213 protein-coding genes, 10 tRNA genes, 1 rRNA gene, 2 other RNA genes and 2 pseudogenes (1 of these 228 cut by a window edge) are annotated in these 230,686 nt (G+C 41.6%); 88 read left to right on the top strand and 140 right to left on the bottom strand.

Translation table 11 applies throughout. From position 1 onward, the window contains the following. The 18 genes from rpsH to NSE_RS01055 all read right to left on the bottom strand — a co-directional run. Positions 1-160, bottom strand: the start of a protein-coding gene (rpsH, locus tag NSE_RS01140; RefSeq protein WP_011451677.1) for a 30S ribosomal protein S8. 236 nt of this gene lie to the left of the window's left edge; the window shows 160 of its 396 coding nt (coding positions 1-160); the start codon lies at positions 158-160; its stop codon lies beyond the left edge, outside the window. 19 nt (positions 161-179) lie between these two features. Beyond that, a complete protein-coding gene (gene rpsN, locus NSE_RS01135; RefSeq protein WP_011451676.1) occupies positions 180-485 on the bottom strand; it encodes a 30S ribosomal protein S14 in 306 nt (101 codons plus the stop codon). A 16-nt stretch (positions 486-501) separates the two neighbouring features. Continuing rightward, positions 502-1,035: a 50S ribosomal protein L5 gene (gene rplE / locus NSE_RS01130; RefSeq protein WP_011451675.1), complete on the bottom strand. Its 534-nt coding sequence runs from the start codon at positions 1,033-1,035 to the stop codon at positions 502-504. A 15-nt stretch (positions 1,036-1,050) separates the two neighbouring features. Continuing rightward, the gene (gene rplX / locus NSE_RS01125) at positions 1,051-1,365 is read right to left on the bottom strand and encodes a 50S ribosomal protein L24 (protein WP_011451674.1); all 315 of its coding nucleotides are present in this window, start codon (positions 1,363-1,365) and stop codon (positions 1,051-1,053) included. Then, on the bottom strand, positions 1,362-1,721 hold the full coding sequence (gene rplN, locus NSE_RS01120; RefSeq protein ID WP_011451673.1) for a 50S ribosomal protein L14: 360 nt from the start codon (positions 1,719-1,721) through the stop codon (positions 1,362-1,364). Before rplN ends, rplX begins: the two co-directional genes overlap by 4 nt. Before the next feature lie 17 nt (positions 1,722-1,738). Then, complete coding sequence (gene rpsQ / locus NSE_RS01115; protein WP_011451672.1) at positions 1,739-1,963, bottom strand: 30S ribosomal protein S17; 225 nt, start codon at positions 1,961-1,963, stop codon at positions 1,739-1,741. Between the two features lies 1 nt (position 1,964). Then, the gene (gene rpmC / locus NSE_RS01110; protein WP_011451671.1) at positions 1,965-2,159 is read right to left on the bottom strand and encodes a 50S ribosomal protein L29; all 195 of its coding nucleotides are present in this window, start codon (positions 2,157-2,159) and stop codon (positions 1,965-1,967) included. Beyond that, positions 2,156-2,575: a 50S ribosomal protein L16 gene (gene rplP / locus NSE_RS01105; RefSeq protein ID WP_011451670.1), complete on the bottom strand. Its 420-nt coding sequence runs from the start codon at positions 2,573-2,575 to the stop codon at positions 2,156-2,158. Before rplP ends, rpmC begins: the two co-directional genes overlap by 4 nt. A gap of 15 nt (positions 2,576-2,590) precedes the next feature. Beyond that, positions 2,591-3,226: a 30S ribosomal protein S3 gene (gene rpsC, locus NSE_RS01100; protein WP_011451669.1), complete on the bottom strand. Its 636-nt coding sequence runs from the start codon at positions 3,224-3,226 to the stop codon at positions 2,591-2,593. Further along, positions 3,210-3,551: a 50S ribosomal protein L22 gene (gene rplV / locus NSE_RS01095; protein ID WP_011451668.1), complete on the bottom strand. Its 342-nt coding sequence runs from the start codon at positions 3,549-3,551 to the stop codon at positions 3,210-3,212. The genes rpsC and rplV overlap by 17 nt, the downstream gene beginning before the upstream one ends. Beyond that, positions 3,548-3,823, bottom strand: a complete 276-nt coding sequence (rpsS, locus tag NSE_RS01090; protein ID WP_011451667.1) for a 30S ribosomal protein S19 — start codon at positions 3,821-3,823, stop codon at positions 3,548-3,550. The genes rplV and rpsS overlap by 4 nt, the downstream gene beginning before the upstream one ends. 8 nt (positions 3,824-3,831) lie before the next feature. Next, the gene (gene rplB, locus NSE_RS01085) at positions 3,832-4,671 is read right to left on the bottom strand and encodes a 50S ribosomal protein L2 (RefSeq protein ID WP_011451666.1); all 840 of its coding nucleotides are present in this window, start codon (positions 4,669-4,671) and stop codon (positions 3,832-3,834) included. Between the two features lie 5 nt (positions 4,672-4,676). Continuing rightward, the gene (locus NSE_RS01080; RefSeq protein WP_011451665.1) at positions 4,677-4,961 is read right to left on the bottom strand and encodes a 50S ribosomal protein L23; all 285 of its coding nucleotides are present in this window, start codon (positions 4,959-4,961) and stop codon (positions 4,677-4,679) included. Beyond that, a complete protein-coding gene (rplD, locus tag NSE_RS01075) occupies positions 4,958-5,602 on the bottom strand; it encodes a 50S ribosomal protein L4 (RefSeq protein WP_011451664.1) in 645 nt (214 codons plus the stop codon). The genes NSE_RS01080 and rplD overlap by 4 nt, the downstream gene beginning before the upstream one ends. After that, positions 5,602-6,234, bottom strand: a complete 633-nt coding sequence (gene rplC, locus NSE_RS01070; protein ID WP_011451663.1) for a 50S ribosomal protein L3 — start codon at positions 6,232-6,234, stop codon at positions 5,602-5,604. Before rplC ends, rplD begins: the two co-directional genes overlap by 1 nt. Continuing rightward, positions 6,227-6,538: a 30S ribosomal protein S10 gene (gene rpsJ / locus NSE_RS01065; protein WP_011451662.1), complete on the bottom strand. Its 312-nt coding sequence runs from the start codon at positions 6,536-6,538 to the stop codon at positions 6,227-6,229. Before rpsJ ends, rplC begins: the two co-directional genes overlap by 8 nt. 89 nt (positions 6,539-6,627) lie before the next feature. Next, a tRNA-Gly gene (locus NSE_RS01060) sits at positions 6,628-6,698 on the bottom strand. 8 nt (positions 6,699-6,706) lie between these two features. Continuing rightward, positions 6,707-6,789, bottom strand: a tRNA-Tyr gene (locus NSE_RS01055). Between the two features lie 75 nt (positions 6,790-6,864). Here NSE_RS01055 and rlmB point away from each other — a divergent pair. Next, the gene (gene rlmB / locus NSE_RS01050) at positions 6,865-7,596 is read left to right on the top strand and encodes a 23S rRNA (guanosine(2251)-2'-O)-methyltransferase RlmB (RefSeq protein ID WP_011451661.1); all 732 of its coding nucleotides are present in this window, start codon (positions 6,865-6,867) and stop codon (positions 7,594-7,596) included. 81 nt (positions 7,597-7,677) lie between these two features. Here rlmB and NSE_RS04150 read toward each other — a convergent pair whose 3' ends face one another. The 10 genes from NSE_RS04150 to NSE_RS01005 form a co-directional block, all read right to left on the bottom strand. After that, positions 7,678-7,809 carry a hypothetical protein gene (locus NSE_RS04150; protein WP_011451660.1) on the bottom strand — a complete coding sequence of 44 codons (132 nt, stop codon included), beginning with the start codon at positions 7,807-7,809 and terminating at the stop codon, positions 7,678-7,680. A gap of 66 nt (positions 7,810-7,875) precedes the next feature. Next, positions 7,876-8,880 (bottom strand): aspartate-semialdehyde dehydrogenase, encoded by a 1,005-nt coding sequence (locus NSE_RS01045; RefSeq protein WP_011451659.1) that lies wholly within the window; start codon positions 8,878-8,880, stop codon positions 7,876-7,878. Positions 8,881-8,947: 67 nt separating this feature from the next. Then, positions 8,948-10,429 carry a chromosomal replication initiator protein DnaA gene (gene dnaA, locus NSE_RS01040; RefSeq protein WP_410517879.1) on the bottom strand — a complete coding sequence of 494 codons (1,482 nt, stop codon included), beginning with the start codon at positions 10,427-10,429 and terminating at the stop codon, positions 8,948-8,950. 522 nt (positions 10,430-10,951) lie between these two features. Continuing rightward, positions 10,952-11,497, bottom strand: a complete 546-nt coding sequence (locus NSE_RS01035) for a cytochrome c oxidase assembly protein (protein WP_011451657.1) — start codon at positions 11,495-11,497, stop codon at positions 10,952-10,954. A 15-nt stretch (positions 11,498-11,512) separates the two neighbouring features. Further along, the gene (rpmG, locus tag NSE_RS01030) at positions 11,513-11,692 is read right to left on the bottom strand and encodes a 50S ribosomal protein L33 (protein WP_011451656.1); all 180 of its coding nucleotides are present in this window, start codon (positions 11,690-11,692) and stop codon (positions 11,513-11,515) included. Positions 11,693-11,783: 91 nt separating this feature from the next. Next, on the bottom strand, positions 11,784-13,199 hold the full coding sequence (gatA, locus tag NSE_RS01025) for an Asp-tRNA(Asn)/Glu-tRNA(Gln) amidotransferase subunit GatA (RefSeq protein ID WP_410517878.1): 1,416 nt from the start codon (positions 13,197-13,199) through the stop codon (positions 11,784-11,786). A gap of 186 nt (positions 13,200-13,385) precedes the next feature. Further along, positions 13,386-14,231, bottom strand: a complete 846-nt coding sequence (locus tag NSE_RS01020) for a rhodanese-related sulfurtransferase (protein WP_041917553.1) — start codon at positions 14,229-14,231, stop codon at positions 13,386-13,388. Positions 14,232-14,320: 89 nt separating this feature from the next. After that, on the bottom strand, positions 14,321-15,076 hold the full coding sequence (tpiA, locus tag NSE_RS01015; RefSeq protein ID WP_049821595.1) for a triose-phosphate isomerase: 756 nt from the start codon (positions 15,074-15,076) through the stop codon (positions 14,321-14,323). 149 nt (positions 15,077-15,225) lie between these two features. Then, a complete protein-coding gene (thiL, locus tag NSE_RS01010) occupies positions 15,226-16,131 on the bottom strand; it encodes a thiamine-phosphate kinase (protein WP_041917484.1) in 906 nt (301 codons plus the stop codon). Between the two features lie 11 nt (positions 16,132-16,142). Next, positions 16,143-16,216, bottom strand: a tRNA-Met gene (locus NSE_RS01005). Between the two features lie 223 nt (positions 16,217-16,439). On the opposite strand from NSE_RS01005, the gene sucC reads away from it, so the two are divergent. The 8 genes from sucC (at position 16,440) to NSE_RS00965 (ending at position 24,796) form a co-directional block, all read left to right on the top strand. Then, positions 16,440-17,618: an ADP-forming succinate--CoA ligase subunit beta gene (sucC, locus tag NSE_RS01000; RefSeq protein WP_011451651.1), complete on the top strand. Its 1,179-nt coding sequence runs from the start codon at positions 16,440-16,442 to the stop codon at positions 17,616-17,618. Then, positions 17,618-18,490, top strand: coding sequence for a succinate--CoA ligase subunit alpha (sucD, locus tag NSE_RS00995; protein ID WP_011451650.1), 873 nt, complete (start codon positions 17,618-17,620; stop codon positions 18,488-18,490). The genes sucC and sucD overlap by 1 nt, the downstream gene beginning before the upstream one ends. 199 nt (positions 18,491-18,689) lie before the next feature. Continuing rightward, entirely contained in the window at positions 18,690-19,121 is a 432-nt protein-coding gene (ybeY, locus tag NSE_RS00990) for an rRNA maturation RNase YbeY (protein WP_011451649.1), read from the top strand. A 64-nt stretch (positions 19,122-19,185) separates the two neighbouring features. Then, on the top strand, positions 19,186-19,863 hold the full coding sequence (locus NSE_RS00985; RefSeq protein WP_011451648.1) for a phosphatidylserine decarboxylase: 678 nt from the start codon (positions 19,186-19,188) through the stop codon (positions 19,861-19,863). A 6-nt stretch (positions 19,864-19,869) separates the two neighbouring features. Beyond that, on the top strand, positions 19,870-20,607 hold the full coding sequence (locus NSE_RS00980; protein WP_011451647.1) for a CDP-alcohol phosphatidyltransferase family protein: 738 nt from the start codon (positions 19,870-19,872) through the stop codon (positions 20,605-20,607). 73 nt (positions 20,608-20,680) lie between these two features. Then, the gene (gene nth / locus NSE_RS00975; RefSeq protein ID WP_011451646.1) at positions 20,681-21,331 is read left to right on the top strand and encodes an endonuclease III; all 651 of its coding nucleotides are present in this window, start codon (positions 20,681-20,683) and stop codon (positions 21,329-21,331) included. 92 nt (positions 21,332-21,423) lie between these two features. Further along, a complete protein-coding gene (locus NSE_RS00970) occupies positions 21,424-22,839 on the top strand; it encodes a Mur ligase family protein (RefSeq protein WP_041917483.1) in 1,416 nt (471 codons plus the stop codon). A gap of 421 nt (positions 22,840-23,260) precedes the next feature. Continuing rightward, complete coding sequence (locus NSE_RS00965) at positions 23,261-24,796, top strand: porin (RefSeq protein ID WP_011451642.1); 1,536 nt, start codon at positions 23,261-23,263, stop codon at positions 24,794-24,796. Between the two features lie 74 nt (positions 24,797-24,870). Here the strand turns inward: NSE_RS00965 and NSE_RS00960 are convergent, their stop codons facing one another. From NSE_RS00960 to NSE_RS00950, 3 genes are all read right to left on the bottom strand, one after another. Continuing rightward, positions 24,871-25,608 carry a TIGR02186 family protein gene (locus NSE_RS00960; protein ID WP_157858663.1) on the bottom strand — a complete coding sequence of 246 codons (738 nt, stop codon included), beginning with the start codon at positions 25,606-25,608 and terminating at the stop codon, positions 24,871-24,873. Positions 25,609-25,610: 2 nt separating this feature from the next. After that, positions 25,611-26,546, bottom strand: a complete 936-nt coding sequence (locus NSE_RS00955) for a sulfite exporter TauE/SafE family protein (protein ID WP_041917482.1) — start codon at positions 26,544-26,546, stop codon at positions 25,611-25,613. 193 nt (positions 26,547-26,739) lie between these two features. After that, entirely contained in the window at positions 26,740-27,705 is a 966-nt protein-coding gene (locus tag NSE_RS00950) for a polyprenyl synthetase family protein (RefSeq protein ID WP_011451638.1), read from the bottom strand. A gap of 280 nt (positions 27,706-27,985) precedes the next feature. Here NSE_RS00950 and NSE_RS00945 point away from each other — a divergent pair, with 280 nt between their 5' ends. From NSE_RS00945 to purE, 3 genes are all read left to right on the top strand, one after another. After that, on the top strand, positions 27,986-28,996 hold the full coding sequence (locus NSE_RS00945; protein ID WP_011451637.1) for a TAXI family TRAP transporter solute-binding subunit: 1,011 nt from the start codon (positions 27,986-27,988) through the stop codon (positions 28,994-28,996). Next, positions 28,993-29,982: a tRNA (adenosine(37)-N6)-threonylcarbamoyltransferase complex transferase subunit TsaD gene (tsaD, locus tag NSE_RS00940; protein ID WP_011451636.1), complete on the top strand. Its 990-nt coding sequence runs from the start codon at positions 28,993-28,995 to the stop codon at positions 29,980-29,982. The genes NSE_RS00945 and tsaD overlap by 4 nt, the downstream gene beginning before the upstream one ends. 140 nt (positions 29,983-30,122) lie before the next feature. Then, entirely contained in the window at positions 30,123-30,602 is a 480-nt protein-coding gene (gene purE / locus NSE_RS00935) for a 5-(carboxyamino)imidazole ribonucleotide mutase (RefSeq protein ID WP_011451635.1), read from the top strand. Between the two features lie 97 nt (positions 30,603-30,699). On the opposite strand, the gene NSE_RS00930 is transcribed toward purE, so the two are convergent. Beyond that, a complete protein-coding gene (locus NSE_RS00930) occupies positions 30,700-31,497 on the bottom strand; it encodes a response regulator transcription factor (RefSeq protein WP_011451634.1) in 798 nt (265 codons plus the stop codon). A gap of 487 nt (positions 31,498-31,984) precedes the next feature. Here NSE_RS00930 and secA point away from each other — a divergent pair, with 487 nt between their 5' ends. The 5 genes from secA (at position 31,985) to NSE_RS00905 (ending at position 37,458) form a co-directional block, all read left to right on the top strand. Next, positions 31,985-34,399 carry a preprotein translocase subunit SecA gene (gene secA, locus NSE_RS00925; protein ID WP_011451632.1) on the top strand — a complete coding sequence of 805 codons (2,415 nt, stop codon included), beginning with the start codon at positions 31,985-31,987 and terminating at the stop codon, positions 34,397-34,399. A 275-nt stretch (positions 34,400-34,674) separates the two neighbouring features. After that, complete coding sequence (locus NSE_RS00920; RefSeq protein WP_011451630.1) at positions 34,675-35,109, top strand: helix-turn-helix domain-containing protein; 435 nt, start codon at positions 34,675-34,677, stop codon at positions 35,107-35,109. A gap of 101 nt (positions 35,110-35,210) precedes the next feature. Then, positions 35,211-35,921 carry a JAB domain-containing protein gene (locus NSE_RS00915; protein ID WP_011451629.1) on the top strand — a complete coding sequence of 237 codons (711 nt, stop codon included), beginning with the start codon at positions 35,211-35,213 and terminating at the stop codon, positions 35,919-35,921. A gap of 45 nt (positions 35,922-35,966) precedes the next feature. Beyond that, complete coding sequence (locus tag NSE_RS00910; protein ID WP_011451628.1) at positions 35,967-36,971, top strand: NAD(P)H-dependent glycerol-3-phosphate dehydrogenase; 1,005 nt, start codon at positions 35,967-35,969, stop codon at positions 36,969-36,971. A gap of 148 nt (positions 36,972-37,119) precedes the next feature. Beyond that, positions 37,120-37,458, top strand: a complete 339-nt coding sequence (locus NSE_RS00905) for a thioredoxin family protein (RefSeq protein WP_011451627.1) — start codon at positions 37,120-37,122, stop codon at positions 37,456-37,458. 107 nt (positions 37,459-37,565) lie between these two features. On the opposite strand, the gene NSE_RS00900 is transcribed toward NSE_RS00905, so the two are convergent. The 6 genes from NSE_RS00900 to NSE_RS00875 form a co-directional block, all read right to left on the bottom strand. Further along, the gene (locus NSE_RS00900; RefSeq protein WP_041917481.1) at positions 37,566-38,267 is read right to left on the bottom strand and encodes a phosphatidylglycerophosphatase A; all 702 of its coding nucleotides are present in this window, start codon (positions 38,265-38,267) and stop codon (positions 37,566-37,568) included. A gap of 89 nt (positions 38,268-38,356) precedes the next feature. Then, positions 38,357-39,610, bottom strand: coding sequence for an adenylosuccinate synthase (locus tag NSE_RS00895; RefSeq protein ID WP_011451625.1), 1,254 nt, complete (start codon positions 39,608-39,610; stop codon positions 38,357-38,359). A gap of 87 nt (positions 39,611-39,697) precedes the next feature. Further along, positions 39,698-41,089, bottom strand: coding sequence for a TldD/PmbA family protein (locus NSE_RS00890; protein WP_041917480.1), 1,392 nt, complete (start codon positions 41,087-41,089; stop codon positions 39,698-39,700). Between the two features lie 9 nt (positions 41,090-41,098). Continuing rightward, positions 41,099-41,172 (bottom strand) — tRNA-Ile (locus NSE_RS00885). Between the two features lie 196 nt (positions 41,173-41,368). Beyond that, entirely contained in the window at positions 41,369-44,590 is a 3,222-nt protein-coding gene (gene carB, locus NSE_RS00880; RefSeq protein WP_011451623.1) for a carbamoyl-phosphate synthase large subunit, read from the bottom strand. A gap of 212 nt (positions 44,591-44,802) precedes the next feature. Then, positions 44,803-45,447 (bottom strand): thiamine phosphate synthase, encoded by a 645-nt coding sequence (locus NSE_RS00875; protein WP_011451621.1) that lies wholly within the window; start codon positions 45,445-45,447, stop codon positions 44,803-44,805. A 129-nt stretch (positions 45,448-45,576) separates the two neighbouring features. On the opposite strand from NSE_RS00875, the gene NSE_RS00870 reads away from it, so the two are divergent. After that, a complete protein-coding gene (locus NSE_RS00870) occupies positions 45,577-45,828 on the top strand; it encodes a hypothetical protein (RefSeq protein WP_041917479.1) in 252 nt (83 codons plus the stop codon). Between the two features lie 11 nt (positions 45,829-45,839). On the opposite strand, the gene glyA is transcribed toward NSE_RS00870, so the two are convergent. The 7 genes from glyA to NSE_RS00835 all read right to left on the bottom strand — a co-directional run bounded on the left by glyA (position 45,840) and on the right by NSE_RS00835 (position 50,747). Then, complete coding sequence (glyA, locus tag NSE_RS00865) at positions 45,840-47,099, bottom strand: serine hydroxymethyltransferase (protein ID WP_011451619.1); 1,260 nt, start codon at positions 47,097-47,099, stop codon at positions 45,840-45,842. Beyond that, positions 47,071-47,523 (bottom strand): ribose 5-phosphate isomerase B, encoded by a 453-nt coding sequence (rpiB, locus tag NSE_RS00860; RefSeq protein ID WP_041917478.1) that lies wholly within the window; start codon positions 47,521-47,523, stop codon positions 47,071-47,073. The genes glyA and rpiB overlap by 29 nt, the downstream gene beginning before the upstream one ends. A gap of 37 nt (positions 47,524-47,560) precedes the next feature. Then, a complete protein-coding gene (pheS, locus tag NSE_RS00855) occupies positions 47,561-48,538 on the bottom strand; it encodes a phenylalanine--tRNA ligase subunit alpha (RefSeq protein WP_011451617.1) in 978 nt (325 codons plus the stop codon). Continuing rightward, positions 48,535-48,888 carry a 50S ribosomal protein L20 gene (gene rplT, locus NSE_RS00850; RefSeq protein WP_011451616.1) on the bottom strand — a complete coding sequence of 118 codons (354 nt, stop codon included), beginning with the start codon at positions 48,886-48,888 and terminating at the stop codon, positions 48,535-48,537. Before rplT ends, pheS begins: the two co-directional genes overlap by 4 nt. Positions 48,889-48,901: 13 nt before the next feature. Continuing rightward, positions 48,902-49,102, bottom strand: a complete 201-nt coding sequence (locus tag NSE_RS00845; protein ID WP_041351575.1) for a large ribosomal subunit protein bL35 — start codon at positions 49,100-49,102, stop codon at positions 48,902-48,904. Between the two features lie 68 nt (positions 49,103-49,170). Then, complete coding sequence (trpS, locus tag NSE_RS00840; RefSeq protein WP_227028968.1) at positions 49,171-50,148, bottom strand: tryptophan--tRNA ligase; 978 nt, start codon at positions 50,146-50,148, stop codon at positions 49,171-49,173. Positions 50,149-50,192: 44 nt separating this feature from the next. Further along, the gene (locus NSE_RS00835; RefSeq protein WP_041917477.1) at positions 50,193-50,747 is read right to left on the bottom strand and encodes a nucleotide exchange factor GrpE; all 555 of its coding nucleotides are present in this window, start codon (positions 50,745-50,747) and stop codon (positions 50,193-50,195) included. A gap of 90 nt (positions 50,748-50,837) precedes the next feature. On the opposite strand from NSE_RS00835, the gene NSE_RS00830 reads away from it, so the two are divergent. Genes NSE_RS00830 through NSE_RS00820 form a run of 3 tightly spaced genes read left to right on the top strand, consistent with a single transcriptional unit; the run spans position 50,838 to position 52,885 of the window. Beyond that, positions 50,838-51,485, top strand: coding sequence for a conjugal transfer protein TraJ (locus tag NSE_RS00830; protein ID WP_011451612.1), 648 nt, complete (start codon positions 50,838-50,840; stop codon positions 51,483-51,485). Further along, positions 51,469-52,269 (top strand): TrbG/VirB9 family P-type conjugative transfer protein, encoded by an 801-nt coding sequence (locus NSE_RS00825; RefSeq protein ID WP_011451611.1) that lies wholly within the window; start codon positions 51,469-51,471, stop codon positions 52,267-52,269. Before NSE_RS00830 ends, NSE_RS00825 begins: the two co-directional genes overlap by 17 nt. Beyond that, positions 52,262-52,885: an exopolysaccharide biosynthesis protein gene (locus NSE_RS00820; RefSeq protein WP_041917476.1), complete on the top strand. Its 624-nt coding sequence runs from the start codon at positions 52,262-52,264 to the stop codon at positions 52,883-52,885. Before NSE_RS00825 ends, NSE_RS00820 begins: the two co-directional genes overlap by 8 nt. A gap of 5 nt (positions 52,886-52,890) precedes the next feature. On the opposite strand, the gene NSE_RS00815 is transcribed toward NSE_RS00820, so the two are convergent. From NSE_RS00815 to NSE_RS00805, 3 genes are all read right to left on the bottom strand, one after another. Continuing rightward, positions 52,891-54,000: a hypothetical protein gene (locus NSE_RS00815; RefSeq protein WP_041917475.1), complete on the bottom strand. Its 1,110-nt coding sequence runs from the start codon at positions 53,998-54,000 to the stop codon at positions 52,891-52,893. 191 nt (positions 54,001-54,191) lie between these two features. After that, positions 54,192-56,321 carry a replication restart helicase PriA gene (priA, locus tag NSE_RS00810; RefSeq protein WP_011451607.1) on the bottom strand — a complete coding sequence of 710 codons (2,130 nt, stop codon included), beginning with the start codon at positions 56,319-56,321 and terminating at the stop codon, positions 54,192-54,194. 150 nt (positions 56,322-56,471) lie between these two features. After that, positions 56,472-57,410, bottom strand: a complete 939-nt coding sequence (locus tag NSE_RS00805) for a hypothetical protein (RefSeq protein WP_041917474.1) — start codon at positions 57,408-57,410, stop codon at positions 56,472-56,474. 174 nt (positions 57,411-57,584) lie between these two features. On the opposite strand from NSE_RS00805, the gene pstC reads away from it, so the two are divergent. Next, entirely contained in the window at positions 57,585-58,628 is a 1,044-nt protein-coding gene (gene pstC / locus NSE_RS00800) for a phosphate ABC transporter permease subunit PstC (protein WP_041917473.1), read from the top strand. An 84-nt stretch (positions 58,629-58,712) separates the two neighbouring features. On the opposite strand, the gene grxD is transcribed toward pstC, so the two are convergent. The 5 genes from grxD to NSE_RS00775 all read right to left on the bottom strand — a co-directional run bounded on the left by grxD (position 58,713) and on the right by NSE_RS00775 (position 62,713). Further along, entirely contained in the window at positions 58,713-59,033 is a 321-nt protein-coding gene (grxD, locus tag NSE_RS00795) for a Grx4 family monothiol glutaredoxin (protein WP_011451604.1), read from the bottom strand. Positions 59,034-59,054: 21 nt separating this feature from the next. After that, entirely contained in the window at positions 59,055-59,315 is a 261-nt protein-coding gene (locus tag NSE_RS00790; protein ID WP_011451603.1) for a BolA/IbaG family iron-sulfur metabolism protein, read from the bottom strand. A gap of 133 nt (positions 59,316-59,448) precedes the next feature. Beyond that, positions 59,449-60,045 (bottom strand): 16S rRNA (guanine(966)-N(2))-methyltransferase RsmD, encoded by a 597-nt coding sequence (gene rsmD, locus NSE_RS00785; RefSeq protein ID WP_011451602.1) that lies wholly within the window; start codon positions 60,043-60,045, stop codon positions 59,449-59,451. 473 nt (positions 60,046-60,518) lie between these two features. Further along, positions 60,519-61,568, bottom strand: coding sequence for a DNA replication/repair protein RecF (gene recF / locus NSE_RS00780; RefSeq protein WP_011451600.1), 1,050 nt, complete (start codon positions 61,566-61,568; stop codon positions 60,519-60,521). Further along, entirely contained in the window at positions 61,565-62,713 is a 1,149-nt protein-coding gene (locus NSE_RS00775; RefSeq protein WP_011451599.1) for a cation:dicarboxylate symporter family transporter, read from the bottom strand. The genes recF and NSE_RS00775 overlap by 4 nt, the downstream gene beginning before the upstream one ends. A gap of 268 nt (positions 62,714-62,981) precedes the next feature. On the opposite strand from NSE_RS00775, the gene NSE_RS00770 reads away from it, so the two are divergent. The 7 genes from NSE_RS00770 (at position 62,982) to NSE_RS00740 (ending at position 70,942) form a co-directional block, all read left to right on the top strand. Beyond that, positions 62,982-63,380, top strand: a complete 399-nt coding sequence (locus NSE_RS00770) for a lipoprotein (RefSeq protein ID WP_011451598.1) — start codon at positions 62,982-62,984, stop codon at positions 63,378-63,380. Positions 63,381-63,482: 102 nt separating this feature from the next. Then, the gene (efp, locus tag NSE_RS00765) at positions 63,483-64,058 is read left to right on the top strand and encodes an elongation factor P (RefSeq protein ID WP_011451597.1); all 576 of its coding nucleotides are present in this window, start codon (positions 63,483-63,485) and stop codon (positions 64,056-64,058) included. Beyond that, a complete protein-coding gene (locus NSE_RS00760) occupies positions 64,055-64,447 on the top strand; it encodes a hypothetical protein (protein WP_011451596.1) in 393 nt (130 codons plus the stop codon). The genes efp and NSE_RS00760 overlap by 4 nt, the downstream gene beginning before the upstream one ends. Positions 64,448-64,487: 40 nt before the next feature. After that, complete coding sequence (purF, locus tag NSE_RS00755; RefSeq protein ID WP_011451595.1) at positions 64,488-65,879, top strand: amidophosphoribosyltransferase; 1,392 nt, start codon at positions 64,488-64,490, stop codon at positions 65,877-65,879. Positions 65,880-66,118: 239 nt separating this feature from the next. After that, on the top strand, positions 66,119-69,196 hold the full coding sequence (locus NSE_RS00750; protein WP_011451593.1) for an efflux RND transporter permease subunit: 3,078 nt from the start codon (positions 66,119-66,121) through the stop codon (positions 69,194-69,196). Positions 69,197-69,276: 80 nt separating this feature from the next. Further along, positions 69,277-70,293: an AI-2E family transporter gene (locus NSE_RS00745; protein WP_227028983.1), complete on the top strand. Its 1,017-nt coding sequence runs from the start codon at positions 69,277-69,279 to the stop codon at positions 70,291-70,293. Next, a complete protein-coding gene (locus tag NSE_RS00740) occupies positions 70,271-70,942 on the top strand; it encodes a DnaA ATPase domain-containing protein (RefSeq protein ID WP_011451591.1) in 672 nt (223 codons plus the stop codon). Before NSE_RS00745 ends, NSE_RS00740 begins: the two co-directional genes overlap by 23 nt. A 176-nt stretch (positions 70,943-71,118) precedes the next feature. Here the strand turns inward: NSE_RS00740 and NSE_RS00735 are convergent, their stop codons facing one another. The 3 genes from NSE_RS00735 to NSE_RS04090 form a co-directional block, all read right to left on the bottom strand. After that, complete coding sequence (locus NSE_RS00735; RefSeq protein WP_081430821.1) at positions 71,119-72,564, bottom strand: NAD(P)H-dependent flavin oxidoreductase; 1,446 nt, start codon at positions 72,562-72,564, stop codon at positions 71,119-71,121. After that, positions 72,513-72,659, bottom strand: coding sequence for a hypothetical protein (locus NSE_RS04115; protein ID WP_227028988.1), 147 nt, complete (start codon positions 72,657-72,659; stop codon positions 72,513-72,515). The genes NSE_RS00735 and NSE_RS04115 overlap by 52 nt, the downstream gene beginning before the upstream one ends. Before the next feature lie 66 nt (positions 72,660-72,725). Further along, complete coding sequence (locus tag NSE_RS04090; RefSeq protein ID WP_157858660.1) at positions 72,726-72,887, bottom strand: hypothetical protein; 162 nt, start codon at positions 72,885-72,887, stop codon at positions 72,726-72,728. A gap of 178 nt (positions 72,888-73,065) precedes the next feature. Here NSE_RS04090 and NSE_RS00730 point away from each other — a divergent pair, with 178 nt between their 5' ends. The 5 genes from NSE_RS00730 (at position 73,066) to NSE_RS00705 (ending at position 81,313) form a co-directional block, all read left to right on the top strand. Next, complete coding sequence (locus NSE_RS00730; RefSeq protein WP_227028967.1) at positions 73,066-74,202, top strand: glutathione synthetase; 1,137 nt, start codon at positions 73,066-73,068, stop codon at positions 74,200-74,202. Positions 74,203-74,420: 218 nt separating this feature from the next. Continuing rightward, the gene (purH, locus tag NSE_RS00725) at positions 74,421-75,893 is read left to right on the top strand and encodes a bifunctional phosphoribosylaminoimidazolecarboxamide formyltransferase/IMP cyclohydrolase (RefSeq protein ID WP_011451586.1); all 1,473 of its coding nucleotides are present in this window, start codon (positions 74,421-74,423) and stop codon (positions 75,891-75,893) included. Positions 75,894-76,513: 620 nt separating this feature from the next. Then, positions 76,514-76,774 carry a monovalent cation/H+ antiporter complex subunit F gene (locus NSE_RS00715; protein ID WP_157858706.1) on the top strand — a complete coding sequence of 87 codons (261 nt, stop codon included), beginning with the start codon at positions 76,514-76,516 and terminating at the stop codon, positions 76,772-76,774. Between the two features lie 138 nt (positions 76,775-76,912). Continuing rightward, positions 76,913-79,744 carry a DUF3971 domain-containing protein gene (locus NSE_RS00710; protein WP_011451582.1) on the top strand — a complete coding sequence of 944 codons (2,832 nt, stop codon included), beginning with the start codon at positions 76,913-76,915 and terminating at the stop codon, positions 79,742-79,744. 261 nt (positions 79,745-80,005) lie between these two features. Next, a complete protein-coding gene (locus NSE_RS00705; RefSeq protein ID WP_011451581.1) occupies positions 80,006-81,313 on the top strand; it encodes a 3-phosphoshikimate 1-carboxyvinyltransferase in 1,308 nt (435 codons plus the stop codon). Between the two features lie 217 nt (positions 81,314-81,530). On the opposite strand, the gene NSE_RS00700 is transcribed toward NSE_RS00705, so the two are convergent. The 6 genes from NSE_RS00700 to NSE_RS00675 form a co-directional block, all read right to left on the bottom strand. Beyond that, positions 81,531-82,577, bottom strand: coding sequence for a quinone-dependent dihydroorotate dehydrogenase (locus NSE_RS00700; protein ID WP_011451580.1), 1,047 nt, complete (start codon positions 82,575-82,577; stop codon positions 81,531-81,533). A gap of 126 nt (positions 82,578-82,703) precedes the next feature. After that, positions 82,704-83,402, bottom strand: coding sequence for an IspD/TarI family cytidylyltransferase (locus NSE_RS00695; RefSeq protein ID WP_011451579.1), 699 nt, complete (start codon positions 83,400-83,402; stop codon positions 82,704-82,706). A gap of 2 nt (positions 83,403-83,404) precedes the next feature. Next, positions 83,405-84,823: an ATP-dependent protease ATPase subunit HslU gene (gene hslU / locus NSE_RS00690; protein WP_011451578.1), complete on the bottom strand. Its 1,419-nt coding sequence runs from the start codon at positions 84,821-84,823 to the stop codon at positions 83,405-83,407. A gap of 20 nt (positions 84,824-84,843) precedes the next feature. Beyond that, positions 84,844-85,410, bottom strand: a complete 567-nt coding sequence (hslV, locus tag NSE_RS00685; protein ID WP_011451577.1) for an ATP-dependent protease subunit HslV — start codon at positions 85,408-85,410, stop codon at positions 84,844-84,846. 45 nt (positions 85,411-85,455) lie between these two features. Continuing rightward, on the bottom strand, positions 85,456-86,727 hold the full coding sequence (locus tag NSE_RS00680; protein WP_011451576.1) for a M16 family metallopeptidase: 1,272 nt from the start codon (positions 86,725-86,727) through the stop codon (positions 85,456-85,458). A 349-nt stretch (positions 86,728-87,076) separates the two neighbouring features. Continuing rightward, entirely contained in the window at positions 87,077-87,991 is a 915-nt protein-coding gene (locus NSE_RS00675; RefSeq protein ID WP_011451574.1) for an AEC family transporter, read from the bottom strand. A gap of 85 nt (positions 87,992-88,076) precedes the next feature. On the opposite strand from NSE_RS00675, the gene icd reads away from it, so the two are divergent. After that, positions 88,077-89,492, top strand: a complete 1,416-nt coding sequence (gene icd / locus NSE_RS00670; protein ID WP_011451573.1) for an isocitrate dehydrogenase — start codon at positions 88,077-88,079, stop codon at positions 89,490-89,492. A gap of 159 nt (positions 89,493-89,651) precedes the next feature. On the opposite strand, the gene NSE_RS00665 is transcribed toward icd, so the two are convergent. After that, a tRNA-Phe gene (locus NSE_RS00665) sits at positions 89,652-89,724 on the bottom strand. A gap of 83 nt (positions 89,725-89,807) precedes the next feature. Beyond that, positions 89,808-90,926, bottom strand: coding sequence for a DNA polymerase III subunit beta (gene dnaN / locus NSE_RS00660; protein ID WP_011451572.1), 1,119 nt, complete (start codon positions 90,924-90,926; stop codon positions 89,808-89,810). 130 nt (positions 90,927-91,056) lie between these two features. On the opposite strand from dnaN, the gene NSE_RS03980 reads away from it, so the two are divergent. After that, positions 91,057-92,301, top strand: coding sequence for a Smr/MutS family protein (locus tag NSE_RS03980; RefSeq protein ID WP_157858658.1), 1,245 nt, complete (start codon positions 91,057-91,059; stop codon positions 92,299-92,301). 24 nt (positions 92,302-92,325) lie between these two features. Here the strand turns inward: NSE_RS03980 and NSE_RS00650 are convergent. From NSE_RS00650 to NSE_RS00620, 7 genes are all read right to left on the bottom strand, one after another. Beyond that, positions 92,326-92,397 (bottom strand) — tRNA-Gln (locus NSE_RS00650). Between the two features lie 119 nt (positions 92,398-92,516). Continuing rightward, positions 92,517-95,750: a DNA polymerase III subunit alpha gene (dnaE, locus tag NSE_RS00645; RefSeq protein ID WP_011451570.1), complete on the bottom strand. Its 3,234-nt coding sequence runs from the start codon at positions 95,748-95,750 to the stop codon at positions 92,517-92,519. A gap of 11 nt (positions 95,751-95,761) precedes the next feature. Then, entirely contained in the window at positions 95,762-97,183 is a 1,422-nt protein-coding gene (locus tag NSE_RS00640) for a Do family serine endopeptidase (protein ID WP_011451569.1), read from the bottom strand. Further along, entirely contained in the window at positions 97,170-98,030 is an 861-nt protein-coding gene (gene hflC / locus NSE_RS00635; RefSeq protein WP_011451568.1) for a protease modulator HflC, read from the bottom strand. Before hflC ends, NSE_RS00640 begins: the two co-directional genes overlap by 14 nt. Then, the gene (hflK, locus tag NSE_RS00630; RefSeq protein ID WP_011451567.1) at positions 98,027-99,070 is read right to left on the bottom strand and encodes an FtsH protease activity modulator HflK; all 1,044 of its coding nucleotides are present in this window, start codon (positions 99,068-99,070) and stop codon (positions 98,027-98,029) included. The genes hflC and hflK overlap by 4 nt, the downstream gene beginning before the upstream one ends. A gap of 116 nt (positions 99,071-99,186) precedes the next feature. Then, positions 99,187-100,065, bottom strand: coding sequence for an FAD-dependent thymidylate synthase (thyX, locus tag NSE_RS00625; RefSeq protein ID WP_011451566.1), 879 nt, complete (start codon positions 100,063-100,065; stop codon positions 99,187-99,189). Between the two features lie 68 nt (positions 100,066-100,133). Next, complete coding sequence (locus tag NSE_RS00620; protein WP_041917471.1) at positions 100,134-100,523, bottom strand: TraR/DksA family transcriptional regulator; 390 nt, start codon at positions 100,521-100,523, stop codon at positions 100,134-100,136. Between the two features lie 63 nt (positions 100,524-100,586). On the opposite strand from NSE_RS00620, the gene NSE_RS04025 reads away from it, so the two are divergent. After that, on the top strand, positions 100,587-101,231 hold the full coding sequence (locus NSE_RS04025; protein ID WP_338037080.1) for a heme exporter protein CcmB: 645 nt from the start codon (positions 100,587-100,589) through the stop codon (positions 101,229-101,231). Positions 101,232-101,311: 80 nt separating this feature from the next. Here NSE_RS04025 and NSE_RS00610 read toward each other — a convergent pair. Further along, a tRNA-Leu gene (locus tag NSE_RS00610) sits at positions 101,312-101,399 on the bottom strand. A 130-nt stretch (positions 101,400-101,529) separates the two neighbouring features. Next, a complete protein-coding gene (locus tag NSE_RS00605) occupies positions 101,530-103,131 on the bottom strand; it encodes an SLC13 family permease (RefSeq protein WP_011451562.1) in 1,602 nt (533 codons plus the stop codon). 287 nt (positions 103,132-103,418) lie between these two features. Here NSE_RS00605 and alaS point away from each other — a divergent pair, with 287 nt between their 5' ends. Then, positions 103,419-105,965, top strand: coding sequence for an alanine--tRNA ligase (gene alaS / locus NSE_RS00600; protein ID WP_011451560.1), 2,547 nt, complete (start codon positions 103,419-103,421; stop codon positions 105,963-105,965). 210 nt (positions 105,966-106,175) lie between these two features. Here alaS and NSE_RS00595 read toward each other — a convergent pair whose 3' ends face one another. The 7 genes from NSE_RS00595 to xerA form a co-directional block, all read right to left on the bottom strand. Continuing rightward, positions 106,176-107,492 carry a dihydroorotase gene (locus NSE_RS00595; RefSeq protein WP_011451558.1) on the bottom strand — a complete coding sequence of 439 codons (1,317 nt, stop codon included), beginning with the start codon at positions 107,490-107,492 and terminating at the stop codon, positions 106,176-106,178. A 66-nt stretch (positions 107,493-107,558) separates the two neighbouring features. Beyond that, a complete protein-coding gene (locus NSE_RS00590) occupies positions 107,559-108,839 on the bottom strand; it encodes an alanine/glycine:cation symporter family protein (RefSeq protein ID WP_227028982.1) in 1,281 nt (426 codons plus the stop codon). Positions 108,840-108,961: 122 nt separating this feature from the next. Then, on the bottom strand, positions 108,962-110,008 hold the full coding sequence (locus NSE_RS00585; RefSeq protein WP_011451555.1) for an efflux RND transporter periplasmic adaptor subunit: 1,047 nt from the start codon (positions 110,006-110,008) through the stop codon (positions 108,962-108,964). 72 nt (positions 110,009-110,080) lie between these two features. Further along, positions 110,081-110,151 (bottom strand) — tRNA-Cys (locus tag NSE_RS00580). A 1,453-nt stretch (positions 110,152-111,604) separates the two neighbouring features. Then, positions 111,605-112,597 carry an RluA family pseudouridine synthase gene (locus NSE_RS00570; RefSeq protein WP_011451551.1) on the bottom strand — a complete coding sequence of 331 codons (993 nt, stop codon included), beginning with the start codon at positions 112,595-112,597 and terminating at the stop codon, positions 111,605-111,607. 88 nt (positions 112,598-112,685) lie between these two features. Continuing rightward, positions 112,686-113,693 carry a hypothetical protein gene (locus NSE_RS00565; protein WP_011451550.1) on the bottom strand — a complete coding sequence of 336 codons (1,008 nt, stop codon included), beginning with the start codon at positions 113,691-113,693 and terminating at the stop codon, positions 112,686-112,688. A gap of 211 nt (positions 113,694-113,904) precedes the next feature. Further along, positions 113,905-114,822: a site-specific tyrosine recombinase/integron integrase gene (gene xerA / locus NSE_RS00560; protein ID WP_011451549.1), complete on the bottom strand. Its 918-nt coding sequence runs from the start codon at positions 114,820-114,822 to the stop codon at positions 113,905-113,907. Between the two features lie 425 nt (positions 114,823-115,247). Between xerA and NSE_RS00555 the strand changes: the two genes are divergently transcribed. Further along, a complete protein-coding gene (locus NSE_RS00555; protein WP_041917545.1) occupies positions 115,248-116,141 on the top strand; it encodes a class I fructose-bisphosphate aldolase in 894 nt (297 codons plus the stop codon). 271 nt (positions 116,142-116,412) lie between these two features. Here the strand turns inward: NSE_RS00555 and NSE_RS00550 are convergent, their stop codons facing one another. Beyond that, on the bottom strand, positions 116,413-116,976 hold the full coding sequence (locus NSE_RS00550; protein WP_011451545.1) for a hypothetical protein: 564 nt from the start codon (positions 116,974-116,976) through the stop codon (positions 116,413-116,415). Positions 116,977-117,487: 511 nt separating this feature from the next. Between NSE_RS00550 and NSE_RS00540 the strand changes: the two genes are divergently transcribed. Further along, positions 117,488-117,847, top strand: a complete 360-nt coding sequence (locus tag NSE_RS00540) for a pseudouridine synthase (protein WP_011451543.1) — start codon at positions 117,488-117,490, stop codon at positions 117,845-117,847. 29 nt (positions 117,848-117,876) lie between these two features. On the opposite strand, the gene NSE_RS00535 is transcribed toward NSE_RS00540, so the two are convergent. Then, complete coding sequence (locus NSE_RS00535; RefSeq protein ID WP_011451542.1) at positions 117,877-119,100, bottom strand: lipoprotein-releasing ABC transporter permease subunit; 1,224 nt, start codon at positions 119,098-119,100, stop codon at positions 117,877-117,879. 13 nt (positions 119,101-119,113) lie between these two features. Beyond that, a tRNA-Thr gene (locus tag NSE_RS00530) sits at positions 119,114-119,185 on the bottom strand. 244 nt (positions 119,186-119,429) lie between these two features. Here NSE_RS00530 and ispF point away from each other — a divergent pair. The 5 genes from ispF (at position 119,430) to NSE_RS00505 (ending at position 123,916) form a co-directional block, all read left to right on the top strand. Beyond that, positions 119,430-119,936 carry a 2-C-methyl-D-erythritol 2,4-cyclodiphosphate synthase gene (gene ispF, locus NSE_RS00525; RefSeq protein ID WP_011451540.1) on the top strand — a complete coding sequence of 169 codons (507 nt, stop codon included), beginning with the start codon at positions 119,430-119,432 and terminating at the stop codon, positions 119,934-119,936. 67 nt (positions 119,937-120,003) lie between these two features. Beyond that, positions 120,004-120,564, top strand: coding sequence for a 5-formyltetrahydrofolate cyclo-ligase (locus NSE_RS00520; RefSeq protein WP_264370745.1), 561 nt, complete (start codon positions 120,004-120,006; stop codon positions 120,562-120,564). 82 nt (positions 120,565-120,646) lie between these two features. Further along, positions 120,647-121,171, top strand: coding sequence for an ATP synthase F1 subunit delta (gene atpH / locus NSE_RS00515; RefSeq protein ID WP_011451538.1), 525 nt, complete (start codon positions 120,647-120,649; stop codon positions 121,169-121,171). Positions 121,172-121,181: 10 nt separating this feature from the next. After that, positions 121,182-122,711: a F0F1 ATP synthase subunit alpha gene (gene atpA / locus NSE_RS00510; RefSeq protein WP_011451537.1), complete on the top strand. Its 1,530-nt coding sequence runs from the start codon at positions 121,182-121,184 to the stop codon at positions 122,709-122,711. Positions 122,712-122,971: 260 nt separating this feature from the next. Beyond that, entirely contained in the window at positions 122,972-123,916 is a 945-nt protein-coding gene (locus NSE_RS00505; protein WP_157858657.1) for a hypothetical protein, read from the top strand. Positions 123,917-123,972: 56 nt separating this feature from the next. Here NSE_RS00505 and NSE_RS04145 read toward each other — a convergent pair whose 3' ends face one another. The 3 genes from NSE_RS04145 to tatC all read right to left on the bottom strand — a co-directional run bounded on the left by NSE_RS04145 (position 123,973) and on the right by tatC (position 125,993). Continuing rightward, positions 123,973-124,095 (bottom strand): hypothetical protein, encoded by a 123-nt coding sequence (locus tag NSE_RS04145; protein ID WP_264370744.1) that lies wholly within the window; start codon positions 124,093-124,095, stop codon positions 123,973-123,975. A 165-nt stretch (positions 124,096-124,260) separates the two neighbouring features. Further along, positions 124,261-125,121, bottom strand: coding sequence for a HemK/PrmC family methyltransferase (locus tag NSE_RS00500; protein ID WP_227028965.1), 861 nt, complete (start codon positions 125,119-125,121; stop codon positions 124,261-124,263). Between the two features lie 80 nt (positions 125,122-125,201). Beyond that, positions 125,202-125,993, bottom strand: a complete 792-nt coding sequence (tatC, locus tag NSE_RS00495) for a twin-arginine translocase subunit TatC (protein ID WP_011451533.1) — start codon at positions 125,991-125,993, stop codon at positions 125,202-125,204. Between the two features lie 204 nt (positions 125,994-126,197). Between tatC and NSE_RS00490 the strand changes: the two genes are divergently transcribed. After that, a complete protein-coding gene (locus NSE_RS00490) occupies positions 126,198-127,025 on the top strand; it encodes a PAS domain-containing protein (protein ID WP_157858656.1) in 828 nt (275 codons plus the stop codon). Between the two features lie 21 nt (positions 127,026-127,046). Here the strand turns inward: NSE_RS00490 and NSE_RS00485 are convergent, their stop codons facing one another. The 4 genes and pseudogenes from NSE_RS00485 to nadC all read right to left on the bottom strand — a co-directional run bounded on the left by NSE_RS00485 (position 127,047) and on the right by nadC (position 130,007). Continuing rightward, positions 127,047-128,273 carry a DNA recombination protein RmuC gene (locus NSE_RS00485; protein WP_011451531.1) on the bottom strand — a complete coding sequence of 409 codons (1,227 nt, stop codon included), beginning with the start codon at positions 128,271-128,273 and terminating at the stop codon, positions 127,047-127,049. 5 nt (positions 128,274-128,278) lie between these two features. Continuing rightward, a complete protein-coding gene (gene rimM, locus NSE_RS00480; protein WP_227028981.1) occupies positions 128,279-128,761 on the bottom strand; it encodes a ribosome maturation factor RimM in 483 nt (160 codons plus the stop codon). A 17-nt stretch (positions 128,762-128,778) separates the two neighbouring features. After that, a pseudogene (gene rpsP / locus NSE_RS00475) lies at positions 128,779-129,006 on the bottom strand (30S ribosomal protein S16); the annotation flags it as partial. Between the two features lie 158 nt (positions 129,007-129,164). Next, entirely contained in the window at positions 129,165-130,007 is an 843-nt protein-coding gene (gene nadC / locus NSE_RS00470) for a carboxylating nicotinate-nucleotide diphosphorylase (RefSeq protein ID WP_041917466.1), read from the bottom strand. A gap of 249 nt (positions 130,008-130,256) precedes the next feature. Here nadC and NSE_RS00465 point away from each other — a divergent pair, with 249 nt between their 5' ends. After that, positions 130,257-131,486, top strand: a complete 1,230-nt coding sequence (locus NSE_RS00465) for a hypothetical protein (RefSeq protein WP_041917465.1) — start codon at positions 130,257-130,259, stop codon at positions 131,484-131,486. On the opposite strand, the gene NSE_RS00460 is transcribed toward NSE_RS00465, so the two are convergent. Next, the gene (locus NSE_RS00460) at positions 131,481-133,130 is read right to left on the bottom strand and encodes an Rne/Rng family ribonuclease (protein ID WP_011451526.1); all 1,650 of its coding nucleotides are present in this window, start codon (positions 133,128-133,130) and stop codon (positions 131,481-131,483) included. The genes NSE_RS00465 and NSE_RS00460 overlap by 6 nt on opposite strands. A 325-nt stretch (positions 133,131-133,455) precedes the next feature. Here NSE_RS00460 and clpB point away from each other — a divergent pair, with 325 nt between their 5' ends. Then, a complete protein-coding gene (clpB, locus tag NSE_RS00455; RefSeq protein ID WP_011451525.1) occupies positions 133,456-136,020 on the top strand; it encodes an ATP-dependent chaperone ClpB in 2,565 nt (854 codons plus the stop codon). 463 nt (positions 136,021-136,483) lie between these two features. On the opposite strand, the gene NSE_RS00450 is transcribed toward clpB, so the two are convergent. The 5 genes from NSE_RS00450 to NSE_RS00430 all read right to left on the bottom strand — a co-directional run bounded on the left by NSE_RS00450 (position 136,484) and on the right by NSE_RS00430 (position 142,266). Then, positions 136,484-137,380, bottom strand: coding sequence for a hypothetical protein (locus NSE_RS00450; RefSeq protein ID WP_041917464.1), 897 nt, complete (start codon positions 137,378-137,380; stop codon positions 136,484-136,486). Between the two features lie 342 nt (positions 137,381-137,722). Continuing rightward, positions 137,723-138,454: a hypothetical protein gene (locus NSE_RS00445; RefSeq protein ID WP_011451521.1), complete on the bottom strand. Its 732-nt coding sequence runs from the start codon at positions 138,452-138,454 to the stop codon at positions 137,723-137,725. Positions 138,455-139,185: 731 nt separating this feature from the next. After that, positions 139,186-139,974 (bottom strand): hypothetical protein, encoded by a 789-nt coding sequence (locus NSE_RS00440; RefSeq protein WP_011451519.1) that lies wholly within the window; start codon positions 139,972-139,974, stop codon positions 139,186-139,188. A 313-nt stretch (positions 139,975-140,287) separates the two neighbouring features. Beyond that, a complete protein-coding gene (locus NSE_RS00435) occupies positions 140,288-141,175 on the bottom strand; it encodes a hypothetical protein (RefSeq protein ID WP_227028964.1) in 888 nt (295 codons plus the stop codon). Between the two features lie 278 nt (positions 141,176-141,453). Next, positions 141,454-142,266: a hypothetical protein gene (locus NSE_RS00430; protein ID WP_011451517.1), complete on the bottom strand. Its 813-nt coding sequence runs from the start codon at positions 142,264-142,266 to the stop codon at positions 141,454-141,456. Positions 142,267-142,640: 374 nt separating this feature from the next. Between NSE_RS00430 and NSE_RS04085 the strand changes: the two genes are divergently transcribed. After that, on the top strand, positions 142,641-142,814 hold the full coding sequence (locus NSE_RS04085; RefSeq protein WP_157858655.1) for a hypothetical protein: 174 nt from the start codon (positions 142,641-142,643) through the stop codon (positions 142,812-142,814). A 459-nt stretch (positions 142,815-143,273) separates the two neighbouring features. Here the strand turns inward: NSE_RS04085 and NSE_RS00420 are convergent, their stop codons facing one another. From NSE_RS00420 to lipB, 6 genes are all read right to left on the bottom strand, one after another. Continuing rightward, positions 143,274-144,554: a hypothetical protein gene (locus tag NSE_RS00420; protein ID WP_041917463.1), complete on the bottom strand. Its 1,281-nt coding sequence runs from the start codon at positions 144,552-144,554 to the stop codon at positions 143,274-143,276. Positions 144,555-144,997: 443 nt separating this feature from the next. Continuing rightward, on the bottom strand, positions 144,998-145,924 hold the full coding sequence (locus NSE_RS00415; protein WP_011451513.1) for a hypothetical protein: 927 nt from the start codon (positions 145,922-145,924) through the stop codon (positions 144,998-145,000). 811 nt (positions 145,925-146,735) lie between these two features. Next, positions 146,736-146,927 carry a hypothetical protein gene (locus NSE_RS04080; protein WP_011451511.1) on the bottom strand — a complete coding sequence of 64 codons (192 nt, stop codon included), beginning with the start codon at positions 146,925-146,927 and terminating at the stop codon, positions 146,736-146,738. An 83-nt stretch (positions 146,928-147,010) separates the two neighbouring features. Further along, positions 147,011-148,090, bottom strand: coding sequence for a hypothetical protein (locus tag NSE_RS00410; protein ID WP_011451510.1), 1,080 nt, complete (start codon positions 148,088-148,090; stop codon positions 147,011-147,013). Positions 148,091-148,713: 623 nt separating this feature from the next. Continuing rightward, complete coding sequence (gene truB, locus NSE_RS00405) at positions 148,714-149,421, bottom strand: tRNA pseudouridine(55) synthase TruB (RefSeq protein ID WP_011451507.1); 708 nt, start codon at positions 149,419-149,421, stop codon at positions 148,714-148,716. A gap of 11 nt (positions 149,422-149,432) precedes the next feature. Then, the gene (gene lipB, locus NSE_RS00400) at positions 149,433-150,065 is read right to left on the bottom strand and encodes a lipoyl(octanoyl) transferase LipB (RefSeq protein ID WP_049821585.1); all 633 of its coding nucleotides are present in this window, start codon (positions 150,063-150,065) and stop codon (positions 149,433-149,435) included. Positions 150,066-150,595: 530 nt separating this feature from the next. Between lipB and nadE the strand changes: the two genes are divergently transcribed. The 3 genes from nadE (at position 150,596) to fmt (ending at position 152,674) form a co-directional block, all read left to right on the top strand. Further along, positions 150,596-151,402, top strand: coding sequence for an NAD(+) synthase (gene nadE, locus NSE_RS00395; RefSeq protein WP_011451503.1), 807 nt, complete (start codon positions 150,596-150,598; stop codon positions 151,400-151,402). Between the two features lie 245 nt (positions 151,403-151,647). Then, a tRNA-Ile gene (locus NSE_RS00390) sits at positions 151,648-151,721 on the top strand. A 29-nt stretch (positions 151,722-151,750) separates the two neighbouring features. Then, complete coding sequence (fmt, locus tag NSE_RS00385) at positions 151,751-152,674, top strand: methionyl-tRNA formyltransferase (RefSeq protein WP_011451501.1); 924 nt, start codon at positions 151,751-151,753, stop codon at positions 152,672-152,674. A 332-nt stretch (positions 152,675-153,006) separates the two neighbouring features. On the opposite strand, the gene NSE_RS00380 is transcribed toward fmt, so the two are convergent. The 5 genes from NSE_RS00380 to gatB all read right to left on the bottom strand — a co-directional run bounded on the left by NSE_RS00380 (position 153,007) and on the right by gatB (position 158,619). Beyond that, positions 153,007-153,543, bottom strand: a complete 537-nt coding sequence (locus NSE_RS00380; RefSeq protein ID WP_041917462.1) for a hypothetical protein — start codon at positions 153,541-153,543, stop codon at positions 153,007-153,009. 437 nt (positions 153,544-153,980) lie between these two features. After that, entirely contained in the window at positions 153,981-154,511 is a 531-nt protein-coding gene (locus NSE_RS00375; protein ID WP_041917461.1) for a hypothetical protein, read from the bottom strand. 421 nt (positions 154,512-154,932) lie between these two features. Continuing rightward, positions 154,933-155,475, bottom strand: coding sequence for a hypothetical protein (locus NSE_RS00370; RefSeq protein WP_041917460.1), 543 nt, complete (start codon positions 155,473-155,475; stop codon positions 154,933-154,935). A 1,250-nt stretch (positions 155,476-156,725) separates the two neighbouring features. Next, positions 156,726-157,160, bottom strand: a complete 435-nt coding sequence (locus NSE_RS00365; RefSeq protein ID WP_011451492.1) for a nucleoside deaminase — start codon at positions 157,158-157,160, stop codon at positions 156,726-156,728. After that, positions 157,153-158,619, bottom strand: coding sequence for an Asp-tRNA(Asn)/Glu-tRNA(Gln) amidotransferase subunit GatB (gene gatB / locus NSE_RS00360; RefSeq protein ID WP_011451491.1), 1,467 nt, complete (start codon positions 158,617-158,619; stop codon positions 157,153-157,155). The genes NSE_RS00365 and gatB overlap by 8 nt, the downstream gene beginning before the upstream one ends. Positions 158,620-159,597: 978 nt before the next feature. Here gatB and NSE_RS00355 point away from each other — a divergent pair. The 4 genes from NSE_RS00355 to NSE_RS00340 all read left to right on the top strand — a co-directional run bounded on the left by NSE_RS00355 (position 159,598) and on the right by NSE_RS00340 (position 164,167). Beyond that, a complete protein-coding gene (locus NSE_RS00355; protein WP_011451490.1) occupies positions 159,598-160,362 on the top strand; it encodes a hypothetical protein in 765 nt (254 codons plus the stop codon). A 917-nt stretch (positions 160,363-161,279) separates the two neighbouring features. Further along, positions 161,280-161,942 carry a hypothetical protein gene (locus tag NSE_RS00350; RefSeq protein WP_011451487.1) on the top strand — a complete coding sequence of 221 codons (663 nt, stop codon included), beginning with the start codon at positions 161,280-161,282 and terminating at the stop codon, positions 161,940-161,942. 646 nt (positions 161,943-162,588) lie between these two features. Next, positions 162,589-163,299 carry a hypothetical protein gene (locus tag NSE_RS00345; RefSeq protein ID WP_011451485.1) on the top strand — a complete coding sequence of 237 codons (711 nt, stop codon included), beginning with the start codon at positions 162,589-162,591 and terminating at the stop codon, positions 163,297-163,299. A 187-nt stretch (positions 163,300-163,486) separates the two neighbouring features. Continuing rightward, entirely contained in the window at positions 163,487-164,167 is a 681-nt protein-coding gene (locus NSE_RS00340; protein WP_041917459.1) for a hypothetical protein, read from the top strand. 812 nt (positions 164,168-164,979) lie between these two features. Here the strand turns inward: NSE_RS00340 and NSE_RS00335 are convergent. The 5 genes from NSE_RS00335 to NSE_RS00310 form a co-directional block, all read right to left on the bottom strand. Next, entirely contained in the window at positions 164,980-165,822 is an 843-nt protein-coding gene (locus NSE_RS00335) for a hypothetical protein (RefSeq protein WP_011451480.1), read from the bottom strand. 438 nt (positions 165,823-166,260) lie between these two features. Next, on the bottom strand, positions 166,261-166,617 hold the full coding sequence (locus NSE_RS00330) for a hypothetical protein (RefSeq protein ID WP_011451479.1): 357 nt from the start codon (positions 166,615-166,617) through the stop codon (positions 166,261-166,263). A gap of 218 nt (positions 166,618-166,835) precedes the next feature. Further along, positions 166,836-167,042, bottom strand: a complete 207-nt coding sequence (locus NSE_RS00325) for a hypothetical protein (RefSeq protein WP_227028962.1) — start codon at positions 167,040-167,042, stop codon at positions 166,836-166,838. A gap of 81 nt (positions 167,043-167,123) precedes the next feature. After that, a complete protein-coding gene (locus tag NSE_RS00320) occupies positions 167,124-167,591 on the bottom strand; it encodes a hypothetical protein (protein WP_011451477.1) in 468 nt (155 codons plus the stop codon). A gap of 405 nt (positions 167,592-167,996) precedes the next feature. Then, on the bottom strand, positions 167,997-169,502 hold the full coding sequence (locus tag NSE_RS00310) for a YifB family Mg chelatase-like AAA ATPase (RefSeq protein ID WP_011451475.1): 1,506 nt from the start codon (positions 169,500-169,502) through the stop codon (positions 167,997-167,999). Positions 169,503-170,054: 552 nt separating this feature from the next. Here NSE_RS00310 and rho point away from each other — a divergent pair. Next, a complete protein-coding gene (gene rho / locus NSE_RS00305; RefSeq protein WP_011451474.1) occupies positions 170,055-171,374 on the top strand; it encodes a transcription termination factor Rho in 1,320 nt (439 codons plus the stop codon). Positions 171,375-171,476: 102 nt separating this feature from the next. Here the strand turns inward: rho and NSE_RS00300 are convergent, their stop codons facing one another. Further along, entirely contained in the window at positions 171,477-172,145 is a 669-nt protein-coding gene (locus NSE_RS00300; RefSeq protein WP_011451473.1) for an SURF1 family cytochrome oxidase biogenesis protein, read from the bottom strand. A gap of 309 nt (positions 172,146-172,454) precedes the next feature. On the opposite strand from NSE_RS00300, the gene NSE_RS00295 reads away from it, so the two are divergent. After that, entirely contained in the window at positions 172,455-173,348 is an 894-nt protein-coding gene (locus NSE_RS00295; protein WP_011451472.1) for a DMT family transporter, read from the top strand. A 26-nt stretch (positions 173,349-173,374) separates the two neighbouring features. Here the strand turns inward: NSE_RS00295 and NSE_RS00290 are convergent, their stop codons facing one another. Next, positions 173,375-174,568 carry a multidrug effflux MFS transporter gene (locus NSE_RS00290; protein ID WP_011451471.1) on the bottom strand — a complete coding sequence of 398 codons (1,194 nt, stop codon included), beginning with the start codon at positions 174,566-174,568 and terminating at the stop codon, positions 173,375-173,377. Between the two features lie 8 nt (positions 174,569-174,576). Further along, complete coding sequence (locus NSE_RS00285; RefSeq protein WP_011451470.1) at positions 174,577-175,593, bottom strand: substrate-binding domain-containing protein; 1,017 nt, start codon at positions 175,591-175,593, stop codon at positions 174,577-174,579. 204 nt (positions 175,594-175,797) lie between these two features. Between NSE_RS00285 and rpsF the strand changes: the two genes are divergently transcribed. The 7 genes and pseudogenes from rpsF to fumC form a co-directional block, all read left to right on the top strand. Next, positions 175,798-176,142 (top strand): 30S ribosomal protein S6, encoded by a 345-nt coding sequence (rpsF, locus tag NSE_RS00280; RefSeq protein WP_011451469.1) that lies wholly within the window; start codon positions 175,798-175,800, stop codon positions 176,140-176,142. A gap of 11 nt (positions 176,143-176,153) precedes the next feature. Further along, the gene (rpsR, locus tag NSE_RS00275; RefSeq protein WP_227028961.1) at positions 176,154-176,408 is read left to right on the top strand and encodes a 30S ribosomal protein S18; all 255 of its coding nucleotides are present in this window, start codon (positions 176,154-176,156) and stop codon (positions 176,406-176,408) included. A 12-nt stretch (positions 176,409-176,420) separates the two neighbouring features. Further along, on the top strand, positions 176,421-176,903 hold the full coding sequence (rplI, locus tag NSE_RS00270) for a 50S ribosomal protein L9 (protein ID WP_011451467.1): 483 nt from the start codon (positions 176,421-176,423) through the stop codon (positions 176,901-176,903). An 11-nt stretch (positions 176,904-176,914) separates the two neighbouring features. Further along, positions 176,915-178,213 (top strand): adenylosuccinate lyase, encoded by a 1,299-nt coding sequence (purB, locus tag NSE_RS00265; protein ID WP_011451466.1) that lies wholly within the window; start codon positions 176,915-176,917, stop codon positions 178,211-178,213. A 210-nt stretch (positions 178,214-178,423) separates the two neighbouring features. After that, a complete protein-coding gene (rpsO, locus tag NSE_RS00260) occupies positions 178,424-178,684 on the top strand; it encodes a 30S ribosomal protein S15 (RefSeq protein ID WP_011451465.1) in 261 nt (86 codons plus the stop codon). 3 nt (positions 178,685-178,687) lie between these two features. Next, positions 178,688-180,961 (top strand): polyribonucleotide nucleotidyltransferase, encoded by a 2,274-nt coding sequence (pnp, locus tag NSE_RS00255; protein WP_011451464.1) that lies wholly within the window; start codon positions 178,688-178,690, stop codon positions 180,959-180,961. 304 nt (positions 180,962-181,265) lie between these two features. Continuing rightward, positions 181,266-182,645, top strand: a pseudogene (gene fumC, locus NSE_RS00250) (class II fumarate hydratase); the annotation flags it as partial. A 13-nt stretch (positions 182,646-182,658) separates the two neighbouring features. Here fumC and ffs read toward each other — a convergent pair. The 4 genes from ffs to nuoG all read right to left on the bottom strand — a co-directional run bounded on the left by ffs (position 182,659) and on the right by nuoG (position 186,478). Further along, positions 182,659-182,747: signal recognition particle sRNA small type (gene ffs, locus NSE_RS04020), an RNA gene on the bottom strand. A 15-nt stretch (positions 182,748-182,762) separates the two neighbouring features. After that, positions 182,763-183,356, bottom strand: coding sequence for a BON domain-containing protein (locus tag NSE_RS00245; protein WP_041917458.1), 594 nt, complete (start codon positions 183,354-183,356; stop codon positions 182,763-182,765). A 94-nt stretch (positions 183,357-183,450) separates the two neighbouring features. Then, positions 183,451-184,461: an NADH-quinone oxidoreductase subunit NuoH gene (gene nuoH / locus NSE_RS00240; protein WP_011451461.1), complete on the bottom strand. Its 1,011-nt coding sequence runs from the start codon at positions 184,459-184,461 to the stop codon at positions 183,451-183,453. Continuing rightward, positions 184,439-186,478 (bottom strand): NADH-quinone oxidoreductase subunit NuoG, encoded by a 2,040-nt coding sequence (gene nuoG / locus NSE_RS00235; protein ID WP_011451460.1) that lies wholly within the window; start codon positions 186,476-186,478, stop codon positions 184,439-184,441. Before nuoG ends, nuoH begins: the two co-directional genes overlap by 23 nt. 544 nt (positions 186,479-187,022) lie before the next feature. Here nuoG and NSE_RS00225 point away from each other — a divergent pair. Further along, on the top strand, positions 187,023-189,446 hold the full coding sequence (locus tag NSE_RS00225) for a hypothetical protein (protein ID WP_157858695.1): 2,424 nt from the start codon (positions 187,023-187,025) through the stop codon (positions 189,444-189,446). A gap of 165 nt (positions 189,447-189,611) precedes the next feature. Beyond that, a complete protein-coding gene (locus NSE_RS00220; RefSeq protein WP_410517877.1) occupies positions 189,612-190,316 on the top strand; it encodes a Bax inhibitor-1/YccA family protein in 705 nt (234 codons plus the stop codon). Positions 190,317-190,433: 117 nt separating this feature from the next. Here NSE_RS00220 and argS read toward each other — a convergent pair whose 3' ends face one another. From argS to NSE_RS00200, 4 genes are all read right to left on the bottom strand, one after another. Beyond that, the gene (gene argS / locus NSE_RS00215) at positions 190,434-192,146 is read right to left on the bottom strand and encodes an arginine--tRNA ligase (RefSeq protein ID WP_011451456.1); all 1,713 of its coding nucleotides are present in this window, start codon (positions 192,144-192,146) and stop codon (positions 190,434-190,436) included. A gap of 4 nt (positions 192,147-192,150) precedes the next feature. After that, positions 192,151-192,480, bottom strand: coding sequence for a succinate dehydrogenase, hydrophobic membrane anchor protein (gene sdhD / locus NSE_RS00210; protein WP_011451455.1), 330 nt, complete (start codon positions 192,478-192,480; stop codon positions 192,151-192,153). Then, a complete protein-coding gene (gene sdhC / locus NSE_RS00205; protein ID WP_041917456.1) occupies positions 192,477-192,854 on the bottom strand; it encodes a succinate dehydrogenase, cytochrome b556 subunit in 378 nt (125 codons plus the stop codon). Before sdhC ends, sdhD begins: the two co-directional genes overlap by 4 nt. A gap of 67 nt (positions 192,855-192,921) precedes the next feature. Continuing rightward, positions 192,922-194,418, bottom strand: a 16S ribosomal RNA gene (locus NSE_RS00200). A 327-nt stretch (positions 194,419-194,745) separates the two neighbouring features. Here NSE_RS00200 and NSE_RS00195 point away from each other — a divergent pair. Both NSE_RS00195 and thiS read left to right on the top strand, forming a co-directional pair. Next, positions 194,746-195,282: a gamma carbonic anhydrase family protein gene (locus NSE_RS00195; protein ID WP_041917455.1), complete on the top strand. Its 537-nt coding sequence runs from the start codon at positions 194,746-194,748 to the stop codon at positions 195,280-195,282. 26 nt (positions 195,283-195,308) lie between these two features. Continuing rightward, entirely contained in the window at positions 195,309-195,527 is a 219-nt protein-coding gene (gene thiS / locus NSE_RS00190; protein WP_011451452.1) for a sulfur carrier protein ThiS, read from the top strand. Between the two features lie 57 nt (positions 195,528-195,584). On the opposite strand, the gene NSE_RS00185 is transcribed toward thiS, so the two are convergent. Beyond that, complete coding sequence (locus NSE_RS00185) at positions 195,585-196,382, bottom strand: enoyl-ACP reductase FabI (RefSeq protein WP_011451451.1); 798 nt, start codon at positions 196,380-196,382, stop codon at positions 195,585-195,587. 270 nt (positions 196,383-196,652) lie between these two features. On the opposite strand from NSE_RS00185, the gene NSE_RS00180 reads away from it, so the two are divergent. Beyond that, complete coding sequence (locus NSE_RS00180) at positions 196,653-198,386, top strand: type I secretion system permease/ATPase (RefSeq protein ID WP_011451450.1); 1,734 nt, start codon at positions 196,653-196,655, stop codon at positions 198,384-198,386. Positions 198,387-198,390: 4 nt separating this feature from the next. Here NSE_RS00180 and NSE_RS00175 read toward each other — a convergent pair whose 3' ends face one another. The 4 genes from NSE_RS00175 to NSE_RS00160 form a co-directional block, all read right to left on the bottom strand. Further along, complete coding sequence (locus NSE_RS00175; protein WP_157858653.1) at positions 198,391-199,296, bottom strand: hypothetical protein; 906 nt, start codon at positions 199,294-199,296, stop codon at positions 198,391-198,393. Between the two features lie 176 nt (positions 199,297-199,472). Beyond that, a complete protein-coding gene (ribF, locus tag NSE_RS00170) occupies positions 199,473-200,384 on the bottom strand; it encodes a riboflavin biosynthesis protein RibF (RefSeq protein ID WP_011451448.1) in 912 nt (303 codons plus the stop codon). Positions 200,385-200,405: 21 nt separating this feature from the next. After that, the gene (rpoZ, locus tag NSE_RS03975; RefSeq protein WP_011451447.1) at positions 200,406-200,792 is read right to left on the bottom strand and encodes a DNA-directed RNA polymerase subunit omega; all 387 of its coding nucleotides are present in this window, start codon (positions 200,790-200,792) and stop codon (positions 200,406-200,408) included. 51 nt (positions 200,793-200,843) lie between these two features. After that, on the bottom strand, positions 200,844-201,146 hold the full coding sequence (locus NSE_RS00160; protein WP_011451446.1) for a helix-turn-helix domain-containing protein: 303 nt from the start codon (positions 201,144-201,146) through the stop codon (positions 200,844-200,846). 504 nt (positions 201,147-201,650) lie between these two features. Here NSE_RS00160 and NSE_RS00155 point away from each other — a divergent pair. The 7 genes from NSE_RS00155 to NSE_RS00125 all read left to right on the top strand — a co-directional run bounded on the left by NSE_RS00155 (position 201,651) and on the right by NSE_RS00125 (position 206,548). Next, a complete protein-coding gene (locus NSE_RS00155; protein WP_041917453.1) occupies positions 201,651-202,349 on the top strand; it encodes an RsmE family RNA methyltransferase in 699 nt (232 codons plus the stop codon). Between the two features lie 209 nt (positions 202,350-202,558). Then, complete coding sequence (locus NSE_RS00150; RefSeq protein WP_041917452.1) at positions 202,559-202,828, top strand: monovalent cation/H(+) antiporter subunit G; 270 nt, start codon at positions 202,559-202,561, stop codon at positions 202,826-202,828. Between the two features lie 31 nt (positions 202,829-202,859). Further along, the gene (locus NSE_RS00145; protein ID WP_041917451.1) at positions 202,860-203,396 is read left to right on the top strand and encodes a DUF4040 domain-containing protein; all 537 of its coding nucleotides are present in this window, start codon (positions 202,860-202,862) and stop codon (positions 203,394-203,396) included. Then, the gene (locus NSE_RS00140) at positions 203,386-203,826 is read left to right on the top strand and encodes a Na(+)/H(+) antiporter subunit B (protein ID WP_041917450.1); all 441 of its coding nucleotides are present in this window, start codon (positions 203,386-203,388) and stop codon (positions 203,824-203,826) included. The genes NSE_RS00145 and NSE_RS00140 overlap by 11 nt, the downstream gene beginning before the upstream one ends. Before the next feature lie 211 nt (positions 203,827-204,037). After that, the gene (locus tag NSE_RS00135; RefSeq protein ID WP_011451441.1) at positions 204,038-204,364 is read left to right on the top strand and encodes a cation:proton antiporter subunit C; all 327 of its coding nucleotides are present in this window, start codon (positions 204,038-204,040) and stop codon (positions 204,362-204,364) included. 210 nt (positions 204,365-204,574) lie between these two features. Beyond that, a complete protein-coding gene (purM, locus tag NSE_RS00130; protein ID WP_011451440.1) occupies positions 204,575-205,543 on the top strand; it encodes a phosphoribosylformylglycinamidine cyclo-ligase in 969 nt (322 codons plus the stop codon). A 246-nt stretch (positions 205,544-205,789) separates the two neighbouring features. Further along, positions 205,790-206,548, top strand: a complete 759-nt coding sequence (locus NSE_RS00125) for a queuosine precursor transporter (RefSeq protein WP_227028960.1) — start codon at positions 205,790-205,792, stop codon at positions 206,546-206,548. Positions 206,549-206,609: 61 nt separating this feature from the next. Here NSE_RS00125 and NSE_RS04075 read toward each other — a convergent pair whose 3' ends face one another. Then, entirely contained in the window at positions 206,610-206,771 is a 162-nt protein-coding gene (locus NSE_RS04075; RefSeq protein WP_011451437.1) for a hypothetical protein, read from the bottom strand. Between the two features lie 118 nt (positions 206,772-206,889). Here NSE_RS04075 and rnpB point away from each other — a divergent pair. The 3 genes from rnpB to NSE_RS00110 all read left to right on the top strand — a co-directional run bounded on the left by rnpB (position 206,890) and on the right by NSE_RS00110 (position 208,999). Next, an RNA gene (gene rnpB, locus NSE_RS04015) (RNase P RNA component class A) lies at positions 206,890-207,247 on the top strand. A 26-nt stretch (positions 207,248-207,273) separates the two neighbouring features. Beyond that, on the top strand, positions 207,274-208,149 hold the full coding sequence (locus NSE_RS00115; RefSeq protein WP_041917447.1) for a hypothetical protein: 876 nt from the start codon (positions 207,274-207,276) through the stop codon (positions 208,147-208,149). A gap of 391 nt (positions 208,150-208,540) precedes the next feature. Continuing rightward, the gene (locus NSE_RS00110) at positions 208,541-208,999 is read left to right on the top strand and encodes a hypothetical protein (protein ID WP_157858652.1); all 459 of its coding nucleotides are present in this window, start codon (positions 208,541-208,543) and stop codon (positions 208,997-208,999) included. Between the two features lie 614 nt (positions 209,000-209,613). On the opposite strand, the gene NSE_RS00105 is transcribed toward NSE_RS00110, so the two are convergent. The 3 genes from NSE_RS00105 to truA form a co-directional block, all read right to left on the bottom strand. Then, positions 209,614-211,866 (bottom strand): ankyrin repeat domain-containing protein, encoded by a 2,253-nt coding sequence (locus NSE_RS00105; protein WP_227028959.1) that lies wholly within the window; start codon positions 211,864-211,866, stop codon positions 209,614-209,616. Between the two features lie 452 nt (positions 211,867-212,318). Then, entirely contained in the window at positions 212,319-212,576 is a 258-nt protein-coding gene (locus NSE_RS00095) for a hypothetical protein (protein ID WP_011451430.1), read from the bottom strand. A gap of 86 nt (positions 212,577-212,662) precedes the next feature. After that, positions 212,663-213,394, bottom strand: coding sequence for a tRNA pseudouridine(38-40) synthase TruA (gene truA / locus NSE_RS00090; protein ID WP_011451429.1), 732 nt, complete (start codon positions 213,392-213,394; stop codon positions 212,663-212,665). 218 nt (positions 213,395-213,612) lie between these two features. Between truA and dnaK the strand changes: the two genes are divergently transcribed. Both dnaK and tgt read left to right on the top strand, forming a co-directional pair. After that, positions 213,613-215,523, top strand: a complete 1,911-nt coding sequence (dnaK, locus tag NSE_RS00085; protein ID WP_011451428.1) for a molecular chaperone DnaK — start codon at positions 213,613-213,615, stop codon at positions 215,521-215,523. An 857-nt stretch (positions 215,524-216,380) separates the two neighbouring features. Further along, positions 216,381-217,589 (top strand): tRNA guanosine(34) transglycosylase Tgt, encoded by a 1,209-nt coding sequence (gene tgt, locus NSE_RS00080; protein WP_011451425.1) that lies wholly within the window; start codon positions 216,381-216,383, stop codon positions 217,587-217,589. A gap of 25 nt (positions 217,590-217,614) precedes the next feature. Here tgt and NSE_RS00075 read toward each other — a convergent pair whose 3' ends face one another. The 4 genes from NSE_RS00075 to NSE_RS00060 form a co-directional block, all read right to left on the bottom strand. Beyond that, complete coding sequence (locus tag NSE_RS00075) at positions 217,615-218,220, bottom strand: ankyrin repeat domain-containing protein (RefSeq protein WP_011451424.1); 606 nt, start codon at positions 218,218-218,220, stop codon at positions 217,615-217,617. A 144-nt stretch (positions 218,221-218,364) separates the two neighbouring features. Beyond that, positions 218,365-220,314, bottom strand: coding sequence for an NADH-quinone oxidoreductase subunit L (gene nuoL, locus NSE_RS00070; RefSeq protein WP_157858693.1), 1,950 nt, complete (start codon positions 220,312-220,314; stop codon positions 218,365-218,367). Positions 220,315-220,613: 299 nt separating this feature from the next. After that, complete coding sequence (gene nuoK / locus NSE_RS00065) at positions 220,614-220,913, bottom strand: NADH-quinone oxidoreductase subunit NuoK (RefSeq protein WP_011451421.1); 300 nt, start codon at positions 220,911-220,913, stop codon at positions 220,614-220,616. 227 nt (positions 220,914-221,140) lie between these two features. After that, on the bottom strand, positions 221,141-221,710 hold the full coding sequence (locus tag NSE_RS00060; RefSeq protein WP_011451419.1) for an NADH-quinone oxidoreductase subunit J family protein: 570 nt from the start codon (positions 221,708-221,710) through the stop codon (positions 221,141-221,143). On the opposite strand from NSE_RS00060, the gene NSE_RS04110 reads away from it, so the two are divergent. The 3 genes from NSE_RS04110 (at position 221,703) to NSE_RS00050 (ending at position 222,779) form a co-directional block, all read left to right on the top strand. Then, positions 221,703-221,864, top strand: a complete 162-nt coding sequence (locus NSE_RS04110) for a hypothetical protein (RefSeq protein ID WP_227028958.1) — start codon at positions 221,703-221,705, stop codon at positions 221,862-221,864. The two genes, NSE_RS00060 and NSE_RS04110, sit on opposite strands and share 8 nt — an antisense overlap. 59 nt (positions 221,865-221,923) lie before the next feature. Next, entirely contained in the window at positions 221,924-222,472 is a 549-nt protein-coding gene (gene pgsA / locus NSE_RS00055) for a CDP-diacylglycerol--glycerol-3-phosphate 3-phosphatidyltransferase (protein WP_011451418.1), read from the top strand. 64 nt (positions 222,473-222,536) lie between these two features. Then, a complete protein-coding gene (locus NSE_RS00050; protein ID WP_227028957.1) occupies positions 222,537-222,779 on the top strand; it encodes a hypothetical protein in 243 nt (80 codons plus the stop codon). Between the two features lie 99 nt (positions 222,780-222,878). On the opposite strand, the gene NSE_RS00045 is transcribed toward NSE_RS00050, so the two are convergent. Further along, positions 222,879-224,069 carry a phage portal protein gene (locus tag NSE_RS00045; protein ID WP_011451416.1) on the bottom strand — a complete coding sequence of 397 codons (1,191 nt, stop codon included), beginning with the start codon at positions 224,067-224,069 and terminating at the stop codon, positions 222,879-222,881. 163 nt (positions 224,070-224,232) lie between these two features. Here NSE_RS00045 and NSE_RS00040 point away from each other — a divergent pair, with 163 nt between their 5' ends. Continuing rightward, positions 224,233-224,712, top strand: a complete 480-nt coding sequence (locus NSE_RS00040; protein ID WP_011451415.1) for a RuvX/YqgF family protein — start codon at positions 224,233-224,235, stop codon at positions 224,710-224,712. 37 nt (positions 224,713-224,749) lie between these two features. Beyond that, entirely contained in the window at positions 224,750-225,757 is a 1,008-nt protein-coding gene (locus tag NSE_RS00035; protein ID WP_011451414.1) for a Fe(3+) ABC transporter substrate-binding protein, read from the top strand. A 43-nt stretch (positions 225,758-225,800) separates the two neighbouring features. Here the strand turns inward: NSE_RS00035 and NSE_RS00030 are convergent, their stop codons facing one another. After that, positions 225,801-227,048: a hypothetical protein gene (locus NSE_RS00030; protein ID WP_011451413.1), complete on the bottom strand. Its 1,248-nt coding sequence runs from the start codon at positions 227,046-227,048 to the stop codon at positions 225,801-225,803. 58 nt (positions 227,049-227,106) lie between these two features. Here NSE_RS00030 and NSE_RS00025 point away from each other — a divergent pair, with 58 nt between their 5' ends. After that, positions 227,107-228,450, top strand: a complete 1,344-nt coding sequence (locus tag NSE_RS00025; protein WP_011451412.1) for a sensor histidine kinase — start codon at positions 227,107-227,109, stop codon at positions 228,448-228,450. Between the two features lie 23 nt (positions 228,451-228,473). Here NSE_RS00025 and NSE_RS00020 read toward each other — a convergent pair whose 3' ends face one another. After that, entirely contained in the window at positions 228,474-229,847 is a 1,374-nt protein-coding gene (locus NSE_RS00020; protein ID WP_011451411.1) for a hypothetical protein, read from the bottom strand. Between the two features lie 65 nt (positions 229,848-229,912). Then, the gene (locus NSE_RS00015; protein WP_011451410.1) at positions 229,913-230,683 is read right to left on the bottom strand and encodes a ParB/RepB/Spo0J family partition protein; all 771 of its coding nucleotides are present in this window, start codon (positions 230,681-230,683) and stop codon (positions 229,913-229,915) included. Positions 230,684-230,686: the final 3 nt, after the last annotated feature.

Raw genomic sequence — 230,686 nt, 5'->3', positions numbered from 1 at the left:
TAATCTCAATCACTTCATACCCGACAATATAACCCTCTTCCTTGAGAAGGGCAGCTATTTCAACAAGAACACGAGAATGATATATGGTGACTTCTCGAAGCCTAGCCATTTGTCCATTCCTAATTCTCGCAACAGCATCTGCAATCAAGCTATTCGGCACCTAACACCCTCCCACAAAACTACCAACTAGACTTTACAACACCAGGCAGCTTCCCCCAGTTAGCCAAGACACGCAACTGTATCCTAGAGATACCAAATTTGCGATAGTAACCCCTGGGCCTACCAGTTATTGAGCATCTATTCTTACTCCTCGCAGGAGAACTATTCCTAGGAAGAGAATTAAGCTTCGCCTGAATAGCAACTCTTTCCTTGAGCGAAATAGTCTTGTCGTTCCTCATATTACGAACAGCGGACCTCTTTTCTCTAGAACGGCAGGCTAGAGCCCTTTTCCTTTCATCTTTTACTACTAAAGCTTTTTTTGCCATACAAAAATTCCAAATACTAATCCCTGAACGGAAACCCGTAGCAAGACAATAAGATTCGTGCTAACTGATCAGTAGAAGCCGTTGTCACTACAACCACATTCATCCCGATTATCCGATAAGTTTTATCAAAATCTACTTCAGGAAAGACGATGTGTTCCGTCAAACCGAAAGCCATATTACCATGCCCGTCAAAATTTCTCATCGTAAATCCCTTAAAATCCTTTTGATCGGGTAAGGCCATGTATAATAGCCTGTTTATAAAATCAAACATCCTCCTCTTGCGAAGAGTGACCCGGCAACCAACCGGAAAACCCTTGCGCAACTTGAAAGAAGATATGGACTTTTTCGCAACCGTCACCACAGCCTTCTGCCCAGCTATGAGAGACAAATCTTCCACAGCAGAAGCTAAAAGCTTACTGTCACTGCTAGCACCACCTAGTCCAACACTTAGACACACTTTCTCAAACCTTGGGGCCTTTACAGGGGAGTCCACTCCAACCTCCTTCATGACCCTTGCTAACGCACTTTTATGATATTCACTTTCAAGCATCTCAAAATACCCAAACTAGACAAACTCGGCAGTCCTCTTGAAGATCCGCTTTTTCGTACCGTCCTTTAATTTAAAGCCAACCTTTGAGACAAAACCATCCCCAGCAAGCAGCGCAACATTAGAAACCGCAATTGGGTAAGACTTAGCATCAAACTTCTTTCCAGCTTGAGTCTTCTTAACAAACCTACGAACATTCACATCTGATACGATAACATAAACCTCTTTTCTCCGACCGACAGAAGAATAGAGAACTTTCCGTACAACACCTACCTTGCCAGCTTCGTTACCCGAAATGACCTTCACCTGATCACCAGACACTATCCTTTTCACTGAAAAACCTCCTGCGACAAAGAGGAAATCTTTGCAAAACCTTTATTGCGGCGCAACAAACTATCCGTAGGTCCGAAAACCCTCGTTCCTATCATTTCATTCTGTTTATTGAGAAGTACAACAGCATTATCGCCAAAAACTACAATGCTAGAAGAAGACCTTTTCTTGACTCGGACAACAACCGCTCTATGTATAGAGCCAGCAGAAACTTTGCCTACAGGAATGCACTTTTTCACCGAGACAGTTATTACATCACCTATTGAAGCTGTCTTCTTCGAGCCCGAGATACCGATACACAGAACCTTCCTAGCACCTGAATTGTCAGCTACATCTAACACAGTTTCCTTTTTTATCATAAAGCCAAGATAACCACTTAAACTACCAACCACGCTTTCCGAGCAGATATAGGCCTCACAGCCTGAATCCTCACCACCTGCCCAGCACGGACAACATTCGCCTCATCATGCGCTAAGTAAGACTTTGTAAGGTGCAAAACTTTCTTATACTTTGGATGGGACACCTTGCGAGTGACCCTTACCTTAACCGTCTTAGATAAAGAATCTCTAACGGCAACACCTTCTAACACCAACGCAGACATTCTAACTCCCTTTATTCCCTCGTAAACACGTTAATATCCGCGCAACATCCCTGCGGATAAATTTTTTAGCAACACGTCTGACCCTAGGTTCAGAAGAGGGAGCTCTGAGCTCAATAGCAAACAACTCAGCCCTCATAGACGAAAGCAATTCTACCAGTTCCTCATTAGACCTAGCTCTAATATCAGATATTCTCATAGCTCACACGAAACTCTCTCAACAAACTTTGTGGAAAAAGGAAGCTTAGCAGATGCCTTACACAGAGCAAGCTTAGCCTTCTCTCTGTCAACGCCACCCAATTCAAAAAGCACTCTACCCGGAGAAATAGCAAAGATATAGGAATCGACAGATCCCTTACCACCACCCATCCGGACATCAGTTGGCTTTCGTGTGAGAGGAATTCCAGGGAAAACATTGATCCAAAGCTTACCCGCTTTTGAGACAATCCTGGTTATCACTCTACGCGCAGATTCTATTTGCCTTCCATTAAGCCTAGCGCTCCCAATTGCCTTTAGGCCATATTCCCCAAAAGCCAATCCTGAACCCCGAGCACTAGCGTCTGAAAACCTCACTTTCCTAAACTTTTTGTGCTTTAATTTCTTCGGTGCAAGCATATCAAGTAAAAATCACTATACCCTAAATATATTACCCCTGTATATCCAAACCTTCACACCTATTACACCGTACGTCGTATGAGCTTCAGCGACCCAGTAGTCAATATCAGCCCTCATAGTGTGCAGAGGAATGGAGCCTTCCTTAAAGACTTCCGTACGAGCAATTTCAGCCCCAGAAAGCCTGCCAGAGCAAGCAACCTTCACACCTTTTACGTCACTCTCCCTCATGACGGTAGCTATCGCCTTTTTTATCACCCTCCTAAAGGAAGAACGTTTCTCAAGCTGAAAAGCAATACTCTTCGCCACCAATACCGCACTACTGTTAGGCTTCTTCACTTCAACAACATTCAGGCTAGGAACAAAACCAAACTTTTTGTTCAGCTTAAGCCTAAAAGATTCAAGATCAGCACCTTTCTTCCCAATAATCAGACCAGGCTTCATACAATGAAGTGTAATATCACAAGACGCACCCTTCCGTTTTATAATCACCTTAGATATGCCAATATGAGCAAAACTGCTCTCCACATACTTGGTGACAAAATAATCTTCGGCAACGGTCTTAGCATAATCGCAAGACTTACTATACCAAACAGAACCATGAGAGCCATGTGTCCACAACCTAAAACCAACAGGATTAACCTTTTGACCCATCCAAAACCCCTAATAATATAGATACATTTGAGTAGTGCTTCCTGATAGAAGCAGACCTACCGCGCGCGCGAGCCGCAAATCTCTTTAGAGACATCCCCTTACCCACAAAAACTTCCTTCACGTATAAATTATCTGGATCGACACCAAAATTATTTTGAGCATTCGCAACAGATGACATCAAAACCTTTGAAAGCGGCTTAGCTAAAGCTTTTTTCAAAAACAAAAGCTGCGACCTAGCGACATCAACCCCCTTACCACGAATCATATCGGCAACCAGATTTACCTTCTGGACACTCGATTTCATATTCTTATACTCAGCCCTCATTTTTTGTTAACCTTCCTATCTCCACTATGTCCGTTGAATGTTCTAGTCGGAGAGAACTCACCAAACTTATGGCCGACCATGTTCTCATTCACTTTAACAGGTATGAACACTTTCCCGTTGTAAACTCCAAAAGTGTAACCAACAAAAGCAGGTAGAATCACAGACCTCCTCGATCTTATCTTGATCAGAACGTTAGGATTGCCTCTAGCCCTCCTCGCCAACTTTATAACGTAATTATCGCAAAACGGACCCTTCCAGACAGATCTAGGCATACAAAACACTACCTCTTCTTCGACTTAATAAATTTCGAGCTCAACTTATTAGGATCCCTAGTCTTCTTACCTTTTGTAGGGAAACCCCAAGGAGAAACAGGGTGACGCCCACCTGAAGTTTTTCCTTCTCCTCCACCCATAGGATGATCCACAGGGTTCATCGCAACCCCTCTTACAGAAGGCCTTCTGCCAAGCCACCTAGATCTTCCAGCTTTGCCTAGCTTGGTATTTTTCCTATCTGCGTTAGAAACCGCGCCAATCGTAGCATGACAAGTTGACAGAATCAATCGCTTCTCTCCCGAAGGCAAAGTGACAAGTGTATAATTCCCATCCCTGGCAATTACACGCGCACTACTACCTGCAGAACGAACAAGCTGGCCACCAGCACCGGGTTTCAACTCAACATTATGCACCGTCGTACCAAGAGGCACCTTTCCCAACGGCATACACGCCCCTGGAGCCATATCGTCGAAAACGTCCGTCGAAAGCACATCAGATTTCTTTAGACCCTCCGGAGCAATGATATATGAAGGTAGACCGGTCTTAAAATCACGAACTAAAGCAATAAATGCAGTTCTATTCGGATCATACTCAATCCTTTCAACAACGGCCTTCGTAAAGAGTGGAGCACCAGAAGAAAAACGACTGAAGCTGATCAACCTATATCTTACCTTACCTCTACCGCCCCTATGCCTAACAGTAATGCGACCAGCATTATTTCTCCCGGAACACGACTTCTTAGGAAGAAGTAACTTTTTCTCAGGCGACCCACGCCAGAGCTCAGAATAATCAACTAGAACTGCACCTCTGGAGGAAGCATTAAAAGGCTTTAAATTCTTAACCGGCATAAAATCTATAACCTACTCAAATCAAGTTGGGAACCACCATCTACAGTGAGGATAAACTTCTTCCTATCAGAGCGTTTACCTGACTTACCCTTAAAACGCTTACTTTTCCCACAAGTAAGGACAGAATTAACTGCTAGAATCTTTATGCTTTTGAACCTTTCCGAAAAAAGAGACCTAACTTGCCGCTTGGTTGCTGAAACAGGCGCAAAAACCGAAATCTTCCCTAAGGAATCCTTTAGCAAATATGACTTCTCAGTGACCACCAAAGGGCCTATTAAATCGAGCTTCATTTCAGCAACCTCTTAACCAATACATCAACAGATGCTTTCTCAAGCAACACAAAGTCATGCAGGACAACATCGTATACATTAGCAGAAGATCCCCATAAAACCTTAACCCAATGCAAATTGGAAGCTGCCCTGAGCAAACCTTCGTTTTTTTCTTCTGTCACAATGAGAAACTTCTTACCTACAGATAACTCAGCATTCGAAGCAAACCATTTCAACAACGTAGCAGCTTTTGACTCACCCAACCTAGAACTTTCAAGAACAAACAGGCGACCCTCAGCAAATCTCATCGATAGAGCTGAACGAAGAGCAAGAGACCTGACCTTCTTATTGACAGAAAAACCATGCTGCCTAACCACCGGTCCAAACACAATTCCACCCTTGCGAAATTGGGGAGCACGCAAACTACCCTGCCTTGCTCTACCAGTACCCTTCTGTCTGTACGGCTTTCTAGTCGTACCACTAACCTCAGAGATACCCTTTGTTTTGTGAGTACCAGCACGTCTTTTTGCAAGCTGCCAATTTATCACAAGGCTCAGCAGATCAGGACGAAACGGCGCTTCTATAAGCGCACGATCCACCGCGACACTTCCAGCAAGACTGCTGGCACCAAAATCCAAAACTCCTACCTCTAGACTACTCATCACACAAACTCACCTTTTTTTAACGCATCCTTCAGCAAAACGTAGGAATTCTTGCATCCAGGGACGCTTCCGCGTACACCTATGAGACAGTTTTCAACGTCCACTAACTGAACCAATAGATTCTGTATGGTAACTCTAGCATTACCCATGTGCCCCGCCATTTTTTTTCCCTTAAAAACTTTTCCAGGATCCTGACACTGCCCTGTAGATCCACCTGATCTATGTGATATAGAAACACCGTGGGAAGCGCGCAAACCAGCAAAATTATGCCTCTTCATTACACCAGCAAAACCCTTTCCTATACTTGTCCCAACAGCATCGACGTACTGACCAGGACGAAAATGCTCTACTGTAAGAGACCCGAGCGGTTCTGGCATAAAACGAGGTGAAACCCGAAATTCAACAACTCTACCACCTTTCTCTAGACCAAGTTTCTTCAAGCACGCCGACTGTGGCCTCTTGAGCTTCCTCGTTCCAAATGAGACCCTCGCGATAACAACACCGTCCCTCTCCTCAGCGGAAAGGACAACATTTTCTTCTAACTGAAGAAGCGTAATCGGCACTAAAGAAAAACGATCGTCGTAGACCGAGGTACAGCCAACCTTCTTAAGCAACAAACCAACCCTACTCATCTCTCACCTCAACACTTATATCAACTCCAGCCGGCAGCTGAAAATTCGTAAAGGTGCTCAAAAGGTGAGCATTAAAACTTGAGAGCTCCAAGAGGCACTTGTGCACCGCTAGCTGGAATTGCTCACGGGATTTCTTATCGACATGGGGGGACTTATTCACCGTATAGCGACTCACCCTGGTCGGCAAAGGTATCGGTCCCGAAACCAGAGCACCATTACGCTTAGCTGCCATAACAATCTCCTTGGTCGAACGGTGCAGAATCCCGCTGTCAAATGACTTAAGTTTTATCCTAATTTTCTTCATACTAGATACATTCTACCCAAAACTCGAACAATTAAAAGGCCCAATCACCGCAAAAGCGCTTAAATCACTACAACAAAAAAGAAACAGGGAGCGGATGATGGGAATCGAACCCACACAACCAGCTTGGAAGGCTGGTATTCTACCATTGAACTACACCCGCACAAAATCTGGAGGGAGAAGGATTTGAACCTACGTAGACTCACGTCGGCAGATTTACAGTCTGCTGCTTTTGACCACTCAGCCATCCCTCCCAACACAACGCTGTAACACGCAAAGTTTTTTTGCTAAGATCAGTCGTCGTGATATTCTAACACTCTGTCGGGCAAGTGCAACAGGAGAAGGTCGTAATATTTGGGAAACATGCTGCCGTAGCAGCGATAAAAAATCCTGAGAGAAATATCTTATCTATCTTCATCGCTAGGGAGAAAAAGGCTGTTTACTTACCATTGCTCGAACGATCTAGATTGCCAAATATTTCTTTTTGTGAAAATACGCAAATTGCGAAGATTTGTGGAAGGGATGCGCTTCACCAAGGAATAGCAGTGGTAACCGAAAAACTCTCACAACCCGAGCTAAGAGACGTACTAAAAAGCACCAGCAAGAGGTCCCTGGTTATAATACTGGATAGTATAACTGATCCCTTTAATATCGGTAACATACTGAGATCATCCAAGGCTTTTGGTGTAGATGCACTTGTAGTTAAGGAACGTCATTCACCGAGTGAAACTTCTGTTATCGCAAAAACAGCTAGCGGTGCCTTAGAGAGCATACCAGTTTGCACAATAGCAAACCTTACAAATGCAGTAAAGATTCTACAAGAAAACGGCTATTTTTGTTATGCACTGGATGGAGGAGCAAGGTCTAAGTTAACAGAAATAAGATTCCCGAATAAAGTTGCCTTTGTACTCGGCTCAGAAGGAAAAGGTATCTCACATCTCCTAAAAACCAGATGTGATCAAACCCTTTCTATACCGATGTACAGCGATAAAAATTTCGATAGTATTAATGTTTCTAACGCTGCTGCTATAGCAATGTTCAGATTCTACAGTGCCGAATAAATTCTTCACAGCATACACTAGACTCGAAAATTTTGTTCATTCGAAGCACTATCATATGTCGCGTTCGATGCTAGGAAGGATTCAATCAAAATTAAGTTCTCCCTTAAACTCCACAAATGGACGGTCTGCTTGCATATTAAAAAACATATCCTGACCTTTCCTGCATAAAGAAGCACCACCTGACAAAACAGCATCCAGACGGGCACCCCTCATGCACCCAACTACACAACCACAACCAATGTTTTCCGTAACATCAAGTCACGAATCAAATGCGGGATGCTACTTCCAACCATGGACACTGGACAGAAGATCATAAATATGGAGAAGATTTAACGCACCACCTTTCCTCAAGTTGTCTGCAACCACCCACATAGACAACATACGTGGAGAGTGAAACCTCAACCGTGAGACAAAAACATCATCATATCCAACAACTTCCGGCTGACACTTATAGTTTTTCCTTAAGAAGGCTACCCCCTCGGCATCCGAAAGTATTTCATAAACATCATCCTCGGAAATGTTTTCCTTGAACTCCACAGTTATACTCTGCGCATGACCAACAAAAACTGGAACTCGTACACATGTCGGGAACACATCTATTGAACCGTCTTCCAAAATTTTTCTAGCTTCTCTTACCAGACCTATTTCTTCGTCACAGAAGTTTTGCTCGTCTAATTCTCCCACCTGTGGAATGCAGTTAAATTCTATATTTCTCGGAAATACACATGGCTTTTCCTGGGCAAAAGCAAATCTACGTTTTGTACTCTCGTACAACTCATCCATTCCTGCCTCTCCAGCATCCGAAACCGACTGATAGGTGCTGACCCATATCCTGGAAATTTTTGCTACATCATGCAAAGGCTTTAAAGGCAATAACATCTGTATCGTTAGCGAGCTAGGACTGGAAATAACTTTAGTATCGGGAAGAGAGTTCAAGACGTGTGGATTTACTTCAGGAATGACAAGAGGCACATCATCTCTCATTCTAAAACAAGAGCTACTATCCAAAACAATACACCCTGCCATTGTTGCAAGCTCGGCAAGATTATGAGCAATTCCACGCCCACCGACAAAAAAAGCCAAACGAGCCTTGGAAAAATCATACATACTTACGTCTTGTACAACGACATCGCCGCTCTCACCAAAACCGATGTGCATCCCAGCATGCTCCCTAGAAACAAGAAAAGAAATGGATTCCTTTTTCATCTCCATACACGCGAGCAACTTAATCAGCTCTCTTCCAATAATTTCTGTCGCACCAACAACAGCCACATGAGAACTCATCACAAAACTGAACCCCGATAACAAATCTTATACTATTACATCAATGAAGAAGTGACAGTTTCAGTGATCATGTCAACCTCTTAGTGAGTATTCTGACATCTTCAGCGACTCTTGCGTCATTCTTAATCAAAATCTCGATTTTTCTCACAGAATGTATCACCGTAGCGTGATCTCTACCCCCGAGGAACTTCCCTATATCGATGAGACTTCTCTGCGTAAGAGTCTTAGCGAGGAACATGCACATTTGCCTCGCATAGGCAACATCCTTGACTCTTCTTTGCGACTTAAGATCTGAAATCTTAATACCAAAGTATTCCGATACCTTAGCAAGAATATTTTCTAAAGTGACAGCAACACTATTTGTCCGCAGTATATCAGCCAACAAATCTTTAGCAGAATCAACTGTGACAACACTCCCGGTAATCTCTGAGTGAGCTATAACTTTGTTAAGTGCACCTTCTAACTCACGCACGTTCGACACTATATTTCTTGCCATGAACTCTACTACTTTCTTTGGAACGACAACATCAGACTTCATTTGCTCCAATTTAGACTCCAAAATACCAACACGCAGTTCAAATGTCGTCTGATTAATGTCTGCAACGAGCCCCCAAGATAAACGCGACTGTATACGTTCCTCAACCCCTTGTAGATCACTGGGAGATCTATCAGCCGAAATAACAAGCTGCTTGTTTTGCTCTATAAGAGCGTTAAACGTGTGAAAAAACTCCTCCTGAGTGCTTTCCTTGCCACTAATAAATTGCACATCATCAACCATCAAGACATCCACAGACCTAAAAATTTGCTTGAATGACATCATGTCCTTGTTCTTCAATGCGGTAATGTACTTGTGCATGAATTTTTCTGCTGAGAGGTAAATAACTCTACGGTCTGCATAGTTTGCTTTTATGTGCCAAACAATTGCGTGCATGAGATGTGTTTTTCCAAGCCCCACACCACCATACAGAAATAGAGGGTTACTTCCTGAAATTGGTAACTCAACAGCTTCTGCGACACGCTTGGAAGCCGTAAATGCAAGCTCATTTGACTTACCAACAACAAAACTATCAAATGTCCTACTTCGATCTATGCTGCTACTTAAATTTTCAGAAAAACTTCCTCTATCAAATCGACCCTTTTCACTACTGATTTTGGATTTCACAAAGGGTGCAACCAGCTCTTCACGGTCTGATTCTAGAGCCCTATCATGCTCTTTATTAACACCTATTTCTATCGAGGTAATTGCCGGATTTTCATTACGCAAAAACCCAAGAATGTTACCCAAATAGTTCACGGTGATCCACTCCTTTATGAACCCCGTTGGAACAGAAAGAAAAACCTGACCACATCTCATCTCCTTAAAAGACATGAACTTTAACCAGCTTCCATAAATCTTTTCGCCGTAAAATTTGCGTAACTTTCTCGTTACCCTATCCCATTCTGTTGGACCGATACCATCAATGCGCCTGTCATGTTGCTTCGCTAGCAACACCGCGTCTGAGGAATATGAATCCGCAACACCATCAACGCCCTGTCTATCGTGATACATTCCATCCTCACAACCTCCATCTAAAAGGTCGCTCACCACCCCATTTCGGACTTCCTGCAGATTATGATCTATAACCTCAACCTCTGAGATACAATCACGAGCCGCCTGCTGAAACAATTTTTGTGTAGGTCTTGCACGGATTTCACTTATCTCAAAAGAGCTCACCTGCGGAGCCACTGACGTGGATCCTGTCAACGCAAAACCGCCATTACACGACTGAGAATTAGACTCTAACACTGGTTCGAGTGCCTTTTTTTTAGGAGATGGAAGGGCATCCAAAAATGTATTGATGAACCTATTGTTAATAATACCCATGATAAACTGAGGGCCTAAAAAGTATAAACGTGAAGGATTACAGCATTATATCAGGATAGCTCTTTCCCAGCAAACAACGAGAACAGGGAGCTTCTCTAACTTAGAATCCGATATGTAGTTTTTTTTTCACCACAGTTCAATATATTGTGTCCGCTGCTGGAAAAGTCGAAAACATTTTTACTTAAAATACGTTAGGTGATATAAAATTTATTTTAACCATCCCCCGCTATACTCGGCGTATCTAAAAAAAGTATACGATAGGGTAAATGTCTTTATCTCATCCATTTGGGGATCCTTTTCAATCTCCGGGTCAATGAAAAATGATACAGGCATTACTACCCTTTTCTTTGGTGGGAGTATCTGCTTTTCAAAACAAAAGCACGCAACTTTATTGAAATATTTTGCAGCCTTGTAGGGTGTTACATTATAAACTGCAATCGCCTCAATTGGCTCGTCTGTGGTGTTCTCGACCGCATAGAATATAAGTGCATTCTGACCTGGTTTAACAACTACTGGATAGTCCTGGACAGAAAAACGTACCGGCAGATTCTTAGTTACATCTGCATTAAATCTCACAACTATATCACGAGAACCAATTGGTAAGTCAAAGCTGCGCTTTGACCTCTTAACAGCGCCGGCATAGCCAGTCGCTTTACAGAAAAGGCTATAGAGCGGAACAGAAGCAAATGAAAGAAGCAGCATAAAAACCGGCAGCAAGACAAGCAGCAGGATTCGTCTCTTTCCACCGGACATGTATAACTAAGAAGATTACTTATTCAGCTTAGCTTCCTTAAAAAGCACGTGTTTGCGGACAACAGGATCATACTTTCTAAACGAGTACTTCTCCTGCTTATTCTTGAGATTACGACACACAAGATAAAAAAACCCGGTACCCTCAGTACTGACCACCTTAAAAAGAGTAGCACCTTTTTTCTTTGCTTTCGCCATAAACACAGCACCCAAACCGACCAGTATTATAACTTTTGACTGCAAAAAATAAAAGATAGCACCCAAATATTAAATTCCCTCATTGCACAACTTACTTGTAAAGCGCATTTTGCAAAGCTAGAGCAACGTTCAAGAGTAACTCTTCAGCAAAATAATTTGCCGTAAGATGCATACCCAATGGCATATCATCTTCGGACAGCCCTACAGGAATTGAAATACATGGTAGCTTGGCAACACTTGTTGGAACAGTGAAAATATCATTCATGTACATCTCCAATGGTTCTAATTTTCCGTCAATTGGAAATGCATCATTCGGTGCAGTTGGATTGAGTATTACATCGACCTTTTCAAACACTGCAGAATATTCATTGACAATCTCCTCTTGCAGTTCCTTCGCTGCTGCATAGTAATCGGCGTAGCCAGAAGAAGAGAGTACATGTGTACCCATAAACAGCCTGCGTTTTACCTCCCTACCAAAAGAAACCGAACGATATTTCTCGTATAATTCAGAAATAGTAGATGCACTAATTGAAGGATCAGGAGAGTAGCGTATACCATCATAGCGCGCCAACTGGGAGGACGCTTCAGCGGAACATATGATGTAATACACCATCAAGGAATACTCCACACATGGAAGCGAGACATCAATTATTTCTGCCCCAAGTTGCCTCAATATATTAGCTGTACTTTCCCATAATTTCACTATATGTGAGCTCAGACCACTAACCTTACACTCCTGGGGTATGCCAACCTTTATATGACGTATATCTGGGTTTTTATTATATTTGAACGGCTCCAGTTTAGCACATGTAGAATCTTTACGATCATAACCAGAAATCACCTCAAAAACTGCTGCATTGTCCTCAACATTTCTACTAAGTATACCGGCCTGGTCCAAAGAATTTGCGAGTGGAATCATTCCCCAACGTGAACAGCGCCCATAAGTCGGTCTAAGACCAACAAGACCACAAAAAGAAGCAGGCTGCCGCACAGAACCACCTGTATCACTGCCAAGAGAGAATGGGGAATAATAGTCCGCAACTGCTGCAGCAGAACCACCAGACGAACCACCAGGAACAAGATCAACTCCTTTCTTTCCCTTAAGTGGATTCTTTACTGGACCAAAGAAACTAGAAGTATTAGACGAACCCATAGCAAATTCATCCATGTTGGCTTTGCCAAGCATCACTGCACCAGCATCAATCAGCTTACTTGTTACCGTAGACTCATACGTCGGCACAAAATTTCTCAAAGCACGCGATGCAGCAGTGGTCCTGACACCTTTAGTGCAATACATGTCCTTAATGACGCAAGGTATGCCGGTAAGTGTATTTACACTCTCCCCTCTTTTGAGGCGCTCATCCGCAAGCTTCGCTCTTTGTCTAGCTTCTTCCTCTGTTACAAGTATCAACGCATTGGTGTGGGCATTTCGCTCTCTTATCTGCAATAGATGAGCCTCAACTAGTTCTAGAGAAGAAATTTCCCGACGCGCCAATGCAAGATGCATCTTAGCAACACTCAACTTAATTAGATCGTTCACCACTACTCACACCTTAGAAAACGGAAAAACGTTTACCACCATAGAACATGCATTGCAAACAAGTTGACCCCATAAAAGGAGAAGCTAGACCATTAAAACAATCCTCAGAAGGCAATCAAACTCCCTTTCACACCACTTTTACGGAAGGTTTACTCAGCTAAATCGGGTAGTATTCTGTCCACAACCCGAACATAACACCCTACCCCTGGGAATGTTCTTTAAATCATCCGTGTTTACAACGCAGCTACATTCTAAACACTTGAGCTGTATAGGTTCAAGATCCACGTTCACCGCAACTCTATCGTCAAACACAAAACAATCCCCAACCCACGCACCATCTTTATTCTTGGTTTTTAAAAAATAGTTTATTATCCCACCTTTGAGTTGGTAGACATTTTTGAAACCAATCCTCTTCATATACGCAGTGGACTTCTCACACCTTACACCGCCAGTGCAATACATCGCTATTTTCTGCTCCATGCTCACGTTATCCTTTTCAATCCACTTTCTTACCCACTCCTGAAAGTCCCTGAAATTTATCGTCTCTGGATCTATGGAATACTTAAACCTACCAAGCTTAGTCTCGTACAAATTACGAGTATCAATAGTCTTCACATCCTCACGCGCTATCAGACTGCTCCAATCTTCAGGCTCTACATATTCACCGGTCTCACATATTTCCATATTTTCCAACTCAGCACACCCAAGTGCAACGATTTCTTTCTTCAGGCGAACCTTCATTTCTTGAAACGGCTGAAAATTAGTATAACTCTCTTTCCACTCCAAACCACGGAGCCTCTCATCCCTTCGAACAAAATCAAGGAAATCACGTATTTCACCATCATGACCAGCAACCGAGCCATTGATTCCTTCCAAGGCAAGCAAAACTGTGCCCTTTAACCCCTTTTCAATGCAACATGAAAGGAGTTCGTCGCGCATATCTTCGTAGTTCTCCAACTGCACAAAATGATAGAAAGTAACGAGCGTAAACTTCTCCATAAAAAGTTCGACAAAAAATCCACCAGCACGGGATAGCCTAGCATAGAACCGCTTCAAACCCAACTCAAAGAGGGGTCAAGACTCTAGGATCAAAACCGATTTGCAACCTCACAGATCTTGATGAAGCTATCCGGATCTAAGCTCGCACCACCTACAAGCACTCCACCAAGGTTCTTCACAGCAAAAATCTCTGAGCAATTAACTGGAGAAACAGAACCACCATAAAGCACTGGTACTGCATCTCCAACAGCATCCTTGATTAAACAGACTGCCTCCTCAATCTCCTCGTTCGAAGGCACGATACCTGTTCCTATGGCATAGACCGGCTCGTAGGCCACTATGAAGTCGTGGCTATTCATTGGAATTGAATCCCTACATTGCTTAGTCAGACTCTCTCTATTTATAGGTCTGTTATTCTGTCCGACACAAATGATCGGTATAAGGCGACTGCGTAATCCAGCATTGGCCTTCATACCCACCACTTTACTCGATTCACAGTGCAAAGTCCTCCTCTCGGAATGTCCTACAAGAACATACCTCGCACCAACCTCTTTAAACATCCTAGAACTTATGTCACCAGTGCTAGGAGTATTATCACCTGAAGCGCAATCCTGTGCTCCCAGAGCTAAGGGCAAATCAGAAGACATTACAGCAGCTCTCATCTGTCCTAAGTAGACAGCCGGAGGTGCTATTACAATCTCGACCTCAGGGTTGAAAGCAAAAGCAGAAAAGCGATTCACAAAAACATCACACAATTGCTGACTGCCATTCATCTTCCAATTTGCAACCACGAAGCGCTGCACACAAGTTTCCATACTCTCCAATATATCCTTGCGGGAATCCATGATATCAATTTCAACAGATAAAAAAAAGCCTTTGCCGGAAAACTCCGAAGTTGCTAATTAACTGATACTTGTACGTATTTACAACAGGAAGCTGGGCCTAAAGCTGCGTGGAGAATTTTCCTACCTCCACCTCAACCATACTGCCTAGTTCAACGATGTACAAAGCCTGAATTGTCAAAATAGATCTCTCTTCCGAACGAGTCAAGCACTCTAACCTCCCCCATACCTTCTGAAACAAAACCAATCACCGGATATTTTCTTGTCACGGGATGTTCTTTAGGAACAGTGAAAAGTAACTGGTAGTCATCACCTGCTGTTAAGAGTTTTTTGCGAATTTCTGGCTTTTCAAACAGTATGACATCTGCTGCATCAGAAACGGGAACCTTATCGAAAAAAATCGTGATAGAAACCGTAGAATTCTTGGCCAGGTGTTGAGCTTCACTCAATAAACCATCAGAAATATCAATACAGGAAGTCACGCTAGAGATTATATCCCTACTCACATCAAGGCATGGCTCCGGCAAATCGTACTTGCTGCGAAAGTATGAATTTTCTTGCAATTCGCCTTGATACGAAAGTAATCCCAGATGCGAGTCACCTATTGGCCCGCTAACACAGAGCTCATCCCCAATTTCCGCACCAGAACGAGTTAAAACACGCTCTGCTTTTTTCCCGATCATCGTAACACTTATGAGAAGCGGCCCAGAATGAATAACTGTGTCACCACCAAAAAGTTTAATTCCATAGCAGCGTTGATCATCAAGAAGACCATCGGCAAATCTATTCAACCATGTTGAGTTTTTATGTTTTTCACCTAAGACAAGTCCGAGAAAATAACCGACTGGTTCAGCACCCATCGCAGCAAGGTCAGACAAGTTAACTCTTAAGGCTTTCTTCGCAAGTTTATACGGTTCCGCGAAGGGGAAGAAATGGATATCCTCTACCAAGAGATCTTTCGTAATAACAAAATCGTCGAGCACAAATGCATCGTCCAGAAGAAAAAGAGGCTCTGCAATCCCAGAAATAATCTCAGCGAGAATTCGATGCTCGTCCATAAAGAAGGAAATAGCGAAAGTGGGACTCGAACCCACGACCTACGGATTATGATTCCGCCGCTCTAACCAGCTGAGCTACATCGCCATGTGAGACCGCAATTGTACGCTTTATGCAACATAAAAACAACAAGCACAAATCTTAGAACTAAGTCTGTCTGGATAATCCATCGTATCACGTCACGGCTACTCACATCCAAGGTTTCCATAAAAGCAAAGTTGTTACATCAGCAGTCTAGGTTGTTTGGGGAAATCTTACGTGCTAAAAGGTACTCAGCTGTGTAAGAAAATCTTTCAGGATAAGCAAACAAATGAACATTCATGAATACCAAGCAAAGGAGATACTGCGAGTCTGTGGTGTGCCCACGCCCGCCGGGTTTTTGGTTCAAGAGGATACAGAAACCTCAGAAATCGCAAAAAGTTTAGCTCGACTGGGTGGCAAGGTATTTGCAGTGAAAGCTCAAATACATGCAGGTGGAAGAGGTAAAGCTGGTGGTGTCGTGATTTGTCGTTCTGTTGAAGAGGCGATAGATAACACAAAAAAAATGCTTGGTATGAACCTGGTAACTCATCAAACTTCTCCAGCGGGACAGAAAGTACGGAAGGTCTATATTGAGGCTGGACAGTCGATCCTGAAAGAATACTACCTAAGCATGGTGGTTGATAGAGAAAACGCGAAAGTGGCCATAATTGCCTCAGAAGAAGGGGGAATGGACATAGAAGAAATTGCGAGATCGACCCCAGAAAAAATCAAGAAAGTCTTTGTAGATCTAAGTATTGGTATATCAGACTTTCACGCAAGGAAAATAGGATTTGAGCTAGGACTCAGTCTTGCTCAAATTAAGCAGTTCACACCACTTGTGAAGAAATTGTATGCTCTATTCGTCACAAGGGATGCCTCTCAAGTCGAAATAAACCCCTTGATAGCAAATAGTAAAGGTGAGTTCATAGCGTTAGATGCAAAACTTAACTTCGACGATAATGCGCTTTATCGCCACCCAGATACGCTAGAACTAAGAGATTTATACGAAGAGGACCCAAAAGAAATTGAGGCGGCAAAATACAATCTCAACTACATCAAAATGGAAGGCGGCATAGGTTGTATGGTAAACGGAGCTGGGCTCGCGATGGCAACAATGGACATCATAAAATATTATGGTGCTAGTCCAGCGAATTTCCTAGATGTTGGTGGTGGGGCCAACCTAGAGCAAGTCACGAACGCATTTAAAATAATTTCATCTGACAAACATGTCGCCGGCATATTAGTGAACATTTTCGGTGGTATCATGCGTTGTGATATCATCGCGGAGGGTATAGTTGCAGCAGCCAAAGATATAGGTCTTACTATGCCTTTAGTCGTCCGCCTATCCGGCACTAACTACTCTGCTGGAATAAAGATTATTGAGGGCTCCGGACTGAATATTGTGACCGCCTCCGAACTTGATGATGCGGCACAAAAAATCGTAAAACTGACAAGGAAGGAAATTTAATGGCGATTTTAGTTAACAAAGAAACACGGGTTATCTGCCAAGGATTTACAGGCCATCAGGGTACTTTTCATTCTGAACAGGCTATTGAATACGGCACAAAAATGGTTGGTGGTGTAACGCCCGGTAAGGGAGGTCAAATGCACCTTGGGCTACCGGTCTTTAACACTGTATACCATGCAAGAAAAGAGACTGGAGCAAATGCAACCGTAATATATGTTCCGGCACCGTTTGCGATGGACGCAATTCTTGAAGCAATTGATGCAGAGATAGAACTGATCGTGTGTATAACAGAGGGAATTCCTGTTCAAGACATGATGCGCGTTAAGAGCGCATTAAGTAACTCTAAAAGTCTGTTGATAGGCCCAAACTGCCCGGGCATCATAACGCCTGGTGAATGCAAGATAGGTATAATGCCGGGATATATCCACAAGCGTGGAAAAATAGGCATTGTCTCTCGCTCTGGAACACTCACCTATGAAGCGGTTGCACAGACAACACAAATGGGTCTCGGACAATCCACGTGCATTGGTGTGGGTGGTGATCCAGTAAAAGGGCTCGATTTCGTGGATTGTGTGAAAATGTTCTTGGACGATCCAGAAACTGAAGCAATTATCATGATTGGTGAAATTGGTGGTTCAGCTGAGGAAAAGGCTTGTGCATTGCTGAAATCATCGCAAAGTAAAAAACCAACAGTTGGTTTTATTGCCGGTGCTACTGCTCCTCCTGGAAGGAGGATGGGCCATGCTGGGGCAATTATTTCGAGTAGCGATGAGTCTGCAGAAAGTAAGATAAAAGTAATGAAAGACGCAGGAATTGTAATTGCGGAAACCCCAGCTCTGATAGGAAAAACGGTTGCAGATCTCATAGCATAAGTATTTTTGACGGTGTCAAAAGATACGGGATACTGGTTTTCTAGAGTTTTATCTCGTTAGGATAAATTGGTTTTGTTCTAGGCCGGGTGTTTTCTATCTGCTTTAGCATACCTCCAATTTGTTAATATGTTGAGTTTTTTCGCATAATTAAGTAAAATTATTAATTTTTTGTATTGGCTGCAATATCTGCCAAGTTGGTATGCTAGAAATTCGAATTACAGACCCACGTTGGACAAAAAAGTTAAAGAATCTTGATGCCTTACTACAAAAAGCCCTTGAATGTTGTCTAGAAGGAAAAAAAGCTGAGTTCTCTGTCGTATTAACAGATGATGAGTTTATAAGAACCTTGAACAAAAGCTATAGAGGAAGAGATACTCCAACGAACGTTTTGTCATTCAATTACACGAACGAACAAATCGGAATTGGAATCATAGGAGAGGTGATACTTTCCTTTGACAGGCTAGTTATCGAAGCCCTAGAAAATGAAATTAAATTTGAAGACCACTTGTTGCATATGTTCATTCACGGGGTGTTACATGTACTAGGTTATGATCATTCCTCTGATAGGGAGACATTGGCCATGGAAAAAAAAGAAGAAGAAATTCTGAAGAAATTAGCTCTACTAGGGTAATTGCAAAATGAATTTTGATGTAGTACTGAATTGAGAATACCCGGGGGATTTATATATTCGCGTCGTGACTAAATTTTCGCTTCATAAGGAAGGCTTGCTCACTATCGGCTTCACGCTGGCTTGCACAGCGGTAGCCTTTTTTTTCGTTCCTGCACTAGGTTTGTGTGGAATCTGTGTTGCTGCGCTGGTCACCTACTTCTTCAGGGATCCTCAGCGCGCAATAGCTATATCCAAGGATTTTGTCCTTAGTCCAGCAGATGGGTTAATCTGCAAGATCGAAAACGCCTTACCACCACAAAGTAGTGAGCTGGTCGAGGAAATGCAGAAAATTAGTGTTTACTTAAGCCCCTTGAATGTGCATGTCAATCGTATACCGGTTGATGGCATAGTGAGAAAACTGCATTATGTACCGGGAAAGAATTTGCGTGCTGACTATGATAGCTCGGAGGATGAAAACGAGAGGCAGGAAAGCACAATAGAGATGGCAGACGGTAGGAACGTGGTGGTTGTCCAACAGACAGGTTTTCTTGCGCGGCGTGTGGTTTGCGATTTGAGAAAAGATCAACAAGTTTCTGCCGGAAAGCGGTTTGGTATTATCAAGTTTGGCAGCAGGGTCACTGTATATATCCCCAAAGATATGCCTCTACTTGTTTCTGAAGGACAAACTGTCGTCGCTGGCGAAACGATTCTGGCATTGCTTAGTGAGACGGCATCTCTTGTAACTGAGCGTTTTCTCGATTAACAGATTGTGAAGAGTCGTTCTGTTCCAATAACAAGGTTTTTCCCTAATTTTATTACATTTTGTGGTTTGTGTCTTGGGCTCACTTCGATAAGGTTTTCACTCATAGGCCGCTGGGAGCTCGCTATCGGAGCGATTGTAATTGCAGCTATTATGGATGGGATAGACGGCCGTTTAGCTAGGATGTTTGAGTCAAGTTCGAATTTTGGCGCAGAACTTGATTCTTTAGCTGATATGGTGAGTTTTGGTGTAGCACCCGCATTCATGTTGTACCTGTGGGAGTTGCACAACATCAGAGTCTTCGGTTGGGGAATTACGATGGTGTTCGTTGTCTGTATGGCTGTCCGTCTTGCACGATTTAACGTCACTGCTACGCTGCCCGGAACAGATGGGGAACTTAAAAAATTCTTTTACGGCGTTCCTGCTCCAGCTGGAGGAATCTTAGCTGTACTACCAGTAATACTTATATTCGCTTCCAATAATTGCAGTTTTGTTGTGCTATTTGCAACAGAGCATTATTTTTTGCTCGGTTATCTTTCAGTGATCTCAATGCTCACTGTAAGTAGTATACCAACCTTCTCACTGAAAAATGTTGCCGTTCCACATTATTTAGAGTCCGCATTGATATTTCTCTTTGTCACCATTGCGGTCGCTTTGATACTTAAACCATGGCTCACAATATCTGTTTTAGCTCTGTGTTACATCTGCTCAATGCCACTTTCTTGTTTCACATACTCGAAAAGGTAGTGTGAAACCGATGACAGCAAAGCTGGTAGTGAAGCACACAGTTTCGTTGACGGGTGTGAAGGCTCTGTAGCTCATGATGAAAAAAACACGTCCTTCACGTTCTTGGGTAGTTGAAATCCTGGAAAGGTTTCAGAGACAAATGCCGGAGCCTAAAATCGAGTTAGAATATGTAAATAAATTCACGCTTATCATAGCAGTGCTACTATCCGCACAGTCCACAGATGTTAGTGTGAACAAAGCGACAAAGGCTCTATTTCGTGTTGCATACGAGCCAGAGCATTACGCAAAAATGGACCTTGCAAAACTGAAAGAGTCTATAAAAACGATTGGTTTGCACAATAACAAGGCAAAAAATATCATCGCCTTAGCAAAGAAACTGATTTCGGATAAGCAGACTGACATACCAAATAATTTTCAATATCTACAGTCCCTTCCAGGAATAGGAAGAAAGTCAGCGAACGTAATATTGTGTACACTCTTTGGAGAAAAAAGAATCGCTGTAGATACACATGTCTTCAGAGTAAGCAATAGAATAGGACTTGTGCATGCAAGAAATGTCTTAGAAGTAGAGAAACAATTACTTGAAAACATTCCAAAAACCTTCCTACCACAAGCACATCTGTGGCTTGTCTTGCACGGGAGATACATATGTAAAGCAAGGAAACCAGAGTGCAAAAACTGTATCATCAATGATTTATGCAACTTTAAGCTGGGTATAAAATAAGCGCCAAATAAGGTAAATTTATTGTATGGAATCCTGCTTCAGATAGGGTGAACTCATCGCAGAAGATGGAGTAAATTTAGGGGAGGAAGAAGATGTCTGTGCTATACGAGCAAATTTGCCTGGAAATATCAAAGGGGAGAATCAAGAACATTACTTCGGATCCTCAAAAAGTTGGGAAAGATTTCCTATTTTATGCACCATCAGAAAAGGAACACGCACACATCCGGGAGGCAATCAATCGTGGTGCAAGGAGCATACTAACAAATCAAAAATATGAAGAAGAATGCCTCGCACAAGGAGTTAATTTCTTTGTACACACTCAACCACAGCAGATATATCATGAGGTATGCTCTTGCATGTGGAAGAAACAACCAGCATACATGTGTGCAGTAACTGGCACAAGTGGAAAGAGAAGTGTTGGGCATTTTTTCTCTCAAGTATGCACACTGGCCGGAAAAAAAGCCGTTTCTTTAAGTGCCTCAAATGAACCAACAGATGCTCTTGGGTTATGGCAAGAGAAAGATCATATGATATTAGACGCAGCAGACATGTATAGCATTCTTGACGATCTAGCAGGTAGAAGAATCGAATATTGTTGCTTAGCAATTTCAGGTGCAGCGATTGAAAGCAGGATGATAGATAGTGTCAACTTAAAGGCGGCTGCTTTCAGCAATCTGCTACGCGACGATTTAGAACAACCCGAAGATATAGACAAACGCTTCCAGATGAAGGTACGACTCCTCTCAGAGGTATTACCTGAGGACGGCATTATGGTACTGCCAGTAGCTAGTGAGTATACAACAAGGATAATACAACACTGTCCAAATAAAAAAGTTTGTACATACGGAAGAGCCACAAGCGACATACAGTTGATCTCTCAATTGCCAACACAAAAAGGACAAATACTAACAATGAAAGTCCTTGGGAAAGAAATGGTTATTCATACAAATATACTCGGAAAGTTCCACGGGAATAATCTGGTAACCGCAATGGGATTAGCTATCTCATGCGGAATAGATCCATCCAGCATTGAACATGAACAAATCAGCCCACTAGCCGGGTATATGGAGTTTCTAGAAGAGTACGGAGAGGAGCGCAAAATTATGACAGATTGTGCCCAGACCCCGAGTGAACTGCATGATCTTCTACTTTCTATCAAGTGGCATTTTCCATATAATGATGTCACCCTTGTGCTCAGATGCAGCGAGAATTATGAGGGAAAGAATACCCTAAAGATGGCCAAAATCGCAGCAAAAATGGTGAATAGGATAATCTTCACTAGCGATAGCAATGGTAGCACTTTAACGGAGAAAAGTCGGCGCGAACTTATGTCTTGCTGCCCAAAAGCAATTGAAATTGAGGATAGAAAAAAAGCGATGGAATACGCGATAAATAACTGCAAACCATCTGAGATTATCGTGATGCAAGGAGTGAAATCATCAATAGACAAGCGTGGTGTTGTAAACGATGCAGCTGCAATGCTAAAAGCCGTAGTTGCTCCTCAATAAGTTTCTGTTTCCCCAAAGCTTACTTTTGCCTGGACATACCATCATGCATATACCGGGGACTATGATTGCTACATTTAGGTGAACGGGCTTCGTTCATTCTCATTTGTCTTGCATGCTGAGTGTGATACAGTCGCATTTTCCTTAGTTGCTTTGCCATGTTATATATATCAGCAAGAATCGGTTCTTTTCGTCTCTCCACAGCTGCTTTGTATCGACAAAATCCCCCAACAACTGAGATACATAGCACTTAGTGCTGGACTTTTTGATAATTAAGCTGTATCTTCAGGAAGTGTTGCAGTTTCTCTGTTTACGAAAACGTATTATCCATGTAACATTCGGAGAGAAGGGTTCGCTATTTATCACGCTCGTAGAGGCATGACCTGGATGGAAACGTTTTTATGTTATTTTTTACTAGAAGCTTATGTATAAACTTAGCAAGATATTACTTTTGACGACGGCACTAGCCAGCGTCGCAGGCGCGTCCGAGGTGCCTTTGACAGAGGATCAAGTTCCGGCTGTTGAGAAGACGACATCGAATAAACCATGTGTCTGCAATAAAGCAGGCCCTAATCAGGTCAAGGCCCGATTGAGTAAATTTGCGGACCATTGTGCAACTGGTATGGGCTCGCGTGGATGCAGTTGTGATGGTTCGTCTGACCTAAATGGGACCAGTAACTGCGATGCAGTGAATTTCGTGTTCAAAGTAAAGGGTAGTAACGATTTCTCGTTCGGTTACGCGAGCAATCAGGACTTCTTCAAGTTAGCGAAAGGTCTTCCAAAAATCGATGTCCTTGTAGATGCAAGCGGTAAAGATATTGAAAGCTCATACAATGGAGATAGTAGCACTAGTGGTACTGTGAACGGCGTTAAGGCCCTTTCTGATGGTGGCGTTCTAGGTGATTACACACGTAGCACTGATTTGTTCAACGAGCACAAGTTATCAATAGAAGCTAGACGTACACTAGGCAGCTTCGCTTATGGTGGTTTGCTAGAAGCAGAATTTAGTAGGAAAGATGCGGTTAGTGCCGATAATGCATACGTTTTCTTTGAAACCGGTTACGGAAGATTTGAAATGGGCCGCATCACTGACAGTGCTGTGGAACCGCTCAGGATTGATGCATCTTCCATCGCTGCTGTTGGTGGTGGTTTTGGTGATCTAAATTGGACGACGCTAGCTAACCTTGAAGGACGCCCTATAGGTGCTACGCATAGCACAACAGGGAATGGTGATAGCCAGAAGAGCAGCAGCACGCGTCATAGGGATGCACAGCGCCCTTTCTTGGTGCATGCAAACTACTATACCGCATATAACAATCCACTAAGGGCTAACTTCATTACTACTGGGCTGGGCAATTTGCGGATGGCATTGGGTTATACGAACTCTACTGCGGATGGTACATACCATGATATTATTGATGTAGGTGCTGGCTATGCTGGGAAGAAAGGAAATCTGAAGTATGCTATTTCCTTCAGTGGTCAGGCTGGTCTCAGCACTCCAACTGGTGATGAACATCACCCTCTCAGACGTTTTGAAGTCGGTGCATCGGTTCAGCTTCACACTATAAAGCTTGCTGGATCATGGGGTAGTACGTATCTCTCTGGAGTTAAAAAATCGAAGGATATGCAACTTGATTTAACTAAGGCTTTTGCTGATAGCAGTCAACTCAAAAAAACAGACGGTGATAGTACTTACATGACTTTCGGTGCTACATATGAAGAAGGTCCTGTGATGTTTAGCCTTGGCTATATGGAGAGTTATAATACCTTCGTTAAAAGTGTCGGAGTGAATACGCTAAGAGTTGTTTCCCTTGGTACGCATTATCGCATCACTGGAAGCACGTACGAGCTTACGCCTTACATTAACACCAAGTGTTTCATGGCTCAGGAAGCTGGGATTAAGGCTGAGGACAACAACAAAGGTTTTGTTCTTGCTTCCGGTGTGAAGGTATCGTACTAATTTAAGTTTTCATCATATGGAGACGAGGCCCGCAAACAAATATTATCTTGCGGGTCCTGTCTTTCATGTTGTTTTCACCTTGCTTTTCCTTTGCTTTTCAGTAGGGTCTTCCCAGTTCGTGGTAATATAAATCCAATCCAACCTGTAATCAGTGCACTGGTAACTGCAGCCAACGCATAAAGTAATGGGTATGAGCGGCTTAGTTCAAAAATGTACCCGTCGAGACCCGTTTTCACTATCAGAAGCGGTGTTACTTCGATCCCTATAATCTTGTTCTCTGTTAGTGCAATGACTTCAACGATATACTCTCCCTTTGGTATATTGCTTGGAAGAAAGATATTTCCACGAAAGAGACGTCCATTGATTATCTCAATCTTGTTATCGAACTGATAAAGGGAGCCACGGATCTTACTTTCAGCGAACGCATTTATTTCCGTACTTGGGCTTAAAATATGCGAAAACGGTGTGAATTCTCCGTGAAATACCTTATCAACTTCTTCGTATTTCTGATTTGACGAGGAAAAAGAAAAGAACGATGGCATCATCTTTAACTCAACCTTAGTACCATTTGTCCACAAACCAAAAATTCGGATTTTTTTATGTACGGCAATATCTTTCTTTGGACCATGGATAACAACTATGATATTGTCTACCTTTTCCATAACTGCTCCAAAAACTAGTATTTTCTTCCCTGTAAATTTGGAATGTATTTCAACTCTGTTAGGCGAAAGGTCCGCTATAATAGAAAAGCTATTCCCTTTACAGGGCAGTAGACAAAATGCAGCAAAAGCAAAAAACCTTTTTATTCTCACTATCAAACAGCAGAAAAAGAATACGGACTCTCAGGTGTCACGAGCAATGTAAACAGCAATCTGAGTACACCGCCGAACATCACAAGGGCAAGCAATAATCTAATCACCACTGGGTGGAAAATTAAGTTCAATTTTGCTCCAAAAGTGACACCACAAATCGCACCAATACTCAATAAGAATCCCAAAAGCATATCCACTGTACCCAGTGTGATTGCATGAAAAAAAACAGTGGCAACAGAAACCAAGACAGATTGAGCAACTGAGGTTCCTATTGCAATGCGCACAGGAAGATTGAAAACATACATGAGCACAGGAACAAGAATAAACCCACCGCCAACCCCCGATATAGATAGAATCACACCTACAACTGTCCCAAAAAGAGCAAGAGCAACTAGACTTATATCACCCTTTGCACTATGGAAGTGATACCGAAGAGGAAGTCTATTAATCAATTTTATGAGTTTATTTTTGTAAGGCTTTTCCATATGTTCATGAGGCTCTACTTCATTACGAAACAAACATAACAATTTGCGAATGCTGTCAAATGCCATGACACACCCTGTAATACTGAGCATGACAACATATACGAGAAAAATTGTAATATCGACGTTTCCTTTATTACGTAGATACATCAATAAAAATGATCCCAATGTTATCCCAAACAGACCACCAAGAGAAAGAGAAAGAGCTATGGGTAAGTCTGTGTTTCCCTGTTTAAACTGGTTGAGGAAGCTAGCAAACCCAGATGCAATTGTTTGATTTACAGCGCTAGAAACTGCTACCGCTGGTGCAACACCCATAAAAATCAAGGTAGGGATAATAATAATATTTCCGCCAATACCAAAAAGTCCGGCCATAATTCCTGAAATCAAACCCAAAGCGATTACTGCATATATGGGTATTGCGACTTCAGCTATTGGGAAATAAATCTGTGCCATAATCAAAAAATTTTATGCAAAAAATTGACAAATGCGACCATCCAACGCAAAACTCCGATCTCTCTAAGAAAGAAGACGCTCAATACTATCTACCCACTTACAACATGGAAAACATATGAACCATCTCAAAGAGAACCTTTACAATAAAAACTTTAGCATCATTAGCGTAGAGGCCATACACACTCTAATTAGTTTAGTATGGCCTTTCAGCAGCATACCTAAGAAAAGTCTTCATTGTGAGTAAACTCGCACCGTTTTCAAATATCGAGAGTTTTTTTTCTGCCTTACTAAGGTACTTGCGTGCAACTTCCATCGCTTTTGCTAGAGCATCCACCTCATACATAAAAAACCGTGCTTCTTGTATATCTTTTTCCTCTGTAAAAAATACCTCGCGCCAAAATTTCTTCGCAGCCTTAGATTTTGCATCTCTGTACGCAATGACACATGGTAGGGTGAATTTACACTCTCGAAAATCGTTGCCAACACTTTTGCCAACTTCCTGAGGCTCCCCATAGTCCAGAACATCATCAGTAATTTGGAATGCCATGCCTATCAGAAATCCTATTTCTCTAAGGATGACAACATACTCCTGTTTACCAGTTAGTATTGCTGCAATTTCTGCGGCAGCAGAAAACAACACAGCTGTCTTTCTTGCAATAACCTCTAAATACTCAGATTCACTAACTATCTCACCAATACTCTGAAGCTGCAGCATTTCACCCTCAGAGAGCTGCTTTGCCGTTTTCGAAAGCAACAACACCACACTCAGATTCTTACACTCTAAAATAATCTCAAACGCTACACTGAGAAGGAAATCACCTGTAAGAACGCTTATTTTATTTCCATGAATGCTTTTTATATTAGGCTTACCACGGCGAATACTGTTTTCATCGACAACGTCGTCATGCATGAGTGTCGCATTGTGAATTAGTTCAATTGTTGCTGCAGCACGAATTTCTGCATTGGTATCGGCGTTTTTACAAAGAGCAAAAGAAAGCAGGGATAATAAAGCCCGTATCCTTTTGCCACTAGAAAGCATTTTCTTTGCATACTCTATGCTCTTTAACTTGGTAAAAGTGGTCATAGAGTCATGCAACACTTCTTCCACAGAGCGCAGTTTTTCGGAAAAAGATGCATTCAAAAAATCGTAAGCGGTCACATTCGTAGAAATTATGATACGCTGCCCAAAAAAGAGAGAGTAAAAGAAAATAGGAACTATCGATCCTGAGCAACAAGCAAAGAATAAACCACATACGTAGCAATAGCAAAACTCAGTTAGTAAAAATTAAGAAACCACCACTTTGAGAATATGTATTGGCAGACTACTGGAGCCACAGAGCTAAAAGGAGAATACTGAACTACTGCCTCTTAATCGACTCCGTTTGTATTCGTTATTGTTGTCAAATATAATTGGACCGCAGGTGCTGTAGAGGTTCTAGATGTTAAATTTTCGCTCCAGTCTATTAATATGCTTCTTTTTGTCGCTGCTCTTGAACCATGCAATCAGTGAAGAACGCTATTTCATGAGAGTGGGTACCGGCTCTATCTCTGGAGTATACTACGCTACCGGCAACGCAATATGTAGATTCATCAGAAAGCACTCGCTGCATGATAACACATTCAACGTATCGTGCTCAGTCCAATCTACGCCTGGTACTATGTACAATTTGAACGCACTCAGAAACAGTGACTTAGAACTTGCAGCAGCACAAGAGGATTGGGCCTATGACGCATATAATGGCACAGGGCTCTTTAGTTCAATGCAGCCTATGTCCTCACTTCGTTCACTTTTTTCCACACATAAAGAGGCCTTTACTGTTCTCGTACGAAAGGACTCAGGAATAAGAGATTTTGATGGAATCAAACACAGGATAGTTAACATTGGTGCACCCGGCACTGGAGTCAGAGGAACCATGGAAAAAATCATGAGAGTTAAGGGATGGACAAGTACTGATTTTAAACTTACCACGGAGTTGAACTCATCTGAGCAGGTGCGTGCCCTTTGCGATGGCAAAATTGACGTAATGACGACGGTTATAGGTCATCCGAGTGGGCTTTTTCAGGAGGCTTCTGCGACCTGTAGTGTGCAACTCATACCATTAGATGATGAAACAAGAAAGAAGTTACTTCTAGATCATCCGTATTATTATTCTTATGACATTCCCGTTGACCTTTACTCGGGATTAGCTGAGGAAGTAACAAAAACCATTGCAGTGAAATCAGGATTTTATGTCCTTGAGGATTTTTCTGATGATAAAGCATATAAATTAGTAAGCAGCGTTTTCTCGAATTTTTCCGCTTTACAAGGAACACATCCGGCTTTTTCGCACATAACAAAAGTTGATCTCATTCCAGAAGCTGGAAATATACCAATTCATCCAGGCGCGAAACAGTTTTACAAGCAAATTGGTCTCCTGCGAGAGTCTGTAGGGAAGGCTTACCCTAAATGAATAATCATTTAATTTTAGGTGTAGAGACAAGTTGCGATGAAACCTCAGTCGCCATTGTTTCTGAAGAAGGGGAGGTTTGCTTTCACGAAATTTTCACCCAAGACCATAGCAAATATAATGGTGTCTACCCGGAATTTGCATCCAGGGAGCATTTGAAAATTTTACCCCAGATACTACGAAGGGCAGTTCAAGCGCACGATCTTGAAAAATTAACAGCCATTGCTTGTACAGTTGGCCCAGGGTTGGTTGGATCGCTGATAGTTGGAGTGATGATGGCTCGCGGTCTTGCATTTTCACTTAAAAAACCTGTTTTCGGAGTAAACCACCTCGAAGGCCACCTACTTGCTGTGAGACTTGTAGAGAAAATTAATTTCCCATTTGTTTGTCTCGTGATTTCAGGAGGACATTCTCAACTTATCGATGCAAGAGGAATAGGTGACTATGTTCTTCTTGGAGAAACACTGGATGATGCATTTGGTGAAGCATTTGATAAACTAGCAACTATGCTTGGATTTACATATCCAGGAGGAAAAACCGTAGAAAAGCTCGCAATCAAGGGTGACTCAGAACGTTTTCGTTTGCCGGCAGCAATGATAAATCAATCTGGTTGTAATTTTTCCCTATCAGGGATAAAAACAGCTCTAAAAAAAATAATTACTTCATTGCCCCAAATAACAGAAAAAGATAAGGCAGATATTTGCGCATCATTCCAGGCATGCGTGGCAAGGATTATGGTCAACAAGTTGGAACAAGCCGTGAAAATTTGTGGTCATTCTAGGATCGTGTTAGCTGGGGGAGTTGGCTCCAATCGTTACATAAGAGAAACACTAGAAGAGTTTGCAAAGAATCACAACTTGTCGCTGCACTTTCCAGAAGGTATTCTATGTACAGATAACGCAGCAATGATAGCTTGGGCAGCTATAGAAAGACTTAAAGCAGGCTGCACAGAACTATCTCTGGAACCACAACCAAGATTATGTTGGTAGAGTTTCTATTACTTCCATGAGAGTATAGCTAAGAGTGATCATTCAATTTCATTCTTGATAATTATCTGTGACCAAACATACGTGCATATTGAGTACTTTTATGGATGAATTAGAATTTTATATTTGTTACGGTGGTGAGAATGGGTTCTGAAAAAGTAGCGATAGTAATGGGCAGTACGTCTGATTATCCTACTATGCAGCATGCGGAGAAAATACTAGAACAGCTGGTAGTACACTTTGAGACTTATGTGATATCAGCGCACAGAACTCCAGCAAGGTTATATGAGTTTTCAAAAAACGCAGCAGACAAAGGAATTAGGACAATAATAGCAGGTGCTGGAGGAGCAGCTCATTTACCAGGAATGATTGCAGCCATAAGCGATATTCCGGTCCTAGGAGTACCAGTAGAAAGTAAGACGCTCAACGGTTTGGATAGCTTACTTTCAATATGCCAGATGCCTGCAGGCACGCCAGTCGGCACTCTTTCTATAGGAAAGGCCGGCGCAGAAAACGCAGCACTCCTCGCCTGTAGGATACTCGCCCTACAAGATAAGGACCTACAAGACAGACTGCGAATCTGGATCAGAAAACAAACAGAGACTGTACCTGAAAGACCCTAAGAGCACTCAACCAAGATGGACGCGACATCTACCTGTGGCACGAGAAAAGGAGAAAATCTACTCCTAGTCGACAGCATTAGTGCTACGATCCTCTCGCTTAGGTGGTACTCTTCTGGAGCTCATGCCCAGCCTCAGTCCTCACAGCAGCGTCATCACCATCGGAAATAGCTTTAGATTTTTTTACGCTGCTTCTTATCGGAGGAACATTCTCATTTAACGTGTATCCCCTTCCCCAAACCGTCTCTATGTAACTCACACCGTCGTTATAGGCAGCCAGCTTGCTGCGTAGTTTACAAGCAAAAACATCGATAATCTTTTGCTCTGTCGGCTCATTATTAGAATAAAGATGGCTTATAAACTTGTCCTTAGATATGATAGCCCCTCTACCATGAAGACACATCAACTCTAGCATTGAGTATTCCTTGTTTGTCAGTTGCACAACCTTACCACGCATCTTACAGACCTGCATATGAAAGTCCACCAACATGTTACCAAGTTTAAATTTCGAAAAGTGGTGACTGAAGCACCTTCTGAGAACAGCCCTTATGCGAGCAAGAAACTCACCCTTATGTAGCTCACTCTTTGCGATGAAATCATCTGCACCAAAATCGAAAGCCTTAATCCTGTTCTCATAAGACGAGAGAGCAGAAAAAAAGATCACAGGAGTTTTTATGTTCTTGCAACGCAAGTTTAAGATCATATCTAAGCCATCCCCGTCTGGGAGAACCCTATCCAGAATAATAAGATCATACTGATAATCGCCCTTGCTGGAATTAATCAGTGCTGAAGCATCACGGCAACAAGAAGCTGTGTCACAAACATACCCAACAGAGGTAATGATACTCTTTACGTAATCTGTTACCTTCTGTTCGTCATCGACTACTAATATACGCATCTCAACTCCACCCTACAGCAAAAAAATCAAATCAAATGGGGCACAAGAAAAATACCCCTGGGATCGGGAACTACTCACACCATAAAACACAAAAGACCACTAAGTGCGCTTACTTATACATCATAGTTCGTAAATTTTTGATTAACTATATGTTAACCAAGATCAATGCCTCGCTTAACATAAACCCGAAAATTTAAAGCCCATGCCCAACGCAAAAACTTTGACTTTCCAAAGTACCGTTTACAAACGCCATCCCGATTGTAGCATCTTCTTAGAATATTTTCCAGATATACAACCTTTCTGCAGAACATTCCCCTACAAATATCACTTTCCTGTAATATTAAGACAACACTGAAGCAAATTCAGATGTGAACTTTCATCACTTTAGAAACAAAAGCAAAAGACGTACTGCTTGGTCACATATTTGCTAATCTCTAAACAAGAGCATAGAATATTGACCTGTATGTGGTAACATTCTTCAGGCAAGATGCTAGATTTAGTGCACAAGATTTTTGACTCTCGCAATCGAAAGATCAAGAGAAAGCTGAAAGACGGTTTGGAGCAAGTCAATAGTCTTGAGACTAGGATTCGTGACCTCTCAAGTGATGAGCTTAGAAATAAAACTAGTGAATTCAAAGAAAGATTGTTCAAGCAAAGTGCTTCACTAGATGAAATACTACCTGAAGCATATGCGTGCGTCAGAGAAGCTTCACTCAGGACGCTAGGTATGCGGCATTTCGACGTGCAAATCATGGGAGGAATAGTACTGCACTGGGGAATGATAAGTGAAATGCACACAGGTGAAGGTAAAACGCTTGTAGCAACTTTGGCAGCTTATTTGAATGCTCTATCTGAAAAAGGTGTACATGTGGTCACAGTAAACGACTACCTAGCTCGAAGAGATACAGAGTGGATGAAACAGATATACAGACATCTAGGGCTACAAGTTTCTTGTATTACCTCTGATATGCGCGATCCGGAAAGAGCACACGCATACAAAGCAGATATCACTTACGCCACAAACAACGAGCTAGGCTTCGATTATCTTCGGGATAATATGAAGTTTTCCAAAGGAGAAATGGTTCAGCGGGACCTTCATTATGCGATCGTGGATGAGGTTGACTCAATATTGATCGATGAAGCACGTACACCACTCATAATCTCCGGTGTGACAGATAATGCCTCATACCTGTATGCAAGCATGAACAAGCTTGCAGAAAAACTCGACAGTACCTTGTATATAGTTGATGAAAAAACAAGAACCGTTTCTCTTACAGAGGAAGGACAAGAAGCTATAGAAAAGCTGCTAATGGCCGAAAAATTTATAGAGAGTGGTTCATCTCTCTACGAACCACAAAATCTTCAACTTGTACATTGTTTGAATCAATCTTTGAAGGCAATTAATCTCTTCCAAAAGAACAAGGACTACATAGTTCAAGACGGTCAAATAGTTTTAATAGATGAGTTCACAGGCCGTATGATGCACGGGAGACGGTACTCAGAAGGGCTACATCAGGCACTTGAAGCCAAAGAAAATCTCAAGATCCAAAATGAGAATCAAACCCTTGCATCTATCACATTCCAAAACTACTTCAGGATGTATGGCAAGCTTTCGGGCATGACAGGAACAGCTGCAACAGAAAGAGAAGAATTCTCGACAATATATGGACTAGAAGTTGTACAAATACCATCACATCTGCCAGTACGCAGAGTCGATCACGATGATGAAATATACGCTTCAAAAAAGGAGAAATACGAAGCTATCCTAGCACTTGCAAAAGAATGTCATGAGAAACTACAACCCATCCTGATTGGAACAACGAGTATAGAAAATTCCGAAGAACTTTCACGTGAACTAAAAAAGGCAAAGCTAAAGCACTCCGTACTGAATGCGAAACAGCACGCTTTTGAAGCGGAAATTATTGCACAAGCTGGCAAGCCCGGAGCTATAACTATAGCCACAAATATGGCCGGAAGAGGAACAGATATCCAGTTAGGCGGCAACATCAATTTTAACATTTCAGCAAACGATGAAGCCGAAAAAGAGCACGCAAAGAACGAAGAGATAGTTCGAAAAGCTGGAGGACTCTACGTTATCGGTACCGAAAGACATGAAAGCCGTCGTATTGATAATCAACTCAGAGGAAGATCGGGTAGACAAGGTGATCCAGGTGAATCAAAATTTTTTCTCTCACTCGATGATGATCTATTACGTGTATTCGGTACATCAGGGATACGCAACATGCTAAAAAAACAGCTTTCCAATAACGGTGCCATAAAACATTCTTACATAACCCGATCTTTGGAAAAGGCTCAAAAGAAAGTAGAGAGCCGAAATTATGAGATCAGAAAAAACCTTATTAAGTTCGATGATGTGATAAATGAACAGAGGAAGGTCATCTTCAGCCAGCGGAACAACATCATGGAGAGTGGTGATATAGATCTCTTACCAATAGTGACAGAGGTGAATGCCAAAACTCTTGAGAATGCGCGATCTAAGAATTTTTATGATATCTCAACTCTGATCCACAGTATGCAATCGATATACAACGAGGACTTCAAGGAGTTACACAAAACCGAAGATATTGATGGCTTTATAGACTCAAAAACAAAAAGCATCATTGCAGAAAAAGAGCGCGCACATGTGGAATTTCTTTTGGAAATAAAAAAACGCATAATGATAGCGATACTGGATCAACTATGGAAAGAGCATTTGCAATTTCTAGAGAATCTTAGATTAAGTATAAACCTAAAGGCCGTTGCCCAAAAAAACCCACTTATCGAATTTAAACATGAGGCATTCCAGGCTTTCCAAAGGCTCTCAGAGCGGTGGCATGAAAATATCATAGCGTCTTTCGTCCGCGTAAAACTTGTTGAACGGATGCATATGAAAGTCATGTAGTATCTATTTATAGACCCTTTCTTTAGGTTTTCCTAATTTTATTAGGAAATATCCCATATTTGGGCAGGTTATCTTGACTAATCGATGGTTCTATTGGTATAATCCCATGCGTGGTGTTTCCTGCTGGAAGCGATTTGCTTTCCGTGGCTTTTTGTAGAGAAAATAGGATTTATCATATTGGTATTGTTAATAATGCTAATATGATTGTTGTTGTTTATCTACCGGTTAGGAGTTAGCATAATACTTTACGTTTATTCACGGTACAGTGTTTTTATATGCCTAAAATCTCTGAGAATTTTAAGAAACGTGCGGAAACTGACGTGATGATTGGAAAGCAGATTCGTAGGCTTAGGACCCTTAAAGGTTATAGCCAAGCTGCCATAGCCAAGGAAATTGGTGTGACCTTCCAGCAGCTTCAAAAGTACGAATGCGGTGCAAACCGCCTTTGCGTAAGCAGGCTGCTTGACATATGTAAGTTTTGTAAAGTTTCGCCCTCCTATTTTTTTGCTTCGCTAAATAAGGAGCAAGAAGGGGACACATTGCACGATTCAGAAAACAGTATAGAGTTTGAACATGAGAATGAATATAACAAGGAGCTTCTGGTTTTAGTACGTGCATTCAAGTCCATTACGCAAGATTCAGTAAGAAGTAAAGTTCTCTCATTGGTAAAGACTATGTCTCAAGCTTATGGAGAGGAAAAAGATGAGTGATATAAGGTGCGACCGCTGCGAAACACCATATTTCGGCAGAATTTGATTTTTCTGTTTATCTCGTTCTAGCGGTTCGCGACAGGTAAGGTGCCGGGCTGACTATGAAAAAATTAAGACAAGAAGATGTACAAATTGAACCTGGGTCGTTACATAAGGGGCATAGACTCAGGCTTCGGCAGCGGATAATACAAGACACAGCTGGGACTATTTCAGAGTTGGAATTGCTAGAGTACTTGCTCTTTGGCACCCATCCCAGGATTGATATTAAGCCTTTGGCTAAGTCTTTACTGAAAGAGTTCGGAGATTTTAAGAAACTTTTTGCTGCTGATCCTGACGACTTGAGGAGCGTAAACGGTGTAAGTGATGCCGTTGTTGCACTCATCAGAACCGTGCGCGAGAGTATGAAAGCAATTCTAAGAAAGGATCTGACATCCAGAACTACCTTAAAATCGTGGAAATCAGTTGTAGACTACTTGCGTTTAAGTATTGGAAATAAACCTGTCGAGACAATACGTGTCCTTTTTCTTAACAAGAAATACACCCTGATCAGAGAGTATGTTCAGGAACTTGGGGCCGCTGATCACACGCCGCTCTGTATGAGAGAAATCATTAAGAAATGCTTGACCTGTGGCGCAAGCGCGATGGTTATTGCGCATAATCACCCTAGCGGCAACCCCCTACCCTCACAAGAGGACTTACTCATAACCGGAAAGTTGAAGAAGATCTGTCAGAAAGTGGATGTACAGCTTGTAGACCACTTCATCGTAACACCACATGATCATTTCAGCTTTGTGGTTAACGGGCTTCTGTGATGACAGATAGACAGCTTTGATGTACCATTCTATCGACAATCAAGTATGGTGCTCATGGACTCAGTCGTTATTGGTGGGGGAGCATGGGGAACTGCAATCGCAAACCTTCTCGCGTTCAACACCCAACGCGTGACAATTTTTTGCAGGAATACAACGGTTATCGATAGTATAAACAAGAGACATATTAACACTAAATACCTACCTACTTTCCCGCTCAACAAAAACATTTCCGCTACGAGCAGGATGGACGTCTTAAAAAATGCGGAGTTGATCTTCGTAGCCGTTCCATCTCAGAGCATGCGAGAACTCCTCCAAAAAGTCAAAGAAAATATCAAAGAGAGTGTCCAAATCATACTGTGTAATAAGGGAATAGAGAGAGAATCTTTGCTTTTGATGAGTGAAGTCGTTCATGAAGAACTTCCTAAAAATGATATCTTCGTCCTTTCTGGACCAAATTTTGCACATGAAGTACTTAGCAAGAAACCTTCTTTTAGTAACTTAGCTGGGCGTAACAAAACCAGTTATGACAAGATAGCGAATGCGCTCTCGACGGAAACATTTTTTACAAAATATATCACTGATATTAACGGCACACAGATACTCGGGGCTTTCAAGAACGTTATAGCAATAATTTGTGGCCTACTGGTTCGTATGGATGCAGGTTCGAATACTCTGTCAGCGCTTATGAGCTTAGCATTGGAGGAAGCTCGCTCTTTCATAACAATAAAGAATGGAAATCCAGATACTATAATGGAATTTTGTGGGATAGGTGATCTCGTTCTCACATGCTTTTCAAATAAATCACGCAATTTTAGATATGGTTACAGACTTGTCGATGGCTACAGTGAAAACGCGTTAGTTGAAGGAAAATCAACCTTGGAATCATTACACGAATTGGCTCGTATACATAACATAAACTGTGTACTAACAAATACGTTATACACTGTAACTCAATTTAATTCATATGGCACGAGCTCTTTTGAGCAAGATATCAAACGGGAGCTCAACTCAGCTTTTATGAGCTTGTTAGGTTGCGCGAAAAATCCATAAAATTGGATAAGTAATCCATTAAGAATAGGGATCGCTATGATACTACTACAATCCTGAGAAATGGCGCTTCTGACATATCCTCAAGTATGTTAATATAAAGTTATTTATTTTGTTAAATAATTGATAACGACTTTACGAGAGAAATGTTATGGACCTGATTACAGAATTAAAGCCAACAGACCGGATAGCGCTCGAAGATGATCAACTTAGCATAGTGGAGTTTTATCTTCCAACATGTAAAGCATGTAACAATTTCGCATCCACGTACGAAGAACTCGCACAAGAGAATCAGGAAGTGAAATTCTACAAGATGAATGTCACCAGCAGCAAGGGCGAGAGCCCAAGTCAGACGTGGAAAGTAAGGGCAGTCCCGACCGTGGCAGTTTTCGCAGGGAGTGTATCGCCAGACAACGAACTAGCAAGAATACTAGGCAACAAACCTAAAGAGACTATACAAAGGCTACTTGAGGAATACAAGCCTTCGTAAGTAGTAAATATCAGAGCAATATACTCGTCCACCTCCTAAATAAGTTGTGTGGGAAGCACCCGGAAACCACATGCTACGGAGGTGCAACATTCTTTTTTGTCTATCTATTACAAGTATACCCAAGGAATCCCCCTGTTGATGAAGACTCCAGAAAAAACTTGCTTATAGAATTCAACAACATCAATGAGCAAGAGATTGAATAGTATGAAATTGAGTGCATAAAACAAGGCGGAAGCGTATATGGCATTAAAAAAGCCCTCAAGCATGTTACTGAAAGCATTATTGTAATCTCTTTCGATCCAATACGACGGCCAAGGCTTCGTTATATCTATCAACCTGAAAACAAAATATGGAACCAGCGCCGTTATAAAGTAAGTTGAACATCTCAAAAACCAGTCTGCACAGTTCAAGAAATGAGCACATATGAAGGAGTTAAACAGAAAAATCTGAGTCAAAGTCTTGATAATTGCAGGAACAGAAAGTGCAAGCATAAGGCACTGTCCGAAGGCAACGTGTATCGTTATTTCATATCTACTCTCAGAGAACACAGTCTTCTGGAAGAAATATATACCGATCAACCCAAGAAACAACAGCACCAGAGAGAAGATAAGCAAAACCTGAGCCGCAAGCACTGTAGGCACGGAAAACCCAATGGTAAAGTACAGAACCAACAAAGCTAACGGAATCGAAAAAAAAGCCACCCAATGGCTTTGCCATTCAGGAAGATACCCAATCCAGAAAAAAGTAGTTATCATTCTAGACGGTATAACAGCACCAACAATCCTTCTTATACTTGAAAGACTAAACATAAGACCGCGATCTCTACTCTAGGACACTCACAAAGAAACCACTATTTATCTTCTCGCTGTGGACAAAACAACGACACTGACTTTCATTATTACCTATGAAGAACTTGGGTCCTCTCAGGCCCATTAGAAATCATAGTAACTGGAAGATCAAGACATTTTTCAATTGTCTCCACAAAACTTTTTGCTCCATCGGGGAGATCACAAAAAGAAGTAACACCAACAGTTGACGATCTCCACCCTTTCATTACTATGTACTGCGCTTCATACTTGCTATAGCACAGTTTACTAGGACTACAAATTTCAATCAACTTACCTTTTTTACCTTTGTAAGCACAACATAAAAAGATTTCATTAAAAGAGTCTAAAACATCAAGTTTCGTTATAACAATTTCCGTTACCCCCGCAACAGCATTGACATACCTAACTAAGGGAAGGTCACACCAACCACATCTTCTGATCCTTCCACTTACCGTACCAACTTCCTTTCCCAGTTTCTGTAACTCGCTACCAAATGCATTATCCTGTTCAGTCGGAAGAATACCCTCTCCAACGCGGGTAACATAACCCTTCATGACCCCTATCACCCTATTCACACAGCCAAGTGCAGCACCGTTCATAACCTGACCCAAACCCGAAGAACCTGACGTTACAAATGGATACGTACCATGATCTATGTCGAGTAGCATTCCCTGAGCACCTTCGTAAAGCTTACTTTTACCGGACAAAATGCCCTGCAGTTCACATGGAGGAACTGCATAACAAAGAAGCTCGTCCCTCATTGCAAAGAGCGATGCAAACAGGATTTCCTGACAAACTTCCTGCAGCCCAGCCCCTTTCCGTACGATGTTATGATAGTATGAAAGCCCTGCCAAAGTCTTTCTTAATTGCTCTTCAGATCGTAAATCACACAAGCGTATACCTCGCCTAGCAACTTTATCCTGGTAACATGGACCAATACCACATTTAGTGGTCCCTAGTTTCTGTTTTTGCTCGAATAGAACATCCAACTCCCTATGTATAGGAAGAACAAGATGACAGTTATCGGCAATCAACAGCTTACCTGGGTGTATTTGGACGCCTTCTTTCTTTAGCAGATGAATTTCATCTAGTAGACCTTGTGGGTCAAGAACAACTCCATTACCAATGACGGAAACAACATCCTCCCTCAAAATGCCTGATGGTAGGACCCTAAGCTTATAGGTTCTCTCGCCTACAATTACTGTATGCCCAGCATTATTTCCACCGTTAAAACGGACAACACTGTCGAAGTCGCCAGCAAGATGATCTACGATTTTACCTTTACCTTCATCACCCCACTGTAACCCTATAACTGCAGCGTCCATACAGCTCTCCAAAAACACCGAAGACCCCGGATTGTAACATGAGGGAATATAGTAAGAAAAGCTTAGAAGATAGGATAAACAGGAAATTTAAGCAGTCCCACCAACAGTAATTTTATCCACACAAATGGTCGGCTGACCAACACACACAGGCACAGACTGCCCATCTTTACCACAAGTACCTACCCCGTCGTCGAGCTTGAGATCATTTCCAACAGCTGAAATCCTTTTCAATATAGTTGGACCATCCCCGATAAGTGTAACCTCTTTTACTGGTACTGTAACCTCACCATCCTCTATTAAGTATGCTTCAGATGCTGAAAATACAAATTTTCCAGATGTTATATCAACCTGACCCCCCGAGAAATCGACAGCGTAAATACCGCTTTTAATACTCTTTATTATTTCATCCGGAGTTTTATCACCAGGCAACATATACGTATTTGTCATGCGTGGCAGCGGAATGTTCATATAGCTCTCGCGACGCCCATTACCAGTAGACTGTTCACCCATCAACCTAGCGTTCATGAGGTCAAACATGTAACCCTGGAGGATCCCGTCCTTTATCAGAACATTATATGAAGATCGTGTACCTTCATCATCAACATTAATGGAACCCCTAGCTTCATTGATCCTACCGTTATCGACAACACTGACAACATCAGAAGCAACCTTCTTACCAATCAGACCGGAAAAAGCGGAAACCCCTTTACGATTAAAATCAGCTTCTAGCCCATGACCTATAGCTTCGTGTAACAAGACACCTGGCCATCCACTCCCTAAAACCACTGTCATCTCACCAGAGGGGCAAGGCACAGCCCGCAAAGCAACCTCAGCTTTGTGAAATGCACGATCAACAACCACGTACCAGTCTTTCATTAACTCAGAAAGCGCGAATCTCCCCCCTTTGCCTGAAGTGCCCCCTTGAGCTCCACCTTTCTCATTCTTTAACACGACTGAAAACCCTAAGCGCACCATTGGCTGTTCGTCAGTTACGGTTCCTCCGGTATTTTTAATGATTCCAATTCTTCGGACAAACCGCATAAGAGTAACAGAAGCACTAGCTATGTTTACGCTCTTTGATAAAGCATAGTCGTAAACCTGACGCAGAAAAGCAACCTTCCTCTCAAACGAGAAGGAATCATCTTGGATTTCAAATTTATAAAGAGGATCTCCACAAGCGGTCTCATGCGCAGCCTCTGCAGTCATAGCTGAGCCATCTGCCAGACGGTTTTTCCGAATAAAATCACTAGCTTCAAAGATACTAGCGTCGCTCAAGTGTGAGGAGTGCGTATAGAGCACCTTATCACCATAAAACGCACGGAGACCAAATCCAGAAGAATCGGCATAATTACTCTCAGCAAGTACGCCATCCTCGAACTTCAGAATCTCTGAAAGAGAATACTCGACAAACAGCTCTCCTCCATCAGCACCCTGAAGAGCTGATACAACAACGGGAATAAATTTTTCGAGATCTAACATATAAAACGGTGGGCTTGAGAAGACTTGAACTTCCGACCTCACGCTTATCAGGCGTGTACTCTAACCAGCTGAGCTACAAGCCCACATTCCTCAAAACAGCCAGGCGCCGCAAATTGTAGCACAAGCTATATACAGAAACAAACCTCACAGATGAGAATAATACCCAAATAAATGTTACCAAAAAACTAGACAACCAAGGAGTAAAGTAACTCAATCAACCCCGAACCAAAAAACGACGACCTAGCAAAGTGTATCAAAATGTATTTTAAAGTATCAGCTTTACACATAGGAAAGCTGGTAAACCGGCAGCTTACACTTAACAATTTTTTTTATACCCCTCACTAGAGCCAGAGCAGAGTGAATATTTGTACAACATGGTATCTGGTTAATAATAGAACTAGACCTAATACTCATACTGTCTCTCACAGACTCTAGCACATGAGAAGATGTATTTATCACTAAACTAATTTCACTATTCATTATCATATCGACAACGTGCGGAGAACCTTCCTTTACCTTGTTCACAGTTACCGCGTCGATATTATGCTTCTCGAGAAAGGCTGCACTCCCCTTTGTTGCAAGAATTGTAAATTGCAATTCGGATAATATCTTTGCAACCTCAACAGACTTGAGCTTGTCTTCATCTCTAATGGAGAAAAACACCTTCCCTGAAGTCGGAAGTTTCCTCATGCTGGCCATACAAACCTTTGCAAAGGCGGTATCAAAATCATCACCAACACCCATTACTTCCCCTGTTGACTTCATTTCTGGTCCTAGGAGAACGTCAGATTCTGGAAATTTCTCAAACGAAAAAACAGGCTGTTTTACAAAAACATGTTTCACGTAGTCTTCGTAGCCCTTCAGCTGGAAATCTCTTAGCTTCATGCCGAGCATGACTTTGGTCGCAATTCTTGCAACCGGGATTCCAAGGGCTTTAGCAACAAATGGTATAGTCCGACTTGAACGTGGATTTACTTCTAACACGTATACATCCCTTCCATCTATTGCAAACTGGATATTCAAAAATCCTACTACATTGAGAGCAATCGCTACCTTTTTAGTGCAACTCTTAATTCTCTCAAGTATTTCTTCGGACAACTTTTGAGGAGGAAAAACAAAGGCAGAATCACCAGAGTGCACACCTGCTTCCTCTATGTGCTCCATTATACCGGCAATGTACACATCTTCGCCATCAGAAATTGCGTCAACATCGAGCTCCAGAGCATTTACCAGAAACTTATCTAACAATAACGAAGAACCGCTGAAGAGCTGCGTATGCCTTTCCAAATAATCTTCAAGCATCGCGTCGTCATAGATAATCTGCATTGACTCACCACCAAGTACATAGGAAGGCCGGACTATTAATGGAAAACCAATTTTTTTAACATTTTTAGCTATTTCTTCTCGTGCTAAAACGATCGCATTTTCTGGCTGAAGCATTTCTAATTCTGCCACTAGGCTATTGAAACTTTTTCTATCCTCGGCAGTATTGATCGATGCAAAACCTGTACCAATTATCCTGACGTTATTTTCATGCATCGCTCTTGCAAGCTTGAGAGGTGTCTGTCCACCACACTGCAGGACCACACCAAGTAGCTCTCCTCTCTCAGACTCCTTCTCTACAATGTCTAGAACTGACTCAACATTCATAGGACTGAAGTAGAGTTTATCCGAGATATCGTAATCAGTTGAAACCGTTTCTGGGTTGCAATTTACCATGATTGCTTCATAGCCGAGTTCCTTTATCGCAGAAATCGCATGCACACACGTATAATCGAACTCTATTCCCTGTCCAATTCTGTTTGGTCCACTACCTAGGACAATTACTTTCTTCCTATCAGAGGGATAGGCTTCGCATTCTGGCTGAGTAACAGTATCACCTTCATAAGTGGAATAGAGATATTTTATATCGCTTTCAAATTCTGCAGCACACGTGTCTACCCGTTTAAATACAGGCCTTATAGCCATCTTCTTACGGGTACTCCTTACAAAGGCTTCATCGCAACCTTTCAGAGATGCTATCCTAGAATCTGAGAAACCCTTTTTCTTCCAAATCAGAAGCCTATTCGGGGAAAAGTTACCACTTTTAATTTCATTTTCTAAATTTACCAACTCATCAATTTGCAAAAGAAACCACTCATTGTATTTGCTCAAATACACAATCTCCTTGATCTGAAAACCAGCTCTAATGGCATCTGCAATAACAAGAATTTTATTCGGAATGAGAGAGCGTAGCTTTCTCTCAATAACCTTACGGGAAACATTCAGATCAAGTACAGTATTGAGACCATCAAGACCCTGTTCCAAAGAACTGAAAGCTTTTTGCAACGCTTCCTGAAAGCATCTCCCAATTGCCATTGTGGTCCCTACAGATTTCATGGAACTAGAGAGCCTTTCCTCAGCATGGAAAAACTTCTCAAAATTGAAGCGAGGTATTTTTACAACCACATAGTCCATTGCTGGCTCAAAAGATGCAGGAATTGTTGGAACTGCATCATTATAAATTTCTGGCAGAGTAAGCCCGGCAGCCAGTTGTGCTGCAACCTTTGCGATTGGATACCCAGTTGCTTTCGAGGCAAGAGCCGATGATCTGGAAACCCTTGGATTCATTTCGATTACACGCAGTTCACCATTTTCCGGATTCAAAGCAAACTGCACGTTTGCACCACCGGTGGTAACACCTATGCAATCCAAAACCTTAAAGGCTGCATCCCTCATCTCCTGATATTCTTCGTCTCTGAGTGTAAGAATAGGCGAGACTGTTACACTATCACCAGTATGAACACCCATTGGGTCGGTGTTTTCTATGGAACAAACAATAATTGAATTCCCAACAGAATCACGAACAACCTCGAGCTCAAACTCTTGCCACCCTAAGACTGACTCATCGACTTGTACCTCACTGACTGGTGAAAATTTAAGCCCATTATTGATAATCGTGAAAAAGTCAAACTTTGTAGTTGCAACACCTCCACCCAGTCCACCAAGGGTAAAAGATGGCCTTATTATTGCTGGGACACCGATAAATTCAAAAGCCTTTTCTATTTCATTTACATGGGTAACCATAGTGTTTTTCGGGACCTGTAAGCCAATCTCGCCCATGAGTCGATTGAAAACGCTTCTTTTCTCTGCATTTTCAATTACACGTTTTGAGGCCCCTATTAGTTCAACACCGTACCTGGAAAGTATCCCTCTATCGAATAACTCAATTGCTATATTTAGCGCTGTCTGACCTCCAACAGTCGGCAATAGTTTATCAGGTCTTTCTATGGCAATTATTCTCTCTATTATCCCAATGTTGATTGGCTCTATATAGACAACGTCGGCTGTATCAGGATCCGTCATTATAGTCGCTGGATTGGGATTTATTAGGACCACTTTGTACCCGCATTTCCTCAGGATTCTACATGCCTGCGTACCAGAGTAATCGAATTCACACGCCTGCCCTATTACTATTGGACCAGCTCCTATCACAAGTATAGTAGACTTTTTTTCCTGCATCCTTTGTTTAAAGTTCTCCTCGATTGTACCTTAATAACAGGAAAGTTTGTATAACAGTCTCATGAAAGCAACCAAATAGGAAAACATGAGTAAGATAGAAATAAAAGCATTCTTACGCAAATCTATGTACAAAAGCCGACACTTTTGCTGTTTTCAGAGTAGATCCTAATCAAATTTAAAGTCATCACTCATACAGCAACTTTTCATAATGTCTACTTGTTTCTATAAGTTTCATAATGTCTACTTGTTTCTATAAGTGCTGCGAATTTACCATATGGGGATTCTCCTCTCCATAAATAACTCGAGAAAGCAACGATATCGGCACCATTTCTCAGAAGTTGCACAAAGTTCTTCTCATTTATCCCGCCAATACATACACAAGGAACTCTAGGAGCTATATTTTTCCAATTATTTAGTGTTGCTAAACTCGCTTTAGCTGCAGGATTGGGTTTCGTCTGACTTTCGAAGAAACACCCAAAAGACACATAATCAGCGAAGAGATTCTTTTTTGCCCGATCAATATCATTATAACAACTTACACCTACGATTTTTCCGCTTGGTAAGAGATGCCGACACTGCTCTAGAGTATTGTCTGCTACACCTACATGAACACCGTCTGCCTCAAACCTTAATGCCAAATCAATGAAATCATTGACTATAAGGGGGATTTTATACTCATGACAAAGATCACTAAGACGTGGTATCTCCCTTTCTAACAAATTCCTATCCTTGATGCGCAACTGAAATGCATACACATACGTGGAAAAATTTCGAAAGAGTCTTGCTAGATCAGCATATTCAGCAGTGGTAATTTGCCTATTTGGCGAAAGGATATAAAAGGCCTTACTCAATTGCATACGCAAGCAAAATATTTGTCAAATTCTACAGCTCGTGAGTGGACGTATAAAATTATTCAATTTTAAGTTGTTTATATCTTCTTAATACTCACCTTATACGATTAATCTAGTTTGATATACACTTTTTTCATGTCTGAATTCACTGATTTCACTAACTCCGGAGATTACTTAATTGATATAGTCCCTTCAACTGATATAAGTGAAGGTCCATCTGCAGATCCAGCACTTAAAACGGCAGCTCCACAGGATAAGTCACACCCAGATATGCTTTGTGATATAAACACCAAAACCAAAGGAGACATAGATATCAGTTCCCTCTGTCCTCTATTTTGCAAAGGCATCTTGGCGTTTGCAGAATTCATTAAGCATCGCAGCGCGTGACGTTGGCACCCTTACACGTTGTAAAAGTTGAACTTGCTTGTGAGGTCCAAGACCATTTCAGCTGCATTATCTGTGCTGATTTTTTCCTCAAGTAAGTCAGCAATTAGCCCTCCGATGTGCGCGAATTCCAATTCGCGCATTCCACGGGTGGTTTCAGCGGGACTACCGAATCGTAAGCCAGACGTCACAAATGGCTTCTCCTCATCAAATGGAATAGCATTCTTGTTGCAGATTATCCCAGCACTCTCAAGTTTTAAGGCGCTCACATTACCTTTCAGATTAAGCTTCCTCAAGTCAATCATAACGATGTGGGTATCAGTACCGCCAGAGAGGACATCAAAACCTCTCTCTCTTAAAACGTTTGCAAGAGTTTTTGCATTCCTTATGACAGACCTGATGTACTCTTTGAACTCCGTAGTAAGAGCTTCACCAAAAGCAACAGCCCTAGCAGCTATTGCATGCATCTGAGGACCACCCTGCAATCCTGGAAATATAGCAGAATTTATTTTCCTTATGAGTTCTTCACTATTTGTAAGAACGATTGCACCACGCGGACCACGCAAAGTTTTATGTGTTGTAGAGGTCATAACGTCTACATAAGGGAAGGGAGACGGATACTCGCCTGCAGCTATCAAACCAGCGTAGTGTGCCACATCACCTAATAAATAAGCACCAACCTCGTCTGCTATTTCACGAAAGCTCTTAAAATCTATATACTTCGAGTATGCTGACGCGCCCGCAATGATCATTCTTGGGGAATGCTTCTTTGCCAAATCACGGACCTCATCCATGTCTATCTCGAAATTATCTCTTCTGACGTTGTAGTGAACCGCATTAAACCATTTTCCGGAAAGGTTGACACTTGCACCATGAGTAAGATGTCCCCCTGACGCGAGAGAAAAACCAAGAACCGTATCACCAGGGTTTAGGAGCGCTAAAAATACGGCCTGATTTGCCTGGGAACCAGAGTGCGGCTGAACATTAGCATAAGAACACCCAAATAACTTACAGACCCTTTCTATTGCAAGACGCTCGATCTGATCTGCATATTCACATCCGCAATAGTAGCGCTTGCCTGGATAACCCTCCGCATATTTATTTGTAAACACGGACCCCTGCGCCTCCAGGACTGCAGCACTAGCAAAGTTCTCGGAAGCAATCAACTGCAGATGTTTACGCTGTCTACTAACTTCACCATCAATAATCCTAGCAACAGCCGGATCAACCGCAGAAATCCTAGATTTAAAAAACACTATTCCCCCCCCCCTCATCAATTTTTTCTATCCTTTTCTTGTGACGCTCCTCACAACTAAACTTACTACTTACAAATGCCTCAACTATTTCAAGACACCTTGATACAGTCAGATCTCTTCCTGCAAGACATAAGACATTTGCATCATTATGTTCCCTAGCCATCTTTGCTGCTCGCACATCATAACACAGAGCAGCCCGGACCTTTTTATACCTGTTGGCGGTTATACTCATCCCGATACCAGAACCACATATTAAGATGCCAAAATCCACCCTCCCATCCGATACGTCTAAGGAAACAGATTTAGCAAAATCAGGATAATCAGAAACATCTAAGCAATACGCACCCCTATCCACGGGCAAGCATCCCCGTGCCCTAAAGAAGTCTATCAAAACTGCTTTGAGTGCAAACCCCGCATGATCAGCACCTATGGAAACCCTCACGTTCAAGCAAAATCACCTTACAGTAAAAACACCACGATCAGCTTACCTTCCACCTCAAATCGTTTGAATAAAGGCTTCGCAAGTCATGAATATCATAACGCAGTACCGCCAGCCTTTCCAACCCAGCACCAAAAGCAAAACCTCTATACTTATCAGGCGATATACCAACGTTCTGCAAAACATTTGGATGTACCATACCACACCCCATCACTTCTAGCCATTTTCCATCTTGGCGCCTTATATCGATCTCAGCGGAGGGCTCGGTAAAAGGAAAGTAACTCGGTCTCATTCTCATTTTGGCGCATCCAAAGAGATTTTCCAGAAAGAAACCAACACAATATCGCATATGTGACATATTTATATCCACGTCGACACATAGAACTTCCACCTGATGGAACATAGGGGTATGTGTAGCATCCCAATCATTCCGATAGACTTTGCCCAGCGAAAAAATATAAAAGGGCGGCTCGCGCTCCTCCATTGCTCGAATCTGTACAGAAGACGTATGCGTACGTAAAAGCTTACCTACCTCAGAAAGGTAGAAGCTATCCTGCATTTGTCGTGACGGGTGATGTGCAGGCGTATTTAAAGCATCAAATACGTGATACTCATCTTCTACTTCCGGACCGTCTACATGTTCCAATCCGAGTGAGGTGAGAATTTTTCTAGTATCCTCGATAACTCTGACAAGAGGATGCTTCAACCCCACTTTAAAAGGCCTGGCAGGATAGGACACATCTACTGCCTCAGCAGTAAGTTTTTCATTTGACTCCCTTTCACGTATAAACTCCAACCTGCGTGCTAGAGCCAGATTGCACTCCTTCAGTAGACCAGTCCACATGCTGAGTTGTTCCGCTTCCACACCCTGCTGGATGAGGGCAGCCAAAGCACCTCTAACCAGGCCACTCTTGCTAGACAAGTACTCAAACCGAAGCTTGTTAAGCTCCTCAACAGAAAACACAGCGTCAAGACGTAAATAAAAACGCCTTCTGAGTTTCTCATAATTAACAGTCACAGCGCAGCTTTGGCTTTGTTTACTATTTCACCAAAAGCACTTGGCTGGCTTATAGCAAGCTCAGAAAGTACTTTTCTGTTCACATCCACCCCAGCAGCTTTCAAACCTTTCATGAAGACAGAGTAAACCAAGCCAAACGATCTCACAGCTGCATTGATCCTTTGAATCCACAAACTGCGAAAGTCACGCTTTCTAACTTTCCTGTCACGGTACGCATATTGCCAGGATTTCTCTAATCTGCGGAGAGCTATTCTGTAGCAGTTCTTCGACCTCCCATGAAAACCCTTGGCCTGCTTGATCACCTTCTTGTGACGCTGCCTAACCTGTACACCCCTCTTTACACGTGCCATCTCGCTCCTCCAACTAAAAACTGTAAGGCATCACGCTCCTCATCAGACGCATCTTGCTCTTACTGATGAGGGTATATCCCTTCTGAACAAGAAGCATCCTCTTATTTCTCTTACGCATGTTATGACGCTTACCAGACTGCGTCACCATGACCTTTCCGGTGGAAGTCACCTTAAATCGCTTTTTAGCGCTGGAATTAGTTTTTAACTTAGGCATTCTCAAAACCTCAGGGGGAATAGTAACATCTATTCCTTCCCACAGCAACAAACTAGAACTACACGTGATCAAATGAGTTGCATAAGCTGTTTTATATGCGTCAGGTTTGCACGAGCTATCTCTCTCATCGCCTCAGCAGAATCAGCAAGCATCTTTTTGACTGCATCCCTTTCAAGATTCTTCCTCTTTTCCTGTATCGGTAGGAGCTTTGCAAGAAGCAGATCGATAAGCATAGATTTTAGAGCAGAAAAATTACTCACCTCGTTGCAGAGTTGCTCTACTTTTTTACCACTAAGGCAAGCCGCTATGTTGAGCAAATTAGACGCCTCAGGTCTGTCTTGCAATCCTTCAGGAGAGAAACCTAGTATAGAGTCTGTCTTAGCAGATAATATCTTCTTTTCAATCAACTCCTTTGGATCGGATAAATTTATTCTGGAAAAATCCGAGGGATCAGATTTACTCATCTTTTTTGTCGGATTCGTGAGGCTCATTATCCTAGTGGCTTCTTTCTTTTTGAGAATCGTAGGCAACCTGAAGTACTCACCATAACGTTGATTAAAACGCAGCACCACATCTCTTGCCAACTCAACGTGTTGGGTTTGATCATCACCCACTGGTATAACTTCTGCATTGTACAGCAGTATATCAGCCACCATTAGAACCGGATAAGCATATAAAGAGAGCATCGGAGTAACGCCCTCCCTGTTCGACTTGTCCTTAAACTGAGTCATCCTGTTGAGCAGACCCATAGGAGTGATGCAACCAAGCAACCAACAGAGCTCTACATGCTGAGGGATATGGGACTGCACAAATATGCGACAATCATTTGGATCTATGCCACACGCTATGTAAGTGCAAGCCATCTCTATGGAAGCATCAGCCAGACCTAATGTTCCCCCATCAAGGGAGTGTAGATCAGCCATAAAGAAAAACTTCCTTTTATACTGAGACTGTATTTCTACCCATACGTCTACGGCACCAAGCAAATTTCCAAGCTGCACATACCCAGTTGGCTGGATCCCAGACAAAACAGCTTTATCTTCCACCGTAGACCGTACCATTAAACAATTTACCTTTTAAGAGAAGAGTCTTACTCTAAATTTTCCACAACAACCACCACTGCCGGACGCAAAAGGCGCCCCTTAATTGTATAGCCATCCTGCAGAACTTCAAAAACCGTGTTGTTAGGCAAATCTGCAGCTTTGACCGTACTCACTGCCTGATGTAGATCGTGATCAAACCGCGCTCCTTTGGCTTCGATCTTTTCTATGCCATTTTTTTTAAGAGCGGAAAAAATCGCATCAAGGGTAAGTTTTGAACCTTCAAACACGGGTCCTTCAACATTATGTTCAAGCATATGAGCTACCGCCCTCTCAAGACTTTCAACACTCACCAAAATCTCTTTAACAAGGTCCAAAATAGCAAAATCCCGCACTTTCTCTATTTCCTTTTGAGCACTTTTTTTAAGATTTTCCTGTTCAGCAAGTGCATAAGCCAACCTCTTTTTCCACCGTTCCCTTTCCCTATTGAACTCTTCTTCAGAAACAAAACCGACTTTCAGAAGCTTTTCTTGAATATCTGCCTTTAATTCAGCATTCTGCTTACCTTCCGCTTTTTTGTGTTTTTCTGGCTGCTTTTCACTCATATCTCTCACACGAACTTTTGTTGGTTAACCTTATTATCATACACACTCAGTATAGGTTATATTATCGAATCCAGTAAATGAAAACTTCTCATGCACGAACGAGATCTAAAAGAGGCTCTTGTTGAAGGAGATAGGTATTATAAAGAGGGCCTATCCTGGCACTGCACAAAGAACTATTATGTCTTCGTAGAACGCGTCTGGTTGCTTATGTTTCTCGCTCTCCTTTTTTCCACACTCTGTGTTATGGGGCTGAACATATACTCTATCCTACCACTTAAAACAACTGCTAACTTTCTTCGTTACACCGACAGCATAGGCGTAGATAATATAAAAGCCACTAGACTGTACGACGTGTACAAAAAGAATAATGACTTACAGACGGTCGTAGACAAATATTTACTCTCAACGTACATAGAAGTATGGGAAGAAAAGACGGGACAACAAGACAAGTTTATACAACTAAACTCTTCTCACATAATTTATGAGAAATTCCTTAAATCTAAATCTGGGGTTACCAATACGACAAACAAATACATCGAAATAGCTGATATACAAATTCATAAAGATAGCAAGTCTAGTGGAAAAGTAGCGGTAGCAAAGGTAAGATCCTACGAAAATGGCAATAAGAACCGAGAAAAGACGGTAAAGGTTGCTTTCAGGACGACAGATGTTATTTTAGCGCATAGAGACGTCGCACCATTAGAGTTAATAGTAAGCGGTTATGAAGAGATCCAATAATTTTGCCATCTTACTCACACTACAGTTCATGCTCTGTTTACCCGTGTTTGCTGACCAAAAGGCTCACTCGTTGGCTTCTACTCCGCATATAAAAGAGATGGTTTACAATCCAAATGGTATTCATACGTACACTGGGTTTTTCGGCTACCAGTCCAGCATAGTTTTCGAGGATGGAGAGGTGATAAGTACTATTTCTATGGGCGACTCCACTGGTTGGCAGCTTGATACTCAGGGCAATAGACTCTTCCTTAAACCCGTCGAAGACAACGCGACAACAAACGTCACGATTCTTACAAGCAAGCGGGTTTATCATTTTGTCTTCAACGCCAAGGAAGCTCGGGATGTGTACGATCCAGAGCTAGCATACGAAGTACGTTTCCGATATCCTTCGCATGCTGTCAGTATACAAAGCGCTGGTATTACAGGCGTGCAGAACGAAACAGTGGGAAGTACTGAGCTTGACATTGGCAAAAAAGCATATCTGAATTTTGAGTATAAGCTTTCTGGGTATGATGCAATAAAACCACTCAAAGTTTTTGATGATGGACGCTTTACTTATATGCAGTTCCCAAGTGTAAATGCAAACCTGCCGGCTGTTTTCCGAGTTGATTCGCAAGGATATGAGGCTTTGGTGAATTACCATATTTCGGGCAAATATCTGGTAGTGCAAGAGGTTGCACCATTGTTCACATTGCGTCATGGAAATGATCACGTGTGTGTTTTCAACATGAAAGCTGCCATTAAGAAAAGAAAGGGCAGTACTAAGGTTTTTACAAATGGGTAAGAACCGGAACACTTCTGATATGTTGGAATCAGTCGTTGTACATGGCGTAGCAGATTCTATTACTTTATTTGAAGTAAAGCACGCCCTGCATGAACGTGGGTTCGCACTACTACTTCTCCTTTTTTCATTACCGCTTTCAATACCATTGCCTGTTCCACCTGGATACACAACTGTTCTCGCTATCCCTATACTGTTTTTCTCTGTACAGATTGTTCTTGGATGCGATTCTCCGTGGTTACCAAAATTCCTTGGGGAAAAATCGATGAAGCGCAAAAGTCTCGCTTTCTTGATCGAGAAGACGGTCCCAACGCTACGCAAGGTGGAAAAATTCACACGCCCCAGATTCCCTATTTTGAACAACGCTCTTGGTGAAAGAATTTACGGTATCATCTCCCTGATGTGTGCTATTTCGATTGCAATTCCGTTACCATTAACAAATTTCATCCCGGCCGGCGGAATCGCGCTGATGTCTCTCGGGGTACTAAACAGAGATGGGATAATCAGTATACTGGGAATAATAACATCATTCGTAGGCCTTTTCATTTCAGCCTTAGTAATCATCTTAGGACAGAAAATGGTTGTCGAACTCCTTTCTATCCTAGGAGTGAAATTGTGATTCCCTTACGCAACGATATCTATAACTAAAGGCACAGCACGTGCACTCACACTTACATCAACAAGCTCGGACTCAATAAGCTCTTCCTGCGTCTTGGAGATCAAGTATATATCGAGTAGACATAACAATGTCGCAAATAACAAACCAAGACGAATAACACCTTCCTTTAGAGATATTTTCGCAAGGCCAGTACCCTCAAACCCTCTAAGTATTCTATTACCAAGGGATAGGAGCCCTGCACCAAAGGACACCCACAGCGCATTTGGAGCTCTTTGCAGAAACGGTGTTTTTTCCGTTGAAGCACAATCTTTTTTGTCCACGCTCTTATTCTGCTGCTTTGAGTAATATGAGTAGAGATATAGCGATGTGCACAACAATCCAACAAGCGTAAAGATGAGCTCTAGCGTATCGTCCAGCATAAAGAGAAAGCCTACACGTACTTTTGTCAGGCCGAAATCGCGAAACAGATTAACAACAAGCAAAACCTCGAGCACCAAACCACCAAGTAGAGTAAAAAACCGGAGGCAATTAGCTATTCTGTCGTCCCTCGTAGGGCAAGAAGGCTTGCAATCCTCCCTTATCTTACAGACTATCTCGCTTAACCCTCTCCTTTTTGGATCAAGTATTTCTTCATAACAATCAATGCGATTCACTATATCTGCACGCACCCTAGGCAGAAAAAAGCGCCTCAAAAGAAAAGTCGCAAAAAAAACAGCGGTACCTAAAAGAAAGGCAATCTCTACTACTTTATCCAATGTGCTGCTCATTAATAAATTACGACGCAGCAACGCTACAAAAATAGTCAAACTACCAACTGTGAATACGCATAACGCAGCCAATTCTGCAAAGACAAAACCTCTCTGCAACTTTTTGAGCCTTGTATAGTCCCGCACAACGCAGCTAAGTTTTCTCTCCAAAGCACATAACAGGAGAGACATTGCATCCTCAGGTATCTCTTTGCGTCCAATTGTACCTTGCGAAAGGGAAAGAGAACTTCGTACTCTATTTGGCGCCACATAGGTTTTAAGGCACTTCTCCATGTCCTCATCGATTTCAACTAACAAGCGAGAAACCTGACCCTCACCGCTATTCTTAAGTCCAAATGGAGTTTTCATATTTACAATCCAAGATGAAAATTTGCTGTAAAAACACGCACAAAAAATCCTAAAAAGGAAATGTTAGGGCAAGTATAAGATAGGAGGAAAGCACCACCTGGCCCACAAGTAAAAAACGCTAGCACCAAAAACCAGGCCCCTTTTAGGATAATTAATTTTGCAATCCATGTAAACATTTTACCATATAGAACTTACAAAAAGCACAGGGGATCTGTATCAACTTGCACTTCTACTTTTTTCTCCGCGGTAAATTGGGTAAGCAAATCTGTTAACATATTACGAGAGAAAAAATTTTTAGGGACAACAATAAGAATTCTATATCTAAATCGTTTTTTTCTCATCCCTATTGCAGCAGGGCAAGGTCCGAAAACGTTTATCTCCCTTATCGGAATAATAGTTTTTGCTATTTTTCTTGCGTATGCGATGACTTCCCTTTCTATCAGCCCAGAAATAATAATGCTAATAAGCCTACTAAAAGGAGGCATTTCCTCAGCTAATCTCATTTTAAGCTCTTCTTTGTAGAAAGTTTCTCTGTCATTGTTTTTTAAAGCCTCTACTACGACACTATCTGTAGAATAACTCTGTAGCACCACCCTACCGGGATACACCTTTCTCCTACCGACACGTCCAATAGCTTGCTGCAATATCTGAAAACTCTTTTCCGAGTTACGCAAATCACCTGTATGCATGGAAACATCGCTGTCAATGATCGCCAAAAGAGTAAGTCTAGGAAAATCATAACCCTTAGCAATGATCTGCGTACCGATCACTATATCAACATCACCCTTTTCTATTTTTTGGATGTTTTCAGTAATCTTTGTATCACTACTCATGATAAGCACTTCCTTACTTGGAAAGAGTTCACCAATTTCTTCAGCAATTTTCTCCACCCCGGGACCGAATGATATTATTTTATCCGACGAACATTCCTCACACTTTGTTATCATGGGGCGTTTGAAACCACACAAGTGACATAAAAGTGTGTTGTTCTGTTTATGTTCAACTAGCCATGCAATACAGTCGGGACACTTCATTCTATGACCACAACTCGAACATATTATTATCGATGCGTAGCCTCGTTTGTTGAGAAACAAAAGGCTCTGCATACCAGAATCAAAAGTACAGTTCAATTCTTCATATAACTCATGAGAAATATGCTGACTCACTTTTTGAGCTTTACGCATATCAACCACCCTCACATCTGGAAGCTGAGCTCCGCCAAATCTGCGCTCCAATGTAAGGTGGACAAACCCTTTTTTTTGCACATTGTAATAGCTTTCCAAAGATGGTGTTGCTGATGATAGAATCACTGGAATATTGAATAACTTACCCCTCATTATGGCCAGATCCCTGGCATTATATGTAAAATCTCCTTGATCCTGTTTGAAGGATTGATCGTGTTCCTCGTCTACAACAATCATTTGTAAATTAGGTATTGGAAGTAAGATTGCTGACCTTGCTCCAATAATCAGTCTGGCTTTATTTGTCACGACTTTGTGCCAGTTCTTTCTCCTACGTGCAGGAGAGAGATCTGAATGCCATTCTACAATTTCAACCATCCCGAGAAAACTTTTCTTGATTCGCTCAAAAATGTAAGAAGCAAGAGCTATCTCGGAAAAAAGCATTATAACTTGCGCAGCTGCATCCCGCTGTAGAATCTCAAGCGCAGCCGAAAGATACACTAATGTCTTACCCGAACCTGTAACACCATCCAAAAGGTATACAGTAAACCCCTCCATACAGATTTTTTCTCTAGCAGTACTTTGCTCATCTGAAAGCTCGAACTTGAGTTTTTTTAGCTCCTCCGGTAGAGCTTTTATCTCACTAACTGATGCATGAATACGCTCTATTGCACCAATATCGATAAGTTTCTGCACTGTTTTCCTTTGGATCTTTTCCGCATCCAGCGTATCCGAGGTGATATACTGACTTCCCCTAAATAACGCGAGCACACGGCACACTGCTGGGGTTAAACAAGATCTTTCAATATTATTGTTAGTCAAAATATATGCAGCACTATCAGGAATATCCTTAACCAGTGCGGAACGCAGCACCAAACCAAGCTTGGTGAAATTGTAATATGCAATCCAAGAGAGAAATTGCACATACTCAGACGAAAAAGGCCTTACCTGCTCTACAGCCAGGATTTCTTTTATAATGTATTCATGTTCACTCTCTGGTACCACTGATGTTACGAGCCCTGTTATTTTTCTCCCACGGAAATCAACTTTAACAAGACTCCCCACATACACATCAAAATGTCCAGAAGAGTACAGAAACCCACTATCCAATGGGAGCGGCAGCACGACATTCAGGTACATCTCGATACAGAAACTAGTGCAAACAATAGTAACATTCGAGAAATCCGTTTAGATAGCCGCATACATTTACTAAGGTACGAACAAAATTTCTTCCCCAGAAAACTTATACCCAATGTAACCCCATGTACAAATACGAGACATGTAGGTACGTTACGACCCGACGAAATGGAGAAGTAAATACTTTGCCGCATCAACACTGCTTAGTAATTTCTCTGGCAGCTCATTTATTTTTTCTGGCGTAAATTCAAGCAAAAAACTCTCTATATGGGGCTGAAAATAAAAATTACCGTACTGATCTTCCACAATTTCAATAACACCATCTTCAGCAAAACCAACTACCTTGTAACCAAAATCTCGCAGTGTTTTGAGATTAGCCTTATCGAGCGCAACACCTTCTGAATGCAGCTCCGGAACATAAAGGATCAACCAGCCATTTGCTGTAACCTCAAGAGGTACCTGAGAAATAATCGCACCTACTTTACTTGCAGGATTGACCATAACTTTTCTGATCAACCTATCCGGATGTGGGCCTGAGTTGCTCGCTGAATGGGGATCCTTCTGCTTTTTATGAGGTTCCGTAATACCCATTTGCAACAGATTTAATATGCGAATACCATCGGCGTTGAAAAATTGCTGCATACCTCCACAAATTCCAAAGATGGAGACCTTGTTTTCTTTTACAAGTCCAAGCAACGCTTTGTACATATGGCTCTTTGTGGAAGTCGGATGTAAGGGAGACATATGCACATTGTATACATCACCTGGTAAGATCAGGTGTCTTACTCCTTTTGCTTCTAAAGCATTCTCAAGCAGCTTCTCCAACGGAACTTTTTTATTTTTCTTGAGGTAATCGGAATGAATCAAGTTGTAATCTACCATCACAACTTCAAAGTCATGCCCAAGTGCTTCTGGAAGTTTAAAAAATTTTTCTACTCCAAAAGCTTCACGCTCGTAAACATATAAGTCCGTAGAAAAAATCCCAATTCTTGGCACAGCCAGTGCAGGAACCAAGAAAAGCAAAAAACAAATGGACGGAAAAGTGAATTTCTCTATAAACCTAAGACACAAAACACGCATGAAATCAGACATCAAGCACGACTTTACAAAAAACTTACTAAAAACTGCAACAAGCTATAACACTTTTTAACTAAGAAACAATTGTAAACTATCCATATCACCTCCTCAACCAGGTAATAGGTAGACTATTTCCTTATATGCTAACTAATCAAAATTACTAGAAAAAGCACAAGAAGTGTGTAAACCTTGGAGCAGGAGGGCAGTCGTAATTTTGTGGATGGTACAAGTCGCGCAATTAGACTAAATACAGCGTTGATGCTACTCGTGTCTGCCGTATTAGCTTTTTCCCTTAGCAGTACCCTTATCCTATTTTTAGGTATTTTCTTTACTCTCTTGCTCCGGTCAAAGAGAATGTTTGTTTTGTGTGCTGCGATTGCGTTGGTCGCAACTTCGATGGTCACAGCATTGATCATCTTGTCCCTTGTGACACAGACGGTTTCGTTCTTCCGTGTGGTTTCGCCAACGGATTTCTTTTTTGGGACCGTGTGGGCACCAAACGGAACAATTGTAGACGGGCAAGTCGAAAAACTTTTCGGTATACTACCACTACTTTTTGGAACGACAATGGTGGCTTTAATTGGTAGCATAGTTGGCACACCTATAGGTATAGGAGCAGCCATAGCATTAACCTACTTCATACCGAAAAAGGTGAGGAATGTGATTAAGCCAATAATAGAAATAATGGCTGGTATACCAACTGTAATATACGGCTACTTTTCCCTGACGTTTGTGCCAGCCTTGGTGCAAAAACTTGGACACCTTCTGCACCTTAACATTTCAACTGAAAGTGCCTTATCTGCCGGGATAGTCATAGGTATTATGGTCATTCCTCTTATCACATCTCTCACTGACGACCTTTTGCGTACAACACCGAAAAGCCTATATTACGGCGCAGCAGCACTTGGTAGCACACAGACTGAAATCATATTAAGAGCTGTCTTGCCAAACTGCCTACCTGGACTAGTGGCAATTGTTCTCTTAGGTTTCTCAAGAGCACTGGGTGAGACCATGGTAGTGCTCATGCTAACCGGAATTTCAGCAAATATTGATTACAACATACTCCACACAGTCACCACGGTGACCGTCCAGATTGTCACAATCTTAACAGGTGACCAGACACTAAATACTGAAGAAAGTCTGTCTGCATACGCGCTAGGTATGACGCTCTTCATATTGACCTGGGTATTGAACGCCGTTTCAATGTCTATGTCTAAAAGGCACGTACATTAGATGTAGTGGACACAACAGAATCCTGCAAAAGGAAAACTTTGCCCCCTTATCAAATGTATTCAAAATTGAGTCGGAGACAGCTTCTCAGCCAGCTAAACTATCCTCAAAAAGAGTCTGCAATTCCCTGTTCTCATACATCTCCCTGACGATGTCACATCCGCCAATAAACTCACCTTTCACGTACAACTGCGGGATAGTCGGCCAATCTGCAAACTTCTTTATTCCTTCCCTCAACTCAGGATCCTCTAAGACATTCACCCCATAAAAGGTGACATCTAAAGCTTTGAGAATATTGACGACAGCACCTGAAAACCCGCACATCGGCAGCCCAGACGTGCCCTTCATAAAAAGCACAACATCATGCCGCCTAATTATTCCCTCTATTTTTGCAAAGATATCTTTCATAACAAACGCACTGCGTATCTTTTAACTCTTAACCTTAGCCTCAATAGAAATTGAGTGGAGCCTCTCCTTAAGAATTTCTCCTAAAGCCGAAACTACTAACCTGTGACGCTCCACCGCTGATTTACCAACAAAAGATGTAGACCGGATCTTAAGGAGGTAATGATCTTTATCACCAACAGTGTCAACAAGCTGTATATCAGTCTCAGGGTCCACATCGGGAAATGCATCCAAAAGCAACCTTGTTATCTCCTTCTCTTCAACGGGCAAAACGACTCCGATCACACAAAACTACCACCAAGGGGTAACACAAAGAATATAAGTTATCAATATTAACCCTTTCGTATTCTTGCACCTCCTTAATTTGGCTACTTCCAGACAAAAACTAAATCTGCAAGAACAAAGAGCACTCAAGTTTCTACTCTTTTGGTAGCGAATCAAAGCCTCTATAAATGAATGTTAGCAACTCTGACATTCCATATCTTCTTGAATCAATCAGCTCAAAGGCACGATGCTTTAATTCGAATATCTCTTTCCTGTGTTTCTCTAGAATAACAATACTTCCATCACAAAGCCAACCACGTTCATGAAGCCCTGTAAAACTCTTCTCAGTTATCTGAGATGCACGATATTTATGTGTTTTCTCGTTATATGGAGGATCCATGAATACGACATCATATCGTTTGCCTGACTCCTCTAGCTTTACTATATCCCTGCTAATGACGGTGATTTTATCATGGATAGCCATTTTCTCGAGATTCGCATATATGCACCGCGTATCAATATCAATTGCTGTAACACTGGCAAAACCTCTAGAAAGTGCTTCTATACTAACAGAACCTGTACCTGTAAAAAGATCAAGAAAGTGAGTCTCTTCTGGTAATTTTGTCACAAAACGCGCGTGTAAGATGATGTTAAAAAGCGCTTCACGCACTTTTCCCATGGTGGGTCTAATTTCGACACCTTTTATAAGACCTATCTTCCTCTCTTTGTATTTACCAGAAATAACACGCATCTACTTAAGGATGAACAACCAGCATAAGTTTAGCACAAATAGTGAATGCTTTCCTGAAATTTTCGAACCAGGATCGACTTTATGCCAAAGAAATTTCTTTGTAAATAAAAATACTTCCGCTTAAGACAATCAGTTAAACGAGAGCCTTTAGCACCTATTACATATTCCACTTCTCTCAGCAAAAACGACGCTGAAACACGATTTAGAAATATTAGCAGAACAACGTTTGATACGAAGCAGTTGCAAAAAAAATTTCTCATTAAGACAAATAAATGGAAGGTAATCCCTAAGGATAATTGACTAACTTTTTCGGACAGACTTTCACATAACTAGACTTCTTACAACAAATACTACCGATTGAAACAAAGTACCTATCACAGTCTACTACCCTTCTCAGTACTTACTAGCACGACGTATCAGACCCAAACTGTACATTCAGCATCACGATACACGTCCCGAGATCAGTCTAACTACTAAACCGGAATAGTATGTATCACATTTGCAAACTGCGCGAACTTGCTGTTGTCAAGATCACTAAAAAAAAACTGACAATTTTTTTTAGTTGCCTCCAAAAGAAAGGCTGAAGAGTTATGCAGATCTAGGTGAGCAAAAATATCATCTAGAAGTATTATGTCTATTAGTTCACCGGCAGCAAGTATTATCCCTAAAATAAGTAACTTTTGCTCCCCAGTAGAATAGCATCTAGCGGTATTGTCTCCTTGTCGTACTGTAGCAAGAAAGTCTGTTCGGTGTACACCAAATTGCATCTTCCCAGTGACAGTATCGATAGCTCTACTTCTTTCAAGAGCGGACTGAATACACTGCATCTGCTGAGAAGAACCTACCCTACCAATTGCACTTGCGACAGGACAGAACAATTTAATTTCTGGAGAACCAAAACCTTTAGAAGGGAAATTACTCATCAGTTGTCCGATGAAACTCACTCTGGCATCAGTAATAGCTATGCATAACTCTGCTAGTTTTTTTTCGTTAACATCTAACCACATTTTGGACGCACCTGCGTTAAGAATCTTCAGACGTTCTGACTTAAAACGTTCGTACATCACAAGATTCTCAAGGTGCTGAGGTTCAGAAAGTGCAACCATACGGTCAAAAAACTTTCTCCTAACAGACTTATCAGTGGTAAACAAATTAGACATCTGCGGGGTGAGCCACATAACCTTGACAAGGTCAATTACCTTCTTGAAACACTGAATGGACTTCCCATTTAATTTAGTAACTCGTTTATCCTCATAATAGCCCATTCCGACTTCCCTTAAGTCAGTGCTACCGGCAAATTTCAGACTTACCTCCCAAGAAAGAGACCCAGATCTAACCATCTCGATATTACTCGCAGACCTGAGACCCAACCCAGGAGATAACTTTGATATAGCTTCGAGTATACTTGTTTTGCCGGCACCGTTTTTACCGCAAAGCAAGACATGCCTGCATTTAAATGACCCCGTCCAAAAAGCATGATTACGGAAATCCTTAACCAAGACCCCCGTAATATAAGGCCTCATTTGCTAACTGTAGCTGTCCTTTTACCCTTGTACAGCTTACTGAAAAAAATCGCGAAAGCACCATTACCAAAAATGTTAAGCACCGTCTGGAAAGGATCAAAAACAACGTACAAAGTGGTAATGAGTGTCAACATTTCTGGCGTGAATCCAAGGCGTGAACTAAAGAAAGGTAATAAAATTATTATTCCCCCTCCTGGGATACCAATAGTGGCAAAACGGTAAACAATGAAGAAAAAGATGTATACGCATAGGTCGTATATACCTAGCATTTTACCCGTGAAGGTAAAGAGAATAGCCATCAAGGTAATCGTAATATTGAATGTGTCACCCATAACGTGGAAGTTCACCGCTGGAGGTAATATAGCACTCGCCACATGCGAATCATCAGTATTTTTCTTTGTTGCAACCAACAAAGCTGGCAGAGTCACAGCACTTGACATGGTCGTAAATGCTGTAATCAGTGCAGGTGCAACATTCAAGATAGCAGAGCCTACCCTTTTTCCAGTTAAAATCAAATACCAAAATAAGGAATATGAAATAGAGCTAATCAGTATCACAAGCAACATTACTGAGTAGTGATCTATCACAGGCTGTAGCATTCTATCACTCGCAATTTTGACTGCCAGACCGCCAATAAAGACGGGTATCACAGGCATAATGATCTTGTTTAATAAAAAATTGCAGGCATTGTACAGTTTTTCATTTAGGAAGTTCACCTTATCACCGAATACCATAAGCAGTACGGTTCCTGTCACAACACTCAGTGGCATTGCGTACTCCGTACGTATCAATTGAGGAAGATGCAACCTCCACATAGGTGCAAGTACGGCGACGGATTCATCAACAATGTTTTGAACATCTGGTAAAAAGATACGTCCAACCAAATAGGCAAGACAGATCGCTAGCACATTTGAAGCTACAACGAAAAAGACAAAAGAAATAAGCAGACCAGACGCCTTTGCTCTCATCTTTACTATCAAGTCTAGCAGAGCACTGAAAATTACAAAAGGCAGGATCATTAAAATCACATCTTGAATCGTCAAGCTGACCGCATACATAGCTGAACGGATGTTCAAAGTAATATGATCCACCCACATGAAAACTGCTATGATTATCAGAACTGTAGCGATATTGAAAATACGCATGATAGACCTAGAGAATCAACCCAACTCCTACGGATTCTACAATCACCTACGTGGATTGTACATCTCTAGACTAAAAAAAAGTTGCCATAATTGAGTGCAAATTCCAATGAGCCAAAACCCACCCCACTTAGGAGGCATCTTTTAATCTTCGCGCATATCAAGTAAACATGATACTCAGTGGGGCTTGTTGCATTTCTGGTACGGTCCTTTTCGGTGTGTTTTCTAAAAAAATCTCATGTCTGTTTTGCTGCTTTTTAATTAACAAATTATGTTTAACCCATCTAGAAAAAAGTTCGCCACGTGTGTATGTCTTCTGCTCCTTTCCGCATGTGCAGAAAAAACGGCTATACATGGATACCTCGTTGAGAGCCCAATCAAAATCGGAGAACGCAAAGAAGTAGTCAGAGTAATGTCAGGTGATCCTACACTGATAGATGGTGAAACGTGGTACTACGTAAGAATAGCTACACACTCTGATACTATTGGGATCAGGAAAAGCTACTCCTCAAATGTGATGAAAGTTGTTTTCGAGAATGATGTGGTCAGTGACATCCAGAAGATAAATATCCCAAAGGAAAAGGCTCTCAGAATGCCAGGTGAGAAGTTAATTCAAGAGGAAAGCGATCGATCTACAAAATTGGAAGATGTACTCACTGGTACGTCTTGATTATAACTGTACATTTCCCGATGCCTGGACTGTGGTTCAGGCAATTGAAAGTCCGTGCGATGTGAGTTACAATGTCAGCCTGTTTTCTTGTACTTGTTCGCCGTGTCACAGAAAATCCTTGGAAATGACATCAGGGTAGGCAATGTTCTAGAGTACAAGAATTCTCTGTACCAGGTTTTGAAACGGGAGCACGTAAAACCTGGCAAGGGTGGTGCCTTTGTCAATGTCGAAATGAAGAGCATAGATGGAGCAAGCAAAGTTAATCACAGGTTTAGGTCTGATGAGGTTGTTTTTAAGGCTTTCCTAGAAGAAGATGAGTGTCACTACCTTTTCAAAGAGGGAGATGCCATCGTTCTGATGAGCCTTTCGACTTATGAGCAGTTTTCCGTTGATGCCGATCTTTTTGTAGATGTAGACAAGTATTTGAAAGAAGAGGTCGTTGTAAAACTTCTTAGGCACGGCGATAAAATTGTTGGTGTGAAAGTGCAAGATAACCTGGCGTACACGGTTGAGGAAACTGAACCTTATATAAAGGGTCAAACTGTTACGTCATCCTACAAACCTGCTATATTGAACGGTGGGTTGCTGAAGGTTATGGTACCCCCGTTTATCAAGGTTGGGGATCAAATCGTTGTTAAAACAGAAGATGGAACATATGTTGGGAGGACCGAAAAATGACACATGGAATGTTTTTTTTTCAGATTGATGATAATGGTTTGCTAGACGTCGTTGATCTTACGAATTGTGGGTGTGCTATACCAATTCTTGAGCAGTTCTCAACCATGGTTAATTTTCCAATACACGTTAGCGGATTGCTTCAGCCTAGTACTCCTCTTGTTCAAGGTTCTGAGTCGACTTTGCTTGCTGACACACAGGATGTTAACTTAACACCAACCGAGGAACCGGTTGGATCCTCTGAAACGACTGAAACCATTCCAGATGTTTCGTGTTCCTGCGCTACGGGTCAAGATGCTTCTGTCAGTGAGGCACAGCTAGAAACTCAGAATTTTGATGCCGATCAAAATAGCCAAGAAGTCCTTGTCACGTGGCTTCGGACATCTGCGTAAGCAGAGATTTCTCTTGCGTTTTGAGGGAAGTTGGTAGGTCATGGTGTCGCGGGATCAGTCTGGGTGGCTCACGGAGAAGTGTGGTGTTGTAGCTGTCGTTGGCACACCCAATGCTGTCGAGCTTTCTCTCTTGGGGCTCCATGGACTACAGCATAGAGGACACGAGGCCTTTGGTATCGCATTTGTGCATAATGGTGACGTGGGTGTCGTTCACCGCTTTGGCAGGATTATGTCGGTCAATCCAGTTGACCTTTCTATCCCCTCTGCTGAGACGGTAATTGGACATGTGAGATACTCGACGAGTGGGGGCTCTGACTTTTCCCAGCCAGTATACTTGAAATACCGGTCTTGCGAAGTAGTGGTAGCGCATAATGGTAATCTCACTAACACTGATGAGATAAGAACCAAGCTTGAGAGTGAAGGTTGCGTTTTGCAATCTGAGGTTGATACTGAGGTCATAGCGCACTTAATAGCCCGCTCTAGCAGGAAGACTCCAACAGAAAAAATTGTGGATGCGTTGCAACAAGTTGAGGGAGCCTATTCATTACTATTGTTTGTTGGAGGAGAGATCTTTGCTGTAAGAGATCCTCATGGAGTAAGGCCACTTAGTCTTGGTAAACTTGGTGATGGGATTGTCATAGCATCTGAGACCTGTGCGTTGGACATGCTCAAAGCAACTTTCGTCAGGGATATGGCACCTGGTGAGCTGCTGCAAATAAAAGATGGTAAGCTCACATCTCTGTTCCCGTTTAAGAGAATGGAACATAAATTTTGTATCTTTGAGCACGTGTATTTCGCTAGACCAGATAGCGTTTTAGAGGGGCGTAGCGTCTACGCCTCAAGAAAAGAAATAGGGAAAGAACTTGCTCGTGAGAGTAAAATCGAAGCCGATATGGTAGTACCCGTACTTGATTCTGGTGTGGTAGCAGCCCTTGGTTACTCAGAAGAGTCCAACTTACCGCTCGAACTTGCAATCACAAAGAACCATTATTCAAGCAGGAGTTTTATAGAACCTACGCCGGAGCGGAGAAACATGAGGGTCAAATTGAAACACAATGCAAATAGATTCTTGCTAAAGGGAAAGAAGGTGGTTCTTGTGGATGACAGCATAGTGAGGGGGACCACACTTAAGCACCTGATCACTATGTTGTGGGAAGCCGGAACAAGTGAAATACATGTCAGAATATCAAGCCCACGGATTCTTAATCCATGCTATTACGGAGTTGACACACCTAACAGAAAGGATCTGATATCGGCAAACCTCCCTTTAGGAGAAATGAGCGTGTATTTAGGCGCAACAAGTTTGTACTTTCTTACCCTTGAAGGGCTATACAAAGCTGTATCCGGGAGTGAGAAGCGTATAGGTTTTTGTGATGCCTGTTTCACTGGTGATTATCCGATAAAGTGCCTTGGGACTTCCCAAAGTACGTGACCTATACGGTGTCTCAGTTATAGTGTTACTCGTGCATACAAGGACTATGAGCAGGATCTTCTGTTCCATAAATGTGGCACTGCTCTGCAGTTTTGTATTAGGTGCGCTTTCAACTGGCACACACCAAACCACTTATGGTATTCTCATTGTGGGTAGGATTGGTATTTCTAGGTGGTTTCTTTTTAAGAACGAATTTGTGATGCTGTCTTAGAGGTACATAACCTTCATTGGATTTACAAATGCTTGATTTTCTTTTGGAGCGCAACAAGGCTGTATTGGTGCTTTGGTTCATTCTAATTGCGGCTGGCCTTTATTCTTGTTTTGTCATCTCGAAGGAACAAACTCCGAATATGGAAATACCGTACATACTGGTAAATGCGGTTTTAACAGGGGTGTCAGCTGAGGATAGCACAAGATTTTTGTCAAAAGAACTCGAAGATTCTCTACGATCTATCGAACATCTGAAAAGCATTACCTCACAGTCTGTTGAAAATGCTTCATCCATACTGATGGAGTTTGAGGTTGGATTTGATAGTGCAAAAGCCTTAGCTAGTATCAGGGATAAATTGGATCAAGTTGTTAGTAAACTTCCCAAAGACACGCTGAGACCTACCGTCGAACAGGTTAGTACTGCTCTTATCCCTGCAGTTGTGGTTACAGTCTCAAGCAATTTAGGAGTGGAAGCAACGCAAATGGTTGCAACTAAGCTACGTGACAGATTAAACACTCTAGCAAATGTTCTTTCGACAAAGATAATTGGAAAACGAAAAAAGATTGTAGAAATTATGATCGACCCGAAGACATTCTCTAGGTACAACATTGGCTTGCATAATATCGTAAACACATTACACCAAAATAACACACTTATTCTTTCAGGTAGCTTCCCCAGTAACGAGTATCTCGTTTCCACGAATGGACTTGTAACTCACCTCAATAAACTCAAGGAACTTCCTATATCATTGAACAACGGAAACATATTAACTCTAAAGGATATTGCAGATGTAAATGGCGTTTTTGAAAGGGAGAAAGCCCTCTCAAGGATAGGTGGGATGGATACCGTAGTAATTGAGGTGTCAAAAGCAGGTGGAAAGAACCTTTTGGAAACAGTCAAGCAAGTACAAGAGGAGGTCTCCAAAATGCAGGCAACTCTCCCTGAAGGATTCTCCTTATCAACAGAATTTGATACCTCAACAGAGGTTAAGGAGGTCCTCACAGACCTCAAGAACAGTATTGCACTAACTGTCGTGATGGTTGTTGCCATCATGGTGGTCTACATAGGATGGAAGATGGCGCTTATGACCGCTTTCACAGTACCTGGTTCGATATTCATAGCGATCTTGCTCCTGTATGTAGGTGGATTCACGATGAACATCGTGGTTCTCTTCAGTTTAATCATGTCGGTTGGAATGATTGTAGATGCAGCAATCATAGTAAATGAGTATGCAGACAGAAAAATGCTTATGGGCTCTTCCGCAAGAGAAGCTTACACTTTGTCAGCAAGGAAGATGTTTTGGCCAGTGCTATCTTCGACTGCAACCACGTTAATTGTTTTGGTGCCTTTGCTATTCTGGCCTGGGCTTGCAGGTGAATTCATGAAGTTCCTCCCAATCACACTTATTTTTACACTTTCCGCATCAGTCTTAATGTCAGTTGTTTTCACTCCGGTTATCGGAAGTATGATCGGGACACCATCGACATCTGATCCAGTGGAAATTTCTAAGATCTTTGCAATAGATCAAGCGGACCCTTCAGCAATGGGAAAAATTTCTGGGAAATACTGTCGACTGCTAGAAAAGCTCCTCGATCACCCGAAAGCTGTAGTTGCAGGAATCTCCGTGTTCCTTGTACTGAGTATCGGAGGCTATTACATTTTTGGTAAAGGACTGCAGTTTTTACCAAATGTAGAACCTAAAAGCTCTACCATTTTGATTAAGGCGGTCGAAAATCTCACTCTCGCGCAAAAGAGGACAATAGTCGAAACAGCGGAAAAAACAATCTGTGAGACACCAGAAATTAAAACCTGCTATACAAAGATCGGAACACTAGGCAATGATGTAATAGGAAGTGTTCAAGTCGAGTTTGCACATTGGAAAAAGCGTAGAAAAATTGCTGCGATCAACGACGATATAGAGAGAAGAATGCAGTCTATTAAGGGTATTCAGTTTGAGCTTTTTACCCAGAAAGATGGACCAATACAAGAAAAGCCTATCAAAATTGTCATAAGCGGTACGTCATACGGAGAAGTTGCACAGGCTGCAGCATCGATCGAAGAGATGCTCAGCAAAATTAATGGTACAAAGAGTATCAGTGACGATACATCAGTACAGAAACTGGCCTGGGAGGCAGTTATAGATAGAAACAAGGCTGCACGTTATGGAGTTGATGTTGCAACAGTTGGACAATATATAGCTCTTGCTACTAGTGGCATAACAGTTGGCGAGTACAGAGGCAATGACCACGAAGAAAAATTAGATATCGTACTCACGCTCCCAGAAGAAGGAAAAAGTGTTTCCTCAATTCTGGGCATGATGATTCCATCTCAGAAAGGAATGATTCAACTGTCATCCTTAATGAAGGTGAAACCAATAGCAAAGACTACCACAGTAAAACGGTTTAACTCTGAACCAACTATACACGTGTATTCGGATGTGCAGCCGGGATTCCTTTCACATAATATTGTCAAATCGCTTAGAAAAGAAATTGAAAAGCACAAAGAGCTATCCCAGTTAAAGATCAGTTTTAAGGGCGAACAGCAAGATCAAAGTGAGACAACACGTTTTTTGGTGGTTGCATTTCTTGTATCCACACTTTGTATGGTACTGATCTTACTTCTTCAATTTAACAGTTTTTGTCAAGTTCTGATCATTTTAACTGCCGTTGCACTATCCACAGGAGGTGTGACATTTGGATTACTTATAACGCATCAACCATTTATTGTCGTGATGAGCGGTATAGGAATAATCTCGCTAGCTGGAATAGTAGTAAACAATAATATACTACTCATTGATGCTTATAACGATTACATGAGTGAGTCTACTGACAAAAAGCGCTCAATCATAAGAGCTGCAATATCCAGATTCAGACCAATACTTCTCACCTCAGGAACAACTGTACTAGGACTTTTACCAATGGTTTTCTGCATAACCATAAACCTAGTGGATTTCACGATTTCGTATGGAGCTCCAGCAACACAATGGTGGCAAAGCTTGGCAACAACCGTCGCAGGGGGACTGTCGTTTACGACGCTTTTAACACTTATTCTGACTCCAGCACTACTGATGCTTTCCCCTACTCCAAAATTAAATACACGAACTTAAATCTCATATCTGTCAAAGCGGTACTGAAACAAACGCTGGACACGGAGGAATGAATGCTTTACATCTTAAGAGGTTGACACATAAATCTCCCTGGTCTTTCTTACTGTATCCCAATGCTTTTCGCCTTCGCATTTTCATTTATTCTCGCGTATTTTTTGAATCGCTCTACGACAAAGCTAGCAGCTCTCATTGGATCTAGAGGTATCGCATCCTTACTTGTTGTTGCTTTTCTCAGCATACTTGTCATCCTTGTTTTCTCACTTGCTATACCTCTTCTTTATCATCAACTGATTCTCTTTCTTAAAGGAGCACCGCAACTAATTGCATACATAGAAAACTCAATTAAAATCTCTTCTCCAGGCCTACATAGTTTTCTCGAAGAAAGGGGAATGTCCTCCTTATTTGAGTACATCTTATCTCTTGTGCCACAGCTCTCGACTAAGATTACGCAACATTTATGGAATTCAACGCTCGTTTTAGCAAACATTGTGATCTTACTAATTTTCACTCCTGTAATACTCTTTTATCTCCTCCAGGACTGGCCAAAAATGACAAACGCTATAAAGGAAATCATACCTCTGAAACACAGAACTGCCTTCAGCAACCAGGTTACACTGATGGACGCAAGCATTTCCGGATATGTACTAGGACAGATGAAGATTTCGTTTATTTTAGGTGTGTTGTATACAGTACTGCTCTTTTTTGCAGGAATGCCATATTATTTCCTAATTGGTGTATCTACGGGAATGCTAACAATTATCCCATATTTTGGGAACATAACGGGTCTTATAACGAGCCATCTAGTTGCTCTGTCTCGTGCCTCAAGTATCCTAGATGTGTTACCAATCACGCTGATCTTCATCTTTTGCGGCGCAATTGAAGGTCTGTTCCTATCACCAAAACTTCTAAGTAAGAGTGTGAACCTGCACCCATTATGGGTAATCTTCTCTATGACAGTCGGGGGTATGCTGTGCGGACTAGCAGGAATATTACTGGCCGTTCCTGTTGCAGCAACCGTTGCAGGATTTGTGCGACTAGGTATTTCTTACTACAAAGATAGCTCCTATTATAGAGATGAGGCAACTAATACTGATTGATAACCAAATTAGGCAGAATACCTACTCTGCTGCAGACTATTTTGTTTCAGAGAGTAATCTATCCATTTACAAATCGTTAGTCGAAACGCCATTTAGTCAGAAACCAATTGTACTAAAAGGTCATTCAAAATCCGGTAAGACACATATTGGTAGAGTATGGGCATCGAAGCATGGTGCTGACATTTTGTCCAATCTCACTGAGCAAACACATTTTGCAATTCACAATCACTGTTTCATAGATGATATAGACAAACTGACCACACAAGAGGAAATCGAAGCATTGCTTCATATTTACAACGGCGCTATAGAGAGTGGAAAAATTCTCCTTATGACCACAAGGAGTTTGGACTTTTCGGATGTTCTACCTGACCTAAGCTCTAGACTGAGGTCAAGTATTACATATTCTATCCCTCCCCCAGATGATGAACTACTCCGGGTAGTAATAAGAAAACAATTTTATCTCTATCAAACCAGAGTGTCTGAAAAGATAGTAGATCTTGTGCTTCAGCGAGTTGATAGATCATTAGAGGCCGTAGTAGACTTTGTGGCCCTTTTGAATAGGGAGGCACTACATAAAGGGAAGCCAATTTCCGCACGTCTTTTCCACGAGGCAAGTGCCTGTGTGAGCAAACAAAAGCAATCCCAATAAGCGCTTCACAAGTAAGTCATCGTCATGCAAGCTCCAATAAATCGAGTGGATCTGCTGACACGGACTCCAAATAGAGCTACTTGATACATTGACACAAAAACGCGCTCCATCGCTGGAAAGGAAGTAAAAACATTTTCATATATGGATACAGCAAAGCCAACCACCAGAAATTCTATTTATTCACCAGCAAGAATCTTCTCGACCAGTTCTTTTACGGTTGGTACGTGTCCATCCCTGTATAAAGGATCTGTGGAAAACCTATACGCATTATGCCCAGCGAAGGCTAACTCTGTATCAGGATCAGCCCCGTATACCATGTTCTGAAGCGTTTTCTGTATACAAAAACTTCTAGGATCCGGTAATTCACCTGTTGTGTAATCATCATGGTCTTTCCAATTGCTGAACTTACAATGGCTAAGGCAGCCCATACAATTCATCTGATCTGCCCGAATCAACGCAAACTCATCCGGTGTGAGAAACACAACAGAACGATCAGGAGTCTTAACAACCTCTGTATACCCAGAAGAAAGCCATCCCTGTACTAAAGACTCGTCAGGATGTCTTATGAAGATCTGCCGTTTACGCGGACCATATTCGAAGGATAGCACAAACTCCCCCTCCAGAGATTCGGAATAGGGAATCTGTCTTTCAGAACGATCTATAAGAGCCTGTATGAATTTATTTTTTAGAGCAGATGAATAAAATCCAGTGGGACTGAACTTGTGCAATAGGACGTCACCCCTTTTAGCTTGCAATAACCTTTGTTTCCATATGGCAGGAATCGGGCTTTCCTTTGTCACAAGAGGACGCGTACCAAACTGAAACGCAACTGCACCCACCTCATCATTATCCATGAAATGCTTCCATTCTGAGAGCGACCATACACCACCTGCCATAACTATAGGAACTTGGCTCAATCCGTTCTCATTCATAAAAGAACGCAACTCAACAACTCTTGGATAAGGATCCTGTATATCGTCCGGTCTATCAGTGTTGCTAAGACCGTTGTGCCCACCAGCAAGCCACGGATCTTCGTAAACAACACCACCGAGAAACTCACTAAGCTTTCTGTACGAACGCTTCCACAGAATTCTAAAAGCCTTAACAGAAGAAATGATTGGGTAGTAACACAATTTGTAGCGTGAGGCTATTTCCGCGAGCTTATAAGGCATACCCGCACCACAAGTGATCCCATGAATTAACCCACTAACCTTTGACAAAACGCCATCCAGTACTCTTTCGACTCCGCCCATTTCCCACAACACATTCATGTGGATTCTTCCCTCTCCTTTTGAACGTTCACGGGCTATCCTGGCCTGGCTTATCGCGCTCTTGATGCTGTACTCGATCAGTTCGTCATGGCGCCCTTTTCTGGTCTTACTACGATACTCGAGCGGGACAATCTCCCCATTATCATCTATAAGCTTTGCGTTAACGGCGGAAAAGGTGCCTACACAACCTGCAGCAGCAAAAGCACCTGACGAAACCCCATCACTTACAGCTACACCTTTACCACCTTCTATTATGGGCCACACAGGCCAACCAGAGATGATCAGTTTCTTTACAATGTTCAACTTGGATCTACTAAGACACGCATCCCAAGAGTATAACATATCGTCCATCCATGCAAACTAACATTCGGAACACTCTCAAGGACACACTTCATCATAAAGCGAACAACAAAAACAATCGCAAGTAGGTTCAGATATTTTAACATGAGATCTAATCCTTTGCTTACTCCGATTATCAAGCTCAGGATCCCATCAAACCCTCATTTAGCAGGTTACTTGTCTTCGAAAATGAGCATAAAATGACACAAAACAGGCTGAGTATCAGGAATAACCACATAAGAAGCATCTCTCCAGCTAAGTACAGCTTGAGCAACTTTGTCGCTCCGAATATCCATCGTGGTAGCCCAAGAACCATCAAACCAATTTTCGGACAATAATAAACGGGACAATTGCTACATGTGATGGCATCCAACAGAATACTCTCTGAAAAAATCTAACAGCAGTAACCAAATATGACACCAATTGAATCACAGGCGCCCTTAATCGCTGGCGTAATACTCATATCCGCAAGTGTGATCCGACACGTGACCGCATGGGTATATTTCTGTATAGTTGCCCCCATTTACACCAGCAGATGATGTATATCAAGGAACGACGCTCTCAAAGTCTAGGAATAAGCCAGGAGATGTATCATTAAGACCTGTCGAGTTAAAAAATTACATGTGTAAAATCTCACTATCATATACACATTCGCAATGGAAATACACAAGCTCTTTGTTCAGTCTAGAAATTGAGATAGACTACAGAAGATACCCGGACATTACAATGAAAGTAGGATTACAGGTGCTTGAGCTTGACGCACCTGGAAAAAGCAGCATCTATCTACTCGAAGAAGCTCTAGAAAGAGAGTGCAGCGTCTTTATCTATCCTGTAAAAACTCTGTGTATTTGCAGTGGTCGCGTTTTCGCTCGTGGGAAATATGTGGAGAGCTGTCATAAAGGCGCAATCACTTTATCTAAGGAAGAAATAGAAGTGAATTTAGATACATTAGATCTCCTCCTAATGAGAAACGACCCCCCGTTCAACATGGACTACATAACTGCGACATACATCTTGGAAAGAAGTGGCGCTTTGGTCGTAAACAATCCAGTAGCAGTGCGCAATTTTCCTGAAAAATTCGTGGATTACTATGAGGATACGTTTCCAACTCTCATATCACGCGATATATGGAATATCAAACTCTTCATCGAACAATATAGAGAAGTGGTAGTGAAGCCGCTTTACGCTTTTGCTGGAATCGATGTAACAAAAATATCGAATGCAAACGAGAGTACTCTTGCCCGTGTTCAGAGTTTAATTGAAAAAACTGGAACTCCGGTAGTGATACAAAAATACGATGAATCTGTGATTGAGCAAGGTGATAAACGAGTTGTAGTACTCAATGGAGGCTTGCTGGGCTGTCTAAAGCGACATAATAAAAACAGTTTCATCACAAATTTACGCCAGGGAGGTGAATTCTTCTCATGTACCCTTACTCCAATAGAAGAAGAAAGATGCTACAAGATTGCCTCAGACCTAAAAGAATCAGGTATCATACTTGCAGGAATAGATCTCGTTGCAGGGAGGATAACCGAAATCAATGTCACTTCAACAGCCTGCATAGCGGAACTGAATGAACTCTACCACATAAACACTGCCGCTAGGTGCTTTGATGTCTTTGAGGAAATGGTGTGGTCCCATAAGCGTTAAGCAAGCAGACCTCCTCTGCATAAAATCAGCAGAAAATCAATTTCTTTTTCGAATTCTAGACAAAAAACAGTAAAAGTGCTAACATTCGGCTATGATCTATAGGGTGCTGTTCTGCGCTTTGCCTATTACTTGTGCTAAAAACAACCTAGTACTTATTTTCGATTTGTACTTAAGGTTTCGGCTCAGTACCATGTGTATTTTTGACTTGAAAAACTAAGATGATAAAAAGAGCGCTTATATCCGTTTACGATAAGACGGATCTCTTGCCTCTGGCACACAAATTACAAGCTGCAAATGTTGAAATCATTGCAACTGGAAAGACACATAAATATCTCCTAGAGAATCAAATCAGAGCAATCAATTTATCTGATTATACGCACCAACCAGAAATACTAGGTGGTAGGGTGAAAACGCTGCATCCCCTAATACACGCAGGCTTGCTGGCAGATCCGGCTTTACACGAAGCTGAAATGCAAACACTGACAATAAAACAAATAGATCTGGTAGTTGTAAATCTTTACCCATTTGAAAAGTGCGTAAATAGTGGTGCCCCAGAAAGTGAAATTATAGAAAACATAGATATTGGTGGTGTTTCACTATTAAGGTCTGCAGCTAAGAATTTTAAAAATGTTTGTGTCCTCTCTGACCCAAGCGATTACGGTACATTCGACGTAAACCCAACTTTATCTTTCAGAACTAAAATGGCAAGAAAAGCATTTGCACGGGTCGCAAGATATGACTGTAAGATAGCAGAATGGTTCGCTTCCTCTACTTCTTTGCCAGAGGTGCTAAATCTATCTGTCATGAAGAAAAATGATTTCAGATACGGTGAAAATCCCCATCAGAACGCATCTTTCTACTCTAATGGAGAGTTTCCACTCACAAAACTTCAGGGTAAAGAACTAAGTTATAACAACCTGCTCGACCTAGACAGCGCATTGTCGATTGTGACAAACTTCACTGAACCTACTTGTGCAATTATTAAACACAGTAATCCCTGCGGTGTAGCCTCACACAAATCCAGTCTGGAACAGGCATACGAGAAGGCACTCGCTGCAGATTCGTTAAGTGCTTTTGGTGGTGTAGTTGCATTGAATCAAATTGTTACTAGGAACGTGGCAGAAAAGCTTTTGAATACCTTCTTTGAAGTCATCGTTGCTTATGGAATCACACAGGACGCTATATTTCTCTTTTCAAACAAACCAAATTTACGCATCCTTACATGCAAGGGTTATACTGCACCAGAAAAACACATGCTCAGTTTGCTCGGGGGACTCTTAGTACAATCTGGAAATACAAAATTATTTCAGGACTTTGATATTGTCACAAAAAGACAACCAACAAATGAAGAAGTTAATCAACTTATTTTTGCCTGGAAGATCTGCAAATATGTCAAGTCAAACGCAATAGTGACTGCCCACGATTACACAACTGTAGGAATAGGTGCCGGTCAAATGAGCCGCGTTAAGAGTGTAGAAATAGCACTGGGAAAAAGCAAAGTCGGGCAGCCTCTTGCGATGGCGTCGGATGCGTTCTTTCCATTTGCGGATAGTATAGAGTTAGCAGCAAAGAGTGGTGTAAAGTCAATTATCCAACCAGGTGGCTCAATCAGAGATAAAGAAGTAATAGAAGCAGCCGATCATCATAACATTGCGATGATATTTACGCGAATGAGGCATTTCAGACACTGATCGCAACCTTCTTGGATGGTACGGGACCTAGAAAATTTTTAGATATTTTCCTTGAACTTGACTTTTGTTGTTTTAAAGAATTCCCCTTTTAAAACAAAATTGCCTTTGGAGCGGTCTGCAGGATCGCGATAAGTACACACTAGAACCGCCCGGTGCCCGTATATTGGGAAATCGCATACCAAAAGAGAGTGATGTGCTACTGGCTATATTCGCTCACAGAGTTGATGAGGATATTTACTCACCCAGAACCACAATAGCACAACATTCTCGTGAACCTCTTTGCTATATGTTTGTATACATAATTTTGTAAAAACTGGGCATGTGTTACTTCTGCAGCCTTTATGCCTTCCAGCACACCATCAATGCCTATATCAAATTGATATAAAAGCCAGCATGGAACATAGCTAGGACCCCTGGAACTTGTTTCCTGCAAACATTGTGTAGTAAGCACCTACTCTTGATCACAGGAATCGACATCTAGACTCCAACATATTATGATTAAGAGCGTTGTGTAGCCACATAGTTTAATCTAAGTGGTTCGGAGTTTGGCAGTGCTGCTCTTGCAAGCGAGTGGGCTCACCTCTGTCCTCCAACTTTACTTGGCATTCTGGTTCCTTCTAATGCTTCTGATTGTTTTGGCTGTCTTGCTTTCTAGCATGCTCCTTTTGACTTTTTGTATAGTCTTTTTCGAAGCAAAACATGACAAAATTTTAGCAGCAAATTCTCTAAGCACTCATGTGATAGTCCTTTCATGCTTGTATTCAACCCTTGTACCAGATAGCAATTTCCTTGATATTGCTTACATTTATACCTTTATGGGTTTTATAGGTCTGGTGGGGATCGTAAACTTCATATTCTATAACAACTCAAGACATCGTTGATGGATATTTCTAACGCACTAGCAGAGAAGCCCTCACCTCATCTTGTGTTTCATGTCTTTCTTAGCGGGCTAGAAACTGTTATAGCTATAGTTCTGCTGGGTGTTTACAACTACCATAACCAAGGGATAGTTGTTTCAAATGAAATTTAAAATATTCGTATTACTATTCCTTATTGCTATTCTTTCACCATTTCTGCTGTACAAATACAACAGAAATCTATCAAAGAAATTTGTTGAGTACTACATAAACGGCCGTTTTCATCGATTCAATCCTGGACTTAGTATTTCTTTTACAGATTTTGAACTGGAAAAATCTAATGACTCGAAAAAACTTGTTTTAAGCGGAATTGTAGCTACATTTAATTCCGAGAAAGTCGCTCTAATAAGAGAGGTTAGCCTCTTATTCAGCTGGAGCTTCCCATTTACCAAGCTTTACCCGATAAGTGCAACTGTACATGATGCAGATCTGTACGTGCAAATTGGAGCACAGAAAAAAAACGTTAGCATACCCGAGAGCGCCCAAATTGACAGCGTTTTTTCCCTAATCGGACTCCTAAACACAGATCTCTTTGTGAAAGGACTGAGATTTAACGGCCACAAAATAAATGAGGGATTCATGCGAATAAAAAAAATGAATCACAAAAAAATTCTGCAAGTTGGTATACACGAAGAAAATGCAGAAATAGAGCTAGAAATAGTTCAGTCCAAGTACGACACCGTCGCAATGAGAGTAAAAAACCTCAATCCTAATAATAGCGTTTTCTCGCCTTTGATAAGGGAGCTGGCCAATCTGCAGATCTCAGATGACAATTTCACTTTTAGTGGACACGCGCTACTCAATCTAAACGAAAAGAAGATCAGCGGAGCAGTAAATGACCTCCGTGGCTCGATAAAAAGAAATGGAACAAGCTTTAATTTTGACCACGGAAGATTCGTAGTAACGGGCAAGTCAAGTATAATAGAACTTGACGACGTGGCAATCAACATCGACGGAACACAGTTTAACGGTACTATCCTTTTCAGTGATGGCATTTCTCTTCAGGGAACGGTTAGCAATCTCTCATCAAAAGATGTACTAAAGTATTGGAGCAGCCAGAGTGCAGCAAGAGAGTGGTTCAAGAACAGCATAAAGCACGGCTCTATAAAAGAGGCAACTATAAAATTGGAGAGCAAAACCAAGAACTTTGAGATTCGGGATGCTAGTTTTGTCAATACCGCGGTAGAAATAGATGTTTCCTATGACACCAACGAAACAAAACGTCTTATTAATTTGGAAAGATTCGCAGGTACGCTTAATCTAATAGGTGGCAGTTTATATATCAAAGCTGATTCTGGAGTAGTAGAAGGTCTGTCGTGTCAAAAGTGCGAAGCAATTATTGATACAGCAAAGACAAAATTGTCAGGCACCCTTACAGGAAAACTCAGTGAACTTATCCTGCTAGGAGAAAAAGCAAGCCCAAATAGCATAGACGAGATAGAAAAGGTGACTAACCTAAAAGGACTTAACGGAAATAGTAACGCAGATGTAGTGTTGCATATACCGCATACCTATGAAGAACAGATTAGCACCAAACTTCATGTCGAAGCCGATAATCTCCAGGCAGATAAATTTTATCGAGACTTTTCAATTATTTCAGGTACAGGGCAACTTGAGATGAATGATGACACGGTCAAAATTGATGCAAGTCTACTTTCTGCAGATGGGGAGATCAGCGTAAAGCTCGACAGAGATTTTCATACCCAAGTAACAGATTTCATCTTCGAAGGCACAAGCTCCGTAGAAACAATCAAAAATTCTGGCTTTTTACCAAGTTTCCTACCATTTAGCGGAAAGATTCGTGGAAGAGTAGCAGTGCAACTTCTCCAAGACGGAAATCTGGATTTAGAAGGAAGACTTAGTATGCAAGATGTGCACGAAGAAGTCTTTCAACTTTTTGGATGGGAAAAGGATCCCGATGCCACTTTCAACTTTAGGATCGACTCCGTTGGAGAGCAATATAATTTCAAGAAACTTGATCTTACAGGAAAATTTTTAGAATTGCGTCTCAGTGGAAGCATCGACACAAAAGAGACTATCATAAACAGTCAAGTGGTAAACATAAATGATTCTAGCCTTGAATTTAAATTCAATTATTCACTAGAAGGGGATACATCGAACTTAATCATCAATTCCGAAACACTAGACGTATCAAATGCCAAAACATTCAGCAGAGTGTTAAATTTCGGCGGGCCAGGCAAAACAAAAACTAATTTAGAAGTAAATATAGGCACACTCAAACTAAAAAATGCACTTTCGCTCTCAGACTTAAAGCTCGACCTCAAAAATGGAGACGGTAATCTCTCTGGAATCTTCAATGATGGCACAATCCTAGGAGCAAGCTTCAGTAAATATGGTGGTGTGATTGTGGATAGCACGAACATAGGAACATTGCTCAAGAGTCTTGGTATTAAGAGTGGAATAATGGGGGGAAGGGCTTCATTTTATCTCGGCACAAAGGATACGCGGAGTAACAATGGGATTCTGGTAGTGGAAAACTTTTACATGCAGGACGCTCCTATACTAGCACGCATTCTTTCCTTATCTTCTCTATACGGAATAACAAACATCCTCAATGGAGAAGGCATTTTCTTTGAAAGATTCTTTTCACAGTTTAAATATGCAGACGGTATTTTCTATATCTCAGAGTCATGGCTAGAAGCAGCACCAGTAGGACTAAGCATAATGGGGATTCTTAGCCTAAAACAAGATGAAGCAATCATTCACGGAAGCGTTGTACCACTGTATAAGCTCAACAAATTGATCTCGAAGGTACCGATAATAGGAACGTTAGTAACAGCCGGAAAGAACCGTGGCATAATTGCTGCGGAGTATACATTGACGAGAAAAATGAATAAGTCCACAGTTTCAGTCAATACACTCACGACATTTACTCCAACTATTCTGCATAAGTTTTTTAAAGTTTTTAATTGATTCTAAAGGAAAATTTCCTTCATTTTGGCCCTATTATTCATCAGTACACACGTATTAAACAAACTGCAACAAATAACAAACCCGGACACCAGATACGTACTATCCTTATCACCTGACTAGAGTATTACTTTTCAGGCGTATGTAATAATTCTATACTTGTTCCTCGGTGCTAAATATATTTACCCCGCGTGGAATTTGTATCACCTAGGTTTGCTATAAGTCCTGCTCCAACAAAGAAGTTCAATGCTCCAGGAAAAAATTATGAATAGCAAAGTCTACAAAATAGAAAAAATTCCCCCAATGAACGGAATCTACAGTGTCCCACCCGATGTATCAATGCTGCAAAGTAGCATTTTCGCGCTTGCACACGCAATGGGTAGGTCTACTGTGTCACCCTTTTTCGCTTACGACTGCGTCATACAAACAATTCACTGCTTAGAACAACTTGGCGTAAGAATAAAAAAAATAAAGAACTCATCAGCAATAGAAGTATACGGCATTGGTTTGAGAGGCTTCCATACTCCTGCAAACATCTTAAACATTGGCAGTTCACACATGGGACTCCATCTATTGCTTGGTTCAGTTGCAACCTACTCTTTCCAGACAATCATTACCGGGTCACAGTATCAAATTGGCAAGTTGAAAATCAAGTGCGCACCACACTTTGCTGATATAGGCGTAGAGATAGTTTCACAGACTCTACCAACAGTTATAAAAGGCTGCCACCACTGTATTCCGCATGAACATATATTACGACACTCCTGTTCACAGAGTAAAGGTGCATTGTTAATGGCCGGATTGAATATGCTCGGCACTACCACAGTAACAGAACCCTATTCCGGTAGCAGAGATTATCTTACAGGAATCCTAGAGCACTTGGGGGCCGACATAAAAATAACAAAAGCCAGAGAAAATACAACAGTCATTGTGCACGGAGGCAAAGAATTTGTCTCACGTAATATTACAATTCCCGGTGATTCGTCCATGGCTTTGTTCTTAGCCATGGCAGCAACTTTGCTCGCTGATTCTGCAATTGTAATCAGAAATGTCTACCTAGATGAGGAACGTCTTGAAATATATAAACTCCTCAAGAAAATGGGCGCAAATATCGAGTTTAAGGTTAGTACAACAACTTTTAATGCAAAAATAGGTGAGCTTCACGTTAAGAGTGCTACCCTCAACGGTATAACAATAAACGAGAATGATGTCCATGCAGAGAATCTCAGGACCTTACTTTTTCTCCTATGTACAGCAAGCGAGAAAAGTTCCATAGAGAACCCGAAGGGCCTGAGAATCACACAGAACGAGAGGTTCATGGACTTCGTAGGAATAATGCAGAAGCTGGGTGCAAACATTAAACTCAAGAATGACAGAATAGATGTAGGAGGCACACAACTGAAGGGGAATAACCTCGTAAGTGCATCCTATGATCACCAGCTTGGCAACTTACTTACTCTTGCAGGTTTCATTACCCAAGGAACAATTACAGTATCTAGATATCACCCAGAGTGGCTTCAATTATATTACAATTTTGGAAAGCCCACCGATGCAAACAAAAAAACCTCGTAAGGTGTCTGCATATAAACCTAGATAAACCCACTGGATACTCACATAAAAAGCACCTTACCCGCCAATCCAAGCCGCGTAACCCCGATAGCACAGCGGTTAGAGCGGGAACATGTATAGAAAACAATAGCTGTATTGGAAGTACATACTAAGTTTTACACATAAAAACTCCCTACCCGTTGCAAAATTTATATGTGAGGATTAAAACCGGAATCTAAAATTACGCATCCACACCTACAGCCTCACTTACAGAAGAAAAACCATCAGCCTTAAGTCTCTGAACCAAATCTTTTTTGATCTGGTTCAGAAGGCCAAAACCATGATAGGTGAAACTCGTATAAGCTTGAATTAAAGCAGCACCATTTCTAATTTTCGCATAAGCCGTTTCTGCATCTGAAATGCCACCACAACCTATGAAAACCAATTCCCCGTTTGTGCACCTATACATTTTTCTCAACAAACCTGTAGAAAGTTTAAACAGTGGTGTACCACTTAAACCACCGTATTCGACTTTATGCTTACTATGAAGGCTTTCCCTACATCCAATAGTAGTATTACTTACTATGATCCCGGCTACTTTGTGCTTCAAAGCAAGCGAAATAATACCGACCTCTGCTCCCTCAGCAAGATCAGGAGCCACCTTGATAAAAATCCGTACATTACTTCCAACTGCTGCCTTTACAGCAATAAGAAGTTCCTCAAGGATCTCCACTTTTTGCATATCCCTGAGACTAACAGTATTCGGAGAAGAGATATTTAGCGTGATATAGTCGGCAACCGAGGAGACATAGGCAGCCAAGCGTGCATAATCAGAAACGGCATTACTTGAAACAGCATTTTTTCCGATATTAACTCCTAAAGGTGGCAAATCCATGTGTGTCATAGCTTTCTTAAGCGATTTGAGGAAATAGGCTATCCCTTTATTATTAAATCCAAGTCGATTAATGATGGCACCGTCCTGCGGCAATCTAAACAATCGAGGACTGGGGTTCCCCTTTTGCGGTTTAAGTGTGACGGTTCCAAGCTCAATGAAGCCAAATCCTACTCTCCTGAGCGCAGTAACACATTCAGCATTCTTATCAAATCCAGCTGCAATACCAATTGGGTTTTTAAAATGCAAACCACACACCCTACTTTCCAGAATCGGGTCCTCAAAAGAATTTTGGCTTACAAATCCCGGAAAATGCTTGAGTACCACGCGAGTCACATCATGCGCAAACGACGGGTTCAAACGCTGCAGAAGTGCCACTAAAAGCTTCTCATGCATTTTACTCAGAAAAGCGAGAGACCTGCGAATTTTCCGTCACTTTCTGAAAATTTTCAAGATGGAATAGATAAATAAAACGCAAGAAGCGAAAAGTACAAGCAGTATGAGAAATACAAGCAACCTATTTTATCGGTGACTCTGTGCTAAGAGAAAATCAGCAAACTTCAAATCAAAAGGATGGGTAATCTTAAGATTACTGCTGTCACCTGGGATACATTCCACCTTTATACCGTGTGCAAGCGCTAGACTTCCGTCATCTGTATACCTCTTAGAAGGACACATGAAGTGCGCCTTATATGCTGCAAAAATCTTGCAAAAATCAAACCCTTGTGGCGTCTGCACTATTCTTAACTCATCTCTATTGACATCGGTTACTATACCTTCAGGTTCTCTTTTTATGATTGTGTCCTGTACCGGCACAACTGGAACAACACCCTCACAACCCTCCAATAAGCTCTTAATTACTGCATTGATCACCTTAGGGGTCGTAAAAGGCCTAGCTGCATCCTGTATCAATACGTGACTAGGATTTAAGCACTCTAACGCCTTTAGCCCAGAAAAAACTGAATCCGTTCGAGTATTACCAGCTTCTGACAATGAAACTACATACCCACTCAAGTTGCGCAAAATTGGCAAATAGTGCACCTCACACTTTGAATTGACAACAAGGTGTACACACTCAATTTTCGGATGGGCAAAAAGGGCTTCAACTGTGTACTGCAAAATTGCCTTGCCGCGGACCTGCAAGTACTGCTTTGGGAGAACCGAATTCGTTATCCTCGAACCACCACCTCCAGCAACAACTAGACCGGCAATTTTACCCATTCTTACAGAATAAACTTCGACAAATCCAGCTTCTTGATGATAGTCTGCAGATGTTTATCTACATATTCACGGTCAATTGAAAAAGTCTTCCCCACATTATCGTTGGCCTCGAAGTTAATTTCCTCAAGTAGTGTTTCCATTATTGTATGGAGACGCCTCGCACCAATATTTTCAACTTCATTATTGACCGTTATTGCAGCTTCAGCAATTGCACGCACACCATCTTTTGTGAATTCAAGAGAAACACCTTCTGTCTCCAATAATGCACAGTACTGCTTCAATAGGCTGGACTCAGTTTCAGTAAGAATACGGATCATATCTTCTACATCAAGCGAGTCAAGTTCTACCCTTATTGGCAAACGTCCCTGTAATTCTGGTAGCAAGTCTGACGGTTTAGCAAAGTGAAACGCTCCAGAACCAACAAAAAGTATGTGATCCGTTTTTACAACACCATATTTTGTCACTACCGTGGTTCCCTCTAAAAGAGGTAACAAATCCCTCTGAACACCCTCTCTATTCACTTCCCCTCTAACCTCTGTTCGAGCACAGATTTTATCTATCTCATCGATAAAAACCATACCCCTGTTCGTCACCAGATCTAATGCTTCTTTGATTATTGCGTCTTCATCGAAAAGATCCTCGACTTCTGCATCCGCAAGGATTTTCCTAGCATCTTTGACTTTAACTCTCTTTCTTTTGAACTTCTTATTGGCACCAAAGACCTTACTCATCATGTCCCCGATGTTCATCATACCGATCTGAGTACCTGGCATACCTGGGACATCCATCGTAGGAAAAACATTCTGAGGAAGCTCACGAACATTTATTTCAATTTCTGCATCATCTAATTTCCCTTCATCGAGCTTTTTCTCAAAAACAGCTCTTGCATCATGTTTTTCATCCTCACCATCAGCCAGATCGTCGTCCTCAGTATTTTTTTTACCAACCAGCGCATCAAGAATTTTCTCCTTGGCAGATTCTTCAGCTTCTTTTGAAAACTGCTTCCTCTTTTGATCTTTGACCTGGGCAACGGCACTATCAACAAGATCCCGAATTATCGATTCGACATCCCGACCGACATAGCCGACCTCGGTAAACTTTGTTGCCTCGACCTTAATAAACGGTGCCCCTGAGAGTTTTGCCACGCGTCTAGCAATTTCCGTTTTTCCAACACCAGTTGGTCCTATCATAAGTATATTTTTCGGAATGATTTCATCATGAAGCGGCTTCGGGATATTATTTCTCCTCCAGCGGTTTCTTATTGCAATCGCAATTTTTTTCTTGGCCAACTTCTGCCCAACAACAAATCTGTCTAGATAACTTACAAGCGCCTTTGGAGCAGCAGAATAAGCATCCTCCAAGATATGTTCGGCATCCTGCCCAACCGCAGCTGAATACTTAAAGACTTTCTCTGTACCCATGTTTTAAACTCTCACTAACTTCAACTACACTCTTTTGAAGCACAATCGATGACTTCAACCGTAAAATTTTCATTTGTAAAAACGCAGATCTTAGCAGCTATTTTCATAGCCGCTTCAGCAATCTGAAAAGCATCAAGATCACTGGCGTGAACTATAAGCGCTTTAGCAGCAGCTAGAGCATAGTTGCCCCCAGATCCAATAGCAGCAACACTATCCTCAGGCTCTATCACATCACCAGCACCATTCAGAATGAGCGTACCCCTAGCATCAGCTACAATCATCATCGCCTCTAACCGACGAAGAAATTTATCCGTACGCCAATCTTTCGCAAGTTCCACACACGCACGCAGAAGTTGCCCCGGATGAGCTTCCAATTTTGACTCTAGGCGTTCAAATAATGTGAATGCATCCGCAGTTGATCCAGCAAAACCCGATATTATCTTCCCATTTGAAAGACGCTTCACTTTCTGTGCAGTCGATTTTACAACGACTGCATTTCCCATAGTCACTTGTCCATCACCTATCATGACGACCTTGTCATCCTTTCTGATCGAAAGAATAGTAGTCCCATGAAACCCAGTACCCATTTTATATCTCCAAAAGCTAAACTAAATTGGTTACACGAATGAATGCTACAGCGCTTCTGCTAACACTCCGCGCTCATCCAATACATCTTTTGCACCAATCAACGCAAGGCTCAAGCGCTTACCCCGCAACATAAACTCTGTAATTGAGGCAACATCATCAACTTCAACAGCATCAATAACTTCGATCAGCTCGGCTCCATCTATGTACCTGCCAAAGTAATGAATCGACCTACCTATATGAGACGCACGAGACTCATTACTTTCCAGACTCATCAAAATCGACGACTTAATTTGCTGTTTTGCGCTTTCAACCTCCTCGATCGTAAGAGTATTCCGAAGCTTAGCCAATTCACCAAGGACCACTGCAACCAGCTCTTTTAGTCTCTTTGGATCCGTAGAAGAGTAAACACCCATAATTGCTGAGGTCTCACTCGGTGCATGAAAAGCGCTTATAGAGTAAGCTAGACCACGTTTTTCTCGCACCTCTTGAAACAATCTAGAAGACATACCACCGCCAAAGAGTATAGCAAGAACCTTAGCAGAATATACCTGAGAGATACCATCTGAGTAAGAAACACATGGCAATCCTAGAATGATATGGGTCTGCTCTAACTTGCGCTCTTCTCTATATTCAACAGGAACATACTTTGCCGGTAACCTATTTGCGGCGCGTCTGCTGATTGATTTTATACCTCCAAAATACTTCTCCGCCAGTGAGATAAATCTCTCAGCATCCACTTTGCCGGACGCAATGAGCATCATATTCTCAGAGTAGTAGTGCTGAGATATGAAAGAAGCGATGTCATTTCTTGTAAAGCGTTTAACATTCTCCCTAGAACCAAGAATAGGCCGTCCGTAAGCTTGATTCGGATATATGCTCTCAAAAAAACGGTCGAAGATAATATCGTCGGGTGCATCCTCAGTTTGAGAAATCTCCTCTAGGACAACCAATTTTTCACGCTCAAGCTCTTCCTCTGGAAAGATCGAGTTGTTGATCACGTCGGAAAGAATCTCCATCCCCTTATCTAGGTGCTCTTCCAACAGCCTTACATAGTAAACCGTATAACCCCTACTAGTACAGGCATTGAAATAACCTCCAAGTCGATCAAAATCTTCAGCTATTTGTGCTGCATTTCGTGTGCTTGTGCCCTTGAAAATCATATGTTCAAGAAAGTGTGCCAATCCACCATTTTCTTGAGTTTCACATTCACTACCAGCTCTGACCCAAACCTTTATTGAAACGGAATAATGCCCTGATATACTATCCACAAAAACTGGTAGATTATTTCCAAGACGTCTCTGAACTAGGTTTTGCACTTCTCTGGTGGAAAGCTTCAGGGGCCGATTCTAGCACTTGAAGTCGGGGAAATCAACTCGAGAACAAATGCATTCTTAGCCGGAGAAAAGGCACACCACATTCGAATTCAATCGCTATGTCTCAACAATTAAGGGATTTTTTCTAGTAGATGATTAGAATTGTGTTTTCCTCGCTTTTCAGCACTAAGTAGAAACTGTTTCCTACCCTAGCTCACTTGGAACCACCTAGTGAAGTAGCTCACCTTTCAAGTTACCGATGACCCAACGAACCTCAAAAAATACTTTCTTTCGCAAATTTACAAATCAGAGTTATACATACTGACAAAATAAGAAATTACTTTATTAAGATTTAAAAAAAGAATCTCACCACCAAAGGAATGTATATTATGCCAGTAAGCGTACTTATGAGAACGACAACTGCAACCTTCTCTGCCGGATAATTGAAAACACAACCCAAAAGCATGGTACTAACAGAAATTGGGACCACAGAAAGGATCAGCATGGCGTTGTACACTTTGTTGTTATCAAAAACGTGCAAAAAGGAGGCGTCAAGATAAACAAGACTAAGCATTAGAACCGGCCAAAGAAAGTACTTTACAAACATCGTGATTCCAATGCACTTCCAATCCACTTCGAACCTTTTTATAGTGCCCAGACCAAGACCAATAGTACTCATACCAAGAGTCACATAGGTGCTTCTCAGGTTTGCAAAAAATGGATCCAAAAATTCAGGAAAGTGTAAACACAAAAGCTTCATAGAAAATGCTATTACTATCCCGTGTAGCGGAGGCAGGCTTAGCGTCTTTTTTATACAATACATCGGAGAAAATGCTCCTTTAGACGCAACATAGAAACCATATGTGTTCTCAAAAAGAATGATTCCACTGTATGCAAGGATATATATCCCAACGGTTTCAGCATCAACAATCATAAGTGCGACGGGAAGACCAAATTGACCCGTGTTAAAGCTACCTGAACTAAATGCGATTATGTTCCTGAGACTATCATTATAAAAAAGCTGAGTAACTGTATACACAAGCCAGCACATGAAGCAACTTGTTAGAAAAACAATTACAGGAAGAAGTAATAGCTTCTGCATATTGTTCACACCAAGTAACCCGTTTAATATGACCAACGGTGAGAGGAGATATAAAAGGAGGGTTGCGATGGTATTACGATCGGTATTAAGCACCCTACCAGCAATGTAGCCCAGCAGTATCATCAGATAAAGAGGGAAAATCTTCCCCAAAACCACGAAGAACACCTACTTTTGCTAACAGGACAACTCTAAACTATAATAGCGACAATTTTCTATAAAATGAAAGAAGTACAGTATACAGAAGATTAATATGCCCAAGTTGACAGTAGCGTACGGTGACGGAGTCGGACCAGAAATAATGACATCGGTGCTCGAAATTATTTTTGAGGCTGGTGCAGAAATACAGATTGATACAATTGAAATTGGACAGAAGATTTATGAAAAAGGCTGGCATTCTGGGATTTCTGACTCCGGATGGGAAACCCTCAAGAGAAATAAAGTACTCCTAAAAGCACCGATAACAACTCCTCGCGGAGGGGGTGTAAGAAGTCTTAACGTAACGCTCAGAAAGAAGCTAGGACTGTTCGCCAATATTAGACCCTGCAAATCGCACTTAGAATGGCAAAGCCCTAAAATGGATATCGTCATTATCCGAGAAAATGAGGAAGACCTCTACTCAGGGACAGAATACAGACAGACCCTCGATACATACAACTGCACTAAGGTTATTACAGAAAGTACATCTGAGCGGATTTGTAGATATGCTTTCGAATACGCACGCAAAAACGGCAGAAAAAAAGTCACCGTAATGGTGAAAGATAATATCATGAAACTGACTGATGGAATCTTTCACAAACTGTTTAAGAAGGTCGCGCTTGAGTATCCAGATATCGAGAGTGAAAACTACATTATAGATATAGGGGCAGCAAGAATAGCAAAAAACCCTGAAAAATTTGATGTGATCGTCACGCTTAACCTATATGGAGACATTATTTCGGACATTGCAGCAGAAATTTCAGGATCAGTGGGTCTTGGAGGTAGTATCAATATAGGCGAAGAATACGCAATGTTCGAGGCTGTACATGGTTCTGCACCTGACATAGCAGACCAAGACATTGCAAATCCTTCCGGACTTTTGAACGCCGCAATGTATATGCTCAGTTATATAGGACAGAAGGAAATTGCACAAAAGGTCTATTCTGCATGGTTGAAGACACTAAAATCAGGTGTACATACCGCGGACATTTTTAATCCTTTGCACAGCAAGCTCAAGGTTGGCACTAAAAAGTTTACAGAACACATAATTCACAACATCGACAGAAAAAGTTTGGTAGCTTTCTCATGTAACAGTCTGGTCGAAGGTGTACTTCTTAAACCCCGATACCAGAGTAAGAAGGAAAAAGTTCTAATCGGTGTGGATCTCTTTATTAGCTGGGATAGTACAAATTTAGCAGCCCTTTTGGCTGCTTTAGAAAAAATAAAAGTAGACGATGTGATAATCCTGGGTAGCATAAGCGTCAAAGGCGTCTTGATTTGGCCAGAAGAAACAGCCGTCATGCCCTACAGTGACACTCTTTGTTGTAGATTCTTGGCAGAACCCAATAAGAGTCTAGCCACAACAGTTATCTGCGGTCTAATAAGTGAACTAGAAAATTCAGCAATAGAGGTCACCAAAATGGAGAAACTTTACTCCTTTGGCGATGAAGCGGGGTTTTCAAATATTTAAGAGATAGTGATACCTCGCGTTCATGACTTCTGCTCAGCGAACTTATGCAGAATCTTACCCTTAAGTAAAAAGGAACCAGATACCCAACTTAGAACAACAGAAGCCGGAACCCACAACACGGAGGTGAACAGAGCCCAAATTAACAAGCCTTACATCGCGTGGCCCGAACCGGACTCGAACCAGTGACACAAGGATTTTCAGTCCTTTGCTCTACCAACTGAGCTACCGGGCCAGCAGAGAAATTCTAATCTTTAGGGTTAGCTTTGTAAACATGCTTCTTCACAGGAGGAAGGAGAGGTGCAAAATCATAGAGATCTAGAAAGCCATTGGCATAACAACATACAAAGCACTTTCATCACCCTGAAATAATACTTGGGAAGTTGCATTGTTAAACTTCATTGTCACCTCTTTATTATCCAGAGCCAAGAGTATATCCAAGAGGTAAATATGATTAAAATAGATGCTAATCTCCTCACCGATGTCTTCATTTAATTCCAATGATTCTCGCCCAAAACTCGCATCAGAATTGCTAGCATCGAGATAAAGCTGCTTGCCCTTAATGCCAATACTAATTGCACGACTCTGATCGGGTGAAACAAGGCCAACTCTTTCTATACTGGTCGCTAAAGCCTTTCTATCAAATGTTAGAGAAGACTTGAAGCTGTGTGGAATGACCGCAGCAAAATTTGGGAATGTACCGGCTATCAACTTCGAATTTAAACGAACACCCCCGAACACCATCTTTATCCTACTGACATACTCCCTCCCATGAAGAAAGAGTTCAACTTCTTTGCCCGAAGAAAGCTTGATCATCTCTAATACGGTCTTCTTTGGAATTATGCAAGAAAACTTAAGACCCGTTTTTTTCATAAGTGTGGCCACTGCAAGCCTGTGTACATCAGTTGCAGCGACGGTTATTTTTTCACCATCCGACTCAAAATATACACCATTGAGATGTTGCCTCGTCGATTCAGTTGAAGTTGCAAACCGCACCTTATTGAAGAGACTCCTTATTTCATCCACCGCAAAGTTAATTTGCCCAATTTTTTCCTCTTCACTTATCAATGGAAAATGTTTTGCATCTAAGTATGGTAAGGAGAACTCTATTCTTCTGCTACGAACAACTAAATTATTCTTTTCAATAGAGAGAACAACTCCAACATCAGTTGGAAGACGCTTGACTATCTCATACAATCTGAACGCATCTACTGAGATTACTGCATCAATTACACCTTCAATTCCCAGCAACGAATCCGTAAGTGAAAGCTCATTATCAGTTGTGGTTAACTCTACTGAGGTACCAGTGAAACGCACCCTAACATGCGACAAATAAGCTATAGTGCTTTTCCTTGTCGACACACTGACAAGATTCGCAAGAATTCTTGTCAACGCATCTTGCTGCACAGTAACGGAAGAGTATGCGTTTTCTTTCATTTTAGCGGAGAGAAACAGCGGGGATTATACCAATTTATCTGTATAGTGTGAACCTAAAGATTCACATGCACGGGTTGTGTGGGATTATACTAGTATGTTAGTGTTCTAGTATTTCCCAGAACCGAAGCAGATGCGTAAGAGATCCGCTTTTGGGATAGCTTTACCTTCATTCGATAGGCATAACACACACATAATAGAACATTCCTTTCTTTGTGATGTCCCACTCGAAGGAGACTCTCTGACAAACTTAAGGGATTTTACCCATATGGAATTGCAGGGGAAAGCATATGTTTTACCTAAACAATCGCAATCCAGTGTGTGCATATTCGCAGATAGTGCAAGTACTGGCATCCTAAAATGCAACGCGCTTGTAACGAACAAGCCTCAGCTATTTCTCGTGATAAAAACAACAAATTCTGTCCCTTTACTACTCTCTGATCATATAAACCGTGTTATAGGGATCGCAAATGTAGATCTCAATAGGTCAGATGAATTAGTCCAAAATACGGTTCTTAGGATGTTAGAGTCTGGCGCTGAAATGAGGTATATAAACGCTGTCCTAGGACCGTACATGCACGACAAATACAACAACACGAAAAACGGACTCCCTAGCAGTGATACAAGCACGAGTTTCGTACAATACCCTTCCTGGAAATGTACTATCAATTTACATGACCATTCCATAAAATTATTAGAGAAGGTGGGAGTACGAAGTATACGGGGCATAAACATGTATACTCACTCACACGGAAAGGAAAGTACTCGGGATAATCCTGACGTGTCTAAAGAAGATAGTAAAACTTGCAACATAAGCATGATTTCTATCAGCACGACAGAAAATTCTCACATGAGTATGCAGTGTGAAAGCACAACAGACTGGGACAGTTTTATACAAGATATCACAAAGGTTTCAGACAGATTTGCCTACCCATGTCATAACCTAAGAAAACCTGCGAGGGACATTACACAAAACATAGAAGGCAAAGTCGAGATATACAATAAATCAAGTAGCTTGAACACAAATAATCTTGATTTCGCTAAAAGTGCGGATCCTGATTTTTTGCGAAAAATCAAACGCGGAAAGATCAATATAGATAAAACACTAGATCTTCACGGTGAAACTATGGAAAGCGCTTACCAGAAAACAATTAAATTCATTTTAGAAAATTACGTAAACGGTTTTCGTCACCTTCTAGTTATTGTCGGAAAAGGAAGAACCGGTGACGCAGTTATCAAGACAAGTTTTGTATCATGGCTAGAAAACAACGCCGAAATACAAGGTCTGATCAAATTCGTATCAGAGGCACTGCCGCATCACGGAGGCGAAGGGGCATATTACGTCCTTCTAAGAAGGAAAAAGCCATCCGACGAATAGAAGCACAAGACAAAACTATAAGAGCTGGGATGGCAGGATTCGAACCTGCGCATCACGATACCAAAAACCGTTGCCTTACCGCTTGGCTACATCCCAAGGACGTCGTAGAGTGTAACACACTTGTATGAAGTATTAAATTGCCACAGCACCAGTAATTTTAAATACACCACAAGCTAGAACAAACGATCTTACAGTATCCGCTCGGCACTCACGTACTAATTGATCATATCGCTGCAGCATACCCTGTACTTGAGAATCTCCACACCTTCAATTAATGCAAGCTTGTCAACTGCAAGATCAAAGTCATGTCCTAGAACAATTCTCGTGTATTGAGAATCGTTACGCACAACGAGTGTAACCTCATACTTACCACCACGCCTTAGAACATCCTTCAGTGCAGTGACCTGTTCTTTGCGATTTACGAGAATTGCAAATCTTCCGTTATAATTCGAAAAGATAAATTCGTGTAATTCAGCTAAATTGGTACATACATAGCCATTATCACTCTTTAAGAGAGTCAGTACGACTTTCACACCAACTACAAAAAGTTCACGTCTGGAATCTATAACGTCGGACTCGTAAAACATAACAGTGTATATGTCGTTTACTGTTGAAACATGCATCACAGCAAACTTTCTGTCCCCTCTGGACCTTATCCTTAGTTCAGTTATCACACCAGCAATCTGATTCGGAGAAAGCTTTAAAAACTTTCGATATGGAAAGAGAGGGTGATCAAAAAGAAAAAAGCCAAAGGCATCAAATTCACACTGTGTCCTTTCAAAAAAATTCCAGGGCTTTACGGTCTTTTCCGGTTTGTTCACAGAGATATCAAATAATGTCATCTGTGCACCATCATCCTCTTTTCCCACTAATTCCTTCAGACAAGAATAAAGTCCACTCCTATCAGGAGAAAGTACATCCGTAGCACCTGACTTTATGAGACTTTCAACAGCCTTTCTATGAACTATTTTTCCATCCAAGCACCTTTGAAGTTCTGGAATTGTTGCGAACGGACTTCTTCTCTGTATTGCTGAAGCTGCAGCTTCTCCAACATTCTTCAAAGCTGCAAGCGAGTACCTTATCGCATTATCTTCAATAGAGAATAAAATTTTTGACTTATTTATATCTGGAGGCAGAATTGTGATACCATAATTTTTTGCATCTTGTATTAGGATTGCGAGCTTGTCTGTATGGTGCAATTCAAGGTTAAGAGCGGCCGTGGTAAATTCGATTGGAAAATTAGCCTTGAGGAAGGCTGTTTGATATGAGATTAGCGCGTATGCAGCAGCATGCGACTTATTAAAACCATAGCCAGCAAATTTTTCTATCATCTCGAAAATTTCTTGAGCTCTTTCTGTCTCGATTCCGTTACGTTTTGCACCCTCGACAAATTTCTCGGCTTGCTCTGACATTTCCGCGCGTATTTTCTTACCCATAACACGTCGGAGAATATCTGCTTCGGCTAGTGTATACCCAGCAAGAAGCCTAACCATTTCCATTACCTGCTCTTGATAGATGACAACACCAAAAGTTTCCTTCAATGAAGACTCAAGTAGCGGATGTGGATATTTGACTGCCTCTTTTCCATGTTTTCTTGCTATATATGTCGGAATATTCGCCATAGGACCAGGCCTATTAAGCGAGATCAGGGCAATTATATCTTCAAAACAGTCCGGGTGCAGACGTTTTAGCGTCTCACACATGTATGCGTTATCCAACTGGAATACACCTATCGCATTTCCTGCTGAAAGAAGGTCATACGTTCTCTTATCGTCAAGAGGAATAGAATCTATATCAAAATTGGGATTTTTTAAGCGTACCAACAAGCACGCCTGATTGATCACTGTTAACGTTTTCAAACCAAGAAAATCAAACTTTATTAATCCTGCTTTCTCAACATATTTCATCGAATATTGGGTAACTGGAATATCTGACTCCTTGTCGTGGTAAACGGGAAGATAATCCTCTATCGGAGTATCACTAATAACTATTCCAGCAGCATGGGTAGAGGTATGTCTTAGCGTTCCTTCCAACTTAAGAGCAAGATCAAGCAACTTTGCTATAGATTCATCATCTTCACTTTCTCTTTGGAGATCTTTGTCAAGATTTATTGCTTCCTGGAGAGAAATCGGATTAGCGGGATTGTTAGGAATCATTTTACAGATCCTATCGACTCGACCATACGGTAGCTGGAGCACCCTTCCAACATCTCGCAACGCAGCTCTGGGCTGGAGGGTACCAAAAGTCATTATTTGAGCAACGTGACCATATTTTTTTCTCACGTACTCTATTACAAGATGGCGCTTTTCCTGACAGAAGTCCACATCAAAATCCGGCATCGATACACGAACCGGATTCAAAAACCTCTCAAAAAAAAGGGCAAATTTCAGTGGATCTAAACCGGTAATACCGAGGCACCAGGCAACTATTGATCCGACTCCAGATCCTCTTCCAGGACCAACGACGATGCCGTTGGCCTTACTCCAACGTATAAAATCAGCCACTATCAAAAAGTAGCCAGCATAATTCATGTCAATGATAATACCAAGCTCGTACTCAAGCCTGTCCAAATAATTTTGTGGAACATCAGCCCCCATCCTTCTGTGTAAGCCAATGTAACTTAGACGCCTCAACTCATCGCTCTCGTCCATTTCGCATTCAAACTTGGGCAGAATAGGACTTCTCACTTCTGGCATAAAGCTACAACGACGCGCTATCAAGACAGTATTGTGCAGCGCCTCCTTCAAATCAGCAAAAAGTGCAATCATTTCCTCTGCACTTTTAAAATACGATTCTGGAGAGTAATGTACGCGGTTTATATCGTTGACATACGTAAGGCTTCCTATGCAAGTCAATACGTCATGCGCCTCCCTGAAATCCGTATCTGGAAAAAGAACATCGTTCGTAGCAACAAAAGGAATATTATGCTCATATCCAAGTTGAATAAGTTTTTCCTCTGCAGATTGATTACCCAAACGTTGTATTTCGACAAAAAGGTCCTTACCAAAAACTTGCTTTAGATCGGATACCAAAGTTTCTGCATCAATCGAGTAACTGTTGATAGCATCAATAAAGAACTCTCCTAGCAGAAGAATTAGACCCTTGCTATGTGTGAAAACCTCATTCAGCGCAACTCTCCGCAAGGAAACTATCCCAGAAAGCTTAATCATGTTGTGATAGCCCTCTTCGTTTTTTGCAATCAAGAGTACACGTGAATCAACACGATTATGTGAAATCGAAAGATCAATCCCAATAATCGGCTGAATACCAGAAGCCTTAGCATACTCAGCAAACTCAAGCGCCCCTGCCATTGTATCAATATCAGTGAGCGCCACAGCTGGCATACCAGCAGCACGGGCCAGATCAACAATTCTCCTAGGTTTGGTTACTGCCCTCAAGAGCGAATAATCGCTTCGTACTCTAAGATGTACGAATGTCTGCCGCCGCATTAGAGGTAGAACTAGTTATCCAAGCCTACAGCCGCAAAGATCGTCTGCTTACCACGATTTATCAGCATTAGGAGCGACCTTTGCCCCTTTTTCTTTGCTTCGTCTATGTGCTGTTTAAACTCCTGGACAGTAGAAATCTGCCTGTTGGTACCAACCCCAATAATTATATCCCCAGCTTTGAGAAAACTCTCTTTGTCAGGATCAACGGCCAAGACCACCACCCCTTCAATGCTAGCACCAAGCCCAAACGAATTTCTAATCGTATCAGTCAGATTGGAAACCACTAATCCTATGACCTCTAACTGCGATGCCCCATCGTCTGCATACCTTTGCGGTGTTTTTTCAATTTTTACCTTCAAAGACACCGTCTCCTTATTTTTAAGAGCATCCCTGACTACAGACAGTTCTATTGTATCACCTATTCTCCGCCCGGAAACTTCCCTTACTAATCTCCTTGAACCGCTAATTTTCTCCCCGTTCACAGCTGTAATAACGTCTCCAACCCTCATCCCAGCTTTATACGCAGGTCCATCTTTTTCAACACTCGCCACCAGAACACCGGATAAGTCTCCACCAAGTGAGTCTTTTGTTTCGTTTGTGATCTCTTGGATGACAATCCCTATCCATCCACGCTGAATCTGCTTACCCTTAGCTAGAGCTTCTATCACTGGCTTCGCAACATTCGATGGCACGGCAAAACCAATCCCTGCACTTCCACCATTAGAATACACAGCAGCCGTATTTACACCAATTACTTCACCCTTTGCATTACAAAGCGGTCCTCCAGAATTACCAGAATTGAGCACAACGTCCGTCTGTATAAAATCGCTGTTCTGAGATAGACCGATCTCTCTACTGATCGCTGAAACAATTCCAGCACTGACAGAGCCCCCTAAACCAAAAGGATTACCAACTGCTATCACCCAGTCCCCGGGCCTCATTTTAGACGAATCACCAAAACGCAAATATGGAAGACCACTTACTCCAGAAATTTTTAGCGCAGCAAGGTCGGTTTTTTTATCATACCCAATCACCGTAGCCTCATACTGTTGGCACGCTTCACTACACTGACTCAGAACGACCCTGATTTTATCAGCATTCGCAATGACATGATAATTCGTAACTATAAGCCCATCATCGGAAATCAAAAAGCCAGAACCCAAAGATGTCCCATACTTCTTACCCGGATTCTTGTTGCGAAAAAACGGCTTAAGGCGCTCACAAAATTCAGAAAACTCTTCCAAAATAGCCGGGTTACCACACAGACCCTGGTTATCCATCCTTAACCTGTATTCGCTGGAAATATTCACAACCGCAGGAGCAAGCCTTGAGACAACATCAGAAAATCCCTCAGATGGCACAGCCCCAGCAGCAAAAGAACAGTTCAAAAGTACAGCTAGGAAAAATATCTCATAAAACCTATTTCTTCTCATTAACATCCTTCAATGTAGCCAAAAACTCATCACTCGAGTTGATAATAAATTTTGTATTACCCCGACTAAAAACCTTCCTGTAGGCAATTATCGTCCTGTAAAACTTATAGAAATCTTGATCAACTGCATACGCCTCCGCGTATAGTTTAGCAGCCTCAGCATCACCTTCACCTTTGATCGATTGCGCCTTTGCATATGCTTCAGTTAGAATGACTTTCTTCTCCCTATCAGCATTCGCGATTATTTTCTGCGCTTCTTGGTAACCCCGTGCCCTTATTTCACGTGCTTCTTTTTCTCGCTCTGTTTGCATCCTTTTAAAGATCGCATCACTATTTTCTTCCGGAAGGTCAGTCCTTTTGATGCGAACATCTACTACAGCGACCCCAAAATCTGACGCAACATTTCCAGAATGCAATTTTATCTTGTTCATCACATCTGCTCTCTCCTCAGTCAGAATACTGACAAGAGGTACCAGACCTATCTGTTCTCTCATATTTGCCTCAACCACTGGAGCCAACCTACTCTCAAGATTAGCTATACTCCTAGTAGAGCGATAAAATTGTACGGGATCTATAATCTTATATTTCGCGTAGTAACTAACTATCAATCTCTTTTGATCAGCGGCGATGACCTCCCTAGAATCGGATGATAAGTCCTGTATCCTAGTATCGATCACTATGACTTTATTGATGAACGGGATCTTAAAATGCAAACCTGGTTCAAGTGGCTTTTCAGTTACCACCTCACCGAACTGTAAAACTATAGCTTTATACCCCTCGGGAACCACAAACACGCTGAGATTCAACAGCAAAAAAAAGCCTATAACAACTGCTAAAACTCCTCTCATTTGACACCACCCTTCTGTAAATCGAAGAACTTGAATATATTGCTATCATCAGCAATGATTTTCTCGGTGTTCTTATAAACCTCTTCGAGCATTTCAATTCGCATTCTCATCTTTGTTATGTCGGGGTTAACTCTATACTGGTTATAAATTTCGATGAACCTCTTCGTGTCACCCACAGCGCGATTTATAGCTTCTATCTTGTAGGCTTGTGCACCTTGCAGAGCAACCTCAGCCTCACCACGAGCTCTAGGTAAAGCGTCGTTCCTATAGGAGTAGGCTTGGTTGATTTCCCTTTCCTTATCAGCACGAGCGCTCTGCACATCACGGAAAGCATCTATCACTTTCTCAGGGGGGTCAACTTTTTTCATTTGGATTGAAAGTATCTCGACACCCATATCATAACCATCAAGAATTTCTTGCAATTGTTTTTTCGTATCTGAAGCGATTTTTGCTCTGCCTTCACCTCTCAAAATAAAGGATATCTCATTTTGTCCAATTGCATCCCTCATGGCACTTTCGGCAGCACCTTTGACACTCAACCCAAACCCATAATCCCTGACTTTATACAGAAACTTATAGGCGTCCTTTATCCGCCATTGAACCTCGAAATTTGCGTCGAGAATATTCTCATCACCTGTGAGCATTATGCCCTCACCTTCCCCTTTCTTGCCAGAGGAATAACCTATTTCGTTACGATTTATAGCAGCTACCTTTACCTTATCGACACGACCAATCGGGAAAGGAAAATGGTACCTGAGACCCGGATCCGCCATCCCTGTATACTTACCAAAGGTAAGTTCCACCGCCTGCTCCTCAGGGTTAACAACATAAAAGCCCGACAAAACCCAAAGGATGCCAAACAAACTAAGGAGACATAAGATGAACCACCAACTAAACCTTGATCCTCCACGACGGAAAAACTTACCACGAACAGACAGTAAAAGTCCCTCTATATCGTAAACATTTCTGCGAGTTGCTCTCGTCCTCCGTGGTGGTTCGTCGTCAGAACCCCAAGGGTTGTCATATCTAGCTAATGTCATCCTATATTTTCTCTCTAGACCACCACGATTAATTAAATCTAATTGATTTTCACTCTTGCTTCAAGGATAAAAAAGGCTATAATCCCACCTTAAAAAGCCTACTAAACTAACCCTCTCTATCCCTCTTCCGTTCCACTAAGTATCTCGGTTACTTCAGTAAATTCACGCATACCAATACCATATTTTTCCCTTTCGGAAGAAAGTTCTCCTTTGAGATTATCGCGAACGTATTTAATTGCACTCCTAGAGAGGGTCTTTGCGTGTTTTACATATTCTAAAAAAGCTTCATAGGCCATCGGAACCCAGGAACCCACAATTTCCTCAATGACCTCAGCATACTTGCGAATCTCGTACTGTGCCCCTTGATGTGAACGTAATTTCAAAAAGTGAAACAGATTATGCAAATCCACTTTCCAATACATTTCTGTGTAGGTATTTAAGGGCATCGCAATACGCGCGATCTCACGAGCTAATCCTGTCTCTATGAAGCGCGTGTACTCATCGTATGTTGCACTATTACTTTCTATGAGAAAATGACGAAATTCTTGTGCAAATTCCTGCTCGAGCCTATCTCCTCTTCCCTGAGAATTGGTAGCAGATTGATAACAAACTTTGTCAATCTCAGGAATATAAAACTCCTCCTTGACAATTGAGTAGCGCGCTGAGTATTCGTTAACATTAGCTGTCCTGTGCCTAATCCATTGTCTGGCAACAAATATAGGCATCTTGACATGAAACTTTATTTCACACATTTCGAATGGTGTAGTGTGCCCATGTCGCATCAAGTAATGTATCAAACCACGATCTTGGTTCACTGTTTTTGTTCCCTTTCCATAGGAAACCCGAGCGGCCTGAACAATCGCCTGATCGTTTCCCATGTAGTCAACAACGCGCACGAACCCACTATTAAAAACTTGGTAAGACTCGCCAAGCTTCTCCTCTAGACTCTCAGAGACAACTCTCTTAGTTTTGTTGAGATTCTCCTTATCCACCAAGTCAGACCAAATAATAGGACACGGGAACTATTCTGCACTCATGTGCTACAGTTGTCAAAAGCAAAAAATCACCCCTCTTCACTATTTACGCTCCCAGGGGACCGAAGAAAACGATTTTTCTTATCCAGTCTTTCCTGCACATCAACGCAGTACCTGGCCGTAGGCTCGAGATCCAATCTACCAAAGCCTATCTCGTCACCGGTCTCCTCGCAGTAGCCATACACACCCTGTTCCATGCGTTCAAGCGCCTCATCTATTTCACTCAACAATGAGTTGCGCTTTTGTGCGGACATTATGATGTCGTCCGCCTCATATGAGTTCGCACACTTGCTCAGCACGTCTTTGACAACCTTCCCTTGATTTACTATGGCATTCCTAAGACCGATCAACTTTTCATGAAAGTACGCAAGCATTCTTTCTCCCATATACTCGGCATTTTTTATATCATCAGAAGACATCGGGTAAAAGAAAAAAAAAGCCACACCGGCAGAACTCTAACATCATAAACTTAAATAACTATTATGTTATACTTGCTACCAAAGAGAGAACCTTATATGTTTCGTGGCAAGTCGTCAATAGTACTATTAGCATTCTTATTGATCAACTTTTTTCAGCTACTTCTCTACAAACAGATCTTAAACTGCTCAATGGACGGACCGTTGCTTTGGATAACCACAAACATCCTACATCTAGTCTCAGTGAGCGGAATTTTTTCACAATATTGGGCTACTGGAAGCCTAGAGCAACTCGTTACGTTTACCCCAGGCATCAGGAGCTTTATAGTAAAGACCGTCTTAGGATTATGGATTAGACAAGGTCTTTTATTAACACTCCTGGCTACAGGTTTGTTTTATCTTCTAAGCACCGACAAAATACACACCCCGACTATAATTTTATTTGCTGGTTCACTTTGCTACTCGACAGGAATGCTATCCTTCACTGGTGCGCTGTGCAGTAGTTTAAGTATTCGCTCGGATCGAATCACACCCATTATTCTTGCCGCACCAATCTCGATTCCCGGAATCGTAACAGCACTTGCACTTTTAAAGTGGGGTATAAACAGTCCAGGGATTTTCTCAGCGTTATTTTTTGGAAACGTGATTGCAGTGCTGTTATCCCCACTAGTGATGGAAATTGCACTAAAAGAAACTCTGGAAAACTTATAAGCCAAAGGCACAAACATCCAAAACAGATACCTGATGGATAACATTCATCATGCGGGCACGACAGAGCGCATAAAAAGACGTGCGGTCGAGAAGACTTGAACTTCCAAGGCCGTTTAATTAGCCACAGCGACCTCAACGCTGCGTGTCTACCAATTCCACCACGACCGCGAACAACTCAGAATTGTACGCCTAAAATATACGTTGTTCAATGAGTACTACCACCTTCCACTTAGAAACAGAAACTTCTCTATTGCAATATCCATACCAAAAAGCCAGAAAAACTATCATGAACTCTCATCTACTGATGAGAGACACAATGAAAGAAATCTAGCTCAGAAAAGAGGTGCAAATAGAGAATATAGCCAACTAAAACAACTACATTAAGTGGAAAACCAAACTTTAGATAATCAGAATACTTGTACTTTCCTGCTTCCATGACGATAAGGTTAACTTGATATCCAAACGGTGTAGCAAAAGCACTATTGGATGCAAATATCAGCGTCCACAGTAGATACTTTGCCTCTAATCCCATCATGTGGCTGAGTTTTAGTACAACAGGTGTAAAAATTAATCCTACTGCATTATTACTCATAACTTCGTTCAGTAAAGTCACTATAGCAAAAAGTATACAGATTAGGGCAATAGGGGATAATGTGCGGGTACATTGATAGAGAAGCTGCACAAAATCCCCCGGTAAACCTGTCATTTCTAGTGATGTTCCTATAGTAAGCGAGTAAACAAGCATAAGCAGCAGCTTTACTTCGAGAAATCTGAAAACCTCTTTCACGTCAACGGCATTCAAAACAATCAACAGTGCAAGACCAGAAAGAACAGTAAGAGCAAGTGGTATTTTCAAAATCCCAGATAAAAGAACCATACCAATAAAAGCACATATTACCTTTACGCTATTAGCATGACTCAGAATGCACGATTTATCTTTTGCGAAAAACACTTCCCCCTCTCTATGATAGGGACTCGTTTCTTTACAAACAATAATTAACCTAGAGCCAGGCACTATCTTCTCTGAAGTGTGCGTTATACCAACAGCACATGCATTAAAGTAACTCGCGACGTTATCGGACAATATGCTATAGCCTATCAATTCAGATTTTTCCGTAATCACGATCTCATTCATTATCAGATTATCACCAAATACGTGATTATGTAGAATATTTTTTATCTCATGTATTCCGACTGAAGAGAAAATCAATCTCCCAGACTTAGACGAGTTCAAAACAAAGAGGAATCTTCTAACGTGCTCTTCTACGGGTTTTCTTATTGGAAGTATCAACGTAAGAAAGATCACATAAATGATCCCAAAAATGCCTACAAATATCGCTGGTAAGAAGAATCCAAAGAAGCCTAATTCGACACCGAGCTCCTCAGCTTTTGAGTAGATAAGGAAATTTGTACTACTTCCAAGAACTGTGAGCATTCCACCAAGGGATGCAGAAAAAGCAATCGGGAGCATCATTCTGGAATTGGCTATACCTACTTGCTTGCCAAATGTGGAAACAAATGAAATAAGAAGCACCACCACAGGTGTATTGTTAACAAAGGCGCTCAGTATGAAGCACAAAAGTATCAAAATGACTGGTATGAGTGCCTTATGCTTGATTTCTACTATGAGAACCGCAGCTCTGTTAACGACGCTAGTACAAGCAACTAATCTCCCCATTATAGCCAAACCAAGTATGGCAATAACGGGTGCAATCATTGTACTCTCTAAAAAAGCTAATGGTTTTGAAAGAGTAAAACTCTGATAAACTACAAGTAGCACAATTGAGACAAAGGTTATTCTCTCTGTAGTAGAGCTACCATTCACTAGTAGGTAGGTACTCACAATCAGAACAGACACCACATAAAGAGGCGCAAGATCGACTAGTAATTGATTAAGCACTGGAAACAAAAAAGCACAGCTACAGATGGTTGCAGGATATCGTAAATTAAGCCTTTTTTTTGATGATAAAACAGGAATCCCGTATAAAAGTTATCTTCGGGAAAGTAGCCTTCATAAACAACTCTACCCAGCTCTAAAAGGCTCAGTGTTTTACAGGCGCAATACAAATTTCTAAGCAGCACAAGAACCCTGCCTGCAAGACCTAGTAAGAAAATTGCTGTACTTTACTTTAAAGACCCGAAAACATATAACATTTACGTTCGTGTCCTGTGCATTGGGGTTACTTTATGATAGACGGCCTCAGAAAAAAATTCATAGATTTTTTCGTCAAAAACGGACACACATACCTTCCTTCTGCATCCTTAGTACCGAAAGACGATCCTTCACTGATGTTCGTCAACGCGGGTATGGTTCCATTTAAGGAGTACTTTGTGGATGTCAGAAGAGCACCATTCTCGAGCATCGTAACAGCACAAAAATGCGTGAGGGCTGGAGGTAAACACAATGACTTGGAAAACGTTGGATTTACAAAACGGCACCACACCTTTTTTGAGATGCTGGGAAATTTCAGCTTTGGCTGCTATTTCAAGGAAAGAGCAATAGAGTTAGCTTGGAAATTTGTCACTGAAGAACTCACGTTAAGTAAGAAAAAACTGTACATTACAGTCTACCACGAGGACGATGAAGCGTTCGAGATTTGGGATAAATTAACAGGCTTCGGGGAAAGAAAAATCAAGAGAATTAGCACAAGTGATAATTTCTGGCAGATGGGTGATATTGGCCCGTGTGGTCCCTGCTCAGAGATCTTTTATGACCATGGAGAACACTTATCCGGTGACATACCTGAAGATAAAAAGGACCCCGGGGAAAGATACGTCGAGATATGGAACCTCGTTTTCATGCAGTACATAAGGGAACAAAGCGGAGAACTGGCGCGCATGGAGTGTCCGTGTATAGATACAGGAATGGGGCTAGAAAGGGTGGCCGCAATTCTAGAGGGTACAGATGATAACTATAAAACAAAATTGTTCGAAGCCATTGTAAAGGAATCACAAAATGTTACCGGCAACAAAGACAATCAAGCTGCGCACAAAGTAATAGCCGATCATTTACGTTCTGCTAGTTTTCTTATAGCGGATGGTGTTTTACCAGGTAATACTGGACGTGAGTATGTCTTGAGGAGAATAATACGCAGAGCAGTACGGTACTCGCATGCACTTGGTTTTGATACGGTATTATTACCAAAGCTTTTTTGGGTACTTAAGGAGTGGATGGGTAGTCATTACCAGGAACTCACAAGAGCTGAGAATCTCATTTTAGATACATTAACACTAGAAGAACAATCTTTTCGAAACACACTCAAGTCAGGAATGAAATTACTCGAGGAAGTTTCAAGCTCTATGAAGGAGGGCGATACATTATCTGGAGACATAGCATTCACACTATATGATACCCACGGATTCCCATTGGATATAACGGTAGACATCTTAAAAGAGAGAAAAATTTCAGTCGATGAAGAAGGTTTTGCAGAAAGGATGAAAATGCAAAGGCTCCTTGCTCAAGCTTCTCGGATGAAGGATATGGCACAAACCTCAAGTTATGAGGTAAAAGCAGTGTTCCTAGAGCACGGAAAAACACCTTTTATTGGTTATGAAAATTTTACAGGATTAGCGCTTATCCTTGCGATAACAGAAAAAGAGGGATCTAACAAACTGACAATTATACTTGACCAAACGATTTTCTACCCAGAATCAGGTGGTCAAGAGAGCGATCAAGGCATAATAGAAGGAGAAAATACCCTGCTGAAGGTAGAAAAAGTCTACAAATCTACTGAGGGAGTTATCCTCCATGAGTGTACGATCATCAGGGGTCAAGTAACGAGTAGAGGCGAGAAAGTAAACCTCAAGATAGATATAAATCGCAGAAACAGCCTAGCCAGGAACCACTCGGCAACGCATATACTACATCATGTTTTGAGAAAAAGGCTTGGTGCACATGTCTCGCAACGTGGCTCTCTCGTGGCACCGAGTAGGTTGCGTTTCGATTTTAGTCACAGCCAATCTATCACGGAGGAAGAGCTTTCTAAAATAGAGGACTGTATAAACCTTATGATCTGGGATGATCATCCTGTAATGACAGAAATCAAAAAGACTGATGAGGCTATAAGAGATGGCGCCATTGGATTGTTCGGAGAAAAGTACGACGATACGGTTCGTGTTGTCTCAATAGGGGAAGCAGTAGAGCTATGCGGAGGTACGCACGTCAAAAAAAGTTCAGCCATTGGACTAGTAAAGATTTTATCGGCGTCATCTGTGGCTCACGGTGTTCGCAGAATAGAGGCAGTAACGCATCTTACTGCCTTACAATACATACGAGAAGCGGAACAAGCACAGCTTTATCAACTTACCGAACATCAAGCAAAGCTCAAAGCAATGCAAAAGAGCCATCAAAAAGAGATTACACGCGTATATCAGTCCATTGTCACAAATGCAGAAGCCCGAACAGAAAGATATGGCTCAGTGGAAATAATTACTAAAAATGTTCAGGGTATATCAAAAGAAATCCTGCTGAGTCTTGCATCAGAAATAAGACCCAAAACGGGGGTGCTAATTGTTCACACAGAACTGAGCGAAGCCCTATATTCGCTCATCATACTCGATAAGGAGATTTTCAAAAACATAAGTTTTATAGATTCTATGAAAGAGACAATTGATAAATCGCACGGAAAAGTTACCCCTTCTGTACCATATGTCATTCAGGCCACATTTTCTAAAAAAGAGGATCTGGATCGCTGCCTAAAAAATTTATCTGAATTAGTAGTATCTACCTTTTAGAAATCGTGTAAGTTCTAACCCTTTCCGCACAAAATTTCCAAAAAGTCTTGTGCTAAACGGGCCCTGCAATCTGAGCCTCTTGGAAAGCAAAAGTCCTTTTTCACACACTCATATGCACCGCATCTACACAGGACAATACCTAAAAAGTCGGTGTAAACAAGCAATTTGGTGCTGAAACCTCAAAAGAAAGAGATATTAGTGGGAGCTTTCTTACACATCCATATACACTGTATCTCCACCAACAATAGTACGTAAAACTTTGCCTCTGGTCTTACGTCCTCCAAAAGGCGAATTCTTTGATTTACTTACAAACTGTCTTGTCTCTATTCTTACCTCTGAATTAAGATCCAGAAGAACAAGGTCCGCAGGAGCACCCACCTTTATTCTTCCAGCCTCAGAACCAATAATCTTTGCAGGATTGCATGTCAGTTTTGCAAGCAATGAATGCAGCTCCAGAGCCCCAGAGTGATATAACTCTAATGACAGTGGTAGTATTGTCTCTAATCCAACCACTCCAAACGCAGCTTCTTTTAGCGGAAGCTCCTTATAAACCTCGTTATGTGGTGCATGATCTGAAGCTATAGCATCAATAGTGCCATCTTTAAGCGCCTCAATCATGCAGAGGCGATCTTCTTCTGTTCGCAGCGGAGGGTTCATTTTAGCAGCGGTGTTATATCCATCTACAGCCTCTTCGGTTAAAAGAAGGTGGTGTGGTGTTACTTCACAGGTCACTCTCATTCCCTTATCTTTTGCTGCTCTGACTATTTCAACTGTTTTCTTCGTTGAGACATGTAACACGTGGTAATGTGCACCAAGTTGTTCTAAAAGTAATACATCTCTGGCAACCATGACAGACTCAGCAAGATGTGAAATTCCCGGAACATTTAACTTATGAGATATCGCCCCCTCGTTTATGCAGCCACCATTAGAAAGATCGAGATCCTCTGCGTGCTGTGCTACCGGTACCTTCAGAAGTGCAGCGTTCATGAAAGCTTGTCTCATAAAAAGTGAGTTCATAACTGGAAGACCATCATCCGTGAAACCAACTGCGCCAGCTTTGTGCAAGGCAAACATATCAGTAAGATCTCCCCCCCTCCCAGTAATCGACGCGTAACATAGGACGTTTACAAAACCAACTCTTTTCGCCTTATCTCGTATGTATGCCAGAGTTTCAACTGTATCAATCGGAGGATCAGTATTAGGTTGACAAACAACAGTAGTCACACCACCAGCAGCTGCAGATTTGGTACCAGAATGTATATCTTCGTTTTGTAATTGTCCTGGATCCCTTAAATGAACGTGTATGTCTATAATGCCAGGCATGAGAATATGCCCATCACAATTCACAACTTCATCGAAAGATTTAAGTTCAACATCACTAAGCAGGGATTCCCCAAAATCACCAATCCGCCTCCCATGAACAACCAAATCCCCAAGAATCTCTAATCCGCTTTCTGGATCAACGATTCTAGCATCAACGAAGGCAACCTTTCTGTCACTACCGGTTGGTAGGTTCCATTTTTTCATCCAAAAACGCGACGAGAACTTGCTGTCAGAATAGCAAACACATCTAATCTAGTAAACTCACAATTCTCAAACATTGTTATTGCTTTCATGCGTGACACCACCTGCAAGAAACACTATTCCTATTAAATTCGTCACGAGCATAATCGCAGAAGTAAGGTCGACTATCCTCCAAAGAAAATACACCTCCGATAGTGCTCCAAAGGGCAATACGAGAACGAAGAAAACTTTCCACAATTTAAGCACTTTAGGATTATAATTTGTGAGATATTCAAACGCACACTGCGCGCAAAAAGACCATGTCAAGACTGTTGTAAACGCGAAACAGAACAATACAACGATAAGTAAGTACCCTGCAACATCACTTTCAGCACCAACCCTGAAAGCCTCAAAACACATATTAGTACTTTCGAAAGGCCCCCATGCAACACCTGTCACCATAAGCACCAAGGCCGTAACAAAACAGACCAGCAAAACAATAAACGGTGAAATCACACCTATCAGACCTTGCTCTATCTCTAACGGCAGCTTATGACCTTCTTCCTGTTTCACGTTTGCGTGAAGTATACCCTCCAATCCAAAACCAATATCGGAAGCAAATATGCCCCTGGAAATACCCATTTGCATCGTAGTCAAAAACTGCATCCATGCAAATCCAACAACTCCGCCTTGTATATCCGTTCTGCTCCAAATCGATGTTAGCATAAGCAAGAGTGCATTCGGGATTTTATCCGCGTGCAAAACAAGTATGTAAAGCGAGACACCCAGATACCCAATAGCCATAAAGGGCACTACAAAAGAAACCACTTGAGTAAAAAAGCGAAGCCTACCAAAAGTTACAAGTGCAACCAATACTGTGAAAATGAGACCCCCATAGATCCTTGGTATGTGGAGATAATCCATTGGTAAAGCAAGAGAGTTTACTTGGACCAAGCCACCGCCGATGGTTGCTGTACAAACCAATCCTATACAAAAAAATAGTGACAAAACCTTAGACTTAAGCCCATCTCGAAGAAAATACATAGGACCACCAATAAAGCGCGTACCTACCTTTGTCCTGTAAACCAGACTTAAGTAACAAGTGACATACTTAATAGAAGCAGTGAAAAGGATGATTATAATCATCCATATAATCGAACCGGGACCCCCAGTAGCAAGCGCAATCGCAGTACCAGAAAGATTACCAACTCCAAGATTTCCACCTAATATAGCTGAAAAAGCTGAAAAAGAAGAAATGTTTTTTCTACAGCCCTCAGCCGGAGCAAAAAGACACTTCAAAGCAATCGGTATCTTAAGAATATGTAACCACCCCATTTTGCAGGAAACCCAGAAACCCACACAAATGAGCATCGGTATTACAAAAAACTGCAAAAAATAGCCCTGGAGAGTAAAAAAGATATCCAACACAAAAAATCGCGCCCTGCCACCTCTGTAAAATTAGTAACCAAAAAACAAAGAAAAAGAAACCTAGCTCAGCTCGCTTTAATTTCCTGGCGTCTGAAAACTCCTCCACCAGCAACAACGACTTCTAGCTGTCCCCCAACTGTGCTCTGCTGTATCCAAAAATTTTCGCCCTCTTCTTCCACTATCCCAACCTCAATGGGCCGGAGTAAACCATCTTTGAAAATCTCTACGGCAATCTTCCCATCTTTTCCTAGGAAGAGCGCACTAGCAGGCACTTTGTAGAGAAATTTTCTACCTATAACCACCCTTGTATCGACTACCATTCCGAGCGGTACACGATTTCTATTCCATTCATTATCTTCAACCACAATTTCAACGGGAAATGTTCCTGTAGGACCACTTGGAACAAGTGAAACAAACCTTGTTCTTCCATTTACAGCCCCTATCTCGGGAAGAATAATCTCAACTTCCATACCTTCCCTCAAGTTCAAAATGTCTGCTTCTGAAACATTCATTCGCACAATATAGTTCCCGAATGGGATCAATTCTGCTATGAGTGTCGCCCCTGGTGATACGACATCCCCAACAGCAACATTTATCTTCCCAAGTACGCCCGAAACTGGAGCCTTAATTGCGTGTTTTTCCATTTGCCTTTCTAAGGCCTTCAGATCCGCTTCAGCTTTTTTGAGACCAGCAAGAGCAGCTGAAAGTTTTACTTCCGACGAATGGCCACTATCCTTAAGTTCTTTAGCAGCCCGGTACTCAATTTTCCTTTCTTCTAGCAAAGCTTTCAAACTTTCCAATTGAGCTTCACACACCTCACTATTAAGACGGAGCAACGTATCACCCTCTTGCAATATCTGCCCGTCCCCAGCAAGTTTTTCCACTACCTCCCCAGACACCTGCGAATACAAAAAGTAACGCTGTGCGGCGTCAACAGTTCCGTAGCCATTTACAACAATCGCCCGCAATACTGGTTCGACAACCATGGTACGCAACGAACTTGCTTCTGAGACTGCTTTTTCATTCTCAGAACGAACGCCACCCCCTATGAACTTGAAAGCCAGTACCAGAAGTACTAGGCCAAACAAGACCGTCGGCAAAACGAACCTCATAGCAAAAAACCAAAAAGGAGCTACAAAAAACCCAACAAGAAACAACTACGGAAGTGGTAAACACAACAAGAAAGGCCGGAGCCGGAATCGAACCGACCTAAAAGGATTTGCAGTCCTCCGCATAACCAATCTGCCATCCAGCCTCAACACTCACTCATTCTACAACAATACGATGAGACTATCCACCTTGGACTAGACCCATGAAATTTTCTCACAACTCCTCTCTGTACAGTAAAAAATGGGAATCCAGGAGAAACCTGCGTCTATCATTTTACAGATAAAAAAGAATGAAAAGTTGTTTCCTTATGCTTCAAAGTGCCCTGTCTATAAAAAGTTAGTCGGCGCTAGTGCATTGGTCTCGACAATATCATAAATAAAAAACGCCTTTACCTTGAACAGTTTATCCATTACCGCAACTTAGATTATCAAATGCGCCTGAACCACAAATACCACTTACGGTAATCAAACTGCTAACGTATTTCACCCACCAACAATAAACCTAAACAAAAAACTGTATGGACTGGGCTTAGTTTAATTTGATTCATATCCTTTCGAAGGATTCAATATGAGAACCTGTTAAGGATGAAACACAACACACAATGTATACAATCTAACGCCATGTCGCAAATAAAACGGGAAAAGCAGCCAGCAAATAAACCTTGTGCAACACTCAGTAAGGGTATGAGAAAACAAGAACAAGCAACGATGGAGGAAATAGTGTGGACGCTCTCCTGCATCACGCTCAGCTACGATACATCCGTACAAAGTGAGACACCCTCGTGGAGTTGTGTTCCCCCCAAAGGCTAACCTAAAAAGAAGCACTCTAACAAGATAACTAATGTCTTGCGGTTTAGTGATTCAAATCTGACTCTGTTTCGACTCGACTGCCTTCTACATCAAGCGGACCAGTCAACTCGCCAGGTAGGGGAGAGCACGGGTAACTTTTGGAAGCCCCTTGGGTTTCAGAATGCCCCACAGTAGATGGGCTAGAGAAAAATCTAAACTTTCAGATTTTGTACAACGTACTGCGGAGTACACTGTAGCTGAGACTAGAAATATCAAAAGCACACCAAACAACGCAAGCATAATACCGTTTGCAAGATCACTCTAGACTTTCCGGCAGCAATCTGTTTGTACAAACGCACCCAAAAAGCACAATATATGCCGATACGATGACTAAAGACAAAGCAAACCCAGAAAACAGTACAGAAGAATAAAACTTTCTCTTGGCTTGCATAATGGGACCCTTTAGAGGAGTCCATGATCTTGGTCTGACACGCTTATTATCCCCTAAAACAGGAGATCTCAATCCTTTCACCATGCAAGAGATGATTCAGAATATAAGAATAGCTTAATCAAAAAAAGGCAAGAGGACAAAACGCACCATCGGATACGTTTTAGCGTTATTTTAATAGACGTTCAAAATATTATGATTCGAATATGAGCCATTTCATCTAACTGGTATATTGGTTCCTGGCGCGAATATATTAATGAGTTAATGCTCGTATTTCCGGCTCTGTCTCCAATTTGAATGGGCGGGATTACTGTAAGCAACCCTGCTCCTACTCAGGATAGGATACTGCGTTATTACCGAATTCATGTTATTTTTAACATACTTTGGGATTGCGCTGACCGTATAGTTCTTCTGTCTTCTGGAAATGTCACGAATAGACTTCGGCTGATAGAAATTTTTTCTAAAAAGGGCTGAATTATACTAGCTGGCTCAATGTAAAAGGCCATATTCTTACGGGTAAATGGATGCCTAAATTGAAGAGAATAAGCCCATAAGGCGTGGTGTGGGGCACAGAGATCAGCATCTCTGTTGAGTCCATACAACTTGTCTCCAACAACAGGACAACCTATGGATTTCATATGTAACCTAATTTGATGCGTTCTTCCGCTTCCCAACCTACAATGAACAAGACTACATTTTCTGTCAACCGTACGCGCGATAACGCCGTAGTAAGTCAAAGCGGGTTTTCCGCTACATCTCCCTATCATCATTTTTCTCTGTCCCCTTTTTATTGGTTTCTTTATCTCTCCAGACAAAGATGCTGGAACGGAATGCACAAGTGCAAGATACTCACGCCGGATAACACCTTCTTTGATCATCTGGGAAAGGGATAGATGTGCGGGATTGGTTTTCGCGACAATAAGGAAACCTGCTGTATCTTTATCTAGTCGGTGCACTATCCCTGGGCGAGATGAGTCAAGACTACTGAGTTTTTCCGTAGGATAGTGGTGCTCAAGAATGTTGACGAGCGTTTGCTCTCTGTTACCTATTCCAGGATGAACAACGAGGCCAGCAGGCTTATAAATGACAAGTAGGCAATCGTCCTCGTATCTTACATCTAGAGGTTGTACAAATGCATGTCTAGGTTTTCGCTCCAAGGGTAGATCAAACAAGTGGTACTCCTCACCAACCACAACCCGTCTAGAGGGCTCCAACTGAATCTTTCCTTCGGATTCAATCCTACTACCTTTTATGCAGTGCTTAATAAAGCTACGAGAAAAAAAGGGTAAACAGCGATGCAGGAAAACATCCAAACGATTTCCTGCATCACACTCAGCTACGATGCATTTATACAAAGCTAGGTACCTTCGCGGGATTTTGTTTTCAACGAAGGCTAACCTAAAAGGCGCACTCTAACAAGGTGACTAACACCCCAATCCTGGATCACCTCGACCACCCCTCCTTCTCTTCTTCACGAGACACACCACTCGAACTGGAAAGAGGAGAAGCAGCTCGAAGAGTAATCTGTTCGGCTTCTGCCGAAACCAAATTATTCAGACTGACAGTACGAGACACACCACTCCGATTGGAAAGAAGAGAAACAGCTCGAGAAGTAATCTGTTCGGCTTCTACCGAAACCAAATTATTCAGACTGACAGTACGAGACACACCACTCGAACTGGAAAGAGGAGAAGCAGCTCGAAAAGTAAGCTGTCCGTATTCTTCCAGATTCGGATTACCCGGATCGACGACAGCACGAGGAGAAGTTGAACAAACAGGCCGTCTGTACCACCCCACACCCGAATCACCCAAACTGGCAGCATGACCAGAACCAGAAAAATAGGACCTACCATTCGGACCGGCAGTACGAGACACACCACTCGAACTGGAAAGAGGAGAAGCAGCTCGAAAAGTAAGCTGTCCGTATTCTTCCAGATTCGGATTACCCGGATCGACGACAGCACGAGGAGAAGTTGAACAAACAGGCCGTCTGTACCACCCCACACCCGAATCACCCAAACTGGCAGCATGACCAGAACCAGAAAAATAGGACCTACCATTCGGACCGGCAGTACGAGACACACCACTCGAACTGGAAAGAGGAGAAGCAGCTCGAAAAGTAAGCTGTCCGTATTCTTCCAGATTCGGATCTTCCAGAACCGGATTACCCGGATTTGCAGCACATTCAGACGATGCGCAGCAGCGCTTGAAAAAAACAATGAGTGCAGGCAGTGACAAAACATACCCAACACTTACTGTGATTAGAGCAACGCTTGCTGCAAGATCCTTTAGAGACTTCTCCCCAGCAAGATGTTGATGCAAACGTACTGCAGAGAACGCAATAGCTAACGATGCTAAGCCCAATCCGAGGATGAGATGCACTATAAAAGGTAAGCGCGCCGCTCCTGCCCTCGGACCAAGGTTACACGAAGGAACATAACCAAGACTCATTCTTTACTCCACAAAAAAACAACTTAACACACCCTCAAACAACGGCGTGGAAACACACAAATTTATGCTCTATGTATGCGTTATCGAATATATTTTAATGTTATTTCACAGATATTCAAGACTATTTAAATTCAAGTATGAACCATTCATATTTAACGATGTGTTAGCCCCTGGTGTAAATACATTGAGCAGTTGATGTATTTGTTTCCACTTAAAAAGGTGTTTTTCCGATTTCTTTTGAGGAGAGTGGATGCTTTGCTTCAATTTCCTTATGGAGCTTGTGTTGTGAAATGTGGGTATAAATTTGAGTGGTTGTAATCTGTGCATGTCCTAGTAAATCTTGTACAACCTTAATGTCCATTCCATTATCCAGTAGGTGTGTTGCAAACGAGTGGCGGATAACATGTGGAGAAATTCGTTTGGGATCGATTTTGCACTTTAGTGCAAGTTCTTTCAGGAGCTGTCCTAACCTTTGTCTTGACATTGGTCTATCTTTTCTCCCTGCCCCCGGAAAAAGCCAAGGGGAATTGCTTTGGTAGGAAGTTAGATACAGCTTGAGCACTTGTATTGCTTTCTTAGAGAATGGCAATATTCTCTCCTTTCTACCCTTCCCAACAATGATGATATGCTGCTGCCCATTAAGAAGCGGTCGTATGTCGGAAACTTTCATGTTTATAAGTTCGGAGACCCGCATACCAGAGGAATATAAGATCTCCAGGATTGCATACAATCGTAGGGTTGCAGGCTGCCCTGCTTCTAAGAAAGTAAGTAAGGAGAAAACTTCTTCTTTGGTCAGGTACCTAGGCAGTACTAACGTCTTTTTGGGAAGCTCAAGACTTTGAGCTGGATTGGTACTGGAGATTTTTTCGGAGTATAAGAATGAGAAAAATTGTCTAAAAGTCGCTATTTTCCTTCGTATTGTTGCATTGGAGAGCTGTTGAGCTCGCAAGTTGGCGATGTATTCATATAAATTCTCTTTTGATGCATCTTTTAGACCCCTTTTTTTGAGAAAGGTGCTTAACAATCTAAGATCGGTCCGATAGCTGCTGATCGTGTTAAGTGTGGCATTTCTCTCAACCAGGATCTTTTCCAGAAACTGTTCCACATATTTGCAATCACTCGCTTGCATACACCAATCCCATAGTGAATCGTATAATTAGGTTGCCGCACTTTTTCTGTGAAAAGCTCCAGGACAAGACAGTACCTAACAAAGAAAATTTCAAATGCCTATTCAGTAATAACAATCTCACTTTGAAAAAAGGTTACCTGGTGAGTTCCAATTTGTTGTGCAGTTGCAATTTGGATACTTTCTTTCTGATACTATGATTATAGCAAATCCAAATAACGAGGTTGAGTAGCTCGTGCTTCCAGCCTTAAATATCTTGGTTTTCGGATGAAACATGTTTTATAGACCCAACATACGTCTCATGGTTCTTCTTATCGTGATGTCAGTACCGAGAAACGTACTTTCTCTATTTTTATAGATGATCCGTGCTGTGTAGAGTTGATTTTCCTGAGATAAATTTCTACAATCCCGTGGTTGAAGCACATTTTATGAGTCTCGATAAGATACTGTCAGCGTATTCTCATAACTCTCCTGGTTCTAGAACAAACCTTGTAAGGGTATTGGAACATGGTCATCTTGGTGGTACGGGAAGGTTGTTAATTCTACCTGTAGACCAGGGGTTTGAGCATGGTCCGGATGAGAGTTTCCACAGTAACCCCTCAGCTTATGATCCTGAGTACCATATTAAGTTGGCAATTGATGCTGGCTTAAGCGCATATGCGGCTCCACTTTCGATGCTGCAGGATGTAGCACATAAATATCCCAACCGTGTGCCGCTGATTTTGAAGCTTAATAGCGCTAGCAAGCTTTTTCCTAAGAGTTGTTCGCCTAACCAGTCCTTTATCAGTACGCCGGAAGACGCTACCAGGTTAGGTTGCGTTGGTGTAGGGTTGACCATTTATCCTGGCTCTGAGAGTTATTGTTCGATGCTTACTGAGGCTGCAAAAGTTGTAGCGCAGGCTAAGGCGCTTGGTCTTGTTGTTGTGGTGTGGTCCTATCCACGTGGTGGTGAGCTCTCTGCTAAGGACGAAACCGCGTTGGATGTCGTTTCGTATGCAGCGCATATGGCATGTCTTCTTGGTGCTGACATTGTTAAGGTGAAATTGCCTACTTCCAATCTTGCCAACAAAAAGAGTAGTCTTTCCTCAATAGAGGAGCTTTCGAAAAGAGTGGAGGTGATAGTTAGATCCTGCTTTACTGGTAAAAGGTTGGTGTTATTTTCTGGTGGGCAAAATAAGGAGTTACCTGCGCTCTATGAAGAGGTTAGAGCAATCAAGAGGGGTGGCGGCAACGGATCCATAATAGGTAGGAATGCTTTTCAAAGGCCTCATAGGGAATCCCTTGCAATGCTTTCAGAAATTATCTCGTTGTATAAACAGTAAGACGTGTGACGCGCTTGCAGTTGGTTCATCGGAGCCTGTATCCGTATCAATTAGTGGTCACGTATTTAGGTAGTAGCTTGTACCTGTGGACTGTTGATTTTGTGTGTTCTCAGAAATAAGTCGCATTACTTTTTATGAGTGGTGGGTTAACACAGGCGTTCTCATTAACTGTTTTTCGTGTGATATCGCCATGTTTTTCCATCTAGAGGTCGGAACAGAGATATAGTCATATGCTAGTCTGTAATGTTGCTGTGTCGGAAGATGCATAGATCTAACGAGAGGTTTGGGATACATATCCAGAAGGTTGCTCTACCAGGAACATGCTGTTTTGAGGTCGCTGTAGTACGCTTTGTGCAATTATGGGGGAACATATTGTAGCAGGTGCTGCATGGTCAAGAAGGTTTGTTTCTGATGGTGTGTTATTTTGAATTTCCTGTAGTCCACTTGCGAATGCCTGATCAATAATTTCATTTAGCATCTCTAGCTGTTTTTTTGATCCACATACAGAAATCTTGTGTGTTTCTGGACTTTCCGGTGTAAAAATATGCCAGTGGGAAACAATACCTGTGGGGTCTAGAACTTTTGGTGTCTTTTGCTCTCCTTGCAATCCAAGGCAAATGGGAATCCCATTTGCCGTATAGCACAAGAAAAGAATAAATACAGACAATACAGCAAAGATATTCAATACCCAAACTGCCTTCTTATTGTAAGGAGAAGTTTCCGCACTACTTAGTAAAGCGAGATTCCCTATCAGTACACCAGAAATAAACAGTAATACAAAGAGTGCAAAAATGCATAAGACTCTCTGCTTGGAAAATATGTGAGCTATAAGCACAGTGTTCCTAGATTGCTACTTAAAGGGATGCCGTTCTGGATGAAAGGCTTGATGTGTCCATCATGAATTTTATATATTAAGGTTATATTATTTTTTATTGAAAATCTTAACCCTCAGAGGGCTTAACTCACACACTCTCAAATAGGGTGAGGCTCAGGTAGTCCAATTTATTAATTCTAATGTTAAGAAAGTAGTGCTATATCTATTACAATCAATAAACGTGTGTTACAAACGCTATATATGGAAATACCGTCAATGCTGTTCAAGCTTGCTGTGAACCATTATCTGGTTCCGACCATTTCCACGAAATTCAGGCCCATTCGTTGCACTGCCCTTATTTATTGAGATTGTCGTTCTTAGGAGAGTAACTTCTTTATCAAGCGGAGTTGGATAATTAGCGGGCACAGCACCAATGAAAGAAAAGCGGAGCAATAATTAAACTCCCCGTTGTGATAAAGGTAGTAGAATTGAATCCGAAGGAAAGATTCAGTTGGAGCCCTCTAGACGGGTTGTGATCGGTGAGGAATACCACTTGTTTGATCTACCCTTGGAGCAAAAACCTAGACATGCATTTATACAACCTCTAGATGTAAGATACGAGGACGATTGCCTACTTGTCATTTATAAGCCTGCTGGTCTTGTTGTTCATCCTGGAATAGGTAACAGAGAGCAAACGCTCGTCAACATTCTTGAGCACCACTATCCTACGGAAAAACTCAGTAGTCTTGACTCATCTCGCCCAGGGATAGTGCACCGACTAGATAAAGATACAGCAGGTTTCCTTATTGTCGCGAAAACCAATCCCGCACATCTATCCCTTTCCCAGATGATCAAAGAAGGTGTTATTCATGCAGAGCAAGTTACAGCATAATTTTATCGAAAAACAACCTAAGGAGAACCTCAGCGCAAAATAGATCCAGGACTTTGTTTCGAGGCTTTGTAAGCCGGGGGAATAGTCGCAAAGAACGTTATTAAAATTGTGAATAGAGCTATCAACCCAACACTTGCAGGGTCAAGCAAAACTGGTATTTTATCAACAAAATACACAGACGGATCGAAGATAGTCTCTCCGGTAAGCCACTCTATAAAAAATCTCAGCCTGTTAATATTGACAGCTATCAAAAGACCAAACATCACACCCAGACCAGTGCCAACTAATCCTATTATGCTGCCGCAGAAAATAAAGATTCTAACAATACTTGCCCCCGTCATACCCATGGTACGCAAAATAGCAACAGATTGCTTTTTCTCGTCCACCAACATGAATAACCCTGAAACGATATTGAATGCTGCTACAAGCACAATCATCAATAGAACAACCGACATCACTGCTTTTTCGACCTTCAGAGCACGAAAGTAAGGATTACCAACATCTTGCCAGTTAGTTACATGTAAATTCGGAAGCTTTTCTTTTATACGCTCCGATACGTCAGAAGCAAAATAGGGATCGTCTAGGTAGATACTTGCCGTGTTCATTTCAGAACGGAAAAAAGTTGATGCTATGTTAAATGGCATGTACACAAGTGTACTGTCGTATTCAACAAGCCCAAGAGCAAAAATAGCTGCTACTTTCAAATGCTTCATCCTAGGTATTGGACCAAGGATTGTATTGGTGTATGACGCAGATAAAAACCTCACCTCATCGCCCACATTCACTCCTAGCTCTTTGGCCATTCTCGTACCAATTACGATACCATCTTCAAAATCTGCAACCTTTCCTTGGATAATTTTCTCCGTAACGAGTGATTCCCTCTCAAAATCATTTAGCTCCATTCCTCTAACAAGGACACCTACGTTTGTCAGCTCATTTGAAATGATTGCCCTCGCCTCAAGAGCTGGAACTACCTTAGCAACATGAGGCATTCCGGTCGCAAGGGAACGTAGACGCATCACATCTTCATTTTCATTTGTACTTCTTTGAAACCAAATGTTCACATGACCACTCATACCCACGATGTTTGAAATGAGCTCCGCCTTGAAACCGTCCATGACAGACGTGACAACTATTAACGAGGCAACTCCAATGGCTACACCAATAAGAGAAAGAAAGGTGACAAGCCCTCTGAAACTCTTGGAGATCAAATAACTAAACGCAAGCTCAAGCTCCAGCTTTATAACAAACATTTGCAGAAGGCGGTGCCGCTATCAAGAATCGAACTTGAGACCTCTTCATTACCAATGAAGCGCGCTACCACTGGGCTATAGCGGCAAAACGAGAAACGATTTCACACATCATACCCTTTGACTTAACATTCCACAACCGTGTCATCTCTTTAAGTCGTAGGGTTGCGTATGTCATAAATGCTCACTTACACGCATACTGAGCATGAAACAAATGATTTCAAGCATAAATAAATCGGGTGCTATTGAGGATAAGAACAAAAGAAAACATTTTCTTTTTCTAAGATTCGTGTTAGGAGTCTGTCGCTCGTGATACATCATTCGGCCTTGCTATGTACCGTGTTGGATTCGGATACGATGTCCACAAGATAGACAAACCTGTAAAAACTGGCAATACCTGTATTGTCTTGTGCGGAGTGTCTGTGCCCTGCGAGTACAAAGTCATTGCACACTCAGATGGTGATGTTGCGCTGCATGCATTGGTTGACGCACTGCTTGGCGCAGCATGTATAGAAGGTGCAAATGATATAGGCATGCTTTTTCCTGATACAGACGAAAAATGGAGGGGAAAGTCATCATCTTACTTTGTAGAACATGTAGTAACGCTCATTCAAAGAGCTGGGTACGTGGTAAATAACGCAGATCTTACAATAGTGTGTGAAACACCGAGAATTCAGCAATACAAAAGCGAGATGCAGCAACAGGTAGCAGACTTACTTTGTGTTAGGAAAGAGCAGATCAATGTAAAAGCAACAACAACCGAAAAACTAGGCTTTGAAGGACGTAAAGAAGGAATCGCAGCATACGCGATTGTTTCACTGACTAAAATAAGACCATAGCTTTTCAAAGAGTAATCAGTAAGACAGTTCATACAAAAAAACGTCCATGAGTGGAGATAAAGTTCAGTTGCGCGAGAAATACCGCAAAATAAGAAAAAGCATCGCAAACAAAGCGTTGCTCGACAGGCTCATAGTGCAAAATCTTCTCAAAACATTGGACTTTAAAAACTACAAAACCATTGGGCTGTATTTACCAATTGATGGAGAAGTTGATCCGGCGCTGCTTCTGGATGAATTGTATGATAAAGTCTTCTCCCTTCCATGCATTTTGAGTGATCAAAGAATGTGTTTCAGAACATGGAAAAAAGGTGACATCTTAGTAAAATACAGCAAACTCAATATTTACTATCCTGCAAGGGGCGAAAATATTATACCTGAATTAGTATTTGTCCCTTTAGTAGCCTTTAATTGTGATCGTCACAGATTAGGTTTTGGTAGGGGATTTTTTGATAGATTTATTAATCATTCGAGATCGAACGGCTGCAATACACTGTACATTGGATTAGCATATGACGAACAACTTTGTCACGATCTGGTAATTGAAGCACACGACCAAGCTCTTGACTCGATCATTACACCAACAACGGTATACCAGACATGCAGTATCCTAAAAAATAATTTGTGCTAAGACGAAAGAAGGAGTACGGTTGGATTTGCAAAAATGCTCAAGCTGTAAGAGAATGTGCCTGTGTGTTCGTGCAGCAAAGTAAATGCAACAGTACATAGCCGGTAGATATGCGCAGTCCTTGTATGCAGTTTGCGGTCCCAGATTGGAGAGTGATGCTAATAAGTTCTTGGGTTTGCTCAGTGAAAACAACTTCCTTTCTTTCGCAAAGGTAAAGACCAGCACCAAGCTACATGTGCTTGATAGACTGCATCTCCCGTGCGAACTTAAAAATTTATGTAAGCTCCTTCTTGCAAATCACCGTGGCTTTCTCTGCACTACAGTACTGCTAGGGTACATAGAAATAGTGAAAAAAAACAGGAAAGAGGCAGACGCAAGGGTGGAGTCGTATAGCCGCTTAAGTGCCACGGCTAAAAAGGAAGTTGCGGATGCACTGCTTATCAAATTCCCTTATCTGAAAAAGATTAACATCGCTCAAAAAGTGAATCGCTCTATCCTGGGCGGACTGACAATTAAAATAAATTCAATAATGATAGACCTTTCCATCGCTGGAAGGTTAGCAAAATGTAAAAGTATAGGACAAAGTACAATTCTCGAGATATTTCAATAAGAAGGAAAAAATGAGTTTAGACGTTAATGCATCCGAAGTTTTAAGGATAATAAAGGAAAAAATCAAAGATTTTGATCAGCAGATTTTTTCCGAAGAAATAGGCGAGGTAATCTCGGTCAAGGACGGTGTTGTAATAGCTTGCGGTCTCGAAAATGCGGAGTTTAACGAAAAGGTTGTTTTTCCGAATGGCGAAATTGGGCTCATACAAAGCATAGAATATGATCACGTAGGGATAGTTATCTTAACTAATACACAAGACATAAAGGAAGGTGACACCGTTAGGCGTACGAAGGAGGCTTTGCGCATCCCGGTAGGAAAAAAGTTACTTGGTAGAGTTATCGATCCTTTAGGTAATCCACTGGACGGTGCTGGGCAAATCTTCGCGGATGCATATTCTCCAATCGAGGTAAAAGCACCAGGGATTTTAGACCGTCAGTCCGTAAAAGAGCCTCTTCAAACGGGAATAAAGGTGATTGATTTACTTATTCCTATTGGTCGCGGGCAGAGGGAGCTTATCATTGGAGACAGGCAAACAGGAAAGACAACTATTGCCTTAGATAGCATAATCAATCAGAGAGATATAAATAAGAATCTCCCTGATGAAAAAAAACTATACTGCGTTTACGTTGCAATTGGTCAAAAATGTTCAACAGTCGCAAGAATCATGAAGACTTTGCAGGAACAAGGTGCCATGGACTACACTACCATTGTGTTGGCGGGCGCATCTGATTCTGCACAATCGCAGTTCCTGGCTCCGTACGCGGGTTGTTCTATAGGGGAATACTTCCGTGACAACGGTATGCATTGTCTCATTGTGTACGACGACCTTTCTAAACACGCCGTTGCATACAGGCAAATGTCTTTGCTTTTAAGGCGTCCACCCGGTCGCGAAGCCTATCCTGGTGATGTATTTTACATTCACTCAAGATTACTTGAGCGTGCTGCAAAAATGTCTGATAAACATGGTGCAGGCTCGCTTACAGCTCTCCCAATCATAGAAACACAGGCTGGGGATGTGTCTGCTTACATTCCAACTAACGTAATCTCCATTACTGACGGACAGATTTTTCTCGAAACCGAGTTATTCAATAAAGGCGTGAAGCCGGCTGTAAATGTCGGTCTGTCTGTATCTCGTGTTGGTTCGGCTGCACAGATCAAGGCGATAAAACAGGTTGCCAGATCCATCAAATTGGAACTAGCTCAGTATAGAGAAATGGAAGCCTTTGCACAATTTGGCGCAGACCTCGATGAAACAACGCAAGCGTTGTTAGAAAAAGGCAAAAAGCTTACTGAGCTCTTAAAACAAAATCAGCATGAAACCTTGCCGGTAGAAGAACAAGTTGTTCTTATGTTCGCTGCAAATGAGGGTTACTTTGATAATATCGACGTAACAGGAATAAGTACTGCCGCGAAGAACCTGTTAGGGTCTTTTCGTTTATATCACCGGGATTTATTGGAAGACATTAAAGAAAAAAGTATAATTGGAGACTTAGCTTCGCTCTCGAGTGCGCTGCAGGGCTGCAAAACTACCAATGCTTAGTCAAGCTAAACTTGGAGAGCTTTGTCTTTCCGATGTGTGCTCTTGATTTATAGATGTATTTGATTCTCTCTTTTCGGATGAGGCATGTGTCTTCAGCGGTAGACGATTTTTTGTTTCGCTATATATGAGAGAACACCGATAATTTAGGATCTACTGCAAATTAGTACTGCCGTGTAGAGTATAGTTAGAATTTCAGTAAGTATTTTGTTGTACAACCTCCTCCTCAGAAAAAACTAATAGGCATTATGGCACACTTAATTATGCGCTTAAGAAAGGCTCTAGAGCCTAACAAACGCTTAGCTACGAACTTAAAATACGCTCTATTTAGTAAAAATTTTTACTACTATGACAGGATTACTTATTACGCAAGATACTTCAAGCTAGTAGCCAGACGAGATTTAGCAAGCTCCGCGGCACAAAGAGCAGTCTTTGGAAGGGTCTTAGGAGATTCAAATAGTGTGGAAGTACAAGCCCTTATGTTAATGTTCCTCAGAGAACATTTTGGAGATTCTTCCCAAAGTCGTTTTCTTACGAAAGAGGATAAAGAGCAGTTTACAAAAACAGGAGAAGGTATTGGCTTAAACTTGCTCTTTAAGCACTATGGTGGAGAAAAGGGTAACATTCTGCAAAAAATGAGAACCTCAAGAACAGTAGCATATTTCCTTCTTCTCTTGATTGCTCTGGGACTTGTGATGCTATTCTCACTGCACCTCGCAAATAAAATGCCTGATGTATGCACAGATCCAAATGACGCGGCCCGAAAGATTACTCTGATAGTTGCAATTGGTATAGCAGCACTGCTCAGTCTAGTTCTGTCTATTTGGGAAACAATTAGTCCTAAGGACTTCGACAATTACAAGTGCAACAACCGCTCAAAAGAGCAATTACTAGACAAACTGAGCCCGCATACTATGCGCAACCCTTACGCATTATACGCATTCTCCTGCGTTGTTATTATACTCACGGTTTGCCTCTGCTTATCGGGAGATATTTTAGGTCCCGGAAAGCCCATGAAAGCAGAGCTTACCTTTGCAATCGCGCTTGCGGTCTTAGCAACATTGCTTCTATGTACCATGGCAGCCGCGTATTGTTCCTCAACCATAACATCTTTTTCCAGCAAACCTGCAGTAAGTACAGAGCTATACGAATGCAACCACGAGAACGTTAAAGGTCTCCCAGTATACGATGTAACAGCGTCATGGTAGCCCCTTTGTACCACAAATAAAAAGAGGGCCTATAAAAGGCCCCTCTTAAACAAACACTACTCTTTTGGGCCAGAATCAGCTTTCACGATAAGACACGGGCAAATCTCAACAACAGATCCACCTGGCTGCGGCACACAATGACACTGTCCAATTTCCAACTCTAGTAAACTTAAATCCATTATCCGCCGCAAATTATATTGACATGCGCACGATTATATCACCACTTTTTCAAAAATCACACTTTTTTAAAGAGTACATTTTAAAATATATTTTTTAGTTACTTGATAGCAGAGTGAAATGAAGAATGAGATCGGCGGATCACACCTAAATGTCTCGCGGTAGACTTATTTTAAAACAAGAATACGCTCAATTCCAGATAAATCTCGGTACCTTTCAACAATTTTAAAAGGATAGTTAGCTGACACTACCGAATCTCTCCAGCTGCTACCAATTTCTAGAAAAATTTCTCCACCTGGACGCAATATCTTGCTTGCAAGTTTCAAGATAGAGAAATAGGGCAATATACCATTAAACCCTCCATCCAACGCAATGCGGGGCTCGTTTTGCACTTCTAGCTGGAGATAGGGAATTTCACCGCGTCTTACGTAGGGGGGATTGCTAACAATTACGTCCACTTTGCATGAAAGGACCCTCATTGCGCTTTCAAAGCCGAGCCTATATAGCTTCAAACGAGCACGCAAACCATATTTAAGCATGTTATGCATTGTGAGATAAAATGCAGCCCTTGACTTTTCAAAACCAAACCCCAACGCATTTCGGAATTCCTTCAGTATGGAAATAATAACACACCCACTCCCGGTACCTAGCTCAACTATTTTCAGAGGCTGAGTAAGCTTTTTATAGCGTGATAGAAGAGCTACTAGCATAGTTTCTGTATCTGGGCGCGGAATCAGAACGTCCTTATTAACAGCGAAGCTGTGCTTCCAGAATTCTTTTTCACCAACAATGGCCGCCACAGAATGACTTTTTCTCAGTTTCAACAACATTTCGAAATCCATTGCTTGGGAGTCTGTCATCCCCTCGTTGCAATACAGTATCAGTTGCTCACGATTCAAAGATAGTACATGAGCAAGTAAGAGCTCTGCATCAAGGTGCGGAGTAGAGGACCAATTTGCAAGATACCTACTCCCTGCTATTAGCCTGGCCCGGATGCTCATATCTGAATCATAATCTTTCTCTTTCATCTGAGGCATCGTAGATTAGTCTCATACCTGGATATAGCACTTAGCACTCCTACTGTAATCACAACATTAACCGCATTTTCCTATTCATCCGAATTTTCTTTACTTTCCTTCCTAAGTATCAGCTTCTTTTTACTGACATACCTACAACTAAAAATGGAAAGCTCATATAAAAATAGCATTGGGATTGCCAATCCTATCTGACTAAGCACGTCTGGAGGCGTAAGAACAGCTGCAGCAATAAATATTAATACAATCGACAACCTACGTTTTTTCAGCAAGAGATTATGATCAATCAAACCCATATGAGATAGCAAAGTGAGTATAGCAGGCAACTGGAATGCTATGCCGAAAGCAAACATGAATTGAACAACAAGGTCGAGGTATTCTGAAACAGATGGCATGAACTCTATTGGTAGAGTCCCAGGTTTACTGCCATCGTACTCAAAACTTACAAAGAACCTCCAAGCAAGTGGAAATACATAATAGTACACTACCGCACATCCGAGAATGAAAAGGACCGGTGCTGCTATTAGATAAGGAAGAAAAGCCTTTTTCTCACCGGGATATAAGCCAGGTGCAATAAACATGTATACCTGCCATATGAAGAATGGAGAAGAGACCAAAAGTGCGCCCAAGAAAGCGACCTTAAGATAAACGACGAATGTTTCTGTTAAACCAGTATAAATGAGGGTGAAACTACTATTTAAACCAGCGACACGCTCCGGTTGATTTGCCACTTCAGCAAGTGGCTTGAGCAAAAACTTGTATATCTCCTCGGAAAAATAGTAGCAGAAACAGAAAGTAGTAAGAAAAAAGATTATAGATACTATCATCCTGTACCTTAATTCAGAAAGGTGACTATCAAAAGCCATACATCTAATCCATCGAGATAAAAAATCAAACCAAGATCACACGATCTTAAAGGCCGAATTGGAAGATTATAAATTATAGTATATCCCGTGTGGGTATAACATTGAGAAGAGCAATTGTTTATGGCAAAACAACACAAAGAATAATTTATTTAAACTTAATCAAGCTAATGTAACATCTCTAGCTGAAGTCTCTGAGTCACGATTGTGGAAACATTAGCTGCACGAAGAAGGGGGGATCTTGTGGTGTCGATTGTTCATGGAAATGACAACGATACGACCCTAATATCTGGTGCAAATGATGCTATGCTGTCGCTGCTGTCTTATGATTATTCCGAACTTGAAGGAAAGCCATTCCTTGATATCTTAGAGGATGCAGATAGAAGGAAGATTGTTGAACGCCTCGAATATGAAGATTACAGCATTGATATCGGAACTGTACTTGCAAGAACTGCGCAGCTCCACCTCAAAACGAAGTATGGGGTTGCTATCAGGCTAAAGATAAAAATCTTTCCTTCTAGTAGCACATCCAGCAGAGAGAAGAGGTATGAAATACTTGGAAGAGAGCATTCGTGTTTGGACCACCTGGCGGAGTTCAGGAGAGTGAGACATCACTACGAATACTCGATAGATGAAGTTCTCAGGATAATGGACCCGCGTTCAACTGGAGAGGAATTTGTCCTTCTTTCACATTTTTGCCAGCAACATCAAGAAAACTGTGTAGCAGGACTTTTACAGCTCTCCAATACCTCAGTGACAATGATGCGTGGTGTCATAGACATCCTTAAAGGAACAATGAGACACGGAGATCAGATCGGTATCGTTGGAAAAGTTTTAGTAATTTTCATCATCGGATGCAGCCCAGAGTTTGCTGACCGCCCCATGTCTCGGATAGCAGATAAGATAAAGAGAATCGATAACAGCGCAACACTCAGGTACTTTAACCTACTTGAGCATCCAGTTTTCGATTTCAAGACCGACCTACTTCAACAAAAGAGAATCTTTGCTAGAATGGTTCAACCTTCACAGTACTAGTTGTTGTCTAAGCTAAACTCATCACTCCGACTTGAGATATAGACGGTCTTCATTAATTTCTTTATTAGCCTGAATTCCCATACCTTTTAAATCCTCCGCCCTACCGAGCAGGCTACCCCTTCCGTCTCTAAGCTTGTTCATAGCACTTCTGTAAAGTCTGTCAGAATTGGCAATAGAATGCCCAATCTTCGCTAACTCATCCACGAATAAAACGAATTTATCGTACATAGCACCTGCCTTTTTAGCTATTTCATTCGCGTTTTTATTTTGATCAACTATCCTCCACACGGAAGACACAGCTTGTAGCATCGCTACAAGTGAGTTCGGTGAGACAATCATTACCCTACTTCGTAGAGCTAATTCTTTTAGTTCAAGATCAGTTGAAAGAGCAAGCGCGTAAGCGCTCTCGACCGGGACAAACATGAATACAAAGCCTGGAGTAAAAAGTTCCTGAGCGGAGTGATATTCTTTTCCTGAAAGATTTTTTACGTGGCTTCTTACAGATTTTAAGAAATTCTCTAGGTGCTCTTTTTCATGAGTGTTGATGTACAGGTCATAATGCTTAAGTGGGGTTTTTGCATCAACTACGAGGTGTTTACCATCAGGAAGATTGATTATCACGTCCGGAATAGTATCGTTTTTAAGTTTCTGCTGAAGCATATAGTCTCGTCCTTTTTGCAGACCCGAACACTCAAGTATCTTGCTTAAAACAAGTTCCCCCCACGAACCTTGGGTCTTGCTATCACCTCGCAAACTCCTCCCCAACTTGTTTGCCTCTTCAATCATTTTATCGGTCTGCGAGGCCATGCGTGCAATTTCTTTTGCCAGAGAATACCTCTCTTTGATATCAGCATGAAATGATTCTTCTATTCGCTTTTCAAATTCAGTTATCTTGAGTTTAAGTGGTTCTAGAAGACCACCTATATCATTAATAGACTGCTCCTTAAGTCGAACCGCACTACTTTCGAGGATCTTGCTAGCCAGAGTTTCAAACTCGGCATACATGGCCTTTTGTGAGTATTCAAAACTTTTTTTTTCCGACTCAAGTTGGACAACCCGTCTAATAAGGTCAGTATTTTCTTCTTCTCGCTTTCTACAAGCAGACTCAGATTCAGACAATTCTCTGAGAGCTTTACCTAGCTTCTCCTGTTCATTCTCTAAAATGGTACTTGTGCGCACCTTCACATAAACTAGGTACAAGGAGACCAATACTAATAAAAAGTTGCTTACTCCAAGAAACAGTAACATAGCAACTATATCTCTGGAGGAAACACAACCGCTAAACGCTTTTTATTTAAATCAATGTCCGCCACAAATGCACTAGTAAAAGGTATCATGACCTTTTTACCGGACAGAAGAACAATTTCAAGTACCTCAGCAGCCGCACCGAAATCGTACAACATCGAAACATGACCAACACATTCCTCGAGATCATATACGGCCAGACCCACTAGATCTTTACAGTAATACTCGCCCACTTGTAACGGAGGAAGCAATGACTCAGACAAAAAGACATCGAACCCTACCAGCTTTTCAGCTTCACATGCGCTACCAACACGCGACAGGGTAAGGACAAACATGGGGAACCCTCGGCTAAACGCTCCGCACACGGTGTAAGAAACACCGCCAATAGATACATCAATTCCAGGGAATTTAAAATCAACACTCATGTAGGAACGGAAGCGTACACAACCCCTTACGCCATGCGTAGAAGTAACCCGCCCCGCACAAACCATGTCATTCAAAGACAGGCAACAAACTTAGCAACTCTCTCAGTAGGCTTTGCACCAACACTAGTCCAGTACCGGATACGTTCTATATCTAGACAAACGCGCAGAGGATCGTCCTTTGACAAAAGGGGATCATAACTACCAACTTGTTCCAAAAACTTCCCATCCCTTGGAGAGGAGCTATTTGCAACCACAATCTTATAGTACGGACGCTTTTTCCTCCCGAACCTTGCTAGTCTTATTTTGAGCATAAACAACAGGTAATACATCAGGTGATTCTAACCAACTACAGGTAAGATTTCAATTATCAAAGAGGGAGCTTCCAGCTCCAGAATTTCATGATTTCATAATTTGAAGTAAGGTCACCCAAAAAATCCTTTGGTACACTCCAAGAGACATTCAGTGGATATCAGAGCTTTGTTCTTACATCGATACCAATATCTGCGCTGACAATAGAATGCGTTAGCATTCCCACCGAGATAAAATCTACGCCTGTTTCAGCAATTTCCTTTACCGTGGCAAGCGTGATACCACCGGAAGCATCAATTTTCACACGCGATGAGGCATTTCTTATATATGTGACACAATCAATAATTTCTCTAACCGACATGTTATCTAAAAGGACTGAGTCAACATCGACGGATAATGATTCTTTTACCTGATCAAACGTGTCACACTCGACGGTGATATAAATACCTTCAAAAGACTTTTTCAATTTGTGTACAGCCGCAGTTATGCCACCACAAATCGCTATATGATTATCTTTTAACAAGACCCTGTCGTTTAGAGAGTTACGATAGCTTCCTCCTCCACCGACCTTAACAGCGTATCTTTCCACACAGCGCATGCCTGGAGTCGTTTTCCGCGTATCACGTATTTTTGCCTTCGTGTGAGACACTGCGTCGACAAACCGCCTTGTGGCAGCTGCAACTGCACAACTCCTTTGAATAAAATTCAGAAACACACGTTCTATCCTAAGTAGTACATGTGCACTACCGCATCCCCGGATAATGCACTCTCCAGGAAGAACGCGATCGCCATCTTGCTTATTTAGAAAGTATTCTATCCCAGATTGGCCAAAAATCACTTTTGCCAAGGGTTCTACACACACTACTGTTTCCTTGCGTGCATTTACATCGAAAGACGTAACTAAATCACAGGGAAGTGTATTCTCAGTTGTTATATCACAACCAAGACCTAGATCCTCATTAAGCGCGAGTGTGATTATTTTTTCCAAAGCTTCGTAATCCATAGAAATAACGGTTAGCAATAGAGTCGAAGAGTATACAATGGTTTCTAGGCATAGTGCTATTTTATTAACCCATCTAGAGCACTCAAAGTATTAAAAAAACTATTTGCGTTAGAAACTTACATCCAATTGTGAACAATACCCTTGTTCCCCAATCGGCCAAACTGGGCCTGTATCTTTTACTAAGGGAGATACCTTCCGTCTCACTAATTTCGATGCTATACACAGAGGTTGTCTCTTTTTACATCTGTTATGAAGCAGAGATGGCTCTCTCTTGGTGTCCTTGCTTTGGGACTCTCGGGGATTTTCTCCCTATTTGTAGTCCTACTGAGATTACCCTTCTTCATTGGTTTAGTACCAAATATTTTTGATGTTTCACTCGTTATACATGTTACACTCGGCATCAACGCGTGGATGCTTGCTATCACAGCTGCTACCATAGCAGGAGAGGGGTATTTCCAAAAATTCAGTCACAACTTATGTCTGCTAGGAGTAATTTTTATTTTTATTGCAGGCTTTATCCCGGAAACGCACGCGTTGAAAAATAACTACATCCCCTTCTTAAATAATTTACCTTATGTTCTAGGCACAGCGCTACTTTCATTTGGACTTTCCGTAAGCGCTATCAACACGCTGTGCAATAGGACAGCAGGAGAGTGCAAACGAATCACTGCACTAATTTTTTTAATCTCGCAACTATGTACTTATCTGGCATACGCGAGGATGCCAAGTGGCATCACGTTATATGACTTTTATGAGTATCTCTTCTGGGGGGGCGGACACATACTGCAGTTTGTGTTTTGTCAGACATTAATGCTAGTGTACGCAACACTCCTCGGCATAGGGACATCTGATAGGACCCTACGGGGATTATCTCTATTTAACTTACTTGCTGTTTTGCCAACTCCGGTATTATATTTCTTTTTCTCCCCTGATAGAGAAATCCTTATACGGGTTTTTACTTATCACATGCGTGTTTTAGGAAGTGTGGCACCAATGATTTTTATTTTTTACCTACTTTCTCTTCCAAAAAAGAGAGTCGATTGGTCCAATATCGCTGCTTTCACTTTCTCAGCATGCCTCTTCATCTATGGTGGACTTCTAGGCTTTCTTATCAGAGAGAGCAATGTCGTTATTCCAGCTCACTACCATGGTTCAATCATTGGAATAACTCTTGCTTTCATGGCATTCGCTTACCATTTTACAGGAATATTATCTTTAAAACTTCCAATGTTGCAGCTCACAACATATAGCATTGGACAATTTGCACACATTACAGGGCTACTTCTCATGGGTGGATATGGTGCACTCAGAAAAAGCGCTGGAATGGTAGGAGGAAGTACCACGCTGTTCAAGTCCATCTTCTTCTTCGGAGGCAGCTTGAGTATCTTATCCGGTGGACTGTTCGTAATTCTCCTTACATCGACTCTTCTAAAGAATGAAAAAGGAAATGAGACTCTTAAGTCCAGAAACTCTTTATAGTCCTGTGAGTTTTTTTATCCAAGATGCAAGCCACGATCTTCTAGATTCCACCTTTACTACAGAGCTTCCCTCTGTGACCGTCTTTTCATTCGACTGATCTTCTACAGTCGTTAAAACTTGGTCCTCTCGTAATATCTCTACATCATCCTTTCCGTGAAAGGCAATCTCAAAACCCTTCGCAAGCCCAAGTTTTTCATCAATCTTGAAAACTATGCTCCCTCCAACAACTTTTTCTGCTTGAGCTAGCATCTTGCGATAGCCATTAAATACAGCTACTGCTAATTCAGGATTGGCAGTCACAGTAACCTCCCTGCAGCGAGGTGCTGTATATATGGCTGAAAAAACCCTACGAACCTGATGTTCCATCTTTAGTACTTTACCCTTGCCCTCACAACAAGGACATTTCACAGTATGAGAGTCAAGAATGTTATGTTTGGTCCTTTGTTTAGAAAGCGCAATGAGTCCAAACTTATTAATCGGGGCAATCTGCACCCTTGACCGATATCTTTTGAAAGCATCCAACAGCGCCCTTTCAACATTCAGCATATATTTGGAATTATTCATGTCAATGAAATCTATCACGACAATACCAGCAATTCCCCTAAGTTCGAGATGACGGACAATCTCAGCGACTGCCTCCATATTCACCTTATAAGCAGTCTCCTCGATATTGCTTTCTTTTTTCATCCTACCAGAATTTACATCCACTGCTGTGAGAGCTTCGGTAGTGTTAATGACGATATAAGCACCGTTCCTCAGATAAATTGTCTCCTCGTACAAACCATCAACTTGAGGTTCAACTTTGTACTTATCAAAAACAGGTAAAGTATCCGAATAGAGTGTGATATTGGGATTTTCAAAGTGGAGAGAATTTTGTATGTAGTCCTTTGCTTCCTGATAGACATCACTATGATTAACAATTACCTCCCCTACACTTCCGTCATATGAATCTCTCAAGAATTTTTTCACAAGATTGGCTTCGCGGAAAACTAGTCTTGGCGCCTTGCTTTTATCATTCTGCGAAACTACTTTCTCCCACTCAGAGAGCAACGAACAGTAGTCTCCTAAAATATTTTTTTTATCAGCATCTGCACAATACGGCTTGAATACAACGCCGCACTTTCTATTTGCCATCTCTTCCTCAGCAAAATGCGTCAGCCTACTGACGGCTTGCTCATCCACAATTTGCTTGGACAAGATTAAATCCTTCAAAAATGGCATTAGGACACAATATCTACCTGGCAGTTTTACATATGCCGTCAAAGTAACATCCTTGGTCCTTCTCTTCTCCTTAGTAACTTGTACGAAAAGAACAAGTCCCTTTTTGATCACCTCGGTTGCGTTGAAATGCTTATACAGGTTGACATGTTTGCCCTCAGCTATCGCATTTGCCTTGACCTCCTCAAGCAGGTCAAAGTAGATTACTGGAATTTCAGAAAATGGCAAGAATCCATATTCACCGGGTAAATACTCAACAAAAGCGGCTTGGAGAGAATCATCAACCTTAAAAACTATTCCCTGGTATATATTTCCCTTTTGGGGCAAACTGTTAGTATGCTCACAATCATACCCAACAAGAAGACCACTCCTGAGAATAGCAAGCCTGGTTTCACCGTCTCTTGAGTCTATTAGTATTTTCTTCAAGTAATTCCCTTTAAAACGCTAGACAATTCCTCCATTCTACCCAACCTATGTAGTTTCAGCAATCAATGAGCAAAGAGCTTATAGTGAAACATTGAAATGGGGAACCAATAAAGCCCAAGAACGTATCTTTGTCGTACGTGTACACCTCAACGAGCAAATAGACACTTTTGTGGAACTATTCGCCGTACAGACAGAAACTTTTTTCAAACATTACACATTAATTTCCACATTACCGTAGTTGCTTAGTCTACACACAACTCTCATAATTCACTGATGAAAGTATCCAATTTATGCTTACATATACTATGTGCTATCTACTATAAACATGCGGTTCGACAAATTTACAGATAATTCAGCGTCAATCATTCAAAGCGCGCAGCTAGATGCGGTAAGCATGGGGCATCAGACGCTTACATCGCTTCACATACTTAGGGCGCTGCTGAAGAATACCAATGGTATTGTCACCCAACTACTAGAACAATGCGGCGCAAATTTAGACGTGATTCTAAATAGCGTAGAACTGACACTGAGAAAGCTACCATCCGTGAGTGGCCAAGGTGCAGGACACATTCATCTAACGCCGGATGCAGCACAGACAATACAGACATCAATTGAAATAGCTGGAAGGTCACAAGACAGTTTCGTCACTGTAGAAAGACTCTTGCAAGGTGTAGCAGCAACAGAATCTGAAGCATCTAAAATTCTAAAGGAACAAGGTGTAGACGCAGCAAAGTTGCAACAAATCATTGACGCAAATAGGGGAAGTAGGAGAGCTGATTCTGCAAATGCGGAGAACAACTTCAACGCTCTTAGACGCTATACAAAAGACCTAACTGAGATTGCACGCTCGGGAAAACTTGACCCGGTTATCGGCAGAGACGAAGAAATCCGGAGGGTGATGCAGGTCTTGTCTAGACGAACAAAAAATAATCCGGTACTCATTGGTGATCCAGGCGTTGGCAAGACGGCAGTAGTTGAAGGTCTTGCAATGCGGATGGTCGCAAAAGATGTTCCACAAAATTTGGCAAGCGCTTCTCTACTTTCACTTGACTTAGGTGCACTAATAGCAGGTTCAAAGTACAGAGGTGAATTCGAGGAAAGATTAAAATCAGTAATCAACGAACTTGCAGATTCTGGGGGTAGCGTCATTCTTTTTATAGATGAGCTCCACACACTCGTAGGTGCGGGTGCAACAGAAGGTGCAATGGACGCCTCGAATTTACTAAAACCAGCACTTGCACGCGGGGAAATACACTGCGTAGGTGCAACTACACTGGAAGAGTACAAGAAACACATAGAAAAGGATGCCGCACTAGCGAGGAGATTTCAGCCGATTTTCGTTGGACAACCCACAGAAGAGGATACCATTTCAATACTGCGCGGCATAAAAGAGAAGTATGAAGTCCACCACGGAATAAGAATTGCTGATAGCGCAGTTGTCTCCGCAGCAGTTCTCTCAAATCGGTATATCACAGACAGATTCCTCCCAGATAAGGCCATAGACTTAATGGACGAGGCTGCAAGTAAGATCAGGATTGAATCTGACAGTAAGCCTGAGGTAATAGATGAACTCGACAGGAAAATCATACAACTAAAAATAGAAGCAGAAGCACTGAAAAAAGAAAAGGATGCTAATTCTATCGGCAGATTGGAAAAAATAAAGCAGGATCTAGAAGGTCTTGAAAAAAAACAAGCGGATCTCGAAAGCTCCTGGCAAGCTGAAAAGTCAAAGCTTAAAGAGATACAAAAATTGAAAGAGGAACTCAACGAAGCACGGTATTCACTGGAGATTGCACAGAGAAATGGTGATCTTGCAACCGCAGGAAAGATCCTATACGGCACCATTCCAGCCTTGGAAAATAGATTGGTCAATGAAGAAAAACAAGTAGGCGGTACACTCCTAAAAAGAGAGGTCACAGAGGACGACATAGCAAACATTGTTGCCAAATGGACAGGAATTCCTGTTGAAAAAATGATGGGGAGTGAACAACAAAGACTTTTAAAGATAGAAGATGAATTGAAAAAACACGTCATAGGACAAGATGAAGCCGTAGAAGCAGTCAGCAGTGCGGTAAAACGCTCTAGAGCTGGCGTCCAGGATGCAAATCGTCCGCTTGGATCTTTCATGTTTTTAGGTTCAACAGGCGTTGGAAAAACAGAGCTCAGCAAAGCACTAGCAAAGTTCCTGTTCGATAATGAAACAGCACTGCTTCGCATTGATATGTCCGAATATATGGAAAAACATGCCGTAGCACGATTGATAGGTGCACCTCCTGGATATGTCGGGTATGAGGAAGGTGGAATACTTACTGAAGCAGTAAGACGGCGTCCATATCAGGTAATCTTATTCGACGAAGTGGAAAAAGCACATCATGATGTGTTCAATATATTGCTTCAAGTATTAGACGAGGGCAGACTAACCGATACTCAAGGCCATGTCGTTGATTTTAAAAATACAATATTAATTCTTACATCAAACCTGGGATCGGATGTTTTATCGGAAGTTACACAAATCACCGAGGTTGAGAAAACTAAAATAATGGAAATAGTCAGGCAATTCTTCCGTCCTGAGTTTTTGAACCGTCTTGACGAGATCCTTTTCTTCAATCGCTTGAGCAAAGAAAACATAGAAAAGATACTGGAGATTCAATTGCATAAACTACAGGAACGCATAAAAACCAAGAACCTTCACCTTTCTTTTACTCACGAAGCCAAGAGGTGGATATGTGAACAGGGGTATCATCCAGTATACGGTGCTCGACCATTAAAACGCGTGATTCAGCAATACGTTTATAATCCACTAGCACAAGCAATCCTCTCGGGTAGCCTGCCTGAAAATGGCAAAATTATATTCGATAAAATTGGTAACAAGCTAGAAATCCAGTATTAGCAAGAACTGGATATGAACATTTGGTGCGTTGGGAAGGATAGGATTGCAGGCGTGTGTCTTGTATGGACACCGCAATCCTATCTACATGTTAACAACTCAGTGTAACTGAACTAAAATATACACGGGATACCTAATATAGACCAAAGCTTCTTTTTAAAAGCAAAAAGCACACTCGCCACAATATACATCTCCTAAATCACCCAATCACAATTCGACCAAAAGCACTAAAGTAGAACGGCATTCTGAGTGAAGCCTCTAACTAGAGAGCTGTTTGTATAGGTTGTACTGCCCACAGCGACAATATCTCTGGAAAAACAAATCCCTAAACTGTACACAACAGGACAGATGCTTAAAAACAACCGATCCAAAAGACGCACACGTGCAGCTTCTCGTACACAAAAGCTGTCCCCCTATTTACCCTCGTGGAAAAATCCAGAGACACTTACCCCTGGTACACCAAGCACTAATTCCTTAAGGGACCTTGTGCATCATAGGATGGCTCGGATGCGGCAAAAAGCTCCGGCATACATCTAACCCTTAGCGCACCTTCCATTTCAGGACCAGCAAAAACAGTAAGGCTGCGCCAAACATTAATAAAATGACACTCGAACTCCGGACCAGGCAACAAAACCATAAGTGTCGTACCCTCTAAAATACAACCAGGTTGCCTTAGCGGGGCTAGCCAATCGAATATCGCTCTAGCCCATGCATTTGCCGCAACATACACAGCTGGACGCACAGGAGTATGCTCCGTATATCCAAACCGAGTAACTCCAGACGTGAAGAACCTTGGATCACACACCAGACACAAGCGGCCGTCCGAAGCAGACAGTAGAATCTCCCCCTGATTGGGCTCCGTAACATGCATAAGGGCCTGATGAACAGCATAAGATAAATGCGAAGCAATATCAGACGATTGAGGAGAAAGCGGACCCCATGGATTGATACAATTCTTTCCAAGAAGCCCTTCTACGGTAGAGGGTAATACATCAACAGGTATGGCAGGATTTGTGAGTACAGAGACAGACCCTCCGGTAAGTCTAGCAACAGATGTCGTCACCCTACCAACTGGATCAATAAATGTGTACCCCTTCATTTGATCAAGAATACCCTTCCTGACACCACTGACTACAATTGCCTCTGAAGTAAGCACGTTAGTAGACGGAACCGTCTGCGGGAGCTGTTGTACAGCTGACTCAGGAGAAAAACTTTTTTCTCCCCTACAACATCTACACAATAATATAAGACTCGCTACGAGAATAGCGAACAGAAGGATAGCCACTACGAGCAAAACCACTCGTAACACCTTTCTCCATTTGTCTTCCGGGCCTAGGCCATAAAAAAGGTAACTTGATATCATAAATACGAGAAACAATCCAACTGCAATGTGTACTGAAAATCAACCAGCGAATTACAATTGCCAAAACCTAAAGAAAACACGCTAATAAATGAACTCAAGTACATATCACGCTGTCCTTCCATAGGTAGAGATGCAACAGAGCATGCAACACAACGGCACTATGTTCTCCAAAAAGGGCTACAACAAATGCTTCACTAAATCACCGCTACTTACGAATACGCACCTGCTTTCACGGCTTCATTGCTCAGAACCACAATAACACAATGGACTATATTCTAGCAGTTTCTTGAAAAAAAAATAAATTATTCTATAAAAAACAGAAAATAATTTACTATTTTAGTGCTATACACCCCCAACACATCGAGCTATTGTGCTGTTATTAAATGCATGAGCGAGCATCTGAAATGAATAACTATCTGAGCAACAAAATTTTATCTCCGCTAAATTCAGACTAGCAACTAGGCTTCCACCACCATGTGAAGCAGAAGCAACAAGGAATCCTTCTACGAATCGTGAAACATATACTTCAGATACTCTTCCTGGCGCTAGAGGTCGCATTGGAAAGGGAATGTGTAACGTTGCTCCACTCGCCGCAGCAGAGTATGTTCCTTGCACCGCCATAGTTGCAAAAACGTCCAGGAAAAACGCACAAAAATCATCTGCCGTAGGGATAGATTGTTCAGTAAGCGGCAAAACCGATCGTACACGCAAAAGATTACCCACCAACTCACATTTCTCTTCTTGGGAACATTCTCTTGAAAGTGCTTCCAAAACGACGTACTTCTCAGTTGAGGGTTCTCCGCTTCGCTCGCAGGAACCTATAATTTTTTCTTGTGATATCGTACAACCACTTAATTTTCCAAGAAGAGAAATAGGAAAATTTGATTGGAAAGGCTGAACAACAATATCGTCTGAAACAGAAAGTAGCTCTTCCACTGATGGCGTGGAAGGTGGCTTCTTAAAAGTTCGCCCTTTTAAGAGAATCTTGTGCGCAAAGTAAAACACAACAATGGACAAAACAACCATTGATGCCAAAACAAGCACAAAGATGATATTTTTATTAGCAGAAAACATAACCTACACTCCTAATGAGGAATATCAAGGAACAGAGTCTAACATTGCCCTTTATGACACAATCCAAAATTGTTTTAAATATCTTTATTTCGCGCTCAAAAAGAATGCATCGGGGGAGAGATCACTCAACCGTATGACCTCCTCTCTCCTACATCCCTATTTATCACATATGCCAGCGCGATGAACTAGGCACGGTAGTATAGTGAAAAATTTATTTTTTCATACTTCAGGCTAACTAATTTACGCTCTGACCGGATTCACCGCGTTCAACGTGTTTATTTTCAACTATGGATACTCCCTTGATCATTGAAAAACGATTCCTATATATCTGCCTTAGCCTACACTAAAGCAGTTTATTCGAAATGAAGAAGAAAACTCCATAGCAACAAATGTCACCATCAATCCACCAAACCAATTAACTATTACACCAAGTTCATATTTAGTGATTTTTCAATACGGTTGTAAGAGAAATACCACCACGTATATGGTAATTTTAAAATACTTTTCAAATTCCCACAAAAACAACAAATGACTAAGAGTAATAAAATAGTTATTTTAGAGATCCCCATAGCACTGTGCTTTTGTTAAGCCTGGGCAGAGAACGTCTGACGTACAAGGGTTCACAAAACAGAGAAAACTATCACTACGGCAGTGAACTCACACTAACAACACTGTGGCCAGCCATTTGAAATATACCTACAAAAACACGTTTAAGTGCAGCCCCGACGTTACTACCTGCATTGAGCAGACCCCCGTGCTGCGTTGTACGCTGCATCAGTACAAATGCGCCGCATCTCTTCACCATCACAACAAAGCTTAAATGGCACATGACTCCTTCTGCCAGGATACCTACTGGACGCAACAGCCAGGCAGCCAGCAAAATACCTAGCCTGTTCCACCTTCGGCATTATACCATTGTTTACCTCTGAAAACGGTACCGTCATCAGAACGGTGACAGGAAGGCCCTCATAAGTAGAACGCCCACCATAAAGCTGCATCGCGCATAGACACGCGTATTTTTCCGCTACTTGACGGAGAGCCCCTTTTACTTTAGCAACTCCTGCTCGCCCAGGCTGAGCAGGAGTATGCAAATCCCCAGGACATACATGCGTTACAGTACAGATAGTTGTTCCCGAAGACGAACGAATTTGTGGACCGTCCAAAAATGAATGCCTTCCAAAGGCCTCTAGGGTGCCTTGTGGAACATCCTTGTCAACAAGTCTAAAAACGCGCCATAGGGGTGTATCCGGGTAGACCCCTCTAAGAGGAGCATCACTTGTATCAAGAACTACTACTGCACCTTCCCAGGTTGGTTCAGTTGCCCCAGCCGGACCTAAAACCCCATCTGCACTAAACTGTATACCCTGCAAACCAGGAACTAGGCCGGTGAGTCGTATCTCTTCAAGAGCGCTATCTACAGCTCGTCTAGAACGTACTCTACATAACCAATAGAGCCCAGCTGCTAATAACAGGAAAAGTATTACACCGAACGCTATAAAAAGCTCTTCTCTTTTTCCCACAGTAACCTCACACTATTCTTAAAAAAACTTACTTTGTTAAGGATTGTGCATATTATTTATCGTATATTGTGACTATAAAGTAAATAATTTTAGAAAGTCTTGCGGGAACTTTCCTAAATATCTACTTGAGGAAATATATTAGCTAACATACCCTAACTCCCACCATGGTACAAAACGAACCTAGCCCCAACGAAAATTTACTCGTATAAAGCCCTTGCTGCATACAACAATAGATAACGCACGCGTACTTACGCACTCCATATTCATCATTACCTAGACGACCTTGATGTGCTAATCACCTTTGACTGCTAAATCATCTTGCTATACAAGATCGTAACCCATTTTCCGCAGACGGATAGTTGTACGCAAACACATGGTTAAATGCTTCTTCCAACATGTCCCGCGTAGCAAGATCTCCACAACAAATTCTTATATCAGGTATCTTCAGGATATCGGATAGAGATCGTTCGGTTCCCTTCAAAAAGTCCATTACTGCCATATTAAATGCATTCGCAAATAAATACATGTACTGCTTTTTTTCACTAGGAGTAAAATTTTCTATACTGTGCAAAAATGGGATATACATATTCGTGGCTCTACAGGGATTAGCATTATTATTATATTCTGCCAACCCAAAAATCAGGAGAAACTGCTTTTTGAGCGCCTTGCACGCACGCAAGGACTCTTCCGGGTCATGAGAGAAGGATATACGTGGTGGGATGGAGTGCAACAGAAAAACTAGCGAAGTAAAACTGAAAAACGGGAGTGGTGAAAGAGCCACACCGTATTTTGAAAAGTCACCCTTATTTATGTAGTGACGAAAAGGATTGCATCCTAAGATCCCAAACCTCTTGTACATTTTCGCAAAAATACCTGGTCCGTCATACTTCTCATCTAGAAGAATTCTCTCATTCGGATCAACAACTATTACGGTATCTCCCCATATTGGAGAACCATCATCCTCATCACGACCTAACAGATTCTTCGAAGATAGGTAGCACCCGTCCATTTTAGGATAATTTACACCTAATAACTCAGCACTAACCTCTGTAAAAAATGACCGCGGCAGAGCAACCTCAAAAGCTTCTCTTCTGTGCCACAATGGAAAACGACAAACGCATAATGTGAATGATAGCAGTAAGGCAAACAATAAAAACGCTGTACTTAGTAACAAAGCGGTACACAAACGCCTTCCCCACATACTCTCTCCCTGCACAAGCCATCCCTAGATAGAGAAACTACCTAAGGCCTTTATTCAGAATGAGTATATACTTTTCAGATTAAAAAGAGTCTAACAACACACAAACCGTAACCGAATCATGTGTCGAAGAGATGAAGTTCATACACCCAGGCTTAGGATGTATACTACTCGTCCAAGTGATAGATACCTATTTCACTCGGACGCTCTACCTCGCTAATACAGCGCCCACATTTAGTTTACTAATTTATTATTTTAGCTAAATGCAGGATGCCATTATTTCAGCGTGCAGCACCAGCTTTACCCCAGTGTTTATCGATCTCCCTTGTTGCGTTGTACGCTGCTTCAGTACAAATGCGCCGCATCTCTTCACCATCACAACAAAGCTTAAATCGTGGTCCACTAGACATTTTGCCAGGATTCTGACGGGATGCAACAGCCAGGCAGCTAGCAAAATGCTGAACCTGTCCCGCCCTCGACATTATACCACTGTTTGCATCTGAAAACGGTACCGTCATCAGGACGGTTAGATCAACTTCACCACCCGCACAACGCTTATCAAAATCCCTATGAAGCCCCCATCCACTTACGTATATTTGCGCTACTTGAGAGAGACTCTCTTCTAGCTCAGCGACCCCTTCTTGCCCAGGCTGGACAGGATCATGCAAACCCAAAGGACAGATATGCAGGACAGACCAGCTCTTTCCAGAAGGCAAACAACCTTCTGGACCCCGCAGAATTGGAAAATCTCCACAGTAATCTCGAACTGATTCTGGAACCGGAGTGCCAGCAATTCCAAGAGCACAAAAGAGCTCTGTATTCGGGTAGACCTCTCTAAGAGGAGCATCACTTGTATCAAGAACTACTACTGCACCTTCCCAGGTTGGTTCAGTTGCCCCAGCCGGACCTAAAACCCCATCTGCACTAAACTGTATACCCTGCAAACCAGGAACTAGGCCGGTGAGTCGTATCTCTTCAAGAGCGCTATCTACAGCTCGTCTAGAACGTACTCTACATAACCAATAGAGCCCAGCTGCTAATAACAGGAAAAGTATTACACCGAACGCTATAAAAAGCTCTTCTCTTTTTCCCACAGTAACCTCACACTATTCTTAAAAAAACTTACTTTGTTAAGGATTGTGCATATTATTTATCGCACATTGTGACTATAAAGTAAATAATTTTAGAAAGTCTTGCGGGAACTTTCCTAAATATCTACTTGAGGAAATATATTAGCTGACATATCCTAACTCCCACCATGGTACAGAAAACGAACCTAGCCCCAATGAAAATTTACTCGTATAAAGCCCTTAAATAGCTGCATACAATAACAGGTAGGGTATTACCTACAGCTGGGTAAGAAATCTTTTCGCATATAAAAGAAGCTGTATACATGAAATCTCTACGTGGGTCAAATGTAGTCCTTTAGTCCGGTAAGAAGATAGTCCCGGCTGCTCCTTTGTGATCAGTGCGGGAAGGTGAAGACTGCAGTGATAATGAGGAAACGGTAAGCGCAGCAAGACTTTTTTCTGGACTACCTTCTGACGTGGCAAAACCTTTCATGTGGAACACTAGCTCACATACTGGCTCCAGCAGCATAAGCAGAATAAAAAATAGTATAGCAGCCACAATGGGACCGTGAACTTCCGGAGCAAACCCTAACATATCTACCTTCCTAATTCATGATCAGGGGCGCAATCTGCAAAGTGCCCCTGACAAGATTTATACTATTTAACAATGAAAGTAAATTTAGAAAGTTTTATAAAAATCTGAGGCACTTCTTTTAAGGATAGAAAAACCTCAGATCACTTTCTCTTACAGTGAACCTGAAATATAATCCCCTTATGTTCAGAAAGATCTGATAGCGTAGAGATTTTAACTAAACCACTTACAACAAACGATGCTAAGACGTGTGAAAACCTACACACGTCTAAGTTTGTCTTATGTCCTTCCAACCTAATATGTAAAGGCTATTTCGCTATCACTCAGGTACTAGGATAGTGAGTTAATGCATCTTGGAGCACACGATCTATTTGTTCCTTATTTTAACAAGGCATGAAATACCAGACGACTCTCGCCTAAACACTGTTTAGTGAAACTGCTACATCTCTACACCCGCACTAGCTTTTTGACTCATCAACTCAGCTAAAACAGCATGTGTTTTTGGATCGCCGCAACAAATCCTAACCTCTTTAACTCCTAAAGCTTCAGGTAAAGATCGATCACCAAACCCCTTAATAGAAGAATACAATGCCTCAACAAAACACTGCTGTTGAAGCGAACGCCCAGCACACTTTCCCAGATGTACCACCGGTATCATAACAACTGTATCACCGGGCAAACCTGACATACCTCTTAGCTTAGCGAATGTTCTTGTAAAGGTTCTATAAAGAGCTTTAGACAAATTCCATTTGCTCTCTCTCCTTTTAGAAGTCTCATTTATGTTCATAGAAGAAACATGTATGACACGCGCACTGTAACCATCACGCCTAAAAATCCCCGAATCAAGAACCCTTTTCCCCTCATTAATTTCTCTTTTCTCGAACTTGCCAACTGAAGTTCCAAAAATTCCAAGGGCCTTGTATAAACTACCTGAAACGCCTTTTCCAACATAGCTACACTTCTTGAAGATTTTTTCAGCTACATCAACAATTACCACATTACCACTCCAGTTTGGTTTAGTTGCCCTGGCCGGACCTAAAAGCCCATCTGAAGTTAAGACACAACCTTTTAAACCAGGTATTGAAGTAGTAATACTCGCTTCTTTTTCTTTAAAAGAGGAAGATGGTGATCCCAGCAGCATAGGTGATTTTGCGTGTGCTGACTGACTGATCAAATCCCCCTCTATATTTGTCACCGCATGCGCAGCACGTAAAATACTTTTTTCTCCATTTTTTGCTGCGTTTCTTACGACACGAGAAAATTCACTCCCCCGCTTTTGCCCTACTTCATTTACCGACTGACCACTCTTATTTCCTGTTTGCTCTAACGTAGTGAATGACACATCTCTCGGAGTTCTCCTCACATGGATCTCCGGACATACAGAGATATAAAGTGGTTGCTCTTGTGTCACCGTAGCTACCGACTGGTTGATGGGAACTTTACGTACATCGATGTTCCCGTCAAGGCTAAAAATAGCATAAGATATATATCGTTTCGATACCGAATCTGAGGTCTCATTTATAGGAACTTCCTGCGCACCGATCCCCTTATCTGCACGAGTATGAGTTTTGCCATCCTCTCTTTCCGGTTTTTTCTGAGTTCCTACTGGAAGAGCTTTTCGCTCAGCGCGCTTTCCAAGCATTATACAAAGTGTAACTATCAACACCGTAAAAAGTGCTATGCTCCCAGCTATAATGCCTATCTTAGCATTTGATTTCATGTTGGAGTGTTATATTAATTCATGTTAGTTATAGAATAACTAAAGCACAACTTCAAGGAGCAATAGATGGCAACTACAACGCTCAATACGCGAATAAATTCAGAAGGGTTTATAGAAAATTTATAGGAATTTCCCTAAGACATTCATTGAATAGAAGAGGGTAAGAAAGCGCATATTACTTTCTTCCGAAGCAAACATGAAACACAACACTCATATTTAGGAAGATTCAGAACTGTACACTGAAACGAACAAAGCCTAGACACCGAGATTTACACATCTAGACTTATTACCTAGCCTTCTAACTGAGTACATAAGTGCTATGTCGTTCACTTTGGATGCTACGTCGATAAATTGGGATATCACGCCCGTCTATTGGTTTATCGTTTCAGTGAAAATATGAGATATCGGACAACTCTTGTTTAGGAACTAGTTCAGCGAGATAGCTATTTTGCGATTGAAGCTTGTTGCCCTATTCCTACGGCTTGTTGCTGCATTTCTTCAGCTAAAGCACGCTGCATGCCCTCACCGTAGCAGCAAATCCTAACCTCTCTAACTCCTAAAGCCGCAGCTAGACTAGTACCGCCGCAAAAAACATGAGAAGCAGTGAGGAATGCATCAGAAAAAGCACGGACATACCCCTCTCTGTTTATATTTCCAGAATATATACCCGAAGACACCAGCGGTACCATGACAACAGAGGTGTCAGGTAAGCGCTCACGCTGTACAAGGGCAAACGCCTCAATGAATAGGGAGTAAAGTTGATCACGGAGGATACGTGCGCATGTACCAGGGGGACGAGAAAGCCTACTCATATCTGGAGAGTGAAGATGTATAACACATGCCTGCCAAAACCGACCCTTGAAGATCCTTGGGTTATAGACTACGTGTGACATACCAAGACGGTTTGCCAAAGGCCTCTCAACGAAGGTATTTAGGACACCAAGAGCACCGTACAACGCACCTGAAGCACCACCTCCAGCATACCTACGCGTATGGAAAATAGTTCCACCTGGATCCAAGACTACCACATTACCATACCAGCCGACTCCTGACATTCCAGGTTCTACAGCTAAAATTCCCTCGCGCGCTAAAACGCAACCTCCTATACCAGGAACTGGAATATCTAGCGGCCCAAGTTGCGCTCTCTCAAGCTGAGGAGACGGACGCTGCTCTGGCGGCAATGGCTTGACCTGTTCAGCTCCACCCTCTTCCTCAAGCTGTACAAACCGACCAGTTGTCCCACCACTATCCGGGAGGACACTTCGTGCAGCACGCTTTTTGCATAGCTTGTAAAGTGCAACTGCTAATGCTAACAGCAGCAGGAAAACCGGCACTATACAAATCAAAAAAAGCATTTTTTTCTCTTCCATATTGCTTTCTCCTAATTAATTGCAATTGGGAACATTACCCACTATCAATACTAAGTTTATAATAATTTAATATAAAAGTAAATTTAAAAGTATTCTATAAGAGGTTAAAAGCTTAGTTCTATCGCCCGTAGACAGGAAAACCAACCTTTTCTCTACCGTAAACTTGAAACTTAACCCCTACATTTGAAAAGACCTCTGACATAGGGGTTACAATTAAACTGTATTCTGAAACACAAGGTTCAGAAGTACAATCATTCTTACACCTCTGAACTCGTGACTCACACTCTTGCACTTAATATGGAAGTATCATGCCTTCACATACTCAAATGTTAAACTGATGCCCCGCTCTATTACGGTCTACATCCGTACTACTTGGATCGCCATTTCCCTCAAAACTCGAGATATTAGGTAGTTATCTTAGGTACTATCCCACAGACTGCGTGAATCTGCGCTTGTACCAGCTGCTTGAATTACTCCGACCGTTGCGGAAATAAAGCAAGTTGTATCGCCCTGTCACCACAACAAATTTTCGCACTCTGCACACCTAAAGGTTCGATCGAAGGGTTGCTTGTATTATAGTTGACAGCACACAAAAACGCTTAGGCAAAAGCACTTAGTTGATCAGACCTAGAGCAATCTTTGCCAAAGCGTCTCTTAAAATCCATTACCGCTATCATGAGGGTGGCTTCATGAGAAAAATCGTATATCTCCTTAACACGAAGAGGTGTATATCATTAATCAGTTCACCTATTTTGAAACCTTAAAATACCTTCAAAATAGAAACTACAATGCATTTGTACGGGAAACATACCTAGGCAACTTCCAGTACATCAAGAAGCTCAACCGTTTTATGCATTCTCCCCGTATTACTACTCAGAGCCGTAGATGGAAGAGCATTCACATAGCCAGAAAAACTTAGCAAAATAGCAAACACGGTTTTGCGATATTCCGGGCGGAAAAAATGAAAGGCAACACGAGAAAAAACAACCTTAAGTGAGATCAACCCACTTCCTACCCGTTCAGAGCGGATTTATACGTTTCAGGACTCACACATTTAGTACCAAATGCTTGGACCACAAAGAAACTTTAATTGCCCAAACATGTACTAGGTGGTTCAGACTCAGTAACGCTAAGCACCCCAGCAGATGTAACAATGGACGTCTTTAATTCCACCGAATCATTATCACCACTCAAAGGAGGAAGTAGCATGTCGAAGGAAGATAACATATCTGACGCATACACTAAACTAGCATCCAAAGAGGACACTAAATCCTTAGAAGCCTTTTCCAGTGAATTAAGGAAAGAAACACCACTCTCAACAAAATCTGGTGAATTACAATCCGACTCAACAGGGCGGCTCATATCATCTGTAAGACACGGATTGCAAACATACATGTCACAATCACCCAACTCAACTACAGTACCAGGTGTTTTTGGACATTGATTACCGCACTCATATTGTCTAGAACTACTAGCGCCATCACCAACGCTACGGACAGAAGCCCCAGACAGAGAATCTTTGCTGGGACTTGGGTCAGGAGTCGTTATCTCAAATGCACGCCGTTCCGTATTTTGTGAGCTACCTGAAGGATGGCCCCGTACACCATAAGCCATGCCGATACCATTATCTACCGATATTTGCTTAACATTATCACAGCACTCTGTTTTTACGGACTCAGCAACATCAAGCGCATGATTAAACCCTTGCAGTGCAACCTTTTTAGGTGATTTTGTTTTAAGTGATACTGACACTTTAGGTTTTAACTGTTCCGTAAGTGCGCACCCATTGTTAGGTGTACCATCAGCAGCACCAGCAGCGTCATAAAGTACAGTAGATACATCACCACCACTTTGTATACACGAAGTTTGGTGTAAATCATCCCTACACTGAAGCCCAATAAGTTGATCACGAACTACGCCCATATTTGCTGTAAGATACGGATCTAATTCTTTATAAAAACTTCCAACTGCGCAATCTGGACAAAAATTCTCAACCACGCACTGTAAACCATCAACCTTCTCATTAAGTCTTGCAAGCTCAGCACAAGACCTTCTCATAAAAACAATCCCTGTTGCAAGGACAACAATTACACATGACAAACCTACCGCAGCAACGAACAATATGGGAAGCAAATACTTTGGTTTACATAACTCTACAGTTGACATTTTCAACCTCTAATACCTATGAAAAGACAATACAACGACAAAATTTGATCCTATGTTTCCCGAACAACAGTTCATAACTGGAATGGAAAAACAAGCCAAATCCTCAAGGTAGATAACCAAATTGCTATCTTGCCTAAGAAACATATCAGAAAGGAAACTGTATTGAACGGGAACACTATAATACTTTTTTATACATATGTACAATTTCATCATATGATATCTCCGAACTATCCTAATCTCTAAGTGGTGTATCCTCAAACGACAAAGACCTCTCTATTAAGGGAAACACTGCGCTTGTAGGAATAAAAAAAATCGTAAAACAGCACCCCTAGAAAATAAGGAATATCACCGCCTTAGTGCGCAAAGAACGCATGTTACGAAAGCAGAACCACTTCTACAGCCAGCTCAACACCTTGACTCCATCGTGAAAAAGCCATACAATTAACCATGGTATGATGGTTCGATAGTGGGGAATACATGGATACCGGTAAGCTCCTTCTGTTTTGTGCTTTTTGCTGCTTGGCCATTTTTATGGCGGCTGCAATCACACTCGTCCTACGTGGAACTTCCAGGAACGAATCAGTAGAGTCGGTTTCACGGGCATCTGATGTAGGCAGGGGTGATTAGCCTTTAGGCCTGCAAAGTGGCACACTTGGTGGGACTATATGCTCCTTTGTAATTTCTGAAAGCTTGTTTCCACTGGTAACGTTGAATATGCCTGATCTTGTTCTGCGTATTTTGCTTACAAATGCTAATGACTCCAGCTTGCGTGCGATGTCCCGAGCGAGCGCCCTGACATAAGTTCCTTTACTACATGATACTTTTAAGGTTGATTGTCCAGCTGAATGATTCATGCATTCGATACTGTGTATAACGACCCTTCTAGGTTGCATGTTAAACTCTATACCAGCTCGGGCGAGTGAATAGGCCCTATGGCCGTTTACGTGGATGGCCGAAAACTTAGGTGGCACTTGTAACTGCTCACCAAGAAATGACGGTAAAACCCCAAGAATTGCACTTGTACTTGGTATGAGCCCACCATTTCGAAGCACTGCACCCTCCGAATCTAGTGTATCTGTTTCCGCACCCCATTCAATTGCGAATTCGTATTCTTTGAAAGAATCATCAAACTGCGGGATAAGCTTTGTTGTCCTGCCAAGAGCAATAACCAGGACTCCCGTTGCAATAGGGTCTAATGTTCCTACATAACCCGCCTTCTTTACACCAAACTTACGCTTTAAAAGTTTCAATGCACCAAACGAGGAGATTCCGCTTTCTTTATCCAAGCTAAGCCAACCTTCTATGCTATCTAATTTCACATCCAACGTCATACCACCCTAACTCATTCGCCAAAGATTTTCACAAATGATTTTTTGAAGTATCTATCAAATGCATTAAAGCTCCTTATTTCTATACCCATTTCCTTTGCAGAAGTTACACCAAAATTCTTAATTCCGCAGGGAATTATCGCATCATAGTGGCTCAGATCTGGATACAAATTAACAGCAATGCCATGATAACTTACCCACTTACTCACTCTTACACCAATTGCCGCAATTTTTTTTGGTGGCTGACATCCCGTTCCAACCCAGACCCCAATATGCCCCTCTTTTCTACAGCCATTAATCCCAAAATTATCGAGCGTGACAATTACTACTTCTTCCAACAAATAAATATATTTATGGAGATCACATATATTACGGCTTCTTAGATTAAGTATTGGATAGATAACACGTTGCCCAGGACCATGATAAGTGTACTTACCACCTCTGCCCACGTTGAAAACTGGGAAAAGATCTGAATTGAGTAGATCCTGTGGATCTGCACTCGTGCCACCCGTATAGAGCGCCTCATATTGCAACATCCACACCAATTCATCGCCTGAACCGTTAATAACCTGCTTCACCCGCTCTTGCATAAACATGAGTGACATTTGGTAATCAACACAGTCTTTATCAATTTTCCATTCCATCATAACCCATTGACACAGACCCGCTTGAGGTCATTATACAAATTCATGATATCAACATTGTACAGAGCTCGCTGTTTTTACGAGATCGAAAGTCAAAATACGTTTGATATTCGGAACCTACTGCAACAACTTTCGCAGCTAATACGCTTGAAGTATAACTTTGTAAAACTTTTTGAATCCGACAAATTAACGCAGGCTGGAAATTCTAACAGACGCCTATCGCGAAAACAAACTTTCTCTTAAAGTTGAGTATAAGAGCTGAAATATCTCTCTCGCAAAATAGAAAGATTCCTAAATGTAAACCGCAAGTTTACAAACACTCTATTAAAGTGCCACGCTTCATCAACGAATGCTTTGTTCACATAGTGGAAATACGGCACAGAATTCCAATTGGAGACTACCTTGTAGACCCAGATGAGTATAAAATCATGAATCTACCCAAGGTTTTCCGGTGAATGCAAACGTATGATCTCTTTACCTCGCACAAAGTAAAGGTTATCTGTAATGCTTACGTATAAAAACATCACCCTAAATTGGAAAAATACTATTTATCTGTGCTCCATGAACTGAGAAAGTACTTAAAAAACACAGACATGCTAGATGTAATCGTTGGACTTTCTGGAGGAATAGACTCGGCCTTAGTTGCAGCAATCGCGACTGATGCATTTGGTAATAGTCGCGTGCGAACCGTGATGATGCCTTCTCCCTATACAAGCACCGATAGTCTCGATGATGCACTAGAGATCGCTCATAGGTTGGGCGTGGCTCACACAGTGATCCGCATAGATGGACTGCTTCAGTCATTCAAAGAGGTTTTTTCACACTGCGTAACATGGGAAGAACAGGATATCACAGAACAGAACTTGCAATCACGTATACGCGCTGTCACCTTGATGGGACTTTCAAATAAAACCAAGAGCATGGTGCTTTCGACCAGCAACAGGTCTGAGATCCTTACAGGTTACTTTACCCTCTATGGCGATTCATGCGGCGGATATGCACCTATTTCACCATTTTTAAAAACCCAGGTTTACAAACTTGCACAATGGCGTAATGGCAATATACCAGAAAGCAGTATGCTACAGAAGATAAGTATTATCCCAGAATCGGTATTAAGAAAAGCTCCAACCGCTGAGTTAAAGTACAACCAGAGAGATTGTGACGAACTTCCAGAGTATGAAATACTCGACCAAATTTTAACCGCCATCTCATGTAAACAAGATTTAACAATTTTAAGTATAGATGAACGAATAGTCTCAATGGTCGTTGAACGGGTTAAAAAAGCTCAATACAAGAGAAGATACTTACCTATTGGGCCTGAACTACTTGAGATTAATTAGAGTCCTAGATTCTTGCTTAAATTGAGCATATACTTCAACTATTCTTTAATTTCTATTCTATAACATCAACTAAGCATTGATGTTGTATTATATGCTGCAAGGCAACGTACCTTCTTTCCTCCCTAAGCATGAAGTTGCCTTGCAAAAATTTCCTCAACTACCGACCCCTTCTCCTGAAAAGAAAAAGCCATATAAAATCTACAAAATTGTAATGTTTAAAGATTCTTGATAAAATCTCAGTCTCCGGGGCTATAGCTCAGTCGGTTAGAGCACTCCGCTTATAACGGAGAGGTCGCTGGTTCAAGTCCAGTTAGCCCTACTGGATGGTTCTAATTTGCTTCGAGCTCAGTGAAAATACTTTTTATGGGATCATCCGCGTTTGCGGTTCCAACGCTTTTGAAACTCATAGCAGACCCGCAATTCGAGGTCTTAGAGGTCTATACCAAACCTCCAAAACCTAAGGGCCGCGGCCTCTTAACTTCGATGACGCAAGTACATTCGACATCTTTGGAGTATGGCCTTTCTGTAAAAACACCTTTTTCTCTAAAAGGAGAGGAACTTCCTCCTTGTGACGTAATTGTTGTTGTCTCTTATGGTCTTATCATACCAGCTAAATTACTATCACATCCAAAGTTGGTACCTCTTAATATTCACCCATCTCTTTTACCTAGATGGCGTGGTCCGTCGCCAATTCAATATACAATCTTGAAGGGAGATAAAGAGGCAGGCGTGTCTATAATACGCGTCACACCTGAACTAGATGCTGGAGCGATATACATACAAAAGGCTATTCCTCTTGATGGAACCGAGACATATTCAATTTTACACGATCGACTCGCGAATCTCGGTGCCTCAATGCTTCATGGCGTATTGGAAACTTTGAACACAATCAGCCCTGTACCACAAGCTGAAGAACAAGCTACCTATTCAAAGAAACTTCCTAATTCAGTAAGCATTGATTTCTCTGAAGGGATAGCATCATTTTTAAGAAAGCTAAGAGTTTTTGGTGCTGTTTCAATCGAGTTATTTGGCAAGCACATAAAGATAGTAGAAGTTTGCAAGACCGCGGATTCACCATCTGCTGATGTGGGTGTCAAAAAAGACTCTAAAAAGATCCTTCTTCAATTTAAGGATGGATGTGCAACCATAAAAACGGTGAAACCAGAGAATAAAAGGGAAATGTCCACAGAAGATTTCCTCAACGGAATACAGAGTAAATATGGGACCCATGCTGACTCGCATGTTTTTATAGATTATAAAGAAAACTATTAACTTAACCCACTACCTAGCAGCAGAACCCCTTGTCTTCACACCGGATGGAAACGGCTTTTTCACGACAACGCTCGCAACACGCAGCTATAAACCACCACAAAAAATAGTAAAAGAGAAACACCCGCTCAGACTACTTGGAAAATCACTAAATTCCACCGATACACAACCGGAGCAACTCCAAGCATTGGCGCATATTAGATTCAAAGTAAAACTTCAGGCACAGTATCCTACAGCACCAATAACCATCTTTTACTACGTTTCTCAGCCAGTTGAAGGACAGAACTCACCCTCAATATCATACTGAGCCTAATATTTGTGATCTAGATGTGAAGCTACGCCACCTGCTGAGACTGCCTTGAACCAGTACATTTTTGAACATCGTGCGGGGAAAGGCCAACGTCAGGTGTGACACTCCTCCAAGTACAAATATTTTGAACAGAAAGCCAGAAAAACAGCACACACAGCGATGCAAAGCAAATGGCTGCACACAGCACTTCGGCAGCCACAAGCATATTATCACCTTTGTCTATGGCATTATCCGTAAAATATGCAAGCAATATGCACGCAATAACGCTAAAGACTGCTACTTTATAAGAAAGGCCTACCATGAAGTCAGCACGCTGCTTAACTCTAACAAATTCAGTTTCACCACCATTACCCTTATCTTCCAGATAACCCTCCCCACAGCGTGATAGCTGCTTAACCATAGCAGGAAGCATCATCACAATAGGCAGAATAAGACATAGCATAATCTTCAGACTACTGACCCTGAAATGTAGCCTTAAAAGCAAATGAGTTGCAAAGATAGCAAGCCATGGTACAACATACAGACCAACAGCACACTTTTGCTTCAACGTTCTTCCGAGCATAGTTATAAAAAACAAAGATTACAATGAAAGCACAATACGGAAGATGAACCGCCAGTACAAATGGTCATCTAACCCATGGCTACGTTCCTTAATAATTGTAAAAAAATATACGATTAAATGCAACACTAAATTGAGTAATGACGTAAAATAGATTACTTTATTGAAGAGTTCTTCCAATCTGGTGACACAATCTACACCCTCTTTAACTTTAGATCAGAATAGGCTGAAAAAAAGCAACCTGTAGCAGAATCACTATAGAAAAACAGTAGAAGACTTTGATTCCACTTTCACCATAGTACTTCTTGACTTTTGTAATGAAAAACAAATACTCATGCCCTAGATACGGCAAATATCCTGGTAGACTGTGTCTTATTTACCTTGATATTTAATATAGTACCAAGTTTAGCACTTGTGATTTAGATGTGACGCTACGCTACCTATGTAGCAAATCTCTCCCCAGTTATCACCTCTTGAATCCCGCTCTCGGAAAAGCTGCAATCAGGTCCAGCCTTTGCACAAGCATTATCAATAGCGAGAGTAAAGAACATCAGACCCACCAATACAGTGCAAGTGAGTGCGTACACAGCTTCGGCAACCAGAAGTCCAACATGAAGCTTCCCTTCAGTAACATCCGTAAAATATGCAAGGAATACGCACGCAATAACATTAAGGGCTGTCATAACCAGAAGTATTGAAAACCCGCCTTTAGCACACAGATGCATTCCACGCATGTCATTTGGACTTGTACCAGCATCCTTTTTACCTTGCACATAAGCCTCCCCCGACTGCATTATCCAACCAAGCGTAAGAGGAAGGAACACCATAATGGGTAGAACAAGACACGCCGCAATCTTCGTACTATTGAACTTGTAATGTATCCTTAAAAGCAAATAAGTTGTAAGCACACTAGCCCATGCTGAGAAATACATAAAAACGGCACACCTTTGCTGCAATGTTCTTCCGGACATACTTATAAAAAATAAAGATTATAACGAAAGCACGACATGGAAGATGAACCGCCAGTACAAATGGTCATCTAACCCATGGCTACGTTCCTTAATAATTGTAAAAAAATATACGATTAAATGCAACACTAAATAAAATAATAACGTAAAATAGATTACTTTATTGAAGATTTCTTCCAATCCAGTAACATAATCTACACCCTCTTTAACTTTAAAGTAGAATAAACTGAAAAAAAGCAACCTGTAGCAGAATCACTATAGAAAAACAGTAGAAGACTTTGATTCCACTTTCACCATAGTACTTCTTGACTTTTGTAATGAAAAACAAATATTCATGCCTTAGATACAGCAAACATCGTGGTACACTGTGTCTTATTTGCCGTAATCTAATATAGTACCAAGTTTAATATCTGTGATTTAGATGTTATGCTGCGCCGCTTACGGAGACAGCCCTCCCAGCTGCTAATTGTGGCAAATCCTGTGAGGAAAGGCTAGAATCAGGTCCAGCACATGTGCAAGCAGCCTGAACACAGAGACTAGAGAACGCCATACATAGCAACACAGCGCAAATGACTGTGCACACCGCTTCGCCAGTCAGAAGTGCAGCCTTAAGCTTCCCTTCAGTACTATCCGTAAAATATGCAAGGACCACGGACCCAGTAATAAAAAGGGCTGCCAGAGCCAGAAAAAATACTAATGCACCTCTAGCCCATAGACCCACTCTAAGCAGCGTATCTCCACTTGTATTAGCATCCTTTTTATCTTGCGCATAACTCGCACCTGAACGCGTTATCCAACAAATCGTAATAGGAATCAACACTATAATGGGCACAACAAGACACATCATAATCTTCATACTATTGAATTTGAAATGTGCCCTTAAAAGCAAATAAGTTGCAAATATAGCAACCCATGGTATAACACGCATTATACCATCACACCTACTCTTCAATGTTCTTTTGGACATAGTTATAAAAAACAAAGGTTACAATGAAAGCACAATACGAAAGATGAACCGGTCATCTAACCCGCAGCGACGCTCTCTGATAACTGTAAAGAAATACACGATTAAATGCAATACTAAATTAAGTAATAACATAAAATAGATTACTTTATTGAAGAGTTCTTCCAATCTACCAACACAAAACAGATTCCAATTACTATAAGTTGGACCGTTAAAACAAACACATCCACATCGGTTGAAACAATAATCCAATGAATTAGATACTGAGAAACTGATCTATATTGAATGGAACAGCTGTGATAAACCGGTAGAGAGATTAACCAATACATCCTTCTCTTTCAAAATAACGGTGAACGTCGCTAATCAGATAGAATAACTTACTGGAGACCCGTAAACAGATAAGATCAACCTCTCAAATCTTACCGAAAACAATAACCACCTATTTAAAATCAATAAAATACAATGAAAAGGCCAGCAACAAATGCATAGTATACGTCTTTTGCCTGTTATCCCTTCCTCTACCTTAATGCGTATACTACAGAGAACAGCAAAACGTGCCTTATGACAAAGTACCAGAGATAAGCAGAACAACGTGTATGGCACACCTATCAGGCAAAAAACTTCTCCTTACAGCAACGTCAATAGAGACAAAAACGAGTCAGAAATTGAAATATGGCAAAAGACAGACAACTGATTTAACTACAACCTCATTAGATACATTCTTAACTAGCATGGCAAAACATGAATATCTCCTTTATTATGATGTGAAATATAATAAGCAATTTACCTCAATAACAACGCATCAAAATGCACGTTGGTAAAAGGTTGCATCTAAACGGTATAAAGTGGTCTAGGCTTATTTTTGACAATACATGCCAACAGTGAAATAAATAGAGTTGGCCTTACTATTCAAGGTTAGGTGATTTAATCAACTGCAACAAAGTGGCCTTATCCAAGCTAACATGGATTAGCATATTGCTCGGGCACGTTCTACTGTGCGATTCATTTCTTTTGTCCGTCTCCATAAGGACAAGAAAAAAGGATAAATATCCAAGTAAATTATGCGCTTCTGGGTAAAGTTCAGAAAACGCATTATAAGAACTTGATTAATGGTGAGTAGAATTTTACCTCAAAAAGGAACTTATTATTGGGTTCGACATAGAGTAGCTACACGCTTTACTCTAACTTATTTGCTAGCGCTATGCGGCGCACATTGCAGATTATAGAAAAAGCTAAATGTTTCCACTCAGTATTTAATTTCTTAAAATACGAAAAAAACTGGATAAAAGCTCCTTAGCTTCATCCTCCATAAGGCCTTCATATATTATTGGTACATGAAAATAAGTTCCCGTACCAAGACAGCCATTTGAAATGGCACCACGTTTTTCGTCATACGCGGCAAAACAAAGTGTACCGACCCTGCTTAAAGACATCGCATACATACACATCGGACATGGCTCCAACGTTACATACAGTTCGAAATCCACAAGAAACTTTACACCCAGCCTTTGGATTGCTTCTCTTATAACAAACATTTCGGCATGCGCTGTAGGATCAGAATCTCGAAAAACACGATTACCAGATGAGGCAATAACAGCACCCTGCCTAACTAGGACCGCCCCAACAGGCACTTCACAATCAGACTGACGAGCAACACTCATTGCTAGCTCCATGAACTTCTTATCCATTCTGTGCGCGACGCCTTTCGAGTTCCTCAAGTAAAACTTTGTTTACCAAATGGGGACTTGCATTCCCGTTGCTTTTCTTAATCACTTGCCCAACCAAAAAGGCAAGCATTTTCTCTTTACCCATGAAATACTCTCCAAGCTTCGTAGGATTTTCATCTAATACCTCTTTTACATACCCGAGAATAACCTTATCGTCCGTGACTTGTCGTAAGCTCTCGCGTTCCACAATTTCTTTCGGCGAACCCATACCTTCAAAGCTTTTTCGTAGCACTTCTTTTGCCGTTCGCTCTGATATTTCCGCGCTATGCACAAGTCTCAGAAGTTCATCCATCAAAGCTGGAGTCACAGGACTTTCCACGATTTTGATACCACGCTTGTTAAGCAAACCGAAGAGCTCAACAGTGATCCATCTAGCAGCAAGTTTTGGCTGATGACCAAGTTCCAAAAGGGCATCAAAATATCGCGAGGCATTAACATTCGAAACAAGCACGTTCGCATCATATGGAGATAAGTTAAGCTCTCTCACATATCTATTTTCTCTCTCGTCGGGTAACTCAGGCATCGAAGCCTTAATATCCTCTACATACTTTTCCTCCAAAACAAGAGGAAGCAAGTCAGGATCCGCAAAATAACGGTATTCGGTTGCAGATTCCTTGGATCTTGTGGCAATAGTACTTAGAGTGTCCACATCAAAAAGTTTTGTTTCGACCACAATCGTGCCACCACTTTCAAGAACTTCTACTTGTCTTTTAGCTTCATGTTCTATCGCCTGAGCCAGGCTTTTAGTCGAGTTGAGATTTTTTATCTCACATCTTGTACCCAGCCCCGACTCACCTCCCCTTCGAACCGAAACGTTTGCATCACAGCGAAGCTCACCTTTTTCCATGTTAGCGTTCGAAGCACAAACATACTGCAGAATAAGCTTCAACTTGTCCACATAAGCGACTGCCTCAGCAGGAGATGATATATCGGGCTCTGAGACTATCTCCATCAATGGGATTCCGGCCCTATTAAGGTCTATATATGTTTTGCCAGGTGCGAGGTTATGTATGCTTTTGCCTGCATCCTGTTCGATGTGTATGCGATTTATCCTAATGACTTTATCAGGATTTCTTATTCGCACACACCCACCAGTTATGATCGGATAGCTATTTTGGGTAATCTGGTAACCATGCGGGAGATCTGGATAAAAGTAGTGTTTCCTCTCGAATACCGAGTATAAATTAATCTTCCCTCCAAGACCTAAACCAGCTCTAATAGCTTTCTCAACACAGTTAAAATTCAAAACTGGCAGGACTCCTGGCATTGCAGCATCAAAAAGAGTCACTGCCGTATTAGGCCCCTTAGTAGAATCACATGGAGCATCGGAGAATAATTTATTTTTGGAGAGAATCTGTGCATGTACCTCCAGTCCGATAACAACCTCCCATCGAGCAGTCTTTCCATCTATATAATACATGACCTCAAACGACCTCCCAGTGGATCATTCTATGCAAACCACGACCAAAGGTACACCCCCTTTCACCTTATGAATGTATAAAATGCAGGTATTACGTCCAGTAATAAATCTCCGATGCATGAATAGCTCAACATTAAGAACATTACAAAAAGAAAAGGAGAACTCTCCGATAACAGCAGATACGGAGTGTCGCTTTCACTTCTACGTGAAGATTACAAAACAAGTACACCACTTACAGGAACATAGCCCATCCACCAACACAAGGAAAATTGTTTTTATCCATACAATGCAAACACGCCGAAAAAATACACTCAATTTCGAAACGTCGTTAGAATGACCAAATGGACCTCTGTTCCTATTGTTTGAGTATTACCAAATGAGGGGAACTACAGGTAGCACATAATCACCAACAAAATATTCAACTGTTATGCCCTAAACCCTCAACAATTTGAACAGCCGCACAATAATATGCAAGATTTTAATCAATTATTTCAACTATTACTCATACAGCCAATAGCTCCACTTACATCTGTCGCTCCATTCCAGATACCTGAATTCAAAAGGCAAAAAATGAACAACCACTGAGGTGATTCACACTTCCTCATTAGAACAACTCTAGATCAAATATAAAAACTTCGTAAAGATGCTACGTCAAACAAACAAAGGCTTATAGGAGTAAATAAAAGGGTTTGACTTTAGTATGATTCTGCTAAAACCCAGCATGCATTAATTAAACTCTCAATTTAGGTTCGTTAGCTTTAACAGGACTATCTAGAACGCGGCATACCACCATATCTTACTTAACCTTCCTATTGATTCTTCTACTCTATCTATTTGGAATGCAATGCTATTCAACTTACACGCGATTTGTAGTATACTATACACTCATATAGTATGCATTAGCATGATGATATCACGCTAATATAGCAAAACTGAACAACTTTCTCCTATCCTTAGAACAGTGACAACTTTACTGCTATGCTTGCACATCCCCCAGCGAACACCAATTTAAGTCGCGTGTCTATCTCTTTAGTTACCTTGCAGTGCGTGTGCTCTGCTATCTCGATTGGATGTATCATAAGTATTTTGCTACGCAACAAAAGTTCTCATGTGGAGCATTCACTCATTTTACTTCTCTCCATCATCTCCTCAATATTCAGCATCCTACAGTACAGCATACAACTGAACCACCTTAATAAGATGATCGAAGAACATTCAACAGGCAATATTCAGCTGCCAGACAAAGCAAGCACAAAAACAGACGTATCATCAGCCAACAACGCGGATCAGTCATTGGTTAGTGGTTTAACTTGGAACTATGCACATATGGACTTAACCAACAATGTAAGCCTAGACTCATGTATACGAGGAGGTAACTTTACAGAGACAGAACTGTCCGACTTTCTGGCCTTCAATCAAACTATTGAAAGCAGTTACGACACTTGCATGATGGAGCATTTCCTTCGAGATGGAAATAGATTATTGACTTCAAGTAGAAACTCACTTTTTAGTGGCACTACTGAGGAAGAATACGCTCCTACAGAATCCAGCCCTCAGAGCAAAGAAACGTACAAGTGCATGGTCTGTAGTGACCATATTCCGAGAAAGTTAACCTTGATCACTGATTATTTGCCTAGAGAAGTAAATGAGCATTCACTGCGGAGCAGTGTTATTGTAGAGCAATGCAGAACAGTCAAAGACTCCTCTTCTGTGCCAAACATTGTGCAAGGACGACGTTTATAGCTGCCTTACTATATTGGTTGATTCGCGCTTACCTAAACCGTGCGCACGAAATTGGTTGTAGTGTCCGATACGTCAATCTGCACACTAATGTATAGACAAATGGTTTAATCAAGTCAGGTAAAGACACTACGACGCCTGACACACAGTTAACACATTTTTATTACGCCCTGGCCCTGGCTTTAATAAGCTTTGGAAACATCTCCTTATCCGGCAGTTCAAGTAATAAGGATCGTTCGTACTGTTAACACCAATAAGCAACGTAAGTTCAGGTTAAACGGACACGAGTGATCTGTTGTTCTATCCAGACTAACCACATCACATTTGATTCTTCAAATGGGCAGCACTTCTTGCTTTCACAGCACACAAGAACAGCTGGAATAGCACTAAAGCACCTACCTCACCTAGTAAAGTTTCTAGGATCTTCTCAGTGATTCTCCTCTAAAAAGGATAAACCAACGCTGCTGAAAAGAAATTACTAAAAACTATCAAGACCGAAATTAATTAAAGTATACTAAGACTTCCCAGTACTAGGTTTTCTAGCGTCCCTTAACAGTACCATGGCAGAATGAACGTGTCTTCCACTCCATTGCCATTCGAACGTGGTAGCTCCTCCCGAGAAAGGCTGATGGCCCATATATTTCTAGAACCGGAGAGCTAAATTCTACTGCGCTGCATTCGCGTGAGCCTGTTTTATGAAGTTCACTAAAAGGTTGCTAACTGTAAATGGTATCTAATCTTAGGAAATCAATTTTCAAGACACCTAAAATATTGAAAGCTACTCCACAGCAAGCACCACAAACCTAAAAAAACAGCTGGGATAGGGTAATCTTATAATAAGTAAAAGTTGACAAATTTAATAATAGTATCATATACTTGTTCTTAGCTTCTTCACCACGCATGGTGTTTTATTTATCGTTATGGGACGTTTTTTATCTACTGTCTTTAAACCGGTTTCTCGTTCTGCGCAAAAGTTGAGGCGGGCTATTTTACATCCAAGTTCATCAAAGGCTGTTATCACCATAGCTGCTCTGTGGACTTGTATCCTTCTAGCGTACTGTATTCTACAAGTGCCTCGATATGGGCGGATCAGGTCGTTCGGTGAATCCCTTTCTACCATTTTGCTTCCCGTCATCGGCGTAACTATTTTTTCCATTTTTACGCTAAGAGGCCTTCCTTCAATTAGCAAAAAGGATACCGCTATTGCAAAGAGCGTGTCGGAGCTTTACGCTCAGGGTGGCTACCAACAATTGCATTCTGCCGCTACCGAACTGAAGGAGATCAAAAAACCTTCTCTGCAGCTCGTTGCTACTTGCGCAGTTTCTTTTTGTGTTGCGCTCACGCTAGTAGGCGTTTTTCTTGGAGCTACGGGTGGGACAAAGGCATGCAATTTTTTTATCTTCCTAGAAGCATCGCTCGTGATCGCAGCTTGCGCTGGCGTCGTTGGATTTTTAATGCTACATCACCAGTCCAGGGTTGCTACAGCATTGTCTAACCTTTCAGAAGGGCAGGTCGATGTGATCGTGGATGCCGTTCGTCTTGAGCAAATAGCTACTAAAGCTAGCACGCATCGTCGGATGTAGTTTCATACGGCTCAATAGGCTGCCGTACATTGCATTCGCTTGGTCTCTGTTTCAAAGTCTTGTCTTGGGTGCTAGGCAGAGTATCTTGCCTGGCACGACGTTGGTAGGTCTCATCAGGCTCCACCATCTGGTGGGTAGGCGTGCAGATTTTCAAACTACAAGTGCAGTAGAATACGTAGGTCGTCTCCTTTACATAACCCGCACAGGTGTTGTTGTATAGAGTCCGTACCGCGAGCCCCTATACTTCGTAATTAGAATAAGAAATAAGCACCTTGAATCTTGCACATAAGTTTTTTAGATCCATTACCTCACTTTAACCATCCGATAACGAGAAATCCTCAGAACACGCAATTCAGGCAAGATAGTGAAGTACGCTCATACAGCATACATACACAACCACTCTCTAATAGTGAGAACCCCACCGGAACATACTCTACATGCTGTTAATACTCAGGAACGTGTCCTATATCACAATCTAGATGCGGAAATTGCCTTTATCTCACTCAAAATTACATCCACATAATTATTTTAAAGATCTACTTTTATTAGAATAGGATCTATGATGAAAATATGCTAATTTATTGACATGAGATAAAGAAAATAGTTAGTATTTAAATAATTATTTACATTTTCATCAGCTATCTTTATGAGTAACGGTTCAGAGACTTCTCATTCCAGAAGCAACACAGTAAGACGCGGAGCACGCAGGCTCGTCGCTGGAGTTGGATTTTATGCTGCATATACAGGGCTCGTACTTCTTTGGGCAATATTCGTAGTGGCGTATACTGCTTTGCAATTTCTCGATCAAAAAGACTGGAGCATCATATGCGGAGGTGACGGAGCGGTAGCACGTGGTATGCTTGCTGCAGCTGCTCTGCTTGTGTGCTTGGCCACGCTTTTGTTTGCATCTCAATCTAAAATGCACCCAGATCTTTGCCGTAAGAAGGTAGAATCCCTCTGTCAAAGCAAGCCGGATCTGGAAGATGTATTGATAGAGGCAGACGGAGCTAGAACAGGGAATGGAGCTAAGGTTGTGCTTAGTGTCGCAACGGTACTGGCAGCCATTGCAGTAGTACTATACCCGGCGATGTTTAAATTCGCTGGAGTTAGTAATAATAATCTTTATTCTCGTGTGGGTGAGGTACTTGCTCTTGTTCTTGCTATATCCGCACTGCTTGCTTTGACGCTTGTAGCAGTAAAAACTGATAGAGCTGCCTCTGTGATGTGGGCAGCGCGTGACATTGCAGCCCAGCCAGGGCCACAGCCAGATTCAAAACTACTCTCTGGTAATCAAGGGGTGTCCGTGACCGAAGAAGGATCAATGAGAGAAGATGAGTCTCTGCTGCTTTTCTCTTGAGATTGGTACAGAAGTAAAGCAGACTCGCTTTTAGCCCAAAGGCAATCTTTACTGGGCTACGTATTTTTTCTTAACCACTACGGATATTTATCCTTCCGTAGTGGTTTCGTTGAGTTGAGCTTGGTTTATTATCTTTTTGTTATGCTTTTTTGAGTATAGTAAAGCCACGATAAAGGTTTTACAACTTATGCAAAAAAGCGATGTCGATTTACTCAAAAAGGGATTACTGGATAAAAGGACCATTGCTGTGTTTTCCGTTATGGCATGCGTTTCCGCATTCGCGGTTGGAGAGCACATATTTTTAAGATTCCCTTGGAAAACCAACACCATAGTGCATGGCCAATGTGTTTGGCTTTATCTCTTCCCTCCGATACTTGCGGTAGCTTCCATAGGTGCATTTAAGCTCTTCCAATTGGTAGAACCAACCTCGACGCTTCGTGCAGCAGTGCAAGAAATACTCGATAATGAAAAACAGAACGTCACACTGTGCCCTACCTATGAAAAGAGAACAATAGTAAAAAAAGTAGATGAGGCAGCATACGCTTTAGAGAAATCATTTAAACCAAGAGCAGAAGAGGCACTTGTTATCTCTGCTGTACTCTCGGTTGCCTGTATTACAGTCGCAGGCTGTTTGGATAAGACAACACACCCTGTAAAAATGAAAACCCTGGCAATGGTTGAATCTGCCTTGTTCGCTAGCACTCTTGCTAGCCTACTTGTTCTATGGGTTATTTTGTATTTCATTGGTGCAGGAAAGAATTTACAATCCAATCAACCTCAAGGAAGGAAAAGAATTTATGAGCTCACAGAAGGACTCCAACTCACAGAGGATCCGTTATCTTTGAGCACCTCATCTAGGCTTGTATGAGGTGGGTACTCTATCTTACGTTTATAGAACTTCTTGCACATACACACTAAGCGCGATTACTAGAATACAGTATGTCACTCAGAACATGCACGCCTGACAGATAGCAAGAAGACCTTCTTTATGACAGTATGGATAATCTTAATGGAAAGGAAAACCTCTCAGGTTTCATAAAAACGAGGTGAACTGTTTAGTCACTTTCCACATGTTGTGCCCACTCATAGGTGGGCAGTTCATCAAAAATAATATTGTCTGCTGAAAATAGAACTCTATGAACTTCTTGTAGATAACGGAAAAAGTTACTATAGTCCGCCATACCCTATTTTGGCAACAAAGACTAGAACTCTCTCCTATTGAACCTTAAGGACTTTGAAGCGTGCAACGGTCCAGCATAATCTATAAGTCTAAAAGAAGAATTCTTTAGTCTTAGGTTTCATATCTTTATATAATACCAACAGGGGTTTTCTGCTGTTAGATAATGCGATGTCCACAAAACTGACAATCTTGGCAAAAATAGTACACAAAATGCATATATTGGACATTTCGTTACAACAACAATTTCAATCCAAGAGTATAGTTCCAATGAAAAATCAGAGAATATACCCAAATCGGCTGAGTTCAGTTAATAGGTCATATGTTTCACGCACATAACAGCACCCAACATAGCTTAATGCGTTTTAATCAACCTCAAAACAGGGTAAAACTTAGTTACACTGCGGGTTCGCAAGGCAAAATGAAATTGCCAGCGAAGGCTTACCATTCCTTAGACGTAAAAAATGAATCTTGATACATAAAATCCAATTTGAATTATCTTTTTAACTCACAATATATTGAATAGCCGAACTTCTTTCGGAATCAATCTTCTCAACTTTCTCTAACTCAAAAGCATGTGTCACTTGATCCTTGTATAGAAGTGATGCTGTGATCATGAGAATCGAACTGAATGAAATAACTAGCAACGTGCTTTGTAACGCGGTTAAGCAGGCTGCATGCATATTATGCAATAGACCACTTACAGAAAAACCCTCTAGAACGATAAACATAGCCATAGGGACAATAAAAAAAACTGTTCCAACAATAAGGACCGCATTACAAAAAGAGAAATGAGGTCGGATAACCGCTGATATCTCCTCAATCGAATCACATCTTTCAAACCTGTTATAATAAAGAGATTCTTTGATACGTTCCTTTAGCTCATGTACTTTTTTTCTGCAGACCGAGTTACAGGAAAGACTGAGATCAAACGCTGCCACCCTCATTAGTGAAAGAACGAAAAGAAAAAGGCAGGGACCCAATAGGTAAGATATACGCAAATTCAGAGAGGAAATCTTTTTTAAGGCAGCGATTCGTTCGATAGCAATGTGCGCTGCTATTATTCCCAGCCAAACAAAACCAAGAAATGCAAACTGAAGATTAGTCTGCCAGTTAAATACACATCTAGGTATCTCAGTAGACAGCTCTTGCCAAACAAGTTTCTTACTTGAATGGCATCCACCTCCCGTTTGCTTGTAACTATCCATGATGTAAAAGGTAGCAGCCCTTTCTGGACTAATTTTTTTAGCTCGAGTATATCCACAGTTTTGAAGCCCATCCGGTAAACTTACTTGGATACTATTTCTTGAGTTTCCTATCATATTTTTAGCAGTCACATAGTGCATACGACTGCGTATATATATTTTTAAATTAAAAGAACACTAAATGCTAAAAAAATAATATTTCTTAAAAAGTATTGAATTTTATTTCGATTATATCGCTGGAAAATTCAACTCTCAAAGAGAACAGAGAATAGAAAAACAAACCAAGAAAACTAAAAAGAGCTTCAGGGTCGTTGATTTCACAACATATGAATTTTCAACAACCCGCTCCAATCACGTAGATATGCTTTAGTAAAAGCAACAGAGGCATACACAATCGCGCACTTCTGAATCAAGTCATGAAAAGCGCATGAGGTAAGACACGAAAAAACCCCTCCGAACGAGAATACAATTCGTCAAAATATATCACCTGAGCATGAGAGCGTACGTACCACTGAAAAAATCCGCCAGTCTACAGCCAGGGAATACATCCCATAAACAAACGTACGAGTGCAAAACTCACTAATCCCTACAGATTCCCCCTGCAGCCCCCTCTGCTTCAGAAGAGGCAAGCTTACAGCTGGGGCCGTGCACTATACACCGTTGCCCGTCTACTTCTTCGTCACGAGGAGAGTCGCCCCTCCCCTCAACTCCCATTACACTGCACATGTGGAATACATAAGGTATAGTGAACAAGGCAATTAGGGCAAGCATGCACCACCGAAGAGCCATTATCGTGTCACCACGCTGATTATCTATCACGGCCTCGGCTATGCCCAGGGCTAAACCTCCAACCACCATCACGATACCGGCAACACACGCTGCAAGAAGAGTCCTGTCTTGCCAATGTCTACTGCGCAAAGCTCGTATAAAACTCATATCAACACCCCCAACATTACTTTTGAAGGAGCAATAATTTCCGCATTATGCTCCAAAACACTTATGCTATTTGCTAGCCTCATTTCTCCTATTCGTTATATAAGATACCAAGTTAGCAAATAACTTCATCTATAGGCTAACAAAAATTAAATTAATTTGCAATATCCATGATATAATCCAATGACACTGCATAAAACACTTCTTTTGCCAGCTTTGACCTACTTTGCAGAAAGCGACGCTTTCACTAAGTAACGCCTTCTAACTTCATCTGAACAATCAGGATCTGCGATTATTTGTGTCATGTTCGCGGGTACACAGCTATCGGTATTTTCTAGGATTTTCTTCCATTCCCCCCTACCTTCTCCAGGATCTTCCACAGCATCGAGTACGTTGACTTCTTTAGACCCAAATTCATCTCGTGACAAACCAGAGGACAAACTTTCAGCATCTCCTCATATGAATTGTCGAGCTACATTCCTTACACCATATGTAAATCTGTATACGGCTTACCCACCTACAGGAGTCCCTTCTTCATCAAGTATAGCAGCTACCTTAAATCCACTACTTACACACTGACCATCCGAAGTAGATACATCATACATCCTGACATTGGCGCTTTCCCTTATGCGACCAACATTACGCGTAACCTGAAAAGTACGTTCAGATAATATCGTTGCAGGAGCACGACGGGGAGGAATTGCACCGAGACCACACAAACATCGTACTATTAAGAGCACTAAAAGAGGGAATAAAAGCGCACACTCTACAACAGCAAGTAGCCGCTTTGTTCTTAAGGATAAGTCTGATTTGTGGTCCAAGACTGCGGTAATGCAAATAAGTACTAAAGAAAGCACAAAGCACATGTAGAAAGAGCAAACTTCCAAAAGTACCCTTCTACCCCGACTTTGCTCATTATGGTCTGCTTCGCTTGCGCAAATATCAGCACAATTAAATTCAGATAGTCCGAGTATCAAAGTAAGAGTCAGAAGGAAGCCAACTCACTGAAGATATACAAAACACCACCAGCTTTTTGTTACGATCCCATCATCCATCCAAGGTATCCTTTTTGCTATCTGAACAGCAAGAATAGCCGCAGAGCTCAGAAAAAGAAAAACAGATGCAGTGCGTATAACCCACCCAGAGAATTTTTTGGTATGAGATGACTCATAACCTTCTGGATTCGGTGTCACAAACACTTTCTTTAGTAAATTTCAATTCAAGCACCAACACAGCCCATGACACACTCTACAACCCTACAGAATCTCGCCACACACTACTAAATAACTCCACAGCCAAAAAGTAAGGTGCGGTCCATAGACTGAGCTATAAGGTTGTGTGCGTACGCTAATATGAGTCTACATATAAACGCAACTATTCTCTTAATTTTGACTCATCCTATAGTAAAGCGCCTCAGTTAGATGAGCTTTTTTCACCTCATCCGAACCATCAAGGTCTGCTATAGTGCGTGCCACCTTCAGTATACGGTCGTGACCACGTAGGGAAATATAACCTTTCTCAAAAGTAGCCTTTAGGAACTCCCTTGTTTCATTATCAAGTGAAACATGTTCGGCAAGCGCGTGATTGTCCATGTGACAGTTCAAACTGAACTTCACTTTATTGTACCTTTCATATTGCTTGTTTCGCGCGGCAATAACTCTCTTTCTGATTAAAGCAGACGATTCTCCATCCTGCGATTCAAAAAACTGATTCTTGTTTATCGGTTCCATATTCACAAAGATATCTATCCTATCGAGAAAAGGACCTGAAATCGTTTTCATGTACTCCAGTCCGCATTTCTTCGAATTTTTACACTCCTTTTCCGGAAGATAGCCCAAATAGCCACATCTACAGGGATTCATAGCGCCTATCAACTGAAAAGACGCAGGGTAAGTCAATTTCATATTTGCACGAGATATTGTTACCTCACCTGTTTCCAGCACCTGTCTGAGTGTATCTAATACATGACTAGAAAACTCAGCCATTTCATCCAGAAAAAGTACTCCATTGTGTGCAAGTGTCACCTCACCTGGTTTTGGTACTGCACCACCACCGATCATTGCTGCAGCTGAAGCTGATTGATGTGGCTCTCGAAAGGGACGTTTTCTATAAATCTTATTTGTAAACTCCCCAGAGACACTGATAATCGTATTCACTTCCATGATCTCCTTGGGCAAAAGGGGTGGCATGATGCCGACGATTCTCTTCGCAAGCATCGATTTACCAGTACCGGGAGGTCCACGCATAAGCATGTGATGTCCACCTGCGGCAGCTATTTCGATTGCCCGCTTTGCAATTTTTTGCCCTTTAACATCCTTCATATCAGGATAGGAATCTTCCTCCAGCACAAAGGTATCGCAAATCTTTTTGGGTGTAGATTTCCCCATTAAAAATGATGTCAATTCATTTAGTGAGGCGATCGGTAGAAGCTTCTTATTCTTAGAAATACGTGCTTCTATCCTATTCTCCCATGGACAAACTAGCCACAGATTGCGTTCTTTAGCATAAATAGCCGCTGGAAGGACTCCCGCAACACCCTTTACCGAAGCATCTAGGGACAATTCACCAAGTACGACAAACTCTGAAAAATTTCTGTTAACAAAATTACTATCCAACAACTGAATTACACCAAGCGCTATTGGAAGATCATAGTGTGTCCCTATTTTTGTCAAACCTGCTGGGGAAAGATTAACTGTTATTCTCTTTTTAGGTAAGGACAAACCTATATGGAGGAGTGCCGCCCTTATTCTTTCCTTAGACTCACTGATTGATTTATCAGGCAAACCAACAATGTTAAAACATGGCAGTCCAGGTGATATAGCAACTTGAACTCCTATTTTGACTAGACTAAGCCCCTGAATTGAAATTGTATGAATCTCCGTAAACAAAAATCGTACCTACCAGAAGGTAATATTTACTTATTTATGTTAGAGTTTCCTTTATCATAATCCGATTCTGTTGTTTAGGCTTGTAGGTTCTTGAAATAGAAAATAGAAAAGCGTAGACTTAGTGTCTGAATTGGCTTTTATTAAACAGCATCTGTATTCGGGTGCATGTTTGGAATCGGTAACGCCCAGCGTCCTTATTGACTGCATGTGAAAAGCGTGTTAGTCAGTGCCTTTGGTTGGACCGGCCTTACGTCACTTTGTAAGCGTGTGGGTTTGGCTGTGTTCTTTCTTTTCTCTATTTTTCTTTGGGCTACGATTTGTCTTGTTTTCTTTGCAATACTTACACTATTAGGTCGATCCATGACACTACTGAAAGATTTACACCACTCTACCGTGAGCGAACCGTTAGCAGGAGAAGCATCGCCGGTAGAAAAACACAAAAGTGATACACCGATAAAAAGAAATACTTTGAAGCTTGGAAAAAGAGCTGAACCTTGCAAAGTTGAGGAAACGAAGAATCCTGTGATAGCAGAAACACGATGTGAGCACGCCATGACTAGTGATCCTGAAAAGGTTATTAACTTGTCTGACTTGCGTTCAAAAAGTGCACGAGAGCTTTTAACAATGGCAGAGTCATTAAATTTGCAGAATCTAGCTGGGATGTCAAAGCAGGATCTGATAATCCTCATAGCACAGAGCGAAGTCGCAGACAGTCAAACCAAGAAGGTTATAATGAGTTCCGGCGTAGCTGAGGTCCTGAACGAAGGTTTTGCCTTCATGCGATCCTCTGTATATAACTATCTTGCGAACCAAGATGACATTTATATCTCACCAGGACAGGTACGAAGACTCGGAATTAGGACAGGTGACCTAATCTATGGCGAAGTAAGAGCTCCAAAAAAAGGCGAAAGGTATTTTGCACTTTCTAAGGCATTGGAAATCAATAACAGTCCTGCGTCTGTTGCCAGAAGGTATGTTGCCTTCGAGAGTTTGGTTCCTCTTTATCCAGATACTCCAATAAAGCTTGAATGTGAAAAGTCCACACGGCCTGTGGAGTCAAAAAACTGTGACTTAAGCGGTAGGATTATTGATATCGTTGCTCCGCTCGGAAGAGGACAAAGAGCGCTTATAGTTGCACAACCAAAAACTGGTAAGACTATTCTCCTGCAAAACATCGCGCACTCTATTTCTGCGAACTATCCGGATATACACTTGATAATCCTCCTCATTGATGAGCGACCAGAAGAGGTCACCGATATGCGCAGGTCAGTAAATGCAGAGGTCGTGAGCTCGACATTCGACGAACCAGCGGACAAACACGTATACGTTGCCGAATTTGCAATTGAAAAAGCAAAAAGACTGGTCGAACAGGGAAAACACGTCGTTATTTTACTTGATTCGATTACTCGTTTGGCCAGGGCATACAATTCTGTTGTTCCGTCTTCTGGCAAACTTTTGAGTGGCGGTGTTGATTCCAATGCCCTTCAAAAAGCAAAGCGTCTCTTCGGAGCGGCACGCAATATTGAGGGAGGTGGGTCCTTGACTATTATTGGAACTGCGCTTGTAGATACTGGCTCAAGGATGGACGAACTTATTTACGAAGAGTTTAAGGGTACTGGTAACTCCGAAATAATTCTTGATAGGAAGCTTGCAGAAAAGCGTCTGTTTCCAGCGATTGATATAACTAAGTCAGGCACAAGAAAAGAAGAACTCCTTCTAGAACGCTCTATCCTGAACAAAGTTTGGGTCTTGAGACGGATTCTTAACCAGATGACGGATGCAGATGCAATCGAATTCATAATAGACAAGCTGCAAAGAACGAAAAATAACGAAGAGTTTTTCCTCTTTATGGATAAAAAAGTTAACAACTGAAGAAGCTCGCGCTGTTAGGTTAGATCTTCAACAAAGAGACGTCTAACAGGAGCTTTGTGTGTTTTTACTGATGTCTGCTAGGGAAATGGAGGATGGATGCCCTTATTCATTGGAAGGTGAGGTCTGTGCTATCTTTCTCGAGCCAAAGAAATAGTAAATCAGTCCGATACACGCAACTGCATACCACATGAACGCATACCAGAAGTGCATCATTATTTTCAGCTGCGGCCTCTGAAGTGATAAAATCATCTCAGGATAGATCGCGATAAAATCATTCGAAGTTGAGTACAGAATATATTCTAGAACTGGTAACCTAAAATTCGACCCAATTTCTTTCATATCTAGAGAATAAAGTTCTAAATTAGTAACGTCGTTTCTGACAAGAGGAATTTTAGATCCTCTTACTGGAGATAAGTAACCTTTGAAAACAAACTCTTTGTGAGATTTTAAGATCTGGAGAATCATCTCTCTTGCCCTATCTTTTTCTTCTTTCCTAACATAACCGACATTCACTAGAACAACTTTCCCCTCAGCAGCAAATGGAACGAGTATATTGAAATGCCTGGAATCCTTATAGAGGAGATAAATATCACCATATTCGTAGAAACTAAGCTTACCAACAAAATTACAGTATTTGCGTGGATCACCTAGGGTGGTAGCATGGCACGTTGTAATATTTTCATATGCCTCACGTTTAAAAAGGAACCTCTTTACTTGCCAACAACCCAAAAAGAAAGAGATTAAAATGCAGAGAACAAAAGCTTTTTCCATACATTAACGATTGAAAAGCTGTAAATAAAAATTCTTAAGTAAGAATTATGAGGCACAATACGGACGATAATCCCATAGATAGCTAATACTCTAACGTTAAATACCCTCTTTACATAGTCCGAATGATACTTTACAAAAACTCCCAATATGAATCTCTTACTTTTTACACAAAGTACAACAATTACAGATCTTTTGCTTGATATAAAAACGGAAGTGTTTCAATAAGTGTGAAAAACTAATGACTGTATTCTGCAAAAGCTAGGATGAAAGTTTTCGGCATTAACTCATATACATTAAAGATAACTGTTTATGATCCCTAACAACAACTTGAAGGCAATATTATGGATGCTTGTGCACATGTTTACTGCTGCATTCATGTGCGCCTCGTACAGAATTTTGGGAACACAAATAGATAGGCTTGTACTTGCCTTTTTCCTCAATGCAAGCGGCTTTATTTTTATCCTCCCCTTTGCAGTCTATAAAAACAGGGAGATCAGGCAAAGCACCTCATGGGCATCATATATACTGCGAGCATCTCTTACCGTCTCCGCACAGCTGTTGCTTGTCTATGCGTACAACAATATGGAATTCGCACAGGTTTCAGCAATAACGCTTCTGTATCCTCTTCTTTGCAGTTTTGCGTCATGTATTGTTCTACGTGAGAAAATCGGAGCGAGTAAAGCTACTGCACTAGTTACAGGCTTCATAGGGGCAATCATCATAATAAACCCCAACCATTACACCTTTAACTACTACTCTCTTTATGTAATTCTTGCGACTTTTCTATGGGTGCTTTACGATTTGGCTACAGCAAGGTACGGAAAAAGGGAGTCCATAGTGACTCAATCGTTTTTCATTATGTTTTTTATTACATTATTTTCCGGACTCTTAGCAGCTTATAGAAATTTTACAGACATCCCAGGGCCATTCTGGGAAAAGATTCACTACTTTGGATTGATTGCTTTTGTTTACTTCGTCAGCGGGATTGGAGCAATTATGTACACAAATGAACTCAGTCTAGTCATGCCATTTTATTTTCTTGTACTGATTGTTTCGACAGCAATAGGATACTACGGCTTTTCAGAAAGTATATCATTTAGAGTATCTTTTGGGGCAACGATAATCTTATGTGGCACCAGTTACATTGCATGCTGCGAGTACAAAAACAAGAAATATAAAAGGAACCAGAGGAAGCAAAACTAACGTGCGGATGAGAACCAACCTGGTATCTATCTAGCTGGTTTTACGGTATTACCGGGATTCCTCACTGCATAGTAGAACACTATCATACTTGCAAGAACTGACACAATTGTGAATAACGACAGCGGAACTATTGTCCCATCATAAAAAGGTGCATTTAAGTAGACACTCAATGAACCCAGCGCCATTTCCGAACATACTAGGAGTGCAGTAGCTTTGCCATTGTTAGATTCACCAACTTGGTCAAGAGCAAGCGTAGTTGAATTCCCAATTACGAACGCAAGTCCCATAGCGCTGAAAAACCATATACATTCAAGTATAAGTGGTGAAAACCCAGTAGTGTAATGAAGAAGAATAAGCAACACCTCACTAAGTAGCGGAAGAGCTAATCCAAATGCTACCAACTTCTTGAGCCCTACCTTTGGAATATATTTACTGTTTAAGATTGTACCCAGTAAGAAACCCATCACGTTAATTGCTACCAGATACCCGTATTCCTGGATTGTAACACCCATATCTTCGAGTAATAAAAAAGGAGCAGAACTGATAACATTCCAGAGCCACATGAAAGTAATCACTGTTATGGCAGAATAAAGGACGTAACTTTTATTAGTCGCTATTCGAATATAAGAATTAAGAAGACCCCTTAGTGAAGCGGGATTTCTCTCCTTTAGCGTATCTTGAAAAAAGAAAACTAATAGCAACAGACACACCAATCCTAGTGAGGCAAGAAACAAGAAAATATAGTGCCAACTGAAATAAAAAAGGATAACAGTACCTAAAATAGGCGCAAACGTCGGAGAGACCGCAACCACAGAAGATAATTTAGAAATAACCTGCGCACATTTTTCACCAGAATAAAAATCTTTCACGCTAGCGAAACCTACAACTACTGCAACACCTTGCCCAATACCTTGTAGAAACCTGAAGAAAACCAATGCATCGATCGAAGCAGAAAAAATACAAAGAACACTAGAAACAACAAAAACTAACGAACCTAAAAGCAAAGCAAGTTTTCTTCCCCATAAATCAGAAACCGTACCCCAAAAGAGGCTAGAAAGAGCTAGACCCAATATATTACTACTTATACTTGCCTTCACAGCCATTGCTGTTGCCGAAAAAAAAACACCAATACTTGGCAGCGCAGGAACATAAATTTCCACTGCGACATCTGCTACGAAGACGACAAACGTGATCAAAACCACGTGCAAAAAACGATTCACAAACTAACTCAAGAAGACAAAGATGCAACCTTTTCTCTAATGACACCTAGCTCCTGATTTGGCATCGGAACCATACCAACAGCCCTTAGGTAGCCGTATGTTCCCAGTGCATTCTCACTAAGAACTTCATTGAGTAGGTCCCTAAGACCACGAACAAAATCAAGGTGCGTAAGCTTTACGTACAAGTATACTGGACGAACAAAATCGTATTGACCACTCATTATGCTTTCATAAGTTGGTCGCACTCCATTCACAGAATGCGCCTTTAGTGCATCAGAATTTCTTATAAAGAAACTGTAGCTCAGAAGACCAAATGCATTGTGATTACGTGCAAGTTTTTGGACCATCAAGTTTTCATTATTGCTGACTTCCACATAAACACCATCATCCCGAACAACTGAACAAATCTTTCTTAATTTTTCCAGCCCATACGCCAGATTAAAGGCAGGTTCATTTAGACACTGGCTGAGTAGGACCATCCTTTTTACTGACTCGAACGTACCAGTATTCCTTGTGGGACCGTAAATCTTAATCTCAGAGTCATAGAATTTACCATCATCTATACTACCCCATCGCTTGTTGGGATTTTTAACAAGCCTAACTCCATCTGCTACATAGAATGAGATGGCTTCAAAAATGTCACGGATGGAGAATTCATAATCAAGACCACTACCACTACTACTAGCAACCACGAGAGCGTCCCTACCAAGCTCAATTTCCATTATATCTCCACTATCAATTGAGTACACCTTACAAAGTGCCAACTCCACTTCATTTATCCTGCGTGAGGATACAACTATGTCGGGATGAGCATCACCCACACCCATACAAAAGAGCTTAAATCCGGCGCTTGTACCAGTGGACTCGACTATAGGAGTCTTGACCCTATAGGTCTTAGCAAACTCCTCAGAAATCGCACTCATGAATGGGAAGACCGTACTCGAACCTACGACTCTCACATACTCTCTGGTATCAGCAAAACCAGCGAAGAATAGCAAAAACAGGTATAGAAAAATCCGCGCCATTCAAATCAAAAAGACACTCCAACAAACCAGCCCCACTCTACTGTAAAAACCGGAGCGATACTCGCATTCCAAAAAAGACTGAGCCTGTTCGCACACTAGAGTACTGACACAAACAGACGAGATTATAAGTGCATTCACGGTATACTTGTCAAGCCAAAATTTTCCTGTTAGAATTCGTCCTTTATCGCGTAGCCACTTAGTCACATGCCTTCTCACATTTATGAGTGCGTGTTCCTTGCAAGTAGTTCCCTTTCTGAAGGCGGCGTGTCCAATCTCATGGATAATTTCAATGCCGCCTTTGCTGAGAACAGTATAAAGGTTCTGCGTCAGGAAAACTGGGGGTCTCTCGCCCTTGCGTATAGAGTAAAGAACCACACGAAGGCAAATTACTTTATGTTCGTTATTTCTGCGGAGCCATTAGCACTTCAGAAATTTGAGGCGAAGTTGAAGTACAATGATCTTGTGCTACGTTATTTGCTACAGAGGAAGAGGGAGTTTAAGGCACCTGATGGTGCTGTATCGCTTAAGCTACCCCAACATCAGCAATAATTCGTAGGTTTATGGGGAGTATAGAAGAAGTTAAAAAGACTCAGATGGCTCCGGTAGACGTTGAGTCTCAGGTTGAGCTTGATCTGAAGATCGAGGATTTTGATTACAAGAATGTGGCACTTATCAAGCGTTTCATGACCCCGGTCGGGCGCGTCTTGTCAAGAAGGGCCACTGGTTTAAGTGCGAAAAAGCAACGGAAGATGGCAAAGGAGGTTCGGAAGATGAAGTTCCTTGCACTTGTTCCGTACTGTGACCGCCACAAGTAAAGTGTAGAGTGTATGTTAGTTATTTTAAAGGAGACAGCACGTAAACTTGGAAACGTTGGGGACGTTCTCAAGGTTAAAAAGGGCTTTGCTAGAAACTATCTCATTCCTTCTGGTAAGGCTGTGCGCGCTACCAGGGCGAATTTGGCGATTCTGGAGAACAGTAAGGAGAAGTTGGCAGCCCAGCAGGCTGCGGAGCTAGAGACTGCCTCAGAGTTGGCAAAATCTTTCACCGAGATTGATGTTCTCCCTATATATGCCCAAGCAGAGCGCGGCGTCCTTTTTGGCGCAGTGAGTGCCAAGCAGGTTGTTGCTGAGCTTTCAAAAAAGGGAATAGAAATCACTACTAAAAACGTTGTCCTAGGAGCACCAATAAAGGCCCTTGGAGAACATGAAGTGAGGATTTTTTTACATTCCAGAGTTGAGTGTTCTCTTAAAATTCACATCTTAGATGCCTCTAGAAGGGGCGCTGATGGGACCATCACAGGCACGTCGTAATTTGACCAGATATGATTCCCAGGTACAGCAGAGAGGTCGCTGCATCGATCTGGAGGGATGATACTAGGTTTTCCCTGTGGTTGGAGATTGAGCTCCTTGCGTGTGAGGCACAAGCTCGGCTTGGTAATATACCTCAGGAAAGTTTAAGCGTCATTTTAGAAAAAGCAGCCTTTGATATAGAAAGGATCGGGTTCATTGAAAAAGAGGTTAAGCACGATGTTATAGCTTTTTTAACAAGTGTGGCGGAGTTCGTTGGCCCTGATGCAAGATATATACACATGGGCATGACTAGCTCAGACGTAGTAGATACTGCTTTTTCACTCCAGCTTCGTCGTGCGGGAACTTTACTCTTAGAAGGCTTAGATAAAGTTACCGAAGCACTTAGGGAAAGGGCTCTCGAGCACAAGAACACTATCTGTGTTGCTAGGACACATGGAATTCATGCTGAACCTATTACTCTTGGGCTTAAGTTCGCTCGATTCTATCAGGAATTTAAACGAAATCGACTAAGACTTTCGCAGGTAATCAAAGAGATTTCTGTATGTAAGATTTCTGGTGCTGTAGGACAGTTCGGTAATATTGACCCATTTGTCCAAGAGTACGTTGCAGAAAAGCTTGGACTTGAACCAGAACCACTGGCGACGCAAGTTATACCACGTGATAGGTACGCTGTTTTTTTCAGTACTCTTGCTCTTATTGCTTCCTCAATAGAGAACGTTGCAACAGAAATTAGACATCTTCAAAGAAGTGAGGTGTTGGAATGTTCAGAGTACTTCTCGCCAGGTCAGAAAGGGAGCTCAGCGATGCCTCACAAGAAAAACCCTATTTTGAGCGAAAACCTTACTGGCTTAGCTCGCATAGTTAGGAGCACGGTCATCCCGTTTCTTGAAAATGTCTCTCTGTGGCACGAAAGGGATATCTCACATTCCTCAGTTGAAAGAGTGTGTGCTCCAATGGCCTGTGTCACGTTAGACTTCGCATTGGAAAGACTTTCTACTGTAATAAGGGAATTAGTGGTCTTTGAGAAGAATATCGAGAAGAATCTGAACCTTCTAGGTGGACTTATTTTCTCACAAAAGGTCCTTCTAGCTCTTATAGAATCTGGAAAGACGCGGGAAGAGGCTTACCATATAGTTCAGGAAAACGCGATGAAAAGTTGGAATGACACGAGCACGTCTTTCGTAGAGAACATAAAGATGGATAAACGTGTGACATTTCAGGAAGTTGATAAACTCTTTTGCTACGAGAGTTATCTCAGACATCTGGATTACATATTCGAGCATGTCTTTAGCGCTAGTGAAGTAAGTTAATATATTAAATCTAAGATTTGTATGCGTTGTCACTGAACTTGTATAAACAATGATCAGGGTGTGCTGTGAGTTGATTTACCCAAGCTGAAAGGTGCAAAAGTATCGTAGTAGATCTTTGTGATTATTCGTATTACAATGGCTCTCGACCTTCGCGGTTTTCTGAGGGGGACTTTTGGTGGAGCTTGGTTTTTGTGTGTCTTTTTATAGATTATGGTTGATGAGAAAGCTGAGGTAATAAAAAAATTTAGGACGGCAGATAATGACACAGGATCTGCTTTCGTGCAGGTTGCGCTCTTTACCAGGCGTATAAATAACTTGACTAGGCATTTACAGGGATTCAAAAAAGATTACTCGTCTAGATTGGGTTTGCTTAAGATCATAAGCAAGAGACGTAGGCTACTCAATTATCTAGCAAAGAATGATTGTCAGGGGTGTAAGAATTTGATGGAAATGCTTGATATAAGAAAGTAGATAATGTTTGAAATAAAAGAATCCTCCATGGAATGGGAGGGGAAGAGTTTGCACATAAAAACCGGAGAGGTAGCACGTCAGGCTGCTGGTGCAGCTTGCGTTTCATACGGTGGAACCGTTGTGCTGGCTGTAGTAACTCTTCAGAAGGATACTGCAGCTTCTAAAAAGACTTCTGACTTGTCGGGTCTAGCACTTGTGACAAACTTCCTAGCCAAATCATACGCTCTGGGGCGTATACCAAACGGCTTCTTCAAACGGGAAGGCAAGCTCTCAGAGAGAGAGGTGTTGGCCTCCAGGGTGGTTGATAGAGCCGTAAGACCCTTGATAGAAGAAAATCTCGTTAATGAGGTAAACATAGTGTGCAAACTTCTTGCACATGGCAATAGAAAGGTTCTACCTGAAATACCAGCTCTGATAGCGGCCTCCGCTGCGTTGCAGCTCTCTGGAATTCCATTTAGCGGTCCCGTTATCGGGGTCGATGTTGACATGCGTGGGTCAGAAGTCACATGTAACGAGATCAGGGAGACAGAAGGTGGACTCGAACTCTTTGTTGCTTGTACAGAGGAATCGGTTGTAATGGTGGAAGCCGAAGCAAGTGAAGCCTCTGAAGAGGAGGTTGTAAATGCCCTTTCAGAGGCGCTAAAAAGCGCAAAACCGGTTTTTTCCTTTATCAACGAGTTTGTTAAAAGCGTCACTACGGTAAAGCCGATAGGGGTGCTCTATGACAATAAAGAGCTCTGTGAGAAGGTGCGTGCAGCATGTAGTGGACAATTAGAGAGCGTCTATAATGAGAGAATAAGTAGTAAGGAAAAGCGACACAACAAACTTGGCCAGATCTATACAGATACCTTTGCTCAACTGTCTGACGATGGCTATGCTGAGTCCGAGGTCTTATTCTTCATTAAGAAGCTCGAAAAAGAAATCGTGAGAAAGAACGTTTTGGAGGAGGGCATAAGACCAGACGGGAGGAGCCTGACAGAAATACGTCCAATCAGTATCGCTCTGGATTATCTTCCTGGCACTCATGGTTCTGCTCTTTTCACTCGTGGTGGGACACAGAGTTTAGTCGTAGCTACGCTGGGGTCTTATCAAGATGAGCAAGTTATGGATGATATCGATGGTGAGAGAAGGGAGTCCGTACTTTTGCACTATAACTTTTTGCCGTACGCGGTTGGTGAAGTTGGTGCCCTGCGCGCACCAGGAAGACGGGAAATCGGGCATGGACGCTTAGCCCTAAAAGCGGTGAAGGCTGTTCTGCCAGGTAAAGAGGTTTTCCCTTATACTTTACGTTTGGTCTCTGAAATTACAGAATCTGACGGTTCTTCTTCTATGGCAACAGTATGTGGGTCATCTTTGGCTCTAATGGATACTGGAGTTCCTATTACGAAGCATGTAGCCGGAATAGCTATGGGCTTGATAACTGATGGAGTAAGGTCTGCCGTTCTGAGTGACATCTCGGGTGATGAAGACATGCTCGGAGATATGGACTTCAAGGTTGCGGGTACACGAAATGGAATTGTCGCACTTCAGATGGATATGAAAGTGCGTGGCATAAGTATAGCAACAATTAGGGATGCACTAAATCAGGCACTGGCTGGAAGGTTGCACATCCTTGAAAAGATGGAGCATGTAATTGCTAAGCCCCGGGAAAGTCTAAAGGATTCGGCCCCAAAGATACTGTGCTACAAGATTGATAAGGATGTCGTACATAAGGTGATAGGCAGTGGTGGGAAAACTATTAGGGGGATTTCGTCTGATACCTCTGCAAAGATTGATATAGATCAGAATAACTACGTTTATATAATGGCTGACACCGAGGAGGCATTGATGGAAGCAAAAACTAGGGTTGATATGGCTTCAGGTGCTTCTGATTCCAATGTCCCGCAGCTTAAAATTGGTGAACTATATGACGGAAAAATAGTGAGCGTAGTTGACTTTGGCTTGTTCGTTGTTCTTCCAAATAAGCAGGAGGGATTGGTCCATATTAGTGAAATTAGTAAGAACAGGGTTAATGATATACGCGCAGACTACACTGAAGGACAGGCAGTTACGGTGCGGATCAAGGATATAGGTTCGGATGGAAAAATTAAGCTGACTATGCGCATTGATGAGGATAGAGTAGGTAGTGGTGGAAGTAGCTCCTCACCTAAGAAGCGTTTTGGAGCCCATCCTAGAAAAAATGGTAAGGATAACCGATCCAATAACAGTGAGAGGGGTTTCAACGAGAGGTCCGGCTCTGCTGAAGGTTCGTCTATTAGTAGAAAGCGATTTTTCTAAATCTGGGAGCGTTTTATCTCTAAGAAGCCGGATTTAGCTGGTTTCCACCTTTGTTCGATAACTTCGACGTCTTTTGCCTCTTGTGATAGCTGTGATCTTGCCTCCACCTGATGTATTTCTCTATTAGGGAATAGATGAACCCGTGGGGGTTCTGCAGCTATCGCTCCCTTTGTGGGGGTTCTTTATTCTTGTAGGTCTTTGTCTTTGCTTTTGTAAATCTTTCTTTAAGCAAACTCTAGCTGAACCCTGCCGGAAGGATTATAATCGGCCTATGCTGGTGCACTTTGGTTTTGCTTACAGAGACATGGATTATAGAATTGAAACTGATTCCATCGGATCGATAAAAGTTCCGCAGGATAAGTATTGGGGCGCACAAACTCAGAGAGCAATGGAAAATTTCAAAATAGGGACAGAAAAGGTTCCTATGGAAGTAGTAAAGGCCATCGCAATAATTAAACTCGCTGCGGCGCGCACAAATGTAAAAGCAGGTGCATTATCAAAGGATTACCTTGGAGCAATTGAAGAAGCGTGTCACGAGATTATCGATGGGAAACTAGATGATCAGTTCCAGCTTTCGGTCTGGCAGACAGGGTCCGGAACTCAGACGAACATGAATGTTAATGAAGTTATCTCTAATCGGGCTATAGAGAAGTTTAATGGTGTGATCGGCAGCAAAACCCCAATCCATCCAAACGATCATGTTAACATGGCGCAATCATCAAATGACACCTTTCCCTCTGCAATGCATATTGCAGCTGTTGAAAAGGTACTCAAAAAACTTCTCCCCTCACTTTTTTACCTTGTTGAGGTGTTATCAGAAAAAATAAAAAGTTTTTCTGGCATTGTTAAGATCGGGAGGACTCATATGCAGGATGCAGTTCCTATCACATTAAGTCAGGAGTTCTCATGTTTTTGTGAACAACTAAATAAAAGCGCATCCCGTTTGAATGAAAATTTATCTAGGCTCCTTGAAATACCACAAGGAGGTACGGCTGTCGGTACTGGGTTAAACACGAGGAGGAACTTCGATCATGAGATCGTCGCTGAAATCGCAAGAATTACTTCTATAGAGTTCACACCTGCGAAAAACAAGTGTGAGATGCTTGCCTCACACGACACATTAGTTGAGTTAAGCGGTAATTTAAATACGTTGGCTGTGTCGTTGATGAAAATAGCGAATGACATTCGATTACTCGGTTCTGGTCCGAGGTGTGGTATAGGAGAACTTATATTACCGATGAATGAACCCGGCTCATCAATTATGCCAGGAAAGGTGAATCCAACCCAGTGCGAAGCCTTAACAATGGTTTGTGCGCAGGTCATCGGAAATCACTCAGCCGTAACTGTAGCTGGTGCTGGCGGCCAATTACAGCTCAACACATTCAAACCAATGATCATATACAATCTGCTACAATCAATGGATTTACTTTCAGATGGAATGATCAGTTTCGGAGAGAAATGTGTAATGGGAATAGTGCCGAATAAAAAGCGAATAGACAACATGTTACAGGAATCGTTGATGCTGATTACTGCTTTGAACAAGGAAATTGGATACGACAACGCAGCAAAGATTGCGAAATTTGCCTACTCAAAGGATTGCACGCTTAAGGAAGCAGCCATGGAACTCGAACTTCTCTCCGAAGATGAGTTTGACAGGATTGTCAACCCCGCACACATGCTAGGACCAGACCAACAAGAGAAAACGGGCCCAGCTTAAGGCACTAGGGTACGGCTGCTGCATTTCTGCCCTGACCGGGTTCGCCTGGCACCTTACCTGGACCTAAAAAAGGATAGCATCCCCTTAGTGTTTGTGCAATTGGAGAGGGATCCCGGTACTGCTTTTGAGTCTGACATAGCTTACAACTCCTTTTACACCTTCAATACGCTTTGCAATGTCGTAAACTCTACTAAACTCCTCTTTGCTTTGCGCGACTCCCAGAAGATACACTGTCCCGTCTACTACCTCAACAGTATAACTGAAAGATTTCACAGAACTCTTCAGTAGGAGAGCTAACTTTATTTGTGCTGCAATCCACGCAGATTCAGCAAAAGATTCTTCCCTATCTTGTACCTGTATCTCATTTATCACTTCACGCACTCCCTCCTGTGACCACACAAGTTTACTTGCTGCCACTCTATCTGTTGAATTACGCACGCTACCATAAATAAGTACACTACCCTCGTTTACAGAGACAGTAAGATCTCTGCAAAAGTTCTTACTAGAAATAACTCCAGACACTCTAGATAAAATAGCTTCATCATCGATAACCTCACCTGTTCCCTTATCCTGAATTGAGGTTACAGCAACTGTAGCAGCTGTCGTTCCTATTAGAAGTGGAGTACAGGCAGGCAAACAAAACACAGCCAAGAACAAAAAAGTCACGTAAGTACGCATTTCCAAAAGGGGAGAGCAGGAAGTAAAAGATAGCAGAACACCAAACAATCGCAATACTACTATCAAAGTGTGAATAGAGGCCTACGACTCCTCGTCAAACAATGTTAAAAGCTACCAATCCACCTATAACAACTATCCAGAGTAACGTCACCGGCAGAAATACCTTCCAACACAACCTCATTAACTGGTCATATCTGTAACGTGGGAGCGTTGCTCTGACAATCAGAAAACAAAACAAAACAAATACAATCTTCAGAATAAACCAGATAAAGCCCGGAACAATGGATAAACCCCACCAGTTAATTGGCGGATACCACCCACCTAAAAACAGCGTCGCCATTATGCTACTGCTCAATATCATATTTGCATACTCCCCAAGAAAGAAAAGCGCAAAAGGAATAGATGAATACTCGACATTGTAACCCGAAACTAGCTCAGCTTCTGCCTCGGGTAAATCGAAAGGATGTCTGTTTGTTTCTGCAAGAATCGAAACAAAAAATATAAAAGTCATGGGCAACATCAAGATATCGACCCAATATGGCAGACTGTGCTTTATCACCACTATCTCGGCCAGGTTAAGAGAGCCAGTGAGCAGTATAACCGTCATGACTACTGGCGCTATAACAATCTCATATGAAATCATCTGAGAAGCCGACCTAAGTGCTCCCAAAAATGAATAACTAGATTTACTTGCCCAACCTGCAATGATCGTTCCGTAAACCTCAAGCGCGGCAACACCAAGAAGATACATAACCCCGAGATTAACATTTGCAATTACAGTTGGCACTTCTACACCGTCTATTTCGGATGTCCCAAACGGTATGACTGCCCACCCTACCAACGCCAACACAAATATGATTACTGGGGCGAATAAAAACAGTTTTGGGCTGGCAGCATTCGGAATAATTATCTCCTTAAGCAAAACCTTTATAGCATCAGCAATCGGTTGCAGAAGTCCAAACGGCCCTACCAAGTCGGGACCGACACGAAGTTGTGTTGCTGCTATTACCTTTCTCTCTGCATATGTCAGGTAGGCCACACAAAGTATCAAGACTATTGCAAGCAGTACTATCCAAACAAGCTTAGAGAGAACAAGATAAAGCATTAAACTCCTCACTACACTTTGCCATCGTACTAGAAGCCCTGCTGATCACATCGGACATATAAAAGTTTCTTTTCTTAAATGAAATAACTTCATCTGCAAAAGCAGCTTCACCTATAAATTCATATTTGGAAGGACCCCTGGGAACACATGTACCAAGATGCTTAAAATGTGGCCCTAGCTTCTCCAATTTCGCCCTTATAAAGGGTAAACTAACATTGCTAAACGGAGTACCAAGTGCTTGAGCAAGTTCCGCTATAATCTCTCTATCATCCCTCGCTTCACCAGGAGGAAAAACAGCTCTAAAGGCAAGCTGTGCTCTTCCCTCAGCATTAACATAAATTGCATCTTTTTCTACGTAAGAGCAACCAGGAAGTATGACATTAGCCCGAGATGCACCCTTATCACCATGATGACCTTGATACACAACAAACGCACCTTCAGGTATGCTCTCAACGCAATCATCAGCACCTAAAAGGTAAACAAGCTTCGTATCACCATTGAGAACACCTTTTAAACCATCCTGGTGATAAAAGCCTACATCCAGAGCACCAACAGTTCCAGAGTGACGCTGTAACACTGAGAAGCCATTAAAACTCTCTTGAAAAAATCCAAACCTCTCAGCGATCGCTCGGAGCAACGAGATTATATAATTCGCATCTGCGCGGCTTAGAACATCGGGACCAACAATCATCATTGGCCTTCTGGAACTACCTAACAACTCCTGGAATTTCTGATTTCTACCAGATGCTATCTCAACAAGCGTGGCAGCATCATTACCAATGCTTGAGACATCAAAAGCATATTTTGCATCGCTTCCCAAACCTACTACTGTATAATTACCAGACAACCACCTTTTTCTAATTCTTGCAGCTATTAGTGGAGCATCTACGCGTAAATTCGCTCCAACAAGAAAACAAAAATCTGATTCTTCTATACCAGCAAAAGTGGTATTAAAGGTATAAAAATCGCGCTCCGAGACCATATAACTCGCCCCGTCTTGCCTGCATTCGGTCTTAGAAACCCCCAACTTATTGAGCATCCTTTTTAGAAGGAAAACTGACTCCACATCGGCCAAATCTCCTGCAACTGCAGCAATTTCTTCACGATTTACGTGATCAATCTGTTTAACAATCTCGGATATTGCTTTTTTCCATGTAGACTCATGGAGCTTGCCATTCACTCTCACATAGCACCTATCCAACCTCTGTACCCTTAGACCGTCATAGGAGAAGCGCGACCTATCCGAGAGCCATTCCTCATTTATTTCTTCATTCAATCGCGGAAGTATACGCATCACCGTTTGCCCTCTTACATCAATCCTGATGTTGCTGCCAACTGCATCGAGAACATCTACACTTTCGATTTTTGTAAGTTCCCACGGACGAGCTGTAAAAGCGTATGGCTTCGACGTGAGAGCCCCAACCGGACATAGGTCTATTATATTGCCAGAAAGTTCCGATGATAGAGATTTTTGTATGTAGGTACTTATCTCAGAATCAGCCCCCCTGTTAACCATCCCGAGTTCTTCCACACCGGCAACATCGGATAGAAAACGAATACAACGGGTACAGTGTATGCAGCGATTCATCTCGGTTGAGATCACGGGTCCAAAATCTTTTTTCTGTACGGACCTTTTGGCGTAAGAGAACCGACCTTCACCTTTCCCATAAAGTATTGCCTGATCTTGGAGATCACACTCACCACCCTGGTCGCATATAGGGCAGTCCAAAGGGTGGTTGGCAAGTAAAAACTCCATGACACCCTCTCTCGCAGCCCTTATTTTTGGCGTGTCGGTATGCACAACCATGTTATCAACAACCGGAGTTGCACAAGAAGCGGCCAGCTTCGGAGGACCACCCTCAACTTCAACAAGACACATTCGACAATTGCCAGCTATCTTAAGACGCTCATGATAGCAAAATCTGGGCACCTCAACGCCAGCCATTTGGCAGGCCTGGATGACAGTACATCCAGACTCAACCAAAAGCTTCTTACCGTTGATAGTAACATTCGGCATAAACTTCTAGATACTATCCCACCTGACTGGCATACCAGACGAATCATCACTTTCGACAGGATCACCGTTCTCATACTCCGCACCCATGTAGGAAATATTTTTCCCCTTGGTATGCCTATGAATATAGAGAGAAGGCTGCACCGGCCTGCCATTGTAAGTTTTGGTGGCCTTGGAGCCCTTTTGCCTTCCAGGGTTCGTCTTGCTTGCTACTTTAGCCATATACAAAACCTCTCTAACACGAGAAACTGAGCACGCAACAAAAGCACTACTATCAAAATGCTCAGGACAACCGTGTGCCTTCAGTGTAGCACTCTCCTCTAAATCCGCAAGATTAGATTCGTAAAGATTTTCTTTTACTCAAGTGCAATCCCTCACAGCGCATCGCAATACTGAATTACCCGTAACAGCCTCTTAAAAATATTAAAATTTGAGACTTTAGTTTGAATTTTCATTTAAGAATAACGAATTAAAAGAATTTGTTAAAGATAATATATCAATATTAGAATATAAGTCACTTACTCAACATAGTATGCAAAAATTTAGTATGCAGAAATTGAAGAAGAAACTCGCTACATTCGTTCCGATAAACCGAAGCACTATAAAGTCTAATACAACTGCAAGGAAGATACCAAAAGGAAAACCAGCGAAGAAAATTGTCCAACAAAACTCTGGTACTGTTGAAAAAATCATTACACAAAAGTCTCACATTGCTGCAGCCAAATTACCAAATCAAATACCAGAAGAGAAATTCGTTACACCAAAACTAGAGACAACAGCATCCGCAACACCTCTCCGAGAGGAATATGAGAAACGCCCTTTACCCGGGATCCCGAATGAATATGGGAACGAAGATGCAATCCCTTACATTGATGAGGAGATGAGCACATCGGACTTGGGTATTGGTATATACGATGAAATTTACGAAACTGCATCCATAGGCAATGAAAGCCATTCCATAAGAAGCAGTGTTGGTGATTCAGGAATTGACAACACTTCAGTACCTAATTCAGCAATTTCGAATATAGATACAAAAAATGCCTCTGCTCATGAAATAGATTCAGCATCCGAAACCGGTAGTATCAGTACTGATGGAATCGCTGCTTATATACTTTCATCATCGTTTAAAGCATCGAAAGGTACCCGCGATTCACTTCTTTCAATAAAGCAAGTCACAGATGAGCAAAACGTACAGATAGGTCAAACGTCTGAGCTGGAACACACAACTGAACCACAAAAAAGTGATCGAGAAAGTTTTGCTTCAACAGATAGCGGGAACACCATCAGAAATGAAGCCATAGTAAAACGTCCACCTCTACCAGAGATTTTTGACGCAATATACAACTCAAAATGGATCAAAGGTGATAAGAGCATCGATCCTATAAACACAAACAGCATCTCTATAAAGGAACAAAACAAAGACTCTGCAGAAAGCGAAATTACTAGCTCACAAAGTCAGAATTCTCTTCTTTCAGGCAATGCACAAAAAGAGGCTCACATACAGGAATCGCATACCTCCTCCACATCCGTAAATGAGGAACAAGTTGGGAACATACCTTCAGGAGTAAAAGCATTTACACATACCTCTAGGAACAAACATGAAAATAAAGAAAGTGAACCAATCTACCTAGACCCGTGGGACCTCAAACCTATACCAGAACTGGATGAGCATCAACACACTGGTTCTATGAGCAGTTCACCTAAAAGAACAGCAAATGAACCAAGTTCTTCCATATATCAAGAAGAAGAAATTTACGAAAGCCTTGACGATATAGAAGCTTACTTAGCATCACCCACCCACTCCTTTGAGCAGCTTGCTGAAAAAGCACACCCGGCACTTCGCGCGCATAGGGAAAAAATTGATGACAAAAGCGAACATGTGTATGCCCAAGTAAAAAGAAATAACAACGTAAGAAGTGACCTTCTTAATTTGGAAGATGGCGCAATAACCGCAGATATATTCAGTGTAACAATACCTAAGTTGCATCTCAAGGAACACACAGTTGATGTTTCTCTTCCGAAAACGCAGCAGAAAACGATCACAGAAACTCCCATTAGTACCAGGAAGGCACTGTCTCAAGGAGAGGAAACTCATAAGACAGTTCCGAATAAATCATGGTTGAGACGTATACTGGACAGAATCAAAGAAATATTCTTGCAAGGGTATGCTGCTTTACGTTCTATTTTCACTCAGTCTACCAAAAATAAGGAAAAATCCTTCGATCAGAGTCCTTCTTCGCACAGCAAAAATGGAGAACTCAGCAAGATCGAGCAAACACTTTCCGAGAGACATCCGCTCAATAAGAAGGAAACTGGAGCACTTAACGCTATCAAGGAAGCACTCTCTCAGAAACACGCTCTAGTGCTAGGTAAGGCTGGAGAACTTGGCAAAATCAAGGAAACACTCTCTGAGAAACATGCTCTAGTGCTGGGTAAGGCCGGAGAACTTGGCAAAGTTAAGGAAGCACTCTCTCAGAAACACGCTCTAGTGCTAGGTAAGGCTGGAGAACTTGGCAAAATCAAGGAAACACTCTCTGAGAAACACGCTCTAGTGCTGCGTAAGGCCGGAGAACTTGGCAAAGTTAAGGAAGCACTCTCTGAGAAACATGCCCTAGTGCTAGGTAAGGCCAGGGAACTCGGTAAAGTTAAGGAAGCACTCTCTCAGAAAGTTCCATTGATACAAGAGGACACAATGAGACTTAGTAAAATCAGAGAAGCCCTTTCTGAAAAAGGCTTCCGCGTACATCACCTGAACTATGAACAAAACAAAGCGCATGATAATCCCCAAAAAAACAGATATGCATTTAGCACTGGTACAGAGCATGATAAAATCAAGTCTATTCTGACTCGAGAACCTGAGATAACTGCTAAACTCAGGGAAAGCGGAATGAAGGAGGAACAAAGCAAAACCTGTGTCCCATCCTTGGGATGCAATTCGCATACGAGAACTCAGGCTTCAAGGGTAGTTTGAATGTGATTAGGGCCTCTGGAAAGGGGCCTTATAATCTGAAAATTATAGTCTTTCCCAAAACGTAGAAAATTTGTTAATTCGCGTGGAAACAGGGTATAATAATGGAGCTAACTGTTGTATAATGGATGTTTGTTTGTTCGTAGCTATTTTGCTTATATGAGTTTTATCAACCGTTATTCTTCTACTTCAACAGATTCTGCTTATAGAAACGAAGGGCTGAGAATGTATATGGTGAAGGTCTTCAACTATATGGCTGCGGCTCTTGGGATAACTGGTCTAACTGCTTTCTTTGTTGCAAGCTCTCCGGCTATGCTCTCCTTGTTGTATCAAACACCACTCCAGTGGGTCGTGATGTTTGCCCCTGTAGTGTTTGTTATAGTCTTTAGTACGAGGATTTCAGGTATGACCTCCGAAAGAGCGAAAGTTTTGTTCTGGTGCTTCTCGGTGCTTATGGGACTTTCTCTATCTTGGGTGTTCATTGCTTATACTGGCGCTAGCATAGCGAGGGTCTTTTTTATTGCAGCGACGATGTTTGGAGCAATGGCAATATACGGGAATAATACTAGGACAGATTTGACGGGAATGGGCTCTTTTCTTACGATGGGAGTCGTGGGTATTCTGATTGCTGCTTTGGTGAATGTCTTTCTTGCTAGTCCAGCTATTTATTTCGCTGTGTCCGCGCTTGGTGTTGTGATATTTACTGGTCTTACCGCTTATGATGTACAGCGCATTAGGGATTTTTATTATTTCTCTGTCAATGCAGATGAAGAGACACTTTCGAAGATCGCTGTAGTTGGTGCACTTACACTATACTTCGATTTTATTAATATTTTTATTAGCTTACTAAACCTCATGGGTGAGCGGAAGTAGAGGTGGTCGCTGGGTCCTTGCGAGAGTCTTAGCTGAGTTCTCTTGCAAGGCATTCAGGTCGTTCTTTTTTGTTTTAATGGCCTTGCTAGGCTGTGAGGCCTCGTCGTCTGGGTGTCTTTACATTCTTTCTGCAGGTTCAATTTTCATCACTTTGAGAACAGAAGCTAGTGTGTTCTTCACAGCTTTCACCAATATCAACCTTGCGTTCGTGAGCTCTGGTTCATCTTCTATAATGAATCTGAACTTGTTTTCTATCATACCTGCGTTCCACAAAGCATGAAACCTTTCTGCAACTTCATGTAAATAAAAAGTCAACTTATGCACTTCACCTGAAACTACAATCACTTTAAGAAGAGAAGGTAACTTTGCAAGAGTAACCATCAAATCAAGCTCCTGTTTTTCCACAAGCATTGCAGCATCACACTTAGCTGAAGGTCCACGTTTTCTAAGTAAGGAAGAGCAACGTGCATGCGCGTACTGGACATAAAAAAGCGGGTTATCGTACGAGGCACGAACGAATTTATCTAAATCAAAATCCAACACGATTTCGCTACTTTTAGTCAGCATGGCGAATCGTATTTCACTTACCGTAATACCACTCTCTAGGACATCATCGAGCGTTATAAGGTCACCATTGCGTTTAGAAAGTTTTACTGGCTTTCCATTTCTGAAAAGGTTAACAAGATTATACAATTTGATATCGATGCGTGCATCACCTCCAGAGAGTGCCTCGACTACACCAGAAAGCCTCTTAACATACCCAGCGTGATCAGCACCTAAACCAACAATCATATGATTGAAACCACGTTCAAGTTTATGATAGTGATATGCAACATCCGATGCGAAATAAGTCCAACTCCCATCTACTTTTTGTAGCGCTCTATTCGTGTCATCACCAAACTTCGTCGAAAGGAAGACCTTTTGTCTTCTTTCTACCCAATCCCCACTCTTCCCCTTAGGCGACGGCAATTCTTCCTCATCTAAATAACCTTTTTCGTCAAGGACTGCTATTACCTTTTCAATATAATTTCCCTCATGCAGCTCTTTTTCCCTGACATAACAATCGTAACTTATGCCCAACTTAGCTAAATCGGACTTTATCATGTCCATGGTTAGTGAAAGTATCACTTCCCGGAAAGTGTCTGAGAAGCTTTTCAACTCTGTAGTATCTTTAACGGAATCAGGAAACGTGGAAATAAGATAACTTGCTATATCCCTTATATAGTCGCCGGCATAGCAATTACTCGGAAAATTATCGCTCTCTTTTTTCCGCAGCTGCTCGCAAAACCGTACGAAGACGGAATAGACTAGTAAATCAATTTGTTTTCCGGCGTCATTAATGTAGTACTCCCGCGTAAGGGAAAACCCGAACTTGTCCAACAGCTCTGCAAAGATATCAAAGAGAACCGCGCCTCTAATATGTCCTAAGTGAAGCGGACCAGTAGGATTCGCTGACACAAACTCTAGGTTCAAAGGAACAGCATGGCCAATATCCGAAAATCCATAACCACCAGCATCATCACTCACCGCAGCCAAAAATTCGGACCATGTGTCACTTGTAAGAAAAACGTTAATAAAACCCCCAGAGGCTACAGAGACATTCTTGAAAAGGTCCTTAAAAGATCTTAAACCATCCGCTATAGAACAAGCTACCTCATGTAAGGAAAGCCTAACCTCTTTGGCAATGAGAAAAGAAATGGCCGTGGAAAAGTCTCCATACTCTCTTTTTTTTGGAGAGTTCCAGAGCAAAACTTGTTCACTAAGTGTCACACCGAAAATCGAGGTAACCACTTCAGTCAGTACATTACCTAACCTCAAGAACAAGTCCATAAGGCTAAAAAAATAATCTATAAAATACAGCTACAAACGCAAAAAGAGTAGAGCCAACAAAGATAATGTTCAAAGAAACAAGGACCTTCCGTAGAATAGAGGAAGCGATGTAATCCTCTATTATTACATTTAATCCGAGCAAAGCGTGGCACTGAGCAATTAACACGAACATAGCAAATACCAAAAGGACACCCCAATGGCAACTTAGATATTCGACATCAAATGGGAAAATCCATTTAGAAGAACGAAGCGAGAAAAGTAAAAAGATAAATAACAAAAACAGCAAAAGAGCTGTAATGCGTTGAGCTAACCAACTCCTAACAACACATCTCATAGGTAAGTAAGAGAAAACATTAAGAAGAACAGCAAAAGGGCAGCAATAATAACGAGAAAGTTACTTACCTTCACAGAAGCCTGGGAAAGACCAGTACAAAAATCCCAGAAAAGGTGCCTAACCCCACTACAAAGATGATAGCAAAAAAAGAAAAGAAAGAAACACAAGAGAAAGCCAGCCAAATAACCCGAAAAAAATGGGCTCAGGACAGTGTGCAAAAATGAAGACGGCATGTAGAAGCAAGCAAAAACATACCAAGAAAAAAAACCTGTATAAAAAAACAAAAACGCCCCTGAAAGTCTATGACTTATTGACAAGATCGCAGCCAGAGGAAAACGATAGGCAAAAAGAGAAGGGGAAAGAGGAGATCTCATGAACAAGAAACAAGAGAAAGAAAGTACGCAAAGACAGCGAAACAAATGTTAGGCTTTCGCCTAAATAAAAGGAGGTAATCCAGCCGCAGGTTCACCTACGGCTACCTTGTTACGACTTAACCCCAGTCACCCACCCCACCGTAGATAGCTGCCTCCTTGCGGTCAGCTCACTAGCTTCGAGTAAGATGAACTCCCATGGCCTGACGGGCAGTGTGTACAAGACCCGAGAACGTATTCACCGCAGCATGCTGATCTGCGATTACTAGCGATTCCAACTTCATGCCTTCGAGTTGCAGAAGGCAATCCGTACTGAGACAACTTTTAGGAGATTTGCATCACCTTACGGTGTAGCTAGCCCATTGTAGTTGCCATTGTAGTACGTGTGTAGCCCATACCATAAGGGCCATGATGACTTGACGTCGTCCCCACCTTCCTCCAGCTTGTCACTGGCAGTTTCCTTAAAGTTCCCGGCCGAACCGCTGGCAACTAAGGATGAGGGTTGCGCTCGTTGCGGGACTTAACCCAACATCTCACGACACGAGCTGACGACAGCCATGCAACACCTGTGTTGGATCCAGCCGAACTGACTCCCTCCCTTCAGAGGGATACGATCCACATGTCAAGGTATGGTAAGGTTTTTCGCGTTGCATCGAATTAAACCACATACTCCACCGCTTGTGCGAGTCCCCGTCAATTCCTTTGAGTTTTAGTCTTGCGACCGTAGTCCCCAGGCGGAGTGTTTAACGCGTTAGCTACAAAGCAGATAAAATAACCCACTTTTAACACTCATCGTTTACAGCGTGGACTACCAGGGTATCTAATCCTGTTTGCTCCCCACGCTTTCGTGCCTCAGCGTCAACTGTGATCCAGGCAATCGCTTTCGCCCCTGACGTTCCTCTTGATATCTACGGATTTCACCCCTACACCAAAAATTCCATTGCCCTCTCTCACGTTCGAGTCCCGCAGTTTTAAATGCAGTTCCTGGGTTAAGCCCAAGGATTTCACACCTAACTTACGGGACCGCCTACGCACCCTTTACGCCCAGTAATTCCGAACAACGCTAGCCCCCTCCGTATTACCGCGGCTGCTGGCACGGAGTTAGCCGGGACTTCTTCTGTGGGTACCGTCACTATCTTCCCCACTAAAAGAGCTTTACAACCCAAGGGCCTTCATCACTCATGCGGTATGGCTGGATCAGGCTTTCGCCCATTGTCCAATATTCCTCACTGCTGCCTCCCGTAGGAGTCTGGACCGTGTCTCAGTTCCAGTGTGGCTGATCATCCTCTCAGACCAGCTATAGATCGTCGCCTTGGTAGGCCATTACCCCACCAACTAGCTAATCTAACGCGGGCCTATCTGATAGCAATAAATTTTCCCCCTCAGGGCGTATAGGGTGTTGCCCAATGTTTCCACTGGTTATTCCCTACTACCAGGCAAGTTCCCACGCGTTACGCACCCGTCTGCCACGGGACCAAGGCTGCAAGCAGCTTTGATTCCGTTCGACTTGCATGTGTTAAGCCTACCGCTAGCGTTCGTTCTGAGCCAGGATCAAACTCTCAAATCAGGAGAATTTGATTTATTCAAACTCTATAAATTAACGTTTCGCTGTCTTTACTTACTTTCTCACTACTCAAACAACCGACCGCGCTGCTCCAGAGAGGCACGCGCCTAAGCTCTATGGATACTACACAAAACTTCATGAGTCAACATAGGCACGTAATCCATGCGATCCTATTTTGATTTCACACACAGAATTATCAAAAATGCAGAATTCGTCAAGGAAGTAATACGAAATAACAACCTGACGCAAAAATCACATCTACAACACCTGGAATACCTACCATAAGCGTCTTCCAACAATTATAATCCCGTGGGATATCTCTCGTTTACCATGACCCTGTTGAAATTGAAAGGGACCTTTCCAAGTACCGCCGACACCTATTTCATAGCTGAGAATGCATTTCTTATTGGAAACGTTACAGTTGGTACTAGAAGCAGTATTTGGTATGGGTGCAATATTCGAGGCGATGTTAATTACATAAACATTGGCAGTTATACAAATATTCAAGATTGCACAATGATACATGTTAGCCACGGTGAAAAAGGCCACACAGAAATTGGTAACTATGTCACTGTTGGACATCAATGCTTATTACATGCGTGCACTTTAATGGACGAAACTTTCGTAGGTATGGGCTCGATAATAATGGATGGCGCTATTATGGAAAGTGGATCAATGGTTGCAGCTGGCTCTTTAGTGACGTCTAACAAACGGATAAAATCCGGTGAACTATGGCTGGGGAGACCAGCAAAATTTGTGAGAATACTTACTGCAGAGGAAATCTCACATATAAGAGAGTCCGCAATAAGGTACGCTGCACTTGCAGAGGAATATATAAGAGATTTATCGAACAAGACAACTTTTTAAGCATTTCTTACGCAGTTTTTGGAAAAATGTCAGACAAAGAGAAAATAATCATCAATGTAAATGGTGACAATATTGCTGTGGAACCGGGAACTACATTGTCAGACTTGGTGCACTTGCTAAAACTTGACACATCGCAAATGGCAGTTGAATTGAATCAAATCATTATACCGAGGTCTTTATATGGCGAACACGTGTTAAAAGCAGGTGATTCAGTAGAAATCGTAGAGTTTGTCGGAGGTGGGTGAAAGTTTTTAATCAGGATCCCTATACGCTAATTAGATAGATCAGATACAAATTGATCATTAGGTCATGATATCCGATGGTAGCTCCACGGCTCTCATACCAATCACATGATATCCACAGTCAACGTGTAATGTACTACCTGTGGTTCCACCGCTTAGATCACTCAAAAAGTAGAGGGCTGCACCAGCAACGTCTTCCTTAGTGGTATTCCTCTTTATAGGCGCATTATGCTTGTTCCACTTAAGTATGTAGGAAAATTTTCCAATTGCAGAGGAAGCAAGAGTCTTAATCGGTCCTGCAGAAATTGTATTAATCCTTATATTGTATTTACCAAGATCAACAGCTAAATATTTGACACTTGCTTCTAAAGCAGCTTTACACACACCCATAACATTATAGTGAGGAATCACTTTTTCAGCTCCGTAGTAGGACAAAGTAAGAACACTGCCACCACTTTCCTTCATCAATGGCAAAGCATATCTACAAACCGAAGTGAGGGAATAGCATGAAATATGCATTGAATTCAAAAAATTACTAAGAGAAGTATTTATATAATCACCCTGTAGTTCTTCCTTATCCGAAAAAGCAACGGAGTGTACGACAAAGTCGAGCCTTCCATATTTTTCCTTAATAAAGCGAAAGAGTTCTTCCACCTGGCTTTCCTGTGAAACATCACAACACACAAGTGCGGAACCTCCAAATTCCTCAGCTATTGGACCTAAACGTTTTTTAAATTGGTCAGTCGGACATGTAAGAATCAGCTCCGCCCCATTTTCTCTACAAATCTTTCCTATTGCATATGCAATCGAACGGTCATTCGCAACACCCAATATTACACCCAACTTTCCCTTCAGCATTAACCCACCACATCTAAGACAACCACAGTATTGTACTATGATAAACTAAGAAATAGAACTTAATGATTAGCAACTCCAAGAAGGAGTAAAATGTATTTTCACTTCCAGAATTAAAATTTGAGCACTGTTTAGACTCAACTTCTGGGAAATGACATTAGGTGCCTATGTGAGACGAGAATTTTAATTCATTAACACAGCATTAGCAATTTTACATTGAGGGAGACACCTTTTCCTGAGATAATACGTCCTTACATAAGTAATCAATGCGAAATGATAAGAAGTACGGATGCACCTATTGAAGAAAAACTCAAAGAGACCATACTCCATAAAACCTTGCATAAGTGCAAATCCGTATTTTGGATTCTTTTTTGGTTCAGTTCGGGAATAAATGTGCTAGCACTGTTTTTACCACTCTACACCTCGCAGGTTCTTGATAGAGTACTCTCAAGTGGCAGTACTTCGACGCTAATGGCACTTACAGTGATAACTTTGTGTGCTTTCGCGTGCTCATCGGTTCTTGATGCTTCACGAGCTATGATCACCGTAAAAGTTGGTAATTGGTTTGACGACACCCTAACACCAGGACTGCTGAACAACGCAATTGCACTTATATCGGTTAGACCAGGCACATCAAGTGGTGAAACTATGCGAGACATGCAGATCATTCGCGGATTTCTTACTGGAAACGGAGTCTTTGCATTTTTCGATGCCCCATGGTCAATATTATATTTGGTCGCAATATTCCTAATAAATTTTACCCTTGGTATCGTTGCTATTGTAGGCATAGTTACACTCATCGGTATCGCACTATTAAACGATTTTGCAACCAGAAATCTTGCGCGTCAGAGCAATGAAGCAAATGTGCGTAATTTGAATGAAATAGAGATAGCAACACGAAACTCCGAAGTAGTAGAGGCTATGGGTATGATCGAACCTATAGTCGAAAAATGGAGTAAAAAAAATGCCCTAGTCAGAGATACACAGACACTTGCTTTGAGTCGTTCATACATAATCATGGCATTCACAAAGGCGGTACGCTTTACGTTGCAAATCGCTGTGATCGGAATCGGAGCTTACCTTGCTATTTCTGGACACAAGACAGCAGGAGGGATAATTGCCGTATCAATTCTAATGGGGAGGGCATTAGCACCGTTTGAAATCGCGATTTCAAACTGGAAGAATTTATCGCAGGCAAAAACCTCGTATGGTAGGCTACAGAATATGCTTATCACTTCCCCTGTAAGGTCTCAAGCCATGAAGCTTCCGGAACCCAGCGGGGAAATAGAATTTGACAGAGTAATATACACTCCATTAGGTGGTTCTAAGCCAACAATTAAAGGAGTTTCTTTTACCATCCCAGCTGGTAAAGTAGTGGGAGTCGTAGGCAGCAGTGCAGCTGGAAAGTCCACTATAGCAAGATTGACCGTTGGAGTTCTTAAACCAATAGCTGGGGTAGTGCGACTCGATGGTGCTGATACATACACCTGGGAACGTAAGCACTTTGGTAAGCATGTGGGATACCTACCTCAGGATATAGAATTATTCAACGCAACGGTTAAGGAGAACATATCAAGATTTAACCCAGACATTGACCCAGCAGAAGTCGTGAGGGCAGCGAAAATTGCCGGTGTCCATGAAATGATATTACACCTCCCAAATGGGTACGACACCGTTATAGGCGCCGGTGGCTCAGTTTTGTCAGGAGGACAACGTCAGCGTATAGGAATAGCAAGAGCTTTTTATGGAAATATAAAACTTCTTGTACTAGATGAACCTAATGCAAATCTTGATTCAAGTGGAGAGGCACACCTAGCCAAAGCTCTACGCTACGCAAGAGAAGCAAGGATCACCACACTTCTTATGACCCATAATTTCTCTCTACTAAGCGAAGTTGACTGGCTTATGCTTGTAAAAGAAGGAACAATCGCGTTCCTTGGAGAGAAAGACGAAATCATCAAACAACTCTCCATAGGAACCAAAGAACAGAGCAGCGAATCCAATTAGGCACCTACAGCCTAGTTAGCTGTCCAGTGGCTTGATCAAGCTCCGCTTTATCTAAGCTTGAAGAAGGACCGTCGTGCAGATTTTCTGGCTTGCTGGTATTGTATGATAAATCTGACGTGCTAGTAGTGCTAGTACTATGAGTACCAGTACCCTGATTTGATGATTTACCAATAACCGGAGAAGCAGCACTGAGTGAATTGAAACGCTCGATAAGCTCAGATGCTGTTGATTTGCTAGAAACCGCAGAAGCATTTTGTGATAAATCTGACCTGCTAGAACTCCGACTTAGTGGTTCGGTAGCATCCGGAAAAGCATCTCGTGGTAAATCTGACATGCTAGCACTCCGCTTTAGTGGCGATCCTGCTATTGTGCCCCTATCTGTCTCCTTCATTGTGCCTTTATCGATCATCTCGACGTTACTTCTGAGACCAATCAGCTCGATATTGTTTTTGAAGTGATCTTCAAGGTTCACAGATCCAGTCGCTCTTCTATGCATTATGTACGCAGTACCTCCAGCCAACAGAGAAGCACATAAAATCCCCAAGACCACAGTTGCTGCTATAAGCCCATTATTTGCGGTGCTCACAACTTCAGGTTTTAGCGCAGGTACAACAGGTATAGCAGGTATAGGATTATCTGGAAAAATGCCATTCCACCTATTGAGTAGCTCGGTTAACTGCTTGCCACACTCTTTCTCACTGCACACAGCCTCCAACATCTTTTTTATGACGCTATCTTCCGAACCAAATTTCGCTAAGCTGTCTACGTAGACACTCAGATCATCAATCTCCATCGGATCAAGGTGGCCAAGCGCATCTTTGAAAACCTCAAGATCAAAATTCAGCTTTAATTTTTCACTAAAGAGCTTTTGTATGTGCTGTGCCAATTCATCTATGTTCATATGTGTCATTCTTCCTCTAATATGTTTTTATTATAGCATTAGGATAAAAGAATTGCAATACTAATAAAGTTTTTAATCTTAAAATCAAATAAGCTTGACTGTTATATGTAAATTTTAGTATCAACTAAACTAAAAAGACGTATCATACTGAGGAAGAATGAGATTGCACAAATGAGAAAATGAACTTAGAAATTCATAGAAAGGACAGCGCGGATATCTGCTAGGATTTGCTCTCTTAGTCTCTCAACAGACGGAAAAAGCTTTTCTTCTCGTAGAAAAGCCTTTAGATACACTGTTGCATCTTTGCCATATACATTGTCAGAGAAGTTAAAAATATGCACTTCTAAGATAACTTCACCACTGCCAGAGGTAGTGGGTCTTTTACCAATATTTGCTATGCCCCTATGTATAGTACCTTCTATGGAAACATCAACCACGTACACACCAAGTCTTGGCTTAATTATCTCCTCGGGAATTGCAATATTGATTGTGGGAAAACCAATAGTACTAGCAAGGCCCCTATCTCTCCGAATAATGCCACGTATACTGTGATACCGCCCCAAGAGTTGCCTTGCACTCAGCATATCACCATCCTTGATGCTTGTCCGGACCAGAGTAGAGGAGTACCTACTGCCAGAATCGTTAAGCTCGGGCTTTATGACTACAGCCTTATATGAAAGCAATTCCTGATATTTTTCTATTTCAGCTATGCCACCGGAACTAAACTTTCCGAATCTGCAATTTTCGGCGTTTATAAGGTATTTGAGATTCAGAAAAGAAGACAGAAATTTCAGAAAATCCTCGGGAGACAAACTCCTAAGCTCATCATCGAACTTTATGAAATATAGAGAATCCGCATATGGAGAAAGGAGAACTGTTTTAGTGTACTGATCTGTAATAAGGAAGTCCTTTTTGCGCTTAAGAAAACAGAATGGATGAGGATCAAAAGTGATGACAACCCTATGTAAATCAGCTAACTTACTGACACCGGACAGCGCAGAGAGCAAGGCCAGATGCCCTAAATGTACCCCGTCAAAGTTACCAAAGGTAACGACTGAAGGGTGGGGAAGCAGCTCGGGAGTATGGTAAACCTGCATCTACAGAGGCAAAAACCCTACCTACTCATCCCCCTCATCTTCAGCAAAGGAAAACTCAGAATCAGAGAAAACTTCCGAGTCACGCTCCTCAACAAGATCGTGATCAATGTGTTCTACGAGGCCTCTAGCATGAGGTCTAGCCGCACCCGAATCCGACGAAATACCAGCATAACCAGAACCTGAAAAATGAACTATTCTCCTTATGGCAGCATGGAAGAGTTTCTCGTAATCCATGCTTAGAGAGTATAGCTCCTTTAGCGCAATTACAGGGCTCTTATCACTTTCTTCGTGTTGGACATCAGGCAAGGAACCACTTTGCAAATCATAGGCCCTCTGGCTCGCAAGTATCACCAGCTCAAATCTGGAACAGGACAAATTCCCATCCTCGAAAAAACGCCAATCGCGCATCGCAAGACAAAAGAAAGGCCTAGGGTAACACAAAAAACCGGAAGCAACAACTTACTTTGTCAACCTAACATCAACCTTCCAACCAAGAAGGATAAAAAACTTGAGCAATCTCTCCAAGGAAAAACCTTCAGTTTTGAAGCTCTTTATCTGTGAAACCTTCGGCTGATCAATCTTCAAAAGACTGGCAGCATACTTCTGACTCCAATTATTATAAGCAATGATCTGCGAAATCCTCTTCACAAGGATACTGCGCACATCACTAAGCTGACTGGGATCCGAAATACTGAAGCGGTCCACATCAACGTACTCCCCCCCTTCTGAGATCTTATCATCTCTAACAATATCTTTTAACATTATTTCTTTCCGTCCCAACTACTACACTAAGTGGTATTATAAACAATATTAGGTAAATTATCCATAAATAATATATATTGCATGGCACTTCTTGATTTCGAAAAACACCATATTCATTATGAACTTCACACCCAGATTGTAATATAAACACTACAAAAGTCCTAAATGCCCTACGAAAGTAGGTTTAAAAGGTAAGCCAAATCAAAGCAGCTTCGCGATTATTAAATATTTACAAACTGCCGGCCTGTATTAGAACAAAATTATTACGATATGTCTACTGATTTCCTGATTCACCCCTTTCAAGGCACGATTTATTGTGCAGGAGCGGTTTGTTGGAAAAAAGTGTTCGTTATCTCACGCAAATTAATTTTGGATGGCAGTGGGCAGTAAAAAAATCTGAACTATGCAACTCTTTTGTATTCGTGACACTGGGAATAGGAAATACATAACATCATGCTCGCTTTGTTTATGTTAGAGTTGGGTGTTCTCCTCGTATAATCAGAAATGCGGCTTACAAGGTTGTTCCTAAATGTTGAAACTATAGAAAAAGGTACAAAAATCTGTATAGATCCGAAAAAACAGCATTACCTATTCTCAGTGATGCGCTTACAAAAAGAAGGTCAGGTTATAGTGTTCAACGGCAGGAGTGGTGAGTGGATAGCAAAAGTTAACCACAATTTTTTGGTACCTGATATACAAATTCGACCACAAACAGCAAGTTACCCATATGATATCAATTTGTGCTTTGCAGTCCCAAAACACAAAGCGCTTAAGGAAATTGTTAGACAGGCGACAGAGCTAGATGTCACAGTGCTACGGCCAATATACTCATCGCGCACGGAAAATAAGAACAAGGATCTCGAAAAACTTGAGCTTTGGGCAATCGAAGCGGCACAACAATGTCGTCGGATGAGTATACCCGTTCTACTACCACCCATCGCACTAAAGGAAGTAGAAACATATCATGAAAACGTGTTCATTTGCGATGAAACACTTTCTGACTCTGTTATCTGCGATATTCCTATCTTAAGCTCTTACACTATAGTCATTGGGCCAGAAGGAGGATTTTCCCATGAAGAACTCTCCTTGATTAACAAAAGAATCTCGCTAGGCAGAACTATATTGCGTTGTAGCACCGCAGCAACTTCTGCAATAGCTCAGGTAAGGTCTGTGTATAGCCACCTCACGCGAACTCCTAAATGAAAAATTGAACTTTTCCACACATTTGGGATAATAGACCCCGTACTTGCTTTATGAGTATTAGAGGTGATTCGTTCTATTCACTTAGGAGCTGTATTGGTCGTACGTCTTCTTGAGTTCGGAACAATGAGCTCTGTACTTGCTCTATAAGTACTAGAGTTGATTCATTTTGCGTCGATTAGTCGTGTTTTATCATTGCGTGTGTGGTGTCTATGTTTGAATTCTTGGGGTTATTAATTGCCCTGGTAGGAGTTATCTTTATGTTCAGCGGAACCATTGGTATGATCCGTTTTCCGTGTTTTTTTTTGAAGGTCCATTCAGCAAGTATGACGGACTCTTTTGGTGCGCCACTTATACTTCTCGGATGTGCGCTTAAATTTGGATTTTCAGTTACGACACTAAAGGTTTTACTACTCATTCCAATGGTATGGGTTACCTCCTCGCTTTGTTCGTATCTTTTGTGTAAGTCCAAATTAGAATAAGTATATGCTGGTACCTCAGAATCGATAACTTATGGAACTCATAATATTGAGGATCACACTTCTGTTCCTTCTCTTTTTCGTTACCACCGCGCTGGCACACGTCGAAGACCTATTAACCGAAGTTATCTATCTTGGTCTGGTTAGCTTCTTCCTCACCCTTTTGTACATGACAATGAATGCAGCAGACGTTGCAATTACTGAGAATGCTGTGGGAAGTTGTATCTCAACTGTCTTCGTTTTGTGGGCTGGGCGTTTAATCGGCAGAGAAGGTATCCACTATTCGGGCAGGACCGTTCCAGCATTATTTGCGAGCGTTATGATTGGAGGCATCTTACTTTATATTACAGGAGATCTTCCTAGATATGGCTCACCCACTGCTGCAGTTAACAATGAGGTTTATCGATATTATTTGGAAAACACAGAACCGTTATTTGGTTTTCCAAATGTCATTACAGCAGTGCTAGCTGGTTTCAGAGGGTATGACACTTTGATAGAGACAATTGTTGTGTTCACAGCGGCTTTATCAGTTTTTATTTTATTGGGCTTCGGTAAGGAAAATGATAGGTGATAAAGTGTTGAAGGTCCTAGCTTCGGGGATTATCCCACTTATTATTTTGTTTGCCGTGTACATTCAAGTACATGGGGAGATTTCCCCCGGTGGAGGTTTCCAGGCCGGGGTATTACTTGCAGCATCTTTGATAACGTACTCACTCGTATTTGGTCTTGATCCACTTCTTCATTTTCTTGGTCCAAAGACTCTAATCCGCCAAGGAGCTACTGGCGCACTGATTTACTTATCAACAGGTTTAGTACCGTTACTTCAGAATGCATCCTTTCTACAGCACTCTCATATAATTGAGGCCTTGCCTCTACTATCTCAAGAAATTGGTATTTTTGTGCTTGAGTTGGGCGTGGGACTTACTGTTTTCAGCTCAATATTGTCTATATACATGTGCTTTTCACTCTTGCTGGTGAAAAAGACACTCAAAACCGACTAGCGCAAAGTCTTTGTACGCAAATGTACCTGCCTAGGTTTCCGCTTTTACCAATTGGAAGATGCGCTTAGTGCCAATTACGTGTAAAAACTTCTTGTGTAAGCGTGTATTCGTCCGCATTTTCGCTGTTGCTAATAAAAAGTCCTTTACTGAGCACAACAAAAACTTTTCGTACTAAATGTGCTATTCTAGAGCACAACTAATGGAAGTGTTTATGTTCACATTTTACAACTATGCAGTAGTGGTGTGGGTAATGGTAGTTGGGCTGTACATAATAATGGCAAGTCCCAGACCGATAAAAAAACTCATAGGCCTTGGGCTTTTTCAGTCATCTGTTTTGTTGCTTTACATATCTCTTGCATATATTGAGGGTGCTGCGACTCCAGTGATTTCACCTAATGTAGAAAATTATGTTAATCCCTTACCTCATGTTTTGATGCTCACAGCAATCGTTGTTGGCGTTGCAACTTTAGCATTAGGCTTAACATTAGTCATACTGATGAACAAAACACCAAAAGACAGCAATACAAAAAACGTCTAGGATTGGACTGAAAGTCCTGTTCCTTAGGCATTCTTTTGATATAAACGTTGCCGTTCTGGTCGCATAAAGGATTATTTTGCAAATCCAACGAATTGTGAGAAGAGCGAGCTAGTGGAAACATCGCTAGAAGTTGTGATACAATCGCGGTCTACCTGCACTCATATACAGTTATTACCGCAGCACCTTTTCAGCGGTGAGTTCTGCCTGAAAATGAAAAAAACTCTCTCCTACAAAAGCTCCGGTGTGAATATAGATACCGCGAACAGCTTTGTTGATTTTATTAAAAAGAACGCAGAGGTTGATAAGCACTGCGTTTCCGCTATTGGTGGGTTTGCTTCTTTATTCTCCGTAGGCAATTTGAATTACAAGGACCCTGTAATTGCTGCAGCAACAGACGGTGTTGGAACTAAGCTATTGATAGCAAATGAGTGCAATAACCATGCTAGTATTGGTATAGACCTAGTAGCCATGTGCGCCAACGACCTGATCTGTCACGGGGCAAAACCGCTCTTTTTTCTTGATTATTACTCGACAGGGAAACTTGAGCTCGATGTAGCACGCGCAGTAATCTCAGGGATTCTAGTCGGGTGTAGAGAGGCTTCCATGTCACTGGTAGGGGGAGAAACCGCTGAAATGCCCGGCTTATACAGTGCTGGTGAATACGATTTAGCCGGCTTTGCTGTCGGAATAGTTGAAAAAGAGGAAATTCTCCCACAAAATGTCACGAAAGGTGACATCCTTATTGGGCTGAAATCATCAGGCTTTCATGCGAATGGATTCTCACTTATCCGCAAAACTTTCTCCAGCTTAAGTATTAAGTACTCAACACTGTTCGATAAAAGAACCTGGGGTGAGATACTCCTAACCCCAACAAAAATATATGTGAATTCGTTTCTTTCTTTGAAAAAATTCATAAAGGCGGCTGCACACATCACGGGTGGCGGACTACTAGAAAATCTTAGAAGGGTTCTTCCAGAAGACCTAAAAATCTGTATTCAGCCTTATGAGTTTCCCGAAATTTTCAAGTGGCTCATGCTGAACGGTAATATTCCGCAAGAAGAAATGTTAACTACTTTTAACTGTGGCATAGGAATGGTTTTGGTTGTCGCGGAGCAAAATGCTGAGTTTGTTTCCGAGACACTAGGAGAGGAAGCTCTAATTATCGGAAACCTTAAGTAGGATTTCAGCAAACCAAGCCCCGGAGTTTACCCTTGCCTTTTAGATTACGCTTCCCTGAAATATTCACTCAGTTCCCTTGGACCAGGATAGATTTTTGTCATGCTTAATCTAGAAGTTAATTTCCATCCTTCTGGACTGCGCCGCCCTTAAACACTCATTTAGCCCTTTAAGATTATCTCAAGATAACATGCAGCAGTGTAAATACCGTTTTGCACCTACCATCCTACTGCAAAATCTTGGATATTTATGAGAGTGAACCATCAAGTTTGCACTGCCTTGGAACAAATATTTCTGGATTCAATAAAATACTTAGAAGGTCTTCCGTCATACACAACTAGTCTAATGGAGTTTCTTCTGTGCATGATGACAATACTTATAAGTTTTAAATTCTTTGGAGAAAAAGGGATTTGTGCTTTCAGTAGTTGCGTTTTTATTCTTGCAAATATACAGGTCTTGAGACAGGCACAGTTTTTCTTTCAGGATACTCCAGTAGCACTTGGAACAATTTCTTTTTCATCAATTTTCCTTGCTAATAACATTCTGACGGAGTATCGCGGAGTCAAAGCGGCGAAGACAAGTGTGTATTTGAGTTTTCTCTTGTATGCATTCTTCACCTTGGAAATGATAATCACACTAAGCTATAGTCCTAAAACAGACGTCCACTATTCCTGCATGCAAAGACTCTTCCAAAGTAATGCCACACTTCTATTTTCTGGAATTATCGCATATTTGGTCAGTCAGCTTTCCGATATTTATATCTTCAGTGGTCTAAAGCAGATTCTTCCAAACCGACGTTTTCTTTGGCTGCGCAACGTAATAGGTACAGGATTATCCTCGTTGATAGACAACATAATATTCTCAACTCTTGCATGGTATGTTCTTACAGGAAAACCAGTCGAAATGAAGAGTTTAGTGTTCACGTACATACTAGGAACCTATTGGATAAGGATATTAGTTGCATTATTAGGAACACCCTTTCTCTATTTCGCAAAACGACTAGCATAGAGAACGCTAGTTGAAATAGCTTCAAGTTTTGTAGGTTGATCAAGATTGCTTTACAAAATGATTAGCACGAAGCCCTAATTGATGTCCTTCCTAAGGGCAAACCTTTTGTAAACCACCTATAATCAGCTACGTTATTAAGAACATCCTCTCTATTTTTCAAAACAATTAGGACAAATCGTCTTTCAACACCTCCTTCAGTAATACACCTATAAAAACTATTCATGAACTACTTTATAATTGCTATCCAAAAGCAATAGAGATAAAGGCCTAGTTAATGCTTCTTTTAAGAAAAAGCCTTTCAATATCTTCTATAAGCTGCCTGAAATTGATATACTAGCCTGCGAGGTGCCTGAGGTAGTTGCTGCTCTTTTGATGATTCAAAAATTGAGGAGAGGAAAGTCCGGGCTCCACGGGAGAATGGTAGCGGATAACTTCCGCCGGGCTTAGCCCAGGACAAGTGCCACAGAAAATAACCGCCTGTTTTTTTCAGGTAAGGGTGAAAAGGTGCGGTAAGAGCGCACCGCGTTCGCGGCAACGTGGATGGCATAGGTAAACTCTACCAGGAGCAAGACCAAACAGAAGAAGAGTGTGCTCTCGCGCGATAGATTTTTCGGGTAGGTCGCTTGAAGTGCATAGTAATGTGTACCCTAGATGAATGACTACCGTATACAGAACCCGGCTTATGGGGCACCTCGTTTTAACCGAATTTATCGGAGTGGAAAAATATGCAAGATGGCAGGAAAATACCGAAGTCACTCAAAAGGAGAATAGAAGAGTCCAACATTATTGGTGATCTGGCTGCCGGGATGAGAACACGGAGAAGTAGCTTAGAAGCTAATCAAGAGGCTTTTCTTGGTGAAGTAAGGGTTGCCAGTCCTAGTTTGGCGGAATTCTGCCGACAAAACAAAAATCTTCTTGGATTAAACGATTTACACAGATTATCGACAGAGGAAGTGATTGCTCAAGCACGTTCACTGGTGGGATGTTATGACATGGTGCTGGAATGTCACTGCGAGGTGCAGGCTCTACACGAAGCAATTATACAAGCCGAAAAAAAGATGAAGGAGGTAAGCAAGAAAGAAAAAGAAGCCTTGCTTGCTGATCTTGCAAAAATTGAGGGTTCATCCGGAGTTCTTGCACAGGTCAGTGCGAAGATAGAAAAAGCTACTGGTATAGACATCTCTAGTGGATTTTCAGGTTTGATGAAATCGTTAGGAGCAAAAATTGCTCCTAAGGGAAACGATTCGGATCCTACAAGAACACCATCTGATATTGAGTGTCTAGAGAAAGTTATGCGGGCTAAGTCCCTCAGTACGCCTGTTACATTGGTCAAGGCTATAGTGGTTGCCATTGTCGCGCCAGGTGGCATTCCATTAGTTGGAGCAGGTTTAACAATGCTTCCGATTGTGACGATGGTTTGGCCAGCTATGGTGGCTTGGGATGTATTGAAATTACCGAGCAACATTGCGGGTTCACCTTTTAACAGTGGCAACCTAAACAATGTGGTTAAAGAGTGTGAGGCAGGCTTGAACAGCGGTCCCAAGATTGCAGAAAATATGCCACGATATGGTTCAAGAGAATCAAAACCAAGGACGCTGTAGTACAGATTAGCATTGCCAGATCTCTTTCTCCTAGTAAGGTACGCTTCTTCAATGTCTTGATCTTATTGGTATTTCGCCTTGTGGTTGTTTTCTATATTGTAAAAACATTTTCCACTGTGCGCGGTATCCTTTTCAAAAACATATTTTGTTAACATTTTTATACTCAACAAAATTTTTACCTTATTCACCTTAAAATATACCTAGTGTTTATATCGGATAAGGTTAACTAATGCATTCCAGACGGATCGTTTCACATCGGAATATATACAATATCATTAAGAACTGTAGTGATTTTTATATTAGGGCCCAAGGATTTAATCCATTCAAGACGATCTACTGGCTTTGTATTATCATTGTTGCCACGTTCTTCTTGCTCTATTGCACCTCAGGAATGCTGACGGCGGATCCATCAAAGTACTCCTTGGATAATTTAGCAATTTCAATGATTGTAATTGGGGCAATATTCATATTCCTAGTTGCAACAGCAACCTATCTGATCTGCAAAACGCAGAGAATGCTTATCATAACAGAGTTCCAGAATCTCTTGTTTGCAAGTGCGATGAGAAAAGATACCATTTTTTATGCGATTATTTCTAAGGATAATGTTCTGTATATGGACGCACCGTGCATGGAGCGAATTGGAAAGGATTGGAGAACAATCAGTATAGAAAAATTTTTCCAAAGGCTGCATCTTGATAATGGACTATCTTCTAATTACGTAGAAAGCCTTTCTCTAAATAGGGAATTTTCCGCGATATTTTCCAGAGAAAAAGAAGAGATAGAAATCACCCTTACTCCTCTAGACAGACCCCTTGGGTTTTTCGCGGTCTCTGCAAGAGAAAAGGGTTAGGAAACCCCTACATGTAACTGTTTCCCTGAGTTTGAGATTTCCTTGAATGGTATTCCTATCAGTGTTACACCTTCTTGGCAATTCTGTGGTATCCCTAGGTAAATTTCCTTTCAGTGCCGTGCTTTCTTATATCCCAAGTAAACTTCGACACGACATTTCTTGCACCTGAGACGTGCAGAAATCTACGTATTGGCACTGTATCTCTTAAGACTTAATACCGTAAAAGGATTACCAAGTAAGGGATTTCCTTCGGTAAGTGCACACTTTCTCACTTTTCACAGCAATGCTCCCTGCACCCAAGGCGCCGTTGGATGAACCATCTAGCATTGTACCTTCGTGGCAACATTGAGCATTGCCAAATAAACCCGCGCGAAACCCAAGATCAATCTCATGGACCTAGTTATTTTTAAGAAAGGTAGCTCCGGATAAAACAAGCACCTAGACTAGCTATCTACGTGTTCTGGAATAGTGCTCAATTACAGTGCAAACACGCTCCACAAACAAGGCCAGTACTTAGTGCCGCATAGCACTTGGGAGAAACTCATCTCACACAAACCCACTTACAAAAGTCACACAATGCGTCTTTATAGACCCACCCTTAGAATGAGAGTCGATTACTCAGCAACGCCTTTCTGTTGTTCATCACATAGTCCCTCCGCTGCCAAACCCTGTATCCCTGTACCAGGAGACTCCTCCAACGCATAGGATCCCTCATTCTCAGATGTAGAACAACAGTGGTGGCCCGGATCGCGTACATGGAAGGCACTCAACTGTTCAACAAGCAAACCAGGTACAGGTCGTGCACTCAGAGCGGAGGAGGAAAGAGAAGGAGATGAAGAAAAGACCGCCATTGGGTCTCTTTTGCTTCTAAGATGCAACCTTTCCATTTCTATTTTCTCGACGTCTTCAGGTCTGAATTGGATCTCTGTGTTTGCGCATATCGATATCCCGTCATTAAAACTCGGCTCAGGGATGTTTACTCTAGGATCGCCTGTTATCACAGCACACCGATTAGCTGCACCGTGCATACCTGGAGTTATACAGAAAAAAGTGAGGAGAAGCATAACGACAGAGAAAGCAAATACAATGTATGCTATTTCAAATACGGTAAATCCAGCGCTTTTCTTTTTAACTCCCGTAGAACATACATTATAAAGGGCGCTACATACCACAATAAGCCCTGATATGCAGGACAAGAAAAAACTGGATAACACTGCAGCATCACCCGCTACCTTTAACCTGGAAGCCCGGCTCTTTGAAACTCCTCTTTGTCTATTTAACGCTTGGGAAACATGATCGTTCAGACTAAAACCCCAACTGTACAAATTGTGTTCCGCTTCGTGAACAACATCAAGTGTAGAGACATCCTCCGTCATGTTTTTTTGCTCGAGTAAAGTCCTGAGGTTTACTCTGCCTTCAAGGTAGTTGAGCATAGTCACAAAGTCAGTGGCAGAAACACCCCTTGAACCTACAAGACTTGCAAAAGTGTACAGAGTGTTACGTCCTCCCGCATCCATTGAAGAAAGCACACGCTGCATCAAAACTGCATCCCCTTCTAAAAGATCCAGCATAGCCCTAATTACACCAACTGCCCCAGGAACAGGATTCCCATCACCAGTAGGACCAGCAAGCATAGCTTGAAGTGGATTCATACCATCAGGCACGTAAACAGGTCCTTCAGGAGAACAGGACGAGCCTCCAGCCGTAAGTAGCCCGAACAGGACCCCCTTCGGTAGTCCGTACCCTTGTACTACCGCAACTGACTTGGCATCAACGGCACAATGCAGCGGAGTAAGCCCACCGGAACGTTGAGCAAGAACTTTTGACACATACTTCGTACCTCCACCAGGACAAGCAACAAGCGAGTCAAGCATTATTTTTACGCATTCGTGTGCCCCTGAGGAGAATGCCAGGTGTAGTGCAGGGTAAGGATAACCCCAACTGGTACGACTCAACAGCTTATACCGCTCTTCGATAGACAGAGGTCCTAAAACTTCCTTAACAACTTGAGCATTACCACTCGAAACTGCGTTACCCAAAAGACGCATTGAAAAGTGCTCTGGAACTTGCGCTCCATTCCCTTTGTATTTACTCTCCGCGCAGGACTCCACAACAACCTGGAAAGGTGTACTAACCCACGGCTCATACAAATCCCCCAGCTTTTTGACTAAAAGCCTCACAATGTCTACATTTCCTGCACGCGCGGCCTGGTCAAGTGCAGTGTCACCCACTAAATTACACCTTGTTAGTATAGGTGCCAGCTCCTCAGGAGTCAGAGCATCGATCAGAACCTCAACTATACCCACATTACCTGTAGATACAGCCATATTAAGTCCGTTATCACCCCTAACTCTGATATCATCAATTTGAAGAATACCGGGGACCAGTGGTACACGATCTCCTCTAGCCGTCTGCATATCTCGCTCCAGAGTCTTTATTGCTCCAAGGACTAGCTTCACAATCTCTAGCTTGCCGGTGGCCAATGCGGCGGCTAAAGGTGTTCGCCCATTTGCATCAGCCGTATGCCAAACAACCACAGTACTAGATGGCGGTTTACCATTTTGTCCACGCGCGCTTAACATTCCGCGTAGTAGTGACTCCAGGACTTCCATGCGCCCAACTGCAATTGCGGTGTGCAGTGGGGTGCTTTCAGGGAAAAAAGGATGGCTCGTACTTGTCTTCTTAGCACACAGATCTACTAAGCAGTTACCGGGTAGTGCCTCCATCACGCATTTAAGCACACCTGTATTTTGACTTTCTACAGCAACTTGCAGAACACTACGCCCATCAGAATCAACCATGGACCAGAGAGGTCGACCTTGTGCTGAGGCAGTACCGTTCGCTTCCTCCAATCCTGCCTCTTGCATTAGACACCTTAAAGTAAGAATGTCCGAACTTTTAATTGCTTCACATATCTTTGTGTACATCATTCCCCTCCTGCAAGAGGACTTTTTCACTCGATCCCGCGATGACGGTGGTAGAACAGGAACCAACTAGTACCCATCTACAACTACATACCCTTCGCGCACGTGGTGCAATACGCACAAACTATTTTTTTTACCAACCCCACACCGGCAACATAAGCAGAAAGAACCCCCCAAAAGCACCACAAATGAAGGTAAGGTGCTGCAACAACACCCCGGAATCACACCATCCTAGATCACTGCAATCAGTAAGTTTACATACCAATCTGTTTTTGCTACCCTCGAACCGATAATTCAAACCTTTATACTCACTGATAAACGATAAATATTTAATATGGGTTCTCACGAGTAAACCACGGACTGTCATAAATGGTACCTCTAATCTTTGGAGCAATTTAAAAGGGGACCACATCTATCATGAAGGCACGAAAACAGACGCCCCACACGCACCCACTCACGAGGACAATTCTTCCAACAATTCCGTGAAACACCCTTTTAGCGGAAAATACTCCAAGACCTAATTCCAGATAAACTACCTCGTAAGAAAACATCGCACAGAGAACCAACACGTGTGGACGTGCCAATTCTTCCCCAACGAGCAGCCATTTCTGCTTCGCAAGGATACCAAAGTATCTAATATACTGAAAATACACTCTGCTTCTATCCTAGCATAGAAGATTAACGAAGTCTATTTATACCTACATCTTTCTTACTTATACAAGTATGGATTGCATTTGCTCTAATAATCCACTTTCAGGAGATATAAACCACATGGAGGAGCAGTCGGGCCAGCGTAACGACGATTCTTCTTAGAGAGAATTTCTGTAACACTCATGAGTTTTCCAGATGCAATGGCAACCAAAGTACCAACCATTATCCGCACCTGATGATGCAAAAACGACTTAGCAGAGGCATGAAAAATCATTTCCTCTCCGTTTTTCTCAACTTCCAACCTATCTAGGGTCCTAATAGCGTTAGAAGCACCACATTTGGATGAACGAAAACTCTGAAAATCGTGTTTTCCAACAAGATATTGAGCTTGCTCCCTAATGAGATCCAGATTTAAAGTCTGCGGCACATGCCAGGAGCGGTTTTTAAATACTGCCAGTGGTGTCTTTCTGTTTGTGATTTTGTATTGATAGTGTCTCCTAATAGCAGAAAATCTGGCATCAAAGGTTTCATCAACAATCTCTATCTTCAGCAGAACTATTAACTTCTCTTTCAAATGATAATTTACCGCATTTACTATTTGAAAAGGCTGCAAAGTAGATTCACGTGCATCAAAATGAAAGACCTGTCCGAGAGCGTGCACTCCTGCATCTGTTCTTCCAGCAACATTAACTGCTATTTTCTCCTTTAACAAAAAACTGAGGACTGATTCCAACTCTTCCTGCACAGATGGAGCGGACATTTGTTTCTGCCAGCCAGAAAAACCAGTACCAACATATTCAACTATTGCCTTGTAGCGCATAAAGACCTAGAAAACTACCCGTTAAAAATGAACACACGAATAGGAGGTGAAAAACGGCCTCACACGGGAAACATATATTAGGTTAACGCAGTTACTGAGAAAGCCCATTCGAGGCTTCAACAAACAGAACCTTAAAAACATTGGTGATGCCTTATCTTGTAATTCAGGGACTTCACAATTACATATAGTTCCGTGGGAAAAAATAATAAGACACTTTTATGGCGGGCGAAATAGCAATAGGTATAGACTTAGGAACTACAAACTCATGTGTAGCTATCAAGGATAAAGTTATAGAAAACGCGGAGGGAGCAAGAACTACACCTTCGGTGGTTGCATTTACATCAGATGGTCAGACTCTTGTTGGTGCTCCGGCACAGAGGCAGGCTGTTACAAATGCTAAGAACACAATCGTTGCTTCCAAGCGACTTATAGGAAGACGCTTTAAGGACAACGTTATCAAGGGAATACAGAGGGACTATCCGTACAAGATTATAGAGGCAAAAAACGGTGATGCATGGATCGAGGCAGGAGGTAAATCTTATTCTCCAAGTCAAATAGGTGCAAATGTACTGATCAAACTAAAAGAAGCAGCTGAGACCTATACTGGCAAAAAAGTCACTAAAGCTGTGATTACAGTACCAGCTTATTTTGACGATGCACAACGTCAAGCAACAAAAGATGCAGGAAGAATAGCTGGACTAGAAGTCCTTAGGATTATAAACGAACCCACAGCCGCAGCACTAGCTTATGGTTTGGATAAAACTGCCACAACAAAGAATATTGCTGTATTTGACTTAGGTGGTGGAACTTTCGATGTTTCAATTCTAGAGCTTGGTGACGGAGTCTTTGAGGTAAAAGCAACAAACGGTGATACCCATCTGGGAGGTGAGGATTTTGACAGGATGATACTTAACTTCCTAGTTGAAGAATTTAAGAAAGAAAATGGCATGGATCTTAAGAATGATCCACTCGCTCTACAGAGACTCAAGGAAGCAGCAGAGAAAGCAAAAAAAGAGCTATCTAGTACCCAGGAAACAGATATTAATCTTCCATACATTACTGCTGACGCTGCAGGTCCTAAACACCTGAATGTGAAGTTCACCAGAGCAAAACTTGAATCCCTTGTTTCTGATCTTATCGATAGAACAATAGAACCTTGCAAAAAGGCTCTGAAGGATTCGGGGCTCAAAAGAGAGGAGATCAATGAGGTTGTTCTTGTAGGTGGGATGACAAGAATGCCAGCTGTGGTCAAAAAAGTAACTGAATTCTTTGGTAAGGAGCCACACAAAGGTGTAAACCCGGATGAAGTTGTAGCCATCGGTGCTGCGATACAAGCAAATATATTAGCTGGTGGAAGTGATGCACAAGATATAGTACTGCTGGACGTCACACCACTTTCCCTGGGCATAGAAACATTGGGAGGTGTCTTCACGAAGCTCATAGACCGTAACACGACAATCCCAACTAAGAGATCACAAACATTTTCCACTGCAGAGGACAATCAGTCTGCCGTGACAATCAGAGTCTTCCAGGGAGAAAGGCAGATGGCTAGTGATAACAAGCTTTTGGGACAATTTAGCTTGGAAGGTATTCCCCCTGCACCGCGCGGAATGCCACAGATCGAAGTGACATTCGACATCGATGCAAATGGAATAGTGCATGTATCGGCAAAGGATAAAGGTACTGGAAAAGAGCAAACGGTGAAGATACAAGCTTCCGGTGGTTTGACAGAAGAAGAAATTAAGAAAATGGTAGATGAGGCTGCTTCGAAAGCCGATGAAGACAAAAAGAGAAGAGAGCTGGTTGAAGCGAAAAATAGCGCGGAAAGCTTGATTCACTCTACCGAGAAGTCACTTTCTGAATACGGTAGTAAGATTAGTTCATCGGATAAACAAAGTATAGATGATGCAATTAGTGATCTTAAGAGTGTTTTAGCAAAAGATGATGCTTCCCTGATTAAGGAAAAAACCGATGCTCTCTCTAAGGTTTCTATGAAACTGGGTGAGGCAATGTATAAAGAATCACAAAGTGCATCCAATGACCCCTCGCCTAAGAATGACAGCACAGAAGAAGGAGAAAGAGTCGTAGATCCTGAATATGAGGAGGTAAAAGACGAGGACAGTAAGTGATCAGAAAGTGTGATTCGTTTATCCACACTTCATAAAACAGGTGTGCAGCGCAGCGATGGCTTTTGCTGTTACGTGCGCTGCGTGTATCTATTTGCACTTAGTGTGTGATACATGCTTTATCTGTGTCCTGCAGGATACGTCGCAGACGCAGTGGTTTGGTTGCTTACTATGCTGAGGCTGCATGAGTTTCCTACGTTGAAAGTGCGAACAGTTGCATAAGATAAGTATAGTAACGGTGGCCTTTCAACTTTCGATATTGCGGGCTTGCATATTTCTGGCATTTAAGGTGGTAACTATTTGGGTTACACAAGTCTCACCACGTTTGATGTGGTCGGTCTCTGGTGGTTGAAGTATTAGGTTCGTCGCGTCCCTACTACAAAAACGCCGGCGAGGTTGGTTTTTGTTAAAGTATTAGAATTACCTCTGAGTTGCTTAGCCTGTAGATCAAGCATCCGCTCCATTACAAGTGTACTGTATGAGAAGGTTCTTTCACTGAAGGAGAGTCACTCATTGACCTAGTCTTGTCGCAATTCACGAGCTTTCCTCTAACACGGTAAAGACAAGAAAGAACTTTATTGGAAACAGCCCTTTTGAAAACTATCAAAATAGTAAAATCTTCCTAATACCTGATAGCGTTTGCATACAAAAGGTACTGAACACTCAATCTCTCCATTTTTGGAAGGAGATATCCATGAAGTCGCAATGAGATACCAGCGGTTGATACTTTAAACAGAATTTTGCTAGTACGGAGTCCTTGCGTTCAAAAAGATCTTAGATGCTTAGTCTTTCCACTTTTTGGTGCGAAACGCTCGTGAAGCTATAATAAAACTCTGCAAATAGTGAGTACTTAAGACGAAATGCACGAATCAGAAGTTTTCCCTCGATTCAATTACCTAGAAAATGGAAAAACCCGCTCGAGGAGAGGTAAAATAACAACTAAGCATGGAGTGATACACACACCAGCTTTCATATTTTGTGCAACCCGAGCAGCAATAAAAGGCTTGGAAATACACCAAGTCAAAGAAGCCGGATCTCAAGTAATACTGTCAAATACCTACCACTTGATGCTTAAACCCGGAGGAGAGCATATAGAAAAAGCCGGTGGAATACAGAAGTTCATGGGGTGGAATGGACCAATGTTAACCGATTCTGGAGGTTTTCAAGCCTTCAGCCTAAATACAAAAGATGAGACAAATATACAAGAACTGAAAAGAAAATACTCCAAGGCATTCAACAGTTCCGGCATTCTTGCAATATCAGAAGAAGGAATAACCTGCAAATCTTACTACGATGGAGCAAAGTTTTTCCTATCCCCTGAAAAATCGATGGACGTTCAAATAAAACTCGGAGCAGACCTAATTGTTGTGCTGGATGAATGTACTAAATTCTCGTTGGATAGAGAATACAATAAGGAAGCCCTAGAAAGAAATAAAAGATGGGCAGACAGGAGTCTCACATACGCAGAAAAAAATCGAAAAGCATGGCAAGGAGTCTACGGAATTATACATGGAGGAACCTTTGAAGATTTAAGAAAGGAAAGCGTCGAGTTCAACAACAGTCGGGAACTTTTTGGAAATGCAATAGGTGGCTCTCTTGGAAGAACTAAAGAAGAAATGAAAGAGGTCGTGGAGATGTCTGTAACAAACCTAAACAGAGAAAGACCTATTCATCTACTTGGAATAGGTGGCATATCTGATATTTTTACGGGTGTTAGTATGGGAGTGGACACCTTTGATTGTGTCCACCCAACTAGAATAGCCCGGCATGGAGGAGCTCTAATAAAATACTCTTCCCACCCAGAAAACAACGGCAGGGAATACATAAATCTCAGAAACAATATCTTCAAAAACTCCGATTCATCAATCGATGAATCCTGCGATTGTAAAATCTGTGAGACTTACTCTTGCGGCTACCTAAACTATTTGCTCTCTGTCAAAGAGAACATCGCGTTCAATATGATCACCTACCACAACATATACTTTATGAATAAACTCATGGAAAGAATAAGACACACAATAGAGAAGGACTTAGATCTGGAAGAGCTAAAAAAACTCTACTGTGGATAAGTGATCTTTCTCAGAAACTACCCTTTCAGTTACCACAATGAAAATCATTGGGACGGATTTGAGATTTATCTGAATTCGAAAAACGCTTTTTTCGCGTAAGTGCAGTTTCAAGGGGCATGAGTGTACTGATAATTTCAGAGTCGTTCATTTCAGTTGCAATATCCATTGGCGTTTTACCGGCTTTATTCAGTAGAGAAGAATGCTCACTTGATGCCTCAGTTGATACAAAACTTTCTACGACCCTTTTCAGTATTTTCTTTTCCACTTTAGAAATGACTGCCTCGTGTATAGGTGTGTTGCCAGAGAAATTTTTCTCTGTAACCGAAGCTCCATTGTTAAGCAAGTGCATTATTATGACGACGTTCCCTCTTCTCATTGCAATGTGTAGAGGTGTATCTCCAGCACTTTCATTTCTCGCGTTTAGATCTGCACCGCTCTCCAAAGCAGCGAGAACTGCTTTAACATTACCTGCGTTGCAAGCAATGTGGAGAATCATATCACCATTGCTATCAACCATTCTAAATAGGGCATCAGTCTGCAACTTATCGAGAAGGTCGCTCAAAAGCTCTGTGTTTTGATCCAAAACAGATGCCCTGATCTCATTAAACGAGCAAGAATTGCCAAGCTTCATTTGTTTCTCCGGGTTTTATAGATCTTAATAATATACCCGAAATAGTAGTCTAAATTAGTATAAATTCTTATAATTACGTGTGAAAGTAAAGTAGAGTCTTCTCCTCTGTCCATCCAACTACACGACAAAAGAACATGGAGATGGTTACATAACCCAAAATAAAAACAGTATACCTAGAAAGAAAAAGAGCACGGTGTGGCATAAAAGACCAGTTTGCAATGCCAGAACGCCAGATGAAAGTTTCTGTGAAAGCCTAGCAAGCAGTGCAGGTACGAGGTTAATACACCCAATGTCAATCACCTTCCAGAAGAACCTACTACAGTGTGTTAACGGACCAACAAATAAAACTCTATATATTTTGTCAAAGTAAAATCCGCAACTCAGGACCCTTTTGAAAAGGTTTAGAATAACGCCACTGCGATTAACTAATATAAGTCCGATCGAGAAAATAAATGACACCACACCTAAATAAAAATTTAAAAGAAATGACAAGAGTGTAAAGAGCGACAAACAAACAAATATTCTGGGCAAGGAAATTCTTCTACCCTCAAGAACAAAAACCACAAAGAAACCAGCTAAAGCAAAAATCAAAGGAAGGAAATGCACCAACCCATGCATTTCCGTAACTTGCCGGAAAACTAAGCCAGTTTGCACCCAAAATGAAGAGTTTACTAAAAGCTTCACCCCAAGATAACCAGAAATAAGCGAAAGGAGAACCAGCGGCGCAAGCGGCAAAACCATGCCCACAGGAGGAGAGTGAAACTTCTTAAGACTGAAGTTCTGTTCACCAAAGAACACAAGCATAAGCAGCCTGCATGAATATACAGAAGTGCAAAAAGCTGTGAGTATTAACAAAATAAACGGGATCTCCGCATGGGAGAGGGAGGAAATTATTAAGTCTTTTGAATAGAACCCAGCAAATGGAAAAATTCCACACAAAGCGAGACTTCCTATAATCATCATGCAATAGGTGGAGAAGATTTTATTTCTCAATGCACCCATTTTATGCACATCTTGTTCCCCACCAACGGAATGAATTACGTTACCGGCACACAAAAAGAGTAGTGCTTTAAAGAAAGCATGTGTGGATAAATGGAAGATAGCCAATCCATACGCCGATGCACCACATGCAGCAAACATATACCCAAGCTGACTGCAAGTTGAGTAGGCTATAATTCTTTTTATATCATCCTGACAAAGCGCAACTACAGATCCAAAAGCGGCTGTAGACACACCAACCCACATAATTATGTGCCTTACCAGTTCAGTACACTCAAACAGTGGAGACAATCTTGCTAGAAGAAATACACCAGCAGTAACCATAGTTGCTGCATGGATAAGTGCCGATACTGGTGTAGGACCCTCCATTGCATCAGGAAGCCAGGTATGTAAGCCCAGCTGAGCGGATTTACTCATGCAACCAATAAAGAGCATCAAACAGATAAAGGTAAGAGAATCAAAACCCAAAATTGTTTCACCTGAGTGGAAACCAACATCTGAAATAATCCCCTTTAACTCTAGTGTTCCGAAAATTTTGTATACTGAGAAAATTCCTATTAAGAAACAAAAATCTCCAACTCTGTTAACGAGAAAAGCCTTCATAGAAGCAACATTGGCAGACTCCTTCCTGAACCAAAATCCTATAAGAAGGTAGGAACAAACTCCGACGCCTTCCCACCCTAAAAAGAGCTGTAGCAAATCACCCGCGGAAACAAGGACAAGCATGGCGAAAGTAAAGAGGGAGAGGTATGCGAAAAACCTGGACTTGCAAGGATCATTCTTCATGTACGCGATTGAGTAACAGTGCACGACAAACGAAACGGTATTAACAACTACGAACATCAGCACCGTTAATTTATCTATGTTCACCCTAAAAAGGGCTTGCAATGATCCAACGGAAATCCATTCAAAAAGAGGAAGCAAAAAAGCTTCACCATCTTCAAGTGTAAAAAACAGACTCCAAGAAGAAATGGCAGCAAGACCTATCAAGAACGAGCTCAATAGCTGTAGGCAGACCGATTCCCTACACCTGATAAAAAAACAGCATAACAAACATGACAACAAGGGCAGGAAAACTATCGAATAACTCAACATACGCAAAATGTTCGACATTTAATCCAGAGAACATAGACAAGCGCACAGAAACTTGCTCAAAGAGAACAAGAATACACACCACTTCTCAGGGCGGACAACCAATTATCATAGATAATGAACCCCCAAAGTAAACTCAAAAAGCCAGTTAAAAACTAACCACCAAAGTGGGAATATGCGGTACTGAACAATAACTACCGTCAATACTATGATTTATCACGTCCCTCCATTTCTACACTATAGGACTTCCTAAACTCCAAAACAACGGAACTTACCAACACAATAAAAAAACAATGACGAACTCAATGTCCCAATTTATTAAGTTTTTTTACATCCACATTTCCGGCTTTCCTAAAATACGAAACAACCACTGCAAGTGCTACCGCAGCTTCAGCTGCAGCGACTGTAATCACTAGGATGGAAAAAACTTGTCCTCCTATAGCATTGAAAGAAGTACTACAGAAGCTAAGTATTGCACCAAGCAACATAATTTCTACCGCCAAAAGCATTGTTACTACATTCCTGGTCGATGTCAGCACACCAAAAAGTCCAATAGAAAAGAAACAGGTAGAAACAAAAAAGAGCGCAAAACTAGGACTCACGAGATTCTACATAATGGAAACATGACAAGTCTAACAAAATCTCATACGATTTTACACCTCAAGTAATGCGAAACTGGAGAAATTTGCTCAGTGCCAAAATAACGGACGGATAAGCTTTTCCCAATTGGAAGATTTAGAAATACCAACCACAGCCAGGTAACGCAAAACCAAAAAGTTGCTCAAGATATGAAATCAAATTCCAATCCGTTGAGACTTAGCAGAAGGGGTCAGTCGTAATCTACACCTTTTCCTGAAGGCACGTTCAAAAGTCTCACGACAGAAGACCTAGAAATTTGCTCTTTAACCACCTGGCATTTAGTGTCCCTTTTACTTGGCAAAGCAATACTGATTGCCGCTACCATCGCAAGTAGAAGCACTACTCCCGAAAGATGAAAAAGATATACGTAATCCGTATAAAGCACTGCACCTATATCTTTTATGCCTATATAAGCACGCTCTTGCTGTGTGTCATCATACGAAGACAGAACCAAAAAAAACGGAAGCAAGGCCATAAAAAGTAAACCCACATACTTTGCTACGGACATTCCTATACCCTTCTCGAAATCATCTGAATTGAGCATCATGACAACAAACAGGAACAAGATCGCTATTGCACCAACGTATACAACAAGAAGCATTAACGAGAGAACTTCCAAGCCAGATACTAACAGAAGTACCGAAGAAGTAAAAAAGGCAAGGACTAAGTACAAAACCGCGTGCACAACATTCCTACACGAAACAACCCTAAAAGATGAGAAGATTGCAACCAGTACAAGCGAAAAACAAAGTATGCCCATTCATATTTTACACGCGGATACGGTACTTCTAGCACGTGTGGTATACTCACTGCAATATGTATACAGCAAGCTTGCGATAAGTATGGGTCTCCGTAAGAAGTTGGTAAAATTTGTGGTCAAGGTCTCACAAAAAACTTTCAAGATCAGCAATTAGGTGGTAGGGTTTGTGGCTGTTAAGGAACCTTTGGACTATTCTCTATTGCCATTTTCCCTATGAAGGACCTTCCTAACTTACTTACCGCTTTAAGGATAGCCATTATCCCAGTATTCTGCTTAAGTTTTTATATTCAATCCAGATTTTCTTGGGTGATAACCGTAGGAATTTTCTCAATCGCAAGTCTGACAGACTTTTTTGACGGGTACCTCGCTAGGACGCTAAAGGCTCAATCAAAGCTTGGAAAACTTCTTGACCCGATAGCCGATAAAATGATTGTCTCTACAGCTATTGTTATGTTGGTACATATGCAGTACATAACGGGAGTCCAACTGATTCCCGCAATCATGATCATTTGTAGAGAGCTGTTTATTGCTGGACTAAGGGAATATCTTGCTCGTGACAGTGTGGCATTTCCTGTAAATAGATTTGGTAAACTAAAGACAATATCCCAGATGGTTGCTATACTTCTTTATCTCCTAAACAAGGAATGGATCCCAGATATTCTTCCGACATTTTTCATCTGGATAGCTGGTCTAACGAGCATGGCATCGGCATATTTATATCTTCATGAAAACAAGGAAGAACTACTAAAATCCCTTAGCTAAAAATACTGCTGCCCCAACCCTAGCTGGCTGTCCTATAATCAGGTCGTGATTCTTGGATAGCGAAATGAACATATCAAGTTTGGTAGCACTCTTATTAAAGAAAAGATCTCTTTGGATAATTTTTATCTCTGTGTTGCTTGTAGTGTTTCTCGAAGTACTCCATATAACGATAGGGATTGACCTTACCGGTGATAAACTCCCGGACATACATGTATTGAGGACGCCGTCTTATCTTGGAGTAGACTTAGATGGAGATAAAAAACCCGACTATGTTCTCGGAGATTTGGTGGAACCACGTAAAGAATAGTAAATAAAATAGCAACAACAAATCAGCCTTGGGGTAATTCAAGGAGTAATACCCTTTAAACCCCCAAGCTCTTGAAACATATTCTATTTAAAATTTTTATTACGACTCTACTATTTCGTCTTTACCCTCCATAGTGGAATAACCAAATACTTGCCTTTTTTCATTGATTGTCAAAAAAGATGCCTTTTCTACACAATCCCAAAGTTTTTCTCTCTTCTTGGATAGCGCGTCTATACCATCTTTTTCGTACGCGAACTCTAAATTATCTCCAAAAACCGGAGTAAGCCAAACATTTAAGCTATGCACTATTTCATCGAGTATAGGGAGAACTGTTTCTTCCCATAGGGATAGTCTAGCTTCTATTAAGTTGCTATATGTGTTGTCTCCCGGTATTCCCAGTAATTGTGGCGGTACACCAAATGCCAACGCTATCTCTCTGGCGGAATTGTACTTACTTTGAAGAAAATCCATTTCCTTTGGAGAGATGCTCATTTCTTTCCACTCTATCCCTCCCTCTATAAGAATAGCTTTTCCTGCATTTTCAGCACCGGAACAGTCTCCAAGTTGTCTGCTTAAACGTTTGAACTGTTCTTGTGGCATTGGCTCCTTAGATTTTGATATAAACGCTCCGCTGGGCCTAGCACCATTTTTGAGCATAGCTTGGTTCCAAAGACTAGCCTGATTATGTTGATCTATGCTGTACATTGCCGCCTCTACTGGCGATAATCCATACCAGTCGTTATACGGGTGAAAATTCTTTATGTGTAGAACATCACAGTCCCCAGTGATTTTGTTCATATAATATTCCCTTTCGTAGTTTCCAACTCGATATCTGTATCCCAAAGGTAAACAATCACTTCCTGGTATAACTGTGACCCTATCAGGTCTTAGAAGGTGCAGTTCTTTTGGTAAACCGTTCCCGATCTTAAGAAGGTATAAATTTCCGCTGATTAGCTTGTACATAACAGCATTTTTTATCAATGTTACTCTTGACATATTGGGATTAGGCTCGTTTAATAGCTCATTGAGCGGATGAGAGACTAAGCAACGTTTCTTCTCCGTCCCACTACATTCAAAAAGTTGTATAGGAACAGAAGAGGCGGCCACTGCTACTATACTGATTGCACGTGAGGCGATCACATTTCTTATGTACGCTTTTTGGGCAAATGCACTGTAGTCTCTCCCGCTCCAGAGTTCTGTATATGTATTATATAGACACTCACCGCCTAGTTGGCTTCTGCTATTGGGGCAAGCTTTGCTTCTTGATTTTTTAAATATTTTTGTTAGCATTTCTCTTGTAACGTCCGGGTGGACCTCATAGATACACGCTAAACAGCCTCTGCGGAAGCAGTTTTGTGTATTTCATGCGTCGAAGCTTGCGCATATGGGCTTTTAGGCTGTTTTCTGCGCGGTAGACCCAGGTTACCTTTAGTCGAATACCAATAGGAAGTAGATGATAACCTTCGACCTGCAAAAATTCTTGGGTGCTATTGAAGCAGGAAGGGTTATATCCATTGATCCTGGAAGGCGTATCGTAGGTGTTGCGGTCAGTGATCCCGAACTCAGGTATATACAGAACTATTTTCAGTTCACCTCCCACGGAAGAGGTGCTGATGCCTTTCATATTATGAAAGTCGTTTCAGATTTTTCAGGGATAATTGTCGGCACACCATTTTCACATATTAGGAACAACGGATGGTTAGATTTTATAGATAAATTTGCTCAAAAATTAAGTGAGGTAACTAGGAAGCCGATTCTTATGTGTGATGAGTCGTCGTCAACTAGTGACGTGATGATTTTACTTAGCTCTCTTTCCAGGTCAAGGCAAAAGGAGTGGAAGGATAAAATTGCTGCTTGTTGCATTTTGGAGAAGACACTATGTACAATCATGCACCACAATCTCTGCCATCAGAGGAGGTTCGACAGTGTATAAAAAACTGTATTACTTAGTACCAGTAATTTTAGTCAGCGTGCTGTTTTTTCTGTATGAAAAGCCTGTTCCTGCAGAAAATAAAGCCCCTCAATCAAAGGAGAATGTTGTTAACATTTATTCTTCAAGGAAGGAGGAGATGGTGAAAGATCTTTTTGCATCTTTCGCTGAACGTACCGGCATAAAAGTGAACTATATAACAGACGATGCAACGAAGTTAATTTCAAGAATGAAGAGTGAAGGAGTTAACACATCAGCAGACGTCTTTTTGGCAGCTGACGTGATAAATCTGGCTCTAGCAGAAGCTGAAGGACTCCTCCAGTGTATATCCTCTACTGTATTGGAAAATGCCTTACCACCAGAACTAAGAGACTGCTATTGGTTTGGACTAACGCGACGCATGGCAGTTATAGTTTATTCGAAGGAGAGAGTAGATCCTTCTGAGATTAGGAATTACGAAGATTTAGCCGATTCCAAGTGGAAAGATAGGCTTTTGCTCAGATCATCTAATTCTCCATACAACCGATCTCTTATAGCATCTGTAATACTTGCTAACGGTGAGGAAAAAGCTGAGGCATGGATAAAAGGCATCGTTAGGAATATGGCTAGACCACCATATGGAGGTGATACCGATCAGATTAAAGGCGTAGCATCTGGAGAAGGAGACTTGACTGTAGTGAACAGTTACTACCTGGCTAGGATTTTGTCATCCGACAAAGAAACACACAAAAAAGTTGCACAGAGAGTGGGCGTAATATTCCCGAATCAGGAGAATAGGGGCACATTTGTGAATATAAGCGGTGCTGGGGTTGCAAAAAATGCGAAGCATAAGGAAAATGCAAAAAAATTTCTCGAGTATATGGTAACTGAGGAAGCACAGAAGCTATATGTCAGTAGAAACTACGAGTATCCTGTTGTAGCGTCTGTTGAAATCCCGGAAATCTTAAAAAATTGGGGGGACTACAAAGTTGATTCATCAAGTCTCTCAAAAATCTTTCCGTATATGTCGGCAGCTGTGTACATGGCCGACCAGAACGGCTGGAAGTAGTTTTCTTGTTAAAGTACGTGAGGCTACACTGGGAGAACGGAGTCTAGCGTCGTCTGTTGTTAAGAAAAAATTCGACCGCTTCAGATGCTGAATTCACTGCATTTGCAGTTGTAAATGTTCCAGAACCAGATACAGAAAGATACTTCCCACTTAAGCTATCGCCGTGATTAATAATTGGTAAAGAATTATATGAAAGATTCCTTGGGCAGTTTCCATCAAGTAGAGTTACTTCCTTTCCAGGAAATAAATCTTTTATAAGTCTCTCGTTTCTTTTGATAAACTCGACATTTAAATGACCACTACCATAAATTGACCCTTTCCACATACAACCGGTACCTACAACTACAGCTTTTTTCCCATCTTGAGAGTTGGGATTTTCAGATTTGATAAAATCGTTATAGGAAACCGGAGTGTAGTTTTGCCAAAAAGTCAGGGTTGGACCAACATAGTTATTATACTTGCACGGATGTTTGAGATTCACATCATGTACAAGGTACCATGCACCAACAATTGGTTGAGTTAATTTTCGTAAATTGAAATAGTCATTATAACCAAAAGAGTTGGCTCCTATGGCAATAAAATAGTTTTTCCCATGGAAAATTTCGCCACGTGATGAAATCACATACTTAAGCTTCTTATTGCTGGCAAAATCTATCTTTGAAATCTCAGTATTGTAAAAAAAACTAATTCCATTTTTACTTAAGAAATCTCCTATTTTTTTGCAAAATTTAAGCGAGTTAAAGCTAAATCCGTCACTTTCGAAAGATACACTTCTTCCACAAATTAAATTCCTTTCTATGTCATCTATTCTTAGTGGCTGTGTGCTACCTTTACCACTTTCACAGTGATTGGAGATCGCATAGATGCCTTCGATTAAATCAATATCTGTAGAAAATTCTGGATGGCTAGATAAAAACTTTTTCCACAAGAGAGGACCTTTAAATGCCAAGTTTTTTAATTTGTAATCTAAATTTTGATAAAAAAAACGCCTTTCTAGAAGCCGTTTTTTTAGCCAATATTTTTCGTGCGTTCTCAGTGCCCTATCTATTCCATTCCATCCACCTGAAGGGACACTCCTAGAAAAAGCGTTTATATGAAATTTTGAAAGGAAATTTGTGTATTCCGATGTACTAACATGTCTAAGCCCCACCTTCGATAATGAAGAGTCCTTGGACATGTCAGGTGGACTTTTCGTAACAAAGGCTATGTTGCTTCTTCCAGTATTGTATAAAATCAGAAAACATAACAAAAAAGATTCTATCCCTCCCCCAACTACTACGTAATCGTACATCTCTGTGATTTAAACAAAAAGTTATATACTTTAATCGCTAACTTGATCGCTACTCAAAATGTTTAACTATATAAAGTCGTTCATCCTCATTGTAGTGACAATACTACTGACTTCTTTCCTTGGGTATATAAAGACAGAAAAAACCCTTCTCGAAAGCAGCACAGAGAGGAATGCGGTGAATATTAGGAATATTTTTAATAGACTAATATGGGAAAAATACTCCTTTATGCTTGAAATGTATGACTTTGAGCCTACAAAAATGTATGAAAAGCCTCAATTCATGTACTTTGAGAGCGAAGCGAAGTTACTTTTTGAACCACTGGATGTTATTCAAGTTGAAATATTTTACAAAGGTGAAACAAGAGTTTTTAGTCTCAACAAATATCTAGAACATGCACACCATCCGTATAATCATGACCTAAATAACAATATTTCTTCCACCTCTATCGACAACGCGGGAAATATAGTAGTCACAGTGGCTTTGAACCCAGAAGAAAATCCCCCGTCGGTTATTGAAATTACATACGATGCAAAGAGCCTTATAAGGCCTTTCCGCATTACATGGATAGGCTTCACACTTGTCGTATTGTTCATTTGCTCATCCTTATTTTTCTGGAGCGTAATGAAAATCAGGGAAAGCTCTAAGGTCTTGAACGAACAGTTTTCGATAAACACGAAACTAAAAAAAGCCAAAGAAAGTATAGAAGAAATAAGTTCCCAAAAATCACAATTTCTAGCGAATGTTAGTCACGAACTAAAAACACCTTTAAACGCAATAATAGGTTTCTCAGATCTGATACGCACAGCAGAAGTGCTTGGTACTGAACATAGAGAATATGCAAATGATATCTATTATTCAGGGAATCACCTGTTAAATTTGATTAACGACATTCTCGATTTTTCAAAGTCAGAGTTAAACAACTTGGAAATAAAACCAACATTGTTTGATTTAGTACGCTTGACTGAGACTTGTATCAGGATGACAACAACTAAAAGAAAAGAGATAAAAATAGTGAAGAGTTTCTTTTCAAATAAGATACTTATCAAAAGCGATCATAAGAGGGTAAAACAAGTAATCCTAAATATACTTTCAAACTCGATAAAATTCACGAATGAAGATGGCTTAATAAGAATTTCTATAATCAGATTACCTTCAGAGATTGAAATTGAAATTTCAGATAATGGTGTTGGTATACCAGAAAAAGATATAGCAAAGGCACTCTCTGTATTTGGCCAATCAAATACGGAGCTATCAAGAAAATACGACGGAGCTGGAATAGGGTTACCACTTAGCAAGAAACTGGTAGAGTTGATGGGTGGAGTATTCGAGATTGAAAGCAAGGAGGGAAGCGGCACCGTCGTTAAAATAAGGCTTCCGTATAGAGAAAGCAACGCCGCTTAAGAGACAAATCGGTTAGTTCTTTACTAGAGATTTCTAGATGCAGCCTTGCAACTGTATGGAACAAAATCATACCCTCCCGCTTTAGCTTCTGAGAAACCCGCGTCTTTAAGGTCTAATCCAAGAGTAGCTATCCCAGGTAGTTTTTTACTACTATCAGGTATAGGGCTCTCTTCACGTCCGTTAACTGTTGCTGTAAATGCACGTTCATTAAAAGAAATTATCTGATCCGCATAACATGTAGGATCTACCTCCTTACCAGCTAAAACACGAAAATCATCTCGCATTTCACAGAAGGGCTGTTTTATCAGAAACGAACCTGCGTAAAAGTAATCCGCATTTAGAGTTAAAATTCCGATCAAAAAGCTCGCGAGCGCCCGAGAAAAAGAACAACTAATATTAACCGCTCCTCTTACCACAGCCAGAAGACCATTAAACCCTACAGACGCTACATTAAGTGAACTGAGTACAACCTTTTTTAATCCCAAGTTTCTCTTCTCATAATCCGACATGTTGAGGGAGCCATCTGCCATACCCTCTAATTTTTTGTCTATGCTATTCGACTCAAGAAGAGCACTCTTTATGTAACTCATTGTCCCCATGAGAAACATATCGCGAGAAATATGTAGAACAGCTCGATAGTTTCCTAAGTATCCTTTTCTTTTATCCGGACCCATTAGAGGTAGTCCAACTAGTCCAAGCGTTAAAAAAAAAGAGGAAAAAATAAAAAAAGATAATGGAAAAACGACCCGTGTTACCACATTAACTAGTACTCCGGAAACTAACTCCAGTGCGAAATAGACAGAGTATTTTGCGACCAGAGTTGCAGTATAGATCGGAAAAGATATAAGAGTACATAGGATGTTAATACTTCTATCTCTTGGATTCCTAACAACAGGACTAAATGCTTTCACTGGGCCATTGAAAAACATTTTAAGATTCCCCTCAGTATTATACTCGTCTGAGACTCTGTTATCCGGATCTAGCCACAGGCAATAAACTGCAGAATCCTTTCTTGCAGTCGTCATGATGCCTCTATTTAACCCTTTTATCTCGTATAATCCTTTTCCTCTGGCAGTCTGACCTCCTCCTATTTTGACCCGTTCAAGCGTGTATGTTTTGCCACTGATTGAAATCTCCAGTTTTCCCCTGGTGGATTTGCGCGCAGTCTTGTTATCAATATCACCCAAAGCGGGGATTTTAACTACCCTATCTTTATGATAGAAATTTCTATTCGTTGTTAAGATAAATTTCTCAGCTTTTGAAAACCTATTTGCAATATCAGTATGAAATATCCTTTTGAAAGAAGAGTAGTATAAACTAAATGTAGCTTCCTTCTTCGTGCTTTCTCCGAAAAAGGAGTGCTTTAATTTTGAAAGGAGTCCATTACTATAGAACATAATTTAATCCAGACCGACTACATTTCCAATGGTTCATATGTTATCACAATCCTAAATATGTTTCATTAACTTAGTCTCTCTAGAATATCCTGGAGCTCATCTAAGTTTTTAAAGGTAATTTTAACATTTCCATTTTTCCTTTCACTGTCAGTTATTGTTACTTTCATCCCTAACCTCTCTGAAATTTTTTTTTCCAACATACATAGTTCATGACTTTTCTTATTTGCATGAGGGTTATTTTTTTTGCGCGCATCCCTCAAGAGGTTTTCAGCTTGTCTTACACTTAGTGAGAGGCGAGCTATCTTTTCCGCCATTTTCTCGCTATCTTCCACATTCGTTAGTAACTTAACATGCCCAAGCGAGATTCTATTTTCTTCTAAAAGTTCTTTTATTCTCTTTGGTAAAGAAAGTATCCTGAGATGGTTTGTAACATGAGATCGACTTTTACCAACTATACTTGCCAACTCTACATGCTTATAATTAAATTCGTCGATGAGTCTTTTGTATGCCTCTGCTTCTTCTAATGGCGTTAAATCCTTTCTCTGTATATTTTCTACTATAGCAACTTCAAGGGAAGTCTTATCTGTAAAGTCCCTAACAATAGATGGGATCGTTTCCGCTCCCAAGTTTCTCATAGCTCTAAGACGTCTTTCACCAGCAATTAGCTTGTATCTTTCACCAAATTTTCTAACTATTATCGGCTGTATCAAGCCATTTCTCTTGATAGATTCTTCCAATTCTGCAATAGACGCCTCATCGAAAACTTTACGAGGCTGAAAATCATTTACATCTACCTCATTTAACTTTAAATGAACGATATTCTCATTTAATCGCATATT

Source organism: Neorickettsia sennetsu str. Miyayama, from assembly GCF_000013165.1.
In the GTDB taxonomy this organism is placed as follows: Bacteria; Pseudomonadota; Alphaproteobacteria; order Rickettsiales; family Anaplasmataceae; genus Neorickettsia; species Neorickettsia sennetsu.
The sequence above is the reverse complement of the archived record's forward strand: the minus strand, read 5'-3'. Positions and strand labels throughout refer to the sequence as shown.

Coding starts and splice junctions, on each gene's coding strand:
- NSE_RS00920 (WP_011451630.1), top strand. CDS start 34,675: ATGCCTAAAATCTCTGAGAATTTTAAGAAACGTGCGGAAACTGACGTG.
- purM (WP_011451440.1), top strand. CDS start 204,575: ATGAAAAAAACTCTCTCCTACAAAAGCTCCGGTGTGAATATAGATACC.
- thiL (WP_041917484.1), bottom strand. CDS start 16,131: ATGGACGAGCATCGAATTCTCGCTGAGATTATTTCTGGGATTGCAGAG.
- dnaN (WP_011451572.1), bottom strand. CDS start 90,926: ATGAAAGAAAACGCATACTCTTCCGTTACTGTGCAGCAAGATGCGTTG.
- NSE_RS04150 (WP_011451660.1), bottom strand. CDS start 7,809: ATGAGGGGTGCCCGTCTGGATGCTGTTTTGTCAGGTGGTGCTTCTTTA.
- NSE_RS00040 (WP_011451415.1), top strand. CDS start 224,233: ATGATAACCTTCGACCTGCAAAAATTCTTGGGTGCTATTGAAGCAGGA.
- NSE_RS00380 (WP_041917462.1), bottom strand. CDS start 153,543: ATGCTCGGAAGAACGTTGAAGCAAAAGTGTGCTGTTGGTCTGTATGTT.
- NSE_RS00585 (WP_011451555.1), bottom strand. CDS start 110,008: ATGAGGTTCGTTTTGCCGACGGTCTTGTTTGGCCTAGTACTTCTGGTA.
- NSE_RS00295 (WP_011451472.1), top strand. CDS start 172,455: ATGATCCCTAACAACAACTTGAAGGCAATATTATGGATGCTTGTGCAC.
- NSE_RS00910 (WP_011451628.1), top strand. CDS start 35,967: ATGGTGCTCATGGACTCAGTCGTTATTGGTGGGGGAGCATGGGGAACT.
- NSE_RS00945 (WP_011451637.1), top strand. CDS start 27,986: ATGTTAAATTTTCGCTCCAGTCTATTAATATGCTTCTTTTTGTCGCTG.
- NSE_RS00705 (WP_011451581.1), top strand. CDS start 80,006: ATGAATAGCAAAGTCTACAAAATAGAAAAAATTCCCCCAATGAACGGA.
- NSE_RS00355 (WP_011451490.1), top strand. CDS start 159,598: ATGCTTGCACATCCCCCAGCGAACACCAATTTAAGTCGCGTGTCTATC.
- hflK (WP_011451567.1), bottom strand. CDS start 99,070: ATGACATTAGCTAGATATGACAACCCTTGGGGTTCTGACGACGAACCA.
- NSE_RS00050 (WP_227028957.1), top strand. CDS start 222,537: ATGAACATATCAAGTTTGGTAGCACTCTTATTAAAGAAAAGATCTCTT.
- purF (WP_011451595.1), top strand. CDS start 64,488: ATGGTGTCGCGGGATCAGTCTGGGTGGCTCACGGAGAAGTGTGGTGTT.
- purH (WP_011451586.1), top strand. CDS start 74,421: ATGATAAAAAGAGCGCTTATATCCGTTTACGATAAGACGGATCTCTTG.
- NSE_RS00020 (WP_011451411.1), bottom strand. CDS start 229,847: ATGTTCTATAGTAATGGACTCCTTTCAAAATTAAAGCACTCCTTTTTC.
- NSE_RS00875 (WP_011451621.1), bottom strand. CDS start 45,447: ATGCAATTGAGTAAGGCCTTTTATATCCTTTCGCCAAATAGGCAAATT.
- rpsR (WP_227028961.1), top strand. CDS start 176,154: ATGGGGAGTATAGAAGAAGTTAAAAAGACTCAGATGGCTCCGGTAGAC.
- rplI (WP_011451467.1), top strand. CDS start 176,421: ATGTTAGTTATTTTAAAGGAGACAGCACGTAAACTTGGAAACGTTGGG.
- secA (WP_011451632.1), top strand. CDS start 31,985: ATGCTAGATTTAGTGCACAAGATTTTTGACTCTCGCAATCGAAAGATC.
- truA (WP_011451429.1), bottom strand. CDS start 213,394: ATGCGCTACAAGGCAATAGTTGAATATGTTGGTACTGGTTTTTCTGGC.
- xerA (WP_011451549.1), bottom strand. CDS start 114,822: ATGCAAGCGAGTGATTGCAAATATGTGGAACAGTTTCTGGAAAAGATC.
- NSE_RS00300 (WP_011451473.1), bottom strand. CDS start 172,145: ATGGAAAAAGCTTTTGTTCTCTGCATTTTAATCTCTTTCTTTTTGGGT.
- sucD (WP_011451650.1), top strand. CDS start 17,618: ATGGCGATTTTAGTTAACAAAGAAACACGGGTTATCTGCCAAGGATTT.
- rplP (WP_011451670.1), bottom strand. CDS start 2,575: ATGCTTGCACCGAAGAAATTAAAGCACAAAAAGTTTAGGAAAGTGAGG.
- sucC (WP_011451651.1), top strand. CDS start 16,440: ATGAACATTCATGAATACCAAGCAAAGGAGATACTGCGAGTCTGTGGT.
- NSE_RS00285 (WP_011451470.1), bottom strand. CDS start 175,593: ATGGCGCGGATTTTTCTATACCTGTTTTTGCTATTCTTCGCTGGTTTT.
- tsaD (WP_011451636.1), top strand. CDS start 28,993: ATGAATAATCATTTAATTTTAGGTGTAGAGACAAGTTGCGATGAAACC.
- rpsJ (WP_011451662.1), bottom strand. CDS start 6,538: ATGAAGAAAATTAGGATAAAACTTAAGTCATTTGACAGCGGGATTCTG.
- NSE_RS00695 (WP_011451579.1), bottom strand. CDS start 83,402: ATGGGTAAAATTGCCGGTCTAGTTGTTGCTGGAGGTGGTGGTTCGAGG.
- NSE_RS00415 (WP_011451513.1), bottom strand. CDS start 145,924: ATGGAAGAGAAAAAAATGCTTTTTTTGATTTGTATAGTGCCGGTTTTC.
- gatA (WP_410517878.1), bottom strand. CDS start 13,199: ATGCATCTTGCATTGGCGCGTCGGGAAATTTCTTCTCTAGAACTAGTT.
- hslV (WP_011451577.1), bottom strand. CDS start 85,410: ATGGGTACTGGGTTTCATGGGACTACTATTCTTTCGATCAGAAAGGAT.
- NSE_RS00775 (WP_011451599.1), bottom strand. CDS start 62,713: ATGCGTATTTTCAATATCGCTACAGTTCTGATAATCATAGCAGTTTTC.
- NSE_RS00185 (WP_011451451.1), bottom strand. CDS start 196,382: ATGCTGAAGGGAAAGTTGGGTGTAATATTGGGTGTTGCGAATGACCGT.
- ispF (WP_011451540.1), top strand. CDS start 119,430: ATGTACCGTGTTGGATTCGGATACGATGTCCACAAGATAGACAAACCT.
- NSE_RS00900 (WP_041917481.1), bottom strand. CDS start 38,267: ATGTTTAGTCTTTCAAGTATAAGAAGGATTGTTGGTGCTGTTATACCG.
- NSE_RS00590 (WP_227028982.1), bottom strand. CDS start 108,839: ATGCTCATTTGTGTGGGTTTCTGGGTTTCCTGCAAAATGGGGTGGTTA.
- NSE_RS00365 (WP_011451492.1), bottom strand. CDS start 157,160: ATGGATAAGAAGTTCATGGAGCTAGCAATGAGTGTTGCTCGTCAGTCT.
- sdhD (WP_011451455.1), bottom strand. CDS start 192,480: ATGAGATGTGTTGTTAGGAGTTGGTTAGCTCAACGCATTACAGCTCTT.
- rpsC (WP_011451669.1), bottom strand. CDS start 3,226: ATGGGTCAAAAGGTTAATCCTGTTGGTTTTAGGTTGTGGACACATGGC.
- rimM (WP_227028981.1), bottom strand. CDS start 128,761: ATGGTTTGTGCGGGGCGGGTTACTTCTACGCATGGCGTAAGGGGTTGT.
- nuoL (WP_157858693.1), bottom strand. CDS start 220,314: ATGTTGAGTTATTCGATAGTTTTCCTGCCCTTGTTGTCATGTTTGTTA.
- argS (WP_011451456.1), bottom strand. CDS start 192,146: ATGGACTTGTTCTTGAGGTTAGGTAATGTACTGACTGAAGTGGTTACC.
- NSE_RS00030 (WP_011451413.1), bottom strand. CDS start 227,048: ATGTACGATTACGTAGTAGTTGGGGGAGGGATAGAATCTTTTTTGTTA.
- NSE_RS00195 (WP_041917455.1), top strand. CDS start 194,746: ATGACCCTGTTGAAATTGAAAGGGACCTTTCCAAGTACCGCCGACACC.
- NSE_RS00955 (WP_041917482.1), bottom strand. CDS start 26,546: ATGGCACAGATTTATTTCCCAATAGCTGAAGTCGCAATACCCATATAT.
- NSE_RS00335 (WP_011451480.1), bottom strand. CDS start 165,822: ATGCACTATGTGACTGCTAAAAATATGATAGGAAACTCAAGAAATAGT.
- NSE_RS00915 (WP_011451629.1), top strand. CDS start 35,211: ATGAAAAAATTAAGACAAGAAGATGTACAAATTGAACCTGGGTCGTTA.
- NSE_RS00565 (WP_011451550.1), bottom strand. CDS start 113,693: ATGAGTCTTGGTTATGTTCCTTCGTGTAACCTTGGTCCGAGGGCAGGA.
- NSE_RS00110 (WP_157858652.1), top strand. CDS start 208,541: ATGCTGACGGCGGATCCATCAAAGTACTCCTTGGATAATTTAGCAATT.
- NSE_RS00835 (WP_041917477.1), bottom strand. CDS start 50,747: ATGAGTGAAAAGCAGCCAGAAAAACACAAAAAAGCGGAAGGTAAGCAG.
- tatC (WP_011451533.1), bottom strand. CDS start 125,993: ATGGCTTTTGATAGTCACCTTTCTGAATTAAGGTACAGGATGATAGTA.
- NSE_RS00820 (WP_041917476.1), top strand. CDS start 52,262: ATGGGTAAGAACCGGAACACTTCTGATATGTTGGAATCAGTCGTTGTA.
- NSE_RS00075 (WP_011451424.1), bottom strand. CDS start 218,220: ATGAAGCTTGGCAATTCTTGCTCGTTTAATGAGATCAGGGCATCTGTT.
- NSE_RS00450 (WP_041917464.1), bottom strand. CDS start 137,380: ATGATATCAAGTTACCTTTTTTATGGCCTAGGCCCGGAAGACAAATGG.
- NSE_RS00735 (WP_081430821.1), bottom strand. CDS start 72,564: ATGGACGATATGTTATACTCTTGGGATGCGTGTCTTAGTAGATCCAAG.
- rsmD (WP_011451602.1), bottom strand. CDS start 60,045: ATGCGTGTTATTTCTGGTAAATACAAAGAGAGGAAGATAGGTCTTATA.
- dnaK (WP_011451428.1), top strand. CDS start 213,613: ATGGCGGGCGAAATAGCAATAGGTATAGACTTAGGAACTACAAACTCA.
- rpsS (WP_011451667.1), bottom strand. CDS start 3,823: ATGCCTAGATCTGTCTGGAAGGGTCCGTTTTGCGATAATTACGTTATA.
- rplB (WP_011451666.1), bottom strand. CDS start 4,671: ATGCCGGTTAAGAATTTAAAGCCTTTTAATGCTTCCTCCAGAGGTGCA.
- NSE_RS04075 (WP_011451437.1), bottom strand. CDS start 206,771: ATGAATAGTTTTTATAGGTGTATTACTGAAGGAGGTGTTGAAAGACGA.
- NSE_RS00505 (WP_157858657.1), top strand. CDS start 122,972: ATGCGCTTAAGAAAGGCTCTAGAGCCTAACAAACGCTTAGCTACGAAC.
- NSE_RS00715 (WP_157858706.1), top strand. CDS start 76,514: ATGCTTCTGATTGTTTTGGCTGTCTTGCTTTCTAGCATGCTCCTTTTG.
- hslU (WP_011451578.1), bottom strand. CDS start 84,823: ATGGGTACAGAGAAAGTCTTTAAGTATTCAGCTGCGGTTGGGCAGGAT.
- tpiA (WP_049821595.1), bottom strand. CDS start 15,076: ATGGATTCCCGCAAGGATATATTGGAGAGTATGGAAACTTGTGTGCAG.
- NSE_RS00245 (WP_041917458.1), bottom strand. CDS start 183,356: ATGCGTACTTACGTGACTTTTTTGTTCTTGGCTGTGTTTTGTTTGCCT.
- icd (WP_011451573.1), top strand. CDS start 88,077: ATGCCCAAGTTGACAGTAGCGTACGGTGACGGAGTCGGACCAGAAATA.
- NSE_RS00870 (WP_041917479.1), top strand. CDS start 45,577: ATGTCTGAATTCACTGATTTCACTAACTCCGGAGATTACTTAATTGAT.
- grxD (WP_011451604.1), bottom strand. CDS start 59,033: ATGAAAGATATCTTTGCAAAAATAGAGGGAATAATTAGGCGGCATGAT.
- gatB (WP_011451491.1), bottom strand. CDS start 158,619: ATGTATTATATAGATGGAAAGACTGCTCGATGGGAGGTTGTTATCGGA.
- purB (WP_011451466.1), top strand. CDS start 176,915: ATGATTCCCAGGTACAGCAGAGAGGTCGCTGCATCGATCTGGAGGGAT.
- NSE_RS00410 (WP_011451510.1), bottom strand. CDS start 148,090: ATGTCAACTGTAGAGTTATGTAAACCAAAGTATTTGCTTCCCATATTG.
- rplD (WP_011451664.1), bottom strand. CDS start 5,602: ATGAGTAGTCTAGAGGTAGGAGTTTTGGATTTTGGTGCCAGCAGTCTT.
- NSE_RS00535 (WP_011451542.1), bottom strand. CDS start 119,100: ATGTTTGTTATAAAGCTGGAGCTTGAGCTTGCGTTTAGTTATTTGATC.
- atpH (WP_011451538.1), top strand. CDS start 120,647: ATGCAACAGTACATAGCCGGTAGATATGCGCAGTCCTTGTATGCAGTT.
- NSE_RS00135 (WP_011451441.1), top strand. CDS start 204,038: ATGTTCACATTTTACAACTATGCAGTAGTGGTGTGGGTAATGGTAGTT.
- NSE_RS00845 (WP_041351575.1), bottom strand. CDS start 49,102: ATGCCTAAGTTAAAAACTAATTCCAGCGCTAAAAAGCGATTTAAGGTG.
- rpmC (WP_011451671.1), bottom strand. CDS start 2,159: ATGAGAATATCTGATATTAGAGCTAGGTCTAATGAGGAACTGGTAGAA.
- rplC (WP_011451663.1), bottom strand. CDS start 6,234: ATGAGTAGGGTTGGTTTGTTGCTTAAGAAGGTTGGCTGTACCTCGGTC.
- NSE_RS00965 (WP_011451642.1), top strand. CDS start 23,261: ATGTATAAACTTAGCAAGATATTACTTTTGACGACGGCACTAGCCAGC.
- NSE_RS00375 (WP_041917461.1), bottom strand. CDS start 154,511: ATGTCCGGAAGAACATTGCAGCAAAGGTGTGCCGTTTTTATGTATTTC.
- ribF (WP_011451448.1), bottom strand. CDS start 200,384: ATGCAGGTTTACCATACTCCCGAGCTGCTTCCCCACCCTTCAGTCGTT.
- NSE_RS00700 (WP_011451580.1), bottom strand. CDS start 82,577: ATGCATGAGAAGCTTTTAGTGGCACTTCTGCAGCGTTTGAACCCGTCG.
- NSE_RS00115 (WP_041917447.1), top strand. CDS start 207,274: ATGCAAGATGGCAGGAAAATACCGAAGTCACTCAAAAGGAGAATAGAA.
- priA (WP_011451607.1), bottom strand. CDS start 56,321: ATGTACCTGAATGTCGTGCTGCCGCTCCCATTGGATAGTGGGTTTCTG.
- NSE_RS00760 (WP_011451596.1), top strand. CDS start 64,055: ATGACACATGGAATGTTTTTTTTTCAGATTGATGATAATGGTTTGCTA.
- nuoH (WP_011451461.1), bottom strand. CDS start 184,461: ATGCTTTATCTTGTTCTCTCTAAGCTTGTTTGGATAGTACTGCTTGCA.
- dnaA (WP_410517879.1), bottom strand. CDS start 10,429: ATGTATCACGATAGACAGGGCGTTGATGGTGTTGCGGATTCATATTCC.
- NSE_RS01045 (WP_011451659.1), bottom strand. CDS start 8,880: ATGAGTTCTCATGTGGCTGTTGTTGGTGCGACAGAAATTATTGGAAGA.
- clpB (WP_011451525.1), top strand. CDS start 133,456: ATGCGGTTCGACAAATTTACAGATAATTCAGCGTCAATCATTCAAAGC.
- NSE_RS00125 (WP_227028960.1), top strand. CDS start 205,790: ATGAGAGTGAACCATCAAGTTTGCACTGCCTTGGAACAAATATTTCTG.
- rplV (WP_011451668.1), bottom strand. CDS start 3,551: ATGAGGGCTGAGTATAAGAATATGAAATCGAGTGTCCAGAAGGTAAAT.
- NSE_RS00150 (WP_041917452.1), top strand. CDS start 202,559: ATGTTTGAATTCTTGGGGTTATTAATTGCCCTGGTAGGAGTTATCTTT.
- rho (WP_011451474.1), top strand. CDS start 170,055: ATGACTAGTGATCCTGAAAAGGTTATTAACTTGTCTGACTTGCGTTCA.
- NSE_RS00140 (WP_041917450.1), top strand. CDS start 203,386: ATGATAGGTGATAAAGTGTTGAAGGTCCTAGCTTCGGGGATTATCCCA.
- NSE_RS00105 (WP_227028959.1), bottom strand. CDS start 211,866: ATGCAAGAGGCAGGATTGGAGGAAGCGAACGGTACTGCCTCAGCACAA.
- NSE_RS00060 (WP_011451419.1), bottom strand. CDS start 221,710: ATGGGCATACTTTGTTTTTCGCTTGTACTGGTTGCAATCTTCTCATCT.
- NSE_RS00465 (WP_041917465.1), top strand. CDS start 130,257: ATGAAGCAGAGATGGCTCTCTCTTGGTGTCCTTGCTTTGGGACTCTCG.
- NSE_RS04145 (WP_264370744.1), bottom strand. CDS start 124,095: ATGGATTTAAGTTTACTAGAGTTGGAAATTGGACAGTGTCATTGTGTG.
- rpsF (WP_011451469.1), top strand. CDS start 175,798: ATGCCTTCTCACATTTATGAGTGCGTGTTCCTTGCAAGTAGTTCCCTT.
- NSE_RS00930 (WP_011451634.1), bottom strand. CDS start 31,497: ATGCGTATATTAGTAGTCGATGACGAACAGAAGGTAACAGATTACGTA.
- NSE_RS01020 (WP_041917553.1), bottom strand. CDS start 14,231: ATGGAGAAGTTTACGCTCGTTACTTTCTATCATTTTGTGCAGTTGGAG.
- NSE_RS00640 (WP_011451569.1), bottom strand. CDS start 97,183: ATGAGAAGAAATAGGTTTTATGAGATATTTTTCCTAGCTGTACTTTTG.
- NSE_RS00970 (WP_041917483.1), top strand. CDS start 21,424: ATGTCTGTGCTATACGAGCAAATTTGCCTGGAAATATCAAAGGGGAGA.
- alaS (WP_011451560.1), top strand. CDS start 103,419: ATGATAGACGGCCTCAGAAAAAAATTCATAGATTTTTTCGTCAAAAAC.
- purE (WP_011451635.1), top strand. CDS start 30,123: ATGGGTTCTGAAAAAGTAGCGATAGTAATGGGCAGTACGTCTGATTAT.
- NSE_RS01080 (WP_011451665.1), bottom strand. CDS start 4,961: ATGAAGCTCGATTTAATAGGCCCTTTGGTGGTCACTGAGAAGTCATAT.
- NSE_RS00830 (WP_011451612.1), top strand. CDS start 50,838: ATGCACGAACGAGATCTAAAAGAGGCTCTTGTTGAAGGAGATAGGTAT.
- NSE_RS04110 (WP_227028958.1), top strand. CDS start 221,703: ATGCCCATTCATATTTTACACGCGGATACGGTACTTCTAGCACGTGTG.
- nadC (WP_041917466.1), bottom strand. CDS start 130,007: ATGGATTACGAAGCTTTGGAAAAAATAATCACACTCGCGCTTAATGAG.
- atpA (WP_011451537.1), top strand. CDS start 121,182: ATGAGTTTAGACGTTAATGCATCCGAAGTTTTAAGGATAATAAAGGAA.
- NSE_RS00330 (WP_011451479.1), bottom strand. CDS start 166,617: ATGAGTTTTATACGAGCTTTGCGCAGTAGACATTGGCAAGACAGGACT.
- truB (WP_011451507.1), bottom strand. CDS start 149,421: ATGACGTTGGATGTGAAATTAGATAGCATAGAAGGTTGGCTTAGCTTG.
- NSE_RS00815 (WP_041917475.1), bottom strand. CDS start 54,000: ATGAAAACTCCATTTGGACTTAAGAATAGCGGTGAGGGTCAGGTTTCT.
- NSE_RS00155 (WP_041917453.1), top strand. CDS start 201,651: ATGCGGCTTACAAGGTTGTTCCTAAATGTTGAAACTATAGAAAAAGGT.
- NSE_RS00045 (WP_011451416.1), bottom strand. CDS start 224,069: ATGCTAACAAAAATATTTAAAAAATCAAGAAGCAAAGCTTGCCCCAAT.
- NSE_RS00620 (WP_041917471.1), bottom strand. CDS start 100,523: ATGTCTTCTGATGATATAAAAAATGCCGAGTATATGGGAGAAAGAATG.
- pnp (WP_011451464.1), top strand. CDS start 178,688: ATGTTTGAAATAAAAGAATCCTCCATGGAATGGGAGGGGAAGAGTTTG.
- NSE_RS00225 (WP_157858695.1), top strand. CDS start 187,023: ATGCAGAAATTGAAGAAGAAACTCGCTACATTCGTTCCGATAAACCGA.
- NSE_RS00555 (WP_041917545.1), top strand. CDS start 115,248: ATGAGTCTCGATAAGATACTGTCAGCGTATTCTCATAACTCTCCTGGT.
- nth (WP_011451646.1), top strand. CDS start 20,681: ATGATGAAAAAAACACGTCCTTCACGTTCTTGGGTAGTTGAAATCCTG.
- NSE_RS04025 (WP_338037080.1), top strand. CDS start 100,587: ATGTTATACTTGCTACCAAAGAGAGAACCTTATATGTTTCGTGGCAAG.
- pgsA (WP_011451418.1), top strand. CDS start 221,924: ATGAAGGACCTTCCTAACTTACTTACCGCTTTAAGGATAGCCATTATC.
- NSE_RS00890 (WP_041917480.1), bottom strand. CDS start 41,089: ATGTTAGATCTCGAAAAATTTATTCCCGTTGTTGTATCAGCTCTTCAG.
- NSE_RS00345 (WP_011451485.1), top strand. CDS start 162,589: ATGAGTAACGGTTCAGAGACTTCTCATTCCAGAAGCAACACAGTAAGA.
- rpmG (WP_011451656.1), bottom strand. CDS start 11,692: ATGGCGAAAGCAAAGAAAAAAGGTGCTACTCTTTTTAAGGTGGTCAGT.
- NSE_RS03980 (WP_157858658.1), top strand. CDS start 91,057: ATGCGTAAGAGATCCGCTTTTGGGATAGCTTTACCTTCATTCGATAGG.
- NSE_RS00370 (WP_041917460.1), bottom strand. CDS start 155,475: ATGTCCAAAAGAACATTGAAGAGTAGGTGTGATGGTATAATGCGTGTT.
- rpsN (WP_011451676.1), bottom strand. CDS start 485: ATGGCAAAAAAAGCTTTAGTAGTAAAAGATGAAAGGAAAAGGGCTCTA.
- nuoG (WP_011451460.1), bottom strand. CDS start 186,478: ATGCCGAATGTTACTATCAACGGTAAGAAGCTTTTGGTTGAGTCTGGA.
- NSE_RS00500 (WP_227028965.1), bottom strand. CDS start 125,121: ATGAAAGAGAAAGATTATGATTCAGATATGAGCATCCGGGCCAGGCTA.
- NSE_RS00445 (WP_011451521.1), bottom strand. CDS start 138,454: ATGTTTTCTGCTAATAAAAATATCATCTTTGTGCTTGTTTTGGCATCA.
- rplN (WP_011451673.1), bottom strand. CDS start 1,721: ATGATAAAAAAGGAAACTGTGTTAGATGTAGCTGACAATTCAGGTGCT.
- ybeY (WP_011451649.1), top strand. CDS start 18,690: ATGCTAGAAATTCGAATTACAGACCCACGTTGGACAAAAAAGTTAAAG.
- dnaE (WP_011451570.1), bottom strand. CDS start 95,750: ATGCGGCGGCAGACATTCGTACATCTTAGAGTACGAAGCGATTATTCG.
- hflC (WP_011451568.1), bottom strand. CDS start 98,030: ATGAGAGGAGTTTTAGCAGTTGTTATAGGCTTTTTTTTGCTGTTGAAT.
- NSE_RS00145 (WP_041917451.1), top strand. CDS start 202,860: ATGGAACTCATAATATTGAGGATCACACTTCTGTTCCTTCTCTTTTTC.
- NSE_RS00740 (WP_011451591.1), top strand. CDS start 70,271: ATGAGGCAACTAATACTGATTGATAACCAAATTAGGCAGAATACCTAC.
- NSE_RS00825 (WP_011451611.1), top strand. CDS start 51,469: ATGAAGAGATCCAATAATTTTGCCATCTTACTCACACTACAGTTCATG.
- NSE_RS00340 (WP_041917459.1), top strand. CDS start 163,487: ATGCAAAAAAGCGATGTCGATTTACTCAAAAAGGGATTACTGGATAAA.
- thiS (WP_011451452.1), top strand. CDS start 195,309: ATGTCAGACAAAGAGAAAATAATCATCAATGTAAATGGTGACAATATT.
- NSE_RS00160 (WP_011451446.1), bottom strand. CDS start 201,146: ATGTTAAAAGATATTGTTAGAGATGATAAGATCTCAGAAGGGGGGGAG.
- NSE_RS00180 (WP_011451450.1), top strand. CDS start 196,653: ATGATAAGAAGTACGGATGCACCTATTGAAGAAAAACTCAAAGAGACC.
- NSE_RS00025 (WP_011451412.1), top strand. CDS start 227,107: ATGTTTAACTATATAAAGTCGTTCATCCTCATTGTAGTGACAATACTA.
- NSE_RS00805 (WP_041917474.1), bottom strand. CDS start 57,410: ATGTCTGATTTCATGCGTGTTTTGTGTCTTAGGTTTATAGAGAAATTC.
- NSE_RS00420 (WP_041917463.1), bottom strand. CDS start 144,554: ATGAAATCAAATGCTAAGATAGGCATTATAGCTGGGAGCATAGCACTT.
- rplE (WP_011451675.1), bottom strand. CDS start 1,035: ATGCTTGAAAGTGAATATCATAAAAGTGCGTTAGCAAGGGTCATGAAG.
- rplT (WP_011451616.1), bottom strand. CDS start 48,888: ATGGCACGTGTAAAGAGGGGTGTACAGGTTAGGCAGCGTCACAAGAAG.
- sdhC (WP_041917456.1), bottom strand. CDS start 192,854: ATGAGATCTCCTCTTTCCCCTTCTCTTTTTGCCTATCGTTTTCCTCTG.
- rpoZ (WP_011451447.1), bottom strand. CDS start 200,792: ATGCGCGATTGGCGTTTTTTCGAGGATGGGAATTTGTCCTGTTCCAGA.
- NSE_RS00750 (WP_011451593.1), top strand. CDS start 66,119: ATGCTTGATTTTCTTTTGGAGCGCAACAAGGCTGTATTGGTGCTTTGG.
- lipB (WP_049821585.1), bottom strand. CDS start 150,065: ATGATGGAATGGAAAATTGATAAAGACTGTGTTGATTACCAAATGTCA.
- NSE_RS04115 (WP_227028988.1), bottom strand. CDS start 72,659: ATGTTAAAATATCTGAACCTACTTGCGATTGTTTTTGTTGTTCGCTTT.
- NSE_RS00770 (WP_011451598.1), top strand. CDS start 62,982: ATGTTTAACCCATCTAGAAAAAAGTTCGCCACGTGTGTATGTCTTCTG.
- NSE_RS00015 (WP_011451410.1), bottom strand. CDS start 230,683: ATGCGATTAAATGAGAATATCGTTCATTTAAAGTTAAATGAGGTAGAT.
- recF (WP_011451600.1), bottom strand. CDS start 61,568: ATGAGGCCTTATATTACGGGGGTCTTGGTTAAGGATTTCCGTAATCAT.
- carB (WP_011451623.1), bottom strand. CDS start 44,590: ATGCAGGAAAAAAAGTCTACTATACTTGTGATAGGAGCTGGTCCAATA.
- NSE_RS00485 (WP_011451531.1), bottom strand. CDS start 128,273: ATGTTACTGTTTCTTGGAGTAAGCAACTTTTTATTAGTATTGGTCTCC.
- NSE_RS00595 (WP_011451558.1), bottom strand. CDS start 107,492: ATGAAAAAATGGAACCTACCAACCGGTAGTGACAGAAAGGTTGCCTTC.
- NSE_RS01035 (WP_011451657.1), bottom strand. CDS start 11,497: ATGTCCGGTGGAAAGAGACGAATCCTGCTGCTTGTCTTGCTGCCGGTT.
- rpsQ (WP_011451672.1), bottom strand. CDS start 1,963: ATGTCTGCGTTGGTGTTAGAAGGTGTTGCCGTTAGAGATTCTTTATCT.
- NSE_RS00175 (WP_157858653.1), bottom strand. CDS start 199,296: ATGACACATATGAACATAGATGAATTGGCACAGCACATACAAAAGCTC.
- NSE_RS00895 (WP_011451625.1), bottom strand. CDS start 39,610: ATGGACGCTGCAGTTATAGGGTTACAGTGGGGTGATGAAGGTAAAGGT.
- rpsO (WP_011451465.1), top strand. CDS start 178,424: ATGGTTGATGAGAAAGCTGAGGTAATAAAAAAATTTAGGACGGCAGAT.
- tgt (WP_011451425.1), top strand. CDS start 216,381: ATGCACGAATCAGAAGTTTTCCCTCGATTCAATTACCTAGAAAATGGA.
- NSE_RS00435 (WP_227028964.1), bottom strand. CDS start 141,175: ATGTGGGGAAGGCGTTTGTGTACCGCTTTGTTACTAAGTACAGCGTTT.
- NSE_RS00905 (WP_011451627.1), top strand. CDS start 37,120: ATGGACCTGATTACAGAATTAAAGCCAACAGACCGGATAGCGCTCGAA.
- NSE_RS00710 (WP_011451582.1), top strand. CDS start 76,913: ATGAAATTTAAAATATTCGTATTACTATTCCTTATTGCTATTCTTTCA.
- NSE_RS00350 (WP_011451487.1), top strand. CDS start 161,280: ATGGGACGTTTTTTATCTACTGTCTTTAAACCGGTTTCTCGTTCTGCG.
- glyA (WP_011451619.1), bottom strand. CDS start 47,099: ATGAGGGGGGGGGGAATAGTGTTTTTTAAATCTAGGATTTCTGCGGTT.